The sequence below is a fragment of the Streptomyces sp. NPDC029139 genome (assembly GCF_055564335.1).
In genome coordinates, this window is record NZ_JBVHWN010000008.1 from 111,886 (window position 1) to 295,581 (window position 183,696).

At 72.3% G+C, this 183,696-nt stretch carries 166 protein-coding genes, 1 tRNA gene and 3 pseudogenes (1 of these 170 only partly in view); 97 read left to right on the forward strand and 73 right to left on the reverse strand.

Annotation, left to right across the window (positions count from 1 at the left end):
- Together ACZ4VW_RS19740 and ACZ4VW_RS19745 are read left to right on the forward strand one after the other, a co-directional pair.
- Positions 1 to 518 carry the 3' portion of a TIGR03842 family LLM class F420-dependent oxidoreductase gene (locus ACZ4VW_RS19740; RefSeq protein WP_467964018.1) on the forward strand. It extends 484 nt beyond the left edge of the window, so the window shows 518 of its 1,002 coding nt (coding positions 485-1,002); its start codon lies off the left edge, out of view; the stop codon is at positions 516 to 518.
- Positions 519 to 604: 86 nt separating this feature from the next.
- On the forward strand, positions 605 to 2,113 hold the full coding sequence (locus ACZ4VW_RS19745) for an NCS1 family nucleobase:cation symporter-1 (protein ID WP_467964020.1): 1,509 nt from the start codon (positions 605 to 607) through the stop codon (positions 2,111 to 2,113).
- Here the strand turns inward: ACZ4VW_RS19745 and ACZ4VW_RS19750 are convergent.
- Positions 2,110 to 2,994, reverse strand: coding sequence for a hypothetical protein (locus tag ACZ4VW_RS19750; RefSeq protein ID WP_467964022.1), 885 nt, complete (start codon positions 2,992 to 2,994; stop codon positions 2,110 to 2,112). The two genes, ACZ4VW_RS19745 and ACZ4VW_RS19750, sit on opposite strands and share 4 nt — an antisense overlap.
- 9 nt (positions 2,995 to 3,003) lie before the next feature.
- The gene (locus tag ACZ4VW_RS19755) at positions 3,004 to 4,059 is read right to left on the reverse strand and encodes a lipoate--protein ligase family protein (protein ID WP_467964024.1); all 1,056 of its coding nucleotides are present in this window, start codon (positions 4,057 to 4,059) and stop codon (positions 3,004 to 3,006) included.
- 123 nt (positions 4,060 to 4,182) lie between these two features.
- Here ACZ4VW_RS19755 and ACZ4VW_RS19760 point away from each other — a divergent pair, with 123 nt between their 5' ends.
- The 3 genes from ACZ4VW_RS19760 (at position 4,183) to ACZ4VW_RS19770 (ending at position 7,086) form a co-directional block, all read left to right on the forward strand.
- Positions 4,183 to 5,019, forward strand: a complete 837-nt coding sequence (locus tag ACZ4VW_RS19760; RefSeq protein WP_467964329.1) for an inositol monophosphatase family protein — start codon at positions 4,183 to 4,185, stop codon at positions 5,017 to 5,019.
- Positions 5,020 to 5,082: 63 nt separating this feature from the next.
- The gene (locus ACZ4VW_RS19765) at positions 5,083 to 6,504 is read left to right on the forward strand and encodes a phytoene desaturase family protein (RefSeq protein ID WP_467964026.1); all 1,422 of its coding nucleotides are present in this window, start codon (positions 5,083 to 5,085) and stop codon (positions 6,502 to 6,504) included.
- Between the two features lie 63 nt (positions 6,505 to 6,567).
- Entirely contained in the window at positions 6,568 to 7,086 is a 519-nt protein-coding gene (locus ACZ4VW_RS19770) for an O-acetyl-ADP-ribose deacetylase (protein ID WP_467964028.1), read from the forward strand.
- A 57-nt stretch (positions 7,087 to 7,143) separates the two neighbouring features.
- Here the strand turns inward: ACZ4VW_RS19770 and ACZ4VW_RS19775 are convergent, their stop codons facing one another.
- Positions 7,144 to 7,776 carry a hypothetical protein gene (locus ACZ4VW_RS19775; protein WP_467964030.1) on the reverse strand — a complete coding sequence of 211 codons (633 nt, stop codon included), beginning with the start codon at positions 7,774 to 7,776 and terminating at the stop codon, positions 7,144 to 7,146.
- A 196-nt stretch (positions 7,777 to 7,972) separates the two neighbouring features.
- Positions 7,973 to 8,455: an Lrp/AsnC family transcriptional regulator gene (locus ACZ4VW_RS19780; protein ID WP_467964331.1), complete on the reverse strand. Its 483-nt coding sequence runs from the start codon at positions 8,453 to 8,455 to the stop codon at positions 7,973 to 7,975.
- 142 nt (positions 8,456 to 8,597) lie between these two features.
- On the opposite strand from ACZ4VW_RS19780, the gene ACZ4VW_RS19785 reads away from it, so the two are divergent.
- From ACZ4VW_RS19785 to ACZ4VW_RS19795, 3 genes are all read left to right on the forward strand, one after another.
- Entirely contained in the window at positions 8,598 to 9,581 is a 984-nt protein-coding gene (locus ACZ4VW_RS19785) for a DMT family transporter (protein ID WP_467964333.1), read from the forward strand.
- Positions 9,574 to 10,764 (forward strand): amino acid aminotransferase, encoded by a 1,191-nt coding sequence (locus tag ACZ4VW_RS19790; RefSeq protein WP_467964032.1) that lies wholly within the window; start codon positions 9,574 to 9,576, stop codon positions 10,762 to 10,764. Before ACZ4VW_RS19785 ends, ACZ4VW_RS19790 begins: the two co-directional genes overlap by 8 nt.
- Before the next feature lie 112 nt (positions 10,765 to 10,876).
- Positions 10,877 to 12,937, forward strand: coding sequence for a SpoIIE family protein phosphatase (locus ACZ4VW_RS19795; protein WP_467964034.1), 2,061 nt, complete (start codon positions 10,877 to 10,879; stop codon positions 12,935 to 12,937).
- Between the two features lie 39 nt (positions 12,938 to 12,976).
- Here ACZ4VW_RS19795 and ACZ4VW_RS19800 read toward each other — a convergent pair whose 3' ends face one another.
- On the reverse strand, positions 12,977 to 15,745 hold the full coding sequence (locus ACZ4VW_RS19800) for a SpoIIE family protein phosphatase (protein ID WP_467964036.1): 2,769 nt from the start codon (positions 15,743 to 15,745) through the stop codon (positions 12,977 to 12,979).
- A 199-nt stretch (positions 15,746 to 15,944) separates the two neighbouring features.
- Here ACZ4VW_RS19800 and ACZ4VW_RS19805 point away from each other — a divergent pair, with 199 nt between their 5' ends.
- Positions 15,945 to 17,426 (forward strand): AlkA N-terminal domain-containing protein, encoded by a 1,482-nt coding sequence (locus ACZ4VW_RS19805; RefSeq protein ID WP_467964038.1) that lies wholly within the window; start codon positions 15,945 to 15,947, stop codon positions 17,424 to 17,426.
- Between the two features lie 14 nt (positions 17,427 to 17,440).
- Entirely contained in the window at positions 17,441 to 17,938 is a 498-nt protein-coding gene (locus ACZ4VW_RS19810) for a methylated-DNA--[protein]-cysteine S-methyltransferase (RefSeq protein WP_467964040.1), read from the forward strand.
- Here ACZ4VW_RS19810 and ACZ4VW_RS19815 read toward each other — a convergent pair.
- Complete coding sequence (locus ACZ4VW_RS19815; protein WP_467964042.1) at positions 17,935 to 18,651, reverse strand: SIR2 family NAD-dependent protein deacylase; 717 nt, start codon at positions 18,649 to 18,651, stop codon at positions 17,935 to 17,937. The two genes, ACZ4VW_RS19810 and ACZ4VW_RS19815, sit on opposite strands and share 4 nt — an antisense overlap.
- A 257-nt stretch (positions 18,652 to 18,908) precedes the next feature.
- A complete protein-coding gene (locus tag ACZ4VW_RS19820; protein ID WP_467964044.1) occupies positions 18,909 to 19,400 on the reverse strand; it encodes an NUDIX domain-containing protein in 492 nt (163 codons plus the stop codon).
- 377 nt (positions 19,401 to 19,777) lie between these two features.
- On the opposite strand from ACZ4VW_RS19820, the gene ACZ4VW_RS19825 reads away from it, so the two are divergent.
- Positions 19,778 to 20,932 (forward strand): glycerate kinase, encoded by a 1,155-nt coding sequence (locus tag ACZ4VW_RS19825; RefSeq protein WP_467964046.1) that lies wholly within the window; start codon positions 19,778 to 19,780, stop codon positions 20,930 to 20,932.
- Positions 20,933 to 21,550: 618 nt separating this feature from the next.
- On the opposite strand, the gene ACZ4VW_RS19830 is transcribed toward ACZ4VW_RS19825, so the two are convergent.
- The gene (locus tag ACZ4VW_RS19830) at positions 21,551 to 22,753 is read right to left on the reverse strand and encodes a PucR family transcriptional regulator (protein ID WP_467964048.1); all 1,203 of its coding nucleotides are present in this window, start codon (positions 22,751 to 22,753) and stop codon (positions 21,551 to 21,553) included.
- A gap of 179 nt (positions 22,754 to 22,932) precedes the next feature.
- Here ACZ4VW_RS19830 and ACZ4VW_RS19835 point away from each other — a divergent pair, with 179 nt between their 5' ends.
- From ACZ4VW_RS19835 to ACZ4VW_RS19855, 5 genes are read left to right on the forward strand one after another with little or no spacing between them, the layout of a single operon-like run.
- Entirely contained in the window at positions 22,933 to 23,754 is an 822-nt protein-coding gene (locus tag ACZ4VW_RS19835) for an ABC transporter ATP-binding protein (protein WP_467964050.1), read from the forward strand.
- Positions 23,751 to 24,530: an ABC transporter ATP-binding protein gene (locus ACZ4VW_RS19840; protein WP_467964052.1), complete on the forward strand. Its 780-nt coding sequence runs from the start codon at positions 23,751 to 23,753 to the stop codon at positions 24,528 to 24,530. Before ACZ4VW_RS19835 ends, ACZ4VW_RS19840 begins: the two co-directional genes overlap by 4 nt.
- Positions 24,527 to 25,417 (forward strand): branched-chain amino acid ABC transporter permease, encoded by an 891-nt coding sequence (locus tag ACZ4VW_RS19845; protein WP_467964054.1) that lies wholly within the window; start codon positions 24,527 to 24,529, stop codon positions 25,415 to 25,417. The genes ACZ4VW_RS19840 and ACZ4VW_RS19845 overlap by 4 nt, the downstream gene beginning before the upstream one ends.
- Positions 25,410 to 26,513, forward strand: coding sequence for a branched-chain amino acid ABC transporter permease (locus ACZ4VW_RS19850; protein ID WP_467964056.1), 1,104 nt, complete (start codon positions 25,410 to 25,412; stop codon positions 26,511 to 26,513). The genes ACZ4VW_RS19845 and ACZ4VW_RS19850 overlap by 8 nt, the downstream gene beginning before the upstream one ends.
- Positions 26,510 to 27,784 (forward strand): ABC transporter substrate-binding protein, encoded by a 1,275-nt coding sequence (locus ACZ4VW_RS19855; RefSeq protein WP_467964058.1) that lies wholly within the window; start codon positions 26,510 to 26,512, stop codon positions 27,782 to 27,784. Before ACZ4VW_RS19850 ends, ACZ4VW_RS19855 begins: the two co-directional genes overlap by 4 nt.
- A 107-nt stretch (positions 27,785 to 27,891) precedes the next feature.
- On the opposite strand, the gene ACZ4VW_RS19860 is transcribed toward ACZ4VW_RS19855, so the two are convergent.
- Positions 27,892 to 28,773, reverse strand: coding sequence for an NAD-dependent epimerase/dehydratase family protein (locus tag ACZ4VW_RS19860; protein WP_467964060.1), 882 nt, complete (start codon positions 28,771 to 28,773; stop codon positions 27,892 to 27,894).
- A gap of 64 nt (positions 28,774 to 28,837) precedes the next feature.
- Between ACZ4VW_RS19860 and ACZ4VW_RS19865 the strand changes: the two genes are divergently transcribed.
- Positions 28,838 to 29,344: a GNAT family N-acetyltransferase gene (locus tag ACZ4VW_RS19865; protein WP_467964062.1), complete on the forward strand. Its 507-nt coding sequence runs from the start codon at positions 28,838 to 28,840 to the stop codon at positions 29,342 to 29,344.
- A 136-nt stretch (positions 29,345 to 29,480) separates the two neighbouring features.
- Here ACZ4VW_RS19865 and ACZ4VW_RS19870 read toward each other — a convergent pair whose 3' ends face one another.
- Both ACZ4VW_RS19870 and ACZ4VW_RS19875 read right to left on the reverse strand, forming a co-directional pair.
- A complete protein-coding gene (locus ACZ4VW_RS19870; RefSeq protein ID WP_467964064.1) occupies positions 29,481 to 30,257 on the reverse strand; it encodes an anti-sigma factor in 777 nt (258 codons plus the stop codon).
- Entirely contained in the window at positions 30,254 to 30,838 is a 585-nt protein-coding gene (locus tag ACZ4VW_RS19875) for a sigma-70 family RNA polymerase sigma factor (protein WP_467964066.1), read from the reverse strand. Before ACZ4VW_RS19875 ends, ACZ4VW_RS19870 begins: the two co-directional genes overlap by 4 nt.
- A gap of 198 nt (positions 30,839 to 31,036) precedes the next feature.
- Between ACZ4VW_RS19875 and ACZ4VW_RS19880 the strand changes: the two genes are divergently transcribed.
- From ACZ4VW_RS19880 to ACZ4VW_RS19890, 3 genes are all read left to right on the forward strand, one after another.
- Entirely contained in the window at positions 31,037 to 31,678 is a 642-nt protein-coding gene (locus tag ACZ4VW_RS19880) for a fasciclin domain-containing protein (RefSeq protein ID WP_467964068.1), read from the forward strand.
- Between the two features lie 139 nt (positions 31,679 to 31,817).
- Complete coding sequence (locus ACZ4VW_RS19885; protein ID WP_467964070.1) at positions 31,818 to 33,374, forward strand: SDR family oxidoreductase; 1,557 nt, start codon at positions 31,818 to 31,820, stop codon at positions 33,372 to 33,374.
- On the forward strand, positions 33,371 to 34,738 hold the full coding sequence (locus ACZ4VW_RS19890) for a cryptochrome/photolyase family protein (RefSeq protein WP_467964072.1): 1,368 nt from the start codon (positions 33,371 to 33,373) through the stop codon (positions 34,736 to 34,738). Before ACZ4VW_RS19885 ends, ACZ4VW_RS19890 begins: the two co-directional genes overlap by 4 nt.
- Before the next feature lie 85 nt (positions 34,739 to 34,823).
- On the opposite strand, the gene pssA is transcribed toward ACZ4VW_RS19890, so the two are convergent.
- The 9 genes from pssA to ACZ4VW_RS19935 all read right to left on the reverse strand — a co-directional run bounded on the left by pssA (position 34,824) and on the right by ACZ4VW_RS19935 (position 45,713).
- Positions 34,824 to 35,705 carry a CDP-diacylglycerol--serine O-phosphatidyltransferase gene (gene pssA, locus ACZ4VW_RS19895; RefSeq protein WP_467964074.1) on the reverse strand — a complete coding sequence of 294 codons (882 nt, stop codon included), beginning with the start codon at positions 35,703 to 35,705 and terminating at the stop codon, positions 34,824 to 34,826.
- The gene (locus tag ACZ4VW_RS19900) at positions 35,698 to 36,354 is read right to left on the reverse strand and encodes a phosphatidylserine decarboxylase (RefSeq protein WP_158992049.1); all 657 of its coding nucleotides are present in this window, start codon (positions 36,352 to 36,354) and stop codon (positions 35,698 to 35,700) included. The genes pssA and ACZ4VW_RS19900 overlap by 8 nt, the downstream gene beginning before the upstream one ends.
- A 166-nt stretch (positions 36,355 to 36,520) precedes the next feature.
- Complete coding sequence (locus ACZ4VW_RS19905) at positions 36,521 to 37,726, reverse strand: acyl-CoA dehydrogenase family protein (RefSeq protein ID WP_467964077.1); 1,206 nt, start codon at positions 37,724 to 37,726, stop codon at positions 36,521 to 36,523.
- Positions 37,727 to 37,728: 2 nt separating this feature from the next.
- Positions 37,729 to 38,253 carry a MaoC family dehydratase gene (locus ACZ4VW_RS19910; RefSeq protein ID WP_019890462.1) on the reverse strand — a complete coding sequence of 175 codons (525 nt, stop codon included), beginning with the start codon at positions 38,251 to 38,253 and terminating at the stop codon, positions 37,729 to 37,731.
- 4 nt (positions 38,254 to 38,257) lie between these two features.
- Complete coding sequence (locus ACZ4VW_RS19915; RefSeq protein WP_467964079.1) at positions 38,258 to 39,223, reverse strand: HpcH/HpaI aldolase/citrate lyase family protein; 966 nt, start codon at positions 39,221 to 39,223, stop codon at positions 38,258 to 38,260.
- Complete coding sequence (locus tag ACZ4VW_RS19920) at positions 39,220 to 41,232, reverse strand: protein meaA (RefSeq protein ID WP_467964081.1); 2,013 nt, start codon at positions 41,230 to 41,232, stop codon at positions 39,220 to 39,222. The genes ACZ4VW_RS19915 and ACZ4VW_RS19920 overlap by 4 nt, the downstream gene beginning before the upstream one ends.
- 14 nt (positions 41,233 to 41,246) lie before the next feature.
- A complete protein-coding gene (gene ccrA / locus ACZ4VW_RS19925) occupies positions 41,247 to 42,584 on the reverse strand; it encodes a crotonyl-CoA carboxylase/reductase (protein WP_467964083.1) in 1,338 nt (445 codons plus the stop codon).
- 395 nt (positions 42,585 to 42,979) lie between these two features.
- Positions 42,980 to 43,822 (reverse strand): TetR family transcriptional regulator, encoded by an 843-nt coding sequence (locus ACZ4VW_RS19930; RefSeq protein ID WP_467964085.1) that lies wholly within the window; start codon positions 43,820 to 43,822, stop codon positions 42,980 to 42,982.
- 109 nt (positions 43,823 to 43,931) lie between these two features.
- The gene (locus ACZ4VW_RS19935) at positions 43,932 to 45,713 is read right to left on the reverse strand and encodes a 3-hydroxyacyl-CoA dehydrogenase family protein (protein WP_467964087.1); all 1,782 of its coding nucleotides are present in this window, start codon (positions 45,711 to 45,713) and stop codon (positions 43,932 to 43,934) included.
- Between the two features lie 325 nt (positions 45,714 to 46,038).
- Here ACZ4VW_RS19935 and ACZ4VW_RS19940 point away from each other — a divergent pair, with 325 nt between their 5' ends.
- Entirely contained in the window at positions 46,039 to 46,638 is a 600-nt protein-coding gene (locus tag ACZ4VW_RS19940; RefSeq protein ID WP_467964089.1) for a HEAT repeat domain-containing protein, read from the forward strand.
- Here ACZ4VW_RS19940 and ACZ4VW_RS19945 read toward each other — a convergent pair.
- The 3 genes from ACZ4VW_RS19945 to ACZ4VW_RS19955 form a co-directional block, all read right to left on the reverse strand.
- A complete protein-coding gene (locus ACZ4VW_RS19945; RefSeq protein ID WP_467964091.1) occupies positions 46,609 to 47,049 on the reverse strand; it encodes a RidA family protein in 441 nt (146 codons plus the stop codon). The genes ACZ4VW_RS19940 and ACZ4VW_RS19945 overlap by 30 nt on opposite strands.
- A 91-nt stretch (positions 47,050 to 47,140) precedes the next feature.
- Positions 47,141 to 48,754: an alpha/beta hydrolase gene (locus tag ACZ4VW_RS19950; RefSeq protein ID WP_467964093.1), complete on the reverse strand. Its 1,614-nt coding sequence runs from the start codon at positions 48,752 to 48,754 to the stop codon at positions 47,141 to 47,143.
- Positions 48,755 to 48,813: 59 nt separating this feature from the next.
- Complete coding sequence (locus ACZ4VW_RS19955) at positions 48,814 to 49,845, reverse strand: Rv2578c family radical SAM protein (RefSeq protein ID WP_467964095.1); 1,032 nt, start codon at positions 49,843 to 49,845, stop codon at positions 48,814 to 48,816.
- Between the two features lie 160 nt (positions 49,846 to 50,005).
- On the opposite strand from ACZ4VW_RS19955, the gene ACZ4VW_RS19960 reads away from it, so the two are divergent.
- Together ACZ4VW_RS19960 and ACZ4VW_RS19965 are read left to right on the forward strand one after the other, a co-directional pair.
- A complete protein-coding gene (locus ACZ4VW_RS19960) occupies positions 50,006 to 50,449 on the forward strand; it encodes an SRPBCC family protein (protein WP_467964097.1) in 444 nt (147 codons plus the stop codon).
- Positions 50,450 to 50,696: 247 nt separating this feature from the next.
- Positions 50,697 to 53,108: an MFS transporter gene (locus ACZ4VW_RS19965; protein WP_467964099.1), complete on the forward strand. Its 2,412-nt coding sequence runs from the start codon at positions 50,697 to 50,699 to the stop codon at positions 53,106 to 53,108.
- A 48-nt stretch (positions 53,109 to 53,156) separates the two neighbouring features.
- On the opposite strand, the gene ACZ4VW_RS19970 is transcribed toward ACZ4VW_RS19965, so the two are convergent.
- The gene (locus tag ACZ4VW_RS19970; protein WP_467964101.1) at positions 53,157 to 54,875 is read right to left on the reverse strand and encodes a PP2C family protein-serine/threonine phosphatase; all 1,719 of its coding nucleotides are present in this window, start codon (positions 54,873 to 54,875) and stop codon (positions 53,157 to 53,159) included.
- A 340-nt stretch (positions 54,876 to 55,215) separates the two neighbouring features.
- Between ACZ4VW_RS19970 and ACZ4VW_RS19975 the strand changes: the two genes are divergently transcribed.
- The 7 genes from ACZ4VW_RS19975 to ACZ4VW_RS20005 all read left to right on the forward strand — a co-directional run bounded on the left by ACZ4VW_RS19975 (position 55,216) and on the right by ACZ4VW_RS20005 (position 65,245).
- The gene (locus ACZ4VW_RS19975) at positions 55,216 to 56,049 is read left to right on the forward strand and encodes a M55 family metallopeptidase (RefSeq protein ID WP_467964103.1); all 834 of its coding nucleotides are present in this window, start codon (positions 55,216 to 55,218) and stop codon (positions 56,047 to 56,049) included.
- On the forward strand, positions 56,042 to 57,436 hold the full coding sequence (locus ACZ4VW_RS19980; RefSeq protein ID WP_467964105.1) for a M20/M25/M40 family metallo-hydrolase: 1,395 nt from the start codon (positions 56,042 to 56,044) through the stop codon (positions 57,434 to 57,436). The genes ACZ4VW_RS19975 and ACZ4VW_RS19980 overlap by 8 nt, the downstream gene beginning before the upstream one ends.
- A 113-nt stretch (positions 57,437 to 57,549) precedes the next feature.
- A complete protein-coding gene (locus ACZ4VW_RS19985; protein ID WP_467964107.1) occupies positions 57,550 to 59,541 on the forward strand; it encodes a S9 family peptidase in 1,992 nt (663 codons plus the stop codon).
- Positions 59,538 to 60,479, forward strand: a complete 942-nt coding sequence (locus tag ACZ4VW_RS19990) for a S66 peptidase family protein (RefSeq protein WP_467964109.1) — start codon at positions 59,538 to 59,540, stop codon at positions 60,477 to 60,479. Before ACZ4VW_RS19985 ends, ACZ4VW_RS19990 begins: the two co-directional genes overlap by 4 nt.
- 225 nt (positions 60,480 to 60,704) lie before the next feature.
- Positions 60,705 to 62,411, forward strand: a complete 1,707-nt coding sequence (locus tag ACZ4VW_RS19995) for a CocE/NonD family hydrolase (protein ID WP_467964335.1) — start codon at positions 60,705 to 60,707, stop codon at positions 62,409 to 62,411.
- A gap of 203 nt (positions 62,412 to 62,614) precedes the next feature.
- Positions 62,615 to 63,325 carry a GNAT family N-acetyltransferase gene (locus ACZ4VW_RS20000; RefSeq protein ID WP_467964111.1) on the forward strand — a complete coding sequence of 237 codons (711 nt, stop codon included), beginning with the start codon at positions 62,615 to 62,617 and terminating at the stop codon, positions 63,323 to 63,325.
- A gap of 135 nt (positions 63,326 to 63,460) precedes the next feature.
- Entirely contained in the window at positions 63,461 to 65,245 is a 1,785-nt protein-coding gene (locus ACZ4VW_RS20005; protein WP_467964113.1) for a serine/threonine-protein kinase, read from the forward strand.
- Positions 65,246 to 65,308: 63 nt separating this feature from the next.
- On the opposite strand, the gene ACZ4VW_RS20010 is transcribed toward ACZ4VW_RS20005, so the two are convergent.
- The 6 genes from ACZ4VW_RS20010 to ACZ4VW_RS20035 all read right to left on the reverse strand — a co-directional run bounded on the left by ACZ4VW_RS20010 (position 65,309) and on the right by ACZ4VW_RS20035 (position 70,762).
- Entirely contained in the window at positions 65,309 to 65,647 is a 339-nt protein-coding gene (locus ACZ4VW_RS20010) for an STAS domain-containing protein (protein WP_467964115.1), read from the reverse strand.
- Positions 65,644 to 66,930, reverse strand: a complete 1,287-nt coding sequence (locus ACZ4VW_RS20015; RefSeq protein ID WP_467964117.1) for a PP2C family protein-serine/threonine phosphatase — start codon at positions 66,928 to 66,930, stop codon at positions 65,644 to 65,646. The genes ACZ4VW_RS20010 and ACZ4VW_RS20015 overlap by 4 nt, the downstream gene beginning before the upstream one ends.
- On the reverse strand, positions 66,930 to 67,733 hold the full coding sequence (locus ACZ4VW_RS20020; protein WP_467964119.1) for an alpha/beta fold hydrolase: 804 nt from the start codon (positions 67,731 to 67,733) through the stop codon (positions 66,930 to 66,932). The genes ACZ4VW_RS20015 and ACZ4VW_RS20020 overlap by 1 nt, the downstream gene beginning before the upstream one ends.
- A 119-nt stretch (positions 67,734 to 67,852) precedes the next feature.
- A complete protein-coding gene (locus ACZ4VW_RS20025; RefSeq protein ID WP_467964121.1) occupies positions 67,853 to 68,524 on the reverse strand; it encodes a DUF4097 family beta strand repeat-containing protein in 672 nt (223 codons plus the stop codon).
- Between the two features lie 323 nt (positions 68,525 to 68,847).
- Positions 68,848 to 69,945, reverse strand: a complete 1,098-nt coding sequence (locus ACZ4VW_RS20030; RefSeq protein WP_467964123.1) for an adenosine deaminase — start codon at positions 69,943 to 69,945, stop codon at positions 68,848 to 68,850.
- Between the two features lie 67 nt (positions 69,946 to 70,012).
- Complete coding sequence (locus tag ACZ4VW_RS20035) at positions 70,013 to 70,762, reverse strand: GntR family transcriptional regulator (RefSeq protein ID WP_467964125.1); 750 nt, start codon at positions 70,760 to 70,762, stop codon at positions 70,013 to 70,015.
- 166 nt (positions 70,763 to 70,928) lie between these two features.
- Between ACZ4VW_RS20035 and ACZ4VW_RS20040 the strand changes: the two genes are divergently transcribed.
- Positions 70,929 to 72,356, forward strand: coding sequence for an MFS transporter (locus ACZ4VW_RS20040; RefSeq protein WP_467964127.1), 1,428 nt, complete (start codon positions 70,929 to 70,931; stop codon positions 72,354 to 72,356).
- Between the two features lie 228 nt (positions 72,357 to 72,584).
- Positions 72,585 to 72,926 carry a hypothetical protein gene (locus tag ACZ4VW_RS20045; protein ID WP_467964129.1) on the forward strand — a complete coding sequence of 114 codons (342 nt, stop codon included), beginning with the start codon at positions 72,585 to 72,587 and terminating at the stop codon, positions 72,924 to 72,926.
- Between the two features lie 73 nt (positions 72,927 to 72,999).
- Here ACZ4VW_RS20045 and ACZ4VW_RS20050 read toward each other — a convergent pair whose 3' ends face one another.
- Positions 73,000 to 73,332, reverse strand: a complete 333-nt coding sequence (locus ACZ4VW_RS20050; protein WP_467964131.1) for a DUF6204 family protein — start codon at positions 73,330 to 73,332, stop codon at positions 73,000 to 73,002.
- Positions 73,333 to 73,400: 68 nt separating this feature from the next.
- On the opposite strand from ACZ4VW_RS20050, the gene ACZ4VW_RS20055 reads away from it, so the two are divergent.
- A complete protein-coding gene (locus ACZ4VW_RS20055; RefSeq protein WP_467964133.1) occupies positions 73,401 to 74,300 on the forward strand; it encodes an arginase family protein in 900 nt (299 codons plus the stop codon).
- 82 nt (positions 74,301 to 74,382) lie between these two features.
- On the opposite strand, the gene ACZ4VW_RS20060 is transcribed toward ACZ4VW_RS20055, so the two are convergent.
- The gene (locus ACZ4VW_RS20060) at positions 74,383 to 74,730 is read right to left on the reverse strand and encodes a VOC family protein (protein WP_467964135.1); all 348 of its coding nucleotides are present in this window, start codon (positions 74,728 to 74,730) and stop codon (positions 74,383 to 74,385) included.
- A gap of 21 nt (positions 74,731 to 74,751) precedes the next feature.
- Positions 74,752 to 75,588, reverse strand: a complete 837-nt coding sequence (locus ACZ4VW_RS20065) for a methyltransferase domain-containing protein (protein ID WP_467964136.1) — start codon at positions 75,586 to 75,588, stop codon at positions 74,752 to 74,754.
- A 204-nt stretch (positions 75,589 to 75,792) separates the two neighbouring features.
- On the opposite strand from ACZ4VW_RS20065, the gene ACZ4VW_RS20070 reads away from it, so the two are divergent.
- The 3 genes from ACZ4VW_RS20070 to ACZ4VW_RS20080 all read left to right on the forward strand — a co-directional run bounded on the left by ACZ4VW_RS20070 (position 75,793) and on the right by ACZ4VW_RS20080 (position 80,267).
- A complete protein-coding gene (locus ACZ4VW_RS20070) occupies positions 75,793 to 77,643 on the forward strand; it encodes a transketolase (protein ID WP_467964138.1) in 1,851 nt (616 codons plus the stop codon).
- A 250-nt stretch (positions 77,644 to 77,893) separates the two neighbouring features.
- Positions 77,894 to 79,126, forward strand: coding sequence for an aminotransferase class I/II-fold pyridoxal phosphate-dependent enzyme (locus ACZ4VW_RS20075; RefSeq protein WP_467964140.1), 1,233 nt, complete (start codon positions 77,894 to 77,896; stop codon positions 79,124 to 79,126).
- 82 nt (positions 79,127 to 79,208) lie between these two features.
- Complete coding sequence (locus ACZ4VW_RS20080; protein WP_467964142.1) at positions 79,209 to 80,267, forward strand: MBL fold metallo-hydrolase; 1,059 nt, start codon at positions 79,209 to 79,211, stop codon at positions 80,265 to 80,267.
- On the opposite strand, the gene ACZ4VW_RS20085 is transcribed toward ACZ4VW_RS20080, so the two are convergent.
- Both ACZ4VW_RS20085 and ACZ4VW_RS20090 read right to left on the reverse strand, forming a co-directional pair.
- Positions 80,247 to 80,966 (reverse strand): DedA family protein, encoded by a 720-nt coding sequence (locus ACZ4VW_RS20085; RefSeq protein ID WP_467964336.1) that lies wholly within the window; start codon positions 80,964 to 80,966, stop codon positions 80,247 to 80,249. The genes ACZ4VW_RS20080 and ACZ4VW_RS20085 overlap by 21 nt on opposite strands.
- Positions 80,967 to 80,977: 11 nt before the next feature.
- Positions 80,978 to 81,751, reverse strand: coding sequence for an MBL fold metallo-hydrolase (locus ACZ4VW_RS20090; protein ID WP_467964338.1), 774 nt, complete (start codon positions 81,749 to 81,751; stop codon positions 80,978 to 80,980).
- Positions 81,752 to 82,176: 425 nt separating this feature from the next.
- Here ACZ4VW_RS20090 and ACZ4VW_RS20095 point away from each other — a divergent pair, with 425 nt between their 5' ends.
- The 5 genes from ACZ4VW_RS20095 (at position 82,177) to ACZ4VW_RS20115 (ending at position 87,122) form a co-directional block, all read left to right on the forward strand.
- Positions 82,177 to 82,590, forward strand: a complete 414-nt coding sequence (locus ACZ4VW_RS20095; protein ID WP_467964144.1) for a recombinase family protein — start codon at positions 82,177 to 82,179, stop codon at positions 82,588 to 82,590.
- Positions 82,591 to 82,765: 175 nt separating this feature from the next.
- Positions 82,766 to 84,910 (forward strand): phage holin family protein, encoded by a 2,145-nt coding sequence (locus ACZ4VW_RS20100; protein WP_467964146.1) that lies wholly within the window; start codon positions 82,766 to 82,768, stop codon positions 84,908 to 84,910.
- A 64-nt stretch (positions 84,911 to 84,974) separates the two neighbouring features.
- On the forward strand, positions 84,975 to 86,444 hold the full coding sequence (locus tag ACZ4VW_RS20105) for an amino acid permease (RefSeq protein WP_467964148.1): 1,470 nt from the start codon (positions 84,975 to 84,977) through the stop codon (positions 86,442 to 86,444).
- A gap of 66 nt (positions 86,445 to 86,510) precedes the next feature.
- On the forward strand, positions 86,511 to 86,918 hold the full coding sequence (locus tag ACZ4VW_RS20110; protein ID WP_467964150.1) for a hypothetical protein: 408 nt from the start codon (positions 86,511 to 86,513) through the stop codon (positions 86,916 to 86,918).
- Positions 86,919 to 86,969: 51 nt separating this feature from the next.
- Entirely contained in the window at positions 86,970 to 87,122 is a 153-nt protein-coding gene (locus tag ACZ4VW_RS20115; RefSeq protein WP_467964152.1) for a hypothetical protein, read from the forward strand.
- Positions 87,123 to 87,410: 288 nt separating this feature from the next.
- Here the strand turns inward: ACZ4VW_RS20115 and ACZ4VW_RS20120 are convergent, their stop codons facing one another.
- Positions 87,411 to 87,827 carry an arsenate reductase ArsC gene (locus tag ACZ4VW_RS20120; RefSeq protein WP_467964154.1) on the reverse strand — a complete coding sequence of 139 codons (417 nt, stop codon included), beginning with the start codon at positions 87,825 to 87,827 and terminating at the stop codon, positions 87,411 to 87,413.
- Between the two features lie 110 nt (positions 87,828 to 87,937).
- Between ACZ4VW_RS20120 and ACZ4VW_RS20125 the strand changes: the two genes are divergently transcribed.
- Genes ACZ4VW_RS20125 through ACZ4VW_RS20135 form a run of 3 tightly spaced genes read left to right on the forward strand, consistent with a single transcriptional unit; the run spans position 87,938 to position 90,117 of the window.
- A complete protein-coding gene (locus ACZ4VW_RS20125; protein WP_467964156.1) occupies positions 87,938 to 88,246 on the forward strand; it encodes an ArsR/SmtB family transcription factor in 309 nt (102 codons plus the stop codon).
- 34 nt (positions 88,247 to 88,280) lie between these two features.
- Complete coding sequence (locus ACZ4VW_RS20130; RefSeq protein WP_467964158.1) at positions 88,281 to 89,051, forward strand: aquaporin; 771 nt, start codon at positions 88,281 to 88,283, stop codon at positions 89,049 to 89,051.
- A 10-nt stretch (positions 89,052 to 89,061) separates the two neighbouring features.
- A complete protein-coding gene (locus ACZ4VW_RS20135; RefSeq protein WP_467964160.1) occupies positions 89,062 to 90,117 on the forward strand; it encodes an ArsO family NAD(P)H-dependent flavin-containing monooxygenase in 1,056 nt (351 codons plus the stop codon).
- 195 nt (positions 90,118 to 90,312) lie between these two features.
- On the opposite strand, the gene ACZ4VW_RS20140 is transcribed toward ACZ4VW_RS20135, so the two are convergent.
- Both ACZ4VW_RS20140 and ACZ4VW_RS20145 read right to left on the reverse strand, forming a co-directional pair.
- Positions 90,313 to 90,642 (reverse strand): hypothetical protein, encoded by a 330-nt coding sequence (locus ACZ4VW_RS20140; RefSeq protein ID WP_467964162.1) that lies wholly within the window; start codon positions 90,640 to 90,642, stop codon positions 90,313 to 90,315.
- A 58-nt stretch (positions 90,643 to 90,700) separates the two neighbouring features.
- The gene (locus tag ACZ4VW_RS20145; RefSeq protein WP_467964164.1) at positions 90,701 to 91,063 is read right to left on the reverse strand and encodes an ArsR/SmtB family transcription factor; all 363 of its coding nucleotides are present in this window, start codon (positions 91,061 to 91,063) and stop codon (positions 90,701 to 90,703) included.
- A gap of 140 nt (positions 91,064 to 91,203) precedes the next feature.
- Between ACZ4VW_RS20145 and ACZ4VW_RS20150 the strand changes: the two genes are divergently transcribed.
- A complete protein-coding gene (locus ACZ4VW_RS20150; protein ID WP_467964166.1) occupies positions 91,204 to 92,577 on the forward strand; it encodes an NAD(P)-binding domain-containing protein in 1,374 nt (457 codons plus the stop codon).
- Complete coding sequence (locus ACZ4VW_RS20155) at positions 92,574 to 93,803, forward strand: MFS transporter (protein ID WP_467964168.1); 1,230 nt, start codon at positions 92,574 to 92,576, stop codon at positions 93,801 to 93,803. The genes ACZ4VW_RS20150 and ACZ4VW_RS20155 overlap by 4 nt, the downstream gene beginning before the upstream one ends.
- Positions 93,804 to 93,888: 85 nt before the next feature.
- Here ACZ4VW_RS20155 and ACZ4VW_RS20160 read toward each other — a convergent pair whose 3' ends face one another.
- On the reverse strand, positions 93,889 to 94,329 hold the full coding sequence (locus ACZ4VW_RS20160; RefSeq protein ID WP_467964170.1) for a VOC family protein: 441 nt from the start codon (positions 94,327 to 94,329) through the stop codon (positions 93,889 to 93,891).
- A 476-nt stretch (positions 94,330 to 94,805) separates the two neighbouring features.
- Between ACZ4VW_RS20160 and ACZ4VW_RS20165 the strand changes: the two genes are divergently transcribed.
- On the forward strand, positions 94,806 to 95,042 hold the full coding sequence (locus ACZ4VW_RS20165) for a chaplin (RefSeq protein WP_467964172.1): 237 nt from the start codon (positions 94,806 to 94,808) through the stop codon (positions 95,040 to 95,042).
- A gap of 150 nt (positions 95,043 to 95,192) precedes the next feature.
- Here the strand turns inward: ACZ4VW_RS20165 and ACZ4VW_RS20170 are convergent, their stop codons facing one another.
- Positions 95,193 to 95,600, reverse strand: coding sequence for a DUF6896 domain-containing protein (locus tag ACZ4VW_RS20170; RefSeq protein ID WP_467964174.1), 408 nt, complete (start codon positions 95,598 to 95,600; stop codon positions 95,193 to 95,195).
- Between the two features lie 518 nt (positions 95,601 to 96,118).
- On the opposite strand from ACZ4VW_RS20170, the pseudogene ACZ4VW_RS20175 reads away from it, so the two are divergent.
- From ACZ4VW_RS20175 to ACZ4VW_RS20185, 3 genes and pseudogenes are all read left to right on the forward strand, one after another.
- A pseudogene (locus ACZ4VW_RS20175) lies at positions 96,119 to 96,295 on the forward strand (site-specific integrase); the annotation flags it as partial.
- 277 nt (positions 96,296 to 96,572) lie between these two features.
- Positions 96,573 to 97,931, forward strand: coding sequence for an outer membrane protein assembly factor BamB family protein (locus ACZ4VW_RS20180; protein ID WP_467964176.1), 1,359 nt, complete (start codon positions 96,573 to 96,575; stop codon positions 97,929 to 97,931).
- Between the two features lie 486 nt (positions 97,932 to 98,417).
- Complete coding sequence (locus ACZ4VW_RS20185) at positions 98,418 to 98,834, forward strand: hypothetical protein (RefSeq protein WP_467964178.1); 417 nt, start codon at positions 98,418 to 98,420, stop codon at positions 98,832 to 98,834.
- On the opposite strand, the gene ACZ4VW_RS20190 is transcribed toward ACZ4VW_RS20185, so the two are convergent.
- Entirely contained in the window at positions 98,824 to 99,633 is an 810-nt protein-coding gene (locus ACZ4VW_RS20190) for a helix-turn-helix domain-containing protein (protein ID WP_467964180.1), read from the reverse strand. The two genes, ACZ4VW_RS20185 and ACZ4VW_RS20190, sit on opposite strands and share 11 nt — an antisense overlap.
- A gap of 100 nt (positions 99,634 to 99,733) precedes the next feature.
- Here ACZ4VW_RS20190 and ACZ4VW_RS20195 point away from each other — a divergent pair, with 100 nt between their 5' ends.
- Entirely contained in the window at positions 99,734 to 100,039 is a 306-nt protein-coding gene (locus ACZ4VW_RS20195; protein WP_467964182.1) for a 4a-hydroxytetrahydrobiopterin dehydratase, read from the forward strand.
- A gap of 36 nt (positions 100,040 to 100,075) precedes the next feature.
- Positions 100,076 to 100,816, forward strand: a complete 741-nt coding sequence (locus tag ACZ4VW_RS20200) for a class I SAM-dependent methyltransferase (protein WP_467964340.1) — start codon at positions 100,076 to 100,078, stop codon at positions 100,814 to 100,816.
- Here the strand turns inward: ACZ4VW_RS20200 and ACZ4VW_RS20205 are convergent.
- Positions 100,806 to 101,270: a hypothetical protein gene (locus ACZ4VW_RS20205; protein WP_467964184.1), complete on the reverse strand. Its 465-nt coding sequence runs from the start codon at positions 101,268 to 101,270 to the stop codon at positions 100,806 to 100,808. The two genes, ACZ4VW_RS20200 and ACZ4VW_RS20205, sit on opposite strands and share 11 nt — an antisense overlap.
- Positions 101,271 to 101,353: 83 nt before the next feature.
- Between ACZ4VW_RS20205 and ACZ4VW_RS20210 the strand changes: the two genes are divergently transcribed.
- The gene (locus ACZ4VW_RS20210) at positions 101,354 to 102,328 is read left to right on the forward strand and encodes a helix-turn-helix transcriptional regulator (protein WP_467964186.1); all 975 of its coding nucleotides are present in this window, start codon (positions 101,354 to 101,356) and stop codon (positions 102,326 to 102,328) included.
- Between the two features lie 45 nt (positions 102,329 to 102,373).
- Here ACZ4VW_RS20210 and ACZ4VW_RS20215 read toward each other — a convergent pair whose 3' ends face one another.
- Positions 102,374 to 103,255 (reverse strand): NmrA family NAD(P)-binding protein, encoded by an 882-nt coding sequence (locus ACZ4VW_RS20215; RefSeq protein WP_467964188.1) that lies wholly within the window; start codon positions 103,253 to 103,255, stop codon positions 102,374 to 102,376.
- A gap of 82 nt (positions 103,256 to 103,337) precedes the next feature.
- Between ACZ4VW_RS20215 and ACZ4VW_RS20220 the strand changes: the two genes are divergently transcribed.
- The gene (locus tag ACZ4VW_RS20220; protein WP_467964190.1) at positions 103,338 to 104,270 is read left to right on the forward strand and encodes an AraC family transcriptional regulator; all 933 of its coding nucleotides are present in this window, start codon (positions 103,338 to 103,340) and stop codon (positions 104,268 to 104,270) included.
- Positions 104,271 to 104,340: 70 nt separating this feature from the next.
- Complete coding sequence (locus ACZ4VW_RS20225) at positions 104,341 to 105,207, forward strand: class I SAM-dependent methyltransferase (protein ID WP_467964192.1); 867 nt, start codon at positions 104,341 to 104,343, stop codon at positions 105,205 to 105,207.
- A gap of 40 nt (positions 105,208 to 105,247) precedes the next feature.
- On the opposite strand, the gene ACZ4VW_RS20230 is transcribed toward ACZ4VW_RS20225, so the two are convergent.
- From ACZ4VW_RS20230 to ACZ4VW_RS20265, 8 genes and pseudogenes are all read right to left on the reverse strand, one after another.
- On the reverse strand, positions 105,248 to 105,715 hold the full coding sequence (locus tag ACZ4VW_RS20230) for an RICIN domain-containing protein (protein ID WP_467964194.1): 468 nt from the start codon (positions 105,713 to 105,715) through the stop codon (positions 105,248 to 105,250).
- 75 nt (positions 105,716 to 105,790) lie between these two features.
- A complete protein-coding gene (locus tag ACZ4VW_RS20235) occupies positions 105,791 to 106,585 on the reverse strand; it encodes an aldo/keto reductase (RefSeq protein ID WP_467964342.1) in 795 nt (264 codons plus the stop codon).
- 100 nt (positions 106,586 to 106,685) lie between these two features.
- Positions 106,686 to 106,922: an ABC transporter ATP-binding protein C-terminal domain-containing protein gene (locus ACZ4VW_RS20240; protein ID WP_467964344.1), complete on the reverse strand. Its 237-nt coding sequence runs from the start codon at positions 106,920 to 106,922 to the stop codon at positions 106,686 to 106,688.
- Between the two features lie 63 nt (positions 106,923 to 106,985).
- Positions 106,986 to 107,435 (reverse strand): annotated as a pseudogene (locus tag ACZ4VW_RS20245) (ATP-binding cassette domain-containing protein); the annotation flags it as partial.
- Between the two features lie 32 nt (positions 107,436 to 107,467).
- Positions 107,468 to 110,191, reverse strand: coding sequence for an ABC transporter permease subunit (locus ACZ4VW_RS20250; RefSeq protein ID WP_467964195.1), 2,724 nt, complete (start codon positions 110,189 to 110,191; stop codon positions 107,468 to 107,470).
- 10 nt (positions 110,192 to 110,201) lie between these two features.
- The gene (locus ACZ4VW_RS20255) at positions 110,202 to 111,461 is read right to left on the reverse strand and encodes an ABC transporter substrate-binding protein (RefSeq protein ID WP_467964197.1); all 1,260 of its coding nucleotides are present in this window, start codon (positions 111,459 to 111,461) and stop codon (positions 110,202 to 110,204) included.
- A 180-nt stretch (positions 111,462 to 111,641) separates the two neighbouring features.
- Complete coding sequence (locus tag ACZ4VW_RS20260) at positions 111,642 to 113,477, reverse strand: AMP-dependent synthetase/ligase (RefSeq protein WP_467964199.1); 1,836 nt, start codon at positions 113,475 to 113,477, stop codon at positions 111,642 to 111,644.
- Between the two features lie 395 nt (positions 113,478 to 113,872).
- Positions 113,873 to 114,740 (reverse strand): annotated as a pseudogene (locus ACZ4VW_RS20265) (LysR substrate-binding domain-containing protein).
- A 173-nt stretch (positions 114,741 to 114,913) separates the two neighbouring features.
- Here ACZ4VW_RS20265 and ACZ4VW_RS20270 point away from each other — a divergent pair.
- The 3 genes from ACZ4VW_RS20270 to ACZ4VW_RS20280 all read left to right on the forward strand — a co-directional run bounded on the left by ACZ4VW_RS20270 (position 114,914) and on the right by ACZ4VW_RS20280 (position 117,157).
- Positions 114,914 to 115,954: a bile acid:sodium symporter family protein gene (locus tag ACZ4VW_RS20270; RefSeq protein ID WP_467964201.1), complete on the forward strand. Its 1,041-nt coding sequence runs from the start codon at positions 114,914 to 114,916 to the stop codon at positions 115,952 to 115,954.
- Positions 115,955 to 116,255: 301 nt separating this feature from the next.
- The gene (locus ACZ4VW_RS20275) at positions 116,256 to 116,777 is read left to right on the forward strand and encodes an isochorismatase family protein (RefSeq protein WP_467964203.1); all 522 of its coding nucleotides are present in this window, start codon (positions 116,256 to 116,258) and stop codon (positions 116,775 to 116,777) included.
- Positions 116,774 to 117,157 (forward strand): (2Fe-2S) ferredoxin domain-containing protein, encoded by a 384-nt coding sequence (locus tag ACZ4VW_RS20280; protein WP_467964205.1) that lies wholly within the window; start codon positions 116,774 to 116,776, stop codon positions 117,155 to 117,157. Before ACZ4VW_RS20275 ends, ACZ4VW_RS20280 begins: the two co-directional genes overlap by 4 nt.
- Positions 117,158 to 117,223: 66 nt before the next feature.
- On the opposite strand, the gene fdhD is transcribed toward ACZ4VW_RS20280, so the two are convergent.
- Entirely contained in the window at positions 117,224 to 118,072 is an 849-nt protein-coding gene (gene fdhD / locus ACZ4VW_RS20285) for a formate dehydrogenase accessory sulfurtransferase FdhD (RefSeq protein WP_467964207.1), read from the reverse strand.
- 284 nt (positions 118,073 to 118,356) lie between these two features.
- On the opposite strand from fdhD, the gene ACZ4VW_RS20290 reads away from it, so the two are divergent.
- From ACZ4VW_RS20290 to ACZ4VW_RS20375, 18 genes are all read left to right on the forward strand, one after another.
- Complete coding sequence (locus ACZ4VW_RS20290) at positions 118,357 to 119,304, forward strand: beta-ketoacyl-ACP synthase III (RefSeq protein WP_467964209.1); 948 nt, start codon at positions 118,357 to 118,359, stop codon at positions 119,302 to 119,304.
- Between the two features lie 173 nt (positions 119,305 to 119,477).
- A complete protein-coding gene (locus ACZ4VW_RS20295; protein WP_467964211.1) occupies positions 119,478 to 120,107 on the forward strand; it encodes a hypothetical protein in 630 nt (209 codons plus the stop codon).
- A 108-nt stretch (positions 120,108 to 120,215) separates the two neighbouring features.
- Complete coding sequence (locus ACZ4VW_RS20300) at positions 120,216 to 120,860, forward strand: class F sortase (RefSeq protein WP_467964213.1); 645 nt, start codon at positions 120,216 to 120,218, stop codon at positions 120,858 to 120,860.
- Between the two features lie 180 nt (positions 120,861 to 121,040).
- On the forward strand, positions 121,041 to 122,222 hold the full coding sequence (locus tag ACZ4VW_RS20305) for an ROK family transcriptional regulator (RefSeq protein ID WP_467964215.1): 1,182 nt from the start codon (positions 121,041 to 121,043) through the stop codon (positions 122,220 to 122,222).
- 131 nt (positions 122,223 to 122,353) lie between these two features.
- Positions 122,354 to 123,874: a sugar ABC transporter ATP-binding protein gene (locus tag ACZ4VW_RS20310; protein ID WP_467964217.1), complete on the forward strand. Its 1,521-nt coding sequence runs from the start codon at positions 122,354 to 122,356 to the stop codon at positions 123,872 to 123,874.
- Positions 123,871 to 124,878, forward strand: coding sequence for an ABC transporter permease (locus tag ACZ4VW_RS20315; protein WP_467964221.1), 1,008 nt, complete (start codon positions 123,871 to 123,873; stop codon positions 124,876 to 124,878). The genes ACZ4VW_RS20310 and ACZ4VW_RS20315 overlap by 4 nt, the downstream gene beginning before the upstream one ends.
- A 54-nt stretch (positions 124,879 to 124,932) precedes the next feature.
- The gene (locus tag ACZ4VW_RS20320; RefSeq protein WP_467964223.1) at positions 124,933 to 125,979 is read left to right on the forward strand and encodes a substrate-binding domain-containing protein; all 1,047 of its coding nucleotides are present in this window, start codon (positions 124,933 to 124,935) and stop codon (positions 125,977 to 125,979) included.
- A gap of 47 nt (positions 125,980 to 126,026) precedes the next feature.
- Positions 126,027 to 127,235, forward strand: a complete 1,209-nt coding sequence (locus ACZ4VW_RS20325; protein ID WP_467964225.1) for a Gfo/Idh/MocA family protein — start codon at positions 126,027 to 126,029, stop codon at positions 127,233 to 127,235.
- A 13-nt stretch (positions 127,236 to 127,248) separates the two neighbouring features.
- On the forward strand, positions 127,249 to 128,259 hold the full coding sequence (locus ACZ4VW_RS20330; RefSeq protein WP_467964227.1) for a sugar phosphate isomerase/epimerase family protein: 1,011 nt from the start codon (positions 127,249 to 127,251) through the stop codon (positions 128,257 to 128,259).
- A gap of 279 nt (positions 128,260 to 128,538) precedes the next feature.
- Entirely contained in the window at positions 128,539 to 132,231 is a 3,693-nt protein-coding gene (locus ACZ4VW_RS20335; RefSeq protein WP_467964229.1) for a ThuA domain-containing protein, read from the forward strand.
- Between the two features lie 278 nt (positions 132,232 to 132,509).
- Positions 132,510 to 133,595, forward strand: coding sequence for an inositol-3-phosphate synthase (locus ACZ4VW_RS20340; RefSeq protein ID WP_467964346.1), 1,086 nt, complete (start codon positions 132,510 to 132,512; stop codon positions 133,593 to 133,595).
- The gene (locus tag ACZ4VW_RS20345) at positions 133,592 to 134,605 is read left to right on the forward strand and encodes an SCO3242 family prenyltransferase (RefSeq protein ID WP_467964231.1); all 1,014 of its coding nucleotides are present in this window, start codon (positions 133,592 to 133,594) and stop codon (positions 134,603 to 134,605) included. Before ACZ4VW_RS20340 ends, ACZ4VW_RS20345 begins: the two co-directional genes overlap by 4 nt.
- Positions 134,602 to 135,492, forward strand: coding sequence for a sugar phosphate isomerase/epimerase family protein (locus ACZ4VW_RS20350; protein ID WP_467964233.1), 891 nt, complete (start codon positions 134,602 to 134,604; stop codon positions 135,490 to 135,492). Before ACZ4VW_RS20345 ends, ACZ4VW_RS20350 begins: the two co-directional genes overlap by 4 nt.
- Positions 135,486 to 136,043: an EboA domain-containing protein gene (locus ACZ4VW_RS20355; protein WP_467964235.1), complete on the forward strand. Its 558-nt coding sequence runs from the start codon at positions 135,486 to 135,488 to the stop codon at positions 136,041 to 136,043. Before ACZ4VW_RS20350 ends, ACZ4VW_RS20355 begins: the two co-directional genes overlap by 7 nt.
- Positions 136,043 to 136,891, forward strand: a complete 849-nt coding sequence (locus ACZ4VW_RS20360) for a TatD family hydrolase (RefSeq protein WP_467964237.1) — start codon at positions 136,043 to 136,045, stop codon at positions 136,889 to 136,891. Before ACZ4VW_RS20355 ends, ACZ4VW_RS20360 begins: the two co-directional genes overlap by 1 nt.
- A gap of 13 nt (positions 136,892 to 136,904) precedes the next feature.
- Entirely contained in the window at positions 136,905 to 138,074 is a 1,170-nt protein-coding gene (gene eboE / locus ACZ4VW_RS20365) for a metabolite traffic protein EboE (RefSeq protein ID WP_467964239.1), read from the forward strand.
- The gene (locus tag ACZ4VW_RS20370; protein WP_467964241.1) at positions 138,071 to 139,468 is read left to right on the forward strand and encodes a nucleotide pyrophosphatase/phosphodiesterase family protein; all 1,398 of its coding nucleotides are present in this window, start codon (positions 138,071 to 138,073) and stop codon (positions 139,466 to 139,468) included. The genes eboE and ACZ4VW_RS20370 overlap by 4 nt, the downstream gene beginning before the upstream one ends.
- Before the next feature lie 49 nt (positions 139,469 to 139,517).
- Complete coding sequence (locus ACZ4VW_RS20375) at positions 139,518 to 140,591, forward strand: sugar phosphate isomerase/epimerase family protein (RefSeq protein WP_467964243.1); 1,074 nt, start codon at positions 139,518 to 139,520, stop codon at positions 140,589 to 140,591.
- A gap of 171 nt (positions 140,592 to 140,762) precedes the next feature.
- Here ACZ4VW_RS20375 and ACZ4VW_RS20380 read toward each other — a convergent pair whose 3' ends face one another.
- Positions 140,763 to 142,031, reverse strand: a complete 1,269-nt coding sequence (locus tag ACZ4VW_RS20380) for a DUF2254 domain-containing protein (protein ID WP_467964348.1) — start codon at positions 142,029 to 142,031, stop codon at positions 140,763 to 140,765.
- A 272-nt stretch (positions 142,032 to 142,303) separates the two neighbouring features.
- Between ACZ4VW_RS20380 and ACZ4VW_RS20385 the strand changes: the two genes are divergently transcribed.
- A tRNA-Leu gene (locus ACZ4VW_RS20385) sits at positions 142,304 to 142,391 on the forward strand.
- 92 nt (positions 142,392 to 142,483) lie between these two features.
- Here ACZ4VW_RS20385 and ACZ4VW_RS20390 read toward each other — a convergent pair.
- Genes ACZ4VW_RS20390 through ACZ4VW_RS20400 form a run of 3 tightly spaced genes read right to left on the reverse strand, consistent with a single transcriptional unit; the run spans position 142,484 to position 144,082 of the window.
- A complete protein-coding gene (locus tag ACZ4VW_RS20390) occupies positions 142,484 to 143,200 on the reverse strand; it encodes a class I SAM-dependent methyltransferase (RefSeq protein ID WP_467964245.1) in 717 nt (238 codons plus the stop codon).
- Positions 143,169 to 143,615 carry a hypothetical protein gene (locus tag ACZ4VW_RS20395; RefSeq protein ID WP_467964247.1) on the reverse strand — a complete coding sequence of 149 codons (447 nt, stop codon included), beginning with the start codon at positions 143,613 to 143,615 and terminating at the stop codon, positions 143,169 to 143,171. Before ACZ4VW_RS20395 ends, ACZ4VW_RS20390 begins: the two co-directional genes overlap by 32 nt.
- A gap of 5 nt (positions 143,616 to 143,620) precedes the next feature.
- Entirely contained in the window at positions 143,621 to 144,082 is a 462-nt protein-coding gene (locus tag ACZ4VW_RS20400) for an ATP-binding protein (protein WP_467964248.1), read from the reverse strand.
- Between the two features lie 256 nt (positions 144,083 to 144,338).
- Between ACZ4VW_RS20400 and ACZ4VW_RS20405 the strand changes: the two genes are divergently transcribed.
- The 3 genes from ACZ4VW_RS20405 (at position 144,339) to ACZ4VW_RS20415 (ending at position 146,323) form a co-directional block, all read left to right on the forward strand.
- The gene (locus ACZ4VW_RS20405; RefSeq protein WP_467964250.1) at positions 144,339 to 145,202 is read left to right on the forward strand and encodes a helix-turn-helix domain-containing protein; all 864 of its coding nucleotides are present in this window, start codon (positions 144,339 to 144,341) and stop codon (positions 145,200 to 145,202) included.
- Positions 145,203 to 145,439, forward strand: a complete 237-nt coding sequence (locus ACZ4VW_RS20410) for a DUF397 domain-containing protein (RefSeq protein WP_137992288.1) — start codon at positions 145,203 to 145,205, stop codon at positions 145,437 to 145,439.
- A gap of 77 nt (positions 145,440 to 145,516) precedes the next feature.
- A complete protein-coding gene (locus ACZ4VW_RS20415; protein ID WP_467964252.1) occupies positions 145,517 to 146,323 on the forward strand; it encodes an SAM-dependent methyltransferase in 807 nt (268 codons plus the stop codon).
- Positions 146,324 to 146,380: 57 nt separating this feature from the next.
- Here ACZ4VW_RS20415 and ACZ4VW_RS20420 read toward each other — a convergent pair whose 3' ends face one another.
- Together ACZ4VW_RS20420 and ACZ4VW_RS20425 are read right to left on the reverse strand one after the other, a co-directional pair.
- A complete protein-coding gene (locus tag ACZ4VW_RS20420) occupies positions 146,381 to 148,294 on the reverse strand; it encodes a M64 family metallopeptidase (protein ID WP_467964254.1) in 1,914 nt (637 codons plus the stop codon).
- 58 nt (positions 148,295 to 148,352) lie between these two features.
- Positions 148,353 to 149,696: a 6-phospho-beta-glucosidase gene (locus tag ACZ4VW_RS20425; protein WP_467964256.1), complete on the reverse strand. Its 1,344-nt coding sequence runs from the start codon at positions 149,694 to 149,696 to the stop codon at positions 148,353 to 148,355.
- Positions 149,697 to 149,713: 17 nt separating this feature from the next.
- Here ACZ4VW_RS20425 and ACZ4VW_RS20430 point away from each other — a divergent pair, with 17 nt between their 5' ends.
- Positions 149,714 to 150,100 (forward strand): VOC family protein, encoded by a 387-nt coding sequence (locus ACZ4VW_RS20430; protein WP_467964258.1) that lies wholly within the window; start codon positions 149,714 to 149,716, stop codon positions 150,098 to 150,100.
- 30 nt (positions 150,101 to 150,130) lie between these two features.
- On the opposite strand, the gene ACZ4VW_RS20435 is transcribed toward ACZ4VW_RS20430, so the two are convergent.
- The gene (locus ACZ4VW_RS20435) at positions 150,131 to 151,924 is read right to left on the reverse strand and encodes a hydroxysqualene dehydroxylase (RefSeq protein ID WP_467964260.1); all 1,794 of its coding nucleotides are present in this window, start codon (positions 151,922 to 151,924) and stop codon (positions 150,131 to 150,133) included.
- Positions 151,925 to 152,072: 148 nt separating this feature from the next.
- Between ACZ4VW_RS20435 and ACZ4VW_RS20440 the strand changes: the two genes are divergently transcribed.
- A complete protein-coding gene (locus ACZ4VW_RS20440; RefSeq protein ID WP_467964262.1) occupies positions 152,073 to 152,531 on the forward strand; it encodes a YchJ family protein in 459 nt (152 codons plus the stop codon).
- Between the two features lie 128 nt (positions 152,532 to 152,659).
- Here ACZ4VW_RS20440 and ACZ4VW_RS20445 read toward each other — a convergent pair whose 3' ends face one another.
- Positions 152,660 to 154,747, reverse strand: a complete 2,088-nt coding sequence (locus ACZ4VW_RS20445; protein ID WP_467964264.1) for an MDR family MFS transporter — start codon at positions 154,745 to 154,747, stop codon at positions 152,660 to 152,662.
- A 163-nt stretch (positions 154,748 to 154,910) separates the two neighbouring features.
- Positions 154,911 to 155,108 carry a hypothetical protein gene (locus ACZ4VW_RS20450; protein WP_467964350.1) on the reverse strand — a complete coding sequence of 66 codons (198 nt, stop codon included), beginning with the start codon at positions 155,106 to 155,108 and terminating at the stop codon, positions 154,911 to 154,913.
- 638 nt (positions 155,109 to 155,746) lie between these two features.
- Between ACZ4VW_RS20450 and ACZ4VW_RS20455 the strand changes: the two genes are divergently transcribed.
- Positions 155,747 to 157,660: an AMP-dependent synthetase/ligase gene (locus ACZ4VW_RS20455; RefSeq protein ID WP_467964266.1), complete on the forward strand. Its 1,914-nt coding sequence runs from the start codon at positions 155,747 to 155,749 to the stop codon at positions 157,658 to 157,660.
- A gap of 101 nt (positions 157,661 to 157,761) precedes the next feature.
- On the opposite strand, the gene ACZ4VW_RS20460 is transcribed toward ACZ4VW_RS20455, so the two are convergent.
- Complete coding sequence (locus tag ACZ4VW_RS20460) at positions 157,762 to 158,832, reverse strand: ATP-dependent DNA ligase (RefSeq protein WP_467964267.1); 1,071 nt, start codon at positions 158,830 to 158,832, stop codon at positions 157,762 to 157,764.
- Positions 158,833 to 158,884: 52 nt separating this feature from the next.
- On the opposite strand from ACZ4VW_RS20460, the gene ligD reads away from it, so the two are divergent.
- Positions 158,885 to 159,907 carry a non-homologous end-joining DNA ligase gene (gene ligD / locus ACZ4VW_RS20465; protein ID WP_467964269.1) on the forward strand — a complete coding sequence of 341 codons (1,023 nt, stop codon included), beginning with the start codon at positions 158,885 to 158,887 and terminating at the stop codon, positions 159,905 to 159,907.
- Positions 159,908 to 160,013: 106 nt separating this feature from the next.
- Positions 160,014 to 160,916 carry an alpha/beta hydrolase gene (locus ACZ4VW_RS20470; protein ID WP_467964271.1) on the forward strand — a complete coding sequence of 301 codons (903 nt, stop codon included), beginning with the start codon at positions 160,014 to 160,016 and terminating at the stop codon, positions 160,914 to 160,916.
- 167 nt (positions 160,917 to 161,083) lie between these two features.
- On the opposite strand, the gene ACZ4VW_RS20475 is transcribed toward ACZ4VW_RS20470, so the two are convergent.
- Positions 161,084 to 161,731 (reverse strand): TetR/AcrR family transcriptional regulator, encoded by a 648-nt coding sequence (locus tag ACZ4VW_RS20475; RefSeq protein WP_467964273.1) that lies wholly within the window; start codon positions 161,729 to 161,731, stop codon positions 161,084 to 161,086.
- Between the two features lie 161 nt (positions 161,732 to 161,892).
- Here ACZ4VW_RS20475 and ACZ4VW_RS20480 point away from each other — a divergent pair, with 161 nt between their 5' ends.
- Positions 161,893 to 162,165, forward strand: a complete 273-nt coding sequence (locus tag ACZ4VW_RS20480; protein ID WP_467964275.1) for a WhiB family transcriptional regulator — start codon at positions 161,893 to 161,895, stop codon at positions 162,163 to 162,165.
- A 616-nt stretch (positions 162,166 to 162,781) separates the two neighbouring features.
- Here the strand turns inward: ACZ4VW_RS20480 and ACZ4VW_RS20485 are convergent.
- The 3 genes from ACZ4VW_RS20485 to ACZ4VW_RS20495 are packed head-to-tail and all read right to left on the reverse strand — an operon-like array spanning position 162,782 to position 164,950.
- Positions 162,782 to 163,471, reverse strand: a complete 690-nt coding sequence (locus ACZ4VW_RS20485) for a hypothetical protein (RefSeq protein ID WP_467964277.1) — start codon at positions 163,469 to 163,471, stop codon at positions 162,782 to 162,784.
- A gap of 11 nt (positions 163,472 to 163,482) precedes the next feature.
- The gene (locus tag ACZ4VW_RS20490) at positions 163,483 to 164,658 is read right to left on the reverse strand and encodes a hypothetical protein (protein ID WP_467964279.1); all 1,176 of its coding nucleotides are present in this window, start codon (positions 164,656 to 164,658) and stop codon (positions 163,483 to 163,485) included.
- Complete coding sequence (locus tag ACZ4VW_RS20495; protein WP_467964281.1) at positions 164,651 to 164,950, reverse strand: hypothetical protein; 300 nt, start codon at positions 164,948 to 164,950, stop codon at positions 164,651 to 164,653. Before ACZ4VW_RS20495 ends, ACZ4VW_RS20490 begins: the two co-directional genes overlap by 8 nt.
- Positions 164,951 to 165,060: 110 nt before the next feature.
- Between ACZ4VW_RS20495 and ACZ4VW_RS20500 the strand changes: the two genes are divergently transcribed.
- The gene (locus tag ACZ4VW_RS20500; protein WP_467964283.1) at positions 165,061 to 166,410 is read left to right on the forward strand and encodes an SDR family NAD(P)-dependent oxidoreductase; all 1,350 of its coding nucleotides are present in this window, start codon (positions 165,061 to 165,063) and stop codon (positions 166,408 to 166,410) included.
- Positions 166,411 to 166,544: 134 nt separating this feature from the next.
- Here the strand turns inward: ACZ4VW_RS20500 and ACZ4VW_RS20505 are convergent, their stop codons facing one another.
- The 3 genes from ACZ4VW_RS20505 to ssgD all read right to left on the reverse strand — a co-directional run bounded on the left by ACZ4VW_RS20505 (position 166,545) and on the right by ssgD (position 170,213).
- Positions 166,545 to 167,519, reverse strand: a complete 975-nt coding sequence (locus tag ACZ4VW_RS20505; protein WP_467964285.1) for an acyl-ACP desaturase — start codon at positions 167,517 to 167,519, stop codon at positions 166,545 to 166,547.
- Between the two features lie 342 nt (positions 167,520 to 167,861).
- The gene (locus ACZ4VW_RS20510; protein WP_467964286.1) at positions 167,862 to 169,514 is read right to left on the reverse strand and encodes an ABC-F family ATP-binding cassette domain-containing protein; all 1,653 of its coding nucleotides are present in this window, start codon (positions 169,512 to 169,514) and stop codon (positions 167,862 to 167,864) included.
- Between the two features lie 282 nt (positions 169,515 to 169,796).
- The gene (ssgD, locus tag ACZ4VW_RS20515) at positions 169,797 to 170,213 is read right to left on the reverse strand and encodes a spore wall synthesis regulator SsgD (RefSeq protein ID WP_467964288.1); all 417 of its coding nucleotides are present in this window, start codon (positions 170,211 to 170,213) and stop codon (positions 169,797 to 169,799) included.
- A gap of 255 nt (positions 170,214 to 170,468) precedes the next feature.
- On the opposite strand from ssgD, the gene ACZ4VW_RS20520 reads away from it, so the two are divergent.
- Complete coding sequence (locus ACZ4VW_RS20520; protein WP_467964290.1) at positions 170,469 to 171,551, forward strand: WD40/YVTN/BNR-like repeat-containing protein; 1,083 nt, start codon at positions 170,469 to 170,471, stop codon at positions 171,549 to 171,551.
- A 60-nt stretch (positions 171,552 to 171,611) separates the two neighbouring features.
- Here ACZ4VW_RS20520 and ACZ4VW_RS20525 read toward each other — a convergent pair whose 3' ends face one another.
- Positions 171,612 to 171,911: a YciI family protein gene (locus ACZ4VW_RS20525; RefSeq protein WP_467964292.1), complete on the reverse strand. Its 300-nt coding sequence runs from the start codon at positions 171,909 to 171,911 to the stop codon at positions 171,612 to 171,614.
- 85 nt (positions 171,912 to 171,996) lie between these two features.
- On the opposite strand from ACZ4VW_RS20525, the gene ACZ4VW_RS20530 reads away from it, so the two are divergent.
- Complete coding sequence (locus ACZ4VW_RS20530) at positions 171,997 to 172,707, forward strand: endonuclease V (protein WP_467964294.1); 711 nt, start codon at positions 171,997 to 171,999, stop codon at positions 172,705 to 172,707.
- A gap of 144 nt (positions 172,708 to 172,851) precedes the next feature.
- Positions 172,852 to 173,226: a VOC family protein gene (locus ACZ4VW_RS20535; protein WP_467964296.1), complete on the forward strand. Its 375-nt coding sequence runs from the start codon at positions 172,852 to 172,854 to the stop codon at positions 173,224 to 173,226.
- Positions 173,227 to 173,292: 66 nt separating this feature from the next.
- On the opposite strand, the gene ACZ4VW_RS20540 is transcribed toward ACZ4VW_RS20535, so the two are convergent.
- Together ACZ4VW_RS20540 and ACZ4VW_RS20545 are read right to left on the reverse strand one after the other, a co-directional pair.
- On the reverse strand, positions 173,293 to 174,498 hold the full coding sequence (locus ACZ4VW_RS20540; protein WP_467964297.1) for a saccharopine dehydrogenase family protein: 1,206 nt from the start codon (positions 174,496 to 174,498) through the stop codon (positions 173,293 to 173,295).
- Positions 174,499 to 174,580: 82 nt separating this feature from the next.
- Positions 174,581 to 175,096, reverse strand: a complete 516-nt coding sequence (locus tag ACZ4VW_RS20545; RefSeq protein WP_467964299.1) for a hypothetical protein — start codon at positions 175,094 to 175,096, stop codon at positions 174,581 to 174,583.
- 149 nt (positions 175,097 to 175,245) lie between these two features.
- On the opposite strand from ACZ4VW_RS20545, the gene ACZ4VW_RS20550 reads away from it, so the two are divergent.
- From ACZ4VW_RS20550 to ACZ4VW_RS20565, 4 genes are read left to right on the forward strand one after another with little or no spacing between them, the layout of a single operon-like run.
- The gene (locus ACZ4VW_RS20550) at positions 175,246 to 176,403 is read left to right on the forward strand and encodes a CaiB/BaiF CoA transferase family protein (RefSeq protein ID WP_467964301.1); all 1,158 of its coding nucleotides are present in this window, start codon (positions 175,246 to 175,248) and stop codon (positions 176,401 to 176,403) included.
- Positions 176,400 to 177,542, forward strand: a complete 1,143-nt coding sequence (locus ACZ4VW_RS20555) for an acyl-CoA dehydrogenase family protein (RefSeq protein ID WP_467964303.1) — start codon at positions 176,400 to 176,402, stop codon at positions 177,540 to 177,542. The genes ACZ4VW_RS20550 and ACZ4VW_RS20555 overlap by 4 nt, the downstream gene beginning before the upstream one ends.
- 36 nt (positions 177,543 to 177,578) lie before the next feature.
- Complete coding sequence (locus ACZ4VW_RS20560; RefSeq protein WP_467964305.1) at positions 177,579 to 178,793, forward strand: acetyl-CoA C-acetyltransferase; 1,215 nt, start codon at positions 177,579 to 177,581, stop codon at positions 178,791 to 178,793.
- A 36-nt stretch (positions 178,794 to 178,829) separates the two neighbouring features.
- Positions 178,830 to 181,004 (forward strand): 3-hydroxyacyl-CoA dehydrogenase NAD-binding domain-containing protein, encoded by a 2,175-nt coding sequence (locus tag ACZ4VW_RS20565; protein WP_467964307.1) that lies wholly within the window; start codon positions 178,830 to 178,832, stop codon positions 181,002 to 181,004.
- Here ACZ4VW_RS20565 and ACZ4VW_RS20570 read toward each other — a convergent pair.
- On the reverse strand, positions 180,991 to 181,722 hold the full coding sequence (locus ACZ4VW_RS20570) for a MerR family transcriptional regulator (protein WP_467964309.1): 732 nt from the start codon (positions 181,720 to 181,722) through the stop codon (positions 180,991 to 180,993). The genes ACZ4VW_RS20565 and ACZ4VW_RS20570 overlap by 14 nt on opposite strands.
- A gap of 175 nt (positions 181,723 to 181,897) precedes the next feature.
- Here ACZ4VW_RS20570 and ACZ4VW_RS20575 point away from each other — a divergent pair, with 175 nt between their 5' ends.
- The 3 genes from ACZ4VW_RS20575 to ACZ4VW_RS20585 all read left to right on the forward strand — a co-directional run bounded on the left by ACZ4VW_RS20575 (position 181,898) and on the right by ACZ4VW_RS20585 (position 183,605).
- The gene (locus ACZ4VW_RS20575; RefSeq protein ID WP_467964311.1) at positions 181,898 to 182,443 is read left to right on the forward strand and encodes a GNAT family N-acetyltransferase; all 546 of its coding nucleotides are present in this window, start codon (positions 181,898 to 181,900) and stop codon (positions 182,441 to 182,443) included.
- Between the two features lie 49 nt (positions 182,444 to 182,492).
- The gene (locus tag ACZ4VW_RS20580) at positions 182,493 to 182,975 is read left to right on the forward strand and encodes a macro domain-containing protein (protein ID WP_467964313.1); all 483 of its coding nucleotides are present in this window, start codon (positions 182,493 to 182,495) and stop codon (positions 182,973 to 182,975) included.
- 162 nt (positions 182,976 to 183,137) lie between these two features.
- A complete protein-coding gene (locus ACZ4VW_RS20585; protein WP_467964315.1) occupies positions 183,138 to 183,605 on the forward strand; it encodes a hypothetical protein in 468 nt (155 codons plus the stop codon).
- The last annotated feature ends 91 nt before the right edge of the window (positions 183,606 to 183,696 follow it).

Genomic DNA, 183,696 nt, shown 5'->3' on the forward strand with positions numbered 1-183,696 from the left:
GGCAGAAGGCCGACGGCTTCATCCTCCAGCTCGCCGACCCCTTCCTCACCGAGTGGATGGTCAAGGCCGTCCGCCAGGCCGCCACCGACGCCGGCCGGGACCCCGACGCGCTCACCATCTGCGTGGCCGCGCCGGCGTACGTCGGCGACGACCTGGCGCACGCCCGCGAGCAGTGCCGCTGGTTCGGCGGGATGGTCGGCAACCACGTCGCGGACCTGGTCGCCAAGTACGGGGAGCGCTCCGACCTGGTCCCGGCCGAGCTCACCGCGTACATCAAGGACCGGCACGGCTACGACTACAGCCACCACGGCCGGGCCGACAATCCCTCCACCGACTTCGTCCCCGACGAGATCGTCGACCGCTTCTGCCTGCTCGGCCCGGCCGAGGCCCACATCGAGAAGCTGCGGAGGCTGCGGGAGCTGGGCGTGGACCAGTTCGCCGTCTACGCCATGCACGACAACCGCGAGGGCACCATCGACGCCTACGGCGAGGAGATCATCCCGGCGATCAACGCCTGACGTCCGCTCCGAACGACGAACCCCCCACGCCCCGCACGGCCCCGTTCCGTCCCCGAGCACCCCTCCCGAAGAAGGGGCACACCGTCATGACCGCCACCACCCCGGCGGGGAGACCCGCCATATCCGACGGCCGTGTCGAGCTTCCGCCCGGCACGGCCCCCGCCGACCCCCGGTTCGTCAACGACGACCTGCTGCCCGTCCCCGTCGAGCGGCGCCGCTGGACCACGTACAACTTCGCCGCGCTGTGGGTCGGCATGGCCCACAACATTCCGTCGTGGCTCCTCGCCTCCGGTCTCGTCGCCCTCGGCATGGACTGGAAGCAGGCCGTCCTCACCATCGCGCTGGCCAATGTCATCGTGCTCCTGCCGATGCTCCTGACCGGGCACGCCGGCCCCAAGTACGGCATCCCGTTCCCCGTCCTGGCGCGCGCCTCCTTCGGACTGCGCGGCGCCAACCTCCCCGCGCTCATCCGCGCCGCCGTCGCCTGTGCGTGGTTCGGCATCCAGACCTGGATCGGTGGCCAGGGCATCTTCATCCTGCTGGACAAGGTCTTCGGCGGCTGGGCCGAGGCGGCCCGGGTCGGCGGCCAGCCGTGGACGCTCTGGCTCTGCTTCGTGCTCTTCTGGATCCTCGAACTCGCCATCATCTACCGGGGGATGGAGGCGCTGCGCCGCTTCGAGAACTGGGCCGCGCCCTTCGTCATCGTCGGCGCGCTCGTGCTGCTGGTCTGGATCGCCGTCAAGGCGGGCGGATTCGGCCCGCTGCTCGACCAGCCGTCGAAGCTGGGCTGGGGAGCCGACTTCTGGCCGGTGTTCTTCCCCTCCCTCATGGGGATGATCGCCTTCTGGTCGACGTTGTCGCTGAACATCCCGGACTTCACCCGCTTCGGGGCGGGTCAGCGGGCCCAGATCTGGGGACAGACGCTTGGGCTGCCGACGACGATGACACTGTTCGCGCTGCTCTCCGTCCTCGTCACCTCCGGCTCGCAGGCGGTGTACGGAGCGCCCGTCTGGGACCCGGTCGCGCTCGCCGCGAAGGCGGACAACGTCTTCGGCCTGCTCTTCGCCCTGGTGACCGTGCTCGTCGCCACGATCTCGGTGAACATCGCGGCGAACGTCGTCTCACCGGCGTACGACCTCGCCAACCTCGCGCCGAAGATCGTCAACTTCCGTACGGGCGCGCTGATCACCGGCGTCGTGGGCGTCCTGATCATGCCGTGGAAGCTGACCGAGACGCCCGAGCTGTACATCTTCACCTGGCTCGGACTGGTCGGCGGCCTCCTCGGGACGGTGGCCGGTATCCTCATCGCCGACTACTGGATCGTCCGCCGGACCGTCCTCGACCTGCCCGGGCTCTACCGGCCGGACGGCCCGTACTGGTACGCGGGAGGCTGGAACCCGGCCGCCGTCCTCGCCTTCGCCGTGGGCGGCGTCCTGGCGGTCGGCGGTTCCCACTCGGCTCCCGGAAAGGGCCCCTTCCCGGAGGACGGGCTCGTCCCCTTCCTGAGGCCGCTCGCCGACTACGGCTGGGCCGTGGGCCTCGCCGCCTCGCTGCTGCTCTACACGGCCCTCATGGCGGGGCGACGCAGAGCCTAGGCGCCGGGATCAGGGGCCCAGCCGGGTACGTGTTCCGCCGCTGTCGCCTCCCAGGCGGCCGCGCCGCCGGCCAGCGGCCAGGCCCGGGTGAGGTCGGGGGCGAGGGTGATGCTCCGGAGGTCGTCCGCGAGCCGGCCTCCCGCGGCGGCCGCGTGCACCGTCGCGAGCGGGCCTTCGAGCGCGGCCATCCGCTTCTCGTACTCCAGGACCGGACGCTCGGCGCAGAGGGCGATCCAGCGCTCGTCCACCGCCCGGGACAGGATCATGACGGGCGGGCGGCCCCCCTCGGCGAGCGCGGCGGTCAGCCGGTCGTGGCCGTCCAGCACGACAGGCGAGTTGAGGCCGCTGATCCACCAGGCGAGGACCGGTGGAAGCACGCCCTCGCGGTACTGGCGGCGGTACGCCTTCACACGGGGCGCCTCCGGGTGCGAGAGCGCCCGCAGCGGCAGCAGATCGCGGGCGTCCTCCACCGGGTCGCCGTAGCCGAACCAGGTGAGATGGCCCCGATCGGGGTCGTGGGAAAGGAGCTTCGGCCAGTTGCCGTCCACGAACCAGCGGCGGGCATCGGGTGCGAGCTGCCAATCCCCTTCGTGCAGCGGGCCGTCCGAACACTCCCGCAAGGCGCTCTCGGCGTACGCCGCCCAGCGCTCGGTCCACTCCTTGGAGCCGGGAGCGGCGAACTCCGCGAAGGCTCGGGCCTGTTCGGCCCGCAGGGGCGGGAGCGGGGAGACGTGATGTCCGGTCCTGGCGTAGTGCACGCCCCGGTGGGTGGCCCGCTGCCGGGCGAAGAGCACGGGGACGCCGGACCGCACCAGCAACAGCCGGCCCCCGTCGGCGCACTCCATCCGCAGGCCCGGTCGCACCGGCCGTTCGACACGCATCCGGCGAGCCTACGGCACCCGGGCCGTCCACTCCCGGGTCGAAAACTTCACCGTGGCCAGCTCCTGGGCCCGGGCCATCTCCTCCTCCGTCACCCGGCCCTCCGCCAGGCCGTACCGGTCCCGGAAGGAGGCGATCATCCGCTCGATCACCGCCTCGCGCGGCAGACCCGTCTGCCGGCGCAGCGGATCGACCCGCTTCTTCGCGCTCTTCGTGCCCTTGTCGGAGACCTTCTCGCGGCCGATCCGCAGGACCTCCGTCATCTTGTCGGCGTCGATGTCGTACGCCATCGTCACGTGGTGCAGGACCGCGCCCTCGCCCGTCACCAGCCGCTTCTGGGCGGCGCCCGCGATCTTCCCGGCCTCCGTGGCGATGTCGTTCAGCGGCTGGTACCACGCCTTGACGCCCATGTCGCCGAGCGCGCCGAGCACCCAGTCGTCCAGATAGGCGTAACTGTCGCCGAAGGACAGCCCCTGCACCAGGGCGTCGGGGACAGAGAGCGAGTACGTGATGGTGTTGCCCGGTTCGACGAACATCGCGCCGCCGCCGCTGATCCGGCGGACCACCCCGAAGCCGTGCCGCTCGGCCGCCTCCGGATCCACCTCGTTGCGCAGGGACTGGAAGCTTCCGATCACCACGGCCGGCGCTCCCCACTCCCAGACCCGCAGGGTCGCCGGGCGGCGGCCGGCCGCGACCTCGGCCGTGAGGACCTCGTCGAGGGCCATGTGCAGGGCGGGGGACTGCGGCGGCTCGTGGATCAGCTGCCAGTCGTAGTCGGTCCAGTCCGTCGCGTGGGCGAGGGCCCGGCGGACCGCGACCCCGATGCCCTCGGTCGTCAGTCCGTACATCTCCGTGCCGGGCGGCAGCGCCGCGTCGATCCGGGCCGCGAGCCCCGACGCGTCGGTGTCGACCGGAGCGCCCTCCAGCGCGCGGTCGATGGCCAGGATCGCCTCGTCCGGTTCCAGGAAGAAGTCCCCCGCGACACGGACGTCCGCGAGAACGCCGTCGCGTGCCTCCAGATCGACGACCACCAGCTTTCCGCCCGGAACCTTGTACTCGCCGTGCACGGACCCTCCCTCGCCCCGTTTCCCCGTAAGGGGTGAACCGGTCCAAAGCGTACTCTGCGGGGAAACGGAGGGTGACACCTTCCGCACCCCGCTGTCAGCCCACCGTGCTTAGCTGGACGCATGATCGATGACGACTTCCTTGAGCACGTCCTCGCCGGTGGTACGACCGAGGTGGAGGAGGCGGTCCGCAAGGCGGCCGCCGCCGAGATCACGCCGCGCTTCCGGCAGCTCGCCGCGCACGAGATCGTCGAGAAGAAGGGGCCGCACGACCTGGTGACGGTCGCCGACCGCGCCGCGGAGGCGCATCTGACCCGGTCCCTGACCGCGCTGCTGCCCGGCTCCGTGGTCGTCGGTGAGGAGTCCGTGCACGCCGACCCGGCGGTCTACGAGGCGCTGCAGGGCGACGCCCCGGTCTGGATCGTCGACCCCGTCGACGGCACCCGCCAGTTCGTGCACGGAGACCCCGGCTTCTGCACGCTGGTCGCGCTCGCCCGGCGCGGCGAGCTGCTCGCCTCCTGGACCTTCGCGCCCGCCCGGGAGCAGATGGCGGTCGCGGTGCGCGGCCGCGGCGCCACGCTCGACGGCGAGCCGATACGGGCCGGTTCGCCCACGCCCGGGGCGGACCTGGTGGTCGCCACGTCCCACCCCGACTACACCACGGAGGACCAGAAGCGCGCCCTGCTCGGCCTGAACACCGAGGGAGTCCGCCCGCGCCCCTGCGGCTCGGCGGGACTCGAGTACCTGGACGTGGCCCGGGGTGTCCTCGACGGCGTCGCCTTCTCATGGGAGTACGCCTGGGACCACGCGGCCGGACTGCTTCTCGTGACCGAGGCGGGCGGCGCGCACACGACGCTCGCCGGCGAGCCCTTCCGTATCACCGGAGGCAACGCGCTGCCCTTCACGGCGGCCCGTGACGAGGCCACCGCCGACCGGATCCGGACACTGCTGCGGGGGCGGTGAAGGCGGCCTGGCACCAGGAATATCCTGGGAGCCTTGGCCATCGGCTGACGAAGGAGTCCGAAGGTGCCGTCGATGCTCGATGCCGTCGTCGTGGGGGCGGGGCCCAACGGACTGACCGCCGCCGTGGAGCTCGCCCGGCGGGGCTTCTCCGTCGCCGTGTTCGAGGCGAAGTCCACCGTGGGCGGGGGCGCGAGGACCGAGGAGCTGACCCTCCCCGGCTTCCTCCACGACCCCTGTTCCGCCGTGCACCCGCTGGGGGCCGGCTCGCCCGTCTTCAAGACGATGCCGCTGGACCGGTACGGACTGGAATGGCTGCACCCGGACCTGCCCATGGCCCACCCCTGGGACGACGGCACTGCCGCCGTGCTCTCCCGCTCCGTCGCCGAGACCGCCGCCTCCTTCGGGCCCCGCGACGCCGGCACGTACCGTCGGCTCGTCGCCCCGTACTTCGGCAAATGGGACACCCTGGCACGGGACTTCATGTCGCTGCCGCTGACCGCGCTGCCCCGGGACCCGGTCACGCTCGCCCGGTTCGGCCTCGACGGCCTGCCGCCCTCGACCTGGCTCATGCGCCGCTTCAAGGACGACAAGGCGCGCGCCCTGTTCGCCGGGCTCGTCGGTCATGTCATCGCTCCGCTGAGCGGGTTCGCCACCTCGGCGATCGGGCTGGTCTTCGCGCTGGCCGCGCACGCGGGCGGCTGGCCGATGCCGCGCGGCGGTTCCCAGGCGATCGCGGACGCCCTCGCCGCGTACCTGAAGGAGCTGGGCGGCGCGGTCCACACGGACTACGAGATCAAGCGGCTCGACGACCTGCCGCCCGCCCGCGCGTACGTCTTCGACACCTCGCCCACCGCCCTCGCCAAGATCGCCGGCTTCGGCGGCCACTACGACCGCTACCGCTACGGCGCGAGCGTCTTCAAGATCGACTACGCGATGGACGGCCCGGTGCCGTGGAAGGCGGAGGCGCCCCGCCGGGCCGGTACGGTCCAGATCGGCCCCACCAGCGGTGAGATCGGCGCCGCCCTGAACCAGGCATCCTCCGGCACGGCCCCCGGGACGCCCTTCCTCATCACCGCCCAGCCCAGCCTCGTGGACCCCGGCCGCGCGCCGGAGGGCAAACAGGTCTTCTGGGCCTACGGGCATGTGCCGAACGGCTGGGAAGGTGACCTCACCGATGCCGTGGAGCGCCAGATCGAGCGCTTCGCCCCCGGCTTCCGCGACCTGGTCCTCGCCCGCGCCACCGCCGGACCGCCCGAACTCGCCGCCCGGAACGCCAACTACGTGGGCGGTGACATCGCCTGCGGCGCGGCCCGCGGGCTCCAGCTGCTGCTGCGTCCCAAACTGTCGCTCCGTCCGTACGCGACACCGCACCCCGCCGTCTTCCTCTGCTCCTCGGCGACCCCGCCGGGCCCGGGCGTGCACGGCATGTCCGGCCACAACGCGGCCAAGGCGGTGTGGCGCCGCCTGCGCGCGACGCGCGACTGACCGGCGCGGGGCCGCCCGCGTATGTCCGAGGCGCCGGAGCGAGGGCGGCGCCATGATGGCCGCATGAGCGCACAGCCTTCCCTCGTCCTCGTCCGGGGAGACATCACCGAGCAGCACGTCGACGCCCTCGTCAACGCGGCCAACTCCTCCCTCCTGGGCGGAGGCGGCGTCGACGGCGCCATCCACCGCAAGGGCGGGCCCGCCGTCCTGGAGGAGTGTCGCGCTCTCCGTGCGGGGCACTACGGCCGGGGCCTGAGGACCGGCAGGGCCGTCGCCACGACGGCGGGCCGGCTCCACGCGCGCTGGGTGATCCACACCGTCGGACCCGTCTGGTCCCGCGAGGAGGACCGGTCCGGCCAACTGGCCTCGTGCTACCGGGAGTCGCTCCGCCTGGCCGACGAGCTCGGCGCGCGGACCGTCGCCTTCCCGGCCGTCTCCACCGGCGTCTACGGCTGGCCCCTGGACGACGGTGCCCGGATCGCGGTCGAGGCGGTACGCGCCACCGACACCGCCGTCGAGGAGATCAGGTTCGTCCTCTTCGACGAGGCGGCGTACGCGGCTTTCGAGGCCGCGCTGCTCTGACCGGCGCCCGTACGGCGGTCGGGAGCGCCGTCGTCGGCGCCGGGCCACGGCCCCCGCTCAGTACCTCTGGGCCTTGACGAGCTTCGGCGTGAGCGCCGGTTCGGCCGGCTCGCGGCTGATGACCAAGGGCTGGACCCGCTCGCCCGGGGCCAGGTCCTCCGCGCCCACGAACTGGGTCTCCACCACCTCGCCCGACGGGTCGACGAAGTCGATCTGGGCGGCGTAGGAGGCCGTCGCGTTCGTCTTGTTGGTGATGGTGACGACCACGGTGAGCTTGCCGCCCGTCTCGGCGCGGGGCTTGCCCACCATCCCGACCTCGTTCACGGCGTTGCCGGGTCCCTGGACGCCCTTCAGCGCGTCCGCGGCGGCCTGCCGGGACCGTTCGATCTCGGTACCGATCGACGCCTTGCGGGACGCCTCCCGCGCCGAGGCCGAGGCCGCGGCGGAAGAGGCCGCGGCCTGTGCGGACTCGACCGCGGCCGCCGCGGAGGAGGCGACGGAGGACGGCAGGAGGCCGGGGGAGAAGGAGGCCGCGTCGGGTGCGGTGGGCCGGTCGACGGACGGACTCTCGCCGTCGCCGTCCGATCCGCACGACACCAGGGCGGCAGCGCCGGCGCAGGTGAGGACGACGGCGGCCACGGCGGCCGTCAGCCGCCCACGGACCGGCCGGACCGGCGATGGGGTGTTCACGAGGGGCCCTCCCGTGCGGCCGAGCTTCCTTCACGACGCGACGGTCTCGACGTCGGCGCGGGACCCGCGCGAGGTCCACGACTCGCCATCCTTGCCCGGAATATCCCGGTTCGCGACCTGGTGGACCCGGTCAGGCACGGGCCGCCGCCGTCGGGTCCGGGCAGTCCCCCTCAGGCCCCGGGCCGGCACCGGTGGATCACGCCGGCCCCCGCGTGCCCGCGCGGGAGGGGCTGCCCGGGCGCGGATAGACCTTGGACCGCTTGACGCTGCCGAAGGCGAAGCTCGACTCGATCGACGCGATGCCCGGAATGGCGTGGATCCGGGTGCGGACGAAGACCTCGTACGCCTCCAGGCTCTCGATGACGACCCTGAGCAGGTAGTCGCTGCTGCCCGCCATCAGATAGCAGTCCTGGATGTGCTCGATCAGATCGACGTGCTCCTCGAACACGTTGACGGCCTCGGCCGTGTGGCGTTCCAGGCGGATCCGGACGAAGACGGTGATCGGGAGGCCGTAGGAGACCTGGTCCACCATGGCCGTGTAGCCGCTGATCAGGCCCGCCTCCTCGAGTCGGCGCACCCGGCGCAGACAGGGCGAGGGGGACAGCCCGATCCGGTCCGCGAGGTCCTGGTTGGACAGGCGCCCGTCCGCCTGCAGTTCGTGGATGATCCGGAAGTCCACAGCGTCCAACGTCACTCCTTGGCAGATTCTGCCCCCACGCTATGTCTGGAGGGCAGAACTGGCAATCGCCTGCCCCGCCGAAAAACGTAACCTTGCCCAGCACGGCGATGACGGGTTCGAGGGGGAGGAATCTTCGGTGAGCATGACGCGAGCGGTGGGGGCACCACCGGCGGAAGCGGTGGGGGCGCCACCGGCCGAAGCGGTGCGCCGCGCCGGTCCGCCCACGAGGCTCTCCCCGCAGGCCGTGGGGCTCCTCGCCCTCCTGCTCACCGTGGCCATCTGGGCGGCGTTCGCGCTCAGCGCCCGCGCGCTGAGCGCCTCCACCCTCCTGCCCGCCGACGCGGCCCTGTTGCGCTTCGGCGTGCCCCTCGTCGTCCTCGCGCCCGCCCTGTGGCGGCGCAGGCGCCGGCTGGCCGCCGTGCGGCCGGGCCCCGCACTCAAGATCATCTGCGGCGCGGGCGTCCCGTTCTTCCTCGCCGCCATGTACGGCGGCTCGCTCACCTCCGCCGCCTTCGTCGGGGCGATCGTCCCCGGCATGGTCCCGCTGTTCGTCTCCGCCCTCATGGTCGCGGGCGGGAAGAGCGTCCCGCGCGGCACACAAGCGGCCGGTCTCGCGCTCATCGTGGCCGGTGTCGCGGCGCTCGTCTGGCGCTCCACCACCGCGCTGGACGCGGACGTCCTGCTCGGGACCGGCACGCTCCTCGTCGCCAGCGGGCTGTGGGCCCTCTACACCGTGGGCCTGCGCGAGGTGGACCTCGACCCCATCGGGTCGATCGGCCTGCTCTGTCTGCCCTCCTTCGCCGTCGTCGCGCTCCTGGCCCTCACCGGGGCCCTGCCCACCGGCCTCGCCCGCGCGGCCGGCGGCGACATCGCGCTGTTCCTCCTCGTCCAGGGCCTCGGCGTCGGCCTGTGCGCCGGGCTGCTGTACGCGTTCGCCATCCGCCGCCTGGGACCCGAACGCAGCTCCGTCGTCGGCAGCCTCAGCCCGGTCGCCGTCGTCCTGCTCGCCGTCCCCCTTCTGGACGAGTCGCCGACCCTCCCCGTCATGGTCGGCGTCCCCCTCATCACCCTCGGCGTCGCACTCGCCAACCGGCGCCCCCGATCCAAGGTCTCCGCCCATGCTTGAGCTTCTTCCCGCCCCGCCCGTGGACCCGCTGTGGGACCTGGCCGCCGAGTTCGCGGCCGACCCGCGCCCCGAGCGCCTCAACCTCGTCCTCGGCGTCTACCGCGACGCCACCGGCGTCACCCCCGTCATGGCGGCGGTCCGGGAGGCCGAGATACGTCTGGCGGAACGGTCCGTCTCCAAGGAGTACCGCGGGCTCTCCGGCAACACGGCCTTCAACCGCGCCATGCTGTCCCTGGTCCTCGGGGAACTCGCCACCGACGGGCCGAGCGCACGGGCCACGGCGGTCCAGACCGTGGCGGGCACCGGAGCCCTGCGCCTGCTCGCCGACCTGGTGAGCCGTACCCGCCCCGGCACCACGGTGTGGATCAGCGACCCCGCGTACGTCAACCACCGCCCGATCCTGGAGGGCGCCGGGCTCACGGTCCGTACGTACGGGTACGGCACGCGCATGCTCGACGACCTGGGCGCCGCCGGCCGTGACGACGTCGTCCTGCTCCAGGGCTGCTGCCACAACCCCACCGGAGTCGACCCCTCCTTCGCCATGTGGGAGGAGCTGGCCTCGCTCGCCGGGACGAACGGCTGGGTTCCCTTCGTCGACCTGGCGTACCACGGGCTCGGTGACGGCCTCACCGCCGACCTGCGGGCGACCCGCATGCTGGTCGAACGGCTGCCCGAGGTCCTGATCGCCGTCAGCTGCTCCAAGAACTTCGGCCTCTACAGCGACCGCACCGGCTGCGCCATCGTCGTGGGCCCGTCCGCGAAGGCCCTGCGGCACGTCGAGACGGCGCTGCAGAACGCCGCGCGGACCCTTTACTCCATGCCGCCCGAGCACGGCGCCGCCGTCGTCGCCACCGTCCTGGAGGACGAGCGGCTGCGGGCGACATGGCTGGCGGAGCTCGACGGCATGCGCCACCGGATCACCGCCAACCGCGCGGACCTCGTCGCCCACCTCCGCGCGCTCGGCCGTGAGGAGCAGGCGGCGTCACTCGCCCGGCAGAAGGGCATGTTCTCGATGCTGCCGCTCACGCCGGAGCGGATGCACCGGCTGCGCGAGCGCCACGGCATCTACGGGACGACCTCGGGTCGCATCAACATCGCGGGCATCTCCGCCCACCGGATTCCGTATCTGGCCCAGGGCATCGCCGCCGTCCTGGAGGCGCCCAGGGCCATGTCGGCCGTGTGACCACGACCCCATGACGGCCGTACCGCCGGGGCGTGGTGCCGCAGCGCCCCGTTCCGACGGCTCGGCTAGGGTGATGGAGAAGGAAGGCACCCCCCGGGGTCAGGACGAAGCGTTGGACACTTTTCAGTCGCCGAGCAAGTCGCCGGAGCGGGCCCCGGCGGCCATCGGATACGCGGGTGTACTGCGCGAGCTGCTGCCGATCGCCCTGTGGCGGGAGGACGCGGACGGGTGCGTCGTGGAGTGGTCCCTGGCCGCCCAGGACCTGCTCGGCCACCGCCCGGAGGACCTCCTCGGCCGGCCGGCGACACCCATTCTGGTGCCCGACAGCAACCGGGAACTCGCCGACCAGCTGACCCGCCGCGTCCAGGCCGGCGAGACCGTCGTCGGCACCCTGCCCGTACGGCACCGCGACGGTCACCAGATCACCATGGAGATGTGGATCGTTCCCGAGGTCGATCCCCAGGGGCGCCCGGGCGCGATGCTCATCGCCGTGGAGACCTCCGAGGTCCTGCAGATGCGGGACTCGCTCGCCGCCCTCCAGAGCCTCTTCACCCAGTCGCCCATCGGCCTCGCCACCCTCGGCCCCGACCTGCGGTTCCTCCGCGTCAACGACGCCCTCGCGCGGATGAACGGCGTCTCGGCCGCCGAACACCTGGGCCGGCGGCTCACCGAGGTGGTGCCCGGGGTCAACGCGGCGGCCCTGGAGGCCACCATGCGGCAGGTCCTCGAACGCGGCGAGGCCGTCGTCGACGTGCGCCGCACCGGCCGGACCCCGGCCGACCCCGACCGCGACCGGACCTGGTCCTGCTCGTACGCCCCGCTGCTCGACGGCTCCGGCCGGCGGCTCGGTCTCATCGCCTCCCTCATCGACATCACCGAGGGCCAGCGGGCGCTCGTCGAGGCCGAACGGGCCCGCAGCCGCTTCGCGTTGCTCGCGGAGGCCGGCACCCGGATCGGCACCACCCTCGACCTGCACCGGACCGCCGAAGAGGTGGTGCAGCTCTTCGTGCCGCAGCTCGCCGACTCGGCCGACGTGCAGATGCTCGAAAGCGTCCTCGAACCGGACGAGGCGGGCGCCTCCACGCACGGACTGCTGCGCCGCCTCGCCGCCGTCTTCCCCGACCCGACCGCCCCCACCGCCCTGCTCACCCGGGGACAGACGTTCCAGATCCCGCTCGGCACCGTGTACGAGCAGGTCATCACCGACGCCCGGCCGATGAACCTCTACTACTCGGACATCCCCGCGCTCTTCCCCGATCCCCGCACCGCCCCGCTGCGCGACTACCTCGCGGCCAGCATCGGATCCGCGCGCCTCGTCCCGCTCGTCGCCCGGGGCAAGGTGCTCGGCGCCGTCACCGTCACCCGCCTGCGCGAACGCGAGCCCTTCGACGAGCAGGACTGCGTCCTCGTCGACGAACTGGTCGCCCGCGCCGCCCTGCACGTCGACAACGCCCGGATGTACACCTCCCAGCGCGAGGCAGCCCTCACGCTGCAGCGCAGCCTCACCAACAGCGCCCTGCCGAGCGTGGACGGCCTGGAGCTCACCGGCCGCTACCTCCCCGCGAGCGACCACGACGTGGGCGGCGACTGGTTCGACGTCATCGCCCTGCCCGAGGGCCGGACCGGCCTTGTCATCGGTGACGTCATGGGCCACGGCATCCACGCGGCGGCCGTCATGGGCCAGCTCCGTACAGCCGTACGCACCCTCGCCCGGCACGGCGTGCCGCCCGACCGGCTGCTCGGCTCCCTCGACGCCGTCGTCGCCGACCTGGGCGAGGACGAGATGGCCACCTGCGTCTACGCCGTCCACGATCCCGCCACCGGTGGGGTCGTCATCGCCCGGGCCGGACACCCGCCGCCCGCCGTGGCCACGGCCGACGGCTCCATCACCTTCCTGGAGGGACCGCCCGGCACCCCGCTCGGCACCGGAGGTCAGGACTTCCGGACCGAGGAACTGCGGCTGCCGCCGGGAAGCATCCTGGTGCTGTACACCGACGGCCTCATCGAGGCCCGCGACCGGGACCTCGACGAGGGCATGGCCCAGCTCGCGGGGGCGCTGCTGCACCTCGAACGGCCGCTCGGCCAGGTCTGCGACGACATCCTCGACCAGCTGCTGCCCCACGCGCCCTCGGACGACGTGGCGGTCCTCCTGGCACGCACCCCCCTGCGCTGACAGGGGCCACGGGATGTCCCGGCAGCCGGGGCGACCCGCTCACCAGGCCATGTCCTCCAGCGCGTCGAGGTCCGGCACGGGCAGCTGCGGCAGCTCCGAGTCGCCCGTCGACAGCGGCAGTTCGGCCCAGATGACCTTGCCGCGCTCGGTGTAACGGGTGCCCCACCGCTCGGCGAACTGGGCGACCAGGAACAGACCGCGGCCGCCCTCGTCCGTGGTGGCCGCGTAGCGCAGATGCGGGGCGGTGCTGCTCCCGTCGGAGATCTCGCAGATCAGCCGGCGGTCGCGGAGCAGCCGGACCCGGATGGGCTCCGCGCCGTACCGGATGGCGTTGGTGATGAGCTCGCTGAGGATCAGTTCGGCGGTGAACGCGATGCCGTCCAGCTGCCAGGCGGCGAGCTGCGCGGCGCCCGCGTTGCGGACCCGGGAGACCTCGGCCGGGTCCGCGGGCACGTCCCACTGCGCGATCCGGTCCGCCTCCAGCCGCCGCGTGTCGGCGATCAGCAGCGCGATGTCGTCGTCCGGCGCCGGCACGAGCAGCGCCGCCAGCACGTCGGCGCAAGCCTGCTCCGGGCTGCGCCCGCTCGTGCCCAGCGCCTCGGTCAACATCCGGAGACCCGTGTCGATGTCCCGGTCGCGGTCCTCCACGAGACCGTCCGTGAAGAGCACCAGCCGGCTGCCCTCCGGCAACTGCAGCTCGGCGGCCTCGAACGGCATCCCGCCCACACCCAGCGGCAGGCCCGCCGGCACCTCCGGGAACTCCACCCGGCCGTCGGGGTGCACGAGCGCGGGCCCCGGATGCCCGGCCCTGGCCATGGTGCAGCGCCCGCTCACGGGGTCGTAGACGACGTACAGACAGGTGGCGCCGGTCATCCGGTCGCTGCCCTCGCCGTCGCCGTCGATCAGGTCCTCGGACCCGGACCCGGCCCCGCTTCCCACGTCGCCGGTGTCCGGCCGGTCGATGCGGTCGATCAGTTCGTCGAGGTGGCCCAGGAGTTCGTCGGGCGGCAGGTCCAGCGTGGAGAAGTTGTGCACGGCCGTACGCAGCCGCCCCATCGTCGCCGCGGCGTGCAGACCGTGCCCGACGACATCACCGACGACCAGCGCCACCCGCGCGCCCGGCAGCGGGATCACATCGAACCAGTCGCCGCCGACCCCCGCCTTCGCCGGCAGATAGCGGAACGAGACGTCGACCGCCGACAGCTCGGGCAGGACACGGGGGAGCAGACTGCGCTGGAGCGTCACGGCCATGGCGTGCTCGCGCGTGAACCGGCGCGCGTTGTCGATGGAGACCGCGGCGCGCGCCGTCAGCTCCTCCGCGAATGTCAGGTCCTCCTCCCCGAAGGGCTCCGGGGTGTCCACCCGCCAGTAGTTGGCCATGCCCAGGACGACCCCCCGGGCGAGCAGCGGCACGGCGACGAGCGAGTGCAGCCCGTACGCCAGGGCGGCGGCCGCCCCCTCCGGGTCCTGCGCCCGCCATCCGTCGGCCTCAGCCAGCTCCGCCACCAGCACCGCGTGACCGCTGTCGAGCGCCCTCGCCATCGGGGTCGTCGGCACGACGCACCTGATCCGGTCGCCCACCGGCTGCAGCGGATGCTCGGCCCGGATGCCGCTCAGCGCCGTACGGCGCATCTCCGTGAACGATCCCGTCGGCTCCTCGCCGCGCAGCACCGGTTCCAGCAGCTCCACGGTGACGAAGTCCGCGAAGCGCGGGACGGCGACCTCCGTCAGCTCCTCGGCGGTCCGCACGATGTCCAGCGTGGTGCCGATCCCCACCCCGGCCTCGTACAGCAGTTGCAGCCGGCCCCTGGCCAGCTCGGCCCGGCCCGAGACCGTGGCGAGCTCGGTGGAGTCCCGCAGGGTCATCACGGTCCCAGTGGGCTTGCCCCGGGTCGGTTCCGTCGGGCGGACGTTGAAGGCGAGCAACCGGTCGCCCGCCAGATGCAGCTCGTCGGTCACCACCCGCCCGGACGAGAGCAGCGCGGTGGTACGGGGGTCCAGGCCCAGCTCCGTGACGTGCCGCTGCTCGGCGTCCGGCGCCAGGTCCAGCAGGCGCCGCGCCTCGTCGTTGGCGAGCAGCAGCCGGCGGTCGGCGTCGATGATGACGACGCCCTCGCGCACCGCGTGCAGGACCGCCTCGTGGTGCTCGTTGATACGGGTCATCTCCAGCGGACCCAGGCCGTGGGTCTGCCGGCGCAGGCGCCGGCTCACCAGCGCGGCGCCGCCCACGGCGAGCAGCAGAGCGCCCGCGGCCGTGCCGAGGAGCAGCGGCAGCTGGTCCTCGACCACGTTCCCGACGTTCTGGATCTCGATCCCCGTGCCGACCAGCCCGACGACGTCCCCGTCGTCGGTCCGGATGGGGACGATGGCACGGACCGCGTCCGTCGGCTCCCCGGTGAAGATCTCGGTGAACGACTCACCGGCCCGGGCGCGGGCGATGTCGCCGGTGGCGCGCTCCCCGATCAGTTCCGGGCGGGAGTCCGTGTAGCGGATGCCGTCCGGGGTCATCACGGCGAGGAAGTCGAGCCCCGAGGCCCGCCGGGCCGTCTCGGCCCGGTCCTGGAGCAGAGCGGTCGGGTCGGGCGCGCGGAGCGCGTCCACGAGCCCCGGGGCGTGCGCGAAGGACTCCGCGGCGGCGAGCGAGCGGTTGCGCGCGTCACGCTCGGTGTCGTACCGGGCCTGGAAGATCAGGGCCAGCACGCCCACGGTCACCAGCAGCACGACGATGATCGCCTGCAGCGCGAAGACCTGCCCCGCGACGCTGCGCAGGCCCAGCCCCTTGGGTCGGCGGCCAAGACGTCCGGTCATGGGGTGCTTCCCGGAGGTACGGCTCTGGCTGTCGTCACGAGTTCGGCTGTCACCCATCCACTTCCTCGGTGTCCCTTCCATGCTGCTCCTGCTGCGGCGGGATATCGAGGCGGGACACGGTCGTGCCACCGCACGGGCGAAAAGGTCCATGTCGTTTTCTCGCCAGCGGCCGGCCACCGGCGTACCCGACCATGGACGCATGCACACCGACACCGAGCGCTGCGTCAGGGCCGTCCGGTCGAAGGACGCCCGCTTCGACGGCGTGTTCTTCACCGCCGTCCTCACCACCCGGATCTACTGCCGCCCCAGCTGCCCGGTCGTGCCGCCGAAGGCCGAGAACATGGTGTTCCACCCCAGCGCCGCCTCCTGCCAGCGCGCCGGATTCCGGGCCTGCAAGCGCTGCCGGCCGGACACCAGCCCCGGTTCGCCCGAATGGAACGTACGTGCCGACGCCGTCGCGCGGGCCATGCGGCTCATCCAGGACGGTGTCGTCGACCGCGAGGGCGTGCCGGGGCTCGCGGCCCGCCTCGGCTGGTCCACCCGCCAGATCGAACGCCAGCTCCTCGCCGAACTGGGCGCCGGGCCCCTCGCCCTGGCCCGCGCCCAGCGCGCCCAGACAGCCCGGGTGCTCATCGAGACGACCTCGATGCCGATGGCCGAGATCGCCTTCGCCGCCGGTTTCTCCTCGATCCGCACCTTCAACGACACCGTCCGCGAGGTCTTCGCCCTCGCCCCGGGCCGGCTGCGCGCCCGGGCCGCACGCTCATCGGCCGCCGCGCCCGGCACCCGCACACCCGGCGTGATCGCGCTGCGGCTGCCGTACCGCACCCCGCTCAACCCCTCCAACCTCTTCGGCCACCTCGCCGCGACCGCCGTCCCCGGCGTGGAGGAGTGGCGGGACGGCGCGTACCGGCGGACCCTGACGCTGCCGCACGGCCATGGGATCGTCGCCCTCACCCCGCGGCCCGACCACATCGCCTGCCGGCTGTCCCTCACCGACCCGCGCGATCTCACCCTCGCCATCAGCCGGTGCCGCTGGATGCTCGACCTCGACGCCGACCCGGTCGCCGTCGACGAGCAGTTGCGCACGGATCCGCTGCTCGCGCCGCTGGTCGACGCGGCGCCGGGCCGCCGGGTGCCGCGGACCGTGGACGCCGCCGAGTTCGCCGTACGGGCCGTGCTCGGCCAGCAGGTCTCCACGGCCGCCGCCCGCACGCACGCCGCCCGGCTCGTCGCCGCCCACGGCGTTCCCGTGGAGGACCCCGAGGGCGGCCTCACCCACCTCTTCCCGACCCCCGAGGCGCTCGCCGGGCTCGACCCCGACTCCCTCGCGCTGCCCCGCAGCCGCCGCGCGACCCTCCTCACCCTGGTCGAAGCCCTCGCCGCAGGCTCCCTGGGCCTCGGCCCCGCCGCCGACTGGGACGAGGCCCGCGCAAGGCTCCTCGCGCTGCCCGGCTTCGGTCCCTGGACCACCGAGGTCATCGCGATGCGGGCGCTCGGCGACCCCGATGCCTTCCTCCCCGGAGACCTCGGCGTCCGCCGCGCCGCCAAGAGCCTCGGCCTGCCCTCCACCCCGGCCGCGCTGACCGCCCGCGCCGCGCGGTGGCGGCCCTGGCGGGCGTACGCCGTCCAGTACCTCTGGGCCACCGACAGCCATCCGATCAACCACCTCCCCGCCTGAGGAGTCACCGCGCCATGCCCACCGTCCAGCACACCGTCATCGACAGCCCCTACGAGGCGCTGACCCTGGTCGCCGTCGACGGTGTCCTCAGCCGCGTCCACATGACCGACCAGCGCCACCGCCCCGCCGAGGAGACCTTCGGCGAGCCCGACCCCCGCCCCTTCGGCGAGGTGATCCGCCAGCTCGACGCCTATTTCGCCGGGGAACTCACCACGTTCGACCTGCCGTTGAAGCTGATCGGCACCCCCTTCCAGCTGCGGGTGTGGGAGCAGTTGCGCCTCATCCCGTACGGCGAGACGCGCACGTACGGCGAGCTGGCGGAAGCCCTCGGCAGCCCCGGGGCCTCCCGCGCGGTCGGCCTCGCCAACGGCAGGAACCCGGTCAGCATCGTCGTCCCCTGCCACCGCGTGATCGGGGCGAGCGGCTCCCTGACCGGGTACGGCGGCGGGCTCGGCCGCAAGCAGCGCCTGCTCGCCTTCGAAGCGGGTGCCGTGCCGACCGCTCTCTTCTAGCGCAGCTGTCGCAGCAGTTCGGGGAGCGCGGTGCCGATCGGTTCGCGCACGATCTCGTCCGCGACCGGGTCGTACGGGGTGGGCTCGGCGTTCACGATGATCAGCCGGGCGCCGTGCTCCGCCGCGATCCCCGCGAGCGAGGCGGCCGGCTGCACCTGGAGGCTCGTGCCGACCGCGATGAAGACCTCCGCGGCCTTCGCGATCGCCATGGCCTCGCCGAGCACCACCGGATCGAGGCGCTGCCCGAACATGACGGTCGCCGACTTCAGGATCCCGCCGCAGACCAGGCACGCCGGGTCGTCCTCGCCGGCCTTCACCCGCTCCAGGGCCTCGGCCATCGACGACCGGGCATGACAGGCCGTGCACACCACCGACCGGGCAGAGCCGTGCAGTTCGAGGACCTTGCGGTCCGGCACCCCGGCGGCCTGGTGCAGTCCGTCGACGTTCTGCGTGATGACCCGTAGCGCGTTGCCGCTCGTTTCGTACGCGGCGATGGCGTGGTGCGCCGCGTTCGGCTCGGCTCTCAGGACCGGCCCGTCGAGCCGCATCCGCCACGAGCGGCGGCGGATCTCCGGGTCGGCCATGTACGGCCCGTACGTGACGAGCCGCTCGGCCTCCGGGTCGCGCCGCCACAGGCCGTTCGGGCCCCGGTAGTCGGGGATGCCCGAGTCCGTGGAGATGCCGGCACCGCTGAGGATCGCGACCATGGTCATACGGCGAGCGTAGACAGACCCCCAGGGCTGCCGCGAGCCGATTACCGGGTGGCCGCGTCTGGTTTCTCGCGGTGCCGGCGGCCTCAGGCCGGCCGGGCGCCCGCGGTGCCGAGCCGGCGCCGAAGCCACGGCGCGGGGGCGAGGGCGAACAGCCCGGAGCCCGGCAGGCGTTGGGCCTGTCCGGCGACGACGAGGCGAACGGGCCGGGCGTCACCGCTCGAGACTGTCTCCGACCCTCCCGCTCGCGGAGCAGCCGATCAGCGGGCCGGCAGGCCGTTCTCCAGTTCCGCCGGGCCCCGGCCCGAGCCGAGCGCGTCGAGCGCCGCGAGGACGCGCGGGCCGAGGGAGCCCCGCAGATGGCGGGTCGCCTCGGCCGGGTCGATCAGCTTCCAGGAGAGCAGCTCCTCCTCCTGGAGGCGGATCGCGGCGAACCGTTCGTCGGTCAGCACCCCGCCGTCGTACATATACGCAACGATCGGCGGACGCCCCGCGCCGTGCGACCAGTCGATCGCGAGGAGCGCCCCCGGCTCCAGGTCCAGGCCGATCTCCTCGGCCGTCTCGCGGCGCGCCGCCTGCCGGGGCGTCTCGCCGGTGTCGGACTCGATGGTGCCGCCCGGCAGTGTCCAGCCCTCGCGGTAGTTCGGCTCGACGATCAGGATGCGGCCCGCCGCGTCCCGGAAGAGCACGGCGGCGGCGGCGAGGACGCGGGGCAGGCCGGCGATGTACGTGGCGTAGTCGGTCGCGGTCATGCCGTCAGCGTAGCCAGTCGCACCGTCCGTTCGGCCGGCTCGCCGGCCCCACGCCGTCGAAGCCGAACACCGCGCCGCGCACCCGGCCCCGCGGCAGGTCCGACCACCGCGGAGGGATCACCGCAGCGCCGCGCAGCCCCCGGCCCGGCGCGCGGCCGGCACGTCCGTGCCGTCCCCGACCCCGTCGCCGCGGCGGACGCGGCGGTCACACCGATCCCCGGCACCACCCGGGCCGGTGATCTTTGATCGATCAGTTCGGTGCTCGGTTGGCCCCACTATGGTGCGGAATATCGCTCTATCCGGGGGTGGCACGCCCTCTGGGGGTGCGGATAGGGTCGGCTCGGCGCGACTGCCTGTTCGAAAGCAAGGGATGCAAGGTGACGGACGGAGCAGTAACTGAGGTCGCACGCGTGCTCGTCGCGGCCGACAAGTTCAAGGGCTCGCTCACGGCCGTACAGGTCGCGGAGCGGGTCACAGCAGGTCTGCGACGGGTCGTCCCGGAGCTGGAAGTGGAAACCCTGCCGGTGGCGGACGGAGGCGACGGTACGGTCGCCGCCGCCGTGGCGGCCGGTTTCGAACGCCGTGAGGTACGGGTCACCGGACCGATCGGCGAGCCGGTGACGGCGGCGTTCGCGCTGCGCGGCACGACGGCCGTCGTGGAGATGGCGGAGGCGTCCGGCCTCCAGCTCCTCCCGTCGGGCGTCTTCGCGCCGCTCACGTCGACGACGTACGGCTCGGGCGAGCTGCTGCGGGCCGCGCTGGACGCGGGCGCGACGACGATCGTCTTCGGCGTCGGCGGCAGCGCGACGACGGACGGCGGTGCGGGCATGCTGGCCGCGCTGGGTGCGGTCTTCCTGGACGCGGCGGGCGAACCGGTCGGCCCGGGCGGCGCGGCGCTGGCGTCTCTCGCCTCCGCCGACCTGTCCGGCCTCGACCCGCGCTTCGCCGAGGTCGACCTGATCCTGGCGAGTGACGTCGACAACCCGCTGACCGGCCCCAAGGGCGCACCGGCCGTGTACGGCCCGCAGAAGGGCGCCACGCCGGAGGACGTCGAGACGCTGGACGCGGCGCTCGCGCACTTCGTGACCGTCCTGGAGAAGGCGATCGGGCCCAAGGCGGCGGAGTGCGCGGCCGCGCCGGGCGCGGGTGGTGCGGGCGGCATCGGGTACGGGGCGCTCGTCGGCCTGGACGCGAGCTTCCGCCCGGGCATCGAGCTGATGCTCGACGTGCTGGGCTTCGCCCCGGCTCTGGAGCGGGCCACTCTCGTCATCACGGGCGAGGGCTCCCTCGACACCCAGACCCTGCACGGCAAGGCCCCGGCCGGGGTCGCCGCGGCGGCGCGGGCGGCGGGCAAGGAGGTGGTCGCGGTCTGCGGCCGCCTGGCGCTCGCTCCCGAGACGCTGGGCGGGGCCGGCATCCGCCGCGCCTACCCGCTCACGGACCTGGAGCCGGACACGGCGAAGTGCATCGCGAACGCGGGGCCGCTGCTGGAGCAGGTGGCGGCGAACATCGCGAGGGACTTCCTGGCGTAGCCCTCGAGCGGGCGGCGGCGCGGGGTCCCTGGGCCTGAGGCCCCGGGCCCCGGGCCCCGGAGACGGGCCGCCCGGGCGCGGGCGGCCGACGCGAAGCGGGCCGATGCCGTGGGCGCCGGGCCTGGGGTACGGGCTGCGGTCGCTGGGCCCGGGGTACGGGCTGTGGTCGGTGGCGCCGGGCCTGGGGCACGGGCTGCGGTCGCTGGCGCCGGGCCTGGGGTACGGGCTGCCGTCCGTGGGCGCCGGGCCGGTGGAGTGGGCGCCGGGCCAATGGAGCGGAGGCGCCAGGCCCCGTGACGGGGTCCCATGGCCGCAGGTGCGCTCGCGTCCCGAGGGCGGTCGTACGGAACGCTCGGCGCGAAGCCGCCGAACCCCGGGGCGCCGGGCCCATGAGCGGAGGCGCCCGCAAGGGGGCCGTCCGTCGCGCCCACCCGTTCCCCCTAGGGGGGTGCCTCGTCGATCTCGCCGGGCTCGCGTGCCCAGGCACCGCGCCTCGCCGCGTTGTCGTCGGTCGCCAACGCTCCGCGTTGACTCCCTCCTCCGCCTCGCCCAGGGGCCCTCGGCGGAACGATTGCCCACAACGGTGGCGCCACCCACCCCCCGGCAGGCCCCCGCCCCTCAACCCGTCGGGGTCGTCAGGCGGAAGGCGTCCAGGGCCAGGGTCATCTCCGTCAGGTCCCGTGGGCGGGACAGGGACCTCGACGTGAGCTGTTCCAGGCGGCGCAGGCGGTTGAAGACCGTGTTGCGGTGGCAGTACAGACGGCCCGCCGCCCGGCCCGCCGAGCCCTCGCAGTCCAGCCAGACGTCCAGCGTCTCCAGGAGGATCGCCCGGTCCGCCGGGTCCAGTTCCAGCAGGCCGCCCAGGACGTCCGTGATCAGCAGGCCAGCCAGTTCCGGCTGCCCGACCACCAGCGCGCCGCCCATCCGGCGGTCCAGACGCACGATCTGGTGGGAGTCGGGCGGACAGGTGCGCAGCGCCAGCTCCGCGAGGCGGCGCGCCCGGCCGAGCTCGGACAGACCGACCACCACCGGGCTGATCCCGCCCGGGCCCGGGCAGCGGCCCTCCAGGAGCTCCGACAGCGCGTCCAGGCCCGTGTCCTCCGCCAGCGACACCACACCGAACTCGCAGTCCGCCCCCATCCGCCACAGGAACCGCACCCCCGCTCCCTGAACCCGCCGGTGGAACGGCTCCGGCACCTCCCGCCGGTCGTGCCGCAGCACCACCACCGCGTACCGCCCGTGCTCCGGCAGGTCCAGGCCCGCCGCCGCCCGCGAGACCACCTCCGGCGAGCGCTTCCCGTGCAGCAGGGCGTCCAGCAGCGCCTGGAGCTGCTCGTCCGTGCGCCGCCGCAGCTCCAGCTCCGTCGCCCGGTACGCCTCCGAGGCCGTGTCCGCCTGCGCGTCCACCGCCGACCACACCATCGTCGCCGCCTGCGTCAGCGCGGCCATCCGCGGCGGGAACGCCGACGCGTCCTCGATCAGCGCGTCCCACACCAGATGCCCGGCATGGCGGTACGCGTGCACCACGAGCTCCAGCGGCATCCCCTGCTCGGCCCGCCGCCGCCCCATCTCGTCCGCGTGCTGCAGATCCCGCCGCGGCGAGTCCCGGGGCGCCGAGATCATCTCGATGCCGATCCGCATCGCGTCATGGGCCTCCTGCCAATGCTGGTCGAACGGCACGATCCGGCCGTACGCCGGCTCGTACTCGTGCAGCTCTCTCAGATGCTCGTCCACCAGCTCGGGCAGCCGTTCCAGAAGCGCCGTACACGCCTCAGCCAACAGCTTCCAGTCATCGCCGGTCCGCGGTCTGCGCCGTCCCATGAGCGGAGGATGCCATCTCCCGGCCGATCCCCACAGGCCCCTGACACGCGGTGTTGTGCGCGTGCACAACCCACCGCCGCGCCCGCTGGTCACCGGCAGCGTTTCGGCCGCCGCACGTGGACGCACGGGCCTGGTGGTGCTGGGGTGAGCGCCACTGAACGGGCCACGGAAGGGGAACCATGGGAGGTACCGCACTCGCCCTCGAGGTGGCGGACCTGTCGGCGGGATACGGACCGGTACGCGCCTTGCGGCAGGTGTCGCTCGCCGTGCCGGAGGGCAGCGTCGTCACCGTCCTCGGTGGCAACGGAGCGGGAAAGTCCACGCTGCTGCGGGCCATCTCGCGCACACTGTCGTTCCACGGCGGAGCCGTCGTCTCCGGCACCGTGAGCTTCGGCGGCCGGGCGATCGGCGGGCTCGCACCCGACCGGGTCGTGGCCGCCGGGGTCTCCCAGGTGCCGGAGGGCCGCCAGGTCTTCGCGCGGATGACGGTCGAGGACAACCTGCGCGCCGGAGCGCTCGGCGCCGCGGGCGACCGCGCCGCGAAGGCCGCCGCCATGAAACGGGTCCACGAACTCTTCCCCGTGCTCGCCGACCGCGCCCACCAGCGCGCCGGGCTGCTGTCCGGCGGAGAACAGCAGATGCTGGCCGTCGGCCGGGCGCTGATGGCCTCGCCGAAGCTGCTGCTCCTGGACGAGCCCTCGCTCGGCCTGGCGCCGCTGATGGCCGCCCGGATCGCCGACACGATCCGCGAGATCAACGCCCAGGGCACGGCCGTGCTCCTCGTCGAACAGAACGCGGCGCTCGCGCTGCGGCTCGCCTCGAGGGCGTACGTCCTGGAGGTCGGCGAGGTCACCCTCTCCGGCCCTGCCGCCGAGCTGGCCGCCTCCGACGAGGTACGCCGTCGCTATCTGGGTGTCGTGGACGAGGACGCCGCCGCCGACGCGGCGGGCGCCGTCACCACGCACCCGGTCCTGTCCCGCTGGGAGGAGGCCGTCCGATGACACCCGTACCCGCCCTCGAAGTCCGGGACGTCACCGTCCGCTTCGCCGGGCTCACCGCCCTGGACTCGGTCGGCTTCACCGTCCGGCCCGGCACCGTCCACGCCGTCATCGGCCCCAACGGCGCCGGAAAGTCCACCTGCTTCAACGTCCTGTCCGGGGTCTACAAGGCGACGTCCGGCTCCGTCCGGTTCGGCGAGCACGAGCTCACCGCCCTGCCCCCGCACAAGATCGCCGACCTCGGCGTCGCCCGCATCTTCCAGAACCTCGCGCTGCCGCCCCGCGCCACCGTCGAGGACAGCCTGATGCTCGGCCGCCACCGGCTCACGAGGACCGGCTTCGTCGCCGCCGGACTCCGGCTGCCCTCGGCCGCCCGCGAGGACGGCCGCCACCGGGCCCGCGTCCGGGAGATCGCCGCCTTCGTCGGTCTGGAGAAGCAGCTCGGGCAGCCCGCGGGATCGCTCCCGTACGGGCAGCAGAAGCTCGCCGAACTGGCCCGCGCCCTCTGCATGGAGCCCCAGCTGCTGCTCCTCGACGAGCCCGTCGCCGGCATGACCGCCGACGAGCGCCGCCGCACCGCCGCGGTCATCGCCGGCGTCCGCGACAGCCTCGGGATCTCCATCGTCCTCGTCGAACACGACATGGGAGTGGTGATGCGGCTCGCCGACGCCGTCACCGTCCTCGACTTCGGCCGTCGCATCGCCGACGGCGCCCCCGGCGACGTACAGAACGACCCGGCGGTCGTCCGCGCCTATCTCGGAGAGGAGACCGCCGAGTGACCACCTTCGCCGAACTCCTGCTCAACGGCGTGTCCTTGGGCTCCATCTACGCCCTCATAGCCCTCGGCTTCGTGGTGATCTTCCGCGCCACCGAGGTCGTCAACTTCGCCCACGCCTCCCTGCTGCTCGCCGGCGGATACTTCACCGCCGTGCTCCACGACGACATCGGCTTCTGGCCGGCGCTCCTCGTCGGCATCGGCGGCGCGGCACTGGTCGGCGCGGCCGTCGAGTTCCTCGTCATGCGCCGCTACCGTGGAGCGGACCACAGCGTCCTCGCCATCGTCACCATCGGCGTCGACATCCTGCTCGCCACGGAGCTCACCCGTCGCATCGGTACGGACATCCTCTCGCTGGGCGACCCCTGGGGCGACGCCGTCGTCGCCTTCGGCCCGGTCACGATCGCCGAGACCAGGATCGCGGCCTTCCTCGCCGCGGCCCTGCTCATCACGGCGTTCCTGCTGGCCTTCCGGTACACCTCCTGGGGCGTGGCCATGCGCGCCGCCGCCGAGAACCAGGAGACGGCGGCCCTCATGGGCATCCGCCTCGGCCGGGTCTCGCTCGGTGCCTGGGCGGTGGCCGGCGGACTCGCCGCCGTCGCCGCCCTGTTCCTCACCGTCTTCCCCACCCCCGGTCTGGAGCGCACCACCTCCTTCGCCGCGATGAAGGCCTTCCCGGCCGCCATCCTCGGCGGACTCGACTCCACCACCGGCGCCCTCGTCGGCGGACTCCTGGTCGGCGTCACCGAGTCCCTCGCCACCGGCTACCAGGGCGACCTGACCTTCCTCGGCCGGGGCATCGGCGACCTCGCCCCGTACCTGGTGATGGTCGCGGTGCTGCTGATCCGCCCCGCCGGACTCTTCGGCACGAAGGAGCTGGCCCGTGTCTGACGCGCTTCCCCGCCGTGGAGTCGCCACGCTCGCCCGACCCCGTGTCTACGGATGGGCCGCCGCCGGCCTCGTCCTCGCCGCGTTCCCCTTCTACCTGGACCGCTTCTGGCTCCAGGCCGGGCTCTTCGCCATGGCCGCCGCGATCGGCGCCATCGGCATCAACCTGCTGACCGGTGCCACCGGCCAGCTGTCCATGGGCCACGCCTTCTTCCTCGCCGTCGGCGCGTACGGCTACTGCGCCTTCGCCGGCGACGGGAAGGACGACCTGACCGGACTCGGTCTGCCGGGCTGGCTCGCCGCCGTCCTCGCCGTCGCCCTCGCGGGTTTGGCCGGCGGGGTCTTCAGCCCCATCGCCGGCCGGCTGCGGGGCGCGTACCTCGGTATCGCCACCCTCGCGCTGATCTTCATCGGCCAGCACGTGCTCTTCAACGCCCACGACCTCACCGGCGGCTTCAACGGACGCGCGGTGCCCCCGCTCAGCCTCTTCGGCCTCACCTTCGACGACAGCGAACTCCTCGTCGCCCAGGTGCCGTTCGGCTCCGCGGAGAAGCTCTGGTACCTCGGCCTCGTCCTGCTCCTCGCCAGCGCGCTGTTCGCCCGCGGCGTGCTTCGCGGACGGCCCGGACGCGCCATGAACGCCATCCGCGACCACCGGATCGCGGCCGGCGTCATGGGCATCCCCGTGGCCCGCTACCGCGCCGCCGTCTTCGTCCTGTCGTCCATGTACGCGGGCCTCGCAGGCGTCCTGCTCGCGCTGGTCTTCCAGCGGACCGTGCCGGAGTACTTCGGCATGATCCTCTCCCTCGAGTACCTGGCCATGATCGTCATCGGCGGTCTCGGTTCGGTCGCCGGTGCGGTGATCGGAGGCGTCTTCGTCTCCCTCCTCCCGCAGCTCCTCAACCGGTACAGCGAAGCGCTTCCCCTGGTCTCCGCCCCCGGGACGGGCGGGATCGCACCGGGGGAGGCCGCCCGCTATCTCTACGGCGCCGCCGTCGTCGCGGTGGTGCTCTTCCTGCCCGGCGGCCTGGTCCGGCTTGCCGCCCGGAAACCCAAGCGAACCGCCCAACCCTCGCACTCCTCTGGGGAGGAACGATGATCCACCGACGACAGGCGTCCAGAACCTTGGCCGTCGCGCTCGCCACCCTCGTCGCCCTGACCGCCGCCGGCTGCAGCTCCAAGGCCAAGACCGGGGACGACAACGGCACCGACGCGGGCGGGGTGAAGTCCGGCAAGGGCGTCACCGACAAGACCATCGCGGTCGGCGCGCTCACCGACATGACCGGCGTGTACGCCACGCTCGGCAAGAGCGTCACGCAGGCGCAGCAGCTGTACGTCAAGCAGGTCAACGCCGCCGGCGGGATCTGCGGCCGGCAGCTGGAGCTGACGGTCCGCGACCACGGCTACGACCCGCAGAAGGCACTCTCCGCGTACACGGAGCTCGAGCCGAAGGTCGTCGGCTACGCGCAGTTCATCGGCTCCCCGTTCGTCGCCGCCGTCAAGCAGCGCGTGGACGGCCAGGACAAGGGGCTCGTCCTGCCGCAGGCGTGGTCGGCCTCGCTGCTGGGCTCCCCGTACATCCGTGTCCTGGGCTCCACCTACGACGTCGAGACGATCAACGCCGTCGACTTCCTGGTGAAGGAGAAGGGCCTGAAGTCCGGCGACAAGCTCGGGCACGTCTACTTCGAGGGTGACTACGGCGAGAACGCGCTGGCCGGCTCGAAGTACGCGGCCGAGAAGGCGGGGCTCACGGTCGTCGAGCAGAAGATCAAGCCCACCGACAACGACATGTCGGCGCAGGTCGCGGCGCTCAAGCAGGCCGGGGTCAAGGGCATCGTCATCAGCGCGGGCCCGCGTCAGGCCGCCTCGCTGGTCGGCGTCGCCGCGGCGACCAAGCTGCTGGTGCCGGTCGTCGGCAACAACTCGGCGTTCTCGCCCCAGCTGCTCGGCACGCAGGCCGGCCCAGCCCTGGAGAAGATGTACTGGTTCGCCTCCCCGAGCCTGCCCATCGGCGCGGACACCCCGGCGGCGAAGAAGCTGGTCACCGACTACAAGGCCGCCTACCCGGGCGACAGCCTCGACAACGGCATCGTGGCCGGCTGGACCGCGGCGAGCGTCTTCGGCGAGGCCCTGAAGAAGGCGTGCGCCTCCAAGGACCTCACCCGCGAGGGGATCGGCAAGGCGCTGCTGACGCTCAACAGCCACGACGCGGGCTTCGGCATGACGCACGACCTCAGCGACCCGAAGGCGCCGTCGTCCCGGCAGTCGGTCATCATCCAGCCGGACAAGTCCGTGCCGGGCGGCATGCGTACGGTCCGCGAGCCCTTCGTCTCCGACGCGGCCAAGGGCTTCACCCCGAAGGCCGGCTGAGCCGGGGGAATGGGGCGATGCCCCGGGCGGTGCCGCGTCGGCACCGCCCGGGGCATCGCGCGTGCGCGGTACGGCCGCGAGGGGGCCGCACCGGCGCGCCCGACGGGTCAGTCCGCCTGCCGGGCGAAGCCCTCGCGCCAGGACGGGTACGCCGGGGTCCAGCCGAGCGCCCGTGCCCGGCCGTTCCTCACCCCGCGGGCCCACCCGGGTCCGCCCGTCGTGCGGTGCGGGACGGGCCTGCCCAGCGCCGTCGCGAGGACCGGCACCCAGGCGTGGCCGGGGGCCGGTTCGTCGTCGGCCACGTTGTACGCGCCCGCCGGCCAGCCCAGGGCCGAGGCGGCCGCCCGCGCCGCGTCCACGACGTGGACGAAGGAGCTCACCGCGTCGTCCGCCGCGACGCTCCCCAGGAACCGGGCCCGCGGATCCCCGCCCAGCGCCGCCGCCACGGGCCCGCCGGGCGCGTACCAGGTCCCGGGGCCGTAGAGGATCCCGTACCGCAGCACGACCGCCTGCGGAAGCTCGGCGACGGCCGTCTCCAGCGCGTGGACGCCCGCCACGATCCGCGCGCGCGGCTGCTCCCGGGTGGGGTCCAGCGGTACGGACTCGTCGGCGGGGCCGTCCGCCGGGCCGCCGGGGGCGTACACCCAGCTGATCGACTGCGCGACGATCCGCCGTACCCCCGCCGCCCGCGCCGCGTCCACGAGGTGGCGCGTGCCCTCCCGGCGCAGCCGGTCGTTCGCCGCCCCGTCCGCCCCGCCCAGATCCGTGAGCTGGTGGATCACGGCCTCCGGAGCGGCCTCGACGACCGCGCGGCGCAGGGCCTCGGTGTCCAGCGCGTCGGCCCGTACGGCCTCGGCGCCGGACTTCCGGATCCGCGCGGCGCCGTCCGCGGTGCGCGAGACCGCGGTGACGTGGTGGCCCTCGTCGAGGAGCCGGGGGAGGAGGATGCGGCCGATCGCGCCCGTGGCGCCCGCGACGAGTACACGCATCCGATCATCGTAGCGATGGGCATGTCGTCATCCTCCGGCAACAACGGAATGTGAAGCTCGGGCCATGCACGAGCACTTCACGGTCCGGCCCGCCGCACTCGACGACCCCCGGATCCCGGCCCTGGTCGCCGCCTACCACCTGAGCACGGAGGCGGAGAAGGGCAGTCCCGTCGGCTCGCCCGCCGAACTCCCGCCCGCCTACCGCGTCGAGGTGCTCGCTCCGCAGCGCGCCTTCGCCGGCGACACCGTCCTGCTCGCCGTGGACGGGGAGGACGCCGCGGCCGGTCTGGTGGTGCTGACGGCGCCGCGGGAGGACGGCGCCCGTGAGATCAAGCGCCTCTGGGTCGACCCCGGCTCCCGCGGCCGGGGCGCGGCGGCGGCCCTCATGCACGGGGCCCTGCGCCACGCGACGAGTGCGGGAGCCCGCTCCGTACGCCTCTCGGTCTGGCTCTGGCGCGAGCACGCCCTCGCCCTCTACCGCAAGCTCGGGTTCGACACCGTCGCCCCCTGGGACGAACGTCCGGGCCTGCTGTGCCTGGAGAAGACACTGGACGCCGCCGCGACCGCCTGACCGCTCCGGCGGACCCGGGTGAACGGCTCGCGCCACCGCCCGACCGCCCGACCGCCCGACCGCGCGACCGCCCGATCGCTCCCGCGCCGGCCCGACCGCTCCCGCGACCGCGTGAACGGCTTGCCGGGAAGCGCGCTCACGCGGGGAAGGACATCAGGGCCAGCGGGGCCGACGTCGGCTGGGGCGAGCCCCCGGCCGGTTCGACCGTGACGCCCATCCCGGTCGCCCCTCCCACCGGTCCCTCCATCAGCGTCGCCTCGGAGGGAGAGCCCCCGGCCACGAGCCCGGCCGAGCGCATCGCCCCGCCGTCGTCGAACCACAGCTGGTAGACCTTGCCCTCGGGCGGGGCGGGCAGGCCGGAGGCCGCGAACACCGCCTGGTCCCGCGCCTCCGAGACGACCACCGTGCCGACGGCGCCGCCCCCCAGCGCCGCTGTGGAGACCCGGGCGTCAGGGGCGGCGAGCACCGCGGCCACCTCGCTGTTCGCACTCCGCGCCCGCTGGGCCTCCTGCCGGGCGTCCTCGGCCCTCTCGTACTGGACGACCGAGACCCCGCCGAGCGCGACGACCCCCGCGAGGCACGCCGCGAGCGCCCAGCGCGACGCCCGCCGGAACCGGCCCGTCACCCCGGCGCCCGCTCCTCCGGTCGCCCCGCCGTCGCGCTCTGCCGGGCCCGTCGTGGGTGCCAGCTGCCGGACGGCCGGGATCCGCCGCATCACCCCCTCACGGAGCGCGGCCGTCGACGGCACCGACACCGCGAGACCCAGCCGGGTCACCGTCTCGGTCAGCTCCGCGACCTCCTGGGCGCAGGACGGGCAGTCCTCCAGATGCCTCTCGACCGCCGCCCGTTCGTCCTCGTCCAGTGCTCCGAGCGCGTACGCGCCCGTCAACGTGTGCGGATCGGTGATGTTCACGCGGTCACCCCCAGGCAGTCCCGGAGCCGGATCAGACCGTCGCGGAGCCGGGACTTGACCGTGCCCAGGGGCAGCGACAGCAGCTCCGCCACCTCCCGGTAGGTCAGCCCGCGGTAGTACGCCAGCGTCACCGACTGGCGCTGCACCTCGGTCAGGCCGCGCACACAGCGCCGTACCTGCTCACGCTCCAGCCGGTGTTCCACCCGTTCCACCACCTCGTCGAACTCCCTCACGCGATCCAGCAGGGCCATGCGCCGCTCGCGGTCGGAGGACGCCTGCTCGGACCGCACCCGGTCGACGGCACGGCGGTGCGCGAGCGTCAGCACCCAGTTCATGACCGACCCCCGCGCGGACTGGTAGCGCGCCGCCGTCCGCCAGACCTCCACGAGAACCTCCTGGGCCACCTCCTCCGACTGCGCCGGATCGCGCAGCACGGTCCGTACGAGACCGAGGACCGGCCCCGACACCGCCTCGAACAGCGTGGTGAACGCCTCCTGGTCACCACGGGCCACACGGCTCATCACCTCGGGGAGATCGGGCGGCGAGTGCGGCGAGCGGCCGATGTGCACGTTCTCTCTCACGGGGTGATCCTCCAGCAGGCACTCGGGTACGCGACTGATTCGGAGCCGACACGCCGCCGGATGGGTCGGCGGCACGAAGTCACTCGCCCGGGTGAAAGACCCATCCGGGCCCGGGGGTGGCACCGAATACCTCCCGTGAGCCGGTCGGCGGCTCACGGGCTCCGTCCCGGGCGGAGCCGAGCCCCTCAAGGAGTGATGATGAAGAGCCAGACCTTCCGTCGTGCCGCTGTCGCCGCGACCGCCGCCGTCGTCCTGCCCCTCGCGCTGACCGCGTGCGCGGACGACGGCAAGGACAGCGCGGCCGCGAAGGACACCGCCGCGTCCAGCGCGCCGGCGTCCGCCACCACCGACGGCGACACGGGCACGGACAAGCCCTTCGGCCCCGCCTGCGCGTCCGTGCCGAAGGACGGGGCGGGCAGCTTCGACGGCATGGCCAAGGACCCGGTGGCGACGGCGGCCTCCCACAATCCCGCCCTCTCCACCCTGGTCACCGCGGTCAAGCAGGCCGGTCTGGTCGACACCCTGAACAACGCCCAGGACATCACGGTGTTCGCGCCGACGAACGAAGCCTTCGCCAAGATCCCGAAGGCGGACCTGGACAAGGTCCTCGCGGACAAGGAGATGCTGACCAAGATCCTCACCTACCACGTCGTGGGACAGAGGCTGGCCCCGTCCCAACTGGAGAACGGCACCTTCGAGACCCTGCAGAAGAGCAGCCTGACCACGACGGGATCCGGTGAGTCCTACCAGGTCAACGACGTGTCGAAGGTGGTCTGCGGCAACGTCCCGACGGCCAACGCGACGGTGTACATCGTCGATACGGTCCTGATGCCGAAGTAGCGCCCGCCCCCGGCACGGCGTCACCGAACAGGCCACGGCGGGGCTCCCCGGAGAGGATGGAAGGGGCCCCGCGCCCCACGCCCTCCCGACGGAGGAAGGGCGACGAGACAGCGCACATCGCGCCGGAACGGAGCGACCCATGACGTACGCAGCCGACGGCACGCCCGCACCGCGGTGCCTGGTCACCGGCGCCACGGGCTACATCGGCGGTCGGCTCGTCCCCGAGCTGCTGGCCGCCGGTCACCGGGTGCGCTGTCTGGCCCGTTCACCCGGCAAGCTCCGCGACCACCCCTGGGCGGAGCAGGTGGAGATCGTCCGCGGCGACGTCACCGATGCGGCGTCCGTCGGCGACGCGCTGCGCGACACCGACGTGGCGTACTACCTCGTGCACGGCCTGAGCGGAGGGCAGGACTTCGAACGCACCGACCGCGAGGCGGCCCGGATCTTCGCCGGACAGGCCCGGGCCGCCGGGGTGCGTCGCATCGTCTACCTCGGCGGCCTGACCCCGCCCGGCATCCCCGAGCGGGAGCTCTCGCCGCACCTGCGCTCGCGCGCCGAGGTGGGCCGCATCCTCCTCGACTCCGGCGTCCCCACCACCGTGCTGCGCGCCGCCGTCGTCATCGGCTCCGGCTCGGCCTCCTTCGAGATGCTCCGCTACCTCACCGAGCGGCTCCCCGTGATGGTCACCCCGAGCTGGGTCGGCACCCGCGTCCAGCCCATCGCCGTCCGGGACGTCCTGCGCTACCTCGTCGGCAGCGCCCGGATGCCCGCCGACGTCAGCCGTGCCTTCGACATCGGCGGCCCGGACGTCCTCACCTACCGCGACATGATGATCCACTACGCCCAGGTGGCCGAACTGCCCAAGCGACTGATCATCCCCGTACCGGTGCTCACCCCCCGGCTCTCCAGCCTCTGGATCGGCCTGGTCACCCCCGTCCCCCAAGCCCTCGCCCGGCCGCTGGCCGAGTCGCTGCGCCACGAGGTGGTCTGCCGGGAGCACGACATCGCGGCCCATGTGCCCGACCCGCCCGGCACCCCGATCCCCTTCCGGACCGCGCTCACCCTGGCACTCGAACGGGTCCGCGAGGCCCGGGTCGCCACCCGGTGGTCGTCCGCCTCCGTCGCCGGAGCGCCGAGCGACCCGCTGCCCACCGACCCCGACTGGGCCGGCGGCAGCCTCTACACCGACCGCCGAGAGCGCCTCGTCGACGCGGACCCGCGCGAGCTGTGGCGCGTGATCGAGGGCATCGGGGGAGAGAACGGCTGGTACTCCTTCCCGCTCGCCTGGGCCGTCCGCGGCTGGCTCGACCGGCTGGTCGGCGGCGTCGGGCTGCGCCGCGGCCGCCGCGACGCCGGCCGCCTGCGCGTCGGGGACTCCCTGGACTTCTGGCGGGTCGAGGAGATCGAACACGGCCGGCTGCTGCGCCTGCGCGCCGAGATGCGTCTGCCGGGCCTCGCCTGGCTGGAGATGTACGCCGAGCGCGACGACTCGGGCCGCGCCCGCTACCGGCAGCGGGCGCTGTTCCACCCGCGCGGCCTGCTCGGTCACGCCTACTGGTGGAGCGTGGCACCGTTCCACAGCGTCGTCTTCGGCGGCATGGCCCGCAACATCGCCCGCGCGGCCGAGGCAGCGGCCGCCGCGCCCGCTCCGGCCCCCGCCCACGGCCGGACCAGGAAGGCCAGGAAGGTGCCATGAACGTCTCGCTGGTCCTGTTCACCGCGGATCTCCGGCTCCACGACCATCCGCCGCTGCACGCCGCGCTGCGCTCGGCCGACCATGTGGTCCCGCTCTTCGTACGGGACCCGGCCGTCGACCGGGCCGGGTTCGCCGCCCCCAACCGGCTGGCCTTCCTCGCGGACTGCCTGCGGGACCTGGACGCCGGGCTGCGCCGCCGCGGCGGCCGGCTGGTGGTGCGCTCGGGGCCGGTGGTGGAGGAGGTGTGCGCCGTCGCGCGCGAGACCGGCGCTCACGAGGTGCACGTCTCCGCCGACGTCAGCGCCTTCGCCCAGGCCAGGGAGGAACGGCTCCGCAGCGCGCTGGAAGCGGACGGCAGGCGGCTGCACGTCCACGACGGGGTCGTCACCGTGCTCCCGCCCGGCGCCCTCACCCCCGCCGGCTCCGACCACTTCGCCGTCTTCACCCCGTACTTCCGCCGCTGGGCCCAGGAGCGGCCCCGCGATCCGCTTCCCGCGCCCCGGGCGGTCCGGGTCCCTGAGGTCGCCTCGGAGGCGCTCCCCGCCCGCTCCGAAGCCGGGGCGGTCTCCCCGGGCCTGCCGCCGGGCGGCGAGAGCGCCGCCCGCGAGCGGCTCACGCGATGGCTCGCCGGCCGGATCGACGCGTACGAGGACCGGAACGACGACCTGGCGGCCGACGCCACCTCGCGCTTCTCGCCGTACCTGCACTTCGGGGCGCTCTCGGCGGCGGAGGCGGTCCACCGGGCCCGGTCCAGGGCCGGAGCGGGGGCCGAGGCCTTCGTACGGCAGCTCTGCTGGCGGGACTTCCACCACCAGGTGCTCGCCGCACGGCCTCGGGTGGCCGCAGAGGACTACCGCACCCGCCACGACCGCTGGCGCCGGGGCGCCGAGGCCGCGGCCGATCTCCAGGCGTGGAAGGAGGGGCGCACCGGCTATCCCGTGGTCGACGCCGCCATGCGCCAGCTCGCCCACGAGGGCTGGATGCACAACAGGGGACGGCTGCTCGTCGCGTCCTTCCTGACCAAGACGCTGTACATCGACTGGCGCGCCGGCGCCCGCCACTTCCTCGACCTGCTGGTCGACGGCGACCTCGCGAACAACCAGCTGAACTGGCAGTGGATGGCCGGTACGGGCACGGACAGCCGCCCGAACCGGGTCCTGAACCCGCTGCTCCAGGCCCGTCGGTACGACCCCGAGGGCGCCTACGTACGCCGCTGGGTCCCGGAACTGGCCGGGATCACCGGTCCGGCCGTGCACGAACCCTGGAAGCTCGCCGGGGCGCAGGCGGCGTCCGGCTATCCCGCCCCGCTCGTCGGTCTCGCCGACGGTCTCGCCCGCTTCCGCCGGGCGCGGGACCTGGACTGAGCCCATCGCCCCGGCGGCCGGCATGCGGAAGGGCCCGGAAGCGAGATCGCTTCCGGGCCCTTCCCGTGTCCGTACGTCCGTACCGCTACGGCAGCTGCGCCGCCTCGGCCTGACGGGCTTCGCGGCTCTCGCGGCGGTTGCCCCGGAACGTGTTCACCCGGCGGGCGGTCGCGAAGAGGGGGATCACGGCGCCCATCACCACCTGCAGCGCGCACCCGGCCTGGAGCAGGAACTGTCCGCCCGGTGCGTCGAACGCCCAGGCCGCCAGCATGCCCATGGCTCCGACGATCCAGGCGAGCATCGCCACCGCGAGGATGCCCCGCGGCTTGGGGTACTCGACCCGGCTCACCATCAGCCAGGCGACACCGATGATCGCGAGCAGCGTCGGGACGAACGGCAGCTCGAGCAGCACGATCGAGACCACCGTGAGCGCGCCGAAGGGGCTCGGCATGCCCTGGAACATGCCGTCCTTCATGGTCACGCAGGAGAATCTCGCCAGCCGCAGGACCACGGCGAGGAGCACCGCGACCGCGGCCACCGCCGAGACCTTCTGCTGCGCGCCGTCCGAGACCGCGACCATCCCGTACACGAGCACGAAGTAGGCCGGGGCCAGACCGAAGCTGATCAGGTCCGACAGGTTGTCCAGCTCGGCGCCCATCGGGGACGAGCGCAGCTTGCGGGCCACGATGCCGTCGAAGAGGTCGAAGATCGCCGCGCACAGCATCAGTATTACGGCGGTGGCGGCGCTGTTGCGTGCCATGCCGGTCTCGGTGCTGCCCGTCAGGTGCGGGATGAGGATGCCGGTGGTGGTGAAGTACACCGCCATGAATCCACAGGTGGCGTTACCGAGCGTGAGGGCGTCCGCTATGGACAGCCTCAGCGACAGCGGCATCTCCTCGGCCTCGTCGGCCCCGTCCGCATCGGTGCCGGCGACCCAGTCGGCGGCACGGGTGTCAGGATCAATCACGGTCAATGCGAGTCACCCCTGCGGTCGTGGTCTGACCGACCTCGACGGCGACGTCCACACCTTCCGGAAGGTAGATGTCGACGCGCGACCCGAAACGGATCAGACCGATGCGCTCGCCCTGCTCGACCTTCGTCCCCTGCGGGATGTACGGCACGATGCGGCGGGCCACGGCCCCCGCGATCTGCACCATCTCGATGTCACCGAGCTCGGTGTCGAAGTGCCAGACAACGCGCTCGTTGTTCTCGCTCTCCTTGTTGAACGCCGGGACGAAACCGCCGGGGATGTGCTCCACGGACGTCACCGTGCCGGCCAGCGGCGCGCGGTTGACGTGGACGTTCAGCGGGCTCATGAAGATGGCGACCCGGGTGCGTCCGTCCTTCCACGGCATGATGCTCTGCACCACACCGTCGGCGGGGGAGATGACCCGGCCCTGAGCGATCTCACGCTCGGGGTCGCGGAAGAACCACAGCATGCCGGCCGCGAGCGCGGTGGTGGGCACGGCGATGGCCGCGGCGCGCCTCGACCGGCGCGAGCGCGCCAGGCTGAGCGCCGCGGTGGCGACGGTCGGCAGAAGCCACGGCGATGCTCCGCGCGCGAGGCGTACGCCGGCGAGGCTGTCGCGGTGTGCAGAGGTTTGGCTGTGGGGCATGGATGACCTTCGTAGCGGATGATGCCGCACTGGCGGGGGACGGCGGCTTTCCGGCGATGCTATCGGTTGCGGGGCGCAACTGGGCAAGCCAGAAGCCGAGTCGGCGGCCGGAAGAAGATGACAGGGTGTGATCTTCTTCGCGGCCAAACCGGCTCAAAAGCGACAATCAACCCTGGAATCGGTACTCCTCGAGCAGCCGACGACCAATGATCATTTTCTGGATCTCGGCGGTACCTTCACCGATGAGCAGCATCGGAGCCTCACGGTAGAGGCGCTCGATCTCGTACTCCTTCGAGAACCCGTACCCGCCATGGATACGGAAGGCGTCCTCGACGACTTCCTTGCAGTACTCGGAGGCGAGGTACTTCGCCATCCCTGCTTCGAGGTCGTTTCGCTCCCCGGAGTCCTTTTTGCGCGCTGCGTTGACCATCATCGCATGAGCGGCCTCGACCTTGGTAGCCATTTCGGCCAGCTTGAACTGGATCGCCTGGTGCTGAGCGATGGGCTTGCCGAAAGTGTGACGCTGCTGGGCATACGAGACACCCAGCTCGAACGCACGCTGAGCGACGCCGCAACCACGCGCGGCGACATTCACGCGCCCGACCTCGACACCGTCCATCATTTGGTAAAACCCTCGGCCGGTGACCCCGCCCAGGACCCGATTGGCCGGAATGCGCAGTCCGTCCATGATGAGTTCGGTGGTGTCGACGCCCTTGTAACCCATCTTGTCGATCTTCCCGGGGATCGTGAGGCCGGGGCGGACCTCTCCGAAGCCGGGCTCCTTCTCGACGAGGAAGGTCGTCATCGACTTGTGGGGTGCGGTCCCCTCGGGGTGTCCTTCGTCACTTCGGACGAGAACGGCGACCAGCGTTGACGTTCCGCCGTTCGTCAGCCACATCTTCTGGCCGTTGAGGACGTACTCGTCGCCGTCCTTGACCGCCTTGGACGTGATGGCCGACACGTCAGAGCCGAGGGCCGGCTCCGACATCGAGAAGGCGCCGCGCGTCTCGCCGGCCGCCATCCGCGGAAGGAAGTAGTCCTTCTGCTCCTGGGTGCCGTGCTGCTTGAGCATGTACGCCACGATGAAGTGCGTGTTGATGATGCCGGAGACCGACATCCAGCCGCGGGCGATCTCCTCCACGCACAGCGCGTAGGTGAGCAGCGACTCACCCAGGCCCCCGTACTCCTCCGGGATCATCAGACCGAAGACGCCGAGCTCCTTGAGCCCGTCGACGATCTCCTGGGGGTACTCGTCGCGGTGCTCCAACTCCGTCGCGACCGGGATGATCTCCTTGTCGACGAAGTCCCGGACGGTGGAGAGGATCTCCTGCTGCACATCGGTCAGACCGTGGGTCTGGGCGAGTCGCGCCATGACTACTTCTCCGACTTCTTCGAAGGCTCGATCAGCTCGGGGCGACCGGGCTGCTCGCCGCCGCGCTCCTTGATGTACGTCTCGGTGGGGACCATCACCTTGCGGCGGAAGACGCACACCAGGGTGCCGTCCTGCTTGTAGCCCTTGGTCTCGACGTAGACGATGCCGCGGTCGTTCTTCGACTTCGAGGGGGTCTTGTCGAGGACCGTGGTCTCGCCGTAGATGGTGTCGCCGTGGAAGGTCGGCGCGACGTGACGCAGCGACTCGATCTCCAGGTTGGCGATCGCCTTGCCCGAGACGTCCGGGACGGACATGCCGAGCAGGAGGGAGTAGATGTAGTTGCCGACGACGACGTTCTTCCCGAAGTCCGTCGTGTTCTCCGCGTAGTTCACGTCCATGTGCAGCGGATGGTGGTTCATCGTCAGCAGGCAGAAGAGGTGGTCGTCGTACTCGGTGACCGTCTTTCCGGGCCAGTGCTTGTAGACGGCGCCGACTTCGAACTCTTCGTAGGTACGGCCGAACTGCATGGTCCTACGCCTCCGGGATCTCGAACTTGCTGGTGCGCTGCATACCGGCGGCGCGGCCCTTGCCGGAGATGACCAGGGCCATCTTGCGGCTGGCCTCGTCGATCATCTCGTCGCCCAGCATCGCCGAGCCCTTCTTGCCGCCGGCCTCGGACGTGTAGTAGTCGTACGCGTCCAGGATCAGCTCGGCGTGGTCGAAGTCCTCCTGCGAGGGCGAGAAGATCTCGTTCGCGGCGGCGACCTGGTCCGGGTGGAGCACCCACTTGCCGTCGAAGCCCAGGGCGGCCGCGCGCTGGGCGACCGCCTTGTAGCCCTCGGGGTTGCGGATCTGGAGGTAGGGGCCGTCGATCGCCTGGAGGTTGTTGGCGCGGGCGGCCATCAGGATGGCCATCAGGATGTAGTGGTAGGCGTCGGCGCCGTAGCCGGGCGGCTGCTCGCCGACGACCAGGGACTTCATGTTGATGGAGGCCATGAAGTCGGCCGGGCCGAAGATGATCGTCTCGACGCGCTGCGACGCGGTGGCGATCGCGTTGACGTTGTTGAGGCCCTGCGCGTTCTCGATCTGCGCCTCGATGCCGATCTTGCCGACCTCGAAGCCCATCGTCTTCTCGATCTGCGTCAGCAGGAGGTCGAGGGCGACGATCTGCTGGGCGTCCTGGACCTTCGGCAGCATGATGCAGTCGAGGTTCTGGCCGGCGCCCTCTACGACGGTGACGACGTCACGGTACGTCCAGTGGGTCGTCCAGTCGTTGACCCGCACGACCCGCGTCTTGCCGGTCCAGTCGCCCTCGTTGAGGAACTTGACGATGGTGTGGCGCGCCTCGGGCTTCGCGAGCGGCGCGCAGGCGTCCTCGAGGTCCAGGAAGACCTGGTCGGCGGCGAGCCCCTGGGCCTTCTCCAGGAAGCGCGGGTTCGAGCCGGGCACGGCCAGGCACGACCGGCGGGGGCGGAGACGGTTCACGGGGGTGGTCATGCGGGGACCTCCAGAGGGTCGAGCTTGTTCGCTTTCCGGATCTCGTCGACGATACGGCCGATGATCTCGGTGATACCGAAGTCCTTCGGTGTGAAGACGGCGGCGACACCCGCCCGCTTCAGATCTGCGGCGTCGGCGTTCGGGATGATCCCGCCGACGATGACCGGGATGTCCTCGGCGCCCGCCTCACGGAGGCGGTCGAGGACGTCCGGGACCAGCTCGGCGTGCGAGCCGGAGAGGATCGACAGACCCACGCAGTGCACGTCCTCCGCGAGGGCGGCGTTGACGATCTGCTCGGGCGTCAGCCGGATCCCCTGGTAGACCACTTCGAAACCGGCGTCACGCGCGCGTACCGCGATCTGCTCGGCCCCGTTGGAGTGTCCGTCCAGGCCGGGCTTGCCCACCAGGAGCCGCAGCCGCCCGGAGCCCAGCTCGTCGGCGGTCCGCGCCACCTTCTCCCGTACGAGAGCCAGCGGCGTGCCCTCCTCGGCCGTCACCGCGACCGGGGCGGACGAGACGCCCGTGGGGGCGCGGAACTCGCCGAAGACGTCCCGCAGCGCCCAGGACCACTCGCCGGTGGTGACACCGGCGCGCGCGCACTCCAGGGTGGCGGCGAAGAGGTTGCCCTCACCGGCCGCCGTCGCCTTCAGCGCGGCCAGCGCCTCCTGGGCGCGGTTCTCGTCGCGGTTGTCCCGCCATTCGTGGAGCTTGGCGACGACACGGGCCTCGTTGGCCGGGTCGACCGTCATGATCGCCGTGTCGAGGTCCGCGGTGAGCGGGTTCTCCTCGGTCGTCTCGTAGATGTTGACGCCGACGATCTTCTCGTCGCCGGCCTCGATCCGGGCACGCCGCTCGGCGTGCGAGGAGACGAGCTGCGACTTGAGGTAGCCGGACTCGACGGCCGCCATCGCGCCGCCCATCTCCTGGATCCGGTCGATTTCGGTCAGGCACTCCTCGACGAGCGAGTCGACCTTGGCCTCGATCACGTGCGAGCCGGCGAAGATGTCCTCGTACTCCAGCAGGTCCGACTCGTGGGCCAGGACCTGCTGGATACGGAGCGACCACTGCTGGTCCCACGGGCGGGGCAGGCCGAGCGCCTCGTTCCACGCGGGCAGCTGGACGGCACGCGCGCGTGCGTCCTTGGAGAGCGTCACGGCCAGCATCTCGAGCACGATCCGCTGGACGTTGTTCTCGGGCTGGGCCTCGGTCAGACCGAGGGAGTTGACCTGGACGCCGTAGCGGAACCGGCGCTGCTTGGGGTCCTCGATGCCGTACCGCTCCCGGGTGACCTTGTCCCAGATGCGGCCGAAGGCGCGCATCTTGCACATCTCCTCGATGAAGCGGACGCCCGCGTTCACGAAGAACGAGATGCGGGCGACCACCTCCCCGAAGCGGTCCGCCGGGACCTGGCCGGAGTCCCGGACCGCGTCGAGCACCGCGATAGCGGTGGACATCGCGTACGAGATCTCCTGGACCGGAGTGGCCCCCGCCTCCTGCAGGTGGTAGCTGCAGATGTTGATCGGGTTCCACTTCGGCATGTTGTTCACCGTGTAGGTGATCATGTCCGTCGTGAGGCGGAGCGAGGGGCCGGGCGGGAAGACGTGCGTCCCGCGCGACAGGTACTCCTTCACGATGTCGTTCTGGGTGGTGCCCTGGAGCCTGGTGACGTCCGCGCCCTGCTCCTCCGCGACCACCTGGTAGAGCGCCAGGAGCCACATCGCCGTGGCGTTGATCGTCATCGAGGTGTTCATCTGCTCCAGGGGGATGTCCTGGAACAGCCGGCGCATGTCACCGAGGTGCGAGACCGGGACCCCGACCCGGCCGACCTCGCCGCGGGCGAGGATGTGGTCGGGGTCGTAGCCGGTCTGCGTCGGCAGGTCGAACGCGACCGACAGGCCGGTCTGACCCTTGGCGAGGTTGCGCCGGTACAGCTCGTTGGACGCCTCGGCGGTCGAGTGACCGGCGTAGGTCCGCATGAGCCACGGCCGGTCCTTCTGACGCTCAGTCATATACGGTCCCGGGATCAGATGTTACGGAAGCGGTTGATGGCGTCGATGTGCTTCGCGCGCATCTCCGGGTCGCGCACGCCCAGGCCCTCCTGCGGGGCGAGCGCGAGCACGCCGACCTTGCCCTGGTGCAGGTTGCGGTGGACGTCGTACGCGGCCTGACCGGTGTCCTCCAGGTTGTACACCTTGGAGAGCGTCGGGTGGATCTTGCCCTTGGCGATCAGGCGGTTGGCCTCCCACGCCTCGCGGTAGTTCGCGAAGTGCGAGCCGATGATCCGCTTCAGCGACATCCACAGGTAGCGGTTGTCGTACTCGTGCATGTAGCCCGAGGTCGAGGCGCAGGTGGTGATGGTGCCGCCCTTGCGGGTGACGTACACGGAGGCGCCGAAGGTCTCGCGGCCGGGGTGCTCGAAGACGATGTCGATGTCCTCGCCGCCGGTGAGCTCGCGGATGCGCTTGCCGAAGCGCTTCCACTCCTTCGGGTCCTGGGTGTGCTCGTCCTTCCAGAACTTGTAGCCCTCGGCGTTGCGGTCGATGACCGCCTCCGCGCCCATCGACCGGCAGATGTCGGCCTTCTCCGGGGAGGAGACGACACAGATCGGGTTGGCGCCACCGGCCAGGGCGAACTGGGTGGCGTACGAACCGAGCCCGCCGCTCGCGCCCCAGATCAGGACGTTGTCGCCCTGCTTCATGCCGGCGCCGTTGCGGGAGACCAGCTGGCGGTAGGCGGTGGAGTTCACCAGGCCGGGGGAGGCGGCCTCCTCCCAGCTGAGGTGGTCCGGCTTCGGCATCAGCTGGTTCGACTTGACCAGCGCGATCTCCGCCAGGCCGCCGAAGTTCGTCTCGAAGCCCCAGATGCGCTGCTCGGGGTCGAGCATCGTGTCGTTGTGGCCGTCCGAGGACTCCAGCTCGACCGAGAGGCAGTGGGCGACGACCTCGTCGCCGGGCTTCCACGAGTTCACGCCGGGGCCCGTGCGCAGGACGACGCCCGCGAGGTCCGAGCCGATGATGTGGTACGGCAGGTCGTGGCGCTTGCTGAGGTCGCTGAGCCGGCCGTAGCGCTCCAGGAAGCCGAAGGTCGACACCGGCTCGAAGATCGAGGTCCAGACCGAGTTGTAGTTCACGGAGCTGGCCATGACGGCGACCAGGGCCTCGCCCGGGCCCAGCTCGGGCAGCGGCACGTCGTCGAGGTGGAGCGACTTGCGGGGGTCCTTGTCGCGGCTGGCGAGACCGGCGAACATCTCGGTCTCGTCCTTGTGCACGGTCACCGCGCGGTACGACTCGGGGAGCTTGATGTTGGCGAAGTCGTCGGGCGTGGATTCCGGCGACTGAATCGCGTCCAGGATGTCCTTCACGGGGTGCCTCCGGCGGTGCGGCGTCTGAGGGGGACGCACTGAGGGGTTCGTCTTGGAGTGCTGCTGTGGAGGTGTGCCGTCGGTTCGGCGGGTGGTGCGGTGGCTGCGCCGGTGGGCGCGGTGGGTGCCTGTGACGCAGGCGTCCGGGCGCACAATCACGATCGCTTGTGGGGACAGCCGGCGCACGAGGAGACCTCGGCGCGCCGGCCGCCCGGACAACATCAACGTATGGCACCGCGTGTCACCTGACAAGGCACTGCGTGCCAACAATTTCACTCAGATGCAATCCGCCGGTCACACATGAGCGATGATCGATCGAGAGACCCGGCAAAAGCGGCGAAGGTCGCCCCCGGAGCGGGAGCGGCCTTCGCCGTGAGCGGTGTGGAGAAGCGGGGTCAGCTCTTCCTGAGGGCCTGCTGGATCGTCCGCATGACCTCGTCCAGGGGCGCGTCCGTCCGGGCGACGGCGATCACGACGTCGCCCTCGGCGGAGACGGCCGCGGCGGGCGCCGGAGCGGCCGACGGCCCGGACTGGGCGGAGGAGCCCGGCCGGCCCGCGCCTATGCCCGTGCCGAACGTCTCCCGCACGATGGCGAAGGCGTGGTCCAGCTGCGCCTCCACGTCACCCTGCCCGCCGGCGCGCAGCCAGCGCCGGAGTACGTGGTTGTGCGCGGTGACCACCGCCGAGGCCGCCACCTCGGCCAGCAGCGGGTCGTCGTTGCCGTCGTGGTGGTCCCGCTCGTCGAAGTGGCCCAGGAGATAGCGGGTGAACAGCCGCTCGTAGCGGGCCACCGAAGCGATCTCGCGCTCCCGCAGGGTCGGCACCTCGCGGGTGAGCCGGTAGCGCTCCACGGAGACCGCCGGGGACCCCGCGTACATCTTCATGACTTCCTTGATGCCCCGGCACACCGTGTCCAGCGGGTGCTCGTGCGGCGGCGCGGCATTCAGTACCGCCTCCGCCCGCACCAGAGTGTCGTCGTGGTCGGGGAAGATCGCCTCTTCCTTGGAGCGGAAGTGGCGGAAGAAGGTCCGGCGGGCGACCCCGGCCGTCGCGGCGATCTCGTCGACCGTCGTGGCCTCGTACCCCTTGGTCGCGAAGAGCTCCATGGCCGCCGCCGCCAGCTCGCGGCGCATCTTCAGCCGCTGCGCGGCCGCGCGGGTGCCCGCCGGGCTCTCCGTGGTGTCGGAGCCGGACGGGGACGTGGACGTGGCACGGGGTGACTTCGCGGCCTGGGACATGTCCTGAACGTACTGCATCAGTGCGGGAGTGTGCCCAGGTGGGGGAGGGCCGCCCGGGGCGCCCGAGGCGCCCCCGGGACTCAGCAGCCCTCCCCAGCCCGCGGCCGGCTCAGCGTCGGGCATATTCGCGGAAGCCGCGACCCGTCTTGCGGCCCAGGCAGCCCGCGGCCACCAGGTGCTCCAGGAGCGGCGCCGGGGCAAGGCCCGGGTCGCGGAACTCGCGGTGCAGCACCTGCTCGATGGCGAGCGAGACGTCGAGGCCGACGACGTCGAGCAGCTCGAACGGTCCCATCGGGTAGCCGCCGCCCAGCTTCATGGCGGCGTCGATGTCGTCCAGGGTCGCGTAGTGCTCCTGGACCATCTTGATCGCGTTGTTCAGGTACGGGAAGAGCAACGCGTTCACGATGAAGCCGGCCCGGTCGCCGCAGTCCACCGGGTGCTTCTTGATCTTCGCCGTGACCTCGCGGACCGTGGCGTGGACGTCGTCGCCGGTCAGGACCGTGCGGACGATCTCCACCAGCTTCATCGCGGGCGCCGGGTTGAAGAAGTGCATCCCGATGACGTCCTGCGGGCGCGAGGTGGCACGCGCGATGGCGACGACCGGCAGCGAGGAGGTCGTGGTGGCGAGCACCGCGCCCGGCTTGCAGACCTTGTCGAGCGTCGCGAAGAGCTGCCGCTTGATCTCCAGGTCCTCGGCGACCGCCTCCAGGGCCAGGTCCACCGTGGCGAAGGCGTCGAGCGTGCCGGCCGGGGTGATCCGGGCCAGCGTCTCGTCCCGCACCTCCGCGGTCATCCGGCCCTTGTCGACCGAACGGGCGAGGGACTTCGCGATCCGGGCCTTCGCCGTCTCCGCCTTCTCGTCCGAACGAGCGGCGAGCACGACCTCGTAACCGGCCTTGGCGAAGACCTCGGCGATGCCCGACGCCATCGTCCCCGAGCCCGCGACGCCGACCGAGCGGACCTCACGGCCCTCGCCGGTGACGGCGCTCTCCAGCGGGGTGAGCGCGTCGCGGACCACGGCGCCCGAGCCCGGGGCCTCGTACGTGTAGAAGCCGCGGCCCGACTTGCGGCCGGTCAGACCGGCCTCGCTGAGCTGCTTGAGGATCGGGGCGGGGGCGTGCAGCCGGTCGTGCGACTCGCTGTACATCGCCTCCAGGACGGTACGGGCGGTGTCGACGCCGATCAGGTCGAGCAGCGCCAGCGGGCCCATCGGCAGACCGCAGCCGAGCTTCATGGCGGCGTCGATGTCCTCGCGGGAGGCGTACTTCGCCTCGTACATCGCGGCCGCCTGGTTGAGGTAGCCGAAGAGCAGCCCGTCGGCGACGAAACCGGGCCGGTCACCGACCGCGACCGGCTCCTTGCCGAGCTGGTGCGCCAGGGTGGTGACGGCCTCGACGGCCTGCGGGGCGGTGAGGACGCAGGAGACGACCTCCACCAGCTTCATCGCCTGGACCGGGGTGAAGAAGTGCAGGCCGAGCACGCGCTCGGGGTGCGCCGAGTCGGCGGCCAGCCGCGTCACGGAGAGCGCGTTGGTTCCGGTGGCGATGATGGCGTCCGGCCGGACGATCGTGTCCAGGGCCCGGAACACCTCCTGCTTGGCCTCGTACGACTCGGGGACGACCTCGATCACGAGGTCGGCGTTCGCGGCCGCCTGCAGGTCGGAGAAGGTGCGGAAGCGGGCGAGGACGTCCTGCCGCTCCTCCTCCGTGATCCGCTCACGGGCCACGGCGCGGGCGGTGGATGCCTCCAGGGCGGCGACCGCCTGGGTGGCCGCGGCTTCGCTGATGTCGATGCCGATGACCTCACGGCCGGCCCGGGCGAGGACATCGGCGATGCCGGTGCCCATGGTGCCGAGACCGATGACGGCGATGGTGGAGAGAGGGGTGTCCATCAGGGGACTCCAGGGAGGAAGAGTGACGACTGAAGGCGGCAATGTGGGCGCGAACGGGCCGCGAAGCGGAAAACGCGAGGAGTTCGCGACGGGGGCGCTGAGAGATCGCGCCGAGAGATCGCGTGGAAAAGGCGACGGACTCTGTCCCGAAGTCACGTCGAAAAATGCCGAACCGACAAACTCGATCCCACCACGGCTGCGTCACCAGGCCGTTGTGAGAGTGCGGGGGGTGACCCGCTCACCTGAGATTAACCGGCGGGTAACGAGCGCGCCAGTCCTCGGAACTCCGGAAATTGTGATCTGGATCGCGGATACGCTGACGGCCATGGATATCGCCACGGACGACGCGGAATTCCGCTCGATGATCGATCGTTTGGGCGCGGAGATCGTGGAGGAAGAAGAGACGGCGGAGTTCCACGGACTGACCGCCACGGAGGACAGGGAATCGCTGGCGGCCGTTCTGACCGAGCCGCACCGTCCGCTCTGGGCGCGCGAGATCGCCTCCTTCCGGCTCGGCCTCGCCGGCGATCCACGGGCCTTCGAGGCCCTGGTCCTGCTCCTGAACCACCGCGACCCCGAACGCTGCGTCTCCGCCGCCTACGCGCTGACGCGGCTGGGCGATCCCCGCACCGCGCGGGCCGCCGCCGCGCTCGCCACCAACGAACTCCGCGTCGCCTACGCGCTGCTGCCGGTCCGTCTGCTCACCGACCTGCGCGCACCGGAGTCCGTGCCGGCCCTGGTCACCGTCCTGGAACGGCGCCTCGTGGCCGACGACCCGCACTGGCGGGTCGGTCTCGCCTGTGTCGAGGGGCTCGGCACCCTCGGCGACCCGCGCGCCCGGCCGGCGCTGCGGGCCGCTCTGCCCCATCCCCGCCTCGGCGCCGCGGCGGCCCGCTCACTGGCCCGGCTCGGCGCCCAGGGATGACGCGTCGGCCCTTGTCGGTACGAGCGCGAACGCCTCGATCTCGATCAGCAGCTCCGGACGAACCAGCGCCGAGACCTGCACCGCCGAGCTTGCGGGGAGGGGAGCCGCGGCGAAGGCCTCGTCCCTCGCCGACCGGACCGCCGGCAGGTGCGCGACATCCGTGACGAAGTACGTCAGCTTCACCACGTCCTCGAAGCCCGCGCCCGCGGCGGCGAGACAGCGCCGCAGATTCGTGAAGACCTGACGGGCCTGCGCCACCGGGTCGCCCACCCCGACCACGGCGCCGTCGGCGTCCAGCGCGCACTGGCCGGATATCGCGACGAAACGCCCCGTGCCCCAGACGACGTGGCTGTACTGGGGGCTCGGGGCGATGCCGTCGGGGGCGGGCACGTGCGTGAGGTGACTCGTCATGGCGGACATCCTCGCCCACGCCACTGACAACCCCCGGGGGCCGTCGCCCGGTGCGGCTCGGTGCGGCTCGGTGCGGCCCGGGCGCTGTGGCTCAGCGCACGTGGCCGAGAAGCCCGTGCAGGGTCGAGCCCTGGCCGTGCGCCGTGGTGCCGCGCGCCGTCTTCGCCTTGGTGTTCTCCGGCTCCGGCTCCGGCTCCGGGAGCGTGGCGCAGACCGCGTCCGCCTCCGACTGCCCGTCACCGCGCGGCACGTGGCCCGTCGCGAGGTAGGTCGACAGGTGCTCGTCCATGCACGCGTTGCCGCCCAGCGTCACCCCGTGGTTCCCGCCGCCCTCCTCGACGACCAGGCTGGAGCCGGCCATCATCCGGTGCAGCGCCACACCGCCCTCGTACGGAGTGGCCGCGTCGTCCGTCGCCTGCAGGATCAGTACCGGGGGCACCTCGTCGTTCGAGACGTCGGGCGGAGTGAGCGAGTCCACCGGCCAGAACGCGCACGGAGCGTTGTACCAGGCGTTGTTCCAGGTGGAGAAGGGTGCCTTGGCGTGCACGTCCCAGTTGTCCTTGCGCCAGGTGTTCCAGTCGCGCGGCCACGCCGCGTCCCGGCACTGCACGCTGGTGTAGACGGAGTAGCTGTTGTCGGCCGCCGTGTCCGCGGCCCCGTACTTCTCGTACGCCCGGGTCAGCGGGGCCGCGTCCTTGTCGTTGACGTACGAGGAGAACGCCTCGGCCAGCGTCGGCCAGTACCCGTTGTAGTACCCGCCGGGAAGGAAGGTGTCCTCCAGCTCGCCCGGGCCGACCTTGCCGCCGGCCGGGCTCTTGCGCAGCGCCTCCCGCATCCGGTACCAGGCGGCCTCCACGACCGCCGGGTCCGTGCCCAGCTCGTACGTGGCGTTCCGGCGGGCCACCCAGGCCATGAAGTCCTTGTGGCGGGTGTCGAAGGCGTAGTCCTGCGCGATGTTGTCCTCGTACCAGACGCCCTGCGGATTGACGACGGAGTCCAGCGCCATGCGGCGCACCCGCTCCGGGTACAGCCGCGCGTACACGGCGCCGAGGTAGGTGCCGTAGGAGTACCCCAGGTAGGTGAGCCGCGGCGCACCGACCGCCGCGCGGATCGCGTCCAGGTCCCGGGCCGTGCTGACCGTGTCGATGTACCGCAGGACGTCGCCGTGCTTCTTGCCGCACGCCTCGGCGAAGGCCCGGGCCCGCTCGACCCCCGCCTGCTCGCCCTCGGCGCCGAGCGGCACGGAGTCCGGCCGCACCGGGTCGAAGTGGCCGGGCCGGCAGTCGAGCGCGGGCTCGCTCCGGCCGACTCCGCGCGGGTCGAAACCGATCACGTCGTACTGCGCCGCCACCTTCGCCGGCAGCGAGGCGGCCACGAATCCGGCCATGTTCCGTCCGCTGCCGCCCGGTCCGCCCGGGTTGACGAGCAGCGGACCCTGGTACTCCTTCGGGTCCTTCACGGTGTGCGCGACCCGGGTCAGGGCCAGGGTGATCGACCGGCCGGCCGGATCGTCGTGGTTCAGTGACACGTCGAGCGTGGCGCACTCCAGCTTCGGGTACGCCTTGGTGGCACAGCCGCTCCAGACGAGCGCGGCGAGGGGGCGGAGGGTCGGCGCCGGCGGGGGCGCCGCGGACGCGGGCAGGACGGTGACCGTCCCCGCGACCAGTGCTCCAGTGGCGATCAGCATTCCTGCGCGTGTGGTCATAGGGCGTCCGTGCCCCGAACGGAAGTCGGAAGGACCGATTCCGGCGAGAGTTGACCCGATCAGAGGAGGGTGAGCTGCTCCGGAGCGCCGGCGAGCGAGGGTTCCTCCGGTACGGGTGTCCGGCGCGGCGCTCCCCGGTGGGCGGGGCCGATCCCGAACTCGGCGGCCAGCTCGTGCACCTGACGAGTGATCCGGCGCTGGTACCAGGTCGGCGCGTAGGCCCCGTCCGCGTACATCCGCTCGTACCGCCCGACCAGGTGGGGGTGGTGCTGTCGCAGCCAGGTGAAGAACCACTCGCGGGCGCCCGGCCGCAGATGCAGCACGAGCGGGGTCACGGAGGTCGCGCCGGCCTCGGCGATGGCGCGGACCGTGTCGCGCAGTTGCTCGGGCCGGTCGCCGAGGAAGGGGATGACGGGGGCCATCAGCACGCCGCAGCCGATGCCGTGCTCGCCCAGTGTCCGTACGACGTCCAGGCGCCGCTGCGGGGAGGGGGTGCCGGGCTCGACCGTGCGCCACAGCTCCTGGTCGGTGAAGCCGACGGAGACGGAGATGCCGACCTCGGTGACCTCCGCCGCCTGGACGAGCAGATCGAGGTCGCGCAGGATCAGGGTGCCCTTGGTGAGGATGGAGAAGGGATTGGCGTGGTCGCGCAGGGCCTCGATGATGCCCGGCATCAGGCGGTAGCGCCCCTCGGCCCGCTGGTAGCAGTCGACGTTGGTGCCCATCGCGATGTGCGCGCCCTGCCAGCGGCGGGAGGCCAGCTGGCGGCGCAGCAGCTCGGGGGCGTTGATCTTCACCACGATCTGGGAGTCGAAGCCGAGCCCGGTGTCCAGGTCCAGATAGCTGTGGGTCTTGCGGGCGAAACAGTAGACGCACGCGTGCGTGCACCCCCGGTACGGGTTGACCGTCCATTCGAACGGCATCCGTGAGGCGCCCGGCACCCGGTTCACGATCGAGCGGGCCCGTACCTCGTGGAAGGTGATCCCCCGGAACTCCGGCGTGTCGAAGGTGCGGGTGGTGACCGCGTCCGTGCCGAACAGGGCGGTTTCCGCCGCGGCGGCCGGATTGTCGCCCAGATTGTCCCAGCGCATGGACGCCTCCTCGGTGGCAGTGCCCGGTCGTGTGGTCGGCCGTACGCCCAGAATAGAACATGTGTTCCCTTGATCGCCGCAACCCGGATTTGGGAGGCCCGGCCCCAGGTGATTGGCTGTGGCCCACACCCCTGAAGAACCACGTGTTGGAGGATGTGCCATGGCGCAGGTCGAGGCCACGACGGAGCGGATCATCGCGGCGGACCCGGAGACGGTGTTCGACGCCCTGGCCGACTACAGCGGCACGCGCGCGAAGCTGCTGCCGGAGCACTTCAGCGAGTACGAGGTCCGCGAGGGCGGCGACGGCCAGGGCACCCTCGTCCACTGGAAGCTCCAGGCCACCAGCAAGCGCGTCCGCGACTGCCTTCTGGAGGTCACCGAGCCCACCGAGGGGCAGCTCGTCGAGAAGGACCGCAACTCCTCCATGGTCACCACCTGGACCGTCACCCCCGCCGGCGAGGGCAGCTCCAAGGCCGTCGTCTCCACCGTCTGGAACGGCGCCGGCGGCATCGGCGGCTTCTTCGAGAAGACCTTCGCGCCCAAGGGCCTCGGCCGCATCTACGACGCCGTCCTGGCCAACCTCGCGGCCGAGGTGGAGAAGTAACGCTCACGCGCTCACCGGTTCGAGTGGTTTCCCGCGACCCCCGCACGAGCGCCCCGCGCGCCCGGGGGTCGCGCCCCCTCCCGTAAACGCGCTGATGAGCGCCCCAAGTGCGCTGTCGCACCGGCCTGTTCAACCTCTGGGGTGCGACCGGCTCTCCATGCCGCCCGACTTGCTCCCGCTTCGCGCCCAATGCGAAGAATGACGCGGCTGGGACGCGGTCCGGCCGCGCGACGAGGGGAGCAGGTACGTGGGTGCGATCACGCTGGTGAAGGACGAGCCGCTCGCCGCGGGCGACCCGTCCGGCGAAGGACCGCCCGGACCGCCGCCCGTCGCCGAGGAGACGGCCCTCGACCCCCGCCGCGTCCGGCTCGTCTTCTTCGGTCTCATGCTCGCGCTGCTGCTCGCCGCGCTGGAGCAGATGATCGTCGCCACCGCCCTGCCGAAGATCGTCGGCGAACTCCAGGGCCTGGACCGGATGTCCTGGGCGATCACGGCCTACCTCCTCACCGCCACCATCGGTCTGCCGATCTATGGAAAACTCGGTGACCTCTTCGGCCGCAAGGGCGTCTTCCTCTTCGCCATCGTGCTCTTCGTCATCGGCTCCGCCCTGGCCGGCTGGTCGCGCAGCATGGACGAGCTCATCGCGTTCCGGGCCGTCCAGGGCGCCGGCGCGGGCGGCCTGATGATCGGCGTCCAGGCGATCATCGCGGACATCGTCCCGGCCAGGGAACGCGGCCGCTACATGGGCCTCATCGGCGCCGCCTTCGGCCTCGCCTCCGTCGCCGGCCCCCTGCTCGGCGGCTTCTTCACCGACCACGTCTCCTGGCGCTGGTGCTTCTACTTCAACGTCCCCTTCGGGCTCGTCACCCTCGCCGTCGTCGCCGTGGTGCTCAAACTCCCCAAGCCGCGAGCACGGGCCCGCCTCGACGTCCTCGGCTCGATCCTGCTCGCCGCCGCCTCCACCTGCCTGGTGCTGCTCACCAGTTGGGGAGGAACCGAGCACGCCTGGGACTCCGAGGTCATCATCGCCCTCGCCTGCGGCGCGGCCGCGACGGCCCTCCTCTTCCTCGCCGTCGAGCGCGTCGCGCCCGAACCGCTCATCCCGCTGCGGCTGTTCCGGGACTCCGTCTTCACGGTCACGAGCCTCGTCGGCGCGGTGATCGGCATCGCGCTCTTCGGCGCCGCCAGCTATCTGCCGACGTTCCTGCAGATGGTCGAGGGAGCCACCGCCACCGAGTCCGGCCTCCTCATGCTGCCCCTGATGGGCGGGATCGTGGTGTCCTCGATCGTCTCGGGCCGCCTCATCACCCGCACCGGCCGCTACAAGGTCTACCCGGTCCTCGGCGGCGCCGTCTCCGTCGCCGGCATGTGGCTGCTCTCCCGGATGGAGACCGACACCCCGCGCCTGCACCACAGCGTCTGGCAGGCGGTCCTGGGCATCGGCATCGGCCTCGTCATGCCGGTCCTCATCCTCGCCGTACAGAACTCCGTACGCCCCGGCGACCTCGGCACGGCCACCAGCGCCCACAACTACTTCCGCCAGATCGGCGGCAGCGTCGGGGCCGCCGTCTTCGGCACGCTCTTCGCCGCCCGCCTCGACGACGCCCTCGCCGACTCCCTGCCCCGGACGGCCGGAGTCCCGCTGCCCGCCGCCGAATCGATCACTCCGCAGGCCGTGCACGCCCTCCCGCCCGCCCTGCGGGACGCCTACATCCAGGCGTACGCGGACGCCATGCCGCGGATCTTCCTCTACCTGGTGCCGGTCCTCGTGCTCGGCCTCGTCCTCGCCTTCTTCCTCAAGGAGAAACCGCTGGTGTCCCACCACACCCCCACCACCGAGGCCCCCACCGGCGTCCCCCGGGCCCGCGCGTCGGCCCCCGCCGCCCCCGCCGCCTACACCGCTGGCCTCCCTGTCTGCGGAACCGTCCAGCACCACGACGGCAGCCGCGTCCCGCGAGCGGCCCTCACCCTCATCGACGTCCAGGGGCAGCAGATCGGCCGGGGCGGCAGCGGTGAGGACGGGCGCTACGCGCTCAGCGTCCCCGGTCCCGGCTCGTACGTCCTGATCGCGGCGGCCGGCGGCCACCAGCCGCAGGCCGTGTCGGTCACCGTCGGCGAACGGCCCGTCGAGCTCGACGTGGTCCTCGGCGGCGCCGGCCGGCTGGCCGGCACGGTGGTGACCGCCGACGGAAACCCCGTACGGGACGCGGCGGTCACCCTCACCGACGTACGCGGCGAGGTCGTCGCCTCCACCCGCAGCGGGCGCGAGGGCGGCTACGTCATCACCGAGCTGGTGGCCGGCGAGTACACCCTGGCCGCCAGCGCGCCCGCCTTCCGGCCCGCGGCGCTGCCGGTGAGCGTCCAGTCCTCCCGGGAGACCCGGCAGGACATCGAGCTGGCGGGCGGCGCCGTGCTGCGCGGGACGGTGCGCGCGGGCGGCGGGAGGCCGGTGGAGGACGCGCGCGTGACGCTCCTCGACGCGGCCGGCAACGTGGTCGACACCCTGACGACCGGACCCGACGGCACCTTCCGCTTCGTGGACCTGTCCTCGGGCGAGTACACGGTGATCGCGGCGGGCTATCCGCCGGTCGCCACCGTCCTCCAGGTCGCGGGCGGCGGACGCACCGAACGCGACCTGCAGCTCGGGCACGAGGACTGAGGGGCCGAAGAGCCCGCGGGGCGCGGGCCGGGCCGAAGGACGGGGCGCTCAGTCCACGCGGATCGCCAGCATGCAGCTGTCGTCCTCGTCCCCGACGAGCTCGGGATTCGCCATCAGATGGTCGATCAGCTCCTTCGGAGCGAGTCCCGACGAGGCTTCGAGCGCCTTCCCGAGGCGGTCGATCCCCTGCGTCACGTCCTCGCCCCGCCGCTCGACCATGCCGTCGGTGTAGAGCAGCAGCAGATCCCCGGGCCGCAGCTCGGTCGCCGAGGTCTCGTACGCATAGCCGGGCAGCGCACCCAGCAAGGGGCCGCGCTGAGCGGTCGCCAGGGTCTCGGCACGCCCGTCACGCAGGAGCAGCGGAGCCGGGTGGCCGGCGTCGGCCCAGTGCAGCGTCCGGGAGTCGTCGATGTGTCCCGCGACGACCGTGGCCGTCTGGCCCGAGGGATCACTGCACACCAGCTCGTTCAGCCAGGTCGTGATCTCCCCGGCCGGCGCGCCCGTCTGCGCGAGGCCCGCGAGGGCGTGACGCTGCTGAGCCATACGGGCGACGGCGTCGAGGCCGTGTCCCGACGCGTCCCCGATCGCCACCAGCACGCGCCCGTCCGGGAGCAGCCGGCACTTGTACCAGTCCCCGCCCACGGCGGCGTCCGCCTCGGCGGGCAGATACGACGCCGCGACCGTCAGACCGACCGCCGCCAGCGCCTCCGAATGGGTGGGCAGGAGCGCCTCGCGCAGCGCGTCGGCGACCCGCCGTTCCGCCTCGGTCTGGCGGCGCAGCCGGTCCGACTCGCGCTCCGTCTCGGCGAGGCGGCGGCGGCTCCGGATCTGCGGGGTGAGATCGCGGGCCACGAGGTTGATCGCCCAGGGGCGGCCGTCCGTGCCGGCCACCGGGCGGCCCAACAGGTCGAGCGTCCGGATCTCCCCCAGGACGAGGAAACGGATGCGTGTCCACGCCGGCTCCTCCCCGGCGAGGACGGACGTCAGGAACTCGGAGAAGGCCGTCAGGTCGGCGGGCAGCAGCGCGTCGCAGAGCTGCTCCAGGGACCACGGCATGTGCACCTGGGCGTGAAAGATCCGGCTGAGCCCCTCCGACCAGGTCACCTTCCCCGACAGCAGGTCCCAATGGCCCCAGCCCATCGACGCCAGGTACTGCGCGTCGATGGTCAGCAGCTCGCCCTGGCTGTGCACCGGCCGCCAGGTGGCGAGCACCTGCTTGCCGCAGCGGGCGGCGGAGTAGAGCAGGGGCGCGCGGTGCAGCCGCCCGAGCCGCTCCTCCGTGTAGTCGACCACGCGCCCGTCGAGAGGCCGGGCGGAGTCGGCCACGTCGGCCAGGGCGGCGAGCAGCCCGGTGTGCGCGGCCCCGGGCCGTGCCTCCAGGAAACGCTGGCCGACCTGCCGGTCCGGCGCCTCCAGCCAGTCCGCGGACCGCACCCGGTTGCCGGCGACGATGAGAAAGTCCATGACACCGCCACTGTCGTCCCGTACGGGTTCGAGCAGGACGGCGGAGGCCGGGATGGCGCCGAGCACGGAGCACAGCCCCTCGCTGGAGGCGTCGTGCGTACTGCACAGGCAGGGCGCACCGTTCCCGGAGGCCGGGGGAGCGGGCAGCACGGTCAGTGACTGCACCGGGGAGCCGAGGTCGGTGGCGTTCGTGTCGGCGCCCGGTCTCTCCGTCGACCGTCGTACGGTCGCCCGCAGGGACGAGACCTCGCGGCCGATCATGCTCTTGAGGGCCTCTACGTCGTTGGGCAGCGGAAAACTCATGAAGGCCTCCGCGGGGCTGGCGGTCCCGGGCCCGGCGGGCCCCGTCGGACACGACCCCTTGTCCGTGCGCACGGATCGCTGTGCACCGGCGGCTGCCCAGTCGACGCCGCCGCGAAACGCCGGGGTGCGCCCGGTCCACCGGCGGGCCGCCGTCCCGTGCGGGCGGACCGGTGACAAGGCGGGTGGACCGGTGACAAAGAGCCGGCCGATGGACAAGGATGCCTCCATCGGGGTCCTACGGCGGCCCGCGCGAGGCCAGGTGCCGCGCGCCGACCGCGCGCCGCACCGCAACCCTCGGCGGGGCACGGGGGCCACGCCGAGCTCGGGGAGGCCGAAGGGCATGAAGATCCTGATCAGCGCCGACATGGAGGGCGCCACCGGCGTCACCTGGCCCGCCGACGTGCTGCCCGGAACGCCTCAATGGGAACGGTGCCGGTCCCTGTTCACCTCGGACGTCAACGCGGCCGTCCTCGGATTCTTCGACGGCGGCGCCGACGAGGTGCTGATCAACGAGGCGCACTGGACCATGCGGAACCTGCTCCTCGAGCAGCTCGACGAACGGGCCGAGATGCTCACCGGGCGTCACAAGGCGCTCTCCATGGTGGAGGGCGTCCAGCACGGGGACGTCGACGGCATCGCCTTCGTCGGGTACCACACCGGCGCGGGAGCCGAAGGCGTCCTCGCCCACACCTACCTCGCGAACTCCATCACCGGCGTGTGGCTGAACGGGGAGCGGGCGAGCGAGGGACTGCTGAACGCCCATGTCGTGGCGGAGTACGGGGTCCCCGTCGTCCTCGTCACGGGCGACGACCTGACCTGCGAGGACGCCCTGGGGTACGCGCCCGGGGCGCTCAAGGTCGCGGTCAAGGACCATGTCTCCCGGTACGCGGCGGTGTGCCGGACCCCGAAGCGCACCGCGAGCGAGATCCGGGCCGCCGCGAAGGCCGCGGCGGCCCTCGCCGTACGGCACGAGCCGGTGCGGGGCGGTCCCTTCACGGTGGAGCTGGAGTTCGACGCCGAGCACCTGGCGGCCGCCGCCACGGTGGTGCCCGGCGTGGCGCGGAGCGGCGAGCGCCGGGTCGCGTACACCGGCGAGACGATGTACGAGGGCATTCGTACGTTCAAGGCGGTCACCACGATCGTCTCCGCGGCGGTGGAGGAGCAGTATGGCTGAGCCGGTCCAGGTCCCGGACGCCCCGGCGGTCGACGCGAGGGCGAGCGACATCGGCCCGGGCGGCGGAAGGGCTCTCGACGAGGTGGCGCTCGACGAGGTCGTGACCTTCACCTCCGAGCTGATCCGGATCGACACCACCAACCGGGGCGGCGGCGACTGCCGCGAGAGGCCCGCCGCCGAGTACGTCGCCGAACGCCTCGCCGCGGCCGGGCTCGAACCGACGCTGCTCGAACGGACCCCCGGCCGCACCAACGTGGTGGCACGCATCGCGGGCACCGACCCCTCGGCCGACGCCCTGCTGGTCCACGGCCATCTCGACGTCGTGCCCGCCGAGCCCGCCGACTGGGCCGTCCACCCCTTCTCCGGCGAGGTCCGCGACGGGGTGGTCTGGGGCCGCGGCGCCGTCGACATGAAGAACATGGACGCGATGGTCCTCGCCGTCGTCCGCTCCTGGGCCCGCCGAGGCATCCGGCCGCGCCGCGACATCGTCCTCGCCTACACCGCCGACGAGGAGGCCAGCGCCGAGGACGGTTCGGGATTCCTCGCCGACCACCACCCCGGGCTCTTCGAGGGCTGCACCGAAGGCATCAGCGAGTCCGGCGCGTTCAGCTTCCGTCCGAACCCCGGCATGACGCTCTACCCGATCGCCGCCGGCGAGCGCGGCACCGCCTGGGTCAAACTCACCGCGCACGGCCGGGCCGGGCACGGTTCCAAGGTGAACACCGCCAACGCCGTCACCCGGCTCGCCTCCGCCGTCGCCCGCATCGGCGCCCACCCCTGGCCCGTCCGCCTCACCTCGACCGTACGGGCCGCGCTCACCGAACTGGCCGCGCTGTACGGCATCGAGACCGACGTGCACGCGGACGGCTTCGACGTCGACCGGCTCCTGGAGAAGCTCGGCCCGGCCGCCGCGCTGGTCGAGCCGACCGTGCGCAACAGCGCCAACCCGACGATGCTGGAAGCGGGTTACAAGGTCAACGTCATCCCCGGGCACGCCGTCGCCTACGTCGACGGCCGGATGCTGCCGGGCGGCGAGGAGGAGTTCGCCGAGACCATGGACCGGCTCACCGGCCCGGACGTGGCGTGGGAGTTCCACCACCGAGAGGTGCCTCTGGAGGCACCCGTCGACTCACCGACCTTCGCCCGACTGCGCGCCGCCGTCGAGCACTTCGACCCGGACGGCCATGTCGTCCCGTTCACCATGTCCGGTGGCACGGATGCCAAGCAGTTCTCCCGGCTCGGCATCACCGGGTACGGCTTCTCCCCGCTGAAGCTGCCCCCGGAGCTGGACTACGGGGCGCTGTTCCACGGAGTCGACGAGCGTGTCCCCGTCGACGCCCTGCACTTCGGCGTCCGCGTCCTCGACCACTATCTGACGTCCGCCTGACCGCACCACCGCACCACCGCCCCGCCGCTCCACAGCGTCACCGCACCACCACGTCACCGCACCACAGCGTCAGTCCGTGCACGTTCGAGCAAGTCCCTGCAAAGGAAGTCGAGATGGTACCGACGGGCGCCTACGGCACCTGGCCCTCCCCCATCGACGCCGCGCTCGCCGCCCGCCACGACGGCCGCCCCGAGTACGTCGGTTTCGTCGGCGACGAGGTGTGGTGGACCGCGCCGCGGCCCACCGAGGGCGGCCGGCGGGCGCTGGTCCGCCGACGCTCCGACGGCACCGAGGAGTCGGTGCTCCCCGCCCCCTGGAACGTCCGCAGCCGGGTCGTCGAGTACGGCGGACAGCCCTGGGCGGGCGTCGTGCGCGCGGACCACGGGCCGCTCGTGGTCTTCAGCCACTTCCCCGACCAGCGGCTCTACGCGTACGAACCCGACGCCGGCCCCGACACGCCCGCCGAGCCCCGGCCGCTCACCCCCGTCTCCGCCGTCGGCGGCGGACTGCGCTGGGCCGACCCGGTGATCCACCCCGACCGCGGTGAGGTCTGGTGCGTCCTGGAGGAGATCACCGGTCCCGCGCCCACCGACGTCCGGCGCGTCCTCGCTGCCGTACCGCTCGACGGATCGGCCGCCGAGGACCGCACCGCCGTACGCGAACTCTCCGACGGGCGACACCGGTTCGTCACCGGGCCTCGGCTCTCCCCGGACGGACGGCAGGCGGCCTGGATCGCCTGGGACCACCCGCGCATGCCCTGGGACGGTACGGAGGTGCTCCTCGCGGACGTCACGGTGGAGGGCATCTTCCACGGCGCGCGGCCGGTCGCCGGCGGCCTGGAGGAGTCGGTGCCGCAGGTCGGCTGGACCCCCGACGGGCAGCTGCTGTACGTCAGCGACCGCAGCGGCTGGTGGAACCTCTACCGGGCCGGGGAGGACGGCGGGCCGGTCGCCCTGTGCCCGCGGCCCGAGGAGTTCGGCGGGCCTCTCTGGAAGGTCGGCCTCAGCTGGTTCCAGCCGCTGGAGAGCGGGCTCGTCGCCGCCGTCCACGGCAAGGGCACCACCGCGCTCGGCATACTCGACCCCGGGAGCGGCGAGCTCGTCGACGCCGCGGGACCCTGGACCGACTGGGCCCCGACCCTCGCCGTGCACGGCACCCGGGTGGTCGGCGTCGCCGCCGGTCCGCGCAGCGCGTACGAGGTCGTGGAGCTGGACACCTGTACCGGCCGGGCCCGGGTCATCGGCTCGGCCCACGACGACCCGGTCGATCCCGCGTACTACCCCGAGCCCCAGATCCGGACCTTCACCGGGCCCGACGGCCGCGAGATCCACGCCCACGTCTACCCGCCGCACAGTCCCGACCGGATCGCCCCCGGCGCCGAGCTGCCGCCCTTCGTGGTGTGGGCGCACGGCGGACCCACCGGGCACGCTCCGCTCGTCCTCGACCTGGAGATCGCCTACTTCACCTCCCGCGGCATCGGCGTCGCCGAGGTCGACTACGGCGGGTCCACCGGCTACGGGCGGGCGTACCGCGAGCGGCTGCGCGAGCAGTGGGGCGTGGTCGACGTGGAGGACTGCGCGGCCGTCGCCGAGGCGCTCGCCGCCGAGGGCACCGCCGACCCGGCGCGGCTGGCCATCCGGGGCGGCAGCGCGGGCGGCTGGACCGCCGCGGCCTCCCTCGTCACCTCCGACGTCTACGCCTGCGGCACGATCATCTATCCCATCCTCGACCTGCTGGGCTGGGCCACCGACGAGACCCACGACTTCGAGTCCCGGTACCTGGAATCGCTCGTCGGACCGCTCGCCGAGGTGCCCGCCCGCTACCGGGAACGCTCGCCGCTCGACCACGTCGAGCGGATCTCCGCGCCCTTCCTCCTGCTCCAGGGGCTCGACGACGTGATCTGCCCGCCCGCGCAGGCCGAGCGGTTCGTGGCGCGCATGGCGGGACGGGGCGTGCCGCACGCGTACATCGCCTTCGAGGGCGAGAGCCACGGCTTCCGGCGCGCCGAGACCCTGGTCCGCGCCCTGGAGGCCGAACTCGCCTTGTACGCCCAGACGTTCGGCATCGCGCGGACCGACGTCCCCCTTCTGGAGCTGAGGAAGTGACCGCGCCCCCGACCGCGCCCCTGACCCGGCCCCCGCGCCTGCGCCCCGGTGCGCGGGTCGCCGTGGTCGCGCCCAGTGGACCGGTGCCGGAGGAGCGGCTCGCGGCCGGGCTCGAGGTTCTGCGCGGCTGGGGGCTCGAACCCGTGGTGGGGGCCCATGTTCTCGACACCCACCGCGAGTTGGACTACCTCGCCGGTACGGACGCCGCCCGGGCCCGGGACCTCCAGGCGGCCTGGTGCGACCCGGCCGTCTCCGCGGTGATCTGCGCGCGGGGCGGCTACGGCGTCCAGCGCATGGTGGACCTGGTCGACTGGCCGGCGATGCGGGCCGCCGGGCCGAAGGTGTTCGTCGGCTACAGCGATGTCACCGCTCTGCACGAGGCGTTCGCCGTCCGCGCGGGCCTTGCCACGCTGCACGGCCCGATGGTCGCGGCGGCCGGCTTCCTCAAGGACGCGCGCACCCAGGAGTCCCTGCGGGCCACTCTCCTGGAGCCCGAGTCGGTACGGACCCTCGAACCGGACACCGCCCGGCCCCTGGTCCCGGGCCGGGCCCACGGCGTCACCCTCGGTGGCTGCGTGAGCCTCCTCGCCGCCGACCTCGCCACGCCTCGCGGCCGCCCCTCGGCCCGCGGGGGTCTGCTGCTCCTGGAGGACGTGGGTGAGGAGCCGTACCGCCTGGACCGGATCCTCACCCAACTCCTGCGCTCCGGCTGGTTGGACGGCGTCGCCGGCATCGGTCTCGGCTCGTGGGCGGAGTGCGGACCCTACGAGGAGGTCAGGGCGGTCCTCGCCGACCGTCTCGGCGGCCTCGGGGTCCCGGTGGTGGAGGAGATGGGCTTCGGTCACAGCGAGACGGCGCTGACCTTCCCGCTGGGAGTCGCGGGCGTCCTGGACGCGGAGTCGTGCACGCTGACGCTGGACGTGCCGGCTCTCGTCTGAGCCGACCGACGTCACCGCCCGGCCTTCACTGAATCTCCGTCAACAAGCGCTGTCCGGCATGTTGACGAGGATATGACACGTGTCACACCATGGGCCCGGCTCGGTACTTACCAGTCGGTAATCCTCAGTGTGGAGGCCCCCGTGTCCGTGTCCGCGTCCCGCGCCCTGCCCCCATCCGCCAAGGCCCTCGCCCTGGTCGCCGGCACGGCGGTCGCCCTTCCCCTGATGATCGCCGCACCGGCGAGCGGCGCCGAACCCGGCTCGTACACCGTCACCCCGCTGACCTTCACGGTCCGGGCCGGCGACCGCACCTGCGCCGTCGACGCCGATCTCTACCGCCCGGCGGGAGTGGACGCCGCGCACCCGGCGCCCGCCGTGCTCGCCACCAACGGGTTCGGCGGCAGCAAGGCGGACGGGTCCACCGACGCCATCGGGAGGGCCTTCGCCGCCCGGGGCTACGTCGGACTCGTCTACTCCGGGCTCGGCTTCGGGAAGTCCGGCTGTCTGATCTCCCTCGACGACCCGCGGATCGACGGACAGGCAGCCGCCCGGCTCGTCGACTTCCTCGGCGGCACCCGCGCCGCCGACGACGGCACCCGTGCCGACTTCGTCACCAAGGACGGCGCGGGCGACCCGCGCGTCGGCATGATCGGCGGCTCCTACGGCGGCGCCGTCCAGCTGGCCACCGCCTCCGTCGACCCCCGCCTCGACGCCCTCGTCCCGCTCATCACCTGGAACGACCTCGCCTACTCCCTCGCCCCCAACGGCGCCGACCGCGACACCCCCGGCGTCTTCAAATGGCAGTGGGCCAACGGCTTCTACCTGATCGGCGAGGGGCAGCCGCTGCTCGCCCCCTCCCTCGACCCCACCCGAATCAACACGCTCGGCTGTCTGCACTTCGTCACCGACGCCTGCGACACCGTCCGGCTGCTCAACTCCGGCCGCTACCCGCAGGACGAGTCGAAGAAGATGCTCGACTTCGCGCGGAGCGTCTCCCCGGTCTCCTACCTCGACCGCGTCAAGGCGCCGACCCTGATCGTCCAGGGCCAGTCCGACAGCCTCTTCAACCTCAACGAGGCCCAGGACACCTATGAGCGGCTCCAGGCCCGGGGCGTCGAGACCAAGATGATCTGGCAGTCGTGGGGGCACAGCGGCGGCATCACCGACCCCGCCGCCGGGGAACTGAACCTCGCACAGGGCAATCTGGAGACGAGTTACGTCGGACAGCGCGTCCTCGCCTGGTTCGACCGGTACCTGCGACGTGACGGCAGCACCGGCACCGGTCCGGAGTTCGCCTACTACCGCTCCTGGCAGAGCGGCTACGGCACCGCCGCCACCGTCCCGGCCCTCAGCCAGAAGCTCTACCTGTCCGGGGACGGCAAGCTCGTCGACAACCGCGCCAAGGTCGCCCGGGGCTCGCGCCAGTACAGCAACTGGCTCGTCCCCACCAGCCACTCGGAGTCCTCGCTCGCCGGAATGATCGGCCTGCCCGACCCCCATCCGTACGACACCAGGGGCACCTACCTCGGCTGGACCAGCGCCCCGCTCACCGCGCCCGTCGACCTCGTCGGCGCCCCCAGGGCGACGCTCCGGGTCGTCTCGCCGAAGACCGAGCGCGTCCAGGACTCCGGCGACGCCGCCGACAAGCTCGTGCTCTTCGCGAAGGTCTACGACATCGCGCCGGACGGGACGAAGACCCTCGTCAACCGGCTCGTGGCGCCCGTGCGGGTCCCGGACGCGACCCGGCCCTTCACGGTGGAGCTGCCGGGCATCGTGCACCGCTACGAGACGGGCCACCGACTGCAGTTCGTGATCGCGGCGAGCGACACCGCGTACGTCGGCAACCGCGGGATCAAGCCGGTGACGGTCGTCAGCGCCCCCGAGGACACCGGAACGCTGGAGCTCCCCGTCGTGCGCGGCCGGGTGGGCTGAAGCCTGGTCCACGAGACAGGTACGCGGGCCTGTCTCGTGGACCAGTAGGCCGGCCGTGTGGATTCACACGACCGTCCGCTGTTCTTTACCTTTTCTTTTCCCATTTCGTGGGCACCGGGACGGAGACTGTGCCTCCGCCTCTCGCATCGTGATACGCCGGTGCGTGGCGGCACATCCCCCCTCCTAGAAAGACCGAAGGCCCCGTGCCGCTTCCCGTTGTGCTCACCGGCCGCACCGTGCGGCTGGAGCCTCTCGCTCCGCACCACGCCGCCGCGATCGCCGCCGCTGGTGCCGAGGACCGTACGACGTACGCGTTCACCCCCGTCCCGCACAGTCCGGAGACGGCACTGGTCTACATCGAACGCGCCCTCGCCGAACAGGGCGCGGGCCGGGCGCTGCCCTTCGCCGTCGTGAGCGCGCGCGACGGACGGGTCGTGGGCGCGACCAGGTTCCTGCAGCTCGACTACTGGCAGGGGCCGCTGGTCTGGCCGGCCGTACCGGGTGTGCCGCACGGCGACCCGGCCACCGCGGTCCCCGACGCGGCCGAGATCGGCAACACCTGGCTCGCGCCGCGGGCGCAGGGCACCGGCATCAACACCGAGGCCAAGCTGCTGATGCTGCGCCACGCCTTCGAGGTGTGGGGCGTACGGCGGATCTCGATGCGGGCCGACGCCCGGAACCTGCGCTCGCGGGCCGCGATCGAGCGCCTGGGCGCCACCTGCGAGGGCGTGCACCGGGCTCACTCACGAGGGCTCGACGGCGCCGTGCGCAGCACCGCCTTCTACTCGATCCTCGACGAGGAGTGGCCGGCCGTCCGGGCCGTCATCGAGGCCAGGCTGGACCGATCGGCCGGCCCGGACCGGTCGGTCCGGCTCGACGCGGCGGTGTCGCGCGGACCGCTCGTACCGGCGTAGCGGGCGCAAGAGCGACATCGACGGCCGTGGGCTCCCGCCCGGGGACCCACGGCCGTCAAGGGCGATCGACGGGCCGCAACGGGTGAGGGCGGCCCGAGTCGGGGAATGTCACCGCGTCCTCGTAGGCTTCCGCCCGTGAACGACGGAGAATCTGGCAGACGGGTCATCGACGGGCGCTTCGAACTGGAAGCGCCACTCGGCGGCGGCGGTATGGGCAAGGTGTGGCGGGCACGTGACCTGGTCCTCGACCGGGCCGTCGCTCTCAAGGAAGTACGGCCGCCCGATCCGGGCCTGGCCGAGTCCGACCCGCACGCCACCGCGATGCTGCGCGCTCGCGTGCTGCGGGAGGCGCGGGCCCTGGCCCGGGTCCAGCACCCCAACGTGGTGACGATCCACCACGTCGTGGACGGAGCCGAACACGCCTACCCCTGGCTGGTCATGGAACTGGTGACCGGCGGCTCGCTCCAGGACCGCCTCGGCCGGGGCCCTTTGACACCCCCCGACGCCGCACGGATCGGGCGCGAGGTGCTGGCCGCACTGCGCGCCGCGCACGAGGTGGGCATCCAGCACCGGGACGTCAAGCCCGCCAACGTCCTGCTGCGGCCCGACGGGCGCCCGGTCCTCACCGACTTCGGGATCGCCTCCATCCGGGAATCCACGGCGCTCACCGCCACCGGATCGATCATCGGCACCCCCGACTACATGGCACCCGAGCGCATCTCCGGCGGCGAGGGCGGGCCGGACGCCGACCTGTGGTCGCTCGCGATGATGCTGTACGTCGCCGTCGAGGGCCACCACCCGCTGCGCAGGAACACCACCCTCGCCACCCTGGCGGCCGTCCTCACCGAAGAACTTCCCCCTCCCCGCCACGCGGGCCCGCTGACCGGCGCCCTGACCGCCGTGCTCGTCAAGGACCCTGCCGCGCGCCCCGATCCCGAGACCTTCGACCGCATGCTCGCCCAGGTCGCGGGGAACGCCGAGGCAGACCGGGCGTCGAGCCCCGTGGGCGAGGCCACCTCCTACCGGCTGGCCCCCGCCCCGGCCGCCCACCCGGCGGCCCCGGTGGCCCCGCCCGCGGGCTTCGGCCCGCCCACCCCGGTCGCACCCACCCCGGGCGTACCCACTCCGGGCGCGGTGCGCGATCCGTTCAAGGTCCCCGTGCCGCCAGGGAGCTTCGGACCTCCGTCCGCCCCGCACACCCCGCACACCCCGTATCCCGGAGGCCCCACCCGCCCCGCTGCCTCTTCGCTCGCCCGCTCCTCCCGGCCGGGCAGGCGGGTCGCGATCGCCTCGTCCGCCGTGGCCACCGTGGCCGCGGGCGTCCTGACGTGGTTCCTGCTGCCGGACGCGGGGGAGCGGGGCACCGGCGGGCCCGCGGCATCCCCGGCCGCCTCCACCTCGGCCTCCGCGTCCGCGTCCGCCGGCTCGCGGACCGCCGCGCCCGATCCCACGAAGACCGTGGCCGAGGGGAACCTCCTCACGCCGGACGGCATCCGTGTGGCCGTGCGGGAACTCAAGGCGGCCGCGGGCACCGACCAGGTGGGCCGCTTCGTCGTGTACCCCGAGTACGTGTCGGCGGAGATGATGGTCAAGGGCAGCAAGACCCGCTACGAGACCTACTCCTACCGGGTGGGCGAGGGCGTCAGCCGGACCACGATGAAGGGCACGCTCTCGGGGGGCGATCTCCCGGTCGGCCTGGACACGTACGACTGGGACGTCCTGCCCGCCCTGATCGCCAGGGCGGAGAAGGACCTCAACGTCAAGCAGCCCACGACGCGTTATCTGGTGATCAGGCAGCCCAACAACCTGTTCGACACCGAGGCCGGCATCGCCGTCTACATCGGTGACGAGTACGACTCCGGCTATCTGGACGCCGACCGCAAGGGCAAGGTGACCCGCCTGATGCCGGCCGACAGCTGACCGCACGGCGCCCACGTCGACGAAGGCGCCGGGGCGCTCGCCGGGGGCGCCCCGTGTCGCCCGTCAGGCCCGGGCGGTGGTGTCGCTGTCGGGGAGCAGGGCGAATATCCGGTCGAGGCCGACGATGGTCAGGATGCGCAGCGTGTTGGCGGGGACCGCGGCCAGCGCGATGTCGGCCTGAGCCGCGTGGGCGTGGTTGCGGGCGGCGATCAGGGCGGTAATGCCGCTGGAGTCGCAGAAGTCCATGCCGGCCAGGTCCAGGACGAGGCGTTGGCCCGGCTGGAGGAAGAGCGTGGTGACCAGCTCGCGCAGTTCCGGGGCGCTGGCGTAGTCGAGGGCGCCCAGGATCTCCAGGACGGGACCGGTGGCGGTGTCTCGGGTGAGGATCTTCAGTGGAGTCATCGTGGGTTCTTCGTCGACGGGTCTTCGGCGGGGACGCCGAGGGCGAGCAGGGCGGTGTCGTCGTCGAGGCCGTCGCCGAAGGTGTCCAGCAGCTCGGTCAGGGCCTTGACGACGGCTTGTGGGGGCTTGCCGGCGTGCCGGGCGGTGAAGGCGCGCAGGGCTTCGTCCCCGTACAGGGTGGTGCGGTCCTCGCCGGTGCGGGCCTCGGTGATTCCGTCGGTGTAGAGCAGGAGGGTGTCGCCGGGGGCGAGGACGGTGGAGGCGGCGGCGAAGGGCGGATCGGGCAGGATGCCGACGAGGAGGCCGCCGGGTGTGGGCAGGAAGTCGGCCGTACCGTCGGCACGCAGCACGAGGACCGGGGGGTGGCCGCCCGAGGCGAGCCGGACGGTGACGTCTCCCGTTCCGGAATCTGGTTCGAGGATCCCGAAGACCGCCGTGCAGTAGCGCGGGTCCCCGCCGCTGTAGCGCTCGTGGAGCACCTTGTTCAGGGTGGTGAGGGCGGTGACGGGGTCGGGGTCGTGCAGGGCGGCGGCGCGCAGGGTGTAGCGGGTCAGCGAGGTGACGGCGGCGGCCTGGGGGCCCTTGCCGCACACGTCGCCCAGGAAGAACGCCCAGCGCTTGCCGTCGATGGCGAAGACGTCGTAGAAGTCGCCGCCGAGCCGGTCGACGGAAGCCGTGTGGTAGTACGCGGCGGCCTCCATCCCGGGCATCGTCGGCAGGGAGTCCGGGAGCAGGGACTTCTGCAGCACGGCGAGGGCGTCCTGGAGGCGGGCCCGGTCGGCCTCCGCCTGTCGGCGCGCCGCCTCGGCCGCTTCGCGGCCTCGCAGGAGCTCTTCCTCGTAGGCGCGGCGGTCCCGGGCGTCGAAGACGGTGGTACGGATGAGCATCGGCTCACCACTGGCGGCGTACTTGACCACGGAGGAGACCAGAACAGGCATCCGCTCGCCGCCGGCCTGTCTGATCTCCAGGGCTATGCCCCCGATCTCACCCTGCATCCGCAGCAGCGGCGCGAAGTGGGTCTCGTGATACAGCTTTCCGCCGACGGTCAGCAGATCGACGAACCGCATGCGGCCCACCACCGCCTCCCGCTCCAGGCCGAGCCAACCGAGCAGAGTGGCGTTGATCTTCGCGATGGTGCCGTCCATCAGCGTGGACATGTATCCGCACGGCGCGCTCTCGTACAGCTCCTCGGCGCTGTCCTCGAGCAGCGCGGCGAAGGCCGCCCGGGAGGGTTCTTCGGCATCCGCTCCGTGGCGGTCGGGCCGGCGCCCGGCGCGGCCCATCACCGCAGGTCCGAGAGGAAGGTGAGGATGGCCTCGTTGGTGGCCTCGGGCGCGGACATGTGGGGGCAGTGCCCGGTGGCGTCCAGCGTGATCAGTGTCGAGCCCGGGATCGTCCGGTGGACGAAGGCACCGACCTCCCGGGGAGCGATGACGTCCTGGGTGCAGTCCAGCACCAGCGTCGGCACGCAGACCCCCTTCAGGTCGTCGCGGGAGTCCGACAGGAAGGTCGTACGGGCGAAGACCCTGGCCATCTCCGGGTCCGTGGCGCAGAAGCTGTTGGTCAGCTCCGCTCCCAGCTCGGGCCGGTCCGGGTTCCCCATGATCACCGGTGCCATCGCGGAGGACCATCCGAGGTAGTTCGACTCCAGTGACTCCAGCAGCTCGTCGATGTCCTCGGCGCTGAAGCCGCCGCGGTAGCCGACGTCATCGATGTACCGCGGCGAGGGAGCGACCATCACCAGCGCTCCGATGCGCTCCGGGGCGGCCTCGGCGGCCAGGACCCCGATCATCGCGCTGACCGAGTGGCCCACGAACACCGCGTCCTCGAGGTCGAGCGCCTCGCACACCTCCACCACGTCCCGGGCGTAGCCGTCCAGGGAGGCGTACCGGTCCCGCGTGAAGGCGGAGAGATCCGAGCGGCCCGAACCCACGTAGTCGAACAGCACCACCTTGTAGTCATCGACCAGCGCAGGCACGGTCAGACGCCACATGTTCTGATCACAGCCGAAGCCGTGAGCCAGAACCACCGTCGGTCCCTGCGGGTTACCGGTGACGGTGACGTTGTTCCTGCGTTCGATGTCCATACCCGGCAGTATCTCAAGGTCCGCCACGGGCGCGGGGAGGGCGTGCGTCCCGTCACGTCCTCCCCATGTCCTCCGCGAGACCTTGACCTCGCGTCGGCGTCCTCCGGCCGGGTGGTGCGTCACAGGCTGCGGGCGGTGATGTCGCCGTAAGCGGTGGTGGCGTGGATGGCCAGGCCGGGGGCGTCTCCGTCGGAGTTCCGCAGCGCGTTGTGGATACGGCCGTAGGAGGTGGACGCGTCGAGAGAGGCCGAGGCCCCGCGGGCGGCGCCGACGGAGATGTCACCGTGCTCGGTGCGCAGCGTGACGGTGCCCTGCACGGCCTCGGCGATGCGGAGATCGCCCTTCTGGGTGCTGATCTCGGCGGGTCCTCCCAGGCGTCCGACGCTGACGTCGCCGGCGAGGAGGGTGAGGCGGGCGCCTCCGGTCTCGTCGAGCTTGACGGTGCCGTGCGCGCTCTCGAAGGCGACGTCGCCGAGCCGTCCGACGCCGCGGAGCTCCGCGGCGGCAGTCTTGGCCTCGACGTGGGATCCGGCGGGCAGCTGGACGGTGATGTCGAGGGATCCGGCGGCGCCGAGGATCCGGTTCTCGGCCGCCGGGGTCTCGATCCGCAGGACGCCGTCGCGGTAGGTGACCTCCGTCCGCTCGGCGGTCTTCACGTCGCGGCCCTTGGCGGCGTCGGCGGGCAGGATCTCGACGGTGGTGTCGGCCCGGTCGGTCGCGATGAACCGGATGAGTCCCGCGGGGATCTCGAGGACGGCGGAGACCGGGCCGGGGGTGGCGAACTTCTGCATCGTGCTTCTCCTTCATAGGGGCGGGCTCTCTGTCGGCCCGCCGTTTCTGACAAGAGAAACGCTACGTTGCCTTTGAAGGTCAGGCAACGAGCTTGTTGCGTGAAAGTCGCGTATTTGCAGGTCAGTTGAGAAGTTTCATTGCAACGATCTGCGGTTTAACGCAACAGATTGAGGGTGGTCTGTTGCAATGAGTGTGAGTGAACGCTCTGCTGCGGAAAGCGCCGGGCCGCTTCGGGGCGGTGAGGGCGGCCGGCGGCGGTCCGCCGGGGGGCGGCGACGTGGATTCCCGCGGTCGGGCCGCCGCGCCCCCTCCGCGACACTCCCTAGCGGGCCGCGAGCGCCGCGTAGCCCGGGCGGACGACCTCGTCGATCAGTCGCCGGCGCTCGGGCAGGGGCAGGAAGGCGGCGTCGAGCGCGGCGACCGTGAACTCCTCGAAGACCTCCGGGCCGTACCCGAAGGCGTCCACCATGTGCTGGAACTCCTCGCTCATGGTGGTGCCGGAGACCAGCCGGTTGTCCGTGTTGAGCGTGACGCGGAACCCGAGCCGGCGCAGCTCGTCGATCGGGTGCGAGGCGTAGTCCTTCGCCGCGCCCGTCTGGAGGTTGGAGGTCGGGCAGACCTCCAGCGCGATCCGGTTGTCGCGGACGTATGCGGCCAGGTGACCGAGCGTGCCGTCCTCGGCGATGTCGTCCGTGATCCGCACGCCGTGGCCGATGCGCTCGCTGCCACAGACCTGGACGGCCTCGTGGATCGACTCCGCGCCGACCGCCTCGCCGGCGTGGATCGTGAAGTGGCAGTTGTGCCGCTTGAGGTGCTGGAAGGCCGGGAGGTGGCGGGCCGGCGGGTTGCCTATCTCGCCGCCGGCGATGTCGAAGCCGGCCACGCCGCGGTCGCGGTGGGCCACGGTGAGCCGCGCGATCTCCAGGGACCGGTCGGTGTGGCGCATGCCGGTGAGGAGGGCGCGGACCGTGATCCGGCCGCCGGTGCGGCGCTCGCCCTCGCGGAAGCCGTCGTTCACGGCCTCGACGACCTCGTCGAGGGTCAGGCCGGCAGCCAGGTGCTGCTCGGGGGCGTAGCGGATCTCGGCGTACACGACCCCGTCCGCCGCCAGGTCCTCGGCGCACTCGGCCGCGATGCGGTGCAGCGCGTCGCGGGTCTGCATCACCGCGCAGGTGTGGGCGAAGGTCTCCAGGTAGCGCTCCAGCGAGCCGGAGTCGGCGGCGTCCCGGAACCAGACCGCGAGCGCGGCCGGGTCCTCGGTGGGCAGCGCGGTGTAACCGCACTCCCGGGCCAGTTCGACGATGGTGGCGGGGCGCAGGCCACCGTCCAGGTGGTCGTGGAGGACGGCCTTCGGGGCCTGGCGGATCCAGTCGGCGACGGTGGGCGCGACAGGGGCGGCGAGGTTGTCAGACAAGTGCATGGCGCGGAAGTGTACGCCACGCCGAGCCGCCGCCGCTGTGACAGGGGGTGACAGGGTGCTCGGGGGATCAGTTGGACTGGAGCACCGGGAGCGCCGGGGCCCCCGTCGGGAGCATGTGCTTGGCCGCCAGGACCGGAGTGTCCCCGACCCGTACGACCTGGGTGACCAGCACCGCCGGGGTGTCGGCGGGGCGGCCGAGCTGCTCGCCGCGGCGCTGGCCGAGCAGCGTCGCGGTCACGCTGCTGTGGGCCGCGAGCGGCACTCCGCGCGAGGCGCCGACGAGCACCGCCAGCATCGAGGTCCGCTCGGGCGCCAACTCGGTGCGCAGCGCCTCGGCGAAAGCCGGATGCGTCCGTTCCAGTACATCGTCGTCCGCCGCCCACTCCTGGCTGAGCGCCGCCGCCGCCCCCTCCCCGGCCAGCAGCGACTCCCAGAACCGCAGGTCAGCCCGGGCCGGGGCGAGCAGGTGCTGGGTGGTGAAGTCGGTCGGCTCCTCGACCGCTCGCAGCAGCGCCCGCACGCGCAACGGCCCGCCTGCGCCGATCAGCTCCTCCAGCGGCTGGATGTGCTCGAAGCCGCGCCGGGGCGGGTGGTCGTTGACGGTCCGGCCCACCCCGCGCCGTACGGACAGCAGGCCGTCCTCCTGTAGCAGGAGCAGCGCCTCGCGCAGGGCGGGGCGGCTGACGCCCAGCTCGCCGGCGAGTTTCGGCTCGGAGGGGAGGGTCGAACCCGGGGGATAGGTGCCGTCGTGGATGGCGTCCGCGATCCGCTCGTAGAGCACCACGACCGGTCGTCGCCGCGTTCCGCTGACTGCCACTGCCCCTCCTACGCCTGCTTGTCGGCAAGTGAACGGTATCCGGAATCACAGGTCAAAGGGACTTGACGTGTGACGCGCGTAGAACTCACTCTGTCTGGGCGTTGCTTGTCAGACAAGCTCGATTCACCGCCATGACATCCATGACATCCACGGCAAAGGGGCCCACATGTCAGTCACATCCGACCTCAAGGGCCGTGGGCCCATGCTGATGGCGATGGTGCTCGCCGTCCTCGGCTACCAGATCAACGCCACGATGCTCAGCCCCGCGCTGCCGGATGTCATCGAGCGCCTCGGCACCACCACGGCGGCCGCCGGTCTCTCGCAGACCCTCTTCTTCCTGATGGCGGCCATCGGCCAGGTGACGCTCGCCCGCCTCAGCGACCAGCGCGGCCGCAAGCCGATGATGATCGTGTGCGCCTTCGTGCTGATCGCCGGAAACCTGCTCTGCGTCTTCGCGCCGAACATCGAGGTCTTCATCGCCGGACGGATCCTCCAGGGCATCTCCGCCGCGATGTTCACCCTCGCCTTCCTCACCCTCAACCAGTCGCTGACTCCGGCCGGGTTCGGCAAGGCCGCGGGCATCATCACCGCCGTCAACGGCGGTCTCGCGGGTGTCGACGCCATCGCCGGCGGCCAGATCGCGGACACCATCGGCTTCCGCGGCATCTTCGTCTGCTCCACCCTGATCGCCGTATCGGGCCTGATCGGCGTACGGAAGTACGTCCCCGACGTCCCGGCCACCGCGACCGACGGCCGCTTCGACTCCCGCGGCATCGCCGCCCTCGCGCTCGGCCTCACCGGCATCCTCGTCGGCCTCGCCCAGGGCGCCGCCTGGGGCTGGACCTCCGTCCTCACCCTCGGCTTCCTGCTCGGCGGACTCGCCGCCCTCGTCTTCTTCGTCGTCTCGCAGAAGAGCGCGGCCAACCCCGTCATCGACATCGACGTACTCGCCTCCCGCCGCGCCTGGCCGCTGCTGCTCACCACGGTCTGCACCCTGGGCGGCGCCTTCGGTGCCATCGCGCTCACGATCCCGCTCTTCTCCCAGGACGCCCGGGTCGGCCTCGGCCTCTCCGCCGTCACCGCGGCCGTCCTCTTCCTCACCCCGATCCAGCTGATCGGGGTGGTGTCCGCCCCGCTGACCGGCCGCCTCGGTCCGAAGATCGGCTGGCGCACCATCGTCGTCACCGGCGCCGTCGCCAACTTCGCGATCTTCCTCTTCGCCACGTTCTTCCTGCACAACGAGTGGATCCTGGTCGCCTCGCTCGCGGCACTCGGCGTCACGTACGGCGGGTTCATGCTGACCGGTCTCAACGGCCTCGCGGTCACCACGGCCCCCCGGGACAAGCCCGGTTCGCTCTCCGGCCTCAACGGCGCCTGCTTCGGCATCGGTGCCTCGCTGGGCATCGCCCTGGCCTCCGCGATGATCACGGCGGGCAGCGACGCGGGCGGTCCGACCGAGGCCGGCTACCAGCACGCCATGTACACGGCCCTCGCGCTGCTCGGCATCGGCGTCGTGACGGCCCTGCTCATCCAGCGCCCGGACCCGGCCGAAACCCCGGCCGACGCGCCGCGGCCGGTGCTCACCCACCACTGAACGGGCCCCGGGCGAGGCCGCACCCTCACCCGTACGGCCCGCCCACCGCCCCCGTGCGGACCGGATCCCTCCATCCTGGTCCCACGGGGGCGGTCGCGTACGAGGACGGGAAGGTCCGGGCATGAGTCCCCAGGAGACAGCGAGCACGGACCGGCCCGGGTGCGGCGGACGCCCCACGCCCGGTCGGACCGCAATCCGCCGGTACGCCGCGGCGGCCCGGAGGCGCGCATGAGGAGGGCGGCGGTCCTGGTCACGGGCGCCGTCCTCGCGCTCGCGGCGGTTGCCGTCACGGCGGGGGAGGGGGCGGTGACCGAGAAGGACGCCCCGCCGATGCCCTCCTTCCTCGGCAAGGGCCTCTGGCGGGTCTTCACCACGCTCGACCCCCGCACCCGCCTCGACGTCCACGACGTCGCCGGGAGCGACCGGCGGGTGCTGTGGCCGCCCCACTGGACGGTCTGCACCCAGCATCCGGACGAGGGCGTGGCGCTCGACGGCCGGGCGGCGGTCGTGATCGGTGTGGTGAAGAAGGGGGAGTCCTGCCCCAGGAAGGTCCGCTCGGCCCGGCGGTAGGGGGTGCCGACGCAGTCCCGCCCGCGCCGGGCTCCCCGCGCGCCTTCCCCAGGCGTCGGCGGCCGCCCAGCGGTCAGCGCTTGTAGTTGATCTTCATGGTGTCCAGGTCCGTGACGGAGGACGACAGGGCGCCGTGGGCGTGCCCGAGCTCCTTGAGCGCCGTCTCCACCCGGTCCTCGGCGATCGCCGCGGCCATCTCCTCGCCGTCCGCCGCGTCCGAGACCACGACCAGGCGGTACGAGAAGTGCTTCAGCGTCCGGTCGTACGTCAACGAGCCCTCGGGGGTGAACCGCATCGACGACATGCCGTGCGCGTCGACCTCGGCGAGCAGCCGGCTCCGGCTCTCCTCCGACAGGCCGTCGAACGCGCCGCGCACGATCACTCGATAGGTGTGCTGGGTGCTCATTCCCCTGGTCCTCACGTTGTCCACCGCAGGCGTTGAAGAGTCAGACTACGACGGCGAGGATGAGGCGCATGCGGAATATCGTGGCCCTCGACGCACCCTCCAACCTCGGTCTGCGCCCGCCGGCCCCCGGCACCGTCCCCGGCTGCTACAAGCTCGCCGGCGCCCTGCGTGAGAACCGGATCGTGCAGCGGCTCGGCGCGCTGGAGGGCGGGGTCGTCGTCCCGCCCCGCTACGACCGGGGCGACTGGCAGGAGGGCGACGGCGTCTTCAACGCGGCCGCCCTCGCCCGCTACACCCGAACCCTCGCCGACCGGATCGAGCGGCACGTACGGGCCGGGGACTTCCCCCTCGTGCTCGGCGGCGACTGTTCCATCCAGCTCGGTGCCTCCCTGGCCCTGCGCCGCATCGGCCGGTACGGACTTGCCGCGATCGACGCCTCCCACGACTTCCGCCACCCCGGCAACTCCGACCGGGTCGGTGCCGCGGGAGGCGAGGAGCTGGCGCTCGCCACCGGACGCGGGCAGGACGACCTCACCGACCTGGAGGGCCTGAAGCCCTACCTCCGTGACGAGGACGTGCGGCTGTTCGGCATCCGTGACGCCTTCGACGCCGACAGCGCCGAGCTGCGGGCCCTGAAGATCCCCGTCGTCACCGTCTCCGAACTGCGCGCCTGGGGACCGGCCGAACTCGCGGCCGCCACGGTCACCGCTTTCGAGACCCCGTCCCTCGACGGCTTCTGGGTCCACCTCGACGCCGACGTCCTCGACCCCTCCGTGATGCCGGCCGTCGACAGCCCCGACCCGGACGGGCTGCTGCCCCACGAACTCGCCCCGCTACTGCGCACCTTGGTCCGTTCCGAGCGCTGCGCCGGACTCAACGTCACGATCTACGACCCCGATCTCGACCCCGACGGCACGGCCGGCGCCCTGCTCACGGACCTCGTGGTGGACGCCCTCGCCGGATCCTGACGTCCGGGCCGACGTGCGACGGCCCGCGCCGTCCTCGACGCGGGCCGTACCCCCCGTGCCGGGGCCGGTGGAGCGGGCCGGATCAGGCCCGGCGGTCGACGTACTCGAAGACCGAGCCGTCCGGGTGGGCCGCGATCAGATTGCGGCCCACCGGGGTCGGGACCGGGCCCGCGAGGACCCTGGCGCCCGCCGCCGTCAGCGAGGTGAACGCCGCGTCCACGTCCTGGACGGAAATGGTCGCGGTGACCTTGCGCAGCACTTCGAGCTCCGCCTCGGGTCCGCTCATCAGCAGAAAGCATCCGACGGCCGCGACCGCCACGCCGCCCCGCTCGAAGCGCAGGGCGGAGGCGCCGGTGAGCCGCTCGTAGAAGTCGACCGCCGCATCGAGATCGTCGACGCAGACGCGCAGCGTGGTCCCCAGAATCTCCATGCGGGCGAGCCTAGTTGACGCTCAGGAGACGCGGCACAGGATCTCGCCGTGCGGGACCATGAACCAGGCGTCCTCCCGCCGGCCCCATTCCCGCCACACCTCGGCGATGTCGGCCAGCGCCCCGGGCGTCGCGTGCCCGCCGTCCACGGCCAGCTCCGCGTACACCGACTCCGTCGTCCGGTCCGCCCACAGGCCGCTCCACCACGCCCGCTCGTCCGGCGTCGCGAAACACCACGTGCCGGCCGTCGTGGTGACGTCCGTGAACCCCGCCCGGCGCGCCCAGGCGAACAGCCGCCGCCCCGCGTCGGGTTCCCCGCCGTTGGCCCGCGCGACGCGGCGGTACAGCTCCTGCCACCGCTCCAGGCCGGGCGATTCGGGATACCAGGTGAAGGCCCCGTAGTCGCTGTCCCGGGCGGCGACGACACCGCCCGGCCGGCAGACCCTCCGCATCTCGCGCAGCGCCCGCACCGGGTCACCCACATGCTGCAGCACCTGGTGGGCGTGGACGACGTCGAACGAGTCGTCGGGAAAGTCCAGGGCGTGCACGTCGGCCACCGCGAACTCCACGTTGTCCAGGCCCCGTTCGGCGGCCGTGGCACGCGCCTTGTCCAGCACGTCCTGCGCCGCGTCCACGCCGGTCACCCGGCCGGGCGTGACCAGGGCGGCCAGGTCGGCGGTGATGGTCCCGGGTCCGCAGCCCACGTCCAGGACGGCCAGTCCCGGGCGCAGTTCGGGGATCAGATAGGCCGCGGAGTTCGCGGCGGTCCGCCAGCTGTGCGACCGCAGCACCGACTCGTGGTGCCCGTGGGTGTAGACGGCGGTCTCCTGCGGCCGGGGCTGCTCGGAGGCATGACTCATGACCGTTCTCCCTCGTGTGGGTGGGTACGGCCACGGTACGCGCTCACTCCGCATGTTGAGATCCCAATCTCGCCATGTGGGCAACGGGTTCGCGGATCCGAAGGGATCCCGGGAATCCCCGGCATACGCCCCCGGCCGCTGGGTAGCCGCTCGATTGACCCAGCAGGCCCGGCCGCCGCGAAGGCTCGTGGAGGAAGGTTCGTGATGCGGTACGAAACGATGTCCTCGCTCGCGCGGCAGCTGCGCGTCGACGCGGTGCGGGCCGCCGACGCGGCCGGCTCCGGCCACCCGACCTCCTCGATGTCGGCCGCGGAGATCGGCGCCGTGCTGCTCGCCCAGCACCTGCGCTACGACTTCGACCGCCCCGACCATCCGGGCAACGACCGGCTCGTCCTGTCCAAGGGACACGCCTCGCCGCTGCTCTACGCGATGTACCGGGCCGCCGGCGTCGTCGGCGAGGGCGAGCTCCTCACCTTCCGCCGCAAGGGAAGCCTCCTCGAAGGGCACCCGACACCCCGGCTGCCCTGGGTCGACGTCGCCACCGGCTCCCTGGGGCAAGGGCTGCCGGTCGGGGTCGGCATGGCCCTGGCCGGGAAGTTCCTCGACCGCGTCCCGTACCAGGTGTGGGTGGTCTGCGGGGACAGCGAGATGGCCGAGGGGTCCGTCTGGGAGGCCGTCGAGCACGCCGCCTACTGCGGCCTGGACAACCTCACCCTGATCGTCGACGTCAACCGCCTCGGCCAGCGCGGCCCCACCCGCCACCAGCACGACCTGGGCGCGTACGCCGCCCGCCTCGAGGCCTTCGGCTGGCACACCGTACGGATCGACGGCCACGACGTCCGGGCCGTCGACGCGGCGCTGCGCGAGGCGCGCGCCACTGCCCGCCGGCCCACCGCCGTCCTCGCCGCCACCCGCAAGGGCCGGGGCGTCGTCGCGGTCGAGAACCGCGAGGGCATGCACGGCAAACCGCTCCCCGACGCCGAGGCCGCCATCGCCGAGCTGGGCGGTCCGAGCGAGCTGCAGGTACGGGTCACCGATCCGCCCGCCGCGCTGGTGCCGCGTCCCGTCAGGGACGGCACACCACGGCTCCCCCGGTACGACAAGGGGGAGAAGGTCGCCACCCGGGACGCCTACGGCCACGCCCTCGCCGCCCTCGGGGAGGCGCGCGGCGACGTCGTCGCCCTGGACGGCGAGGTGAGCGACTCGACCCGTACCGAATACTTCGCGAAGGCCCACCCCGAGCGCTACTTCGAGTGCTGGATCGCCGAACAGCAGCTGGTCGGGGCCGCCGTCGGGCTCCAGGCGCGCGGTTACGTCCCGTACGCCTCCACCTTCGCCGCGTTCCTCACCCGCGCCTACGACTTCGTCCGCATGGCGTCCGTCAGCCGGGCCGGGATCAACCTCGTCGGGTCCCACGCGGGGGTCTCCATCGGCCAGGACGGGCCCAGCCAGATGGGCCTCGAGGACCTGGCGATGCTGCGGGCCGTGCACGGCAGCACCGTCCTCTACCCCTGCGACGCCAACCAGACGGCGAAGCTCGTGCGGACCATGGCCGATCTCGACGGCGTCCGCTACCTGCGCACCACGCGCGGCGGCACCCCCGTCGTGTACGGCCCCGATGAGGACTTCCCGGTCGGCGGGAGCAAGGTGCTCCGCAGCCACGGGGAGGACGACCGGGCGACCGTCGTCGCGGCCGGGGTGACCGTGCACGAGGCCCTCAAGGCCGCCGACCGGCTCGCCGAGCTCGGCCTGCCCGTCCGGGTGATCGACCTCTACTCGGTGAAGCCGGTGGACACCGCGACCCTCGACCGGGCGGCCCGGGACACCGGGTGCGTCCTGACCGTGGAGGACCACCACCCCGAGGGCGGCCTCGGCGACGCGGTCGCCGAGGCCTACGCCAACGGTCACGGCGACGTGCCGCGGCTGGCACGCCTCGCCGTACGCTCCATGCCCCACTCCGCCACCCCGGAGGAGCAGCTCCACGACGCCGGCATCGACGCGGACGCGATCGTCTCCGCCGTCGAACTGATGCTGGAGCGCGTCCTTGTGCGGTGAGTCCGCCGACGCATCCCAGGAAGCAGTCGCAGCCATGTCGCCGTCACCCGCCGCCCCCGGGGCGACCTCCCGTTTCTCACCCGGACGGCCCCGGCCCGGCGCCCCGGAAAGGGCGCAGGCTCCGACGTCGGCGACGCGGCCTCCGACGCCGTCCGGGCCTCGGCAGAATCAGCGAATCCCCGCGAACCTTCGTATAAAGGGCAGTAGGGGTGTCGTACGGGCATCACCGGGTGCTCAGGAGGTGCGGGAGATGCGGCAGACGGCCCCGGAAGGCCGCGGACCGGTGCGCTACGGGCCGCCGGCCCCGGAACCCGGCCTGCCCGTGCTCCCCGGACTCGCCGCGATCCTCGCCGCCGCGGCGGACCGTACCGCCGTGGAACCGCCCGGCGGCGGCCCGGTGCTCCGCGAGGCCGCCGTCGGTTACTGGTGGCGCCGCGGCCTGCGCGCCCACGCCGAGGACGTCGTCGCCGCCCCGGGCGCGCAGCCCCTCCTGCTCGCCCTCATCGCCGCGTACGGCGGCGACGTCCTGCTGCCCCGGCCCTGTCCCGCCTGGTGGACCCCCCAGGCCCGCCTCCTCGGGCGCCCCGCCTACCACGTGCCCACGCCCGCCGAGTGCGGTGGCGTGCCCGATCCGTACGCCCTGCTCGAGACCGTCCGGCGGATCCGCGCCGAAGGCGGGCATCCCCGCGTGCTGCTGCTCTCCGTCGCCGACGACCCCACCGCCACCGTCGCCCCGCCCGAACTGGTCCGTGAGGCGTGCGAGGCCGCCGTCGCCGAGGGGCTGCACATCATCAGCGACGAGACCTGGCGCGACACCCTGCACCGGCGCCACGACACCGTGCTCCTCAGCCCCGCCGAGATGTGCCCGGACGACGTCACCGTGCTGTACGACCTGGCCGGCGCCCTCGCCCCGGCCGCCTGGCCCTGCGCCGTGGCCCGCTTCCCGCCCGGCGGCGCGGCCCGCGCGGACCGCTACACCGACCCCCGCGCCCGGACCCTCGACATCCTCACCGCGCTCGGCGCCTTCGTCGCGGGGCCGGTCGCCCCCGCCGCCGCGCACGCCCTCGACGAACCGGAGGACGTCACCGTCCGCGCCGCCTGCTCCGCCGCCCTCCACGCGCGCGTGGCCGCCGCGGCGCACCAGGCGGTCCTCACCGCCGGCGCCCTCGCCCGGCCCCCGCAGGCGGGCCGCCACCTCTACGCCGACCTCGGTCCGCTCCGGGCCGGGCTCTCCGCCCGAGGCGTCACCGACTCCATGGAGCTGGAGAACCACCTCAGCGGGCGGCTGGGCACCCCGGTGCCCGGCGGACACCGCTTCGGCGACGAACTCGGCGCCCTGCGCGTACGTTTCGACACCGGCGCGTTCCTGGGATCGACGGAGGAGGAGCGGATGGAGTCCCTCACATCGGCCGACCCCGTGGCACTGCCGCACGTGGCCCGCGCGTTGAGCGCCTTCGGGGCCGCCCTGGAGGAACTCCGGTGACGCCCGGGGCACTTCGCCCCCGGACGACCGTACGTACGCCAGTAAGACGTCCCCGACGAACTGCGCAGATCGGAGCCCGCAGATGACGGAACAGACGGCACGGCCGACGCAGGCCCCGCACACCGCACGCCACGACGGGACCGCACCCCACGACGGGACGGCCCCCGCCCCCGCGCCCGTCCTGCAGCCCGTCGGCCGGATCCGGCACGACTGGCCGCGCTCCTTCGCCGACCGTCTCACCGCACCGCTCCCCGGGGTCCGCGCCATGGCCCGGCTCGCCCGTGAGGGGGCCGTGCGCCCCGGCCCCGAGGGCCTGCGCGACATCCCGCTGCTGCCGTTCGAGCCCGGCCCGCTGCCCGCCGCCGGGCCCGACACCCTCGCCGTCACCTGGGCCGGCCACGCCAGCTGGATCCTGCGCCTCGGCGGCCTGACCGTCCTCACCGACCCCGTCTGGTCCCGCCGGATCCTGGGCACCCCGACCAGGATCACCCCCGTCGGGGTGCGCTGGGAGGACCTCCCTCCGGTGGACGCGGTCGTCATCAGCCACAACCACTTCGACCACCTCGACGCCCCCACCCTCAGACGGATGCCACGCACCACACCGATCTTCGTCCCCGCCGGCCTCGGCCGCTGGTTCACCCGTCGCGGGTTCCAGCGGGTCACCGAGCTCGACTGGTGGGAGGCGGCCGAACTCGACGGCGTGCGCTTCGAGTTCGTCCCCGCCCACCACTGGTCCAAGCGGACCCTCCTCGACACCTGCCGCTCCCTGTGGGGCGGCTGGGTGCTCACCGACCGCCACCACCGGAAGGTGTACTTCGCCGGCGACACGGGCTACGGCCACTGGTTCGCCGAGATCGGACGCCGGCATCCCGGGATCGACCTCGCGCTCCTCCCGATCGGCGCCTACGACCCGCGCTGGTGGCTGAGCGACGTCCACACCGACCCCGAGGAGGCCGTCCGCGCCTTCCAGGACCTCGGGGCACGGCGGATGGCGCCGATGCACTGGGCGACCTTCGTGCTCTCCTCGGAGCCGGTCCTCGAACCCCTCACCAGGGTCAGGGCCGCCTGGACGCGCGCCGGACTGCGCCGCGAGGACCTGTGGGACCTCCCCGTCGGTGCCTCACGCGTTCTCGCTCCCTGACGTCTCGCTCCCCGGCGTCTCGTTCCCTGACGTCTCGCTCTCTGAGGTCCCGGACCCCGACGCGTCCCGCGTCTCCGGCGCCCGCCGCGGTCCGCGCACCCGCCGCCACAGCGCGGGGGCCCCACTCACCAGTACCGCCAGCGCCACGGCCGCCACCACGCCCTGCCACGGCTCCGGGAACAGCGAGCCGCCCAGAATCCCGATCAGCTGGTACGTCGCCGCCCACGCCAGACAGGCCGGCAGGTCCCCGCGGACGAACCGGCGCAGCGGCATCTCCGCCAGCAGACACGCCAGCATCACCGGAATCCGTCCGGCCGGCACCAGCCGCGACAGGATCAGCACCGACACCTGGTGGGTCTCCAGCTTCGCCTGAGCCTGCGCGAGCCGGTCGGGCGCGGCGCGGCCCCGCAGCACCGCGAGCCAGTGCGAGCCGTTCCTGGAGCGGACGCCGCGTCGCCCCAGCCAGTACAGCGCCGCATCGCCCAGGAGCGCGGCGAACGCGGCCACCAGGAACACGAAGAGCAGCGCGAGCGGGGACGACTGGTGGAAGGCGACCACGGCCGCCGAGCTGACGATCGCGCCCGTCGGCACCACCGGCACCAGCGCGCCGAGCGCCACCAGCAGGAACAGCGTGGGGTAGCCGGCGGCCTGCTGCGTCGTCTCCGGCGGCAGCTCCCGTACCGCCCCGAGGGCCCCCATCAGACCGCTGATCACCGGGCGACCTCGGGCCGCACCCGCTCGCCGTGGCCCAGCGGGTGGACCGCCACCTTCGGCGCGAGCCGCGCCGCGTGCCGGACGAACTCGCCGCCGGGCGAGTGGAATTCGTGCGGCCGGATCGCGTCCATCCCGATCGGCCAGTACGTGCCGTAGTGCACCGGGACCGCGGCCGCCGGGGAGAGCGCCGCGAGCGCCCGCGCCGCCCGCTCGGCGTCCAGATGACCGTGCCCCAGGTACGGACCCCAGCCGCCCACCGGCAGCAGCGCCACGTCCACCGGACCGACCGCCTCGGCCATCCCGTCGAACAGACCGGTGTCGCCGGCGAAGTACGTCCGCGCCTCGCCCTCGACGACGTACCCGAGCGCGGGGGAGCGGTGCGGCCCCACGGGAAGACGCCGGCCGTCGTGCAGCGCCGGCACGGCCCGTACCGTCACGCCCTCCACCGTCACCGCGTCGCCCGCACCGACCTCCGTCAGCCGCAGCCCCCGGTCGGCGAGCTTGCGCAGCCCCCCGACGGCGCCCGGCGCGCCGCGCGGCACGATCAACCGCGTCCCGGGAGCGAGCCGGGCCAGGGAGGGCGGATGCAGATGGTCGGCGTGCAGATGGGAGACCAGGACCGCCTCGGCCACCGTCGCCTCGGGCGGGGGCAGCGCCCCGCGCCTTCGGCGCAGGTGCGCCAGCCGGCCGGCGAAGAGCGGATCGGTGAGGAACCGGACCCCGGAGTCCTCGATCGTGCAGGTGGCATGACCCCACCAGGTGACCTCCACCGGTACGCCGCCCTTCGCCCGAGCCGGATGCACTGGTACCGAGGGTAGAGGGCCGCGGCGGGCGGCGGGCGGCGGGCGGCGGAGGGGGTGACGTCGGGCGTGAGGGCGGGGCCCGGGGGTAGCCATCGGGGAGCAAGGCGATGGGAGCCGTGGTGAGCACGATGGGGACGACCTGCCATTCGGCGCAGTGCCCGCGCTGCGGGGGCGTGCTGGCCGTCACCCAGGACGGCTGGCGGATCTGCCACACCTGCGGCTACTCCGCACCGCCGTGAGCTCGCCGCCCCGAGGATGCCGCCGTGAAGTCGCTGCCCTGAACTCGTCGCCGTGAGCTCGCCGCTGTGCTCCCGGACGGGGTGGATCGGTCAGGTGTTCGGGCGGAGAGGGACGCCGTCCTCGGGCGTCCGGGTTCGGAGTAGGGTCGGTCCATGGACGGTGTTTCCGGGGGTCGGGTGGCGGCGATCGCCAGCCTCACCCCGCTCGAGGAACTGGACAGCGACCCCTTCCTCGTCGACACGCGCAGCCAGCACGAGATGTGCGCCCGCTGGGCCCTCGACAAGGGCTACGTCGTGACGAGACAACTGCTCTGCTACGGGATCCGGCCCGACCACGCCGCGCTGTGGGACGACGTGGAGGCCGGACACGTCGACCTCTTCGTCGCCCCCAACGAGCGCGTTCTCGCCCGGGCGTTGACCGACGCCACCGCGTTCTTCACCGAGTGCGAGCGGCGCGGTGTACGGGTGGAGACCGCGGGTCTCGACGAGCCGGTCTACGACGCCGCGGCCAAGGCCGACGTGCATCGCCGCCTCTCCATGCCCACCGCCGGCTACGACGGCTGCTGAACCGCGCGGCCGCCGCGCCGCCGGCCGAACCGCGCAGCCGAACCCCGGCCGAACCGCGGACGCTGCTCCGACCTGCCGCTGAACAGCCCGTACGACGCCCTCGCGCACCCCGCCCCGCGCCGCGTGGGCGATGTGCCACGCTTGTGCCAGGAAACGGGTGAAAGGTGAACCAGGCGTGGGTGACGGGCGATGGCGTACCGCCGGACGCTGGCGGACCGCGGGAATCGCCCTGGTGCGGGTGGTCGTGGTCTGGGCCGTGTCGACTCTGACCATGCTCGCCCTCGCCGGGCTGCTGCCCGACTTCCAACTCCAGTCACCCGACGGCGACAGCGCCACCCGCACCGCCGTCACCGCCGCCTGGGGGGCCGGCGCCTTCGGCCTGCTCGGCGCGCTGGTGTGGCCCCTGGCCGTCCGCGCGCTCCTGCTCGTACCGGCCCTCGTCCTCGGCCTGTTGGTGTTCTTCCTCAACGGCTCCCTGCTGCTGATAGCGCTCTGGCTCATCCCCGACGGGCGCGGCGCGGCCGACCCGGAGACCGCCGTCGTGGTCGCCGCCGTGATGTCGGCCGTCGCCTCGGCCACCTCCACCGCCCTCGCCGTACGCGACGACGACGCCTACCGCCGCCGCCTCTACCGGCTGGCCGACCGCACCCGCCCCCGGCCCCTCTCCGACGCCGCCCAGCCCGCTCCCGGCACGCTCTTTTTGCAACTCGACGGTGTCGGCCACCGCGTGCTGCGCGACGCCGTCGCGGACGGGCTGATGCCGACCGTGGCCGCATGGCTCGACACCACCCACCGGCTCACCCCCTGGCGCACCGACTGGTCCAGCCAGACCGGCGCCAGCCAACTCGGCATCCTGCACGGATCCAACGAGGACGTGCCCGCCTTCCGCTGGTACGAGAAGGACACCGGCCGCCTGATGGTCTCCAACCGCCCGGCGAGCGCCGTCGAACTCCAGCGGCGCGCCATCGAACGCACCGGGGACGGCGGGCTGCTGACCGTGGACGGCGCCTCCCGCGGCAACCTCTTCAGCGGCGGCGCCGACCAGCTGGCCCTCGTCCTGTCGATGGCCGCCCGCCGCGGCCGGCGCAACCGCTCGCGCGCCGGGTACTTCGCGTACTTCTCCGACCCGGCCAACGCCGTCCGTACGGCCCTCTCGTTCGTCGCCGAGGTCGCCCGCGAGGTGACCCAGTCGCTCCGGGCCCGCCTGCGCGAGGAGACCCCGAGGGTCTCGCGCGGCGGCACCTACCCCTTCATCCGGGCCTTCGCCACCGTCGTGGAACGGGACGTCGTGGTCGCCGCGGTGATCGGGGACGTCCTGGCCGGACGGACCGCCGTCTACGCCGACCTCGTCGGCTACGACGAGGTGGCCCACCACTCCGGCCCCCACGGCCACGACACCGACCGGGTCCTCGCCCGTCTCGACCGCTCGCTCGCGCTGATCGCGAAGGTCGTCGAGCACGCGCCCCGCCCGTACCGGATCGTGCTCCTCTCCGACCACGGGCAGAGCCCCGGCGAGACCTTCGAGAGCGCCTACGGGCTCACCCTGCGGGATCTCGTACGCGCCGGGTGCGGGCTGCCCGTACCGCGCCGGGTCCGCCGCACCCCCAGCGGCTCCGAGGCCAGGGACGCCGCCCGCGACGCGTTGCGCAGCGCGCTGCACCGCCCGGTGGACGAGGACGCGGCGCAGGTCGAGGTCCCCGGCAAGGCCGGGCCCGTCGTTCTCGCCTCCGGCAATCTCGGGCTGATCTCCTTCCCCGGCGTACCGCACCGGATGACCAGGGAGGAGATCGACCGCCGTCATCCCGCTCTGCTGCGCACCCTCGCCCATCACCCGGGCATCGGCTTCCTGCTGGTCGCGAGCGCCGAGCACGGCTCGGTCGTGCTCGGGCGCGACGGGGCGGAGGTGCCGGTCGCCGCACTCCGCGACGACGATGCCGACGGACCGCTCGCGGTCTTCGGGCCGGGCGCGGCGGACGCCGTACGCCGCACGGACGGCTTCCCGCACGTCGCCGACATCATGGTCAACTCGATGTACGACCCCGTGACCGGCACCGTCCACGCCTTCGAGGAACAGATCGGCTCGCACGGCGGACTGGGCGGGGAGCAGGGGCGCGCCTTCCTGCTCTCGCCCGTGGACTTCTCGCCGCCGGTCGAGGACGGGGCCGAGCTCGTCGGGGCGGAGCAGGTCCACCGGGTGCTCCGGCGCTGGCTGCGGGAGTGCGCGGGCCCGCAGGTACCACTGGAGATTTCCCCGTCGGCGAGCGATTCGGAAGCACTTCTTCCGGTTGATGGCCCGGCTCCACCGGACAAAAAGAGGTGATTTGGTAGGGCGTCTCGCCTGTCGGACCATGGGCGGGTTTGCACGACGAGAGGCGCACCACCCCATGAGCACGGCCATATCCGAACAGTCCACGGAAGAGAACCCGCACGCCCGGCGGTTCGGACTGCCGATCGCCACAGCCCTGGTCATGGGCAACATCATCGGCGGCGGAATCTTCCTGCTGCCCGCCTCCGTCGCCCCCTTCGGCACGATCAGCCTGGTCGCCTTCGGCGTCCTCACCCTCGGCGCGATCGCCCTCGCCCTCGTCTTCGGCCGGCTCGCCCACCGCCACCCGCGGACCGGCGGCCCGTACGTCTACGCCCGCGCCGCCTTCGGGGACTTCGCCGGCTTCCTCGCGGCCTGGTCGTACTGGATCACCGCCTGGGTCTCCAACGCCGCCCTCGCCGTGGCCGCCGTCGGCTACCTCGACGTGCTGCTCCCCGTGCACGAGTCGAAGGCCGCCACCATCGCCGCGGCGCTCACGCTCCAGTGGCTGCCGGCGCTCGCGAACCTCGCCGGGACCCGGTACGTGGGAGCCGTGCAACTCGTCGCCACGGTCCTCAAGTTCGTGCCCCTCCTCCTGGTCGCCGTCGGCGGACTGTTCTTCTTCGACAGCGCCAACTTCGGACCGTTCCAGGCCGGCGACGGCGGCGCGCTCGGGGCCGTCTCCGCCTCCGCCGCGATCCTGCTCTTCAGCTACCTGGGCGTGGAGTCCGCCGCCGTCAGCGCCGGCGAGGTCCGCGACCCGCGGCGCAACGTCGGCCGTGCCACCGTGCTCGGCACCCTGGGCGCCGCGGTGATCTACCTCCTCGGCACGCTCGCCGTCTTCGGCACGGTCGCCCACGACCGGCTCGTCGAGTCCTCCGCGCCGTTCTCGGACGCCGTGAACGCCATGTTCGGCGGCTCGTGGGGCGGGACCGCCATCGCCTGCATGGCCCTCGTCTCCATGGTCGGCGCGCTCAACGGCTGGACGCTGCTGAGCGCCCAGACCCCCTACGCGGCGGCGCGCGACGGTCTCTTCCCGAAGGTCTTCACCCACAAGCGGCGCGGCGTCCCGACCGTCGGCGTCCTCGTGACCGTGGTGCTGGCCTCGCTGCTGACCGTCTACAACTACACGGTGGGCACCGAGGGCGTCTTCGAGATCCTCGTCCTCGTCACGACGTTCACCGCCACCGTCCCGTACCTGCTCTCCACCGCCGCTCAGATCTACTTCCTGCTCTCCGGCCGCTCCGAGCGTGTCGACCGCGCCCGTCTGATCCGCGACGGGGTCCTGGCGGCCGCCGCGTTCGGCTTCTCCATGTGGCTCGTCGCGGGCTCCGGCTACGCGGCGGTGTACCAGGGCGTGCTGTTCCTCTTCGCGGGCGTGCTCGTGTACGCGTGGATGTCGGCCCGCAAGGTGCGGCGGGGTTCAGGGGACGTCGTGCCGGAGCCGGAGCTGGAGCCGGAGATGGTGCCGATGCCGATGCCGGTGCAGCGGTCGGCGACGGGTTCCGGCGGCGCGTCCGAGCGCGTGAATCCGGGCGTCCCGGCGTAGGCCGCCCGGGCGGTTTCGCCGCCCGGCCCGGCACGCCGGGCCCGCCCCGGGGCAGAACGCATCTCCATGAGCCCCGCCTCCGCGCCCCTCGCCGCACCCGCCGCCCCGGCGGGCGGGGCGGCGCGCGACGCGGCCGGGCACCACGCCTCCGCCCTGGCGCGTGCGGTGGTTCCCGTCCTGCTCGTGCTGGCCGCCCTCTTCGGTGCCTGCGGCGGAGGCAGTGGCCCCGCCGGCATCGAGGTGCGCCCCGCCGCCGCCGGTGCGGCCGACACCGGCGGGGAGACGCACGACGTGGCCGAGTCCGGGGCGGCGGCCCCGGCGTCCCGTGGCCGCGCACGGCGGAAGTCCGCCCGGCGCGGCGGAGGGCGGCGGTGCGGTCCCGAGACCGAGGCGCCCGAGCCGGGGGACGCCGTCTCCGCTCCCGTACCGTGCCCGCGCGACGGCGCCCGGCGGTATGTGGTGATGCGCTGCTGAGAGGGCCGTACCTCTCGCAGCCCCTCACCCCCCACCGTCAGGAGCACCGTCATGCCCTCCGACCCCTTCGCCGTCCTCCACGCCCTGCTGCGCGCCGAAGCCGCCCGCAACGAACGCGGCGCGCCCACCGAACCGGAACGCGCGCGGCCCCCCAAGCCCGAGCCGGCCCGCACCCCCGCCTCCGAGACCCGCCCCGCCCGCTAGGTGAATTGATCACGAGCGGGAACTCGGGTGCCGGCATCCGTCACCCTCGTCGCCCCGAGCGCCCGGACTCCGCCGGGACATCCGCCTCTCCCGCGGTCTCCTCACGCGGCGAGGGGCGGAACTCTCCTCCGGCCTCCGTCCTCGGCCTCCGCCCCCCGGCCCGAAGCCGAGACCGTCAGCGCCTCCGCACAGGAACGATCTCCGCCGGGTCGGCCCGCCCGGCCGCCGTACGTGGCGCGCCCGGGGTCTTACGCCGGGATCGGCGATGAACAGGCCGGTGACGTGAGGTCACGCCTTCCGCTGGGCGTCGATCTCGGCGATCAGGGCCTCGATACGGGTCCTGATCTCGTCGCGGATGGGGCGGACTGCGTCCACGCCCTTGCCCGCCGGGTCTTCGAGCGCCCAGTCGAGGTACTTCTTGCCGGGGAAGATCGGGCAGGCGTCGCCGCAGCCCATGGTGATGACGTAGTCGGACGCCTGGACGGCCTCGGTGGTGAGGACCTTCGGCGCGGCGGCGGAGATGTCGACGCCGACCTCCTTCATCGCCTCGACCGCTGACGGGTTGACCTGGTCGCCGGGGACGGATCCGGCCGAGCGAACCTCGATCCGGTCGCCGGCGAGGTGGCTGAGGAATCCGGCGGCCATCTGCGAGCGGCCGGCGTTGTGGACGCAGACGAAGAGCACGGAGGCGAGCGGAGCGGTCATCGGTTCATCCTCGGGGGACGGCGCGGGTGAGGGCGAGAAGCGCCCACCGCGCATTCAAAGAGATCAGCCCAGGCTGGTATCACTGCCGGGTGATGTGACAGTATCAGCCCATGATGACGTCAGTCGATACTGATCTGATCCGGGTTCTGGGTGATCCCCTGCGCCTCCAGATCGTGAACCTGCTCGCCCGCGAGACGCTGTGCACCACCCACCTCGTGGAGGAGACAGGTGCCAAGCAGACGAACCTCTCGAACCACCTGAAGGTGCTGCGCGAGGCCGGGGTCGTCGAGACCGAACCCTGCGGCCGGTTCACCTACTACCGCCTCAAGCCGGACGTCATCGAAGCCCTGGCCGCGCGGTTCGCCGCGCTCGCCGAGGCCGCGCGCGCCAACACCGACTCCAAGAGAGCCTGTCCGTAGCCTCTCGCCTCACCTGCCCGAGGAGACCCTGCCCGTGACCGCCACCGAGCCCGCCGCGAGCGACGCCATAGCCGCCGGCGCGTCGCCGCAGCCCGCGCCCGGCGCCACCCCGCCCCGTTCCCCGCTGGTCGCACGTGCCGCGGCCGAGTTCGTCGGCACCGCCGCTCTGGTGGCGATCGTCGTCGGCTCCGGCATCCAGGCCACCGGCCTCACCGACGACGTCGCCCTGCAGCTCCTCGCCAACTCCACCGCCACCGTCTTCGGACTCGGCGTGCTGATCGCCCTCCTGGGGCCGGTCTCCGGTGCGCACTTCAACCCGGCCGTCACCCTGGCCGAATGGTGGACCGCCCGCCGCGGCGGTGCGGGCGTGAACGCGCGCGAACTCGCCGTCTACGTGCCCTCCCAGGTCGTCGGCGCGATCGGGGGCGCGGTGCTGGCGGACGCCATGTTCGGCGAGCCGCTGGTGAAGTGGTCGACGCACGACCGCTCGGCGGGCAACCTGCTCCTCGGCGAGGTCGTCGCGACCGCCGGACTCGTTCTGCTGATCTTCGGCCTGGCGCGCACCGACCGGCTCCGCTTCGCGCCGGTGGCGGTCGCCTCGTACATCGGCGCCGCGTACTGGTTCACCTCCTCCACGTCCTTCGCGAACCCCGCCGTGACCGTGGGCCGCGCGTTCACCGACACCTTCGCCGGCATCGCCCCCGCCTCCGTCCCCGGATTCGTCGCCACGCAGCTGATCGGCGCGGCCGTGGGCCTGGCCCTGGTCGCGGTCGTCTTCCCGCGCGGCAGGACGACCGGCGCATGACACACGGCGCATGACACACGGCGTGGACGTGGTGGTGATCGGCGGCGGCCAGGCCGGGCTCGCCGCCGGCTACCACCTGCGCCGCCTCGGCCTCGACTTCGTCGTCCTCGACGCCCAGCCCGCCGCGGGCGGCGCCTGGCGGCACACCTGGGACTCCCTTCACCTGTTCTCCCCTGCCGCGTACTCCTCGCTGCCCGGTCGGCTCATGCCACCCCAGCCGGGGGAGACGTACCCGGACGCGGCCCACGTCGTCGGCTATCTCAGCGACTACGAACAGCGTTACGAGCTCCCCGTGGTCCGCCCCGTCCGGGTCGAAGCGGTCAACCGCGACGGGCGGTTCCTGCGCGTCGAAGCCGACGCCGGCACCTGGCGAGCCCGCTCGGTGATCAGCGCCACCGGCACCTGGTGGCGCCCGTTCGTGCCCGCCGTCCCCGGGCGCGCGGAGTTCGGCGGCACGCAGCTCCACACCGTCGCGTACCGGCGCCCCGCCGACCTCGCCGGGCAGCGCGTGATCGTCGTCGGCGGCGGGAACTCCGGTGCCCAGATCGCCGCCGACCTCGCGTACGACACCGACCTGACCTGGGTCACCCTCCGCGAACCGCGCTACCTCGCCGACGACATCGACGGCCGCGCCCTCTTCGACCATGCCACCGCTCGCCGCCGTGCTCTCGACGAAGGCCGGACCGACGGCGGAGGCGTCGCCTCCCTCGGCGACATCGTCGCCGTGCCGTCCGTCCGTGCCGCCCGCGGCGCCGGCCTGCTCAAGGCCCAGCCCATGTTCGACCGCATCAGCGCGACCGGGGTGGCCTGGGCCGACGGAACCACGGCGGAGGCGGACGCGATCATCTGGTGCACCGGCTTCCGCCCCGCGCTCTCCCACCTCGCCCCCCTCGGGCTGCGCGGACACCGCGGCCACATCCCCACGGCCGGCACCCGGGCGGTGGGCGAACCCCGTCTCCACCTCCTCGGCTACGGCGACTGGACCGGCCCCGCCTCCGCCACCCTCATCGGCGTCGGCCGTCCGGCACGCGAAGCCGCTCGCGCCATCGCCGTACTGCTGCGCTGAGCGCCGGCAGGCGAGAGAAATCCGAACGCCGACGTCAGGCCGTCGCGTGCACGGCCGTCGTGAACGGACAGCCGTCGTCTGCCCCGCCGCGCTCTGTCGGCGAGGGCGACGCCATCGCGCCGGCGCGCCCCCGACGTACCCGCCCGCACCCGGCTCGCTGCGCGGCTCTTCGCCGGTCACCGCGCTTTCCGACGGTCACCGCGCTTCCCGGCGGTCGCCGGCCTGCCGCTGAAGGGCGTCCAGCACGGCCTCATGGGCGCTGTCGACGGAGATGTCCAGATCGATCCGCTCCGGGCCGGGGTGGATGGCGAAGCGGAAGAACGAACAGCAGCCGCTCTCGCGCGCGACCAGATCGCGCACCGTCTCCTCGACGCCTTCGGCCCTGGCGAGCACCAGTCGTAGCCGGAGCCGGTCCGGCCGGGACAGATCCGTCAGAGACGCGGCGAACAGTCTGTCGAACTCGGCGACCCGCAGCGGCCGCTCGGCGGTGGGCAGCGTGCATGAGTCGGGTACCCAGGACGTCATCGTCACCCCTTTCCTCAGCCACCACTCCGCGCCGGCCAGGACGCCCAGGCGGGCGGCTTCACGCCGTGGCGGCCTTGGTGAGGACCTGTCCCAAGGCGGCGAGGACGGCCGGCTCCACGCGGTAGTACACCCAGGTGCCGCGCCGCTCGGAGGAGAGCAGTCCGGCTTCCTTCAGCTTCTTCAGGTGGTGGGAGACGGTCGGCTGCGAGACGCCGACGTCGGAGATGTCGCAGACGCACGCCTCGCCGCCCGCGTGCGAGGCGACGGCGGAGAAGAGCCGCAGCCGTACCGGATCGCCCAGCGCCTTGAACATGACGGCGGTCCGCTCGGCCTCCTCGGCTGTCAGGGGGCGCTCGTTCAGTGGCGGGCAGCACGGCTCGACGGCGGGCTCCAGCAGGGGCAGCACCTTCACATTCGACATACGTCTATGTTGACACATGTCGAAGCAGAGGTTCAGGGCGAGGCTGGATTCGATGAACGTCTATGTTGACGTTCATCGATATCCAGTGTCATGCTGAAGGCGCAAGAGATCGACAGACGTCGAAACAAAGGGGACTCGTCATGAACGCCACCGCCACCGAGCAGCTGCCCGTCGTGGTCATCGGGGCCGGCCCCGCCGGCCTGGCCGCGGCGGCCCACCTCCTGGACCGGGGCCTCGAGCCGCTGGTCCTGGAGGCCGGGGCACGAGCGGGGGCGGCGGTACGCCAGTGGGCGCACGTGCGGCTCTTCTCCACCTGGGGCGAGGTCACCGACCCGACCGCCGAGAAGCTCCTGGCGCCGACCGGCTGGGTGAAGCCCGACGCGAAGACGTACCCGACCGGCGGCGACTGGGCCGAGCGGTATCTGCAGCCGCTCGCCGAGGTCCTGGGAGACAAGGTCCGCGTCGGCGCCCGCGTCACGGGCGTCTCCCGCTCGGGCCGGGACCGGATCGTCGACGCCGACCGCGAGGCCCAGCCCTTCACGGTGTACGTCACCCACACCGACGGCCGCGAGGAGCGCGTCCTCGCCCGCGCCGTCGTCGACGCCTCCGGCACCTGGGCCATCCCGAGCCCGGCGGGCGGCGACGGCCTCCCGGCCCTCGGCGAGCGCGCGGCGGCCGACCGGATCTCGTACCGCGTCCCGGACCTGAGGGACCCTGCCACGAGGGCCCGATACGCGGGCCGGCGCACCGCCGTGATCGGCTCCGGCGCCTCCGCCTTCACCGCGCTCGCCTCGCTCGCCGATCTCGCGAAGGCCGAGGACGGCAGCGGCACGCACGCCACCTGGATCCTGCGCAGGGGCATCTCCGGTTCCACCTTCGGCGGCGGCACCGCCGACCAGCTCCCCGCCCGCGGCGCGCTGGGCCTCGCCGCGAAGGCGGCGGTCGACGAGGGCTACGCGGACGCCGTCACCGGCTTCCGCACGCAGGCGATCGAGCGTGACGGAGACCGCCTGGTCCTTGTCTCCGAGGACGGGAGCCGCCTCGACCCGGTCGACGAGGTCATCGTCCTCACCGGCTTCCGCCCCGACCTGACCTTCCTCGACGAGCTCCGCCTGGGCCTCGACGAGCGCCTCCAGGCCCCGGTCGAGCTGGCTCCGCTGATCGACCCGAACCAGCACTCCTGCGGCACCGTCTACCCGCACGGTTTCAAGGAGCTCTCCCACCCGGAGGAGGGCCTGTACCTGGTCGGCATGAAGTCGTACGGCCGCGCGCCGACCTTCCTCGCCCTCACCGGCTACGAGCAGGTCCGCTCCGTCGCCGCGGCGATCGCCGGGGACCGCGAGTCCGCCGAGCGCGTCGAACTCGTCCTGCCCGAGACCGGTGTCTGCGGCGGCGCGGGCCTCTTCGACCAGCCGCAGACCGACGAGGCGGCGGACGGCGGCGGCTGCTGCGCTCCTTCCCCGGCGCTCATCCAGCTCGGCACCACCGCGCCGGCACCCTCCTGCGGCTCGTGACCCACCTCCACACCCGTGCGGACGGGGCCGCGACCGGAACAGGGGACCGGTCGCGGCCCCGCGCCGTCCTGCCCGCACTGTGCCTCACCCAGATCACGAGCTGGGGCATCGTCTACTACGCCTTTCCCGTCCTCAACCCGGCGATCACCGCCGACACGGGCTGGAGTGCGGGCTCGACCACCGCGGCGTTCTCCGCCGCTCTCGTCGTCTCCGCCCTCGCCGGGATCTACGTCGGCCGCGTCCTGGACCACCGTGGGCCGCGCCTGGTCATGACGGTCGGCTCCGTCCTCGGCGTCCTGAGCCTGCTCCTCGTGGCAGCGGCCCCCAACACGGCCGTCTTCGCCGCCGGATGGCTGCTCGCCGGCACCGCGATGGCCGCCACCTTCTACCAGCCCGCCTTCGCCGCGCTCACTCGCTGGTGGGCCCCGGACCACGTGCGCGCGCTGACGATCGTCACCCTCGCCGGCGGACTCGCCTCCACGGTCTTCGCACCCCTGACCGCGATCCTCGCCGACCACATGTCCTGGCGCGCCACCTATGCGGTGCTCGCCGGCATCCTCGCGGTCCTGACCGTCCCGGCCCACGCCCTCGCCCTGAAAGCGCCCTGGCCACCGGCCCCGGAGAGCCCCGCGCACGTCACGGGCGGCAGTGTCGGAGTGGTGCGCAGCCGCGCGTTCCGGACGCTGGCCGTCACCTTCACCCTGTCCTCGTTCGCGATGTACGCCGTCGTCATCGGCCTCGTCCCCCTCCTCCTCGAACGGGGCTACACCACCACCCAAGCCGCATGGGCGCTCGGTCTCGGGGGCGCGGGACAGACTCTCGGCCGCACCCTGTACGCGGCCCTCGCCCGTCGCCTCGGCGTCACCGCGCGGACGGTCACGCTCATCGCGCTCGGAGGGCTCACCACCGCGGCCCTCGCGGCCGTGGCCGGACCGTACGCGGTCCTCCTCGCCGTCTCCGTGCTCGCGGGGGTCGTCCGGGGCAACCTCACGCTCCTCCAGGCCACCTCCGTCACCGACCGCTGGGGCGGGGCGCACTACGGCCGGCTCTCCGGCCTCCTCGGCGCACCGGCCCACGTGGCAGCCGCCCTGGCCCCCTTCGCCGGCGCCGTCCTGGCCGGCCCCCTCGGTGGCTACCCCGCGCTGTTCGCCTCGCTCTCGGCACTGTCGGTCATCGCCGCCGTCACAGCCCTCGGCACCCGCCCGCCGAAGGGCCCGCCGGGATGACTCACCCGAACCGGCGAGCGCACATCAGCCGGCCCCTGCCGACCTGGAGAACCGGCGCCCGGCCGCTCGGCTCGGCGTCTCCTTCTCAGCGCAGTCGCTCGGCCAGTCCGACGATGATGCCCTCCGGGCCGCGGAGGTAGCAGAGCAGATAGCTGTCCTCGAACCGCGCGATCTCGCCGACGAGTTCGGCGCCGTGAGGGCGCAGGCGGGCAACGGTGTCCTCGATGTCGTCGACGGCGAACATGACGCGGTGCGTGCCCACGATGTTGTGCGGCCGGTCGCGTGGCCCGGCGCTGATCGCCGCTGGGCTGCGGTACTTCGCGAGCTCGAGTCGGCTGTGACCGTCCGGGGTCCGGAGCATCGCGATGTCACACCGGACGCCGTCGAGTCCCGTGCACCGGTCGGCGAAGCCGCCCTCGACCGTCGTCCTGCCCTCCAGCTCCATACCGAGTTCCACGAAGAACGCGATGGCGGCATCCATGTCCTCGACGACGATGCCGACGTTGTCCATCCGCTGAATCGCCATGCCGGTGTCTCCCATTTCCTCGTCCGGCCGGTGGTGGCCGCTCCCATGAGGACGATCAGCGGCGGCATGCCGTCCCCACTGGTCCAAGCATCCTCGACGCTGCCCGGCGTGCGCGCGGGGGCACGCCACTTCCCCGATCGATCCACGGAGCCGGGACACCCTTGCCGGTCTCGTCCTGGAGCAGCCTCTTTCCCGCCGCACCCGATCGTCCCGCCACACCCCGTCACCCCGTCATGGCCGACGTGACGCTCGCACCGGACGGCGCCATCGCGAACATCCGCGCTCGGACCGGCCTCGGCCTGCTCGGTAGCCCCTGAAACCCACCAGCCCACGCACCTGACCTGTGCCGACGTGTCCGCGGGAGGGGCGGTGGGGCGTGGGGTGTCACCCCCCAGATGGATCGCCGGCGTTGCTACCACCGAGTCCTTCGGTCAGCGTCGTGTGGTGAGCAACTCCGCTCCGATCAGGAGGTACCCATGCGCAACCGCATTCTCGCTGCCGCTGCCCTGGCCGTCACCATCACGCTCGCCGGAGCCGGCACGGCCCTGGCGGACCCCGACCCGGTCGGTGTGGCCGAGAACTCGCCCGGCATCGTGAGCGGAAACGTCATCCAGGTGCCCGTGGACCTGGACGTCAACGTCTGCGGCAACACGGTGAACATCCTCAGTCTGCTGAACCCCGCCCATGGGGCCGTCTGCGTGAACAAGGACTGATCGGCCGGTCAGGTGTGCAGCGCCCGTCGCCACGAGCGGCGGGCGCTGTACTCACGGGCCGGCCGACAGCGGCGCCACCGGAACCCAGGCCCCGGAGGATTCGCACGGATGACCGTCGCACGTCGCGGACGGGGGCGCACGTCGGGGCTCTCAACGACCAGTTGCCACGCTGAACCACCCCGGTCGCACCTCGTCCAGAAGTGGTCCCAGGGACCCCACCGCGGACCGCAGATCCTGATCCGTGACGTCAAGGGGCTTCGGCAGGCTCAGCCCGTACCGGCGCAGCCGCCAGAGGTCGAAGATCTCGCTTCCGTCGCCCGCGAAGTCCATGTCGACCTCTATGCCGTCGTCGCCGACGAAGCGGCACCCTGCCCCATGAACCGTGTAGGAGTAGGCGCCGATGTGACCACTCCGGCTGATCAGGCGTGAGCGGGCCAGGCCGACGATGTCCGCCGGCCGTTCGAGCGACGGCATCGCCACCCTCATGGCCTCATCGATCGCTCTCAGGGCGCGGACGTACCCGAGGACGAGGTCCCGCGCAGCCGCGACCTGTTCCATGCGGCGTCGCCCCCCCATGAGCCCGTGAACGCAGGGATTGTTCCACGAGGCCGCCGGCGTCTCCACAGGACGGCGTTCCGCACGCGGCCGAGGGGCCGGCGGCGGCGCCGACGCGCCCTGCGGACCGTGCTTGGTGGGTGGCGCCGATCGTCTTCACGACGGTGACGATGCCCCGGACGCCGACGACGGCGTGGATCGCCTGGTTCGGCGGGGATCGCCGTCAGCGACGTGAGTGCCGTCGGGAGCCGCCTCGGCCGCCGGCTCGTATAAGGATGTTCGTGGCTTCTCCCTGGTCAGGAGGGCCGCTAAGGTCGCGTCCATGGGGGCTGTCGAGATCGAGTTGGACCCGCTGCCGTGCCGCTGGTGTCAGAAGCTGATCAAGCAGCCCAGGTGGTGGCGCCCGAAGCGGCACTGCGGCCGCTCGCATCGCGTGAAATCCCGCCTGGCGGAGGCCTTGGCCAGCGTGCTGGAACTCCTGTAGCGCGTGACCTGCCTTGTCACAGGTCAAGCGGAGGCGTTGGACGACCAGGGAGTTCCGCACCAGTTTCGTGTCCCTGCTCTCAGATCCTGGAACGCCGATCGAGGTCATCGCGCGGCTCGTGGGCCACAGTGGGACGGCCACTACGGAGACCGTGTACCGGAAGCAGATTCGCCCAGTGATCACAGAGGGGGCGGAAGCCATGGACAAGATCTTCAAGCCCGGCAAGGGCCGGAAGGGACAGCGGTGGCTCCCCCTTCGGCTCTCTCACGGTAAGTGCCGCTCGACGCCATGCGACCCCGCCGACTGCCGCGCCGTCGCGGCGTTCGCGATTCGCCCTCAGTCGGCACGTTCTCCACTCGAGCCGGATCGGCATGGACCGCTGGGAGGCCCTGCCCTTAGCCTGACCGTCGTTCGAAGATCAACGTGTCGGGCGGGTCTCCGGAACGCCGCTCGCAGGGGGGGTATGACATGCACGGTAGGTGGAGCGCGTGATGTCCGGCAGAGCGGAAGGCGTCAAGGCGCTGGTTGTGATCGGGGTCGTACTCGGGGTGATCGGGTCCATCACCGCCTGGTTCCTGTCGTTTGAGGGGTACCTGCCGGGTGACGCCATGGTGCGGACCTGGGCTACCGCGAAGGACCGGCCCAGCGACGACAAGGCCAACGACAGTTGGGTCGTCGGTAACGTCGCTGTCCGCAGCCGGTTCGATGCGGTGACCGGCTTCGGCATCGCCGACGGGCAGGACGGGAAGAAGCTCTGGGAGTTCGTACCGCCCGGCCGCGACCAGATCTGCGGAAGCGCGCCTCGCGCGGACGAGGGGGTCCTCCTCGTCGCGTACGGCACGGAGAGCAGCGCCACCAGGGACGGGAGCGGCAAGCCCGCCGCACCGGGCAAGGGCAAGGGCTGCTCGACCGTCCTCGCCTTCGACACGAAGGACGGGCGGGAGCTGTGGAGCGCCCCGCGGACCGTCTCGGACGGCCGTTTCCCCGAGGGTGAGTTCCTGGAGGCGGGGGGTGGCCTGGCCCTGGTCGAACACGAGCGGACCGAGCAGGAGGCGCGGACGCCGGGTGGCAACCGTTCCCTGCGAGCCCTCGACCTTCGCACCGGCAAGGCCCGTTGGACGGCGGCCGTTCCTGGCGCGTGCGGGGTGTGGGACACGTTCGTGGGCGAGGAACAGGTCCACGCCGTCCTGGCCTGCGGCGGGGAGGACGCGGACGACCCGGGCTCCGGAAGCGGCGAGGACGTCGAGCTGATGGCGGCGGCCTTCGATCGCGGCACCGGCGTCCTGAAGTGGAACGTTCCCATCGACGCCCGTCGCCCCGTATCGACGAACTCCACTGTGTTCATCGAGTCGGCCGACCCCTTGGTGCTGAGGGTCGTGCGGTCCTCGAACAGTAACTCGGACGAGGCGACGGGCACGTTCGTCTCCTTCGACCGCGACGGGCGTACCCGGCCGGGCATTGAGCTCAGCGGCGACTACGGCCAGATCAGCGAGGCGGAGGTCGTCGGCGAGCGGATGTACGCGCTGGCATGGACCTACTCCAAGGGACGGCACTACCGGTTGATCGCCTTCGACCTGAAGACCGGCGAAGAGGTGTGGAACAACGAGTTGGACGAGCCTGCGGCCGGGCTGGCCGTGCGAGGCGACAGGGTCACCGTGCTGTGCGAGTGGTCGACTCAGGCCAGCGCCATCACCGAGCTGCTCGTGTACGACGCCGGCGACGGTGAGGAACTCGACGAGCGTCATTTCCGTGAGGAAGCGCCCAGCGGCTACTTCTTCGAGCACGGCGGGCGGATCATCGTCGCCGGGGCGGCCGGCGGCCATGCCTTCACCGCGTTCGAGCGCTGGTGAGCCGACGGCTGTTTTCCTGCGGCAAGGCAGGCCGCCGGCCGAGGCGTGGGTAGTCGACCTCGACGAGGACGACCACAGCTGAACCACAGCTGCCCGGCCGGTCCACGTGATCGGCCGGACGGCCGAGGCATTCTCAAGTGCTCGTTTCGGCAGCGTATGGGCGCTCAGCTCCTCGCGCCCTGACACCCCCACCCCGGCTGGGGAGCGAAGCCGCAACCGAGGCCCCGTCCGTCCGGGGAACCAAACGGGGAGCCACGCGTGGCGACACTCAGCGGATCAGGCGGACCCCGGCGCACCGAGTGGCTCCCCGGAGCTTCGGGGTCCGGGTCCTCCAGTGAGTTCCTGGAAGGGGCCCCATTACCTCGTACGTAATCGACCCGCGCCCAGCATGGCGGCATCGTGAGGTCCACCGGAACTCGGCCGGCGCACTCCGGCCGAGTTCCGCACCACCACCTGCAGATACGTCCCCACGAAGGGTGATCCGTCATGTCCCAGGCCCTGCTCGCCGGTCTCTCCCGCACCACCCAGCCGCAGTCCATGGTGCGCCGGTTCCTCGCTCTCGACGCCGTCGTCACCGGCGCCAACGGTCTCGCCTACCTCGTCGCCTCCGGGCCGCTCGGCGAGCTGCTCGGGGTCGACTCCGGCCTGTTGCTCGAACTCGGCCTCTTCCTCACCCTGTTCGCCGCCGGCGTCGCCTGGCTCGCCAGCCGGCCGCAGCCCCCCGTCCTCGGCGTCAAGCTCGTCGTCGACGCCAACATCCTCTGGGCCGTCCTCAGCATCGTCGCCCTCGTCACCTGGCTGGAGCCCACCACCGCCGGCCTGGTGTGGACCCCCATGCAGGCCGCCACCGTCGCCGGGTTCGCCGGACTCCAGTGGTCCGCCCTGCGGGCCGCTACCCCCTGAGGGACTGCAGATACGCGACCGTCGCCGGGTCGGCCGGGAGGAACGTCTCGATGGCCAGCTCGGCGACCGTCACGTCCATGGGCGTGTTGAACGTCGAGATCGACGACACGAACGACAGCACCCGCCCCTCGTGCTCGATCCGCATCGGCAGCGCGAAGTACGGATACGGCTCCGGATCCTCCCGGTCCTCCACGTCCCCCGCCCCCTCCGGCAACGGATACGCCGCGACCTCGTCGTACAGCGCGCGCAGCGACTCCGAACGCGCCAGACCGATCTGACGCTCCATCTGCGCGAGCAGATGACCCCGCCACTCCCGCAGATTCCGGATCCGCGGGGCGAGCCCCTCCGGATGCAGCGTGATCCGCATCGCGTTCAGCGGCGGCGTCAGCAGGTGCTCCGGCAGCCCGGTGAGGAGCATCCCGATGCCCTCGTTCGCCGCCACCACCGTGTACGACCCGTCCACGACGAGCGCCGGATACGGGTCGTAGCCCCGCAGCAGCTGCTCGATGCCCTCCCGCAACGTCTCCAGCTGCGGGTCGTCGAGCGTCGACTCCGCGTACTTCGGCGCGTACCCGGCCGCCAGCAGCAGCGCGTTGCGCTCCCGTACCGGCACGTCCAGATGCTCGGCCAGGCGCAGGATCATCTCCTCGCTCGGCCGGGAGCGGCCCGTCTCGATGAAGGAGATGTGCCGGGCTGAGGAATCGGCCCGCAGCGCCAGCTCCAGCTGGCTCAGCCGCCGCTGCTCGCGCCAGCCCCGCAGCAACGGCCCTACTCCCGTGTCGATCGCGACTGTTGTCATGGCCAGACGGTATCCGACGGTATCGCCGGTGTCGGCCCGGGTATCGAGACCCCGGGACCGTATCGTCACCGTCAGCAACCCCGACCGAGGGAGTACGGACATGCCCACAGAGCCGCTGTCGCAGAAGGAGATCGAGGACCGCCTGCGTGAGCTCCCCGGCTGGTCGTTCGACGACGACCGGATCACCCGCACCTACCGTCTCGGCGACCACTTCGCGGCCACCGCGATGGTCGTCCACGTGGCGCGGATCCAGCAGGAGCTCGACCACCACTCGGATCTGACGCTCGGGTACAACACCGTCGCCGTCTCCGTGAACACCCACTCCGCCGGAAACGCGATCACCGAGAAGGACTTCGAACTCGCGACCCGGGTCGAGACCATCGCCCCCGGGCACGGCGCGCGCTGACACCGGCGCACTACCCTCTCCGGCATGCGACCGACCTTGCTGGACTACGACGCGGAGGCGGACCGTTACGACGCGACGCGGGGCGGCGTGCCCCGCGCGCAGGCGGCGGCCGAGGCCGTCCTGGGCCTGGTCCCGCCCGGCGCCCGCACCCTCCTCGACCTCGCCTGCGGCACCGGTCTGGTCACCGAGCGGCTCACCCGCCCGGGCCTGCGCGTGTACGGCGCCGATGCCGCGCCCGGCATGACGCGCAAGGCGGCGCGGCGCGTGCCGGGCGGCGTCGTCCGCGCCGACGCACGCCGCCTGCCCCTCCCGGACGCCTCTGTCGACGCGGTCAGCGCCGTCTGGCTGCTGCACCTGGTGCCGTTCGCCGACGCGATCGTCGCCGAGGCGGCCCGCGTGCTGCGGCCCGGCGGCGTCCTGATCGCGACGGTCGACAAGGACGCCGCCCACGACGTCGGCAGCGATGTCGACGCCGTGCTCGCGCCCCACCGCTCGTACGCGAGGAGCTCGGACCGGGCCGACCGGATCACGGCCCTGGCGGCCGCCCTCGGTCTCGAACCGGCCGGCGCCACCCGCTTCACCGGCCATGGCCAGGGCGCCACCCCGCGCGGCGTGGCCGACAGACTGCGCAGCGGCTCCTTCGCCTCCTGGTTCGAGGGCTCCCCGGAGACCACGGTGACGCTCGTCGCCGAGCTCGCCGCACTGCCGGACCAGGACCGCCCCCGCGACGACCCCGCGTACCGACTCGTGTCCCTCCGGCGGCCGCTCAGCGGCTGAAGTCCATCACCCAGTTCGTCACCCACTCCCCGGCGCCGAGCGCGAACGCCTGCTCCCAGCGCGCGGCGCCGTCCGTGATCCCCGACCAGCGAAAGCGCACCCGCACGTCCTTCCCCGCGTAGGTGTCGGCGCCGTGGAACTCTCCCGTGCCGTCCTCGGCCCACCGCCCCCTGACCGGGGGATCGAGGCGTCCCGTACGGCTGTCGGACCAGTTCAGGGTCCACTCGCCGCTCTCCGGCTCGTACAGCCGCAGTGTCAGTCCGCTGAACCCCTTCGACGGGAAGACGATCTCGTCGACATGCGCCCCGCCGCCCCAGTGGAGCCGGCCCGTGGTGTGCCCGCCGAACTCCTCCCAGCCGCTGCCCGGATCGAGAAAGTCGGCGAGGCGACGGTTGTGGACCTGCCAGTCGCCGTCGAGGAAGTCGAAGCCGGCGGCGGTCTGCGTGCGGGTCATGCGCGAACTCCTGGGGTGAAGGGCGACGCCTCTGCGAAAGCCATGGCTGGACTGTAGGACCGCTTCACTGACACCTTGTGTCAGTGAAGTCCAGCCGTCTCATCTCGCTCCTCCTGCTGCTCCAGACCAGGGGAAGGATGACCGCCGCCCAGCTCGCCGAGCAGCTGGAGGTGTCCGTACGGACGGTGTACCGCGACGTCGAGGCCCTGCACGCGGCGGGTGTGCCGCTCTACGGCGACGCCGGCCACGCGGGGGGCTACCAGCTGCTCGCCGGCCACCGCTCCCGGCTGACCGACCTCTTCACCAGGGAGGCCGAGGCGCTGTTCCTGGCCGGCATCCCCGGGGCCGCGGCCGAACTCGGGCTCGGCGCCCACTTCGTCGACGCCCAGCTCAAGCTCCGCGCCGCGCTGCCTGCGCCGCTGCGCGACCACGTCGACCGGCTGCGGGCCCGGTTCCACATCGACGCGCCCGGGTGGTACGCGGAGGACGTCGACGCGCCCTTCCTGCCCGCGGTCGCCGAGGCCGTGCGGTCCGGCCGGGTCCTCGCCGTCCGCTACCGCCGGTGGAAGGAGCCGACCGATGTCGACCGGCGCCTCGCACCGTACGGACTCGTCCTCAAGGCCGGCCGCTGGTACCTGGTCGCCGGGCCCGGGCCGCGTACCTACCGGGTCGACCAGATTCTCGAACTCGACGTTACCGACGAGCAGTTCGACATCCCGGACGACTTCTCCCTGACGGCCTACTGGACGGACCACCAGTCCTCCTTCCGCGCCCGGCTGCACGGCGGCGACGCGCTCGTCCGGCTCTCCCCGGACGGTGCGAAGCGCCTCACGGGCGAGAGCGCCCGGGCCCTCGCCGCCACCGGCGTCCCCGAGCCGGACGGCTGGATCCGCGCCACGCTCCCCATCGAGTCCGTCACCCACGCCCACGACACCTTCCTGGCCCTGGGCGCGGACGCGGAGGTCCTGGAACCCGCCGAACTCCGCGACCGCATCACCGCGACGGTCACCGCCCTCGCGGCCCGGTACGCACCCAAGTCGTGCCCGGGCGCTCCCTAGGGGTGTCGTGTCGATGGGCCCGGCAAGATCGGCAGAACACTCTCCCTAGAGCCTCCACGCCTCCGCCGCGAAGGCCGTGAAGTCGCGCGGCTCGCGGCCCAGGACCCGCTTCACCCCGTCCGTCACCGAGGCGTTGTGGCCGTCGAGCAGCGTCGAGAAGAGCGCCGACAGCCACCGCGCGTCCGGCGCCGGGAGGCCGAACCGCTGGAGCAGGGAGGCGTACTCCTCCTCGCTCATCGGTACGTACGCGACCTCGCGGCCCGACGCACGGGTGAGTTCCGCCGCCACCTCCGCGAAGGTCAGCAGCCGCGGACCGGTCAGCTCGTGGACCAGACCCGCGTGACCGTCCTGGACCAGGGTCTCGACGATCACCTCCGCCAGGTCGTCGGCGTCGACGAACGGCTCGGCCGTGTCACCCGCCGGGAACGCGATCGTGCCCGCCGCGACCCCCTCCGCCAGCGCGCCCTCGCTGAAGTTCTGTGCGAAGAACGCGGCCCGTACGACGGTCAGTTCGGCGCCCGCGGCACGCAGCGCCTCCTCCGCCCGGACCGCCTCCGGCTCCCCGCGGCCGGAGAGCAGCGTCAGCCGGCGCACGTCCTCGGCCACGGCGAGTTCGCCGAAGGCCCGCATCGCCTCCTCCGCCCCGGGAGCGGCGAGGTCCGGGTGGTAGTTCACATACGCGGTGTCCGCGCCCCGCAGCGCGGGGGCCCAGGTGCGCGCGTCCTCCCAGTCGAAGCGGATCACGCCGGAACGCGATCCCGCCCGCACGGTCGCGCCGCGGGCCGCGAGGAGATCCGCCACCCGCCGGCCCGTCTTGCCGGTCGCGCTCGTCACCAGGACCGTCCGCGCGGTGGGCGTGTCCGTCGTCGTGCCGGTCGTGCCGGTCACCGCATCGTTCTTCGCGTCGGTGCGCGTGTTCGTTGTCATGTCCCCAGACTGGCGGGGCGGCGGCCCTCTTCCCATGCTCCACAGGCTCACTCCCATACGCCTCCGTCTACGCTGGGCGCTCATGGACGCTCTCGCCGGACTCCTCGACGGCCCCCGGGCCAAAGGGGCCTTCCTGCTGCGGATGGTCATGGAGCCGCCGTGGTCCATCCGGATCGAGGACCGCGCGCCCCTCTGCCTGATGTGCGTCACCGAGGGCGAGGCGTGGATCGTCCCCGGCCGGGGCGAGCCCGTCCTGCTGCGGCCCGGTGACATCGCGATCGCCCGCGGCCCCGAACCGTACGTCGTCGCCGACGGCCCCGACGCTCCGCCGCGGGCGGTGATCGGCCCCGGCGGCGTCTGCACCACCCTGAGCGGTGAGCCGCTCTCCACGTCCATGCACCTCGGCGTACGGACCTGGGGCAACGCCGCCGACGGCTCCACCACCGTGCTCGTCGGCACGTACGCGATGGACGGCGAGGTCAGCCGGCGCCTGCTCGACGCGCTGCCGCCCCTGCTGCACCTGCCGACCGAGGTGTGGAACTGCTCCCTCATGCCGTTCCTCGACGAGGAGATCTCCCGCGACGAACCCGGCCAGAGCGTCGTTCTGGACCGGCTGCTCGACCTGCTCCTGATCGCCGCCGTCCGCGCCTGGTTCTCCCGGCCGGGAGCACAGGCCCCCGCCTGGTACCGCGCCATGGCGGACCCGGTCGTCGGCAGGGCCCTGCGGCTCTTCCAGAACGACCCGGCCCGCCCCTGGACCGTCGCCTCGCTGGCGGCCGCGGCAGGCGCGTCACGGGCCGGCCTCGCGCGCCGGTTCACGGAGCTCGTCGGGGAGCCCCCGATGGCGTATCTCACCGGCTGGCGTCTCGCGCTCGCCGCCGATCTGCTGAGGGAGACCGACGCGACCGTCGAGTCCGTGGCCCGGCAGGTGGGCTACAGCAGCGCCTTCGCCCTGAGCGCCTCCTTCAAGCGGGTACGGGGCATCAGCCCGCAGGAGCACCGCACCCGGGTGTGACCGCGCCCCACGACTTGCCGATACGGCAAAAATCCTGGCGCTTTCGGCCTGCCCGCCGGAACCTGGTCGCATGAGTCGACACCACCACCACACCAAGGACCTCAACTGGGGCGAGATGGCCTCGTTCCTCGAGCGCGAGGCCGAGATCCAGGGACCCGCCTATGCCCGGGCGGCCGCCTGGCTCGGCGAACTCGTCCCGGCCGCCGGCATCCGCCGCGTCCTCGACATCGGCAGCGGACCCGGCGTCGTGACCGCCCTGCTCGCCGACGCGTTCCCGGCCGCCGAGGTCGTCGCCGTCGACGCCTCCCCGGAACTCCTGGAGCACGTCCGGACCCGCGCGGAGGCCCGCGGACTCGGCGCCCGGATCTCGACCCTGCACGCCGAACTCCCCGCCGGCTTCGACGACCTGGGAGAGGCGGACCTGATCTGGGCCGGCAACTCCCTGCACCACCTGGGCGACCAGCGGGCCGCCCTCGCCGCCCTCGCCACGAGACTCCGCTCCGGCGGACTGGTCGCCCTCGTCGAGGGCGGACTGCCCGCCCGCCACCTGCCGTGGAACATCGGCATCGGCCGTCCCGGCCTGGAGGCCCGGCTCGACGCCGTCAACGCCGAGTGGTTCGGCGCGATGCGGGAGGGGCTGCCGGGCTCCGAGGAGGAGATCGACGACTGGCGCGGCCTGCTCGCCTCGGCCGGCCTGACGCCCAGCGGCACCCGTTCCTTCCTGACCGACGTGCCGCCGCCCGCCCCCGCGATCGTCCGGGAGAAGATCGTCGCCCACTTCACCCATCAGCGCGAGGTCATGGCCGACCGGCTCGCCGCCGACGACCTGGCGATCCTCGACCGGCTCCTCGACCCCTCCGACCCCCGTTCCGTGCACCACCGCCCGGACGTCTTCCACCTCACCGCCCGCACGGTCCACACCGCGCGCAAGGGCTAGGTCGTGTCCGCGACGGACGGCGACACCTCACGGACGCTCCCTAGGTGACGACCGGCTCCAACTGCCACCACTGGGAGGGCGAGTCGGTGTCCTCCCACTGCCGGACGTTGGCGCCGTCGTCCATCGAGCCGTCCTCGACCTCCAGCAGCAGCCCGCTGATGAAGCTCACCAGCGCGACCGTCCCGGGCGACTGGAGGTCCTGCTCGATGATCCACTCCTGTGCGCCGAAGTTGTTCGCCTTCCACTGCTGGACGTTGGCGCCGTTCTCCGTCGAGGCGTTCGCCACGTCGAGCCGTTTGCCGCCTGCCGCGTTGACCAGGTGGTAGAGGCCGCTGCCGTTCGGTACGGCCGTGATGCGCCAGTGCTGGCCGGGCGACCCGTTCTCCTTGCCCTGCTGCACGTTGGCACCGCTGCGGGTCGATCCCTGGTACACCTCCAGGAGCAGCCCGCTGGCCACGTTCCGTACCCGGTAGAGGCCCTCGTCGACCGGCGCGGGCGAACCGCTCACTTCTCGTACTCCTTCTCCGTGGTGACCCAGGCATGCGAGAGGGCCGGCCCGGTGCCGGGCCGGCCCTCCGTACGCTCAGGCGCCGGCGCCGAACTGGGCCGGGTTCGGCCCGAGCCGCCGGTTCTCGTCGAGGACGGCGATCGCGGCCATGTCCTCGGCGTCCAGCTCGAAGTCGAACACGTCGATGTTCTCCCGGATACGGGACGGCGTCACCGACTTCGGAATGACCACGTTCCCCGTCTGCAGGTGCCAGCGCAGCACCACCTGGGCCGGGGTGCGGCCGTGCTTCTGCGCGACGGCGACGATCGCCGGGACCTCCAGGAGGCCCTTGCCCTGACCCAGGGGCGACCAGGCCTCGGTGGCGATGCCGTGCGCGGCGTGGGCCTCGCGCGAGGCAGCCTGCTGCAGGTGCGGGTGGAGCTCGATCTGGTTCACGGCCGGGACGACCGAGGTCTCCCCGATCAGCCGCTCCAGGTGCTCCGGAAGGAAGTTGGAGACACCGATCGCCTTCGCCCGGCCGTCGGCGTGGATCTTCTCGAACGCCCGGTACGTGTCGACGTAGGCGTCCTTCGACGGCACCGGCCAGTGGATCAGGTACAGGTCGACGTAGTCCAGGCCCAGCTTGTCGAGGGAGGCGTCGAAGGCCCGCAGGGTGGAGTCATGGCCCTGCTCGCTGTTCCACAGCTTCGTGGTGACGAACAGCTCCTCGCGCGGGATGCCGGACGCGGCGATCGCCTTGCCGGTGCCCGTCTCGTTCTCGTAGATCGCGGCGGTGTCGATCGAGCGGTAGCCCGCCTCCAGCGCCGTGGTCACCGCCCGCGTCGCCTCGTCGTCCGGCACCTGCCAGACGCCGAAACCGAGCTGCGGCATCTCCACGCCGTTGTTCAGGGTGAGGGAAGGGACCTTGTTGTCCGTGCTCACGTGCGGTCGATCCTTACGTCGTCGAGTAGTACTCCCAGGAACAACGATCTCAGATCTCCTCGCATTCCGAGGTCCTCCCCGCCGGATCCGTCACCAGGCCGCCGGGCGGGGCGGGAGCCGTGCCGAGGTAGGCATCCCGTACGGCGGGGTCGGCGCGGACCTCCGCGGCCGTCCCTTCGGCCAGGACCCCGCCGAGGTCCAGGACCACGACGCGCGAGCACAGCTCCATCACGAACGCCACGTTGTGCTCGACGAGGAGCACCGCGCAGTTCTCCTCCTCCGCCATGTGACGGACCACGGAGGCGAGTCGACGGCGCTCCTCGGCGGTCGTGCCGGAGGCCGGCTCGTCGAGGAGGAGCACACGCGGAGGGTCGGCGAGGGCCCGGGCGAGCTCCACCATGCGGGCCTGCCCGACGGGCAGCGCGCCCGCGTACGACTCCGCGAGCGCGTCGAGCCCGCACTCATGGAGCACGGCGGCGGCCCGCTCCCGGTGGTGACGCCCGCCGCCCGGCCGCCAGTCCTGGGCCACCACCAGGTTGTCGGTCACCGACAACTGACCGAAGAGCTGATGGCGCTGGAAGGTCCGGCGGATGCCGTGGCGGGCCCGCCACACGGGGGAGCGGCGGGTGATGTCCTCGCCCGCGAACGTGACGCTCCCGCCGTCCGGCCGCCGGATCCCCGACAGCACGTCGAAGAGCGTGGTCTTGCCGGCGCCGTTCGGCCCGATGAGCCCGCACACCTCGCCGGGGCGTACGGAGATCGTCACGTCGCGCAGGGCGTGGACGCCGCCGAAACGGACGCCGATCCCGAACGCGCGGAGCACGGCATGTGTCATCGGCGGACTCCCGTCCCCAGATAGGCCTCGGCGAGCCGGTCCGGGTCCACCTCGGAGCGCGGCCCGGTCCAGACGATCTCGCCCTGCGAGAGGTACGCGACGGTGTCGGCGATACCGAGCGCGTCCGCCGCCTTCTCCTCGACCAGGAGCAGCGCCGTGCCGTTCGCCCGCAGCTCGGTGAGGACACGGAAGACCTCGTCCACGACACGGGGCGCGAGCCCGAGGGAGGGCTCGTCGGCGACGAGGACGGCGGGCGGGCGTTGCAGCAGCGGCGCGAGCGCGAGGAGCTGCTGCTCGCCGCCGGAGAGGGAGCCGGCGGCGACGGAACGACGGGCCGCGAGCGCGGGGAAGCGCGCGTACACGGCGTCGCGGTCCTCGGACAAGGGCAGCTGCAGGGCCAGGTTCTCCTCGATGGAGAGCCCCGCGAAGATCCCCCGCCCCTCGGGCGCGAGCCGCACACCGCGCCGGGCCCGGACGACGGCCGTGTCGCGGGCGGCGTCCTCACCCCGGACGCGTACCAGCCCCTCGGCGGGCCGAAGGAGCCCCGCGGCCACCCGGCACAGGGTGGACTTGCCGGCCCCGTTGGGTCCGAGCAGCGCCAGCGTCTCCCCGGCCCGCACCACGAGATCCACCCCGTGCAGCACGACCGCCCCTCCGTACCCGGCGTGCACCCCGCTCACCTCGAGCGCGGGGGCCGCGTCGCCCGGCCGGCGAGGGCCCTGCCCCCGGTCCGGCTCCCCGTGGGCTCCGGGGACCGCCGGCTTCGGGGCGGGGAGGCGCGGGGGAACGGTGGCCGGTGCGGGCGCCCGGTTCGCGGCGTGGCGCGCCGCGCGCCGGGACGGCCACGCCGCGCAGTACCCGTCCGGGTCATTCGCGAGGGCCAGGCCCGCCAGGCCGAAGAGGATCACCGGCAGGTGCGCGGACTCCGTCACGTAGGTCGCCATCAGATGCGGGACCACCGCGAAGACCAGCCCGGCCACCACCGCGAACTGCGGTCGCCGTACCCCCGCGGCGACCACCACCGCCAGCCACACCAGGCCCGTCATCGCCGTGAAGTCCGTCGCCGTGATCCGCGTGTTGTACGAGGCGTACAGCACGCCCCCGAAGCCGGCGAGGCCCGCCGATACGGTGAAGACCAGCAGCTTCGTCCGTACCACCGACACCCCGGACGCCGCCGCTGCCTCCGGCGCCGAGCGGACCGCGAGCACGGCCCGGCCCCACCGGGAGCCGCGCAGCAGGGTCAGCAGCCACACGGCCGCCGCGCTCAGCAGCACCAGCGCGACCCCCAGCGCCCGGTCGTCGCCCAGGTCCACCGGGCCGAGGACGGGCCGCGGGATCTCCCACCCCGTGTCCCCGTTGCGCAGCCACCCCACCTGGAACAGCACCTGGTCCGCCAGGAAGGCCAGGGCCAGGGTGGCCAGCGCCAGGGACCGGCCGCCGAGCCGCAGCGCGGGCAGCGCGACCACCGCGCCGAGCAGAGCGGCCGCGGCCGTGCCGACCGCCGCCGCGGCCACGAAGGGCCAGCCCCGGCTCATCAGCAGCCCCGCCACCAGCGCCGCCCCGGTCACGAACGTCGCCTGGGCGAGCGACACCATCGCCCCGAGGCCCGTGACCACGGTGAACGACATGAAGACCAGCCCGATGGCCAGGCCCTGCGCCAGGATGCCGCTCCAGAACGGCGTGGTGACCGTGTAGAAGGTCGTGGCGAGGAGCGCGCCCGCGACGGCCCACGCGCCCCACCGGTGCGCCCAGCCCTTGCCGGCGAGGTAGTCGACCGGAGGCGGGTCCGCGGCGGCCGTCCCCGCCGCGCGCCGGCGCCGCGCCAGGACGACGAGGCCGCCGAAGAGGATCAGGAACGGCACCGCGGTACGGAAGCCGGTGATGTCCTCCGCGAACGACGCGTACCCCGCCACCAGGTTCTGCAGCACCCCGAGCCCGAGCCCGCCCGCGAACGCGAGCGGCACCGACACGAACCGGCCCAGCACCGCCGCGGTCGCGGAGACGAAGAGGAAGAGCGTGTAGTCGTGGGCGGAAAGGCCGAGGAGCGGGGTCGCGAGGACCCCGGCGAGCCCGGCGAGACCCGACGACAGCATCCAGGCGACCGAGGACAGCCGGTCCGCGCTGATGCCCCGCAGCTCCGTCAGCGAGCGGTTGTCGACGGCCGCCCGCAGCCGCAGCCCGAGGCGGGTGTGCCGCATCAGCACCCATAGACCGGCCGCCACGAGCGCCGTCGCGACCCAGGTGATCAACTGGTCGGAGTCGATGCCGACACCGTCGAGGGGCTGCCATGACACCGCAGGGCTCGGCCCGACGCCCGGCAGCCCGAACTGGTTCTCGGCCGGCTGGACCGGGGCGCCCGCCCGCTCCAGGAGCTCGACCAGCCATAGCCCGGCCGCCGGAAGCGCGACCAGCAGGCCGATCGTGGCCACGATCTGCGCCGTCTCGCCGACCCGGGCCAGCTTGCGGAACATCAGCCGGTCCAGGCCCCACCCGAGCACGGGCGCAACGAGGCACACGAGCAGCAGGGCCGTCGGCACGGCGGGCCAGCCGAAGCCCGAGTGGAGCTCGTAGAACGCCAGCGCGCAGAGATAGGCGGTGGCGCCGTGCGCGAAGTTGAAGAGCCCGGAGGCGGAGTACGAGAGCACGAGCCCGGTCGCGAGCAGCGCGTAGAGCGCCCCCGAGACCAGACCGCTCAGGACGAAGCCCAGCAGGTCACCCACGACGACGCGCCTATCCGAAGGGGATCGGCGGGTAGCACCTGAAGGGCACCGCCACCTCGTAGCGGCCGTTCGTCAGCCGGACGAGGGCGCCGCAGCCGAAGCTCTCCTTCTGTCCCTTGGGCTCGGCCCGGTCGCCGACGAGGGTCCCGGTGTCGGAGAAGCCCTGTGCCGCCTGCTGGAAGGACTCGGTGGTCAGATCCTTGCCGACCCTCGCGGCAATGGCGAGGAAGAGGTCGGCCGACATGTAGCCCGTCATCATGTGCATGTTGAGCGGTACGTCCCGGCCGCCCGCCGCCTTCTTGATGTCCGCCTTGAACTGCCGCATCGCGGGGCTGTCCGCCTCGAACGGCTGGAACTGCAGCAGCACGTGCACCCCGTCCAGCGCCTGACGGGTCGCGTCCTTCGCGAGCAGCCCGGGGTCGTAGTCCGTCGGGTCCGAGATCACCCCCTTGTACCCCGCACGCTTGAGCGCCGTGAACAGGCCGATGTTGTACGGGGTCTGCATCACGGAGACGACGGCGTCGGGCGCCCCGCCGCCGGGGCCCGAGCGGAGGATCTCCTTGGTGTATGCCGACCAGTCGCTGGGCATCGAGGTCGCGGGAACGGCAGCCCTGGCGTACGCGACCTGGAAGCCGGCGGCCTTGAAGCCCTGGGTGAAGGTGCGGATGCCGAACTTGCCGGCGTCGTTGTCGCCGGCGATCAGCGCGACCGACTTGCCCCGCGCGCCGCCGAGGACCGTGGCGAGGCCCTCCGGCCAGGTCTGGTTGAGGGTGCCGCCCGGGGTGGGGACGAGGCAGCCGTTGAATCCGTAGATGTACCGCGGGCCGCAGAACGACGGGAGGGTGCCCCAGCCGACGGTGGGCACCTTCTGGCCGTCGAGGAAGTCGGCTCCGGCGAAGGTGACTGAGCTCATGGGGGAGACGGCGAAGACCTTGTCCTGCTGGACGAGCTTGCGGGCCGCCGCCAGGTTCTTCGCCGGGTCCTGGCCGTCGTCCTCGGCGCCCAGGTAGTCGATCCTGCGTCCGTTCACGCCGCCCTCGGCGTTGGCCCGGTCGTAGCGCGCCTTGGCGCCGAGATCGGTGTCCTTCTTGGAGTAGCCGCTCGCGGTCGTCATGGAGACGATGCCGCCGACCTTGATCGCGTCGGCGGTGACTCCGCGTACGGAGCCGCCGGGCTTCTCCGAAGCCCCTCCGGTGGAAGCCGAGTTGCAGGCGGAGACGAGGAGCAGGGCCGCTGTGGCGGCGGCGAGGGTGTGGATCGGTCGCAACACGGTCGGTCGTCCCTCCGTCGGGTGACCGCATTCTGTGACCGGCCTGATGAACCGTCAATAACTGATACAGCGTCAATTGATGGGGTGTCAGATCCGGTTGACCGCCGCCCGAAGCGACCGTTGCGCCGGCCCGTGATCAGACGTTGCGCCGGCCCGGACGAGCCGTCGCGCCGTCCGGGATCATCCGTACAGCGCCTCGACCTCCGCCGCGTACGCCTTCTCGATCGCCTTCCGCTTCAGCTTGAGCGAGGGCGTGAGCAGCCCGTGCTCCTCGCTGAACGGATGGGCCAGGATCCGGAAGGTCCGGATGGACTCGGCCTGCGAGACCAGGGTGTTGGCCGCCACCACGGCCCGCCGGATCTCCATCTCCAGGCTCGGGTCCCGCACCAGCTCCGCCGGCGGCAGCGGCGGCCGCCCCTGCATCGCCAGCCAGTGCTCCACCGCCTCCTGGTCCATCGTCACCAGAGCGGCGATGTACGGCCGGTCGTTGCCCACCACGATGCACTGCGCGATCAGCGGATGCGCCCGTACCCGCTCCTCCAGACCGGCCGGCGACACGCTCTTGCCGCCCGAGGTCACCAGGATCTCCTTCTTGCGCCCGGTGATCGTCAGATAGCCGTGCTCGTCGAGCATTCCCAGATCGCCGGTGGCCAGCCAGCCGTCGTTGAGGACGGCGGCGGTGGCCTGCGGGTTGTTGAGGTATCCGGAGAATATCTGGCCACCGTGCAGCCAGACCTCCCCGTCCTCGGCGATGTGCACGGTCGTGCCCGGGATCGGCTGCCCGACCGTTCCGTACTTGGTGCGCTCCGGCGGGTTCGCCGTCGCCGCCGCCGAGGACTCCGTGAGGCCGTACCCCTCGAACACCGTCACCCCGGCGCCCTCGAAGAAGAGCCCGAGCCGCCGGTCCATGCCCGAGCCGCCCGACATCGCGTGCCGGACCCGCCCGCCCATGGCGTCGCGCACCTTGGCATACACGACCTTCTCGAAGAACTGGTGCTGCATGCGCAGCGCCGCCGACGGCCCCGGGCCGAGTCCGAAGGCCCTGTGCTCCATCGCCTCGGCGTACTTGACCGCCACCTCGACCGCCTTGTCGAAGGGCCCCAGCCTGCCCGCGCTCTCCGCCTTCCGGCGGGCCGCGTGGAAGACCTTCTCGAAGACGTAGGGCACGGCCAGGATGAACGTCGGCCGGAAGCTGGCGAGGTCCGGCAGCAGCGCGGACGCCGCGAGCGCCGGCTGGTGCCCGAGCTTCACCCCGGTCTGGATCGCCGCCACCTCCACCATCCGCCCGAAGACATGGGCCAGCGGGAGGAAGAGCAGCGTGGACGCTTCGTCGCCCGGCTTGGAGTGGAAGACCGGCTCCCACCGGCCGGTCAGCATGGCCGTCTCGAACATGAAGTGGGAGTGCGTGATGACGCAGCCCTTGGGGCGGCCCGTCGTCCCCGAGGTGTAGATGATCGTCGCCACGGACTCGGGCGTGACGGCCCGCCGATGGCGCTGCACCACGTCCTCGTCGATCTCCGCGCCCGCCGCGACCAGTTCCGCGACCGCGCCCTCGCCCGAGTCCAGCTGCCACAGGCGCTGGAGCCGCGGCAGCCGGTCGATCACCGAACCGATCGTCATGGCGTGGTCCTCGTGCTCGACCACGCAGGCGGTGACCTCGGCGTCGTGCAGCATCCAGTAGACCTGGTCGGCGGAGGAGGTGGGGTAGATCGGCACCGACTGCGCGCCCAGCGTCCACAACGCGAAGTCGAACAGCGTCCATTCGTAGCGGGTTCTGGCCATGATGGCGACCCGGTCGCCGAACCGTACGCCGTGCGCGATCAGCCCCTTAGCGACCGCCAGCACCTCGTCCCGGAACTGCGCCGACGTCACGTCCTGCCACTGCCCGTCGGCGTCCTTACGGCCGAGCGTGACCCGGTCGGGCGTCCGCGCGGCGTGGTCGAACACGGCGTCCGCCAGACCGCCGACCTGAGGCGCCGCCTCGACGGGCGGCACGGTGAACTCCCGCAATGACATGCTCCTCGCACGCTCGTTGTCGCGCTCCGTACGGCGCGGGTGACGGTACCCCACCCGACCGGCGGGTGGGAGGGCCTTCACCAAGCCGGGACATCGGTCGTTCGCACAGGTCAGGGGAGGGGGAGCGGCGAAGTGCCGGACGCTCGCGCGTCGTTACTGACTGGCGAGTAAGCAGGGTGGTCCGGAATCTCCACGGAATCTGTACCGGCCGCTCACGATCCGGGCGGAAGCCGGCGGTGCGGGGGCGCGGGGGGCCTGACCGGTCGTACGGCGCCGGGGCGGGCGCGGCGCGCGATGTCGGGGAGGGCGGGCCGGGGTACGGGGCCGGACCCGGTTGTACGGCGCCGGGGCGTGCGGGCCGGTTGTGTGGTGTCAGCGCGCCGGGGCGTGGGGTGTCAACTGGGTCGGTGCAGCCGGTCGCCGCCCGCCAGGATCGCCGACGCCAGGGCGTCGGCCGCCTCCTGGGAGGGCCCGCGCCGTCGGCCTTTGCGCAGCACGAAGTCGACCTCGCCCAGGTCGGGCAGGTCCGCCCGGGCCGGGAGCCGGGCGAGGCCGGGCGGCACCAGTCCACGGGTATGGGCCATGACGCCGAGCCCGGCACGGGCCGCCGCGATGTTGGCGCTCAGGCTGCTGCTCGTACAGGCGATCCGCCACGCCCGCCCCTGCGCCTCCAGGGCCTCCAGCGCCCGGGCCCGGGTGATGCCGGGCGGCGGGAAGACGATCAGCGGAACCGGCCGGTCCGGGTCCAGACGCAGCCGCGGGGCACCGATCCAGATCAGCGAGTCCTGCCAGACCAGCTCGCCGCCGCTCTCCTCGGCGCGCCGCTTCGCGAGGACTGAGATCGAGGCGTCCCGCCTCCAGCCGGGCGTTCAGCGTCCCCGACAGCTCGACCGTCAGTTCCAGATCCACCTCGGGGTGCTCGCGCCGGAACGACTCCAGGATCTCGGGCAGCCGGGTTACGACGAAGTCCTCCGAGGCGCCGAAGCGCAACCGCCCGCGCAGCCGGGTCCCGGTGAAGAAGGCGGCGGCCCGCTCGTGGGCCTGCAGGATCGTCCGGGCGAATCCGAGCATCGCCTCGCCGTCCTCCGTCAACTCCACGGCGTGGGTGTCCCGGGTGAACAGCGGACGCTCGGTCGCGTCCTCCAGACGCCGTACGTGCTGGCTCACGGTGGACTGGCGCACCCCCAGCCGGCGCGCGGCCTGCGTGAAGCTCAGCGTCTGGGCGACCGCGAGAAAGGTCCGGAGCTGCGAGGGCTCGTACACGCTCCCAGACTAGTAGGGTCATCATGCATCGTGATGACAGTGAGAGCGCTGTACGGGATTCCCGATGTGCGCGCGGCGGAGCAGGATGGGGAGGAACCGACCCCGCCCCGGACCCGGACCCGACCCCGATCCCGTCTCGACCCCGACCCCGAGCGCGCAGAGCAGTGGAGCACATGAGCCGCCGTACGACCCTCCTGCCGTCCTGGCTGCCGATCGACCCGTACATCCTGGCGCTGCTCGGCACGGTCGGTCTCGCGGCTCTCCTCCCCGCGTCCGGCGCCGCCGCCACGGTCGCCGACGGGGCCTCGACGGCGGCGATCGCCCTGCTGTTCTTCCTCTACGGGGCCCGGCTCTCCACCCGCGAGGCGCTCGACGGCCTCACGCACTGGCGGCTCCACCTCACCGTCCTGGCCTGCACCTTCCTGGTCTTCCCGCTCCTCGGGCTCGCGACGAAGGGGCTGGTACCGGCCGTTCTCACCCCCTCCCTCCAGAGCGGACTCCTCTTCCTCTGCCTGGTGCCCTCCACGATCCAGTCCTCGATCGCCTTCACCTCGATCGCGCGCGGCAACGTACCCGCCGCGATCTGCGCGGGCTCCTTCTCCTCCCTCGCCGGGATCGTTCTCACCCCGCTGCTCGCGGCCGTCCTGATCGGGGGCGGTGCGGGCGGTTTCTCCGCCGACGCGCTGCTGAAGATCGGGCTCCAGCTTCTGGTGCCGTTCCTGGCGGGCCAGCTGCTGCGCCGCTGGGTCGGGGCGTTCCTGGCCCGGAACAGGAAGGTGCTCGGGTACGTCGACCGGGGCTCGATCCTGCTCGTCGTGTACACGGCCTTCAGCCACGGCATGGTCGCCGGCATCTGGCACCAGGTCACCCCGGCGCGGCTGGGGCTCCTGCTCGCCGTGGAGGCCGTCCTGCTCGCGGTGATGCTCGCGCTGAGCTGGTACGGGGCGAAGCGGCTCGGCTTCGGCCGGGCGGACCGGATCGCCATCCAGTTCGCCGGCTCGAAGAAGAGCCTGGCGGCGGGGCTGCCCATGGCGAGCGTGCTGTTCGGGGCGCAGGCATCGCTCGCCGTGCTGCCGCTGATGCTCTTCCACCAGATGCAGCTGATGGTCTGCGCGGTCCTCGCGAAGCGCCGCGCGCGGGACACGGAGCCGGACGACCGGGCGAACGCGCCGACCGCTCCGGCCCCGGCCGAGCGGCTGCCGGCCCGCGGCTGACCCGACAGCTGACCGGGGGATCGCCGCCCGCCGCGTGCCTGCTGCCCCGTCCTGCGTCGGTGGCCGCCCGGCCCGGGCCCCGTCGGCTCCCCGCCCGCTGCGCGGCTCGGGCCGGGGCGGCTCACCGCCCGCTGCGCGGCCAGGGTCAGGTCAGCTGACCCCGGCTGCGCGGCCGTGGCCCGGTCGGCTGACCCCCGCTGCCCGGCCCGGCCCGTGTCGGCCGCGCGTCCGCCTCCGCTCGTTGGCGGGATCACATCCCCACCCCCGCCGTGAAGATCACAAGGCCCGCTACGGTGCTCCCATGCCCGCACTCGATCCCGGCCGCACCGCGCTCGTCCTCGTCGACCTGATGGAACGCATCGTCGCGCTGCCCCTCGCACCCCGCCCAGGAACCGACGTCGTCGTCGCCGCGACCCGGCTCGCCGAGACCTTCAGGGCCGCCGGCGCGCCCGTCGTCCACATCAGGGTGGAGCGGCCGAACGTCGCGTCCCAGCCGCCCGGCAGCGAGCTGGTCCCCTCCCTCGTCCACGCGGGCGACCACGTCGTCGTCAAGCGGACCATCGGCGGCTTCCATGACACCGGACTCCACGAGTTTCTCGCCGGGCACTCCGTCACCACCGTCGTGTTCGCCGGCATCGCCACGAACCTCGGCGTCGAGTCCACCGCCCGCGCCGCCTGCGACCTCGGCTACGAGCCCGTCTTCGCCGAGGACGCCATGAGCGCCTTCACCGCCGACGAGCACCACGCCTCCGTGACGCTCGACTTCCCGCGCCTCGGTACGGTCGCGGCCGTCTCCGAGATCAGCCTGGTAGGGCCGGCGTGACGCCCGTCCCGATACGTTACGGCGCCCGCCCCTGCTCCCTCGTCGTGTGCCGGGGCTGCTGCTGCGGCGACGCCCGCAAGAACCCCGGCATCGACCACGCCGGACAGCTCGCCCGCCTCCGCGCGGCCGCCGCGGCCTCCGGCGGCCGGCTGTCCGTCCGTACGAGCGACTGCCTCGGCCCCTGCGCCCAGGCGAACGTCGTCGTGGTCCAGCCCTCGACCGAGGGCCGCAGGCGCGGCGGCCGGGCCGCGTGGATCGGTTTCACCGTGGACGACGACTGCCTCGACGACATCCTCGCCTGGACGGCCGCGGGCGGCCCGGGCATCGCCGAACCCCCGGCCACCCTCACCCTCCAGATGATCGACCCCCCGAAGAACTAGGGGAACCGGCCGGCGCAGGGGCGATCCCCCGGCCGCCGGCCCGAGCCGTGCGGCGGGCGGCCCCGGTCAGATCCGGGAGGCCGGGGCCCCGAGGGCGATCCGGTGCTCGCCCGCGTACACGTTCATGTCCGGCCCGCGGAGGAACCCCACCAGCGTCAGGCCCGTCTCCACGGCCAGGTCCACGGCCAGCGAGGACGGCGCGGAGACCGCGGCGAGCACCGGGATGCCCGCCATCACCGCCTTCTGCGCCAGCTCGAACGAGGCCCGGCCCGAGACCAGCAGCACCGCCCGCTCCAGCGGCAGCCGCCCCTCGGTCAGGGCCCGGCCCACCAGTTTGTCCACGGCGTTGTGGCGGCCCACGTCCTCCCGTACGTCGAGCAGCTCGCCGTCCTCCGAGAAGAGCGCCGCCGCGTGCAGCCCGCCGGTCCGGTCGAAGACCCGCTGCGCGGCCCTCAGCCGGTCGGGCAGGCGGGCGAGCAGCCCGGGCGTGAGCCGGACCGGGGGAGTGTCCGCGATCGGGAAGCGGGCCGTGGTCCGCACGGCGTCCAGGCTGGCCTTGCCGCACAGCCCGCACGACGAGGTCGTGTAGACGTTCCGCTCCAGGGTGATGTCCGGGACGGGGACACCGGGCGCCAGCTGCACGTCCACCACGTTGTAGGTGTTCGTGCCGTCGTCCGTGGCGCCCGCGCAGTACACGATGTTCCGTACGTCGGAGGCGGCGCCGAGCACCCCCTCGCTGACGAGGAACCCGGCGGCGAGCGCGAAGTCGTCCCCGGGCGTGCGCATCGTGATCGCGAGCGGCTTGCCGTTGAGCCGGATCTCCAGCGGCTCCTCGGCCACCAGGGTGTCCGGCCGCTCGTTCACGGCCTCCCCGCGGATCCGCAGGACCCGTCGCCGCTCCGTCACCCGTCCCATGATCGCTACACCCGATTCTGTACGTGCTGGAAGCCGAAGCGGCCTCGACGATCTCATTGTCCTGCACGTGCGGGGTGAGCTCGCAGCCCACTCCGCGTACGCGCGGACCGTCGTCGTCTCCGTCCGCGCCTCGCCCCCGGTCGTCCCGGGTTGTCATGGTCTCCCAACACCTTCGGGCGAATCTTGGTGGGTTACGTGCCCGGTTACCCACCAGTCGCTGGCGAGACTGGGTGGTTCCTGCTTCCGCACCACACGCGCCACATGAACCCAAGGGGGTCCCGGGCATGACGGGCACTCGTATCGCCGCGCTCGGGCACTACCAGCCCGCCAAGGTACTCACCAACCACGACCTGGCCGCCCTCGTCGACACCAGCGACGAGTGGATCAGCAGCCGGGTCGGGATCCGGACGCGCCACATGGCCGGCCCGGACGAGCCGGTCGACGAACTCGCCGCACACGCCGCGGGCAAGGCCCTCGCCGCCGCGGGCCTCGGCCCCGACGACATCGACCTGGTCCTCGTCGCGACCTCCACGGCGATCGACCGCTCGCCCAACACCGCGGCGCGCGTCGCCGCCCGGCTCGGGATGACCTCGCCCGCCACCATGGACCTCAACGTGGTCTGCGCCGGTTTCACCCACGCGCTCGCCACCGCGGACCACGCGATCCGCGCCGGCGGCGCCCGCCGCGCCCTGGTCATCGGCGCCGACAAGATGACCGAGGTGACGGACTGGACCGACCGTACGACCTGCGTACTCGTCGGCGACGGCGCGGGCGCGGCGGTCGTCGAGGCCGTGGGGGAGGGCGTCGAGCCCGGCATCGGGCCGGTGCTGTGGGGCTCGGTCCCGGAGATGGGCCACGCCGTCCGTATCGAGGGAACCCCGCCGCGCTTCGCGCAGGAGGGTCAGTCCGTCTACCGCTGGGCCACCCAGCGGCTGCCCGCTCTCGCCCGCCAGGCATGCGAGCGGTCGGGGCTCGCGCCGGAGGACCTGGCGGGTGTGGTGCTGCATCAGGCCAACCTGCGGATCATCGAGCCGCTCGCCGCGAAGATCGGCGCGGTGAACGCGATCGTCGCCCGCGACGTCGTCGAGTCCGGAAACACCTCGGCCGCCTCGATCCCGCTGGCACTGGCCAAACTGGTCGAGCGCGGCGAACTGCCCTCCGGCGCCCCGACGCTTCTCTTCGGCTTCGGCGGCAACCTCTCGTACGCCGGACAGGTCGTACGCGTCCCCTAGGCCGTGCTGCGAACGATCACGCGCGCCCACACCGAGCACACCCGCCCGACGCGCCGGCAACACAGCCAGGGCTGACCCGTTCGGTGGAGCCCGGTGGCGAGGGCCCGGGGGCCGTCCTAGCTTCGGACGGGTCGAGGGACGTCTCCCTCGCCCGACCGGGAGGACCGACCGCCATGCGCGCGATACGTGGTGCCGCCACGGCCCTGCTCGCCACCGCCGCCCTCTGCCTGGCCGCGCCGACGGCCGCCGCGGGCGACGACGACCCCTGGGGCGAGGGCGACGCGTGGGGCGAGGGCGCGGGCGTGGCCGAGGGCGCCGGTGACGGCGCCGCTCACACCATCACGTCGTTCGGCTTCTCGGTCTCTCCGGAGACGGTCGCCCCCGGTGGCACGGTCACACTGAAGGCCGACGGCTGCGCGGCGCCCGCCGTCACCGTCACCTCCGGAGTCTTCGACACCGTCACCCTCAAGGACGGCCACCCGGGCACCGCGAAGGTCGACGCCGACGCGAAGGCCGGCGCCGAGTACCAGGTGACGTTCGAGTGCAAGGGCGAGAAGGGCACCGCGCCGCTCACCATCACCGGCGGCCACGAGACCGGCGGAGGTGGCGCCGGCGGCCACGAGACAGGTGGCCACACCACCCCCGGCATCGGCGCGCACAAAGGCGTCCAGGGCGGTTTCGGCGGCGGGGCCGACGCCATGGGCGCCACCGAGGCCGTCACCGGAACCGTCCTCATCGCGGGTGCGCTCGGCGCGGGCGGCGTCCTGCTGCTGCGCCGCCGCCGCGCGGACGACCGCGCCTGAATCGGCTCCTCCGCCCTGGGGTGACGAGGTCCGGGGCGGAGGAGCGCCATCACGTACAGGCGCACGTACGGGCGCCATCGCGTACAGCGGGAACCGGGAGCGCACATCGTGCAGGGGTCGAGCGGGACGTCCGGGCGCGGCGCGTGGGGCGTCGTCATCGTCGTCCTGCTCGTCGGCGTCCATCTGGTGCGAGGCGGTACGGAGGAATGGCGGACCGGAGAGCCCCCGCAGCCGGTCCCGGCAGCGGCCCCGGACCGCGCCGCCGCAGTCGTCCGCGAGACCGCGCCCGATCCGCTGTCCGCCTCCCGCCCCGAGCGCGTCCGCATCCCGGCCGTCGGGGTCGACGCCCCCGTCACGCGCGTCGGCCTCGACCCCCACGGGTGGATCGCCACGCCGCCCGCGCGCGAGCCGAACGTCGCCGGCTGGTTCACCGGCGCCGTCACCCCCGGCGAGCGGGGCACCGCCGTCGTCGTCGGCCACGTCGACACCCCGGACGGGCGGGCCGTCTTCTTCGGCCTCGGCGCGCTGCGGAAGGGCCACCGCGTCGAGATCGCCCGCGAGGACGGCAGGACGGCGGTCTTCTCCGTGTACGGCGTCGAGGTCGTTCCGAAGGACGACTTCCCGGCCGAACGGGTCTACAAGGACCGCGCTCTGCCCGAGCTGCGCGTCCTCACCTGCGGGGGTGGCTTCTCGCGGCAGCGGGGGTACGACGGCAACGTCGTCGTCTCCGCCCGCCTGGTCGACGTGCGCTGACCCCCGGCCCCCGCACGCGGCCCACCAGGCTTTGTCCTCACTCGGGAAAAAGTCTGCATGGATTCTTACGCGACTTCTTCCCACCCCCGGACACCCCTGCTACGTTCCCCTCGAAAGCCCGGACGGAGACTCCGCCGGAGAGACCGACGTACGGCACCAGGGGAGGGGCGCGTGAGACGCATGACGGCACGACCTGCCAACGCGCACCAGGCGCGTCTGCTCCGGCTGCTGCGCGACGGTGGGCCCAACTCCCGTGCGCAGCTGGGCGATCAGATCGATCTCTCCCGCTCGAAGCTCGCCGTCGAGGTCGACCGGCTCCTCGAGACCGGTCTCGTCGTCGCGGACGGCCTCGCCGCCTCCCGCGGCGGCCGGCGTTCGCACAACATCAGGCTCGCCCCCGAACTCCGCTTCCTCGGCGTCGACATCGGCGCCACCTCCATCGACGTGGCCGTCACCAACGCCGAGTTGGAAGTGCTCGGGCATCTCAACCACCCGATGGACGTCCGCGAAGGCCCGGTCGCGGTCTTCGAGCAGGCCCTCGCGATGGCGGCCAAACTGCGGGCCTCCGGGCTCGCCGAGGGCTTCGACGGGGCCGGGATCGGCGTCCCCGGCCCGGTCCGCTTCCCCGAGGGCATCCCGGTCGCACCCCCGATCATGCCCGGCTGGGACGGCTTCCCCGTACGGGAGGCGCTCAGCCAGGACCTCGGCTGCCCGGTCATGGTCGACAACGACGTGAACCTGATGGCCATGGGGGAGCAGCACGCGGGCGTCGCCCGCTCGGTCGGCGACTTCCTCTGCGTCAAGATCGGTACCGGCATCGGCTGCGGCATCGTCGTCGGCGGTGACGTCTACCGCGGTACGACGGGCAGCGCCGGCGACATCGGCCACATCCAGGTGGAACCGGACGGCCGCGCCTGCGCGTGCGGCAACAGGGGCTGCCTGGAGGCCCACTTCAGCGGCGCCGCCCTGGCCCGCGACGCCGAGGACGCGGCGCGCGGAGGCAGGTCGGACGAGCTCGCCGGACGCCTCGCGGCGGCCGGCCGGCTCACGGCGGTCGACGTCGCCGCCGCGGCCGCTGCGGGCGACGCCACCGCCCTCGCCCTCATCCGCGAGGGCGGCAACCGGGTCGGGCAGGTCATCGCCGGACTCGTCAGCTTCTTCAATCCCGGTCTGGTGGTGATCGGCGGCGGGGTCACCGGCCTCGGTCACAACCTCCTCGCCAGTGTCCGCACCCAGGTCTACCGCCAGTCACTGCCGCTGGCCACCGGCAACCTCCCCATCGTGCTCGGCGAGTTGGGCCAGGCAGCCGGAGTCATCGGCGCGGCCCGCCTCATCAGCGACCACCTCTTCTCCCCGGCGTAGCCCGTCACCGGTGGTCCGTCACCACCCGTACCGCCGAGGCGGTAGGGGAAACACGCACCACCCACCGGCCCGCACCGGTCGTCACCACCTCAGCGTCAGCATGCCCCGCACCCGCCGAGGGGATCTCCGTCATGCCACAGGAACACCCGCCCCTGCTCACCATGTCCGCCATCACCAAGTCCTTCCCCGGCGTCCGCGCCCTCGACGGCGTCGACCTCGAGGTCGCCCCCGGCGAGGTCCACTGCCTCCTCGGCCAGAACGGCGCCGGCAAGTCCACCCTCATCAAGGTCCTCGCCGGCGCCCACCAGCCCGACGGCGGCCGGATCACCTGGCGCGGCGAACCCGTCCAGCTGCGCTCCCCGATCGCCGCGATGCGCCTCGGCATCGCCACCATCTACCAGGAACTCGACCTCGTCGAAGGGCTCTCCGTCGCCGAGAACGTCCACCTCGGCCACGAACCCACCACGGCGGGCTTCGTCGTCCGGGGCCGGGCCGCCAGGACCTCCACGTCCGCGCTCCTCGAACGGCTCGGCCATCCCGAGATCGACCCGGCCCGCCTCGTCGGCGAACTGTCCGCCGCGCAGCGGCAGATCGTCTCGATGGCCCGCGCCCTCTCGCACGACGTCCGTCTCATCGTCATGGACGAGCCGTCGGCGGCCCTCGACCCGGACGAGGTCGACAACCTGTTCCGTATCGTCGCCGACCTCACCGCGGACGGCGTGGCGGTCGTCTACATCTCCCACCGCTTGGAGGAGATCCGCCGCATCGGTGACCGGGTCACCGTCCTCAAGGACGGCCGCGCCGTGGCCGGCGGGCTGCCCGCCGCCTCGACCCCCACCCGGGACATCGTCGCCCTGATGACCGGCCGCGACGTCGAGTACGTCTTCCCGCCGCGCCCGGCCGGGCCCCCGGCCGCCGCACCCGTCCTCCAGGTCCGGGGACTCGCCAGGGAGGGTGAGTTCGACGCCGTCGACCTCGAACTGCGGCCCGGCGAGATCGTCGGACTCGCCGGCCTCGTCGGCTCCGGCCGCTCCGAGATCCTGGAGACGATCTACGGCGCCCGGAAGGCCACCGCCGGGCGGGTCGTCGTCGACGGCCGCGCCCTGCGCCCCGGCAGCGTCCGGGACGCCGTCCGCGCCGGGCTCGGCCTCGCCCCAGAGGAACGCAAGGCCCAGGGTCTGCTGATGCTGGAGTCCGTCACCCGGAACGTGTCCGTCTCCACGCTCGCCCGCTTCTCGCGCGCCGGCTGGATCGACCGTCACGCCGAGCGCGAGGCCGCCCGGGCCGCCACCCGGGAGCTCTCCCTCCGGCCCGACAATCCCGACGCCCGGATCCGTACCCTCTCCGGCGGAAACCAGCAGAAGGCCGTGCTCGCGCGGTGGCTGCTGCGCGGCTGCCGCGTCCTGCTGCTCGACGAGCCCACCCGGGGTGTCGACGTCGGAGCCCGCGCAGAGCTCTACGCCGTCATCCGCCGCCTCGCCGACGACGGCCTCGCCGTCCTCCTCGTGTCCAGCGAGGTGCCCGAGGTCCTGGGCCTCGCAGACCGCGTCCTGGTGCTCAAGGAGGGCCGTGTCGTCCACACGGCACCCGCCCGCGAGCTCGACGAACACCGCGTACTCGACCTCGTGATGGAAGGGAGCCCCACGTCATGACGCTGTCCACCGCCAAGAACACCAAGGCGCCTGTGCGGGAGGGCGGCCGGCGGCCACTCGGTCTGCGGGCCGATGTCCGCAACCTCTCGCTGCTCGGAGTGCTCGCCGTCCTGATCGCGGTCGGCGGCTTCACCAAGCCCGACGAGTTCCTCGCCACCTCCAACCTCCAGCTCGTCCTCACCCAGGCCTCGGTGATCGGGGTCGTCACCGTCGGCATGACCTTCGTCATCACCAGCGGCGGCATCGACCTCTCCGTCGGCGCGATCGTCGCCCTCGCCTCGGTGTGGGCCACCACGCTCGCCACCCAGGAGTACGGTTTCGCCGGCATCCTCTTCACGGCCGTCGTCGTCGGGTTGAGCTGCGGATTTGTGAACGGCCTGCTCATCGCGTACGGCGGGCTGGTGCCGTTCATCGCGACCCTCGCCATGCTCGCCTCGGCCCGCGGACTCGCCCTGCAGATCACCGACGGCCGCACACAGATCGTGACCGTCGACTCCGTCCTCGACCTCGGCGTCCCCGACGCCTATCTCCTCGGCATCCCGCCACTGGTGCTCGTCTTCGCCGCCGTCACCGTCATCGGCTGGCTCGTCCTCAACCGGACCACCTTCGGCCGCCGCACCGTCGCCGTCGGCGGCAACGCGGAAGCCGCCCGCCTCGCCGGCATCGACGTACGGCGCCAGCGCCTCTACCTCTACCTGCTCTCCGGACTGTGCTGCGGCATCGCGGCCTTCCTGCTGATCATCCTGTCCGGATCCGGCCAGAACACCAACGGCAACCTGTACGAGCTCGACGCCATCGCCGCGGCGATCATCGGCGGCACCCTGCTCACCGGCGGCCGCGGCACCATCGTCGGCTCCGTCCTCGGCGTCCTCGTCTTCACCACGATCACCAACATCTTCGCGCTCAACAACCTGCAGAGCGACGTCCAGCAGATCGCCAAGGGCGCGATCATCGTCGCCGCCGTCCTGGTCCAGCGCCGGACCGCCCGCCACGGCGAGGCCTGACCCCCACCCCGTAACGCCCCCGTATCTCCCTCACCCCCGAAGGGATCCATCGCCATGCCAGAAACCAGCCGCAGAGGACTGCTGTTCGGCACCGCGGCCGTCTCCGCCGGAGCGCTGCTCACCGCCTGCACCAGCAACGAGCCGAGGAACGCCGGGAACACAGGCCCGGCCGCGAGCAACGTCCCGGCCGCCGACGACAAGCCCGGCACCCCCGTCACCATCGGCTTCGCCGGCCCGCAGGCCGACCACGGCTGGCTCAACGCCATCAACCAGAACGCCAAGGAGCGCGCGAAGAAGTACTCCGAAGTCACCCTGGAGATCACCGAGGGCTCCAACGACACCGCCACCCAGATCGGCCAGATCCAGACCCTCATCAACAAGAAGGTCGACGTCCTCGTCATCCTGCCGGCCGACGGCAAGGCGCTCACCCAGGTCGGCCTCCAGGCCATGAAGGCCGGCATCCCCGTCATCAACCTGGACCGCATCTTCGCCTCCCCGCAGGCCTACCGCTGCTGGATCGGCGGCGACAACTACGGCATGGGCCTCAACGCCGGCCGCTACATCGGCGAGAAGCTCAAGGACAAGCCCGACGCCACGGTCATCGAACTCGCCGGCCTGGACAGCCTGGAGCTGACCAAGCAGCGCACCCAGGGCTTCGACGACGCCCTCAAGAACTACCCCAACATCCGCAAGGTGGCCCGCCAGGCAGCCGACTTCACCGTCGAGTCCGGCCAGGCCAAGATGGCCCAACTCCTCCAGGCGCAGCCGAAGTTCGACGCGCTGTGGAACCACGACGACGACCAGGGAGTGGGCGCCCTGCGCGCCATCGCCCAGGCCGGCCGCAAGGACTTCCTCATGGTCGGAGGCGCCGGCGCCAAGTCCGCCATGGACGCCATCAAGGCCGACGACAGCGTCCTCAAGGCCACCGTCCTCTACCCGCCGACCATGGCCGCCTCCGCCATCGACCTGGCCCGCGCCCTCGGCCAGAAGAAGGGCGTCGGCGGCATGGCCGAGCTGGAGATCCCGGCCTCCATCACCCTCTACTCGGCCGTCGTGACGAAGGAGAACGTCGACGAGTACCTGCCCACCGGCTTCAGCTGACCGGCCTCCGGCCGCCCCCACCGCGCAACCGACGAGGAGGAATCCGTATGGAACAGAGGGACAGCGAGGCCGGCGAGGCCACGCCGCCGACACTCGGCATCGGCATGGTCGGGTACGCGTTCATGGGCGCCGCCCACTCCCAGGGGTGGCGCACCGCGGGACGTGTCTTCGACCTCCCGATGCGGCCGGTCCTCGCCGCCGTCGCCGGCCGCGACGCGAGCGCCGTCCGGGCCGCCGCCGCGCGGCACGGCTGGGCGGCCGCGGAGACCGACTGGCGTGCCCTCGTCGCCCGCGACGACGTCCAGCTCGTGGACGTCTGCACCCCGGGCGACAGCCATGCGGAGATCGCCGTCGCCGCCCTGGAGGCGGGCAAGCACGTCCTGTGCGAGAAGCCCCTCGCCAACTCGGTCGCCGAGGCCGAGGCCATGGTGGCCGCCGCGGCGGCGGCGGCCACCCGCGGCCAGGTCGCCATGGTCGGCTTCAACTACCGGCGGGTGCCGGCGATCGCGTACGCCCGCCGGCTCGTCGCGGACGGCAGGCTCGGCGCGCTCCGGCACGTACGGGTCACCTATCTGCAGGACTGGCTCGTCGACCCCGGTTTCCCGCTGACCTGGCGCCTGGAGCGCGAGCACGCGGGATCGGGGGCCCTCGGGGACCTCGGGGCGCACGCCGTCGACCTCGCCCAGTACCTGGCGGGCGAGCTCCTGGTCGGCGTCTCGGCGCTCACGGAGACCTTCGTACGCGAGCGGCCGCTGCTCGCGGGGGTGTCGGCCGGGCTCTCCGGGGCCGCCTCCGGCGGGACGTACGGGGCGGTGACGGTGGACGACGCCGCGCTGTTCACCGGACGGCTCGCCTCCGGGGCGCTCGCCTCCTTCGAGGCGACGCGGATGGCCGCCGGCCGCAAGAACGCCCTGCGGTTGGAGATCAACGGAGAGAAGGGCTCGCTCGCCTTCGACCTGGAGCGGCTCAACGAACTCTCCTTCCACGACCACACCGAGCCGGCCGCCTCCGCGGGGTTCCGCCGCATCCTGGTGACCGAGCCGGACCATCCGTACCTGGAGGGCTGGTGGCCGCCCGGCCACGCGCTCGGGTACGAGCACACCTTCGTCCACCAGGCCCGCGACCTGGTCCTCGCCGTCGCGACCGGATCCGCCCCCGCGCCGTCCTTCGCCGACGGGCTCCAGGTGCAGCGGGTGCTGGCCGCGGTGGAGGAGAGCGCGCAGAAGAACGCCGTCTACACCCCCGTACCGTTGTAGGAGGACCGCGACCGTGTCCCGTCCCTTCACCCTCTTCACCGGCCAGTGGGCCGACCTTCCGTTGGAGGAGGTCTGCCGGCTCGCCCGCGACTTCGGTTACGACGGTCTCGAACTCGCCTGCTGGGGCGATCACTTCGAGGTCGACAAGGCCCTCGCCGATCCGTCGTACGTCGACGGCCGGCGCGCGCTCCTGGAGAAGTACGGCCTGAAGTGCTGGGCCGTCTCCAACCATCTGGTGGGCCAGGCCGTCTGCGACCATCCGATCGACGAACGCCATCAGGCGATCGTGCCGGCCCGGATCTGGGGGGACGGCGAGCCGGAAGGCGTACGGCAGCGGGCGGCGCGCGAGCTGGCCGACACCGCGCGGGCCGCCGCCGCCCTCGGCGTCGACACCGTCATCGGCTTCACCGGCTCGTCGATCTGGCACCTGGTGGCCATGTTCCCGCCGGTGCCGGAGCGCATGGTCGAGCGCGGATTCGAGGACTTCGCGGAGCGCTGGAACCCGATCCTGGACGTCTTCGACGCCGAGGGCGTGCGCTTCGCCCACGAGGTTCATCCGAGCGAGATCGCGTACGACTACTGGACCACCCAGCGCGCCCTGGAGGCGGTGGACCACCGGCCGGCCTTCGGGCTCAACTTCGATCCGAGCCACTTCGTCTGGCAGGACCTGGACCCGGTCGGCTTCCTGTGGGACTTCCGCGACCGGATCTACCACGTCGACTGCAAGGAGGCCCGCAAGCGCCTCGACGGCCGCAACGGGCGGCTGGGTTCGCACCTTCCGTGGGGCGATCCGCGGCGCGGCTGGGACTTCGTCTCGGCCGGCCACGGTGATGTGCCCTGGGAGGACGTCTTCCGGATGCTCCGCTCGATCGGCTACGACGGGCCCGTCTCGGTGGAGTGGGAGGACGCGGGGATGGACCGGCTGACCGGCGCTCCGGAAGCCCTCGCCCACCTGAAGCGGTTCGACTTCGACCCGCCGACGGCTTCCTTCGACGCCGCCTTCGGGGGCGATCGGCAGCCGTAACCCACGGCGATCCGCTCGCCCGACGACCCGGTGCGCGGGGCGATGCCCGGTGGCGAACAGGCCACCGGGCCGGCCAGCCCTGCCCGCGAGCGGCTTTGTCCTCAGTCGGTGAAAAGTTCGACAGCTGCGACGCACAAGGGCTTTCCGGCGCGGACGAACCCCGCTACGGTCCCAGTGAGCCTGATGTGTACATGACGTAACTCTCGGTTCCGGCCGGCGTGACGGCGCACGCCGGTCCCCGGACATCCGCACACCCCGGCCCTACTCCGGAGGACATCCGTGCACAGACAACGACTCCGATTCAGGAAGTCACTCGCCCTGCTCACCGGCGGCCTGCTCGCCGTCACCTCTTTCGCACTCGGTGCCCCGCAGGGACTCGCCGCCGACGCGGACTCCGCCGCCACGGCCGCCGCCGAGGAGTTCCAGCAGGTCACCCTCGCCAAGGGCGGCGAAGAGGTCGGTGAGCCGATGTCGCTCGCCGTACTCCCCGACCGTAGCGTCCTGCACACCTCGCGCAACGGCGAACTGCGCCGCACCGACGCCGCGGGCAACACCCGGGTCATCGGCAGCATCCCCGTCTACTCGCACGACGAGGAGGGCCTCCAGGGCATCGGGCTCGACCCGGACTTCGCCCGGAACAAGGCCATCTACCTCTACTACGCCCCGCCGCTCGACACCCCGGCCGGCGACGCCCCCAACGACGGCACCGCCGCCGACTTCGCCCGGTACGACGGCGTCAACCGCCTCTCCCGCTTCACGCTGAAGGACGACGGCACCCTCGACAACGCCAGCGAGAAGAAGGTCATCGACATCCCCGCCACCCGCGGCATCTGCTGCCACGTCGGCGGTGACATCGACTTCGACGCCCAGGGCAACCTCTACCTGTCGACCGGCGACGACTCCAACCCCTTCGCCTCCGACGGCTACACCCCGATCGACGAACGCCCCGGCCGCAACCCGGCCTTCGACGCCCGCCGCACCTCCGGCAACACCAACGACCTGCGCGGAAAGATCCTCCGTATCAAGGTCGCCGACGACGGCTCGTACACCGTCCCCGCCGGCAACCTCTTCCCGCCCGGGACGGACCGGACCCGCCCCGAGATCTACGCGATGGGCTTCCGCAACCCCTTCCGCTTCAACGTCGACAAGGCCACCGGCGTGCTGTACGTCGGCGACTACGGGCCCGACGCCGGCGCCGCCGATCCCGCGCGCGGACCCGCCGGTCAGGTCGAGTTCGCCCGCGTCACCAAGCCGGGCAACTTCGGCTGGCCGTTCTGCACCGGGAACAACGAGCCGTACGTCGACTACGACTTCGCCACCAAGGTCTCGGGAGCGGCCTTCGACTGCGGCGCCCTGAAGAACGACTCGCCGTACAACACCGGACTCGTCGACCTTCCGCCCGCCGAACCCGCCTGGATCCCGTACAACGGCGGTTCCGTACCCGAGTTCGGCAGCGGCTCCGAGTCCCCCATGGGCGGTCCCGTCTACCGCTACGACGCCGCCTCCACCTCACCGGTGAAGTTCCCGGAGTCGTACGACGGAGACTTCTTCGCCGGCGAGTTCGGCCGCCGCTGGATCAAGCGCATCGAGCACGGCGCCGACGGCACCGTCCAGTCCATCAACCCCATGCCGTGGACCGGCACCCAGGTGATGGACATGGCCTTCGGCCCCGACGGCGCGCTGTACGTCCTCGACTACGGCACCGCCTGGTTCGGCGGCGACCACAACTCCGGCCTCTACCGCATCGAGAACGCCACCGGCGGACGCTCCCCGGTCGCCGAGGCGAGCGCCTCCAAGACCTCCGGCGTCGCCCCCCTGAAGGTCGCCTTCTCCTCCGCCGGAACGACCGACGCGGACGGCGACGCCCTCACCTACAACTGGGACTTCGGCGACGGCGGCACCTCCACCGCGGCCAACCCCACGTACACCTACCGCAAGAACGGCACCTACACGGCGACCGTGACCGCGAAGGACGGCAGCGGCCGCACCGGCTCCGCCTCCGTGCACGTCGTCGTCGGCAACACCGCGCCCAAGGTCACCCTCGACCTGCCCGCCGAGGGGGCCCTCTTCACCTTCGGCGACGAGATCCCCTTCAAGGTGACGGTCACCGACCCGGAGGACGGCGCGATCGACTGCGCCAAGGTCAAGGTCACCTACATCCTCGGCCACGACAGTCACGGCCACCCCGTCACCTCAGCGAACGGCTGCACCGGCACCATCAAGACCTCCGCCGACGGCGGCCACGACGACGACGCCAACATCTTCGCCGTCTTCGACGCCGAGTACACCGACGGCGGAGGCGGCGGCCAGGCCGCCCTCACCACCCACGACCAGGCCAAACTCCAGCCGCGCCACCGCCAGGCGGAGCACTTCGACGCGCAGAACGGCGTCAGCGTGATCGACAAGGCCCCGGCGAACGGCGGCCGGACCGTCGGCGACATCGACGACGGCGACTGGATCTCCCTCAAGCCCTACAACCTGAGCGGATCCACCAAGCTCACCGCCCGCGTCTCCTCCGGCGGCGCCGGCGGCTTCCTCGAAGTCCGCACCGGATCGCCCACCGGCACCCTCCACGGCTCCGCGCCCGTTCCCGTCACCGGCGGCTGGGAGACCTTCCAGGACATCGACGTACCCCTGCGCAACGTCCCCCGCAGGACCACCGAACTCTTCCTGGTCTTCAAGGGCGGCGCCGGCGCGCTCTACGACCTGGACGACTTCACGATCTCCAACACACCCGTGGACCGGACCGCCAAACGGGTCCTCGTCTTCTCCCGCACCGCCGGCTTCCGGCACGACTCCATCGCCTCCGGCATCACCGCGCTGAAGGAACTCGGCGCCGGCAGCGACATCACCGTCGACGCCACCGAGGAACCACGCCAGTTCACCACCAACAACCTCGCCCGCTACGACGCCGTCGTCTTCCTCTCGACCACCGGCGACGTCCTCGACGCGGCCCAGCAGACCGCCTTCGAGAACTACGTCTCCACCGGCGGCGGCTACATGGGCGTCCACGCCGCGGCCGACACCGAGTACGACTGGGAGTTCTACGGCGGACTCGTCGGCGCCCACTTCCACTCCCACCCGCAGATCCAGCCCGCGACCGTCCGGGTCGAGGACCACGACCACCCGGCCACCGCCCACATCGACGGCCCCTGGCAGCGCACGGACGAGTGGTACAACTACCGCACCAACCCCCGAGGTCAGGCCCGGATCCTCGCCACCCTCGACGAGACCACCTACCAGGGCGGCACCATGAACGGTGACCACCCCATCGCCTGGTGCAAGTCCTACGGCGGCGGGCGCTCCTTCTACACCGGTGGCGGTCACACCAAGGAGTCCTACGCCGAGCCGGCCTTCCGGCAGCACCTCCTCGGCGGACTGCGCTACGCCACCGGCCAGGTCTCGGCCGACTGCCGGCCGCAGACCGGCTACCGCGACCTCTTCAACGGAGAGACCCGCGAGGGCTGGAAGCAGGCGGGACCGGGCGGCTTCGACGTCGTCGACGGCGAGCTGCGCTCGGTCGGCGGCATGGGAATGCTCTGGTACCAGGCCAAGGAGTTCTCCTCCTACTCCCTCAAGCTCGACTGGAGGACGGCCGGTGACGACAACTCCGGGATCTTCGTGGGCTTCCCCGCCTCCGACGACCCCTGGTCCGCCGTGAACAAGGGCTACGAGATCCAGATCGACGCCACCGACGCCCCCGACCGGACCACCGGAGCGGTCTACGGCTTCAAGTCGGCCGACCTCACGGCGCGCGACACGGTGCTGCGGCCTCCGGGCCAGTGGAACAGCTACGAGATCCGCGTCCGGGGCGAACGGCTCCAGGTGTTCCTCAACGGAGTGAAGATCAACGACTTCACCAACACCGATCCCGTACGGAGCCTGAAGGACGGCCACATCGGCATCCAGAACCACGGGGCCGAGGACCAGGTCTCCTTCCGCAACATCCAGCTCAAGGAGCTCACCCCGTAGAGCTCCCCGCACAGCCGGCGGCGGGCGGGGAGGCGCCGTACCCCCCGCCCGCCGTCTCCACCACCGTTCAGGGAGGCAGGGTCGTGACCAGAGGAACGCACACGGGAGCCGCAGCGCGCACGGAAGCCGGGACGCGTACGGAGGCCGGTACACGTGCGGAGGCGGCGGCGCGCACGGGAGCCGGCGGTCGTCCCGAGGCCGGTACACGTGCGGAGGCGGCGGCGCGCACGGGAGCCGGCGGTCGTCCCGAGGCCGGAGGGCGCACGGGTGTCTGGCTCATCGGGGCCAGAGGCTCCGTCGCCACCACGGCGATCGCCGGCTGCGCAGCGGCCACGGCGGGCCTGCACCTCCCGACCGGCATGGTGACCGAGACCGCTCCCTTCGCGGCCGCCGGGCTGCCACCCCTTTCTGCCCTCGTCTTCGGCGGACACGACACGGCTGCGTGTCCGCTGCCCAAGCGGGCCGAGGAACTCACCGCAGCGGGTGTCCTCCCGCACGGCCTCGCCGCCGCCGTCGCGGCCGAACTGCGCGCCGCGGACGGGGAGGTCCGCCCCGGCGGCCCCCTGCCGGGCGACAACCGCGACGAGCGGGAACTGGTCACCGAGTTTGCCGCTGACATGACAGACTTCCGGCAGCGGCTGGCATTGAAACGAGTCATCGTTGTGAATGTGGCCTCGACGGAGCCGGCGCCGGGGGGCGCCGGGCTCCCGCCGAGCTCCCTCTACGCGGCCGCCGCCCTCCGCGCGGGCTGCCCCTACGTCAACTTCACCCCCTCCACCGGGCTGCGTCACCCCGCCCTCACCGGCACCGTCGCGGCGAGCGGCCAGCCCCACGCCGGCCGCGACGGCAAGACCGGCCAGACACTCCTGCGCTCCGTCCTGGCCCCGATGTTCCTGCAGCGCGCCCTGACCGTACGGGCCTGGTCCGGCGTCAACCTCCTCGGCGGCGGCGACGGAGCCGCCCTCGCCGACCCGGCCGCGGCGGCGGCGAAGAACGCCGGCAAGGAGCGGGTGCTCGCGGACGTCCTCGGCCGGGCCCCGGAAGGCGAGGTCCACATCGACGACGTGCCGGCGCTGGGGGAGTGGAAGACGGCCTGGGACCACATCGCCTTCGACGGCTTCCTCGGCTCCCGCATGACCCTCCAGACCACCTGGCAGGGCTGCGACTCGGCCCTCGCCGCCCCGCTGGTGCTCGACCTGGCCCGCCTGACGGCCCGCGCCCACGAGAAGGGCTTCGCGGGCCCGTTGGAGGACCTGGCCTTCTACTTCAAGGACCCGGAGGGCGAGGCCCCGGCGGCGCTCGCCGAACAGTACGCGCGGCTGCTCGCGTTCGCGGCCCGGCTGGGGGAGGGTGAGGGGCGGTGACGGGGCGCCTCGCCTCCTGGGCGGAGCTGCTGCGGGTCTCCGCCCTGTGCACCGTGCCCGGAGACGCCATGGCGGGCGCCGCGGCCTCCGGCCTGAGACCGAACCGATCCACCCTGCTGGCGATCGGCGCCTCCCTCTGCCTCTACGAGGCGGGCATGGCGCTCAACGACTGGGCCGACCGCGCCGAGGACGCCATCGACCGCCCCCACCGCCCGATCCCCTCGGGCCGCATCACCCCGCGCGCCGCCCTGACCGCCTCGGCCGCCCTGACGGCCACCGGCCTCGGCCTGGCCGCCCGCGCGGGCCGCCCGGCGTTCACCGTCGCCACCGCGCTCGCCGCGACCGTCTGGGCCTACGACCTCCGCCTCAAGCACACCCCGGCAGGCCCCGCGGCCATGGCGGCGGCCCGCGCCCTCGACCTCCTCCTCGGCGCCGTCGCGACCACGGCCTCCCCGGCCCGCGCCACCGGGACACACCATCCCGCCGCGAGCCGAGGCGGCCGCCGGCCCACGACGGCGCTCCGGTCGGCGGCGCTCCTCGGCGCGCACACCTACGCGGTCACCTCGGTCTCCCGTCATGAGACCCAGGGCGGCTCGACCCGGACTCCCCTGCTGGCCCTCGCCACCACCCTCGCCCTGGCCGCCGAAGCGTCCCGCCCCGTCAGTCCACCCGAGGCGGACGGCCCGACCGGCCCGCCCCAGGCCGCCCCGTCCCTCCGCGGCGGCGCCCGCCCCCTCCGCGGCGCCCGCCCCCTCACGCCCGCGGCAGGCCCCGTCGTCACCGCGGCGCTGGCCGCCCTCTACGCCCGCACCCCGGCCGTCCCCTACCTCCACGCGGCGCTCAACCCCTCACCTCCCCTCGTCCAACGCTCCGTCGGCGCCGGCATCCGCGCCGTGATCCCCCTCCAGGCCGCCCTCTCCGCCCGGGCAGGCGCCCCCGGCACCGCTCTGGCGACCCTCTGCCTCGCCCCGCTCGCCCGCGCCCTCGCCCGGAAGGTGAGCCCCACATGACGCCCCGACCCGCCGCCCTCCGCCTCGGCTACGGCACCAACGGCCTCACCGACCTCCGCCTCGACGACGCGCTCGCCCTCCTGGCCGACCTCGGCTACGACGGCGTCGGGCTCACCCTCGACCACATGCACCTCGACCCCCTCGCTCCCGACCTCCCCGCCCGCGCCGCCCGACTGGCCCGGCGCCTCGGATCGCTCGGCCTCGGGGTCACCGTCGAGACCGGCGCCCGCTATGTCCTCGACCCGCGCCGCAAGCACGGCCCCTCCCTCCTCGACCCGGATCCCGACGCCCGGGCCGCCCGCACCCGCCTCCTCCTCCGCGCTCTCGACGTGGCCGCCGACCTCGGCGCCCACGCCGTCCACTGCTTCAGCGGCATCACCCCCGCGGCGACCCCCGAGCCGACCGCCTGGAAGCGCCTCACCGCATCCCTCACCCCCGTCCTCGACGCCGCCGGCTCCACCGGCATCCCGCTCGCCGTCGAACCCGAACCCGGCCACCTCCTCGCCACCCTCGACGACTTCCACACCCTGCGGGGCCTCCTGGGCGATCCGGACCCCCGCCTTCTCGGCCTCACCCTCGACATCGGCCACTGCCAGTGCCTGGAGCCCACGCCGCCGGCCGACTGCCTCCGCGCCGCCGCCCCGTGGCTGCACCACATCCAGATCGAGGACATGCGCCGCGGCGTCCACGAGCACCTCCCCTTCGGCGACGGGGAGATCGACTTCCCGCCCGTCCTCGCGGCCCTCGCCGAACTCACCGCCACCGGCTACCCGGGCCTGACCGTCGTCGAACTGCCCCGCCACTCCCACGCCGGCCCCGAACTCGCCCGCTCCTCCCTCGCGTTCCTCCGCGACCAGCCGACCCCACGGGAGGCCCCGGCATGCTGACCGACACCGCCCGCGCCTGGCTCGACGAAGCCCTCACCGCCGCCGCGGCCCACACCGCCCTCTGGGAACTGCGCTTCGCGTCCGCGGGCCGGCACTGCGGCCCCGAGCACGCCGACTCCGCCCGCGTCCTGCTCCTCGAGGCGGCCCGCGCCGACACGGCCGTCCTCACCCGCCTCTACCACCACGGCTCCGCCGCCGAGCGCCGCGCCATCCTCCTCTCCCTCCCCTCACTCGTCACCGGGCCGGAGGCCCTGCCCCTGGTCGAGGACGCGCTGCGCACCCACGACACCACCCTTCTCTCCGCCGCCCTCGGCCCCTACGCCGCCTCCCACCTCGCCCCGCACACCTGGCGTCACGCCGTCCTCAAGTGCCTCTTCACCGATGTCCCCCTCGACGTCGTGTCCGGCCTGGACCACCGCGCCCGGGGCGACGCGGAACTCGCCCGCATGCTCGGCGACTACGCCGCCGAGCGCACCGCCGCCGGCCGCCCCGTCCCCGCCGACCTCCACCGCGTCCTCGCCCTCGCCGCCACCCCCACGGAGGACTCCTGATGCGCATCTTCGACCCCCACATCCACATGTCCTCGCGCACCACCGACGACTACCGGGCGATGTACGACGCCGGTGTCCGGGCGCTGGTCGAGCCCTCCTTCTGGCTGGGTCAGCCGCGCACCTCACCCGCCTCCTTCTTCGACTACTTCGACTCCCTCCTCGGCTGGGAGCCCTTCCGAGCCGCCCAGTACGGCATCGCCCACCACTGCACCCTGGCCCTCAACCCCAAAGAGGCCAACGACCCGCGCTGCGCCCCCGTTCTCGACGCCCTGCCCCGCTACCTCGTCAAGGACAACGTCGTCGCCGTCGGCGAGATCGGCTACGACTCCATGACCCCGGCCGAGGACACCGCCCTCGCCGCCCAGCTCCAGCTCGCCGCCGACCACGGCCTGCCCGCCCTCGTCCACACCCCGCACCGCGACAAGCTCGCCGGCCTGCGCCGCACCCTCGACGTCGTCCGCGAGTCCGCGCTCGCCCCCGAACGCGTCCTGCTCGACCACCTCAACGAGACCACCGTCAAGGAGGCCGCGGACAGCGGAGCCTGGCTCGGCTTCTCCATCTACCCCGACACGAAGATGGACGAGGACCGCATGGTCGCCGTCCTCAAGGACCACGGCACAGAGCGTGTACTGGTGAACTCGGCCGCCGACTGGGGCAAGAGCGATCCGCTCAAGACCCGCAAGGTCGGCGACGCCATGCTCGCCGCCGGATTCTCCGCCGCCGACGTCGACCAGGTGCTGTGGCGCAACCCCGTCGCCTTCTACGGCCTCAGCGGCCGCCTCCGACTCGACCTCCCCTCACCGGCCCTGACCCACCAGGGCAACTCCATCCTCCGCGGCGGGGAATGAGGCGGGCCCGCCGATGCGCTTCCGCCACCCCGACGGCTCCACCGTCCACCTCGCCTACTGCACCAACGTCCACCCCGCCGAAACCCTCGACGGTGTCCTCGCCCAGCTCCGCGACCACTGCGAACCCGTCCGCCGGCGCCTCGGCCGCGACCGTCTCGGCATCGGCCTCTGGCTCGCGAGGGACGCCGCCCGCTCCCTGATCACCGATCCGGCCTCCCTGCGCGCACTGCGCGCCGAGATCGACCGCCGTGGCCTCGAGGTCGTCACCCTCAACGGGTTCCCGTACGAGGGCTTCGGCGCCGAAGAGGTCAAGTACCGCGTCTACCAGCCGGACTGGACCCGCCCCGAACGTCTCGCCCACACCACCGACCTGGCCCGCCTCCTCGCCGCCCTCCTCCCGGACGACATCACCGACGGCTCCGTCTCCACCCTGCCGATCGCCTGGCGCACCCCCTTCGACTCCCGAGCGGCCGACACCGCCCGCACCGCCCTGACCACCCTCGCCGGACGCCTCGACGCCCTGGAGGAACTCACCGGCAAGTCCGTGCGCATCGGACTGGAACCGGAACCCGGCTGCACCGTCGAGACCACCACGGACGCGATCACCCCGCTCACCGCCCTCTCAAGCCCCCGCATCGGCGTCTGCCTCGACACCTGCCACCTCGCCACCTCCTTCGAAGATCCGCACACCGCCCTGGACACCCTCGCCTCCGCCGGCATCCCCGTCGTCAAGTCCCAGCTCTCGGCCGCCCTGCACGCCGAGCGCCCCCACCTGCCCGAGGTCCGTGCCGCGCTGGCCGAGTTCGCCGAACCCCGCTTCCTCCACCAGACCCGCACCCGGACCGCAGCGGGGCTGCGCGGCACCGACGACCTGCCCGAAGCCCTCGCCGGCCGCTCCCTCCCCGACGGCGCCCCCTGGCGCGCGCACTTCCACGTCCCCCTCCACGCCCCACCGGAGCCCCCGCTCACCTCCACCCTTCCCGTCCTGCGGACGGCCCTCGCGCTGCTCGTCGGCGGCCCCCGCCCGCGCACCCACCATCTGGAGGTCGAGACCTACACCTGGCAGGCCCTCCCGGCCGCGCAGCGCCCCCGCACCCGCGCCCGCCTCGCCGACGGCATCGCCGCCGAACTCACCCTGGCCCGCGACCTCCTGACCGACCTCGGCCTCAAGGAACTCCCATGACCAGCCCCCGGAGCGACACCGCACCCACCCCCCTTCTGGTCCTCGACGTCGTCGGTCTCACCCCCCGCCTCCTGGAGTACATGCCCCGCCTCCGGGCCCTCGGCCGGGCCGGCTCGCACGCCACGCTCTCCACCGTCCTGCCGGCGGTCACCTGCACCGCCCAGTCCACCTTCCTCACCGGCACCCTCCCCGCCGAGCACGGCATCGTCGCCAACGGCTGGTACTTCCGCGAGCTCGGCGACATCCTCCTCTGGCGCCAGCACAACGGCCTCGTGTCCGGCGACAAACTCTGGGACGCCGCCCGCCGCGCCCACCCTGGTTACACCGTCGCCAACATCTGCTGGTGGTACGCCATGGGCGCGGACACCGACATCACCATCACCCCCCGTCCCGTCTACTACGCCGACGGCCGCAAGGAACCCGACTGCTACACCCGGCCCCCGGCCCTCCACGACGAACTCACCGAAGAACTCGGCACCTTCCCCCTCTTCCACTTCTGGGGCCCGGGCGCCGACCTCGTCTCCAGCCGGTGGATCATCGACGCCACCCGCCACATCCTCCGCACCCGCCGCCCCGACCTGGCCCTCTGCTACGTTCCGCACCTCGACTACGACCTCCAGCGCTACGGCCCCGACGACCCACGGGCCTTCCGGGCCGCGGCCGAACTCGACACCGCCCTCGCCCCCCTCCTCGACGAGGCTCGTGCCGAAGGACGGACGGTCGTCGCCCTCTCCGAGTACGGCATCACCCGCGTGAACCGACCCGTCGACATCAATCGGGCCCTGCGCCGGGAGGGCCTGCTGGAGGTGCACACCCAGGACGGCATGGAGTACCTGGACCCGATGACCTCGCGCGCCTTCGCGGTCGCCGACCACCAACTCGCTCATGTCTACGTCCGGCGCCCCGAAGACCTGGACCTCGTCCGGGAGACCCTCGCCGGACTCCCCGGCATCGAGCGGCTCCTCGACGACGAGGGCAAGAAGGAGCACGGCCTCGACCACCCCCGTTCCGGGGAACTCGTCGCCCTCGCCGAGCCCGACGCCTGGTTCACGTACTACTACTGGCTCGACGACGCGAACGCGCCGGACTTCGCCCAGCTCGTCGAGATCCACCGCAAACCCGGCTACGACCCCGCCGAGCTGTTCATGGACCCGCTCGACCCGTACGTACGGATCAAGGCCGCCAAGGCGATCGCCCGCAAGAAGCTCGGCATGCGCTACCGGCTCGCGGTGGTCCCCCTCGACCCCTCACCTATTCGCGGCAGCCATGGCCGCCTCCCCACGAGCGACGACGAAAGTCCGCTCATTCTGTGCTCCACCCCCCGCGCTGTAAGCGGCCGCGTCGCGGCCACCGATGTGAAGTCCCTCTTGCTCCACCTGGCCGGTCTTCACTGACCGAAGTCCAGTGAAGCAGACCCGACCGACAACGAGGAGTTGTCCACAGATGAGCCGCAACCGCCGTATCCACAGCACCTCCGCCGACCCCGAGCTCGCCCACAAGCTCAGCAGACGCAACATGCTCGGCGTCGCCGCCGGCGCCACCGCCGCGGCCCTCCTCGGCGCCACCGCCCCCACCGCCGCGGCGGCGGAAGCCGGAACCGGCACCGAGGCGGCCGACCGTGGCCGGGGCCCGGGCCGTCCCGTCCTGCCTCCCGGCCGCCTCGGCATCCAGCTCTACTCCCTGCGCGACAAGGTGGCCACGCTCGGCTTCGCCACCGTCTTCGCCGAGCTGAAGAAGTACGGCTACGACGAGGTCGAGTTCGCCGGCTACGGCCAGGGCTCCGCCGGCCCCATCACCCTCGCCCAGCTGAAGAGACTCACCCACGACCACGGCCTGCGCGGCATCGGCAGCCACGTCGGCTACTACTCCTCCGACCCCGCCGCGTACACCTTCGCCCAGAACCTCGACCGCGTCCTCGACGACGCCCAGGCCCTCGGCCTCCCGCACATCGGCACCGCCTCCGGACCCTGGCGCTACGGCGCCACCGTCGACGGCTGGAAGCGCTGCGCCGAGGAGTTCAACCACTACGGCGCCGAGGCGAAGAAGCGCGGCATGAAGTTCTACCAGCACAACCACGCCGAGGAGTTCTCCTTCGCCACCGACCGCCCGGACGTCCGCCTCTACGACGTCCTGCTCGCCGAGACGGACCCCGAGCTCGTCCACCTCGAGATGGACATCTACTGGGCGTACGTCGCCCAGTTCCGCTTCTCCCGCCGCGCCGACGGCACCCCCGCCCCCTTCGACCCGCTGGACTACGTCCTCGCCCAGCCCCACCGCTTCCCGCTCTTCCACGTCAAGGACGGCGAACGCGACGAATCCGTCCGCGACGGCTACCGCATGGCGGACGTCGGGGACGGAGACATCGACTACCAGCGCTTCATCTCGGCGGTGAACCGCACCCAGCACGGATACCGCTCCCACCACTGGCAGGCCGAACGCGACAACCCGGTCGCCTCCTTCGACTTCGCCCGCAAGTCCAGCGCGCACCTCCACTCCCTGCGCGAAAAGGACTGCTGACCGGGCCGGCCACCGCGCTCACGCGTCCCGGCTGATCGGCCGCGGGTCCGCCTCCACCCGGCGGGCCCGCGGCCGTCAGCTCTCCCGCGGCCGTCAGCTCTCCGGCCGCTCCGGCGGCTTCCGGCGCGGGGCCTTCGTCGGTGGAGACCTGCCGACCCTCCGGCCCTCCGTTCAGCCGATCCCCTGGCGGTCCGGCTCCAGGGCGAAGGCCCGGTCGGCCGCCTCCGGCACCGCGCGCTCGATCCGCTGCACCAGCAGCGCCCGGTGTCGCAGCAGTGGCTCCCTGCGCTCCTCCGGGGCCAGGTGCAGCAGGTCGTCGATCCCGGCGAGCATCCGCCGGGACACCTGCGGGCTGTCCGCCACGCAGCCCCTGACCTCGGTGAACCCCAGATCCACCAGATCGGTCCAGCCGGGTCCCCGCTGCACCAGCCGGACCGCGCCCGTACGGTCCCGGTGATGTACGGCGCCCAGCGGTCGGTTCGCGAGCTCCGCGAGGAGCTGGACGATCCGGTCCAGGCACTGCACGGCCGTCGTCGGATCGTTGATCGCGGCGGAGAGGGCCCGCAGGGCGATGTCGGAGAGCTGCCGCATACCGAAGCCGAGATCCTGGTGGAAGGTCCGCTCCACCCCGACCGAGACCGCCGAGGCCAGTCGCCGCGGCACCTGCCCCCCGTGGACGGCCAGGATGCGGGTCCCGGGCACCACGAAGTCCCCGATCCGGGGAAGGAGCCGCAGCACGACCCCGTGCCGTCGCGCGCCCTGTACCAACCACGCCACGTTCACGTCACGCAGCACCCCGGCGCGCCCCCGGTGCACGAGGAACGCGCTGGGTTCGCCGAGCTCACCGACCACGTCCCCGTGCAGAGGCTGCTTCGCCAGCACGGACACCGATTCGGCGGTGATCCGCTCCACCACGTGTCCCACGCGCATCAGCCGCAGCGTCGTATTCACGTACGCCACGAAGAGCAGCAGGCTCAGCCCCACCATGAGCAACGTCAGCAACGACTGCACCAGCGGCACGTTCGTCACCGACTGGGCGTCGGCCTCGCTCTCGTACGAGGTCAGCACGAGCAGCGACAGCAGGAAGGTCGACAGGAAGACGGAGAAGGTCGCCTTGGTGATCCGGCTCCTGATGAAGATCCGCACGACCCGCGGACTGAACTGGCCGCTCGCCATCTGCACCGCGACCAGCGAGATGGAGAACACGACACCGATGAAGGTCATCATCGCCGAGGCGATCGTCGTCACGATCGTCTTGGCGTCGTCGGCGATCCCGATGAGGTCGGAGATCTCCGCGTACGCCTCCTCCTCGCGGAGCCATCCGATGATCGCCTCGTCCAGCGCCGTCGCACCCATCCAGAGCGCGAGCACCATGGCCATCGACACGATCGGGGCGAACCAGAAGGTGTCCCGGAGATGCTCGCGCAGCGGCGACAGCATGCGGGGCCTGCGGTACGTCGCCCCGCCGTACTCGGAGAGCCTGCGGTTCTTGGAGAGGTAGCTCACCCAGCGCAGGCTAGGGGCCGTCGCTCTCCACTCTTCGTATCCGCACGGCGACACTCTGTACGTCGCGTCGGCGGCCCCGACTGGATCAAGGGCTTCTGGCCCGCCGCACGCCACTGACCACGGGAAACGTGGGTGAAAGGCACCTCGAACCCCTGGTAGAGTTATCCATGTCGCCGCGGGGAACACCCCAGGACGACACAACACCTGTCCGGGTGGCGGAATGGCAGACGCGCTAGCTTGAGGTGCTAGTGCCCTTTATCGGGCGTGGGGGTTCAAGTCCCCCCTCGGACACCATGAGAGTGCTGGTTGAGATGATCTCAACCAGCACTTTTCGTTTACCGGCAGCCCGATCAGTACCGACAGTGCCGACCCGCGGCGACGCGAGGTCACACGACCTGTTTCCGCGCCACGACCAGTCTGCACCGCGGACTGCCGTCCTCCTGGCGCCCCAGCGCCTCGATCGGCAGCGTCTCCACCGAGAACCCCGCCCCCGCCAGCCGCTCCCGCACGTCCGTCAGCGCGAAGGTGCGGTAGTACATGACGAAGCGGGGCCGCCAGACCGCGTTGCGGACCCGCATCGCCGCGTCGAAGCCGAGCAGGGCCCAGTACGGCAGCGAGCCCACCCGAGGCGGAGCCGGCAGGGGGAAGGCGAGAAGGCCCCCCGGGCGGAGGGCCGCGTGGGCCTGGGTGAAGAGCCGGGACTGCTCCGCCGGGACGAAGTGGCCGAAGGCGCCGAAGCTGACCGCCAGGTCGAAGGACGGGGCGAAGGGCAGGGCCAGGGCGTCCGCGCGGATCAGGGTGGCTTCGGGGTGGGAACGGCGGGCCTCGGTCAGCATGCCCCTGCTGAAGTCCACGCCCGTGATCCGGCCCGTGCACACCGAGCGCAGGACGGAGAGGCCCGCGCCGGTGCCGCAGCAGAGATCGAGGCCCGTGTCGAACGGGCCCAGGGGACGCAAGGTGTCCGTCACCGCGTCCAGGACGGGGTCCGGGGTGCGGAACGGGGTCTCGTCGAACTTCCTCGCCAGCAGGTCGTAACCGTGCTCCACCGACGAGAGGGCCTGGACGGCCAGTTCACGGACGGTCGGGCCCTGAGGGGTGAACATGCTCCGACAGTACGCCGTCACTCTGCGGAGGAACGAGCGTCCAGGACGGCGAGGTCCCCGTCAGCTGGCAGCTCAGCAGGTACAGGGGGATCGGCGGGGTGTACGGCGACGTGCCGTCGGGGCGGTGGATCAGCCGGGGACGGCGGTCCGGGATGTCCGCGCCCGGGGCGTAGCAGGCCGGCATCGGCCAGGTGACGTCCAGGTCGGAGCCGGTCGGGACCAGCCACCACCACCAGTCGGTGTCCGCGTAGACACAGCCCTTGGAAGGGAGCCGGGAGAGGATCCGGAAGCCGTAGCGCGCCGGGACACCCACCGCGTCGCAGCCCAGGGCGGTGCGGAAACCCGGGGGGACGACCAGGCGGGTCGAGCCGGTCTCCGTGGCCTTGCGGGCCCGCGGCGTCAGGAGTGTCGCCATCGACCTCAGCACGTGTGCCCCATGCCGTGGGCCAGTTCCGCCCAGACGACCCGCGCCGTTCCGTGTCCCGTACGGTCCGCGCCCCACGCGCTGCACAGCCCGTCCACGAGCAGCAGGCCGCGGCCGCGTTCCTCCTCGCCGCAGTCACGGATCCGCGGATCGCCCGCGCCGCCCTCGTCCCGTACGGCTATGCGCAACTGGTCTTCTCCCTCGCGCAGTTCACAGATGACATGGCCGCTCGCGGTGTGCACGATCGCGTTGGTGACCAGCTCGGAGACGATCAGCGTCACCGTGTCGCGGACATCCGGGTCGCAGCCCCAGAGGACGAGTCGCTCCTCCGCCAGCCTGCGGGCGCGCGACACCGAGGAGGTGCGGGCCGGGAGCTCGAAGGCGAAGCGGCGGACCTCGGGGCGGACCGGGTAGGAGACGTCCGTGCGGGGAGCGTCGGTTCGTGGGCGCTGGGTCATGACGCGGGGGCTCGTCAAACCTGAGGGGAGCGCGTTACCAGAAGCCACGACCGGTTCCTCACAACAGTGGGTAAGCAGTGCCGTGCATCGCCCCCCGAGGCGGCGCGCGGCAGCAGCGCGTACTGGTTCACCGGAATACTTTGCTCCCGGCGCGGACACTTGGCAAGTGGCACTCTGAAAATTGCAGAGTGCTGTGTTCTCTCTGGCCCTGTTCATGGCACACTCAACCGAAACAGAGCGTCGGGGAGGTCTGAGAGTGAGCGAGCCGCGGTCCGCCCCCACGGTGGGACAGGTCGTTCTCGGCAAGCGTCTGCAGGATCTCCGCGAGCGGGCCGGCCTGAAGCGGGAGGAGGCCGCCAAGGTCCTCCGCGTCGCTCCGGCCACCATCCGGCGCATGGAGACGGCGGAAGTCTCGCTGAAGATCCCGTACGTCCAGCTCCTGCTGCGGGCGTACGGCATCACGGAATCCGAGGCGGAGGGGTTCGTCGCCCTCGCCGAGGAGGCCAACCTCCCCGGCTGGTGGCAGCGGTTCCATGACGTGCTGCCCGGCTGGTTCTCGATGTACGTCAGCCTGGAGGGGGCGGCGAGCCTCATCCGGGCCTACGAACCCCAGTTCGTCCCCGGTCTGTTGCAGACCGAGGGATACGCCCGCGCCATTCTGCGCAGCGGGGCGGTCGGCGGCGGCAACGCCGAGGAGATCGAGCGGCATGTAGCCCTGCGGATGGAGCGCCAGTCCCTGCTGACGAGGGACGACGCCCCGAAGTTCTGGGTGATCATGGACGAGACGGTCTTCCGCCGACCGGTCGGCGACGGGCCCGAAGTGATGCGCGACCAGCTCGACCGGCTGCTCGAAGCGTCCGAGCGGCCGAACGTCACCCTGCAGATCGCGGAGTTCGCGTCCGGCCACCACCCCGGCACCTACGGACCGTTCGTCCTCTTCCGCTTCGCCGTGCCCGAACTCCCGGACATGGTCTACAGCGAGTACCTGACCGGCGCCGTCTATCTCGACGCGCGCCCCGAGGTGGCCTCCCATCTCGAGGTCATGGACCGCATGGCGGCGCAGGCCGCGACTGCACAACGCACGAAGGAGATCCTCAAGGATCTCCGCAAGGAGCTGTGAATGGATCGCATATACAACGGCATGCCCGCCGCGGATCTCGGTGCCGAGGGATGGCACAAGCCGTGGAGCGGCGGGAACGGGGGCAACTGCGTGGAGGCCATGAAGCTGGCCGACGGCAGAGTCGCCGTGCGACAGTCCGCAGACCCCGAAGGACCAGCGCTCATCTACACCCACGGCGAGATCGCCGCGTTCATCCAGGGAGCGAAATCCGGTCAGGCCGACTTTCTGCTCACCTGACCCCTTCCGTCACACCCCTACCGTCGCGTAACTCTTGCTGTCATCACCGTAGTTCTCTCCGCCGACCAGGAGCCCCGATGAGCCAGGACCCCGCAGCCGTACGGATCGACACCAGCAAGCCGCACCCCGCGCGGATGTACGACTGGTTCCTGGGCGGCAAGGACAACTACCCGGTCGACGAGGAGATGGCCAGGCAGCTGCTCACCGTCGACGCCCGCGGCCGGGACATGGCCCGGGTCAACCGGGCCTTCATGCACCGCGCCATCCGCTGGCTCAGCGCCCACGGCGTACGGCAGTACCTGGACATCGGCACCGGCATCCCGACCGAGCCCAACCTGCACCAGATCGCCCAGCAGGCCGCGCCCGAGTCCAGGATCGTCTACTGCGACAACGACCCGATCGTGCTCGCGCACGCGGCCGCCCTGCTGCGCTCGACCCCCGAAGGGGCAACCGAGTACATCCAGGCGGACGCCCGCGACCCGGAGCTCATCCTCGAAAGGGCCGGAAAGGTCCTTGATTTCGACCAGCCCATCGCCTTGTCCATGCTTGCCCTGCTGCATTTCGTCGGGGACGAGGACGGGGCGTACGACCTGGTCGGCAAGCTCGTCGACAAGCTCGCGCCGGGCAGCTACCTCGTCCTCTCGCACGTCACGGGCGACTTCGACCCGGAGGGGGCGGCCAAGGCCGCCGGCATGTACAAGGCGCGCGGGCTGACGCTGCGGCCGCGCTCGCGCGACGAACTGGCCGCGTTCTTCGACGGGCTGGAGTTCGTCGAGCCCGGCGTCTCGCTCACCGCCGAGTGGCACCCGGAGCTGGGCGAGGCCGTTCCGGTCCAGGGGGACGACCCCATTCCGGGCTGGGCCGGCGTCGCCCGCAAGCCCTGACGCACCACCCGTGCACGCGGAGGCCCGCAGCCGTCGGCGGCTGCGGGCCTCCGCGTGTCAGTCGTCCTGCGGTGCGACCAGCGTCACCAGGAACGACTTCGCCGCGCTCACATTGCCGGCCGCGTCGATCGTGCGGTACTCGACCGTGTGTGTGCCGTAGTCCGGCGTCGCGTCGTCCCAGGGGACCGCTCGGCTCGTGCCCAGCTTGCCGTGGACGAGACCGTCGATGACGGTGCCGCCCGGCGAGAAACGGAACGGCGCGTCGGCGTCGGTCGGCCAGCCGTAGTACGTGTACCAGCCGTCGCCGTCCACCCGGAACTGGCTGACCACGGAGCCCGGCCGGTCGTCGCGCGCCGTCAGCTTCATCGTGAACTCCCCGTCGTAGACGTACTCCACCGGGCGCCCGGGCCGGTTCACCGTGCGCAGGGGCTCGGACAGCGCGTACGACGCCGTCGCGGGACGGGCGTCGACCGTCCACCGCACCTGGGCCCGCGTGCCGGGGATGTCCGCCGTCAGCGTGTGCGTGCCGGGTGCGAGGCGCAGCGCACGCAGGTCCAGATCGCGGTCGTTGCCCGGGTTGTCGACCATCCTGCCGTCCAGCCGCCACCGGACGGCGAGCGTGCCGCGCGTCGGGTGCGTGGTGTCCGCGTGGACCACCGAGCGCGCGGCGACGGGCGACGCCGTCGGCGTGTGGCCGGTGAAGGCCGCCTCGACGTCCTCCTCCGGGGTGGCCGACGCGCGGTTCACCGTCCAGCTCACCGTACGGGTCAGGGCGGCCGAACCACGGACCGCGGGGTCGCGGACGAACGGCGTCGGGTCGCTGACCGTCGCGGTCAGCGTGTGGTTCCCGGGGGAGAGGGACAGGGCCCGCAGATCGACCGCCCGCGCGCCGCCGGTGCTCATCGTCCTGCCGTCCAGCCGCCACACCACGTCGAGTTCACCGCCCGACGGGTGCAGGGTGTCCACCCACACCGTCCGGTCGGCCCCGATCGGCGTGGCGTTGGGCGTGTGCGCCTGGACGAGATTCACCTTCGCCGAGATCGCCTGGACCATCACCTCGCGCTCGACCTGATCGAAGGCGTAGCCGAGCGTCTTCATGATCGAGTGCTTGCTCGGCCGCCAGACGCCCTGGGTGCTGTACAGCCCGCCCTCGAAGCGGCCGATGACACCGCCCGCCTCGCTCTTCTCACCGAGCCAGCGCCACCACTTGGCGCGCTGCTCGCGCATCTGCCGCTCGGTGAGCAGGGTGTGGTGTACCGAGGACGGCTCCGGACCGGAGTACGGCCCGCCGGCGATCCCGCGCGCGTAGTAGTCGTATTCGTCCTGGAGCTTGCCCAGCGAGTGGCCGATCTCGTGCGGGGTGATCAGCGAGGAGAGCGCGTTGCCGCCGGAGGCCGTGGCGTAACTGCCGCCCGCGCCGCCGTAGGTGTCGCTGTGCGCGAGCGCCACGATCTGCCGGTTGGCGCCGCTCGTGCCCGGGACGAGGTCGGCCAGCGCGGCCGCCTTCGCGCTGTCGACCGTCAGCAGCCGCTGGACGCTGCCGGGGTTGCAGCCGCCCCAGAAGCCCATGTCCAGCGGGGTGTCGCGCCGGGGCGCGTCGAGCCCCGGATCGCAGTCCACCCCGGACTCCGCCGAAGGGACCTCCACCGCCCAGACGTTGATGTACGAGCGGTACGAGGCGAACGGTTCGATGCTCCACAGCACGTTCAGGTGCTTCTCGACGTCGGCCCGGAACGCCGGCATCTCCTCGGCGGTGTAACCGTCGCCCATCAGGACCAGGTTGAAGCGTTTGCCGGCGGGTCCCGTGGTCTGGACGGGAACGACCGTCGCCGTGTCCGTGACGTCCGGGGGGTGGGGGACGTCGCTGGAGACGGTGGTCGCCGGTCCGGCTCCCACCAGTCCGGCGGTGAGCAGACAGCCCGCGCTGAGACGGACCACGGCCCTTCGTAGGCGTATGCCAGGTGAGGTCATGGGGCGCGAGCGTATGCCGCGCCCCCAGTGGCGTAAAGATGTTCGCCGGACAGTCGTTTCAGCGTCGCAGATAGGCCAGTTCCGCGTGCCCGGCCGTGTAGGCGTCGACCAGCCGGCGCGCCACGGACACCGAGTCGACCAGCGGATGCAGGGCGAACGCCTTCACCGCCGTCGTCCGCGATCCGCTCTCCGCCGCCGCGAGCACCTCGCGCTCGACCGCCTTGACCGCCGTCACGAGGCCCACCGCGTGGTAGGGCAGCGGAGCGACGGACACCGGATGGGCGCCGGCCGCGTCCACGAAACAGGGCACCTCGATCACCGCGTCCGCGTCGAGCACCGAAAGGGTGTTGCCATTGCGGACGTTGAGGATCAGGGTGGACCGTTCGTTGCGCGCGATCGCCCGCATCAGGGCCAGGGCCACCTTCTCGTACCCGCCCGACTCCAGGTCCTCCTCGTCCCGCTCGCCGATCCCGGCGGCCTCCCGGTTGGCGGCCATGTAGGTCGCCTCACGGTCGGCGAGCGTCCGGTGCCAGGTGGCCAGCGGCGGCGTGTCGGGCTTGCCCATCTCCTCGTAGAACCCGGCCTGTTGGTCGCGCAGGTAAGCGCCGCGGGTCCGCTCGGCCCGCTGGTAGGCGGCCACGGCCTCGCGGTTGAAGTAGTAGTAGTGCAGATACTCGTTCGGGATCGCGCCGAGCGAGCGCAGCCACTCGGGGCCGAAGAGCCGGCCCTCCTCGAAGGAGCCGAGCGCCCGCTCGTCCGCGAGCAGTCGAGGAAGCACGTCCCGGCCCGCGACCCGCAGGCCGCGCAGCCAGCCGAGGTGGTTGAGACCGACGTAGTCGATCCACGCCTCGTCCGGGCTCGCGCCGAGGACCCGGGCGACCCGGCGGCCGAGTCCGACGGGGGAGTCGCAGATGCCGACGACCCGGTCACCGAGCACCCGGGACATGGCCTCCGTCACCAGACCGGCCGGGTTCGTGAAGTTGATGACCCAGGCGTCCGGTGCCAGTTCGGCGACGCGCCGGGCGATGTGCACGGCGACGGGCACCGTTCGCAGCCCGTACGCGATCCCGCCCGCACCCACCGTCTCCTGGCCCAGGACCCCTTCGGCGAGCGCGATCCGCTCGTCCGCCGCCCGGCCCTCCAGCCCGCCGACCCGGATCGCCGAGAAGACGAAGTCCGCTCCCCGAAGCGCCTCGTCCAGATCCGTGGTCGCCGTCACCGACGGGGCGTCCGGCACCCCCTCCCCCTGCTCGGCGAGGACCCGCGCGATCGCCGAGAGCCGCGCGCCGTCGAGGTCGTGCAGCGTCACGTGGGTGACCCGCCCCTCGGCGTGGTCACCGAGCAGCGCGCCGTACACGAGCGGGACCCGGAATCCGCCGCCTCCGAGAATCGTCAGTTTCATGGTCGTACGCTACTGCGATGCACGTATTGAGCAGCCGGATCCTGCTCCGGCCGGCCGATCCCGAGCGCTCCCGGCGCTTCTACGGAGACACGCTCGGGCTGGCGGTGTACCGCGAGTTCGGCACCGGTCCCGAGCGGGGCACCGTCTACTTCCTCGGCGGCGGCTTCCTGGAGGTCTCCGGGCGCGCCGCCACGACCGGGCCGCCGCCCCGGCTGCGGCTCTGGATGCAGGTGGCCGACGTGCGCGCGGCCCATGAGGAGCTCCTGGGCCGGGGCGTCGTGATCCTGCGGGAGCCGGTGACCGAGCCCTGGGGGCTGATCGAGATGTGGATCGAGGACCCCGACGGGATGGAGATCGCCGTCGTCGAGGTCCCCGAGGACCATCCGTTGCGCTACCGCCCCTGACGCGGACCGGGCGGCCGGAGCGGAACCGGGTCAGCCGACATCGAGCGCGTTGCGCAGGCCGAGCCGGAGGCGCAGGCGGTCGTGGCGCTTGAGCGACTCCAGCTCGGGTGCGCGGAACAGCGGCCGGACCGTGCAGCGCGCGGCCGTCGATCCGGTCCGGTCGAGGAGCGCGTTGACGGCCTGCCGGGCGGAGGCGTTGGCGCCCTCCATGGTGGCGAGGTCGATGTCGACGGCCACGTAGTCGCCGGCCAGATAGAAGTTCGGAACCTTCGTCGCCGCCCGCGGACGGTTGTGGAAGGTGCCGACCGGGTGGATGAGCAGCTGGTCGTCGTTGGTCGGGTTCGGGGTACCGAGGCCGTCCACGCCCGGGTCCAGGAACCAGGAGTGCAGCGCGCCGTCCTTCAGCACCGTACGGCCGGTGTCGTTGAAGGCGGCCTTGAGCTGTGCCCAGACCTCGCGGGCGACCTCGGCGGGGGTGCACTGCTTGGCGGTCCTGCCGTAGAGGACGCCCGGCCGGTCCCACTCCGAGATGTCCACCGAGAGGCAGTCGACGGCCGATCCGTCGCCGTAGTCGGCGGGGAAGTTCCTGGCCGGCCAGTGGTGCGCCTGCTGGATGCACGTCAGGGACCAGGGGGAGTCGATGAGGTTGGCGTGTCCGGCGAGGAGCGGGGCCCGCTCGGTCAGATAGAACTGGATGCCTGTCATCCAGTCGGTCTCCAGTTCGTCACAGCGCGCCAGTTGGGGATCGGCCGCCCGCAGTGCGGCGCCCCAGGTGCGCCGCGCGTGTTCCACCGGCATCGCCGAGACGTAGTGGTCGGCGGTCACCGAGCGGCGGACGCCCTCGGGGTCCTCGATCAGTGCCGCGGAGATCCGCCCGGCGGCGGAGTCGTACGCCATCTCCCGGACGGTCCAGCCGACACGGAACTCGACGCCGAGGCCGGTGAGGTGGGTGACCCAGGGGTCGATCCACGCCTCGTTCGTCGGCAGGTCGAGGATCCGGTCGAGGGGCCCGTCCGCCCCGCGTCCGAGCGCGTTGAAGGCGAAGGCCTCCAGGAGGGTGGCGACCGTACGGGTACTGGCCTCCTCGGCCTTGGTCGCCACGATGTTGCGGGTGAGTCCGACGGCCAGGATGCGCTGGTAGTCGTAGCTCATCCGCTCGGCCCGCAGGAACTCCCACCAGGGCGTGGCCTCCCAGATCCCGTTCCGCCGCTCGTCGCAGCTGGTGAGGAAGACGAGGAAGCGGTTGACGAAGTAGGCGGCCTCGTGGAGCGGAATGGCTCCGGCCGTCTCCAGGAGCGCGGTCAGCGCGCGACGGATCTCGTCGAGGGTGAGCTCGGCCGGCCGGTGACCGGGCCAGGGGAGAGGGATGCGCAGATCCTCGCGGCCGGTGCGGGCGAAGGACATCTCGGCCGGGGCGACGAGGTTGTCCCAGACGCCGTTGGCGTTCCCGGGGAAGGGGATGCGCCGCATCGTGTCGGGGAGGTTGTGGTAGATCCCGGGGATGAAGCGGAAGCCGTGCTCGGCGGGGAGCGGCCGGCGGCCGCCGCGCGCACTGCCCGGCACGTCCATCGAGCGGGCCTTGCCGCCGAGGGCCCTGCGCTCGTAGACGGTGACGCGGAAGCCGCGTTCGGCGAGCTCGTGGGCGGCGGTCAGGCCGGCGACACCCCCGCCGAGGACGGCGACGGAGGGCGCGGCCGCCGTCGAGGTCCCGGCCGACGTCCCGGTCGCGAACGCCGGGGCTGGAGCGGCTCCGACGGCTGCCGCGCCGGTGACCGCGGCGGCGGTGGTCACGAAGGTGCGTCGCGAGGTGCCCGTACGGTTCATGCCCCAGCCCCTTTTGCCTTACCGGCGGTAACTGTCACGTCCGGCGCAGGAGCATAGGGGTGTCCATCGACGCCCGGAAGCATCGTGCGGGCCATGCCGCGCACATGGCGCGATCCCGCCCCCGGACCCCTCACGACACAATGGGCGCATGTCCCGACGTAACGCCCGCAAGAACCCTGCCCGTCCAGCCCGCCCCGCCGCCGTGACCGCGACGTCCCCCTGCCCCTGCGGCCTGACCGCTCCCTACGGCGAGTGCTGCGGACGCTTCCACTCCGGACCGGTCGACGCGCCCACCGCCGAACTCCTCATGCGCTCCCGCTACTGCGCCTTCGTCGTGCGCGACGCCGACTATCTGCTGCGCACCTGGGCGCCGCAGACCCGCCCGGGCGAGGTCGACTTCGACCCGTCACTGCGCTGGGCGGGCCTGGAGATCAGGGACACCACCGACGGGACCGCCTTCCACCAGACCGGGACCGTCACCTTCGTCGCCCGCTACAGCCACGCGGGGGAGCGGGGCGCGCTCCACGAGCGCAGCCGCTTCCGGCGTCATGAGGGTGCGTGGGTGTACGTGGACGGCGACTTCCTCGGCGACAGCGACGGAGCCTGAGGGACCGACGTCATCGAGGAGACCGGCGGAGCGCGGGGAACGGACCGGCTGGGGACCGCCCGAGGGGTGGGACCGGCTCGGGGCACCGGTTGAGGGGACGGGCCGACCGGGGAACCGGCGAGCCCTGATCAGGACGCCATCCCGGCCGGCTCCCGCCGGCCCCGTGGCAGTCCGCTCGCCAGATCCTCGGCGATCAGCTTCTTGGCGATCGCGTCCGTCGCCGCCCGCAGCTCGGGACCGCTCGGCCGTCCGCGCTCCCGCTCGATCCGGCCGCTGAGCCAGTCGCCCCAGGCACGCGTGATGATCTCGGCCTCCCGCTTCCCGGCCGGAGTGTGCGAGAGCAGATTGCCGTCGCGGGTCAGGAACCCCTCGTCGACCATACGGTCGAAGACCGGGAGCAGGACCTCCGGCGGCACCCGTCGGCCGGCCGCGATCAGACCGAGGCTGGCGTGCCCCACCATGCGCGTGAAGAGCTCCACCTGCATCACCGCCCAGGCACCCGCCGGGTCGAGCCGGGTGTCGGAGTCGGCGACGATCCGGCGCGCGGTGTCGAGGTCGGTCTTCCGGATGATCCGGCCCACGGACAGTTCGAGCAGCTTGGCCGAATCACCGGAGGTGGTGGGGGAACCGAAGCCCTCGCCCATGTCGGGCGCCGAGGCCCGGGCCGTGTCCCGCAGCGGCACCTCCTTCAGGAAGAGCGCGACGACGAAGCCGATGGCGGCGACCGGCACCGTCCAGAGGAAGACCGTGTGCAGGGTGTCCGCGTACGCCTGGACGATGGGTGCCGCCACGTCGTCCGGCAGCCTGTGGAGGCCGGAGGGGCTCTGCGCAGCCCTCGCGAGGACGGCCGGACCCGGGGCCCCGGGGAGCGCGGCCGCCTCGGCGACGCCCTCCGTGATGTTGGGCCGCAGGGAGTTGGCGTAGATCGTGCCGAAGACGGCGGTGCCGAAGGAACTGCCCAGCGTACGGAAGAAGGTGACGCCCGAGGTGGCGGTGCCGAGGTCGGCGTAGTCCACGGTGTTCTGCACGGCGATGGTGAGCACCTGCATGCACAGACCGATGCCGGCACCGAGCACGAACATGTACAGCGACTCCAGCCAGGTGCTCGTCTCCGTCCCCATCAGCGACAGGAGGAAGAGACCGATCCCCATCACGAGACAGCCGACGATGGGGAAGATCCGGTAGGTGCCGGTCTTGCTCACCACATTGCCGCTGTAGATCGAGGCGATCAGCAGACCGACGACCATCGGCAGCGTACGGATGCCGGAGATCGTGGCCGAGTCCCCGTCGACGTACTGCAGGTAGGACGGCAGGAACGTCATCGAACCGAGCATGGCGAAGCCGACGACGAAGCTCAGCACGGAACAGACCGTGAACACCGGATTGGCGAACAACCGCATCGGCAGCATCGGTTCGGCGGCCCGGGTCTCCACCCAGCAGAAGAGCGCGAGCGCGATCAGGCCGCCGGCGAAGAGGCCGATGATGACGCCGGAGCCCCAGGCGTACTCGTTGCCGCCCCAACTGGTCGCCAGGATCAGGGCGCTGGAGCCGGCCGCGACCAGGGCGATGCCCGCGTAGTCGATGACCGGCTTGCTCGCGGAGCGTACGGAGGGGATCGAGCGGGCGGCGGCGATCACGACCAGGATCGCGATCGGAACGTTGACGTAGAACGCCCAGCGCCAGCTCAGGTGGTCGGTGAAGAGCCCGCCGAGCAGCGGCCCGATGACGGTGGAGACGCCGAAGACCGCGCCGATCGCGCCCTGGTACTTGCCGCGGTCGCGAAGCGGGATGACATCGGCGATCAGCGCCATCGAGGTGACCATCAGACCGCCGGCGCCGATGCCCTGCAGTCCCCGCCAGACGATCAGCAGGGTCATGTTGGTGGCGAGGCCGCAGAGGAACGAGCCGGTGATGAAGACGATCGCGGAGATCTGGAAGATCACCTTGCGCCCGAAGAGATCGCCGAACTTCCCGACGAGGACCGTGGCGACGGTCTCGGCCAGCAGGTACGCGGTGACCACCCAGGACATGTGGGCGGCGCCGCCCAGGTCCGAGACGATCGTCGGCAGGGCGGTGCCGACGATCGTCTGGTCCAGCGCGGCGAGGAGCACGCCGAGCATGATCGTGCCGAAGACGATGTTGCGGCGGCGGCTGTCGAGCACGGGAGGCTCGGCGGCGGCCGGGGGCGCGGGCGCGGCTTCGCTGGTGGTGGTCACCCTGGCAGCCTCACACCGGGTGGCGCCGCCCGCATGTGGGGGACGGCCGAACCGGTGCGGCGGCGAAACGCGCCCCGAACGGGCTTCCTGTGCCGGTCAGGACACCGGCGGACACGGCGGCCACGGCTGCCGCGAAGGCACCGATACCGGCGCGGCGCCGGAGCTAGCGGGGGAGTACCGGAAGCAGCGGGTGGTGCTTCGCCAGGATCTTGTTGGCCCGGGCGAGCGCGGACAGGGCGTGCTCGCGGTCCGCGTGGTCCTCGGCGCACAGCGGCCCACGGAACCGGAGCACCTCGCGGGCCGCGCTGTCGGCGTCGACCTCCGCCTGCAGGACATGCAGCGGCAGACAGGAACCGATCATCGCGGCCACACGGTCGGGAATCGGGACGGGGACGAGGGGCGAGGGCGAGATGATCACGGGTCAGTCCTTGTGGGTCTGGTGTCGAGGAGGAGTCTCCTTCTCCATACGTACAGGATGGGGTTCCGGGTTCGTCGACGGGGTTGTCTCCATGGCGCAACGGCCGGAAGGCCGTTCGGCGGGGTGTACGGACGGGCGGCGGGCTCCGCTCCGCAGGGGCCGGCCGAAGGCGCGGACCGTTGTCGCAGGTGCGCGGCGCGCGGCGCGATCTTCGCGAGGAACAGGCGGTCCGGATCGATGGGATGTCCGTCGAACGGGAAACCGGACATCTCTCTCCGCTCGGCGGATTCCTGATGCGTGAATGTGAAGCATCTCACCCTCGACGGAGCCCGTTGTGTACGGTCCGCGGCCGGTTCGCCACCGTTCCACGGCCGGCCCGCGGCCGGTCCGCGCCCGCCGAGTCAGTCCGGTCCGGCCGCTCGTGGGTGACCGGACGAGCGCGCGGGAGATCGTGCGCGAACGGTTGAAATCTCGTTACGCGTCAGTAAGTTGACTCTTCGGTAAGTGGAGTGAGTCCTGCGAGCCGACGAGTCGAGAGTTCCGGTACCTTCCCGCCCGCATGCCGCGAACAGGAGCCCGCCATGGGCGTACGCAAGGATCTGAAGCAGGCCAAGAGGCGCAGCGACCTCCTCGACCGCTTCCCGGTCGAGCTCGTGCGCGAGAACGGTGTCGTGCGTGAGGCGCGTACCCCTCTCCCGGGCGGGCCGCCGCCGACCGGAACCCCCGCGGACATCCCCTTCCGCAACGCCACCGAGGATCCCGGCGCCGTCGTCATGCGACGCAAGGAGCACGGCGGGTGGCGACCCGTCACCGCGGCCGAATTCGCCGGTGACGTCCTGGCCGCCGCGAAGGGCCTGATGGCCGGCGGGGTCGAGCCCGGCGGACGGGTCGTGCTGATGGCGCGCACCAGTTACGCGTGGGCGGTGCTGGACTTCGCCATCTGGGCGGCCGGCGGACAGACCGTTCCCGTCTACCCCACCTCCGCGGCCGCACAGATCGCCTGGATCCTCCAGGACTCCGGGGCCCGCCACGCCCTGACCGAGTCCGCCGAGCACACCGCCGCCGTTCTCGAGGCCGCCGGCACGCTCCCGGAGCCGGTGCGCAGCTGGGAGATCGCCTCCGGCGGGCTGTCCGACCTCGCCGCGACCGGCCGGGAGGTGTCCGACGAGGAGGTCACCGAGCGCCGCTCCGCGCTCGGGCCGGACACCGTCGCCACCCTCTGCTACACCTCCGGCACCACCGGCCGCCCCAAGGGCTGCGTCCTCACCCACGGCAATCTGCACGCGGAGGCGGCCGGCACCGTCGAGCTGCTGCACCCGGTTTTCCAGGAGGTCACGGGACAGACGGCCTCGACCCTGCTCTTCCTGCCGCTCGCCCACATCCTCGGGCGGACCCTCCAGATCGCCTGCCTCATGGCACGTATCGAGATCGGTCACTGCCCCTCCATCAAGCCCGACGAACTGCGTCCGGAACTCAGGCGGTTCAGACCCACCTTCGTGGTCGGCGTGCCCTACCTCTTCGAGAAGATCCACGACACCGGCCGCGCCACCGCCGAGAAGCTGGGCCGCGGCTCGTCCTTCGACCGCGCCGACTCCGTCGCCGTACGCTTCGGCGAGGCGGCACTCGGCCATCTCCTCGGCGAGGGCCGCCGTCCCGGGCCCGGCCTGACCGCGGCCCGGTCCCTGTACGACCTCCTGGTCTACCGGCGTATCCGCAAGGAACTCGGCGGCAGTCTCCGGTACGCCATCAGCGGCGGCTCCCCGCTCGACCGCCGCCTCAGCCTCTTCTTCTACGCCGCCGGAGTGCTCGTCTACGAGGGGTACGGCCTCACCGAGACGACCGCCGCCGCCACCGTCTCCCCGCCGCTGCGGCCCCGGCCCGGCACCGTCGGCCGGCCCGTCCCCGGCACCGCGGTCCGCATCGCCGACGACGGTGAGGTGCTGGTGAAGGGCGGCATCGTCTTCGCCGCGTACTGGAACAACCCCGAGGCCACTCAGGAGGTCCTGCGGGACGGCTGGTTCGCCACCGGTGACCTGGGAGCCCTGGACGATGAGGGCTACCTCGTCATCACCGGCCGGAAGAAGGACATCCTGATCACCTCCGGCGGCAAGAACGTCTCCCCGGCCGTCCTCGAGGACCGGCTGCGCAGCCGCCCGCCCGTCGCGCAGTGCGTGGTCGTCGGTGACAACCGCCCCTACGTGGCGGCGCTCGTCACCCTCGAACCCGAGGCGGTCGAGCACTGGCTGTCCGTCCGCGAACGGCCAGCCGACACCCCGGCCGCCGCGCTCTGCGAGGACCCGGAGATGGTCGCGGACGTCCAGAAGGCCGTCGACTACGCCAACCAGGCCGTCTCACGCGCCGAGTCGATCAGGAGATTCCGCATCGTGCCGGGGGAGTTCACGGAGGAGAACGGGATGCTCACCCCCTCCCTCAAGGTCAAGCGGCACGCGGTCATGGCGGCCTGGGCGACCGACATCGAGGCGCTCTACGCATGAGCTCCACGCATGACCTCTGCGTATGAGCACCACGCGTGGCCTCCGCGTACGAGCTCCACGCGTGGCCTCTGCGTACGAGCTGTGTGCGTGGGCGTGCGGATCTACGGGTGGGTGGGCGACAGCACCTCGGCGAGGTCGTACGAGACGGGCTCCTCCAGCTGCGCGTACCCGCAGGACTCCGGCGTCCGGTCGGGGCGCCAGCGCTTGAACTGGGCCGTGTGGCGGAACCGGTCCCTCTCCATGTGGTCGTAGCCGACCTCGCAGACCCGATCGGGCCGCAGCGCCACCCATGACAGGTCCTTCTTGCCCGACCAGCGGCTCGGCGCGCCCGGGAGCCGCGCGCTCTCGTGCGCCGCCTCCTGCGCCCAGGCCGCCCACGGGTGCCCGTCGGGCGGGTCCATCCGCAGCGGCTCCAGCTCCTCGATCAGCTCCTCGCGCCGCTTGGTGGTGAAGGCGGCACAGACGCCGACGTGCTGGAGGGTGCCGCCGGCGTCGTACAGGCCGAGCAGCAGCGAGCCGACCACGGGCCCGCTCTTGTGGAAGCGGTAGCCCGCCACCACCACGTCCGCGGTCCGCTCGTGCTTGATCTTGTACATCAGCCGGGCGTCGGGCCGGTACGGAAGGTCCAGGGGCTTGGCGATCACGCCGTCCAGGCCCGCGCCCTCGTACTGCTCGAACCAGTGCGCCGCGAGCGCCGGGTCCGTCGTCGCCGGCGCCAGATGGACCGGCGCGTCCACGCCGTGCAGAACGTCCTCCAGGGCTGCCCGGCGATCGGTCAGGGGGGTGTCGAGGAGGGACACGTCGCCGAGCGCGAGCAGGTCGAAGGCGATGAACCGGGCCGGGGTCTTCTCGGCCAGCATCCGCACCCGCGAGTCGGCGGGGTGGATGCGCTCGGTGAGCCGGTCGAAGTCCAGCCGTCCGCCGTGCTCGATCACGATCTCGCCGTCGACCACGCAGCGCTGCGGGAGCCGGGGGAGCAGGGCCTCCACCAGTTCGGGGAAGTAGCGGGTGAGGGGTTTGCCCGTACGGCTGCCGATGACGAGGTCAGGGCCGTCGCGGTGCACGATGGCGCGGAAGCCGTCCCATTTCGCCTCGTACTGCATGCCCGGCGGAATCTTCTTCACGGCCTTGGCCAGCATCGGCTTCACCGGCGGCATCACGGGCAGATCCATGGATCGATTGTCCGGTATGCGGGGAATGTCGGCGAGCTCTACGCTGGCACGCATGGCGAGCAAGGCGGCAGCGGTGGAACTGGAAGTCGGCGAGCGGACCGTGCGCGTGTCCAATCCGGAGAAGGTGTACTTCCCCGAACCCGGCTACACCAAGCTCGACATGGTCACCTACTACCTGGCGGTCGGGGACGGCATCACCCGCGCACTGCGCGACCGTCCCACGACCCTGGAGCGCTACCCCGACGGGGTGACCGGCGAGTCCTTCTTCCAGAAGCGCGCCCCCAAGTACCTCCCGGAGTGGATTCCCACCGCGCACATCACCTTCCCCAGCGGCCGGTCCGCCGACGAGATGTGCCCGACCGAGCCCGCGGCCGTCCTGTGGGCCGCCAACCTCGGCGCGGTCACCTTCCATCCGTGGCCGGTGCGGCGCGAGGACACCGACCATCCCGACGAACTGCGCCTCGACCTCGACCCGCAGCCGGGCACGGACTACGCCGACGCCGTCCGTGCCGCCCACGAACTGCGCGCCGTGCTCGACGAGCACGGGCTGCGCGGCTGGCCCAAGACCTCGGGCGGCCGTGGCGTACACGTGTTCGTGCCGATCCAGCCGCTCTGGACCTTCACCCAGGTCCGCCGCGCGGCCATCGCCTGCGGGCGCGAACTGGAGCGACGGATGCCGGAGCGGGTGACGACCCGGTGGTGGAAGGAGGAGCGCGGCGAGAAGATCTTCGTCGACTACAACCAGACGGCCCGCGACCGCACGATCGCCTCGGCCTACTCCGTACGGCCCCGCCCGCACGCTCCGGTCTCCGCCCCGCTGCGCTGGGACGAGATCGACGACGCGACGCCGAGGGACTTCGACATCCGGACGATGCCGTCGCGGTACGCCGAGCTGGGGGACGTCCATGCCGACATGGACGCGGAGCGGTTCAGTCTGGAAGCGCTGCTGGAGCTGGCCCGCCGCGACGAGGCGGACCACGGGCTCGGTGACCTGCCGTACCCGCCGGAGTACCCGAAGATGCCGGGGGAGCCGAAGCGGGTGCAGCCGAGCCGGGCGAAGAAGACCGAGGGCTGACGCGGGCCACCGCCTGGGTCGGGCGGTGGCAGTCTTTCGCCCACTAAACAACACGAACGATCGTGCTAACATTTTCTCATCGCTCCGGCCGACGAGGAGACCCGGCATGACTCCCATGACTTCCTTCGTGCGCACCGCCCTGAACACGGCCTTGAACGCCGCCTCGCTCATCGCCCCGGGCCCTGCCGGGCGCGCCGCCTTCGCTCTCTTTGTCCGGCCGTTGGGCCGGTCGAGGCTGAGACCCGAGGAGGAGCCCGTCTTCGCCGAGGCCCGGACGGGCCGGCTCCGCGTCAACGGCAAGAGCGTCGTCACGTACACGTGGGGCGACGGCGCGCGCCCCGTCCTCCTGGTGCACGGCTGGTCCTCACGCGCCTCGCGCCTCGCGGCGTTCGTCGAGGCGCTGCGCGAACGGGGCTACAGCCCGGTCGCCTTCGACGCGCCCGGCCACGGCGACTCGGAGGGGCGGGCCACCCACATCCGCGAGTACCGCCACATCATCCGCGAACTCCACGCCCTGCACGGGGACTTCGAAGCCGTGGTGGCGCACTCCTTCGGCATGCTCGCCGCGCTGTTCGCGCTGCGCGACGGGGTGCGGACGGAACGGTTCGTGGGGATCGGCGGCGTGGGCCGGTTCGACCTGCTCGTCGAGGAGTTCAGGACCGGCTGGGGGCTGAGCGAGCGGACCGTCCGGCACATGCGCCGCCATGTCGAGCGGACGCTCTTCCACGACGAGCCGGACATCTGGCAGCGTTTGAGCGCGACGTACGCTCCGACCGACCTGGACGCCCCCGTCCTGCTGTTCCACGACGAGACCGACGACATGGTCGCGCTCGCCCACGCCCACGCGACAGCCGAGGCCCACGCCCCCCGCGCCCGCCTGGTCGTCACCCAGGGCCTCGGTCACCGCCGCATCCTCGGAGCGCCTGAGGTGGTGGCGGAGACGCTCCGCTTCGTGACGGAGCCGGCGCCCGCGTCCGTGGCGAAGCAGGCGGCGGCGCTGAGGAGTTGAGGGGCCGACGGGCACGGCCGGATGCCGGAGAGCGCGCGGCGCCGGCGGGCATGGCTGGGATGCCGGAGAGCGCGCGGCGCCGGCAGGCACGGCCGGGGTGCTGGAGGGCGCGCGGCGTCGGCGGGCATGGCCGGGATGCCGGGTGCCGGATGGCGCGCGGCGTCGGCTCAGTCGGCGTCGACCTCTGCGCGCGCCTCGTCCGTCGCCTCCGCCCGCAGGCGGCGCCTGATCCCCCGGCTCGCGAACGCGTAGGCCGTCGTGTCCCCGTGCAGGACGGACTGCGCGTTGGCCGTCTCCAACAGGGCGATGATCTCGAAGGCCAGCTGCGGTACGTCGACGTCCGCGATCAGACCGCCCGCGCCACGGGCCTCGTCCAGGGTCCGTTCCACGTACGCGACCCAGTCGCGGCGCGCCCGGGCGATCGCGTCGTGGACCGGACCGCTGCGGGCGTCGAACTCCGCCGAGACCGCGTAGAAGAAACAGCCGCCGGCGAAGACCCGCTCCGAGGAGTACGCGAGCCAGTTCCGGCACAGCGCCCAGACCCGGCCGGGGCCCGGCGGCAGCTCGGCGAGCGGGTCGACCACCCGGTGGGAGAAGACGGCGGCGGCCGCGCGGATGGTGGCGAGCTGCAGCTCCTCCTTGGAGCCGAAGAGCGCGAAGACCCCGCTCTTGCTGAGATTCAGCTCGGTCGCGATCCGCCCGAGGGAAAGTCCCTCGAGGCCCTCGACCGACGCGATGTCCATGGTCCGCCCGAGGACCAGGCGCCGGGTCTGGTTGCCGCGCTCGACGCGCCCGTCCGTCTTCATGGCCACCATGCTACTGAACGCACGGTCGTGCGGACATCGGCCCGATCGGTTCGGCTCGGTGCGGTTCGATGGCCGAGCGCACGCCGTGAGAGGAGACGGCGCGGCGCCCGGCGCGCCGCATTGATCGAACGTTGATGGCCTGTTTACGACCACGGGGCAACGTGTCGGCCATGCAGACCGACACCACCGCAGTCCTGACCGCCCCGGCCCCAGCCTCCGCCCCCGACATGTCGTGGCAGGAGAACGCCCTGTGCGCCCAGGCGGGCCCCGATTTCTTCTTCCCGGCCCCCGGATCGTCCACCCGCGAGGCGAAGCAGCTGTGCGGGGCGTGCGAGGGGCGGGTGCAGTGCCTGGAGTACGCGCTGGAACATGACGAGCGGTTCGGGGTGTGGGGCGGGCTTTCGGAGAAGGAGCGGGGGCGGTTGAAGCGTCAGCGGGGGTGAACGGCGGAAAGCCGACGGAACAACAGTCGCCTGTACCGGCCGTCGCGGGCGAGGCCGGCGCGCTCGGCGAGCGGAGGTGCGGATGGATCTTCGCTCCCGGAGTCGCCGGGTGGAAGCTGCCGGACCACGCGTACCGGGCTGTGGCCGCCTACGGGCGAGGCGACGCCGCCCCCCAGGGGGTCACCCGCGAACCAGAGCGTGTGCGGATGTCGATTCCGCTTGTTCTGAAGATCCTGCCTGAAGGGCACCGGGCACAGCGTCGACGTGGCTCCTTCACTCACCTCCAGGGTGATCAAGTGGGCCTGATTCCGCTCCGCGGGTCCGTAGCTGCAGGGGTATGCCTGCCAGGGATACATCTCCAGTACCCGTCTGGCCCGGCGCAGTGAAGCCAGTCCGATGCAGTTGAGCCAGATCAGCAAGGGCGACACGAGCACATGGACGATGAGCACGCCGACGAACCGCTCGGGCGCCCCTGACGCGAACCACAAGCACGTGAACGCAATCGGTAGACCGACCGAACCCGTCAACCAGGCGAGTCGGCGCCTGAAGACGCGTCGCAAGCCCACCACCGTCGGAGGATGTCCGAGCGCCGACTTGAGCAGGGGCGGTGGCGCGGTCACAGCAGTACCTCGAGGAGACGGCTGGGCCGCGTGGGCATTTCGTCCTCGGGTGGGTTGGGATCCTTGAAGCGCACCGTCTGGCCGATGCCGAGCAGGACGTCCACGTAGTCGTCCGCGGACGCGAGTGACGTCGTCGTCAGCTCGAAGAGAAGAGCACGGGAGCCCCGGTCTCTCGCGATGACCAGACGGGCCTGGAAGACACCGAGCGGACCGAGAGGACGGCCTCCCAGCAGATGCGACGGCGGCGCCGGCAACAGAGCGGTGGCGAAAGCGGCCGGTCTACCGCACTGCAGCTGCACGATCGCCCGGTCGCGCGGAGTGCCGAACGCGCCGCTCACCATGGCCAGGGAGCAGAGGGCTCCGGCGGCAGCGGGACTGGGCGCCCCGGTATCGATGTCGGACACGACGAGCACCGACGTGTTCATGCCCTCGCGTTCGTCGGGGTGCAGCCCAATGGCCAGATGGACGACGTCGTGCGTCGCCAGATCGTCGAGCAGATCAAAGAACCCCTGGGTCGTCCGCACGGTTTCGTCGGTCCGGTCTGCGGGCGGGAGAAGGGCATGCAGCACGGCGTTCATCCGCTCTCGGACCGCGCCGACGTCGTGCGCGTCGATGGCGAAGAAGCCCGGCGGCTGAACGAACCAGCAGCCGGCCGCATGCTGCTGGGCAGCGTGGGGGTAGCTCATGTCGTGGCTCCTCAATGCGATGCCGCGCGGGCCCATGTCCGGGCCACCTTGACGGCGTTCGGGATATCGGATGCACCGATGCGTGCGGTGTCGGTCGCGGCAGCGCCCCAGCGCGCCGCATCGCTGTCCTCGGGGGCGACCAGGCCCGACCCGGAGGCGGTGACTCCGGCAGCCGCGATGCCGGCCTCGGTGGGCTTGGCGGCCGCCTCGCTCGTCCAGGTCGTCACGCGCGTCACGATGGGCTTGGGTGCTTCGTTGATCTCCCGCATGGCTCCGTGGGTACCGCGGGCGAACGTGCCGGCCTGGCTTCTGAACCCGGTGGCCAACGATGCGGCTCGAGCACCCTTGGCCACGGCGCCGATGCCGGGTAGAGCTCCGACCGCGTCACCCGCGAGTGTGACCACGGCAGAAGCGAACTTGCCGTCGAGACGACCCTCGGTGAAGCCGGCCTTGAGAGCGGACCGGATCTTCGGATCCGAGGCATGGACGGCCATGGCCGCGAGGCTGAGCCCGGCAGCGAGGAAGAGCAGGGGGATGATCAGCCCACCCGTGGCGAAGATCGCGATCAGTCCGGCGAGTGCGGACAGCGTGCTGAGGATGTCGCCGAGATTGTCGTCGATCCACTTCAACGTCTTGTCCAGCCACCCCGGTTCCTTCGGCGCCAGCCGCTCCGTCGCCTCGTTCAGCGACTTCGCCACCTTCCCCGCCTCCACCCGGTGCGTCTCCTCCAGTTCACGCGCCTTCCGGCGGACGTGCTCCAGCGCCTCCCGCGCCCGTGTCAACGACTCCTCCGCCGCCTTCAGTTCGGACTCCGGCGCCGCGCGCCACGTCGCCTCCGCCCGGTGCAGCGTCTTCGTGTCCAGGGCCGCCTGGGACTCGTAGCGGCGGGCCGTCTCCTGGTAGCCCACCAGGCTGTCGTGCCACGAGCCCAGGCGGGTGGCCGCCTTCGTCAGGGAGGTGTGGGCGTTCTTGAGGTGGCGGGGGAGGTCGTCGGAGAGGGCCTCCCGGAAGGCCCCGGCCGCCTCGCCCCGCCAGGTCGTGCTGTTCGACAGGAGCTCCTCCACCAGGCGCCACGCCGTGCCCAGTGAGGTCGCCGACGTCGTCAGCTTCGTCTTCAGCGCCGCGATCTCCGGCGGGCTCCCCGGCGCCGGGTTCCATCCCAGATGCGGGAACATCGGCTCAGCCACGCTCCACCGCCCGGAACGCCGATTCGATCGAGCGGTTCAGCTGCGCGTAACCCTCGTGGCTCGCGCTCACTCCCTCGTGCACCGCCTTGATCCGTAAGCCCAGTTGTTCCGCCCCGTACTTCCAGCGCTGCTGAAAGCCGTCACATGCCTCGTCCAGCTCCCGCGTTCCCAACTGGTCGGCCCGCACATGTTCCAGCGCCCGTCTCGCCGCACCCAGCGACGTCAGCGACTGGCCCAGGGCGCGCGAGAATCGGCCCAACTGATCGGTGTCCACCTGAAGATCGGGATCCATGGGCGATCACCCTGGCAGATCATCGCCAAAGAGGAGAAATGCCGTCACGCCCCCGAGTGAGGCGATAATCCGATGCTGACCTCGGCCGCCCTCAGTACGATCATGGATTCATGGACGAGGAACTCGCCGCCTTCGAGCGCACGATCAGCAGGCTGCGCGGCCTGCCCCTCGGCGATCCCGCACGGATGCGGGGCGAGGAGCTCGCCGCCACCTTCGCCCGTGAGAGCCGCAACAAGCGACGCAAGGCCCACCGCGCCGAGCGGTCCGCGGCCGACGCCGCCCTGGCCGCCCGCACCGCGACCGGGGCGCTCGACCGGCGCGAGGACGCGCCCTTGACGGTCACCGACCAGGAATCGCCCGGCGAGTTCCGCCGCACCAGGTACTGCTACGTCTGCAAGTCGCCCTATCGACAGGCCGATGCCTTCTACCACCGGCTCTGCCCGCCCTGCGCCGCCGACAACACCGCCCGCCGCGCCCTGAGCACCGACCTCACCGGCCGCCGGGCGCTGCTCACCGGCGGTCGCGTCAAGATCGGGTTCCAGCTGGCGCTCATGATGCTCCGCGACGGCGCTGAGCTGCTCGTCACCAGTCGCTTCCCGCACGACACCCTGCGCCGGTTCCGTGCCGCCGAGGGCAGTGAGCGGTGGCTCGACCGGCTCACCGTCGTCGCCATCGACCTGCGCGACCCGCGCCAGGTCCTCGGCTTCTGCGAGCGGTTGCGCGCGGAGGGCCGGCCGCTGGACATACTCGTCAACAACGCCGCCCAGACGATACGCCGGTCCCCGGAGTCGTACGCCCTGCTCGCGGCGGGGGAGCGCCGGGCGCTGCCCGAGGGCGTGATCCCCGCGCCGGGGTACGAGGCGGGAGGCGGCCGGGACCCGGTCCTCGCCGGCCTGGAGCCGGACGAGCCCGGCCTGCCGGCGCGCCGCGGGGCCGGCCTGGAGCCGGACGAGGCCGGGCTGTTGCCCGACCTCGCGGAACGGAACTCCTGGTCCGTGCGGCTCGGCGACCTGGACGCCGCCGAGCTTCTGGAGACCCAGCTCGTCAACGCCCTCGCGCCCACCCTGCTGTGCGACCGGCTGCTGCCGCTGCTGCTCGCCTCCCCGAGGCCCCGCCGCTACATCGTCAACGTGTCGGCAGTGGAGGGGCGCTTCGCCGTGCGGAACAAGACGGGTGGCCACCCTCACACGAACATGGCGAAGGCGGCCCTCAACATGCTGACGCGCACCAGCGCGGGCGAGCTGGCCCGGCAGGGTGTGCACATGTGCAGCGTCGACACGGGTTGGATCACGGACGAGAACCCGGCGCCCCGCAAGGCCCGTATCGCCGCCGCGGGCACCCGTACGCCGTTGGACATCGTCGACGGCGCCGCCCGGATCTACGATCCGATCGTGCGCGGCGAGGCGGGGGAGCCCGTCTCGGGCGTCTTCTTGAAGGACTACCGGGAAGCCGCCTGGTAGGCGGGCGGCGCCGGCGCCCATGGAGACCGGCCGCCGATGGCCGGTGGCCGACAGCAGGACGCGGTCGGCCCGCCGGTGGCCGCCAGTGGGACGCGGTCGACGCGCCGGTGGTCGGTGGTCGACGTGTGGTGTGGTCAGCCCGCCGCGCGGGCCGCCATCCGCGCCTTGCGCGCCGCGAGCTTCTCGTCGAACTTGCTCGCCTCGCTGTCCAGACCCGCCATGTAGAGCCCGAGCTCTTCCTGGGCCTTCAGGCCCTCGGGGCCCAGGCCGTCGATCTGCAGCACCTTGAGGAAGCGCAGGACCGGCTGGAGGACGTCGTCGTGGTGGATGCGCATGTTGTAGATCTCGCCGATCGCCATCTGCGCGGCCGCCCGCTCGAAGCCAGGCATCCCGTGTCCGGGCATCCGGAAGTCGACGACGACGTCCCGCACGGCCTGCATCGTCAGGTCCGGGGCGAGCTCGAAGGCCGCGCCGAGGAGGTTGCGGTAGAAGACCATGTGCAGGTTCTCGTCGGTGGCGATGCGCGCCAGCATCCGGTCGCAGACCGGGTCGCCGGACTGGTGTCCGGTGTTCCGGTGCGAGATGCGGGTGGCGAGCTCCTGGAAGGCGACGTACGCGACCGAGTGCAGCATCGAGTGCCGGTTGTCCGACTCGAAGCCCTCGCTCATGTGCGCCATCCGGAACTGCTCCAGCTTGTCCGGGTCGACCGCGCGCGAGGCCAGCAGGTAGTCGCGCATCACGATGCCGTGGCGGCCCTCCTCCGCGGTCCAGCGGTGCACCCAGGTGCCCCAGGCGCCGTCGCGGCCGAAGAGGCTGGCGATCTCGTGGTGGTAGCTGGGCAGGTTGTCCTCGGTGAGCAGGTTCACGACGAGGGCGATCTTGCCGATGTCGGTGACCTTGGACTGGGAGGGGTCCCAGGCGTCGCCGTCCTCGAAGAAGCCGGGGAAGTTCCGGGCGTCGGACCACGGGACGTACTCGTGCGGCATCCAGTCCTTGGTGACCTTGAGGTGCCGGTTGAGTTCCTTCTCCACGACCTCTTCCAGCGCGTACAGCAGGCGGGCGTCGGTCCACCCTGTCGAGCTGCCGAGGTGGGGAGAGGTGAGCGTCACGGGGACTCCTGGGGACGGAGAGGGTACGGAAAAATTACCTACGCATTCGTAGGTTACGAAACCGTAGGTTAAGGCTCCGTAAGGCGTCGGCCAAGCCCGTCTCGGCGATGTCCGCTTACGTTCCGTTATGTGCGCAGCTGATGGAGGGGCGAAGAGAGCCAGGTCACGCCCCCGTCACGCCGCGTCACGCGTGATCATGGCTACGCAGAGCAGGCGGCCGGCTTCTCCAGGGGATGCCGGGACCGCCGCGTCCGAGCAGCGGGCGGCTGCCGGACGCGGCGGTTCGAGACGCGGCGGTCGAGTCGCGGGGCGGGGACCCGGGACTCGCCCTGCCCCTGGGCGCTACTCCAGCCCCGCGGACCCCGGCACTCCCTCCCGTACCGCCTCCGGCGTCGTCGGCCGGAGCTCACCGTCGAGCAGCAGCCAACGGGTGATCCCCAGTGACTCCAGGAACGGCACGTCGTGGCTCGCCACGATCAGCGCCCCCTCGTACGCCTCCAGCGCCGCCGTCAGCTTGCGGACGGACGCCATGTCCAGGTTGTTGGTCGGCTCGTCCAGCATCAGCAGTTGCGGAGCGGGTTCGGCGAGCAGCAGCGCCGCCAGTGTCGCCCGGAACCGCTCCCCGCCCGACAGGGTCCCGGCGGCCTGATCCGCCCGCGCGCCCCGGAAGAGGAATCGCGCGAGCCGTGCCCTGATGGCGTTCGCCGTCGCCGAGGGCGCGAACCGGGCGACGTTCTCCACCACGCTGAGGCCGTCGTCGAGGACGTCGAGGCGCTGCGGCAGGAATCGCAGCGGCACCTGGGTGACCACCTCGCCCGACAGCGGCTCCAGCTCACCGGCGATCGTCCGCAGCAACGTCGTCTTGCCGGCACCGTTCCGGCCGACGAGCGCGATCCGTTCCGGTCCCCGCACGTCGAACTCGCCGCCCACCCGCGCTCCGTGGCGCAGGTCCACCTCGCGCAGCCACAGCACTTCCCTGCCCGGGTGCACCGTGGTGCGCGGCAGCTCGATCCGGATCTCGTCGTCGTCCCGTACCGCCTCCACGGCCGCGTCCAGTCTCTCCCTCGCCTCGGCGAGGCGCTCGGAGTGCAGGGCGCGGTGCTTGCCCGCGGACACCTGGGCCTCGCTCTTGCGGTTGTTGGCGACGATCTTCGGGACCACCTTGTTCGCGGCGCTCTTCTGCGCATAGCGCTTGCGCCGCGCCAACTTCACGTTCGCGTCGGAGAGTTCGCGCTTCTGCCGCTGTACGTCGGCCTCGGCGACCCGCACCATCCGCTCGGCCGCCTCCTGTTCGGCGGCGAGCGCGTCCTCGTACGCGGAGTACGCGCCGCCGTACCAGCTGACCTCGCCGTCCCGGAGGTCGGCGATCTGGTCGACCCGTTCCAGGAGTTCGCGGTCGTGGCTGACCACGACCAGCACCCCCGACCAGGCGTCCACCGCGTCGTACAGCCGTCGGCGGGCGGGCAGATCCAGGTTGTTGGTCGGCTCGTCGAGGAGCAGGATGTCCGGCCGGGCGAGCAGCAGCGCGGCGAGCCGCAGCAGCACGGACTCCCCGCCCGACACCTCGCCGATGGTCCGGTCGAGCCCGATGTGACCGAGCCCGAGCTGGTCGAGCGTGGCGCGGGCCCGCTCCTCCACGTCCCAGTCGTCGCCGACGGCGGCGAAGTGGGCCTCGGAGGGGTCACCCGCCTCGATGGCGTGCAGCGCGGCGCGGGTGGCGGCGATGCCGAGCGCCCCGTCGACCCGCAACGCGGTGTCGAGGGACACGTTCTGCGGAAGATGACCGACCTCGCCGACCGTACGGACCGTACCGGCGGCCGGAGTCAGTTCACCGGCGATGAGCTTGAGGAGGGTCGACTTGCCCGATCCGTTGAGGCCGATCAGGCCCGTTCTGCCCGGGCCGACCGCGAGCCGGAAGTCGTCGAGGACCTCGGTGCCGTCGGGCCAGGAGAAGGAGAGGGACGAGCAGGTGATGAACGTGGGATGGGTCGCCATGGGGGCCTCCCGGTTGCGAAAGCGTGGGCTGGGGCAACGGGTGAGACACCGGGGCGCGGGCAGGCGGCAAGAGCTCGTACGCCGAGGTCGAGGACGGCACACGCGGCGGCAAGGGGCACGCGCGGCACGGTGTCTCGAAACCTCAGACGAGCAACGGCCTTCTCCGATCGGGCGACAACAGGGCCAGGTCAGGACGGTACGCGTCGCGCCGAGCGGGCGGCAAACCATTTTTCACGGGCGGCGGCGGGCGACCGGTGTCGCGCCGCACGAAGACCCGGACGCTCAGGCGTAGTCGTCCAGGAGGTGGGCCAGATCCTGATCCCAGTCCAGGTACTGGTGCTCGCGGCCGACCGGCACCAGGTGCTGCGACCGCTTGAGGAAGCGCCGCAGCTCGGCCGTGCGGATGTGGACCACGGCCACGCCCTCGGGCGCGTGGAACTCGACGACGGTGCGGTCGTAGCCGTACGGACGGACGCGCACGTCCCCGACGCCGGCCGGGCCCTCCACGCCCTCCGCCAGCAGCTCGCGGGAGAACGCCCAGGACACCTCGACGCCCTCCAGCGTCGCGGGCGGTGGGAACGCCATGCTCACCGCGAAGGGATCCTCGAGGTCGTACCGCAGTGTGGCCGGGACGGTTTCCATCCGGGGAGCGGATGCGACCAGACGGGCCTGGACGGCCTGCTCGATGACGGTGGACAAGGCCAGCTCCTCTCGCGCGGCTTCGGTTTCTGACGTCTCCCTGACACAGAGGAAGACGAACGATCGGGCCCGAACGTGCACCGGTGGGGCACGTGAGCTGTGTCACCGCGTGCCCGTCTGTCCGTCTGACCGCATTCGGCCGTGACAATCCGCCGGACTGCCGCCGGCGGCCGCCCCCGGCGCCGGCCGCCGCCCGGCTCCGTCACCGCGACGCGCTCTGGACGGGACCACGGGGGTGGACTAGCTTCCGGCGCCATGACGTCCATGGGGAAGACGAGACGAATGATGTCGGTGAGCCTGACCGGGGCGGCGCTCGCCATGGCCCTTGCGGTCCCGGCGCAGGCCGGGGAGACCCCCGCGGCCGCGGTCGGCTGGCAGCTGACGCAGACCGGTACGGACGCCCGCTTCCGGGGACTGGCGGCGGTCGACCGCACGACGGCCTGGGCCGCGGGTTCGAAGGGAACGGTGCTGCGGACCACGGACGGTGGCCGCGGGTGGCGGAACGTGTCCCCGCCCGGGGCGGCGGAGCTGGAGCTGCGCGACGTGGAGGCGTTCGACGCACGGCGCGCGGTGGTGCTCGCGATCGGGGAGGGCGAGGCGTCGCGGGTGCTGCGCACCGACGACGGCGGGGCGACCTGGACCGAGACCTTCCGCAACACCGACCCGCGCGCCTTCTACGACTGCATGACCTTCTTCGACCACCGCCACGGACTCGCCATGAGCGACCCGGTGGACGGGAAGTACCGGATCCTGTCGACGCGCGACGGCGGCCGTACGTGGGAGGTGCTGCCGGACGCCGGGATGCCGGCGGCGCTGCCCGGCGAGGCGGGGTTCGCGGCCAGCGGCCAGTGCCTGGTCTCCTCCGGGCCGAAGGACGTCTGGCTGGCGACCGGCGGCGGCGCCACGGCGCGCGTGCTGCACTCCGCCGACCGGGGGCTCAACTGGACCGTCGCCGAAGCCGCCATCCCGGCGGGCGAGCCGGCGCGGGGCGTCTTCGGGCTCGCGTTCCGCGACCGTACGCACGGGATCGCGGTGGGCGGCGACTACCGCAAGGACCAGCCGTCCCCGCAGGCGGCCGCGATCACCGGCGACGGCGGACGCCGCTGGAGCGCCGCGTCCGCCCCGCCGCCCGCCTACCGCTCGGGCGTCGCCTGGCTCCCGCACAGCAGGTCGGCCGCGCTGGCCGTCGGCCCCACGGGCACGGACCTGACGACGGACGGCGGCCGCACCTGGCGGACCGTCGACACCGGCTCGTACGACACGGTCGACTGCACACGGGACGGCGCCTGCTGGGCCTCCGGCGAGAAGGGCAGGATCGCCCGCCTCGGCCGGAGCTAGCCGGCGCCCCGCCTCGGCCGGCCACCTCGCCTCAGGCGGGGTGGCCGGAGCCGACGCCAGTCAGGAGGGCAGCTGCTCCCGGTACGGGGCGAGGGCGTCCGCCGTCTTGGTCGCGTAGAACTCGGTGATCCGGTACGCGCAGACGCCCTCGACGCTGAAGGGATCGGCCGCCGCGATCTTCTCGATGTCCGCGCGGTCGACCCCGGCGGCGAGGATGACACCGCCGTCGCGCGGGTTCTTGCGCCCGGAGGCGATGAACACGCCGGCGGCGTACTGCGCGTCGAGCCACTCGATGTGCGCGTCGAGCAGCGCGTCGACCCGCTCGACGGGGGCGGTGTAGGTCAATTCCAGTACGAACATGATCGCCAGGCTACCGGGGGGCCGCGAAGCGGCGGGAAAACCGCTCGCCTGTCGGACGGAGGGGCGCCGTAGGCTGGCCGTCACCATGACGATCATCGACATTCCCGCGGGCTGGCCCGCCGACGAGTCCGCCGCCCGTGCCGTGCAGGAGGAGCTGCGGGGCCGCCTCGTGCTCGACGAGCCTGGCCCGGCGCCCGGCACGGGGCACGTCACGGGTCTGGACGTGGCGTACGACGACCAGCGCGATCTCGTCGCGGCGGCGGCCGTGGTGCTCGACGCCCGGACACTGGACGTGGTGGAGGAGGCCACGGCGGTCGGCCGGGTCTCGTTCCCGTACGTCCCCGGCCTCCTCGCCTTCCGCGAGATGCCGGCGGTGCTCGCCGCGCTCGCCTCGCTGGAGGCCGACCCTGGCCTCCTCGTCTGCGACGGCTACGGCCTCGCCCACCCGCGCCGCTTCGGCCTCGCCAGTCACCTGGGGGTGCTGACCGGGCGGCCGTCGATCGGCGTCGCGAAGAACCCCTTCACCTTCACCTACGACGAGCCCGGCCCCGCCCGGGGTGACGTCAGCCCCCTGCTGGCCGGTGACGAGGAGGTCGGCCGCGCCGTGCGCACCCAGGCCGGGGTGAAGCCCGTCTTCGTCTCCGTCGGCCACCGCGTCTCCCTGGACACCGCCTGCGCGCACACCCTTCTCCTCGCCCCGCGCTACCGCGTCCCCGAGACCACCCGGCACGCCGACTTCCTGTGCCGCCGTGCCCTGAAGGAAGCGCTGGAACGGCCGAGCCCTACCCAGGGCTGAGCGATCACCACCCGCCCGGAGGTGAGCACGAGCGGCAGGGACTCATGATCGACCTGAGTACGAGTACGGATGGCGGGGCGCGATCATGGGCGGCAGAGTGGGGCGCATGACTATGACCAACGTCGTGGCGGACCGGGTGATCGCGTGATCGGCAGCCTGCAGTGCGTCGTGCTCGACTGTACCGACGTCATGGAACTGGCCCACTTCTACCAGGAGTTGCTCGGCGGTGAGATCAACCGCCCCGACCCGCAGTGGGCCGTCGGTGACGGATGGGCCACCCTGCACGACGCCGCGGGCGCACCGGTGCTCGCCTTCCAGGGGGTCGCCGACCACCGGCCTCCGGTCTGGGGCGCACCCGAGCAGCAGTTCCATCTGGACGTACGGGTCGCCGATCTGGAGGCCGCCCATCACGCGGTGCTGGCCCTCGGGGCGTGGCAGCTCGACGAGGGGGACGGCGACCGGGGCTGGCGGATCTACGCGGACCCGGCCGGCCATCCCTTCTGTCTCGTACGCCACTGACGCCACTGACGCCACTGACGGCATCGACGGCGCCGACGACACCGACGCCCCTGATCCGGGGCGGCGTCAGCCTTCGTACGCCACCCGGAAGCGGATGCCTGCGGACCGCAGGCGCCCGAGGAGCGCGTCGCCCATGGCCACCGCCGTCGTGACCTGCCCGGCGGTCTTCGGCAGGTCGTCGAGGGCGAGGCACAGGGCGGACTCGGCGAGCATCTTCGCCGTCTCGTCGTAGCCCGGATCGCCCCCCGACACCTCGGTGAACACCCGCCGGCCACCGCCTTCCCCGACGAACCGTACGGAGAACCAGCTCCGCGCCCGCCGCTCCGGGCTCGGACCCTGGCCCGCCTCGTAACGGTCCATCAGCCACCGCCGCGCGGCGGGGAGTTGGGCCGCCACCACGCCCGTGCCGACCGCGGCGGCGCCGCCGAGCGCCATGGGCAGGGTCTTGACCGAGGCGTAGTGCCGGTAGCGGAAGTCCGGGCCGTAGGACTCCAGGGCCCTGGCCGATCGCATCACCACCTGCGGATCGAGCGTCGGCAGCGGCAGCGCCCAGGTGCCGGTCTCCCGGCTGAACCGCGGCCCGCCCAGCGGGGCACGCGCCCGCCGGCCGACCAACCGGGGCTCGTGCAGCCGCCGTTCGTGCGCCGCCCGCAGGATCTCGCGGCCGCGTCCCATCGCCGTCAGGGCCGACGCGAAGGTCCCGCCCGAGAAGACGGCTCCCGCGCGTACGAACCCGTCGATCCGCAGCGGTACGTCCTTCGGCAGCTGCCGGACGGTGAAGTACACGCCCAGGTCGTGCGGTACGGAGTCGAAGCCGCACGCGTGCACGATTCTGGCCCCGGTCTCCCGGGCCCGCGCGTCGTGGCGTACGTACATCAGGTCGACGAACTCGGCCTCGCCGGTCAGGTCCACATAGTCCGTGCCGGCCTCCGCGCACGCGGCGACCAGGCCCTCGCCGTACCAGACGTACGGTCCGACCGTGGTGGCGACGACCTTGGCCGACCCGGCCAGTTCGCGCAGCGCCTCCGGGTCCGCGGAGTCCGCGACCAGCAGCGGCAGCTCCGCGCACCGGGGCCACCGGGCGGCGAGGCGTGTGCGCAGAGCCGTCAGCTTGGCCCGGCTGCGCCCGGCCAGCGCCCACCGGCAGCCGCCCGGGGCGTGCTCGGCCAGATACTCGGCGGTGAGCTCACCCACGAACCCCGTCGCCCCGAACAGGACCACGTCGTACGCCCGCTCCGTCGCGTCCCGCCCCATGCCGTTCCCGGTCTCCATCCAGCCCCTCGCCTTCGCCTGCGGATTCCCCTGCGGCTTCCCCTGCGAGCGCGGAGCCTAGCGGTACCGCCCGCGCGGTCCGTCAGCGGTAGTCGTCCGGGTGGTCCTGCATCCAGGTGTTGATCCGGTCGCGGGTGCGGAACAGCTCGGTCCGGTGCTTCTTCAGGTTCTCGGTCGAACGATCGCCGTTCAGCGTGGTCCGCAGGTCCTTGATCCAGGCGATCGGTTCGGGGAAGTGGCCGGGCCCCTTGGGATCCGCCTTCATGGCGCGGTCGAGTCGGTCCAGCTCGTCGTGGATACGGCCGAGGTTGAAGGCGCAGTCGGAGGGCGTGCAGGTGTAGAAGAGGGTTGCCTGCAGGCCGGCGAAGGCGTCCCTGACCCGCTCGGGCGGAGGGGTCGGGGTCCCGCCGTCGCCCGCCGGTTCACCGTCGCCCGCCGGAGCACCGGCGTCAGGTGTGTCGGTGGCGAGCGGCGAAGCGCTCGAGGTCGCCGGGGCGGCGTTCCCCGCCTGCCCCTCCGCCGAGGAGCACGAGATCAGAAGAGTGGCCGCGAGGGGGGCGGCGAGCAGGGCGGTCATCCCGCGTCCGGATATGCGCATGACAGGACCCTATCGACGCGGATCATGGATTTCCTCGTCCCCGCGGGAATTTCCAAGCGCTTGCTCGGCCGGGGGGCTTGTGCGGAGTGGAACACGTTCCTAGCATCACCGGTGTTACATCATTGGTGTCACACACGGCTGGGGGCTCGATGGCAGCGCAGACGAACGGTGGGACCGGCCCGCTCTCCGGGGTGCGTGTGGTCGAGCTGGCGGGGATCGGTCCGGGTCCGTTCGCCGCCATGCTCCTGGCCGACCTCGGCGCCGATGTCGTACGGATCGACCGCCCCGGCGGCGCGGGGCTCGGCATCGACCCCGCGTACGACCTCACCAACCGCAACAAGCGCTCGGTCCTGGTCGACCTCAAGGCCGACGGCGGCGCCGCCACGGTCCTCGACCTGGTCGAACGTGCCGACATCCTCGTCGAGGGTTACCGGCCCGGCGTCGCCGAACGCCTCGGTGTCGGCCCCGACGCCTGCCTCGGCCGCAACCCGAGGCTCGTCTACGGCCGGATGACCGGCTGGGGCCAGGACGGGCCGCTCGCCGCCGCCGCCGGACACGACATCGCGTACATCGCCATCACCGGCACCCTCGGCATGATCGGCCCCGACCCGGACGGCCCGCCCACCGTCCCCGCCAACCTCGTCGGCGACTACGCGGGCGGCTCGCTGTACCTCGTCGTCGGCGTGCTCGCCGCGCTCCAGCACGCGCGCGCGCACGGCGAGGGCCAGGTCGTCGACGCGGCCATCGTCGACGGCGCCGCCCACCTCGCCACCATGCTCCACGGCATGCTGGCGGCCGGCGGCTGGCAGGACCGCCGGGGCGTCAACCTGCTCGACGGCGGCTGCCCCTTCTACGGCACCTACGAGACCTCCGACGGGCAGTACATGGCGGTCGGCGCGCTGGAGCAGCAGTTCTACGACACGTTCACGCGCCTCCTCGGCATCGAGGACGTCGCCCCCGCCCGTAAGGACCTCGGACGCTGGGACGAGCTGCGCGCCGCCGTCGCCGACCGCTTCCGCACCCGTACGCGGGACGAGTGGACGGCCGTCTTCGAAGGGACCGACGCCTGCGTGGCGCCGGTCCTCTCGCTGCGCGAGGCCCCCGCCCACCCCCATCTCGCCGCCCGCGCCACCTTCGTCGAACACGCCGGCTTCACCCAGCCCGCCCCCGCTCCCCGGTTCTCCGCCACCCCCGGGACCGTCCGCTCCGGACCCGCCCGGCCCGGCGCCGACACCGAGGCGGTCGCACGCGACTGGGCCGTACCCGCACTGACCCGCCAGGAAGCCCCCCAGGAGCCCGAAGCATGAAGCGTCAGCTCTACACCGCCGACCACGAAGCCTTCCGCGAGACCGTCCGCACCTTCCTCGCCAAGGAGGTGCTGCCCCACTACGACCAGTGGGAGAAGGACGGCATCGTCGCGCGCGAGGCATGGCGTGCCGCCGGACGGCAGGGGCTGCTCGGCCTCGCCGTCGACGAGGAGTACGGCGGCGGTGGCAACCCCGACTTCCGCTACAGCGCCGTGCTCGCCGAGGAGTTCACCCGGGCCGGCGCCCCCGGCATAGCCCTCGGCCTGCACAACGACATCATCGGCCCGTACCTCACCTCGCTGGCCACCGAGGAGCAGAAGCGCCGCTGGCTGCCCGGCTTCTGCACGGGTGAGCTGATCACCGCCATCGCGATGACCGAGCCGGGCGCCGGATCCGACCTCCAGGCCATCCGGACCAGCGCCGAGGACCATGGCGACCACTGGGTGCTCAACGGCTCCAAGACCTTCATCTCGAACGGCATCCTGGCCGATCTGGTGATCGTCGTCGCGCGGACGACCCCCGAGGGCGGTGCCCACGGGCTGTCGCTGCTGGTCGTCGAACGCGGCATGGAGGGCTTCGAGCGCGGCCGGAACCTCGACAAGATCGGCCAGAAGTCCCAGGACACCGCCGAGCTGTTCTTCCACGACGTCCGCGTCCCCAAGGAGAACCTGCTCGGCGAGCTCAACGGCGCCTTCATCCACCTCATGACCAACCTCGCCCAGGAGCGGATGGCCATCGCCGTGGCCGGCATCGCCGCCGCCGAGCACCTCCTGGAGATCACCACCACCTACGTGAAGGAACGCGAGGCGTTCGGGCGGCCGCTGGCCAAGCTCCAGCACGTCCGCTTCGAGATCGCCGAGATGGCGACCGAGTGCGCCGTCACCCGTACGTTCCTCGACCGCTGCATCGTCGACCACGCGAACGGGGAACTCGACGCCGTCCACGCCTCGATGGCCAAGTGGTGGGCCACGGAGCTGCAGAAGCGTGTCGCCGACCGCTGCCTCCAGCTGCACGGGGGGTACGGCTACATGGCGGAATTCCCGGTCGCCAGGGCCTTCACGGACGGCCGTATCCAGACCATCTACGGCGGGACGACCGAGATCATGAAGGAGATCATCGGACGTTCCCTGCTGGGCTAGCCCGTCTCCTCCCACCCTCATCGTGAAAGGCTTCTCGTGAGCACCGAAGCGTACGTGTACGACGCGATCCGCACCCCGCGCGGCCGCGGCAAGGCCAACGGCTCCCTGCACGGCACCAAGCCCATCGACCTGGTCGTCGGCCTCATCCACGAGATCCGCGCCCGGTTCCCCGGGCTCGACCCGGCCGCCATCGACGACATCGTCCTCGGCGTCGTCGGACCGGTCGGCGACCAGGGTTCCGACATCGCCCGGGTCGCGGCCATCGCCGCCGGACTGCCCGACACCGTCGCCGGAGTCCAGGAGAACCGCTTCTGCGCCTCCGGCCTCGAAGCCGTCAACATGGCCGCCATGAAGGTCCGTTCGGGCTGGGAGGATCTCGTCCTCGCCGGCGGCGTCGAATCCATGTCGCGAGTTCCCATGGCCTCCGACGGCGGTGCCTGGTTCGCCGACCCGATGACCAACTACGAGACGGGCTTCGTGCCCCAGGGCATCGGCGCCGACCTCATCGCCACCATCGAGGGCTTCTCCCGCCGCGACGTCGACGAGTACGCGGCGCTCTCCCAGGAGCGCGCGGCGGCGGCCTGGAAGGACGGCCGCTTCGACCGCTCCGTGGTCCCGGTGAAGGACCGCAGCGGCCTGGTCGTCCTCGACCACGACGAGCACATGCGCCCCGGCACCACCGCCGACTCGCTCGCCGCCCTCAAGCCGTCCTTCGCGGCCATCGGCGACATGGGCGGCTTCGACGCGGTCGCCCTGCAGAAGTACCACTGGGTGGAGAAGATCGACCACGTCCACCACGCCGGGAACTCCTCCGGCATCGTCGACGGCGCCTCGCTGGTCGCGATCGGGTCCAAGGAGGTCGGCGAGCGGTACGGGCTGACGCCGCGCGCCCGGATCGTGGCCGCGGCCGTCTCCGGCTCCGAGCCGACCATCATGCTCACCGGCCCCGCGCCCGCGACCCGCAAGGCGCTCGCCAAGGCCGGCCTGACGATGGACGACATCGACCTCGTCGAGATCAACGAGGCGTTCGCCGGTGTCGTGCTCCGTTTCGTCAAGGACATGGGCGTCAGCCTGGACAAGGTCAACGTCAACGGTGGCGCGATCGCGCTCGGCCACCCGCTCGGCGCGACCGGCGCGATGATCCTCGGCACCCTCGTCGACGAGCTGGAGCGCCAGGACAAGCGCTACGGCCTCGCCACGCTCTGCGTCGGCGGCGGCATGGGCATCGCCACGATCGTCGAGCGCGTCTGACCGTCCCGTCCGCACCCCTCATACGGAGAAGCAGCAATGACCGAGAGCACGACCATCCGCTGGGAACAGGACGAGACCGGCATCGTCACCCTCGTCCTCGACGATCCCGACCAGTCGGCGAACACCATGAACCAGGCGTTCAGGGACTCCATCGCGGCGATCGCCGACCGCGCCGAAGCCGAGAAGGACTCCCTCCGCGGCATCATCTACACCTCCGCCAAGAAGACCTTCTTCGCGGGCGGCGACCTCAAGGACATGATGAAGGTCGGGCCGGAGCAGGCCCAGCAGGTCTTCGACACCGGCATGGCCATCAAGCGGTCCCTGCGCCGGATCGAGACCCTCGGCAAGCCGGTCGTCGCCGCCATCAACGGAGCGGCGCTCGGCGGCGGTTACGAGATTGCCCTCGCCTCCCACCACCGCGTCGCGCTCGACGCGCCCGGCTCCAAGATCGGCCTGCCCGAGGTCACCCTCGGCCTCCTCCCGGCCGGCGGCGGCGTCACCCGCACCGTACGCCTCATGGGCATCGCGGACGCGCTGCTCAAGGTCCTCCTCCAGGGCACCCAGTACTCCCCGCAGCGCGCGCTGGAGAACGGCCTGGTCCACGAGGTGGCCGCCACGCCCGAGGAGATGCTGGCCAAGGCGCGGGCCTTCATCGACGCCCACCCCGAGTCGCAGCAGCCCTGGGACGTCAAGGGCTACAAGATCCCCGGCGGCACGCCGTCGAATCCACGGTTCGCCGCCAACCTGCCGGCCTTCCCGGCCAACCTGAAGAAGCAGCTGAACGGCGCGCCGTACCCGGCCCCGCGCAACATCCTCGCGTGCGCCGTCGAGGGCGCGCAGGTCGACTTCGAGACCGCCCAGACCATCGAGGCGCGGTACTTCACCGAGCTGGTCACCGGCCGGACGGCGAAGAACATGATCCAGGCGTTCTTCTTCGACCTCCAGGCCGTCAACTCCGGGGCGAACCGCCCCCAGGGCATCGAACCGCGCCCGGTCCGCAAGGTTGCCGTCCTCGGCGCGGGGATGATGGGCGCCGGCATCGCCTACTCCTGCGCCCGCGCGGGGATCGAGGTCGTCCTCAAGGACGTCTCGGCCGAGGCGGCCCTGCGCGGCAAGGAGTACTCCGAGAAGCTGCTCGCCAAGGCGCTCTCGCGGGGCCGTACGACCGAGGCGAAGCGCGACGAACTGCTCGCCCGGATCACCCCCACCGCCGACCCGGCCGACCTGGCCGGCTGCGACGCCGTGATCGAGGCCGTCTTCGAGGACACGGCGCTCAAGCACAAGGTCTTCGAGGAGATCCAGGACGTCGTCGAGCCGGACGCGCTGCTCTGCTCCAACACCTCGACGCTGCCGATCACCGTGCTCGCCGAAGGGGTCACCCGTCCGGAGGACTTCATCGGCCTGCACTTCTTCTCGCCCGTCGACAAGATGCCGCTGGTCGAGATCATCAAGGGCGAGCGGACCGGCGACGAGGCGCTGGCCCGCGCCTTCGACCTCGTACGGCAGATCAACAAGACCCCGATCGTCGTCAACGACTCGCGCGGCTTCTTCACCTCGCGGGTCATCGGCCAGTTCATCAACGAGGGCGTCGCGATGGTCGGCGAGGGAGTCGACCCGGCATCGGTCGAACAGGCGGCGGCCCAGGCCGGCTACCCGGCCAAGGTCCTCTCCCTGATGGACGAGCTGACCCTCACCCTGCCCCGCAAGATCCGCAACGAGACCCGGCGCGCGATCGAGGAGACCGGCGGGACGTGGGCCGGCCACCCCTCGGACGCGGTCATCGACCGGATGGTCGACGAGTTCGGCCGTACGGGACGCAGCGGCGGCGCGGGCTTCTACGAGTACGGGGAGGACGGCAAGCGGGCGGGCCTGTGGCCGGGCCTGCGCGAGCACTTCACGCGCCCGGACGTGGCCGTCCCCTTCGAGGACATGAAGGAACGGATGCTCTTCTCGGAGGCGCTGGACTCGGTCCGCTGCCTGGAGGAGAACGTCCTGACCTCGGTCGCCGACGCCAACATCGGTTCGATCATGGGCATCGGATTCCCCGCGTGGACCGGCGGTGTGCTCCAGTACATCAACGGATACGAAGGGGGCCTGCCCGGCTTCGTGTCCCGCGCGCGCGAACTGGCCGCGACGTACGGCGACCGCTTCCTGCCGCCGGCGCTCCTGGTGGAGAAGGCCGAGCGGGGCGAGGTGTTCACGGACTCCTGAAGGCCGTCCGCAGCTCCTCGCTCAGTGAGCGCTGGAAGGCTGTGACCAGGGCCTGGATCACCATCGGCTGCATGTGCGCGGACAGCGACTTCATCGCGGCGAGGTGATCCGGGTCCTCGGCGCTCTCCCGGTACGGGTTCCAGACCTCCTCCCGGAAGAGGCGGGAGAGCTCCTGGGCCGCGGCGCGGGCGTGTTCGAGCAGGACGGTGCGGGAGGCGAGGATCGTCTCGTGGGCGATGGGCACGTCGAGGAGTTCGACTCCGAGACGCAGCAGCGAGGAGTCGAGCCGGAAGACGTCCGGTTCGGCGCCCTTGTCGAGGACGCCCATCGCGGCGAGCCGGTCGACGTCCGCGTCGGCGAGGGGCCGGCCCGCGCGCCGCTCGAGTTCGCGCCGGGTGATCTCCTCGGCCGACTCCGGCGCCCAGGAGGCGACCAGGGCCCGGTGGACGGCGAGATCCCGCGCACTGAGGTCGGGCGGGAGCTGGTGCAGGTACCGCTCGATGGCGGAGAGCGTCATGCCCTGCCGCTGGAGCTCTTCGATCAGGGCCAGCCGGGAGAGATGGTCGGGTCCGTAGTGCCCGACCCGCCGCGGACCGATGGCCGGCGGGGGCAGCAGGCCCTTGGTGCCGTAGAACCGCACGGTCCGCACGGTGACGCCCGCCCGCGCGGCCAGCTCGTCGACGGTGAACGTCGGCTGCTCCTCGGTCTCGGTGCCCATGAAGTGCCTCGTTTCCGGTGCCGTGCCCTCGCCGTGCCGTTCCTGGTCCGGTGCAACAGTATTGCTGTCTCATCAGTGTTGTAAAAGCGGTGGAGGCTACCGTTCGTTCCCTCCCGGGCGGGCAGCTCTCGTAAAGGTGTGGACAGCCCTCCGTCGCCGGGCGAACATCACCGCGATGAACGACGAACCTCTCCACCCCCCACGTGTCCGCTTCGTCGAACTCGGTGCGAAGGCGCTGCGGGCGCTCGCCGACGGTGACCTCGCCGGCGGTAGTGCCGAGGCCGGGGTCGCCCTCGACGCGTACTTCGTCTCCGAACGCGCCCGCGGGATCTTCGCGTACCGCGCCGACCAGCTCGCCAGGGACCCGTCCGCCGCGCCCTGGATCACCCGGGCCGCCGTCTCCGAGCCGGACGGGATCGTCGTCGGGGACGCCGGGTTCCACGGGCCGCCGGACGGGACCGGCACGGTCGAGGTCGGCTACACGGTCGTGCCCGCGTACCGCCGCCGGGGCTATGCCCGCGCCATGCTGCGGGCGCTGCTCGTCAGGGCCGCCGCCGAACCCGGCGTCAGGACGGTGCGCGCCACCATCGGATCCGACAACACCGCCTCCCTGGCGACCCTCGCGGGCTTCGGCTTCACACGCGTCGGCGAGAAGGGGAACGAGCGCGACGGGCCGCACCTCGTCTTCGAGGTCCCGGCGGACGCGATGCGGGGCGAGTAGCTCCGCGGCTCCCGACCGCGCTGTCAGAGGCTTCTCGTACGGTGGGGGCATGTCGGAGATCATGTACGTACGGGGGGACGCCACCGCGCCGCAGGGCAAGGGTGTCAAGATCATCGCGCATGTCTGCAACGACCTGGGCGGCTGGGGCAAGGGTTTCGTCCTGGCGCTGTCGCGCCGCTGGCCGGAGCCGGAGGCGTCCTTCCGACGCTGGCACCGTGAGCGCGCGCGGAACGACTTCGGTCTGGGCGCCGCTCAGTTCGTGCGGGTGGGGCCGTACGTCTGGGTGGCGAACCTGGTGGGCCAGCGCGGGATACGGACCGGCCGGAGCACCGGCGTGCCCGTGCGCTACGAGGCGATCGACGCGGCGCTCGGGCTCCTCGCCGACAAGGCGGAGGAGTTGGGGGCGTCCGTGCACATGCCCCGCATCGGATGCGGGCTGGCCGGCGGGAAGTGGTCCCGGGTGGAGCCGCTGATAGCCGGGCGGCTGACGGCTCGGGGGATACCGGTCACCGTGTACGACTTCGAGGCGTAGCCGCCGCCCGCGTGCCGCCCTGAGCCCGCCCTTGAACCACCTCGGAGTCCACCCCTTGGCCCGCCCTGAGGTGCACCGGCCCACCCGCGCGTCGGTTGGCGTGCACCTGCCGCTAGAGTCACGTGCTTGTTCGAATTCGGGGAACGGTGACTGGGGAGGGTCATGTACACGGAACTCAGGGAGACGGCCACGGAGTTGGCCGCGGTCCTGTGGCGGGAGCACACCGTGTACCGCGAGCGGGGCGGCGGGGTGGTGATCCGCGGCGAGCACGTGGGGCGCTGGATCAGCCTGGCCCCGACCGGCGGGAAGGACCAGGCCCGCCTCCGGGCCGGGCGGCTCCTCGACGGCGGCACCACGGCACCGGCCCGCTCGGAGACCGTCGTCGACCTCACCGTGGGGACGAGCGAGCTGGCCGCGGTCTGCCGCCGCCTGCTGGCCGACGTCGCCGCCGCCGACACGGAGCCGCCCCGCGCCCGCACCGAGCGCCGCCCGCGCCAGGAGCGCCCGGCCAAGCCCGCCCGCCCCCGCAGGAGCCGCCACACGAGCCTCGGCTCCTGGGTGGTGCTCCTCTGCGTGGCCGGGATCGTGGGCCTCTGGGTCTACACCCAGTTCGGCATGTACCGGTACTAGGTTCTGTCTCTTTGACTTCATGTCGATCGGGCCACGTGCGAGGGTGGTGGCCATGCCGCAGCTTGGTCACCGCCTCCGGTCCTTGAGATTC

Bases quoted from the DNA above. Each gene is read 5' to 3' on its own strand.
- ACZ4VW_RS19745 (WP_467964020.1), top strand. From the start codon at position 605: ATGACCGCCACCACCCCGGCGGGGAGACCCGCCATATCCGACGGCCGT.
- ACZ4VW_RS19750 (WP_467964022.1), bottom strand. From the start codon at position 2,994: ATGCGTGTCGAACGGCCGGTGCGACCGGGCCTGCGGATGGAGTGCGCC.
- ACZ4VW_RS19770 (WP_467964028.1), top strand. From the start codon at position 6,568: ATGAGCGCACAGCCTTCCCTCGTCCTCGTCCGGGGAGACATCACCGAG.
- ACZ4VW_RS19785 (WP_467964333.1), top strand. From the start codon at position 8,598: ATGACGCGAGCGGTGGGGGCACCACCGGCGGAAGCGGTGGGGGCGCCA.
- ACZ4VW_RS19790 (WP_467964032.1), top strand. From the start codon at position 9,574: ATGCTTGAGCTTCTTCCCGCCCCGCCCGTGGACCCGCTGTGGGACCTG.
- ACZ4VW_RS19800 (WP_467964036.1), bottom strand. From the start codon at position 15,745: ATGACCGGACGTCTTGGCCGCCGACCCAAGGGGCTGGGCCTGCGCAGC.
- ACZ4VW_RS19805 (WP_467964038.1), top strand. From the start codon at position 15,945: ATGCACACCGACACCGAGCGCTGCGTCAGGGCCGTCCGGTCGAAGGAC.
- ACZ4VW_RS19810 (WP_467964040.1), top strand. From the start codon at position 17,441: ATGCCCACCGTCCAGCACACCGTCATCGACAGCCCCTACGAGGCGCTG.
- ACZ4VW_RS19815 (WP_467964042.1), bottom strand. From the start codon at position 18,651: ATGACCATGGTCGCGATCCTCAGCGGTGCCGGCATCTCCACGGACTCG.
- ACZ4VW_RS19820 (WP_467964044.1), bottom strand. From the start codon at position 19,400: ATGACCGCGACCGACTACGCCACGTACATCGCCGGCCTGCCCCGCGTC.
- ACZ4VW_RS19830 (WP_467964048.1), bottom strand. From the start codon at position 22,753: ATGGGACGGCGCAGACCGCGGACCGGCGATGACTGGAAGCTGTTGGCT.
- ACZ4VW_RS19835 (WP_467964050.1), top strand. From the start codon at position 22,933: ATGGGAGGTACCGCACTCGCCCTCGAGGTGGCGGACCTGTCGGCGGGA.
- ACZ4VW_RS19840 (WP_467964052.1), top strand. From the start codon at position 23,751: ATGACACCCGTACCCGCCCTCGAAGTCCGGGACGTCACCGTCCGCTTC.
- ACZ4VW_RS19855 (WP_467964058.1), top strand. From the start codon at position 26,510: ATGATCCACCGACGACAGGCGTCCAGAACCTTGGCCGTCGCGCTCGCC.
- ACZ4VW_RS19860 (WP_467964060.1), bottom strand. From the start codon at position 28,773: ATGCGTGTACTCGTCGCGGGCGCCACGGGCGCGATCGGCCGCATCCTC.
- ACZ4VW_RS19865 (WP_467964062.1), top strand. From the start codon at position 28,838: ATGCACGAGCACTTCACGGTCCGGCCCGCCGCACTCGACGACCCCCGG.
- ACZ4VW_RS19880 (WP_467964068.1), top strand. From the start codon at position 31,037: ATGAAGAGCCAGACCTTCCGTCGTGCCGCTGTCGCCGCGACCGCCGCC.
- ACZ4VW_RS19885 (WP_467964070.1), top strand. From the start codon at position 31,818: ATGACGTACGCAGCCGACGGCACGCCCGCACCGCGGTGCCTGGTCACC.
- ACZ4VW_RS19890 (WP_467964072.1), top strand. From the start codon at position 33,371: ATGAACGTCTCGCTGGTCCTGTTCACCGCGGATCTCCGGCTCCACGAC.
- ACZ4VW_RS19900 (WP_158992049.1), bottom strand. From the start codon at position 36,354: ATGCCCCACAGCCAAACCTCTGCACACCGCGACAGCCTCGCCGGCGTA.
- ACZ4VW_RS19905 (WP_467964077.1), bottom strand. From the start codon at position 37,726: ATGGCGCGACTCGCCCAGACCCACGGTCTGACCGATGTGCAGCAGGAG.
- ACZ4VW_RS19910 (WP_019890462.1), bottom strand. From the start codon at position 38,253: ATGCAGTTCGGCCGTACCTACGAAGAGTTCGAAGTCGGCGCCGTCTAC.
- ACZ4VW_RS19915 (WP_467964079.1), bottom strand. From the start codon at position 39,223: ATGACCACCCCCGTGAACCGTCTCCGCCCCCGCCGGTCGTGCCTGGCC.
- ACZ4VW_RS19920 (WP_467964081.1), bottom strand. From the start codon at position 41,232: ATGACTGAGCGTCAGAAGGACCGGCCGTGGCTCATGCGGACCTACGCC.
- ACZ4VW_RS19930 (WP_467964085.1), bottom strand. From the start codon at position 43,822: ATGTCCCAGGCCGCGAAGTCACCCCGTGCCACGTCCACGTCCCCGTCC.
- ACZ4VW_RS19935 (WP_467964087.1), bottom strand. From the start codon at position 45,713: ATGGACACCCCTCTCTCCACCATCGCCGTCATCGGTCTCGGCACCATG.
- ACZ4VW_RS19940 (WP_467964089.1), top strand. From the start codon at position 46,039: ATGGATATCGCCACGGACGACGCGGAATTCCGCTCGATGATCGATCGT.
- ACZ4VW_RS19945 (WP_467964091.1), bottom strand. From the start codon at position 47,049: ATGACGAGTCACCTCACGCACGTGCCCGCCCCCGACGGCATCGCCCCG.
- ACZ4VW_RS19950 (WP_467964093.1), bottom strand. From the start codon at position 48,754: ATGACCACACGCGCAGGAATGCTGATCGCCACTGGAGCACTGGTCGCG.
- ACZ4VW_RS19955 (WP_467964095.1), bottom strand. From the start codon at position 49,845: ATGCGCTGGGACAATCTGGGCGACAATCCGGCCGCCGCGGCGGAAACC.
- ACZ4VW_RS19960 (WP_467964097.1), top strand. From the start codon at position 50,006: ATGGCGCAGGTCGAGGCCACGACGGAGCGGATCATCGCGGCGGACCCG.
- ACZ4VW_RS19970 (WP_467964101.1), bottom strand. From the start codon at position 54,875: ATGAGTTTTCCGCTGCCCAACGACGTAGAGGCCCTCAAGAGCATGATC.
- ACZ4VW_RS19975 (WP_467964103.1), top strand. From the start codon at position 55,216: ATGAAGATCCTGATCAGCGCCGACATGGAGGGCGCCACCGGCGTCACC.
- ACZ4VW_RS19980 (WP_467964105.1), top strand. From the start codon at position 56,042: ATGGCTGAGCCGGTCCAGGTCCCGGACGCCCCGGCGGTCGACGCGAGG.
- ACZ4VW_RS19985 (WP_467964107.1), top strand. From the start codon at position 57,550: ATGGTACCGACGGGCGCCTACGGCACCTGGCCCTCCCCCATCGACGCC.
- ACZ4VW_RS19995 (WP_467964335.1), top strand. From the start codon at position 60,705: ATGATCGCCGCACCGGCGAGCGGCGCCGAACCCGGCTCGTACACCGTC.
- ACZ4VW_RS20010 (WP_467964115.1), bottom strand. From the start codon at position 65,647: ATGACTCCACTGAAGATCCTCACCCGAGACACCGCCACCGGTCCCGTC.
- ACZ4VW_RS20015 (WP_467964117.1), bottom strand. From the start codon at position 66,930: ATGGGCCGCGCCGGGCGCCGGCCCGACCGCCACGGAGCGGATGCCGAA.
- ACZ4VW_RS20020 (WP_467964119.1), bottom strand. From the start codon at position 67,733: ATGGACATCGAACGCAGGAACAACGTCACCGTCACCGGTAACCCGCAG.
- ACZ4VW_RS20025 (WP_467964121.1), bottom strand. From the start codon at position 68,524: ATGCAGAAGTTCGCCACCCCCGGCCCGGTCTCCGCCGTCCTCGAGATC.
- ACZ4VW_RS20030 (WP_467964123.1), bottom strand. From the start codon at position 69,945: ATGCACTTGTCTGACAACCTCGCCGCCCCTGTCGCGCCCACCGTCGCC.
- ACZ4VW_RS20040 (WP_467964127.1), top strand. From the start codon at position 70,929: ATGTCAGTCACATCCGACCTCAAGGGCCGTGGGCCCATGCTGATGGCG.
- ACZ4VW_RS20045 (WP_467964129.1), top strand. From the start codon at position 72,585: ATGAGGAGGGCGGCGGTCCTGGTCACGGGCGCCGTCCTCGCGCTCGCG.
- ACZ4VW_RS20050 (WP_467964131.1), bottom strand. From the start codon at position 73,332: ATGAGCACCCAGCACACCTATCGAGTGATCGTGCGCGGCGCGTTCGAC.
- ACZ4VW_RS20055 (WP_467964133.1), top strand. From the start codon at position 73,401: ATGCGGAATATCGTGGCCCTCGACGCACCCTCCAACCTCGGTCTGCGC.
- ACZ4VW_RS20060 (WP_467964135.1), bottom strand. From the start codon at position 74,730: ATGGAGATTCTGGGGACCACGCTGCGCGTCTGCGTCGACGATCTCGAT.
- ACZ4VW_RS20065 (WP_467964136.1), bottom strand. From the start codon at position 75,588: ATGAGTCATGCCTCCGAGCAGCCCCGGCCGCAGGAGACCGCCGTCTAC.
- ACZ4VW_RS20070 (WP_467964138.1), top strand. From the start codon at position 75,793: ATGCGGTACGAAACGATGTCCTCGCTCGCGCGGCAGCTGCGCGTCGAC.
- ACZ4VW_RS20075 (WP_467964140.1), top strand. From the start codon at position 77,894: ATGCGGCAGACGGCCCCGGAAGGCCGCGGACCGGTGCGCTACGGGCCG.
- ACZ4VW_RS20080 (WP_467964142.1), top strand. From the start codon at position 79,209: ATGACGGAACAGACGGCACGGCCGACGCAGGCCCCGCACACCGCACGC.
- ACZ4VW_RS20085 (WP_467964336.1), bottom strand. From the start codon at position 80,966: ATGGGGGCCCTCGGGGCGGTACGGGAGCTGCCGCCGGAGACGACGCAG.
- ACZ4VW_RS20095 (WP_467964144.1), top strand. From the start codon at position 82,177: ATGGACGGTGTTTCCGGGGGTCGGGTGGCGGCGATCGCCAGCCTCACC.
- ACZ4VW_RS20105 (WP_467964148.1), top strand. From the start codon at position 84,975: ATGAGCACGGCCATATCCGAACAGTCCACGGAAGAGAACCCGCACGCC.
- ACZ4VW_RS20110 (WP_467964150.1), top strand. From the start codon at position 86,511: ATGAGCCCCGCCTCCGCGCCCCTCGCCGCACCCGCCGCCCCGGCGGGC.
- ACZ4VW_RS20115 (WP_467964152.1), top strand. From the start codon at position 86,970: ATGCCCTCCGACCCCTTCGCCGTCCTCCACGCCCTGCTGCGCGCCGAA.
- ACZ4VW_RS20120 (WP_467964154.1), bottom strand. From the start codon at position 87,827: ATGACCGCTCCGCTCGCCTCCGTGCTCTTCGTCTGCGTCCACAACGCC.
- ACZ4VW_RS20125 (WP_467964156.1), top strand. From the start codon at position 87,938: ATGATGACGTCAGTCGATACTGATCTGATCCGGGTTCTGGGTGATCCC.
- ACZ4VW_RS20135 (WP_467964160.1), top strand. From the start codon at position 89,062: ATGACACACGGCGTGGACGTGGTGGTGATCGGCGGCGGCCAGGCCGGG.
- ACZ4VW_RS20140 (WP_467964162.1), bottom strand. From the start codon at position 90,642: ATGACGTCCTGGGTACCCGACTCATGCACGCTGCCCACCGCCGAGCGG.
- ACZ4VW_RS20145 (WP_467964164.1), bottom strand. From the start codon at position 91,063: ATGTCGAATGTGAAGGTGCTGCCCCTGCTGGAGCCCGCCGTCGAGCCG.
- ACZ4VW_RS20150 (WP_467964166.1), top strand. From the start codon at position 91,204: ATGAACGCCACCGCCACCGAGCAGCTGCCCGTCGTGGTCATCGGGGCC.
- ACZ4VW_RS20160 (WP_467964170.1), bottom strand. From the start codon at position 94,329: ATGGCGATTCAGCGGATGGACAACGTCGGCATCGTCGTCGAGGACATG.
- ACZ4VW_RS20165 (WP_467964172.1), top strand. From the start codon at position 94,806: ATGCGCAACCGCATTCTCGCTGCCGCTGCCCTGGCCGTCACCATCACG.
- ACZ4VW_RS20170 (WP_467964174.1), bottom strand. From the start codon at position 95,600: ATGGAACAGGTCGCGGCTGCGCGGGACCTCGTCCTCGGGTACGTCCGC.
- ACZ4VW_RS20180 (WP_467964176.1), top strand. From the start codon at position 96,573: ATGTCCGGCAGAGCGGAAGGCGTCAAGGCGCTGGTTGTGATCGGGGTC.
- ACZ4VW_RS20185 (WP_467964178.1), top strand. From the start codon at position 98,418: ATGTCCCAGGCCCTGCTCGCCGGTCTCTCCCGCACCACCCAGCCGCAG.
- ACZ4VW_RS20190 (WP_467964180.1), bottom strand. From the start codon at position 99,633: ATGACAACAGTCGCGATCGACACGGGAGTAGGGCCGTTGCTGCGGGGC.
- ACZ4VW_RS20195 (WP_467964182.1), top strand. From the start codon at position 99,734: ATGCCCACAGAGCCGCTGTCGCAGAAGGAGATCGAGGACCGCCTGCGT.
- ACZ4VW_RS20205 (WP_467964184.1), bottom strand. From the start codon at position 101,270: ATGACCCGCACGCAGACCGCCGCCGGCTTCGACTTCCTCGACGGCGAC.
- ACZ4VW_RS20215 (WP_467964188.1), bottom strand. From the start codon at position 103,255: ATGACAACGAACACGCGCACCGACGCGAAGAACGATGCGGTGACCGGC.
- ACZ4VW_RS20220 (WP_467964190.1), top strand. From the start codon at position 103,338: ATGGACGCTCTCGCCGGACTCCTCGACGGCCCCCGGGCCAAAGGGGCC.
- ACZ4VW_RS20225 (WP_467964192.1), top strand. From the start codon at position 104,341: ATGAGTCGACACCACCACCACACCAAGGACCTCAACTGGGGCGAGATG.
- ACZ4VW_RS20235 (WP_467964342.1), bottom strand. From the start codon at position 106,585: ATGCCGCAGCTCGGTTTCGGCGTCTGGCAGGTGCCGGACGACGAGGCG.
- ACZ4VW_RS20240 (WP_467964344.1), bottom strand. From the start codon at position 106,922: ATGGCGGAGGAGGAGAACTGCGCGGTGCTCCTCGTCGAGCACAACGTG.
- ACZ4VW_RS20260 (WP_467964199.1), bottom strand. From the start codon at position 113,477: ATGTCATTGCGGGAGTTCACCGTGCCGCCCGTCGAGGCGGCGCCTCAG.
- ACZ4VW_RS20270 (WP_467964201.1), top strand. From the start codon at position 114,914: ATGAGCCGCCGTACGACCCTCCTGCCGTCCTGGCTGCCGATCGACCCG.
- ACZ4VW_RS20275 (WP_467964203.1), top strand. From the start codon at position 116,256: ATGCCCGCACTCGATCCCGGCCGCACCGCGCTCGTCCTCGTCGACCTG.
- fdhD (WP_467964207.1), bottom strand. From the start codon at position 118,072: ATGGGACGGGTGACGGAGCGGCGACGGGTCCTGCGGATCCGCGGGGAG.
- ACZ4VW_RS20290 (WP_467964209.1), top strand. From the start codon at position 118,357: ATGACGGGCACTCGTATCGCCGCGCTCGGGCACTACCAGCCCGCCAAG.
- ACZ4VW_RS20295 (WP_467964211.1), top strand. From the start codon at position 119,478: ATGCGCGCGATACGTGGTGCCGCCACGGCCCTGCTCGCCACCGCCGCC.
- ACZ4VW_RS20305 (WP_467964215.1), top strand. From the start codon at position 121,041: ATGACGGCACGACCTGCCAACGCGCACCAGGCGCGTCTGCTCCGGCTG.
- ACZ4VW_RS20310 (WP_467964217.1), top strand. From the start codon at position 122,354: ATGCCACAGGAACACCCGCCCCTGCTCACCATGTCCGCCATCACCAAG.
- ACZ4VW_RS20315 (WP_467964221.1), top strand. From the start codon at position 123,871: ATGACGCTGTCCACCGCCAAGAACACCAAGGCGCCTGTGCGGGAGGGC.
- ACZ4VW_RS20320 (WP_467964223.1), top strand. From the start codon at position 124,933: ATGCCAGAAACCAGCCGCAGAGGACTGCTGTTCGGCACCGCGGCCGTC.
- ACZ4VW_RS20325 (WP_467964225.1), top strand. From the start codon at position 126,027: ATGGAACAGAGGGACAGCGAGGCCGGCGAGGCCACGCCGCCGACACTC.
- ACZ4VW_RS20350 (WP_467964233.1), top strand. From the start codon at position 134,602: ATGACGCCCCGACCCGCCGCCCTCCGCCTCGGCTACGGCACCAACGGC.
- ACZ4VW_RS20355 (WP_467964235.1), top strand. From the start codon at position 135,486: ATGCTGACCGACACCGCCCGCGCCTGGCTCGACGAAGCCCTCACCGCC.
- ACZ4VW_RS20360 (WP_467964237.1), top strand. From the start codon at position 136,043: ATGCGCATCTTCGACCCCCACATCCACATGTCCTCGCGCACCACCGAC.
- eboE (WP_467964239.1), top strand. From the start codon at position 136,905: ATGCGCTTCCGCCACCCCGACGGCTCCACCGTCCACCTCGCCTACTGC.
- ACZ4VW_RS20370 (WP_467964241.1), top strand. From the start codon at position 138,071: ATGACCAGCCCCCGGAGCGACACCGCACCCACCCCCCTTCTGGTCCTC.
- ACZ4VW_RS20375 (WP_467964243.1), top strand. From the start codon at position 139,518: ATGAGCCGCAACCGCCGTATCCACAGCACCTCCGCCGACCCCGAGCTC.
- ACZ4VW_RS20380 (WP_467964348.1), bottom strand. From the start codon at position 142,031: ATGCTGTCGCCGCTGCGCGAGCATCTCCGGGACACCTTCTGGTTCGCC.
- ACZ4VW_RS20390 (WP_467964245.1), bottom strand. From the start codon at position 143,200: ATGTTCACCCCTCAGGGCCCGACCGTCCGTGAACTGGCCGTCCAGGCC.
- ACZ4VW_RS20395 (WP_467964247.1), bottom strand. From the start codon at position 143,615: ATGGCGACACTCCTGACGCCGCGGGCCCGCAAGGCCACGGAGACCGGC.
- ACZ4VW_RS20400 (WP_467964248.1), bottom strand. From the start codon at position 144,082: ATGACCCAGCGCCCACGAACCGACGCTCCCCGCACGGACGTCTCCTAC.
- ACZ4VW_RS20410 (WP_137992288.1), top strand. From the start codon at position 145,203: ATGGATCGCATATACAACGGCATGCCCGCCGCGGATCTCGGTGCCGAG.
- ACZ4VW_RS20415 (WP_467964252.1), top strand. From the start codon at position 145,517: ATGAGCCAGGACCCCGCAGCCGTACGGATCGACACCAGCAAGCCGCAC.
- ACZ4VW_RS20420 (WP_467964254.1), bottom strand. From the start codon at position 148,294: ATGACCTCACCTGGCATACGCCTACGAAGGGCCGTGGTCCGTCTCAGC.
- ACZ4VW_RS20425 (WP_467964256.1), bottom strand. From the start codon at position 149,696: ATGAAACTGACGATTCTCGGAGGCGGCGGATTCCGGGTCCCGCTCGTG.
- ACZ4VW_RS20430 (WP_467964258.1), top strand. From the start codon at position 149,714: ATGCACGTATTGAGCAGCCGGATCCTGCTCCGGCCGGCCGATCCCGAG.
- ACZ4VW_RS20435 (WP_467964260.1), bottom strand. From the start codon at position 151,924: ATGAACCGTACGGGCACCTCGCGACGCACCTTCGTGACCACCGCCGCC.
- ACZ4VW_RS20440 (WP_467964262.1), top strand. From the start codon at position 152,073: ATGTCCCGACGTAACGCCCGCAAGAACCCTGCCCGTCCAGCCCGCCCC.
- ACZ4VW_RS20450 (WP_467964350.1), bottom strand. From the start codon at position 155,108: ATGATCGGTTCCTGTCTGCCGCTGCATGTCCTGCAGGCGGAGGTCGAC.
- ACZ4VW_RS20455 (WP_467964266.1), top strand. From the start codon at position 155,747: ATGGGCGTACGCAAGGATCTGAAGCAGGCCAAGAGGCGCAGCGACCTC.
- ACZ4VW_RS20460 (WP_467964267.1), bottom strand. From the start codon at position 158,832: ATGGATCTGCCCGTGATGCCGCCGGTGAAGCCGATGCTGGCCAAGGCC.
- ligD (WP_467964269.1), top strand. From the start codon at position 158,885: ATGGCGAGCAAGGCGGCAGCGGTGGAACTGGAAGTCGGCGAGCGGACC.
- ACZ4VW_RS20470 (WP_467964271.1), top strand. From the start codon at position 160,014: ATGACTCCCATGACTTCCTTCGTGCGCACCGCCCTGAACACGGCCTTG.
- ACZ4VW_RS20475 (WP_467964273.1), bottom strand. From the start codon at position 161,731: ATGGTGGCCATGAAGACGGACGGGCGCGTCGAGCGCGGCAACCAGACC.
- ACZ4VW_RS20480 (WP_467964275.1), top strand. From the start codon at position 161,893: ATGCAGACCGACACCACCGCAGTCCTGACCGCCCCGGCCCCAGCCTCC.
- ACZ4VW_RS20485 (WP_467964277.1), bottom strand. From the start codon at position 163,471: ATGAGCTACCCCCACGCTGCCCAGCAGCATGCGGCCGGCTGCTGGTTC.
- ACZ4VW_RS20495 (WP_467964281.1), bottom strand. From the start codon at position 164,950: ATGGATCCCGATCTTCAGGTGGACACCGATCAGTTGGGCCGATTCTCG.
- ACZ4VW_RS20500 (WP_467964283.1), top strand. From the start codon at position 165,061: ATGGACGAGGAACTCGCCGCCTTCGAGCGCACGATCAGCAGGCTGCGC.
- ACZ4VW_RS20510 (WP_467964286.1), bottom strand. From the start codon at position 169,514: ATGGCGACCCATCCCACGTTCATCACCTGCTCGTCCCTCTCCTTCTCC.
- ACZ4VW_RS20520 (WP_467964290.1), top strand. From the start codon at position 170,469: ATGACGTCCATGGGGAAGACGAGACGAATGATGTCGGTGAGCCTGACC.
- ACZ4VW_RS20525 (WP_467964292.1), bottom strand. From the start codon at position 171,911: ATGTTCGTACTGGAATTGACCTACACCGCCCCCGTCGAGCGGGTCGAC.
- ACZ4VW_RS20530 (WP_467964294.1), top strand. From the start codon at position 171,997: ATGACGATCATCGACATTCCCGCGGGCTGGCCCGCCGACGAGTCCGCC.
- ACZ4VW_RS20540 (WP_467964297.1), bottom strand. From the start codon at position 174,498: ATGGAGACCGGGAACGGCATGGGGCGGGACGCGACGGAGCGGGCGTAC.
- ACZ4VW_RS20545 (WP_467964299.1), bottom strand. From the start codon at position 175,096: ATGCGCATATCCGGACGCGGGATGACCGCCCTGCTCGCCGCCCCCCTC.
- ACZ4VW_RS20550 (WP_467964301.1), top strand. From the start codon at position 175,246: ATGGCAGCGCAGACGAACGGTGGGACCGGCCCGCTCTCCGGGGTGCGT.
- ACZ4VW_RS20555 (WP_467964303.1), top strand. From the start codon at position 176,400: ATGAAGCGTCAGCTCTACACCGCCGACCACGAAGCCTTCCGCGAGACC.
- ACZ4VW_RS20565 (WP_467964307.1), top strand. From the start codon at position 178,830: ATGACCGAGAGCACGACCATCCGCTGGGAACAGGACGAGACCGGCATC.
- ACZ4VW_RS20570 (WP_467964309.1), bottom strand. From the start codon at position 181,722: ATGGGCACCGAGACCGAGGAGCAGCCGACGTTCACCGTCGACGAGCTG.
- ACZ4VW_RS20575 (WP_467964311.1), top strand. From the start codon at position 181,898: ATGAACGACGAACCTCTCCACCCCCCACGTGTCCGCTTCGTCGAACTC.
- ACZ4VW_RS20580 (WP_467964313.1), top strand. From the start codon at position 182,493: ATGTCGGAGATCATGTACGTACGGGGGGACGCCACCGCGCCGCAGGGC.
- ACZ4VW_RS20585 (WP_467964315.1), top strand. From the start codon at position 183,138: ATGTACACGGAACTCAGGGAGACGGCCACGGAGTTGGCCGCGGTCCTG.